Raw genomic sequence first — 230,181 nt, forward strand, 5'->3', positions numbered from 1 at the left:
AATCTGGTGCGATCGGTCGAGGCAAGCCTGAATCAGCTCGATACCGACCGGATTGACCTGCTCTACCTGCACGCCTGGGACTTCACGACTTCGCCGGACGAGGTGATGCGCGCGCTGGACGATCTCATCCGCGCGGGCAAGGTGCTGTATCTCGGCATCTGCAACACGCCCGCCTGGCGGATCGCGCAGCTTCAGACCATCGCCGATCTGCACGGCTGGTCGCCGCTCGTCGCGCTGCAGATCGAATATAGCCTGGTTGAGCGGACGGTGGAGCATGAGCTGATACCTATGGCCCGGGAACTGGGGCTGGGCGTGCTGCCCTGGTCGCCGTTGGGCGGAGGCATCCTGACCGGCAAATATCGGGCATCGGACCTGTCGGACGAGAATGGCGCCGATGTGGCACCGACGCGCAAGGGCGTCATCGCATCGTCGGGTCATCTGAATGCCAGCGCGCTGACGATTGCCGATTCGGTGAAGGCCGTCGCTGACGAGCTTGGGGCAACGCCATCGCAGGTGGCGATCGCCTGGACGCTGCTCAACCCCGCGGTCACCGGCCCGATTATCGGCGCGCGGACGATTGAACAGGCCGAGGACAATCTCGCCGCGCTCGACATCGTGCTGACGGACGAGCAGCGCGAGCGGCTAGACGCGGCCAGCGCCGTCGATCCGATCTTCCCGCACCGCTTTGTCAGCCGACCCATGGTCCGGCAATTGATGTTCGGCACCAATGCGCTGGCGGGAGTGGATTGAGATGCGCAGCACCATTTGGATCGCGCTTGCCCTGTCGATGGTCCCCATCGTCAGCCACGCCGCTGGACAGGCACAGCCCGGTGCCGCTCAGGGCGAGCAGTCGGCTGAGAACAAGCTGATCGTCGAGGCCGCCTTCGCCCGCTGGGCTGCTGGAGGAACGGGCTTCTTCCAGGAGGTGCTGGCCCCCGATGTCGTCTGGACGATCGAGGGATCGGGGCCGAGCGCGGGCATCTTTCGCGGGCGCGACGCGCTGCTCGCCGCCATCGCGCCCTTCACGCGGCGGCTGGCGGTGCCGGTGCGTCCGGTCGCCTACCGGGTCTGGGTGGACGGCGACCATGTTGTCATCCACTGGACCGGGGAGGCGACCACGCTGGACGGCCGGGCCTATCGCAACCGCTATGCCTGGATTTTCCGGATGGAAAGCGGCCGGGCGGTCGAGGTCAACGCCTTTCTCGATCTGGCCCCCTATGATGCGGTGATTGCGCGCGTGCCGCTGCCCCGGGAATGATCCGGGGTCAGGGCGCCGTCTGCGCCAGCAGTGCCTCGATCCGCCGCGCCGACTCCGGGGTGGCGGGATTGTAGACCAGCATCCCGAGATCGGGGCGTCCATCGACCGCGAAGACGGAGAATTCCAGCTCGATCAGCCCATGTTCGGGATGACGCAGCCGCTTCTGCCCATCGGCATGGCCGACCACGTCATTCTCGCGCCACAGCGCCGCGAACTCCGGGCTGAGCGCGGACAAGTCCTCCACGAGCCGCGTCATCTCCGTGCTGGCACCGGCGCGCGCTGCATCGGCGCGCAGGGCGCCGACGACATAGCGGGCGACGGTCCACCAATCCTCCTGCGCCGCGCGGCTGCGCGGATTGGTGAAGATCAAGCGCAGCACGTTGCGCTCCTCGCGCGGCAATTTGGCATAATCGGTTAGCAGAGTCGCCGCCGCCCGGTTCCAAGCGACGACATCCCAGGTCGCGGTCTTGATGATCGCCGGGCTAAGCGGCAGCGCGTCGAGCACGCGCTGAAGCCGGGGGGTCACATCGTCGCATGCCGGATAATGCGTTATGGGCGGCCGCCCGAGGCCGAGGATGAAGAGATGCTCGCGCTCCGGCTCAGTCAGCATCAACCCCTTGGCGAGGCGATCGAGCACGTCGGCAGAGGGCGCGCCGCCCCGACCCTGTTCCAGCCAGCTATACCAGGTCGGCGAGATATTGGACCTGAGCGCCACCTCTTCGCGGCGTAACCCCGGTGTCCGCCTGCGACCGACCGGAAAGCCGAACGCCGCCGGTTCCATTCGGGAACGGCGATCGCGCAGAAAGGTGCCCAGCGCGTTTTCGCAAGTATTCGGCATCACATTTCCTGTTAGCACAATTAATAGGATAACGTCCCTACTTTAACAGGGTAATTATGTGGTCATAGGCAGTCCCGCAACCTCAGCGGAGACTTAATCCATGCGTATTTTCCTGACCGGTGCGACCGGGTTCGTCGGCTCGCATACTGTGCCTGAACTGCTTGCCGCCGGTCACGAGGTGATCGGCCTCACCCGGTCCGAACGGGGTGCGGCTCACCTGGCCGCGGCCGGGGCGCAGGCGCATTTCGGCACCCTTGCCGATGCCGACAGCCTTCGCGACGGGGCCGAGCGCGCGGACGCAGTGATCCACACCGCCTTCGATCATGATTTCGCCAACTATGTCGAAAACTGCCGGGCGGATGCGGACGTCATTGCATTGTTCGGTTCGGTTTTGCGGGGCTCGGACCGTCCGCTGATCGTCACCTCCGCAACGGGAATGGGCGATCCCGGCGACGGCAGCCCGGCGCTGGAATCGATCTTCGATGCCGACCATCCCATCCCCCGCGTCGCCACCGAACGCGCGGCCAATGCCGTGCTGGAAATGGGCGTTGATGTCCGCGTCGTGCGGCTGCCGCAGGTGCATGATCCGGTGAAGCAGGGCCTGGTCTCGCTTTATATCGATCATGTCCGCGCCGCCGGGTCGGTTCCCTACGTCGGCGATGGCAGCAATCGCTGGTGTGCAGCGCATGTCAGCGACGTCGCCCGGCTTTATTCACTCGTTCTCGCCCAGGGCGAGCGTGGTGCGCGCTATCATGCGGTGGCGGAGGAAGGCGTGGCGTTCCGCGATATTGCGGAAGCAGTCGCCAAGGGACTGGACCTGCCGCTGCGCTCTGTATCGGCGGCAGAAGCGCCGGAGCATTTGAGCTGGCTGACGATGTTCGTCGGCATCGACATGGTGGCGTCGAGCGCATGGACCCGCCTGCGGCTGGGCTGGACTCCGGTCGGGCCGGACCTTTTGGCCGACTTGGCAGCAATGGATTACCGGCTCGATGCTGCCGTCAGCTAAGGCCGAGAGGCAGCGGCGCCAGCGGCGAACTTGCCGAGACCAGGCCGTACCCCAAACCGATGAAGGCGATATTCCAGGCAGCAAGCCCGGCACCCGTCGCTAACAGAAATCGGGTTCGATTATGGGGTACGGCACCGGCGAACAGCGGAGCGAGGATGCGGGCCGTCGGCATCAGTTGCGACGTGAACGGCAGCGCCGCTGCGCTGCGTCGCGCGGCACGCAGCATTCGGCCCCGCCGGTCCCGGCGGCGCAGCATCCGGCGTAGTCGCGGGCCGCTGAGCCGTTGGCGGGCCAGGCTTCCCAGGTGATAAGTGCCAACAACGCCCGCGCTGCTGCCGAGGACAGACACTATGGCGGCGGCGGGCAGGCACCACAGCCCCTCGGCGGCGGCCGCGCCGATCGCGGTGAACAGACCGGCCGAAGGCACCAGCGGGAACAGGCGCTCGCCCAGCGCCAGCAGGAACACGCCGCACACCCCGGCAGCGCCGATTAGCGCAATCGCCGCTCCAAGCGGGTCACAGGCGATCATGGGGCACCTTGAACGAAATTCGCCGGAAACAGGCGACCCAGTTCACCCAGCGTCCAGCCCGACCGCTCAGCAGCGGCAACCAGATCAGCGGGGAATTCGGACGGGCGCCTCGCTAGCGATGCGCTGATGGCCCGCAAAACTTCTAGCCGGGGATCGGCCAGGGGGCTGGGGCGTCGGCCCCGCAACAATTCATCTAACCAGCCGCGCGGCGGGGCGGGTTCGATGATCCGATCCGGTTCGCCGGGCAGTCGGCCCACTGTAACTGCGGCCGCGATTAGCGCCGCACTTAACGGCGCCGCCTGATCAAGACCGAAGACGGTGTGGCGATTAACCGTAACTTCGGCGGTGAGCGGGAGGAGAGGGACCATGGGTCAGAACCGATAGGACAGGGTCAAGCCGCCGACCGGCTGCCAGCGGCTGCCCTGATCGGTCACCGGGCTGTCAGCGGCGTCGCCGATCAGGTAATTGGCACCGACCCGCCCGACGATGCCAAGGCTGCGGCTGAAATAATAGCCGGCGCTGATGCCCGCCCCGACATCCCGAAAGCCCGAGCCGGCATCAAAAGTTGCCAGGCCGCTGGCAGCTGCATCGGCTGCGCTAATACCGAAATAGGTCTGCGTGTAATCCGCGTCCGCCCAGGTGGTCTGAAGATCAAACGACACGAAGCTGTCGGGCTTGCGGATCGCCATGTAGCTGGTGCTCACCGTGGCGAGCAGGCCGTTATGCACTTCCGAAATATCGTGGACGACCGACAGTTCGACCTGCATCGAACCCTGGCCCAGCCGGTTTCCTCCGAAGCGATAGCCGACATAGCCGCCCGCCTCGATCGCGGTATCGATTTCGGGCAGCAGGCCGACCGACCCGTCCACGTCGCTGCGATCGAGCCGCGCACCGATCACTGGTCCTAAGGAAAGCCGAGGATCCGAGGCGAGATCGACGCGCGCGTGCAGGCCTCGCATTTCCAGCGTCACGCCGGCCCAGCGGATATCGGCGAGCACGAAGGGGATCACGCGCAGGTCGTCGGACCCTTCATAGTCTGGTGCGAGCCCGGCACCACTGGCGACCTGGCCGTGCGGCCCTTCATCCGGCGGGCCATCCTGTGCCGCTACGGGGATCGGCATTGCGGCGACGAGGGCGATCAGGGCGGTCGAAAGCAGGCGCATGGTTCAGGTCCTTTTTCGGGGGTTGCGGCACGCCTCGAGCGACCTGACGAGGAGGGTCGCTCCCGGCAGCCCATTAAGGATTGTCGGACGGCATTGACCCATCCAGCGCAAACGCCGCTCATGAGGAGCGCGGCAGCGTTAGGAGAAACCTGCGTGTTTGAGCAGGCGGATGGACTAAATTGCTTTGAACGAGCCCACCCGTTGAGTGATTACTCGGTCCGTCTATCGCGAAAACATGAAAGTTGGCGTCGAGCCAAGTATTAGATCTTTGAAAAAAATAGGTCGGCTATAGTCCGATATTTTTAAAGCTAAGAGAAAAATCTACGATCTAATTATAAAGAGCGATTGAAACATTGTGTAGTATGTTGATTATCAAAGACTATTATCGTATTATTACACTTGACATCATGAGGGTCTGCTGGCATTTCGTTGCCCTGACGGTATTGCTGAATGTAACCCCATCGGCAGCCTCGCTTGATCTGGCACACTCAAGCTAAAAGGAATGCCCGATGACTGGAATGCCGATTACCGCTGAAATCTTGCCTTTTCCTGCAAGCCAGATCGATCGCCGCAGGGAGGCTGTTGCCTATGCGCCGCCTGCCGTGCGGACGCCTGCGCCGCTGACGATCGCGGCGCTTGAATATATTGAATCTCGGGGCGGCGGGCAGGGCCGGTTCCAGACGCCGATGGCTGATGTGCACATCGTGCGCTCATTTCAAACGATAATGCCAATCCACAACATGTATCGGCCGTCGCTCTGCGTCGTTCTGAAAGGACAGAAGGAAATCCTTTTCGGCGAGACCAAGCTTTACTATGCCGAGATGGAGTGTCTGGTCGTCAATGTCGCGCTTCCGGCCAGCGGGCGGATGCTCGATGCGACTCCCGAGAGCCCATATATTGGCGTGATGATCGACTTCGATGTGGCGATGCTACGCGAAGTGTTGCAACAGTTGCCCAAGCCGCCGACGCCAAACGCGGGGTCGGGACCATGCGTGTTCGTCGGCAAGGTGGACGGCACGCTGGCCGACTGTATCTTGCGGCTGGTGCGTATGGCGCAGATTCCGGATGCGGTGCCGGTGCTGTACCCGGCGGCGATGCGCGAACTCTATTACTGGCTACTGACGGGTCCTTACGGCGGCGAGGTCGCCAAGCTGGCACTGCCCGAAACCCAGGCCGAGCGGGTGGCGCGCGCGCTCCATTATCTGCGCGAGCATTATCAAGAGCCGCTGCGCGTCGAGCAGCTGGCCGAGGTCGCGATGATGAGTGCGTCTTCCTTTCATCAGCATTTCAAGGCGATGACTTCGATGACGCCGGTTCAGTATCAAAAGCAGCTCCGCCTCCTTGAGGCCCGGCGGCTGATGGTGTCGGACAACGCCAATGTGTCGGAGGCCGCCTATCAGGTTGGTTATGAAAGCGTTTCGCAGTTCAGCCGGGAATATACGCGCTCGTTCGGCGTCGCGCCGAAGCGAGACGTGATGAATTTCAAGGCGATGCTGGCGGCGGGGATGCGCTAGTCCGGGAAGCGGTGATGCCGATCCTGTCATGCGGCTCACCCACTGAGTTCGCAGGATAAGGCAAGAAACTTGTCAGTTCCGGCATGGGGCGGCGGGCCATAATCGCATAATCCTTTGAAAGACGCCACAAGGGCGCTCTTGGAGGAACAGGCGATGACCCGCTGGACCGTTTCCGACACCCCCCCACAGCCTGGCCGCACCGCCATTGTCACTGGTACAGGGGGCCTGGGCCCGGAGGATGCGCTGGCCTTGGCGGGGGTCGGGGCCCGTGTCATCCTGGCCGGGCGGAGCGCTGCCAAGGGGGCGGGTGCCGTTGCCCGCATCGGCCGCCGCTTTCCGCAAACCGCGATCCGCTTTGAACGGTTCGATCTTGCCGATCTGCATTCGGTAGCCGATTTTGCCGAGCGCATCCTGCAGTATCGGCATAGCATTGACCTCCTGATCAACAATGCCGGCGTCATAGTCCCGTCGCGCCGGACCCTAACCGCCGACGGCTTCGAATTGCAGCTGAGCACCAATTATCTTGGCCATTTCGCGCTGACGGCCTATCTCCTGCCGCTGCTCAGCCGAGCGTGTCATGCGCGAGCCGTCTCGTTCTGCAGCATCGCCGCACCCCAGGGGCGGATCGATCTCGCCGATCTGATTGCTGAGCGTAGCTACAAGCCGATGCAGGTCTATGCGCAGTCGAAGCTGGCCTGCCTGATGTTTGCCTTCGAGCTGCAGCGGCGCAGCGATGCGGCGGGCTGGGGCATCACCAGCATCGCGGCGCAACCCGGCGTTGCGCGCACGGACCTGCTGCACAACGGCTCCGGCCGAGCAAGCATCAGGGACGCATTCGTTTCTGGCTACCCTTCCTCCTCCAGGCCCCGGGGCGCGGCGCCCTGCCCATCCTGTTTGCCGCGACATCGCCCGATGCCGAGCCTCGCGGCTATCATGGGCCGAATGGATTGGCGGATTTGCGCGGCTATCCCGCCAGGGCGAAGAACTCCGCCCCAGGCGCTCGATATGGCGATGGCGGCACGGCTCTTGACTACGTCGGAAGCGCTGGTCGGTCTGCGCTTCGATGCCGCAGGCGCGTCAGCCACCCTCGCAAGCGCCGCCTGAGAACCGAAAACACCCGCATCTCCCTCCCGAGTCTAGGAGATTCATCATGAACCGTCTGCTCACGCCTCTCGTTGCCGCGTCCGTTTCGGCCGGCCTGACCGCGCTCATCCAGCCCTCGGCTGCTCAGACGTCGGCGCCGCCCCGCATCGCCGGGGTGTGGCAGGCCGAAAACGGCCAGATGAAGATCGAGATCGTGGAAGGCAGTAGCGGGCCGACCGGTCGGCTGCTGTGGGGCCAGCGCGCGGTCGAGGCCGATGGCAAAACCTTCAAGCGCGACGTCCATAATCCCGATCCCGCGCTGCGGGGCCGGTCGCTTGAGGGCATCACCATCCTCCAGAACCTCAGCTGGAACGCGCGCGAACGCCGCTGGGATGGCGGGCGGCTCTATGACGGCACGTCGGGGCGCACCGTATCGGCACGACTGACCCCCACTGACGGCAAGCTGGAGATGCGCGCCTACATGGGATCGCCGATGCTCGGCCGAACCATCGCCTTTCGCCGCGCCGCCGACTGATCGACGGACACGTGCTAGCTTTGGAAAGGACGAACCATGACCCATAGCTTGTTCGTCAACGGTCGGCTCCACAGCGTGGATACCGATGGCGATGCGCCGCTGCTGTGGGTGCTGCGCGATCATCTACGGCTGACCGGCACCAAATATGGCTGTGGCAAGGCGCAGTGCGGCGCCTGCACCGTCCATGCCGATGGCCAGCCGGTGCGATCCTGTTCCCTGTCGCTGGCCGATGCAGCGACGAGCCGGATCGAGACGATCGAAGGCGCGGCCGGGCCCGAGGCGGAGGCGCTGACCGCCGCCTGGGTGGCGCGCGGTGTACCGCAGTGCGGCTTTTGCCAGTCTGGCCAGTTGATGAGCGCGCTGGCGCTGCTGCGCGCCAATTCTGCGCCGACCGATGCCGATATTGATGCGGCGATGAGCGGAAATCTGTGCCGCTGCGCCACCTATAACCGCATCCGCGCTGGCATCCACGATGCTGCCGCGGCGCTCGGCGACCGGTCGTGAAACTGCGCCGGCCGCGCCTGAGCTGCCTCTCGATCGCGATGATCCTGTTTGCCCTCATCATCCTGATCGTCGCGATCCTGTTGCGGCCGCTGACTCTGCCCAAGCCTGAGGCTCTGTCGGCGGCGTTTGCGCCAGTCGTCGTCGCCCCGCTGAAGCCAGTCTCCGCCTTTAATGCCATTGTCGATCCCGCCGCGCGGTCCGTCGCGCTGTTTCAGGAGGCAGGGCGTGTGATCCGGCATCCGCGCTGCATGAACTGCCACCCGCGCACAGATCGACCTACCCAGACCGACGCGATGCGCCCGCATATGCCCGCCGTGGCACGCGGCCCCGATGGCGCCGGCGACCCACACTTGCGCTGTGCGACCTGCCACAACGACGCGAACTTCACCGGCAGGGATGTGCCCGGCAATCCGCAATGGCTGCTCGCGCTGATCGAACAGGCCTGGCAGGGCCGGTCGCTCGGTGAAACCTGCCGCCAGCTGTTCGATCCGGCGCGATCGTACATAACCCGCGCCGAGCTGCTTGAGCATATGGCGAACGACGCGCTGGTCGGCTGGGCATGGCATCCCGGTGGCGATCGCCCGCCTGCGCCCGGCACCCAGGCGCAATTCGGCGCGCTGATCGCAGCGTGGCGCGAAACCGACGCGCGGTGGCCGGCATGACTTCAGGAGAACAGCCATGACCGACACGCCTCCAAGCGACACGCCCAAGCGCCGCTTCCGGTTGACGCGCCGCCGCATGATCCTGGGCAGCGGCCTGGTCGGCGGGGCGCTGGTGGTGGGCTATACTGCCATGAACCCGATGCAGGTCGGCGGCGCGCTGCTTACCGCCGGCGGCCCGGATTTTGATCCTGGCCCGTTCGGCCCGTATATCCGCATCGACGCCGATGGCGGCGTCGCGATCGTCAACCCGCAGCAGGAAATGGGGCAGGGCATCCATGCCGCGCTGGCGGCGATGATCGCCGAGGAGCTGGACGCCGATTGGGACACGGTGCGCGTGGTCGACGCGCGGGTGAACTTCGCCGCTTATGGGCCGCAGATGACGGCGGGATCGCACGCCGTCGCCTATCATTGGGACAAGCTGCGCAAGACCGGGGCGGCCGCGCGGTCCATGTTCGTCGATGCCGCCGCGCTGCGCTGGCAGGTGCCGCGCCGGTTGATCACGGTGCAGAACGGCGTGGTCTCGCATCCGCAATCAAACCGTTCGGCCAGCTTTGCCGAGCTACTGACCGACGCCGCACGCCACGCGCCGCCGCGCGAGCCGGTGCTCAAGCGGCCGGAGGAATTCCGGCTGATCGGTACCGATCGCGTGCGGCGCAAGGATTGCGGCCCAAAAAGCACCGGTCGGCAGGTCTATACGCAGGATATCCAGCGTCCGGACATGCTGGTGGCGATGGTGGCGCACAGCCCGCGCTTCGGCGGTATGCTCAAGCGGTTCGACGACCGGGACGCCCGCCGGATCAAGGGCGTGGTCGATGTCTTTGCCATCGAAACCGGGGTTGCCGTGCTCGCGCAGGATACGCTGGCGGCGCGCCGGGGCCGCGATGCGCTGCGCATCGAATGGGATGACAGCGCGGCCGAGCGGCGCTCCTCGCCCGAACTGACCGCATGGTACCGCGACATCGCGGTCGGCCGCGCAGTGATCGACGCTACCAGCTTTGAGACGCGCGGCGATATCGAACAGCCGCAGACGGGCGACCGGTTCGAAACGACGATCGACTTTCCCTATCTGGCCCATGCGCCGATGGAGCCGCTCGATTGCGTGGCGCAGGTTCGGGGCTGGGATGTCGATATCTGGTCGGGCAGTCATCTGGCGACGCTGGATCAGGTGCAGGCGGCGCTGACCGCGCGCACCATTCCAGGCCGGGTGAAGCTGCACGTCCTCCCCGCTGGCGGCTCGTTCGGGCGGCGCGGGCTGATGTCGTGCGACTATCTGGTCGAATGCGTCCGCATCGCGCGCCGCACCGGACATCGTCCGGTCAAGCTGATGTGGACGCGCGAGGACGAGATGACCGGCGGCTATTACCGGCCGATGGTGCATCATCAGGCGTCGATCGTGCTGGGCGCTGACGGCCTGCCGAGCGATTGGCGGCACCGGATCGTCGCCCAGCGGCTGATTCCGGTGGGCGACAATCCGCAAAATTCGGAAGGGGTTGCGGGATCGCCGTATTTCGCGGCCGCCAATACGCTCGATTGCCGCATCGCCAGCCCGGAGCTACCCGTCAGCGTCTCCTTCTGGCGGTCGGTCGGCCATTCGCACACCGCGATGGCGATGGAGCATATCGTCGATCAGCTCGCCCGCCGCGCTAGGCGCGATCCGGCGGAGTATCGCCGGGCGCTCTATCAAAAGGCAGGTGCAACGGGTCGACTGCGGGTGCTCGAGGCCCTGTGCACCCGGGCAGGCTGGGGCAAGCCACTGGAAGACGGCTGGGCGCGCGGCATGGCGCTTCATGACTGTTTCGGGACGATTGTCGGACAGGTCGCCGAGGTCCGCCTGGATTCGGGCCGTTTGGTGGTGCGCCGCGTTGTCGCCGTGGTCGATTGCGGCATTGCCGTCTCCCCGGATCAGGTCGCCGCGCAGATGGAGGGCGGGATCGGCTTCGGCCTCTCCGCCGCGCTGCACGGCGCGATCACGCTGAAGGACGGCGTGGTGCAGGAGGATAATTTCGACAGCTACGCACCCGTCCGCATGGACGAGATGCCCCTGGTCGAGACTCATATCCTGCCCTCCACCCGCCCGCCGACCGGCATGGGTGAGCCGGGCGTGCCTCCGATCGCCCCGGCCGTCGCCAACGCCTTGTTCGCGCTCACCGGCACGCCGACGCGCAGCCTGCCGTTCGGCCGACAGGCGTAAGGGCATCGAGTCGACCCCATGATCGCCGCTTCCGCCCTTGACCTGATCGGCAGCACGCCGCTTGTCGCGCTGGATCGCGTCTGGCCAGGTCCGGGGCGGCTGGTCGCCAAGGCCGAGTTCCTCCAGCCCGGCGGCAGCGTGAAGGATCGGGCGGCGCGTGCCATCCTGCTTGCAGCGCGCCGCGACGGCAGGCTGGCACACCGCACGCCGGTCGTCGAGATGAGCAGCGGCAATATGGGCGCCGGCCTCGCCGTCGCCTGTGCCGTGCTCGGCCACCCGCTGTTCGTCGCGATGTCCGCAGGCAATAGCCCCGAGCGCGTGAAGATGCTGGAGGGGCTTGGTGCTGCGGTCGTACTCGTGCCGCAGGTCGATGGCGTTCCCGGCCAAGTGACCGGCGCGGACGTCGAAGCCGCGGCAGTGGCAGCGCGCGACCTCGCCAAGGAAACGGGGGGCTTCTATGTCGATCAGTTCAATGCGGTGGAGGGCATTGCTGCCCATGAACAAACCGGCATTGAGATACTGGAACAGGCGGGAAGGCGCGTCGATGCCTGGGTTGCTGCCGTCGGTTCGGGCTGCTCATTCGTCGGCGTGGCCCGCAGGCTTCGCGCCGCTAATCCGGCAACCCGTTGCATGGTCGTCGAACCCGAGGGATCACGCCCGCTCGCTGGCGAGACCGTTCGCAAGGCGCGGCATATGCTGCAGGGGACTGGCTATGGCCGGACGCCTCCGCATTGGGACGCATCGTTAATGGACGCGAGCATTGCTGTCTCTGACGAAGAGGCGGTGCATTGGCGCAACAGGCTGGCGCATGAGGAAGGTCTGTATATCGGCTATTCCGCCGCCGCGAATGTTTGCGCCGCCGTCAAGTTGATGAAATCGGGTAAGCTGCGGCCTGACGCGCTCGTCGTCACCCTGCTCTGTGACACCGGATTGAAATACTGATGTGGCGCGCCGATCCGTCGAGCCAGCACCAATCGGTAGAACGGCACCCTCGACATACTGGCAATGCATAAAATCGACGCTTGTTTGCTCGGCTCCGGGGGCAGCAACAGGCACGGGATTCATCTGATGAGGATCAACGACATGACCGTATTTCGCTTTTGCCTAGCCGCCGCGCTGCTCGCAGCATCGCTGTCTGGCATAGCATCGGCGCAGACAACGGCGCAGGATCTGCCGCGCCGTAATCCCGAAATGTCGTGGCCCAGCGGCTTTGAGCCATCGGAGGCCGACACCTTCAACCACAACAAACTGTTGATCGAGACCGACTGCGGAATGGTTTATGACATCCTGACAAAGCCGGACGAATGGCCTTTTTGGCTTCCAATCGCATCGAAGGTTCGCGTCTCGACGCCGGCGCAGCCGATGACAGTTGGCAGCCGCTTCGCATGGTCGGTGTTCAACATCGCAATCGAAAGTAACGTCTTCGTGGCCGAGCCGGGTCGCCGCTTTGGCTATACCGTCACGCCGCCGGGTCCGCCGCCCCTTTACGCGCAGAGCTGGCTATTTCAGCCGGTCGAACAGGGGTGTCTCGTCACGACTGAAGAAATGGGCATGGGCGACCTTGCCAAGCAGACCACGGCGTCGGGCTCGCGTCTCGTCCATGTCGCACACGATCTCTGGCTTGCAGCACTCCGCTGGCAGTCGCTTTTCGGCAAAGCGCCGGGATTCGGGAACAAGCCGGTCGCGGAATAGGGTGTTGGGTGTCGTCGAGGGTTGAACAAATCGGCGAAGATCGCTGGCCTTCTGTCGTTGCCCGTCTTGCTCTCCAGCGTCCTCAGCCCCGCGGCTGCGTCCTTCGCGTCCGACCGACGGTGAAGTCGGCCCTTACCGCCACGATCGTTGGCCAACAACCGCGCACGAACGCCAGCAGATCGGCGTTGATGAGATCAACTGAAGAATCGACTTGCAGACTCCTCCGCCTTTGGTCGACCGTTCCGGCGCATCACCGGCGTGAGGCCGCATGCTTGTCGCCAGCACTTTGGCCGCCAGCGGCAAACCAAGCGCTGACGCCGAGAACCCCGCGGCGAGGGTCACGCCGCGCACCTCCACTGACAAGTGATGACAGTGTAAAGTTCCGTATTAATTGTTGTTATCGACGATGAATACCAGGCATGCAGTCCTCGGGGGCAAGGGCGTGGAGCTTGGTGCTCATGCCGTCCTTGATGCGCCCGATCCGGCGGCCAAGATTCCTTTCCTACCCTCAGGCTCGAGGCCGTGCGGTGTGCCTGCCCGCACCGAAAGTTGGCTACGCCAATCCCCGTGGAGGACAGCATGAAGCTGTGCGCCCGGTGGATGTGGGGGTGCACGAGCTGGTGACCGATCAGAACGCCGGCGATCGCGGCAACGAGGGCGATGATAGCGACCATCGCCAGGCGCTTCATCATTGGCCGATCAGGAGCGTCGACGGCGCCAATGGGTTCGAGGCATCGAAGGATGAAGTGATGGCGGCGGCTTGCGCATTGGCAGCGGGTCCGGCGTTGCCTATGCCGCCGAGCAGCAGCGCGAATGCGGCCGCCCGAGCGTGGCCCGGGCCCGATCGCCCTGGCCGACTCGCGGCCGATGGCGCGCGGTATCCTGTCCTCGAGCCCCGCCAGCCCGGGATGTTCAGCACTCCCTGAAAACCACGCCAGCGCGTCGTCAATCTGTACGCTCAGCTGTTTTCCTCCACCCCCGTGCAGCCAATACGCGCCCGCCGCGCGAATCCTCACCCTTTGATTGAGGGATGCGCCGGCGACGTGCGTATAGTCGGCAAGTACCACAGGAGACCGACATGAAACTCAAATTGAAGTCGCTGGCGCTGGCCACCGTGGCTGTCGCCACGATGTCGACTGCCGCACTCGCCCACCCAAAGCTGGTCACCGCCACACCCGCGGCCAATGCGACCGTCTCGGGCACCAAAACCGTCAAGCTGACCTTCAGCGAGCGGGTCATGCCGAAGTTGTCGAGTGCGACGCTGGTCATGACCGGCATGCCCGGCATGAAGAATCATCCTGACATGAAAATGACGGGAGTCACCAGCGCCATCGCTGGCGACGGCAAGTCGATCGTTCTGACCTCTGCAAAGGCTCTTCCGGCCGGCAGCTACCGCGCCGATTGGGTCATCGTCGGTTCGGACACGCATCGTATTACCGGCACGCATAGCTTCAACGTCCGCTGATCCTGATGGATTCGGTCGTGGTCGGGCTGCGTTTCGCCGCCTATGTCGACCTGATGTTGCTGGCCGGGTTCGCTCTAGGCGGTGGGCTTGGCCGCCACGCCCCCGCTATCAGCAGGCGGGTGGTCGCTGCGTTGTCGGCGATCGGCGCCATCATCACCGTCGCTCAATTTGGCGCGACCTGCCTGGCCATGACGGGCAACGACATGGCGGCGCTCGACGGCGAGATGCTCGCGTTCATGGCGTTCGAGACGTCGATGGGCATCTCGCACGTCATCCGCGCGACGGCACTCGGCCTTCTCACGGTGATTTCCGCCACGGGTCGGGCAGGCAGGCCGCTGGTGGCGGGCTTGGCGATCGTGGCGTTAGGTTCGCTCGCCTGGACCGGCCATGCAGGAGCGTCCGAGGCGGCGCTCGGATGGCTTCATCGTTCGAGCGACATCGTCCATCTGCTGTCAGGTGCGATCTGGATCGCCGCCTTGGCGATGTTCGCGCGCATCCTGCTGGCCAATTTCTCGGTTCCAGGGTCGGCGGAGCGCGCACTAGCAGCGCTTAAACGCTTCTCAAGCGTCGGAACGGCCGTCGTTGGGGCGATCGTGGTTACCGGGGCCGTGAACCTGGTCGCGATCGTGGGCATTGACGGAATCTGGGCATCAGTCCGTACGGACTATGGGCGCTTGCTGGTAATAAAGTTGATGTTGCTCGCCGGAATGCTTTGCCTAGCGGCAGGCAACCGATGGATCCTCGTGCCGCAGCTAAAAACTTCGTTGGAAGCCGGGCATCATGCAGCTGCACTGCGCCGCCTTCACCTGGCGATCCGGACCGAGACTATGCTGGCGCTCGCCTTACTGGCCGTCGTGGCTGTGCTCGGCACCTTGTCACCGGCGGGCTGAACGGCACCCAACCATCACCCCCAGCGTTAACGTATTTCAGGAGAGTGTCATGACCACGCACCGACTCTTTATCCTACCCATTGTCACAGTGTCTCTGATCATTGCAGGATGCTCGGCCGCACCTGAGCAGGCCGATGTGGGTAATGCCACGACTGCGATGCCGATGCCCTCGAATGGCGCGATGCCGATGGGCATGGCCGCCAACCCTGGCGATCCGCCCGCGACGCAGGGTTACAAGAAGTCGATGAGCGACATGATGGCGAACATGCCTACGTACACGGGCGACGCCGACGCGGACTTCATGCGCCAGATGAAGGTGCATCACGGTTCGGCTATCGCAATGGCACAGGTCGAATTGAATCACGGCAAGGACGCTAAGGCTCGCGCGCTGGCGGAGAAGATCATTGGCGATCAACGTGCCGAGATCGCGCAGATCGACGCGTGGCTCGCAGCCAGGAAATGACCCGCTTGACCCTAACGTAATGTCAAACACTATTGAGCGGTCATCGAGGACGACTCAGATGCCAACGTTGGCCACGCTGCCGACCAGAAGCACGGCTGCTGCTCGATCAGAAAGGGTGCCAACCCAAGGCAGCGTCGGCCACCGCTCCGCTCTGAACGATGCCTGTCGACCCGTTGAAAGCGGCCCACGATCAGTCATTCGGCGTCCGGTCGCCGCTGCCGAGAAGCTGTCGCTCGTTCATCCTTCGTCCTCCAGGTCACAGGAATGCGGAGATAGGTGACACCGTTGGCGAGCGCTTCCTCGAAACGGCCGGCGCGGATGTTGACCTGGATCGACGGCAGCAGGAGCTTGGGCACCGACAGTCCGGCGTCCCGCTGCTCGCGCATCGCGACAAAGTCATCCTCGCTCGCGCCGTCATGCACATGAACGCTTGCGCGCCGCTGTTCGCCCACAGTGGTTTCCCAGCGATAGTCGTGGCGTCCCGGCGCCTTGTAATCGTGGCAGAGGAACAGCCGTGTCGCGTCCGGCAGCGCCAGCAGACGGCGGATCGAGCGATATAGCGTTCTCGCATCGCCGCCAGGGAAGTCGGCGCGCGCGGTGCCATAGTCGGGCATGAACAGCGTGTCGCCGACGAATGCCGCGTCACCGATCAGATAGGTGACGTCGGCTGGGGTATGGCCGGGCACATGCAACACCTCCACCTCCAGCCCGCCGATCACGAAGAGGTCGCCGTCATCGAACAGCCGGTCGAAATCCGACCCGTCGGTCTTCAGATCGTCCATCGCGAAGACCGGGCGGAAGATCTTCTGCACGTCGCGGATGTGCGCGCCGATGCCGATCCATGCACCGGTCCTCGCCTTGATGAACGGCGCGGCGGACAGGTGGTCGGCATGGGCATGCGTCTCCAGCACCATTTCGATCCGCCAGTCGTACTCGGTGGCGAAGGCGATGATCCGCTCGGCCGATCGGGTATCCGCCTCGCCGCTCGCAAGGTCGAAGTCGAGCACGGGATCGATCACCGCGGCGACGCGCGTCCCCGGGTCGCCGACCAGATAGCTGATCGTGTTGGTGGGCTCGTCGAAGAAGGCTTCGATGAAGGGCTGGCTCATGATTTCCTCCGTCAGCTCTTGCTAATATATTAGAAGATTCTACATAAGCAATATCTTATGGAGTGCCGATGATGCTGAAGCCGCCGATGGACATGGCGACGTTCGAGACGAAGGCTGGTGCGGTCGCGGATACGCTGAAGGCGATCGGCAACGCGCGGCGGCTGATGCTCCTGTGCAAGCTGGTTGAGCATGGCGAAGTGACGGTCAGCGATCTTGCCCGCGACGTCGGCTTGTCGCAGTCGGCGTGTTCGCAGCACCTCGCCAAGATGCGCGACGAGGGGCTCGTCGCCTTCCGCCGGGAAAGCCAGTCGCTCTGGTACTCCATTGCCGATCCGCGCGTCGAGACAATGCTCGCCACCCTCTACCAGCTCTATTGCAAGGATTGACGCCCGTGACCGTGAAGACCCTTTCGCCTGCCGATGCTCGCCTCGCGATCGACAGCGGCGCGCGCCTGATCGACATCCGCGGCGCCGATGAGCACGCGCGCGAACGCATCCCGAGGGCGACGAACGTGCCGCTCGACCACATCGCCAACCTGCCGCGTGACGAACGTCCCGTCGTCTTCCACTGCCGGTCCGGTATGCGGACTGTGGCCAACGCGGCGCAGTTGCGGGCAGCCGCCGGTGACGCACCGGCCTTCCTGCTCGGCGGCGGGATTGACGCGTGGCGGAGCGCCGGGCTTCCGACGATCTCCGACCGTTCCCAGCCGCTGGAGATCATGCGGCAGGTGCAGATCACCGCTGGTACGCTGGTGCTGACCGGCGTGCTGCTCGGCCTGTTGGTCGCGCCCGTCTTCTTCGGCCTGTCGGCGTTCGTCGGTGCGGGGCTGGTGTTCGCGGGCACGACGGGCTGGTGCGGCATGGCCAACCTGCTGCGGTTGATGCCCTGGAATCGACGCGCGGCGGCCTGACGATCATGCAAACGGTCCTTTCCCTCGCGTCCGGCGGGCTGATCGGGCTCGTCCTCGCCCTTGTCGGCGGGGGCGGGTCGATCCTGGCCGTGCCGCTGCTCATTTATGTCGTGGGTGTCGGCTCACCACACGCCGCGATCGGCACCGCAGCCGTGGCCGTCACCGCCAACGCGCTGACAAGCCTGATCGGACACGCACGCGCGGGACGGGTGAAGTGGCGGTGCGCGAGCGTTTTCGCGATCGCCGGCATGGTCGGCGCAGCGCTCGGTGCTGAGCTTGGCAAAGCGATCGACGGCAAGCGCCTGCTGGCGCTGTTCGGGCTGCTGATGGTAGGCGTGGGGCTGTCGATGCTGCACAAGCGCCGCGCCGCGGAGGCGCCAGACGTTCGGCTGACCCTCGACAGTGCAGCAACACTGATGCCGCGGCTAATCCCGATCGGGCTCAACGTGGGGCTTGCCGCCGGCTTCTTTGGGATCGGCGGTGGCTTCCTGATTGTGCCCGGCCTGATGCTGGCGACGGCTATGCCTCTATCGTTCGCCATCGGCACGTCGCTCGTCGTCGTCACCGCGCTCGGTGTGACGACCGCTTCGTCCTACGCGCTGTCCGGCCTTGTCTACTGGCGCATCACGGCGCTGCTGATCGTGGGTGGGATTGTCGGCACGCTGGGCGGCATCGCGGTCGGTCGGCTGCTCGCCGCGCGCAAGGGTCTGCTCGAGCGGTTGTTCGCCGTCATCGTGGTCGGCGTTGGTCTCTACGTAGCTGCTTCATCTCTCTGATCGCAGCTACGCTTGCGTTGCGCTTGCTAAAATTCGACGGGTCGACCCAATAATGGTCAGTCAGAGCCGATCAGCCGATTCCCAAAACTTGCCATTCGTTTAGGTATGCCAGCTGTCAATATTGCTGGTGGGGCGGCGTGCCGTCGAGACGCCACGCTCCCACCTGTGCGAACCGTCAATCGACAAGGTTGAGGACCCGCGGTTTGCGCCAATGCCGGCCAAGGCCGAGCGACGCCGTTCCGAGATCCGTCCGCGCCAGTCGTCGGCACAGGGCAATGTGACAGCATATATTACAGCTGTCGTTGCTATCGTGACGGGGCTGCTGTGTGGTCAATCATCACGGTCGAAGCCTAGATTCAGGCGGCGATGTGTAGCCGATTACGCCCCTCGCTCTTCGCGGCATAGAGCGCGGCATCGGCTCGGCGGAACAGGTCCTCCCCCGTTTCCCCATCATGAAGGTCGGCGACGCCGACGCTGATTGTCACCCTCGGCTCACGCCAATCGCTTTCGATCGCCGATCGAACCCGCTCGGCTACAAGCATTGCGGTGTCAGCATGGGCCCCCGGCAGGACGATGACGAACTCCTCGCCGCCGAAGCGACCCAGCGTGTCGCCGGTGCGGAGTACGGACGCCGCGCCGGTTGCGGTGCGCCGCAGCACTTCGTCTCCGGTCTGATGACCGAATACATCGTTGACGCGCTTAAAATGGTCGATGTCCAGCACCGCGATCGACATAGGGCTTCGGTTAGCCACACCCGCCTTGATGGCTAGGTCAAGCACGGTCTCTATGCGGCGGCGGTTCGCAACGCCCGTCAGGGGATCAATTTCGGCAATTCTGATTGCGTGAGCGGCGGCGGCTTCGGCACTTGCGCGCGCGACCTCCAGCGCACTGGCGTGCTCGATCTGCGACGTCACGTCCTGAATGATTCCGAACAACCCGACAGGACCGGATCCACCGCCGGAGTCGATCTCCCCGCGGGAGAACACATGGCGAATACTGCCGTCCGGTCGAACGATCCTGGCGTTGAAGGCGAAGCAGCCCTCGCCGTTGAGTGCCTTGTCGATGTTTGCCGAAACCGTGGCGCGATCGTCCGGATGATAGGCGGCCAGCGCTGCTTCGAGCGAAAGAGGCCAATCTTGAGCGACGCCGTGGATACGGAACACTTCCGGAGACCAGGTGAGCGTCTCGCTATCGAAGTCCAGACGCCAGTGCCCGACCTTGGCCGCACCCTCGGCGAGCTGGAGAAGCCGCATCTTTTCGCGCAGCTGATCGATTAGCCTCGCACGCGCCGCCAGCAACGATGCGACGGGCAGCGCCGATGCAAAGAGCGCGAGCAGATAGAATTGTACGAATAGGTTTCGCCCGAACGGACCGGCATCAATGAGTGATTGCGGACCGAGGCCAAGGCTAGTGGCGATCGCGCTGACAAACGTGACGATGAGAACGCCGCCGGCGGCTCCGACCGGACCGAGCAGGAAGGTCGCCGAGAGCACCGCCAGCATCGGCACGAACAGCAGCGGATAGCTCGACTGACCGAAGGTCACGACGGCGCTGACGCCGACCACTCCGAGCGCCAGAAATGCTCGGCGCGGCATCGTCTTCGCCTGGCCACTGCGCCGCTGACCCAAGTGCCGGCCGACGATGATGATCAACGGCGTGACCGCGAGGATGCCGAGCAGGTCAGTGGCGAACCACGAGAGCCAGAACCCCGTCGAGCGCGTTCCGGCGATACACCAGGCCAAGGTCGCGCTCGACGCGGCCGCAATCGCTGAGCTCAGACAGAAAAGCGTAAGGCCGCCCGGCCGCACCAACGACATCGCGTCACTTGCCCGGCGGAACAGAAGCCACGCGGCAATGATTGCCTCCCCAATGTTTGCGATCGTGAAGCCGATCGACATCAGAGCCGGGTTACGCGCCTGCAGATTGGCGGCGAGGCTGCCGACCGCGGCAGCCATGACATAGACAGGAAGCCGACGCTTGGGGATCAGCAGGATCGTGGCCAAAAGCACGCCGCTGGCGGGCCAAAGCGTCGCGATGCCGGCATCGCCCACGGTCAGGCTGAGCGCCCCGAACGCAGCGAGATAATAGGCAAGGCCGGTCGCAAATGGTGCGATCCACTGCCGAGCCCAGCGCGGAAGCACGTCGTACACTGTCAGCATACCTCAAACCTAAGCTTGTTAGGTTAAGAAGCGCCTGCGTTCGTTGTCCCGAAAAAGATCAAGTTTCGCGGCATGGAGGCCAGCGCCAGTCGGATCGACCATCACCACCTTTTCATCGCACAAGGGCAGCGAAAGAGAAGCTCGCGACCTCCCCCGCATCGAGCGTTCCCGGCGCTACGATCTGCACGCCTTTGACGTTCGGGTCTGGACCGCTGGCGGGCGCGTAGTTCCAAGATGCACCTCCGTCATCGGTATAGGAAAGCGACGATGCCGTGATCGGCAGACTGGCCCCCGTTGCCTTCACTGGTAGGCTGGTCGTGCCGTCGAACGGTGCGTTACGAAAGATCACGCCCGCCGGCAGCATATCCGTCACGCGGACGGTCCCGGGATCGACCGGACTGCCGCCGTTATTGGTCATCGTGATCGTGTAGATGACGATGTTGCCCGGCACGTTGAACGCCCCCGTCGATTGCACCGCTGGGGCCGAGGTCTTGGCCAACGTCAGCGACGGCATTGGGCAGAAGCTGATTCCCCCAATGCCGATCGCCTGTTGCCCGGTTACCGTCTCGCCGGTGGTGAGGGGATAGCTGCCGTATCGCACCGCGATCGAGGTAACGGGCTCGGCAAAGCTTGCCGTGATCGTCCCCGTGTCCGAGTTGTTGCCCGCAGTCCCGCTTCCTGCGGCCTGATTGACCAAAAGCGCGAGCGGGGTGGTCGTCGTGCCGACAGTCACGCTTGAACTGGTTGCCGTTCGCGGTTGGGATGCGCCGTTGCCGTTCCCGAACGGCGTGATGATCGACGGGTTGTAGGCCGACGACCCGTTGTTGCCGGTGATCGCCACCCAGTCCCGAAACTGGTTGAGCGAGAAATCGACGTCATGCACCGTTATCGAGAAATCCCGGATCGGCTGTGGGAAGGTGAAGGTCGCTGATACCGTGCGCGTCGTCGATGTGATGCTTGTCGTCCTGCCCGCGAAAGCGCCGCCCAACACGAGGTCGCGCTGTGTCGCGTCGGGACCGGTTACCAGCGTGCCGATCGCCGGCATCTGCACGCCGCCGGCGGTCGTGCTCGAGAGACCGTTCTGCGCAATTGCCACGTTGAACGACCGCGATGCGCCGCCCGAAGTCGTCGCGCTGTAGTTGTAGGCCGACCCATAGGCGAGCGTCGCGGCGGGCTGGCTCGCGAACGTGAAGCGATAGGTATTTGCCGCGGTGCAGGCCGCCCGTCCGGCAGCCGGCGAGCAGCCGAGCGCGATCGCGACGACAAATGAAAGACGGTTCATTGGCGGCCCCCCAGCCATTCGAAACTTTCGGGATCGAAGACGATGCGAATTTTGGCGAATGGGCCCGCCCGGACCGCTCGCATCGACGAGAAATCCCGGTCGGAGAAACCGACGAGGTTGTAACCCAGCGTGAGCAGCAGGTTTGAAGCCGGCGAAAAGCCAACGAACGGCCCGATCGCATAATCGACGCGGCCGCGAGGCTCGCCGCGGGCGGTTGCGCCGAAACCCAGCTCGACTTTCGAGCCGAGGCCCATGCGCGCATCCAACCCGGCAAGCATCGACAGACCCTCGATATCGATCGCCTCCACCCGCTCGGTCACGTAGCGTCCGGCGAGGAAGAGGCTCACCTCGGATCTCTGAAAGCGTCCCTTGTCATCACGACCTGCGGGCGCCCAGTCCAGCGACAGACTCCCCAGAAGACGCTCCGATGCGGCGTCGCCGTTGACGAGCCAGGCGGTGCGCCCGGCCGCAGCCGCCTCACCAATCACGGCCCCAGTGATCCTGTCTGCGCGGTATTCAATCCTGAAGAGAAGCGCGACCGGCGACGACGATGGGCGGCGCGCCCCCGACACTGCGATGTTGGCGATCTCGGTGGTCGCGTCCCCCGCGGCGGCGGCCTTCGTCCAGGTGAAAAGACCGCCAAGCACGCTGCCTTCGCCCAGCTGTCGGATGACGCCAAGCGTCAGCCCCATCCGATCGGCGAAGTCGGCGCGGCGCACCTCGCCGCGCCCGGTGGCCGACCAGCGGCCGGCCCGATAGGCTGCGCCCAGCGTCACGGCGACGAAATCCTCCGTGAGCAGGCCGTCGCCGAGCTGGCCGCCGGATGCGACGGGATGGCCTGGGTTGACAACGCGATCGGCGGCAATCCCGCCGAGCGTGCTGGTGGCATCGACCGTCGCGTCGACCGTCCATGCGGACCCGATCTGGAACGACTGGGCGAGGCCATAATTCGCAAAGGCGCGATGGCCCAGTTCGCCGATCACCTGGTCGGCGAGCGCGGCGTTCGCCCGGCCGCCGGTCCATGGGGTCAGGTCGACGCCCAGACGGGCAGTCGTCGCGTCGATCGCGTCGCCCTTCGCGATTTCGACGGTCCCGGCCAGGCGGACGCCCCGGGAAATGGAGTAGCGGGCACCCAGGCGGTGGCGGGCGGGAAAGTCGATGCTTTCGTCGTTCCCGATCGGCAACGCGGACGATGCATCGATCTCCAGCCGGTTGGCCAGAAGGCGCCGAGTCGCGCCCAAGTCCAGCAGGGTCGAGCGAGCGGTGCGACCGTCCGCCAACCGGTCGTCGGCAAGGGTCAGTCCGATCCGCAAGTCGCTGAGGTCCGTCTTCCAGTCGATACGCATGCGCCCAGCGATGCGCCGACCGTCGTCGGTCAGGCTTCGGTCGGTCCATCCGCTGGCGGTGAGCATGAGGTCGTCGGCCAGCCGCACGCGGCTGTCGATGCCGACCTTGCCGCGCCCCCGCTCGGCGACGTTCTGCTGCTGGGCGCCATATCGCGCGCCGATCGATCGGGCATAGGCGAGCATGTCGATCACTCGGCCGTGATGCTCCGCTTCGACGGACCAGGCGGTCGCGGTCTCGTCATCGGCACGGCTCGCTGCCATTTCGGCGCGGAGCTCGGTATCGGCTCGCGGGCGGACGCGAAGGTCGGCGGCGGCGATCGTCGTGCGTCCCTCGTCATCGGCATCGCTGATGACGCTCGCCCCGATCCGCACGCGGTCTCCCCGGCCGGTCCAGCTTGCGCGGCCACCGCCGTTGACGGCACCGCCGCCCAGTTCGTCGACTTCGTAGTCGACGACGATGAATTGCGGGTCGAGATCGTGGGTCCGGCTCTGCACCGGCGCGGAGAAGCGGATCGTGCCGGTCAGGAGATCGACGTCATAGTCGACGAAGCGGGTCATCGCCCGCTGCGACACGATGCGTTCGCTGCGGAGCCGGTCCCGAACCTCGATCACCACACTTTCGCTGTTGGCGACAATGCGCCGCGCGGACAGGCGATAGGGGCCGGAAAGCCCGTTGCCCTGGATCTCGTCGCGACGGTGGCGGGTCGAGATGCGCGCGGCGAACGCCGAGGCCGCGACGCCGCCGGCGCGATACTCGGCCTTGAGCCCGGTGGCGGCGCGCACATATCGGGCGAGCAGCGTATCGGTCATGCCCGTCTCGAAATCACCGAACAACGCCCGGAACGCGCGCGCTTCCAGCCGCAAATAGAGCTTTCGCGTCGACGCGGCATCGAAGCGGCGATCGCTGCGATCGGCATAGACGGTGTAATAGGCGTTCGAGTCGATCGCACCGGTCAGGCGCTGCTCGTCGCGCACATTTGCGCTGTCGTAGGCGACCGTCAGCAGCCACCGGCCGAGGATGCGCCCCTTGGCATAGAGGGCCACCCGCCCGTCGGCATCGTTGGTCCCACCCTGAAGCGGGTCCATTCGCTCGGTGACGCGCGCGGCCCCGATCGATCCCTCGGCAAGCCCCACCAACGTCCAGCCCGTGGCGCCGGCGTCCAGCCAGGCCTCAATCGTCTGACGACGAACCGTCTCGCCATCGTGAAAGACGAAGCCGAGCGTGATCGCGCCGCTGACGCTCGTGGGCGCAAGCGTCACATGTGCGATACCGTCGTCGCCATCGACGTGCCATGTCGGTCGGACCCGATCCAGCCCCGACAACATGCGCGCATCCTCGGCATCATGTTCCGCGGCCAGCTCGTAGGGCGCCGAGAGGCTCAGCTCGCCCGTCGTGCCCGCCCGTACAGGCTGGCCATCGCGATCCGTCAGCCGGATCGCCAGCGTGACCGGACGGACGCCATCGGCGATCAGCGCCGACCGGGCCGGGACGAGCGTCGCCGCGAAAGTGGCACCCGCGAAATGGACGTCGCGAACAAAGGTTTGGGGTGGGCGACCATCGGACGCGAGGATCTGGGCGCTCACGGTCGTCCGCCCCTCCCCAATCGCGACCCCTCGCCACAGGCTGACCGCCCAGATGCCGCCCGTCGCCGTGCGCGTGCCGTCGAAGGCGATCGGATCGACCGGCTTGCCGCCCGCGGTCAGCGCGACCTTCGACCCCACGGGGTGCCGGACCGCGACACGGATCGCCGGCGCGCGGGGATTGTGGTCGGTAAGCGGGAACAGAAAGCCAGCCTCCTCGCCGGGGAGCGCAAGCCAGTCGATCTCCGCTCCTGCCGCAGCAGCATCGGACGGTGCCGCACCGGCAGGATCGGGTGCAGCCGCGCGGGTGCCCGGCAGCGCCTGAAAATTGGCGGTGACGAGGGAGCCCCCGCGCCCGGTCACCAGACGGGTGGCGCCCATGCCCATGCTGCGCGTGCTGCGCGTGCAGTCGATGAAGCGGCCGCCACTCAGCGTCGCCGCATCGCCGCGCACGACATGGGTGCCGGGCAGTACCGCATCGAAATGATAGCGCCCGTCGCGATCGGTGATCGCGTAGCTGCCGTCCTCAAGCTGCACGCGCACCCCCGCGATACCCTTCCGGATACCGGCGACATCGCATGCGCCCGCCGTTACCGTGCCGACGATCGTCATGCGCGCCGTCACCACGTCGCGCTCCACGCGCACGACCGCGTTGGTTTCGCTGGTCACGCCGCGCGGATCGACCGCTCGCACGCTGTTGACCGCCTGGCCTGCGGGCGCATCGGCGCGAATGGTCATGACATAGGTGATCCGGCGGGATGCATTGGCGGCGATCGCGTCGAGCCGCAGCGTCAGCCCGCGGCCATCCGCGTCGATCGTCACGGCGTCGGGCGCGGCGATGCCGTCGATGCGGATGCTGTCGGGACGCAGGCGCAGCACAGGCGACGGCGTGTCGCGAACGACAATTTCGCGCTTCACGCGGTTGTCGGGATTGCGGACCACAATCTCGTAGCGGATTGGGTCGCCAGGCGAGGCCACGGCTCTTGATGCGGTCTTGGTGATCGTCGTCGCCACGGCCGGCCGATCGACCGGCACGTCAATGTTCAGCGGGGCCGTGCCGGTGAGAACGAACGAGCGGCCATAGGAGCCTTCGGCGATCGCGAAGGGGTGGCCATCGGGGCGGCGCAGGGTCGCAAGCGCGGCGGGCGCCGCCGATGACGGCGCAGAATAGGGGGCCGGCGGGAAGACGACCAACCGATAGCTGCCCTCACGAACCAGCGGGAAGCGGAATTCGCCAGGCAGCATCTCGTTGCTGCCCCCCGCCCCATCGACGATCGGCACGCCCGTCATCACGCTGGACGGCCAAGACGTGCGTCCATCGGCAGCGAAGACGGTTGCAGGCTGTCCGGTAGTATCGTCGATGAGCGTCACGCGGGCGCCATCAACCGGCGTGCCGTCCCCGGCATCGAAGACGAATCCGAACGGATCGGCGAGCACGTCGAGGCTGGCGGTGGCCAGCGTCCGCTGATTGCCGCTGCGCTGACATTCCACGGCGATCCGGTCGCCGGCGGCGACGCTCAGGACGCAATCTGACGGCACGGGCTGCGGAGGGATCGTACGCGTTTCGATCGCGCCGACGAAGACGCCGGTATCGACCCCGGTCTCATAGACCGTCAGCGTTTCGCGATCGCCGCTGGTGGTCACTAGCACCGCGGAAATCTGGTCGACGGCACCGCGATCGACATTGGCAGCGGCCGCCTTGAGGCTGAAGAGAAGCTGCTCGCCGGCGCGAAGACTGGTGGTCTGCGCGACGCTGGCAACGCCGCTTCCGGTCGCGCCTGTTTGGGCGACGGGCAACGGACGACCGCCGCAAAGCGACGCACGTATGTCCGTGGTTGTCGCGGCGGTCGAAGAAAGCCGATAGGTCTTGAGGGAAACCGCCTCGGCGCGTTCGATCGAAACCAGGTTGGACTCGATCGAGCGCCGGCCACCGTCCTGCCATTCGGCCACGGCGACGTTGTCGATGCGTTGCGCCTGCGCGCCGGTTGCGCCGACGACGATCAGCAGAAGGGCGATGGATCGCCAGAGGGATCGACTGATCTTCATCGAACGCAACCGGTGCGAGGCCGGCTGACCGGGGGTAGCGAGTCAGCCGGCGGGGGGTGGGGGGTCAGTTGATGGTGACGCGGAAGACGACGGTGCGCGTCTCGCCCGGTGTCACCGTCGCCAGCGTCGCGTTGACCGCGCCAGCGGCGAACGTTCCGCCGGCGGTACCGTCGGCATTGCATGTGCCGCTCGTCACCGTTCCGTTGATGCGCGTGCCGAACGCCGCGAGATAGGTGGTGGCGGTGGGCAGGACGTCACCCACGGCGATCATGGTCGCCGGGGCGCCGCCCGCGGCGTTGCTCACGGCGATGCAATATTCGACGGTCGCGCCGGGGATCAGCTTCGGCGCATTCGTGCCGTTGAACGGGTCCTCGATCACCCGGCTCGACTTCAGGACCGATAGCAGTGCGGCCAGTACCTGGTAGTTGTCCTTCGCCGAGAAGGCGGCGTCGCGGGCGGCGTCGGTCGCACCCGCCCCGTCGGCGAAGACGGTGTCGACGCCGCTGGTATTGGCCGTCGTCGTCTGGACCAGCGCGGCGCCGAGGGCGGCGGCACCTGCGCCTTCGCGCGCGGTCGCGGTCAGCGTGATCGCCGCGATGTCCCCGGTCGCGCGGCCGAGTGGCATGTCGGCGAGGACGAAGACGGTGCGCGAGGTGTCGGCGGCCAGCTCGTCCAGATAAGTGACGAGCGTGTCGGTCGCATCCCAGGTGCCGTTGCCGTTGGCATCGACGTAGATGCGCAGGTTCGACGCATCGAAATTGTCGGTGCCACCGAATGCGCCGGTGCCGCCCGCCTGCTGCGTCGCGGCCAGTGCGAAATCGAGCACGGCGTTCGAGCTGTTCGTCACCTGGAACGTGGTGACGGCGGCAAGCTGCCCCGGCGACACGCTGGTGGCGGTGCTGCCCACCTCGGTGACGACCAAGTTGACCTTGCGATCAACGGTGAAGGTGTCCGACGCGGTGACCTGCGTCTGGGCGACGCCGCCGACCTGGTAGTTCACCTGGACGTTGTTGGTAATCGTCGTGCCGGCGGCGGTCTGCTGCGCGGCGGCGGGGTTGGCGGCCAGGGCACAAAGCGCGCACACGCCCAGCGCCGCCAGCCGGATGCTGGTGCGGTTCATCTTCGGTTCCTTTTGAAATGTGGAGGGGCCGGCAGCGCCGGCCCGTCATGGGGTCAGCGAACGGTGCCGCGATATCTCACTTGTCCCGCCGCACCGGGCTGAACCGCGGCAAGCGTCCAGCGAAGGTGCGTCGCGTCGGCGGGGGTGGCGGGGCGAGAGGTGCCACCGATCGTGACACGAAGTGCCGACAGCGCCCCGAAGGTACGGCCGCCGTCGACGGAAACCTGCGCGCCGTCGCTCGCATCCCCGATCCACGCGACACCCTTGGGCAGCGGATTGAGGACGACGACATTGTCGGCGCGGCGCGTGCCCGAATTGGCGTAGCGCGTGGTGAAGATCAGGCGATCGCCCGGCACCACCGATTTCGGTGCCTCGAAGACCGTCTTCTCCCTGCCGTCGGCAACGACGGTGACCTCGCGGCGAACGTCGCTGGAGAGGGACACGGCGGGCGCGGCGGCCTGGGCGGCGGCGGCGATCAGGGCAGGCATGACGAGGGAAGCGAGCATAACGGCGGTCCTCACTTGATCTTGACGGTGAAACGGACGGTTCGTGTGCTGCCGGCGGGCTGGTCGCCGACCGCGACATCGATGCCGCTGGCCGAGCCCTGTCCCGCATCGCCGTCAGCGGCGTCGGTGAGAACGTTGTTCTCGAGCCGGAGCGAGCCGGGTTCATAGTCGGTGCCGACTGGGATGACGTCGGCGATGCGCAGTCCTGGTGCGGAGCCTGTGCCCGAGACGGTCGAGGCGATCGTGTAGGTGATGAGCGTCCCCGGCACCGCGGTCGCGCCGCCATAGGGATCGACCATCGCCGCGCTCTTGATCAGCGAGACGCTGACACGCGCGGCGATCAGCGTCGCCTCCGCATCGGCATCCGCCCCCGTGGCGCCGACGACGGCGGCACCTCCTCCGAGACCCAGCCCGGCGAAGCTGGTGCCGGGGGTGCCGGTGCCTGTCAGTGCTCGCGCGTCGAGCCGCAGCTTGCCGCGCTTCTGGTCAATCAGTCCGCCCGGCGCGGTCGAGATGGCGAAGACCGTCACCTGCGCGTCGGGGTCGAGCGTCGGCGTGGCGCCGCCGGTCGTCACCACCGTATCGGTCGCAGGATCGTAGATTCCGTTGTTGTTGCTGTCGATGACGAGGCGGATCAGCGTCGGATCGAAGTCGTCGCCGCCGATCGCGGTGACGCCCGTGAGGGCGAACGCTTCCGGGCCGTTGCCGATGTTCGTTACCGTAAAGGCAAGCGGCTGCTCACCGATGCCGATCGCGACCGGCGCGCTCTCGCGGGACACGACGGTCACGTCGAGGATCTCGTCGACCTTGACCGACACCGTGTTGGAGGTGACGGTCGACGCCGACCCGCCGTTGTCGAACGTTGCGGTCGCCGTGTTGACAATGACAGTGCCGGCCTGAACGCCCTCGGCGTGGGCGCCAGCTCCGGGAAAGATAGCGAGGAGCGCGGTTGAGGCTCCGGCGGGGAAGCGGCGCTTGATGCGGCCGGCGAAGGGGGTGCGTGTCATGGCCAGACCGTTCAACGCCGATCCGGTTAACTACATCTTTCGATGGGAGGCCCTTCAATCGAATGGATGATTGCGGGTTGAAGGGGCTTCATACTTAAGGTTGAGGGATTGCCGTTGGGACGAAATTTGTGGGGCAATCGGGCTGCCGCCGAGGTCTCCCGATCGAAGGGAATTCGATGCATCACCTGCTCATTGCCGACGATCATCCAGTCTGCAGTGCCGCGCTGACCCTGGCGGCAAGGGTCGTTGACGCGGCGACGACCATCGACAACGCGACGACGCTCGCGGGCGCTGAGGAGCATGTGCGCGAGCGCACGCACGATCTGATCCTGCTCGACCTCATGTTGCCAGACGTGCAGGGTTTCGCCGGTCTAGCGCTGGTCAAGGCGCTGCGACCCGACGCAGTCGTGGCGATCGTCTCGAGCCGGGACGAGCTTTCGGTCGTTCAGCAGTCGGCGGCACTCGGTGCTGCGGGCTTCCTTTCAAAGACACAGCCGATCGAACGCATGGTGGCGGCGATCCGCGTCCTGCTCGAGGGGGGACAGTGGTGGCCTGAGGGCTTCGTTCCCGGCAAGAGCGAGGACCAGGCAGCGAAATTGGCAGAGCGCCTCTCGAGCCTCTCCACCGCGCAGTTGCGCGTTCTGCGGGCCATCGCCAGCGGACATCAGAACAAGCAGATTGCCTATGATCTCAACTTGGCCGAGGCGACCGTGAAGTCGCATCTCGCGGCGATCTTTCGCAAGCTCGGTGTCACCAACCGGACACAGGCGGTAGTGGCCCTCCGCAGTCTGGACGCCATTCTGGCCTGACAAATCGCGAGCGGCTCAGCCGAGCCACCAGCTCAGCATGGCGAGAATCGGCACCGAGCCGATCAGGAGCACGAGAAAGCCGACGACGTAGAGGATACCGTCGTTCCGCTGGCGGGGAGGATACGCGATATTTTCGTTGCGGGGTTCCATGGCCGTCGATCTCGTTTTGTGGTGACGCCGAAGTACGGCCGCGGTCGCGCTTCGTCAGTCGTCCATTCGATTGATTTCAGGCGGCCTCCGCGACCAGATCGGTCGCGGCAGCGGTCAGTCGGGCGGCCATGTCGTCGAGCTCGTCCAGCAGCGAGGGTTCTATACGACCCGCGCGGGCGCCTGCTTCGATTCGATGCAGGATTTCTACGAGCGGAAGCGCGCCGACGCTAGAGGCCGCGCCGCGCAGGCTGTGCGCTTCCTGACCAGCAATCTCGTTCTGACCGGTGTCGATCAGTTCGCGGATGCGGCGCGGTGTCGATTTAATCTCCCCCAGCATCAGCTTGAGCAGCGTGGCCCGGCCACCGATACCCAGTGTCGTCGTCAACGACTGAAGCCTAGCAGGATCGAAGATCAAGTCGCGTTGGATCGGTGCACGTGCGGCCAAAACGGCTATCAGCGCCTCCATCTCGACCGGCTTCGCTAGAACGCCGGTCATGCCGGCAGCATCGACCATGAGCCTTCTCGGCGCCGTCACGTCGGCTGTCAGCGCATAGATGGGAATCGCCCCACCGCCCGCGGATTCACGAATAGCGCGCGCCGCCATCAGACCATCCATGATTGGCATCTGAACGTCCATCAGGATGAGATCAAAGCTCGTCGCCGCCTCGCAGAAAAGATCAACAGCGCGGAGGCCGTTCTCCGCGACCGTGACACGGTGCCCCAGCCGACGGACCAGCTCCGCGATCAGGTAGCGGTTGGTATCGTTGTCTTCCGCGATGAGCACATGCATGTCACCGTCGGCCTCCTCCCGGTTATCGACCGCTGCGCTGTCGACTACAATCGGCAAGTCGATTTCGAACGTGAACCGCGACCCCGATCCGACCTTGCTGTTCACCGTTATCTCGCCGCCCATTGCGCGGACCATCATGCGACAGATGCTGAGCCCGAGCCCCGTGCCGCCGTAACGCCGGGTCACGGACGGGTCGGCCTGCACAAACGGATCGAAGATACTCTGCAGTCGATCAGCCGAGATCCCCGTGCCGGTGTCGACGACCTCAAACCGCCAGCGGCCGCCCGCAAGCCGTGCGACGTTAAGCCGAACGGCACCGGCGCGGGTGAATTTGACCGCATTTGAAAGCAAATTCATCAACACCCGGGACAGGCGCGTCTGATCGCCGATTACGGAGCCCAAGCGCCCGGGCGCTTCAAAATTGAGCAACAGCCCCTTCGCTTCGGCATCGGGGGTCAGGAGCGCGATCACGTCCCGGATGCACTCCTCCAGATCGAACGGCCGAGCCTCGATCTCGATGTCGCCGCCCTCAAGGCGGGAGAAGATGAGGACATCGTCGACAAGTCCTCCAAGTAACCGGCCGCTTCGTTCGATGATGTCGAGCGTGCGGGCACGATCCCGCTCATCGCCCGCGTCGCGCAAAAGCGCGGTCGAGGCCAATATCGATGTCAGCGGCGTGCGGATCTCGTGGATCATCGTCGCGGTGAAGAGGCGGCGAGAGGCGAGCGCCTCCTCTGCCTCGCCGCGGGCGCGCTCCATCGCCTGCAACGATTCGACCCGTGCGGTGACGTCCTGGAAGACGCCGAACAGGCCTACGACCTCGCCGTTGGGCGCCTTTTCGGCTTGGCCTCTCGATGCAACCCATCTGACTTCGCCGCCGGGCCGCACGATCCGTGCTTCGAACACGAACCCTTCGCCGCCCCCGAGGGCAATCGCAACCTGATCGGAAACCATCGCGCGATCGTCGGGGTGATAGCAGTTGATCGCGTCGTCGAGGGGCGGCGGCGTTCCATCCGACCGCCCGTGGATACGAAACACTTCGTCGGACCAGAACAGTTTGCCGCTCGACGAGTCGAGATGCCAATGGCCGATCTTGGCCGTTGCCTCCGCCATGGCCAAGACGCGCTCACGCTCCTCGATGCGTTCCTGCGATGCGAGCGCCGCCTGTTCTGCCTCGCGGCGTCTGGTTACATCACGCACAGCTGCGATGAATTCGACCGGGACACCATCGCGGGTGACGAGCTGATAGCTTGCCTCGACCCAGACATAATGGCCGTCACGATGCTGCTGCCGATAGGTGCAGATCGGCTGTTCAGCACCATCGAGCAACGATCGGCACGTCGCCTCGACGCGCGCGCGATCCTCGGGGTGAATGACGGCCATGGGGGTCTTCCCAACGAGTTCCTCGGGCGCAAAGCCGAGCAACTTTCGTGAAGCGGGAGACACGTAGCGACGCACACCGTCCAGGCCGATCCGGCAGATCATGTCCGTGGCATTGTCCGTCACGAGCCGCAGTTCGTCGCGCGTCTTGATCGCGGTCCGATACGCATGCCGCCGCTGATCCAGCAAAGTCGCGACAGGCAGGGCCACGAGCGCGACGACGATGATCAGTCCCTGGAGGAATAGCAGTCTCGTGCCAGGCTCGGCATAACGAATTGCAATCGGACCATGCCCGCCGAACGTCGCGATCGCTGCGATCGTGGCGATCGTGATCGTCGAGGCGCTAGCGCCGAGAAATCCGGCGCGGAATGCCGCGAAGACGCCGCACGGCATCAGCAAGAAAAGAAACGGGTTCGAACCAAGGGAAAAGACGAGACCCGATACGGCCGCGGCAGGAATGATCGTCGTCAGCAGGACACGGACCATACGAACGTGGCCTTCCCGTCGGCGCCGCGCATCTACAACGGTGGCCGCGATTGGAAGGGCAATGACGCAACCCAAAAAGTCGCCGGCAGCAAAGATCGGCGCCACTTCCAAAAAGGTAGTGAAATTCCCGAAGGAGACGATCCCGCTCTTAAACGTGCCGCCGACGAGCGACACCACGGCCGATGTAAGGGCCATATGCAGAATCGTGGGCGACGGCCGGTCATGCGGTCCGAAAGGGGGCAATAGCGATAGCAGCACCCACGCCTGGGCTGCTGAAATCAGGCCGATCAGGAGCGAGGATCCGAGGACCTGGCCAGCCAGAGCATGGCCGATCACCGAGACCAGACCGGCGAGCGCACTCGAAGCCCAAATACCGGGGCCCAGCTTGGCATGGCTTGCTGTCACCGCTGCCGCGATCGACAAACTCAGTATGGGGGCAAACACCTGCTGCGTGAGCGGAACGAATATGATCGCCTCAACTATCACGAGTGCGACCATCGTTGCGATAACGATCGCCGTTGATCTCGACATAATGATACGATTCACGTCAGGTCTTCTCAAACCCCATGGGGGCACCGAACCTTATTATGGGGCGTAGTTCGGCACCCCCGGTTTCGACTTCGAAAGGGTGAGCGAAGTCGTCGCACCACAACAGGGGAAATGGGCGACGAAGGTACCGTGGCCGACGTTGGAAGCGATGGCAATCATCCAATTGAATGAAAGAACCGACAGGCCCTAGACACCTCGACCAATCAGGACAAAAATGGCAACCAAAAATTCATATACTTCTCCAGTGTACTTCGCATCAGGATCAAGTCTCAAGTATGGAGTAATGATATGTCGATCTAGGCTTGATCCTATTTGGTTATCGGGGATCTCGGTATCTTTGGCCAGGATTTCGTTGATTACAGCCAGAAGAGGGCCGTGGCAGCGAGTGCGACGGCGGCGAAGAAGGTCGTTGGACAGCGATCGTAGCGGGTTGCGACGCGCCGCCAGTCTTTGAGGCGGCCGAACATGATCTCGATGCGGCTGCGGCGCCGGTACCGACGCTTGTCGTAGCTGACCGGCTTGTTCCGAGAGCTCCGGCCCGGGACGCAGGGCTGGATGCCCTTGGCCTGGAGGGCGTCCCTGAACCAGTCGGCGTCGTAGCCGCGATCGCCGGGCAGCCACTGCGCCTTTGGCAGGTCGTCGAGAAGCGCAGTCGCCCCGATGTACTCGCTGGCCTGGCCTGCGATCATGAAGAAGCTCAAAGGGCGGCCCTTGGCGTCGGGGCGTGAAGCGTGGTGTTCATGGCCGCCCCTCGTGCGTCCGATCAGGCGGCCAAGATCCCCCTTTTTACCCGCAGACTTGATGCCGTGCGGTGCGCCTTGAGGTAGGTCGCGTCGATCATCACCGTCTTCTGCTCGGCATCAGCCGCCGCCAGCCCCTCCATCATGCGCGTGAATACACCCGCTTCGCCCCACCGTTTTCAGCCGTTGTACAGCGTCTTATAGGGGCCCTAGTCCCGCGGCGTATCCCGCCAGCGCAGCCCGTTCCGGTTGACGAACACGATGCCGCTCAACACCCGCCGATCATCGACACGGGGCCTGCCGTGGCTTTCGGGGAAGAATGGACGCAGTCGATCCATCTGCTCGTCCGTCACCTAAAACAGGTCGCTCATCACCAGTCTCCTCGAAGAGCCTGAACCAGATCGACGCCCTCACTTCAATGGGTCCTGAACCTAAGGTCTGGTCTGCAGGAGTCAGAACGTCGCCATCATCAAAAGATCTCGACGTCGCTCGGCAGCATATCGAAAACAGGAGGCATTATTGTCCAAAGTTGCCGTCTATCGGCGGATAGGGGTTGCTGGACGAGAGACGCACTCACACTATCAATCCGAGGGCCAAGGGACAGTGCATAACCCGTCGCGCGTGAGATCAAGAAGAAGGACTCCGCAGGGCCCTTGGCGGTATACCACTGCTGATTGTGTCCGTCGTTCATTTCGTATTGTACAATCCTTGCCCCGGGATCACGGCTCGCCTGAAAAACGGTCAAGGCCTTGGAGGACAATCCAGAGACAATAAGTACACCCTGTTCGGAGTCGCGGACGCGGGAAAGCGTCCATTGTTGGTTTAGCCCCTGATGAATGCGATTTCCCCCGAAGACAGCCGCATTGTCCTCCTTCTTCGAATCCCATAGATCGGCAGCAAAGTTTTCGTCATCTATCCTCGAGATGAGGAAAGTACTTTTGTTGGTATAGGGCACGTCATAAGATGAAAGCCAGCCACGCTGGAAGTCGCGCTGCGCAAGCCCGACATAGGCATGAAGTGGAGTAATCAAGTCCAATTGGCCACGAACATCGCCGATGATGGGTTTGACGATGCGATCGACGTCTTCGGGCGTGAAACGCATCCCCGATATCGCCCGCATCGCGCCTTTCAACTCGATCAGTCTGTCTTTGAAGTATCGAAGCCGTACGTGCACTCGATGAAGTTGTGCTCTGACAACAAGAAGTTCCTGGATAGCCTTGAGCGCCGCTTCCTTCTGCGCCGCTCCTTGGCTCGCAGCGATCACGATGCCGATTCCTACATCGACGACAAGCATGATGAAGGCGCCGATCACACCTCCTACCATGCCGCCACGGGTCACGCCGAGCGCTTTGATAAGCTCCTCTTGGGCGACGGCTCTGAACGTCGGGTTGCGCTTCGTGATGCTTGTAACAATAGCCGTTTTAAATCTGTCGAATAGAACCGTGTCTAGAACTCCAGCGGTGAAGCTCCAAGCGACTGTTACATAGAAATCGACCTCAGCTATATCTACCTTGATCGTCTCTGGCTTAGGCGGCAATTCACCGAGATCCCTATAGCGTTCGGCAATAACATCATTCAACTCTTTGATGAGAATCTCAATATCGTTCCAAAGGGCTACGCAGTCGACCTGGATGGAGACGCTCTCGGACAAAAGTTGCTCGGCGCGAGCAACCCGCTGTTCGTTCTCTGGATAGATCAGACTCATGGTTCATCTCGCGTTCTGGTATTCTCCATGGATGAAAGGAGCATAGTTGTCAGCGAAAACAAATAGTTAAATAGTGGGTAAGATCGATGTTGACGCGAGTGGGATCGTGCTCGCCGCGGAGCAGGGTCGCTGTGAGATGGCGCGATGATCGTTTCTTGGCGGGATGCTGGGCGGATACGCGCTGCATGATCGCGTCAACGAAGGAAACGCTGCTCATCTAACCGCGTTGATGAAGCGCCACGATGAGCACTCTAAAGTGCATAAATGCCGTGATAGACGCGATAGCTGCCGTCCGCCGCTCACCAAGGCTTCGTAGCCGCTGACGCCCCTACTTGCAGACGCGGAACGCTGCCAGAAAGGTACGAAGATGATGGAGACGGCAGGTGCCGTGGATCACATGAGCTTTTAGTCCATCAGGACCAGCAATCAGGCTCGTACTACCCGGATGAAAGTCACGGACCAAAGACAGGCGCTCGCGCGAAATCCTCCTTGGCGAACGGGCGATCGTTGAAGAGGTGACGTCGATATCCTCCGAGAAGCGGCGGACCAGCCCGAACCCCTTGGACAGCGAGGTACCGCCCTCGAACACCAGTCGCGGGCCGTCGGGAAGGCCGTTGGATAGCGCGTCGAGCGTCCAGCACACCCAGAAGTCCTTCTCGACATTCTGCGGCGTGGTGCCGATCCGCTGCGCGGTGGCGGTGAACAGCCCGGCGCGGGTCTCGTTATCGGCCGACAAGATCGTGTCACAGGCGGGATTCACGCGGTTCGCCTCGCTGTCAGCAGGGGTTTCAGGAAATCTTGCATCCAGGCCGGCAGGGTCGACAGCCCGTCGCGCAAGTCGTCGCGGATCCTGGCCGCGTTCGCCCTGCTGTGCAGCAGGTCGTCGAGCCGTCGCCGGAGATCGTTCTGCCCATCGGGATCGGCCAGCCTGTCGCGCAGCCAGTGCAGCGCCTGCACGATCCGCATCGCCGGGCGGCCGGCGCAATGGAGTTTGCTCGCCGCGTTCGGCTTGAAGGTGATGTTCATGTTGCCGAGATGGATCGAGCGCAGCCGCGCATCGGTGTGGATCACGATCTTCGACTGGACCGCATTGGTGAGGCCCAGATCGTCGGCGGCGGTCATGCCGTCGACCAGCACCCGGATCTGGTCGCGGCGCGCGATCGCGTCGATTATCTCGCGCGGGTCCGGCGCAGTTGGCTGACGAGTCAGGCTGTTGATGGCGGGCCTGTCATAGAGGCCGCGATCGATGCGCCTCTGGTCGTCCCCTTGACCAGACGCTGCAGCACCTTGTCGACCGCGCCCCGGCTGCCGAGATCGAGGAAGTCTACAGGCGTCCACACCATGCCCGGCCTCGCCTTGGCGATCCGCTGCACGATTTGGGTTCTGAGGTCAGGCTTGCCCATGTCCGAAGTTTGCATAAAACTTTCGGACAGAGGCAATAATGAATTGTCTGAAAAACAACAACAAATCTCGGACAACGCAATGCCGTCTCAGCAACCGCCAACCGTTTGCGGTTCTAACTCCGGGCGAGGACTCTCCCCAGCGCGGTTTCCGATATCCATGCAACCCGAGCGTCCTGGATGGATAGAGCGCCGCGCCGTGCTGAATGCGAGCTGCGGCCGTTCGCTGATTCCCGGCGATCAAGTCTGAGCAAGGTTAGCGCTTGAGCCATTCCTCCACGGCGGCGGCTCCGTCGCCGACGGTATCGACCGCTTGCTGAAGCCGCTCGCGGCTGACGCCGAATTTGTCGGTCCAATAGGCGACTTCATAATCCTCGCCCATCGCAATCCGCGACGAACCCTGCGGCGCGCGCAGCGTCTTGTCATTGCTCGAGTTTCTCTCCTTAGCCGGTTTGAATCATCGAACGGCAGGCAGGTTCCCAGGGGGCAAGTTCCGGGAGGGGAAGGCCTTCCCCGGACGCCCAGCCGGTTGTTTGGGCGTACGCCTTCTGCTTGCGCTCCGCCGCGCAACACTCCGGTGAGAGGAAGAGGGCGGCCGGTTCGGCCGTGACGGGTCAAGCCTGAGAGAGAGTCTCCCGGCGCCCGTCGCGGAGAATTTTTATGGCGACTGTCCTCAACCACGCATCCACGCCGCCCCCGCGGTCCGCGCCCTACAAGGTCGACATCTCGCGCGGGTCCCGCATCGGGCGGGTCTCGTCCGAATGGTTCTCGCGGCCTGACGACGAGCGCTACCTTTCGCTGCACGAGCTACACGCGGCGCTCCTGGCGCGGGCGGTGCGCGCCACCACGCGCACGGTCGAGACACGGGAGGTTCGGGTCGAGGCGAGCCGCGACAACGCCGAGCGCCTGGCGCTGATCGTGCCCGGCCGCGATGAGCCGGTCGCGCCCACGCACTGGTCGTTCGGCCAACTGTGCAGCCTGATCGGGGCGCCCTCAGGCTATATGCGCGAGCTGCCATCGCCGCTTGCCGGTATTAACCTTCAGCACGGACTGCTTTCTCGCCGTGCCGAGCTAATGAAGACGCTCGAAACCGAGGACGGGCGCACCGAGCTTCGCGCGGTCACCGGCCCCGACTATGGCCGGATCTGGGACCATGAGCTGGTCGCCGCCGTCATGAAGATCGCGGGCAACGGCACCGGCGACACACGCTGGAAGGTGCCGGGGCTGCTCGATTGGTCGACCATGACCCACAATCCGCATGTCGAGGTGACGAAGGACACCACTACCCTCTATGCCAGCGACCGGGATGTCTTCCTGTTCCTGGTCGACGATGCCCGTCCGATCGAGGCGGGCCGGCTCCCCAATGGCGACCCCGACCTGTTCTTCCGCGGTTTCTACTGCTGGAACAGCGAGGTCGGCGCCAAGACGCTCGGCATGGCCAGCTTCTATCTCCGCGCGGTCTGCATGAACCGCAACATCTGGGGCGCCGAGGGCTTCGAGGAGATCAGCATCCGCCACTCGAAGTTCGCCGCCAACCGCTTTGCGCGCGAGGCCGCGCCCGCGCTGGAGAGTTTCGCGACCTCGTCGCCCCAGCCCTTCATGTCTGGCATCATGGCGGCGCGGGCCCGGATCGTCGCGCGCACCGACGAGGATCGCCAGGACTTCCTGCGCAAGCGCGGCTTCTCCAAGGCCGAAACCGGCAGGATCATCGCCACCGTGCTCGACGAGGAGGGGCATCCGCCCGTCTCGATCTTTGACTTCGTCCAGGGGATCACTGCGCTCGCGCGCGACAAACCGCACCAGGACGCGCGGCTCGATCTCGAAGGCAAGGCGTCGAAGCTCCTCGCTGCGGCGGGGTAGGCGTCACGGCCGGCGGCGCGGTGTCGGCGCGGTCCTCTCCTCCTTTCAGAGGTAGAGGGCTGCGCCGGCTCTATGACGGGTTGAGGGCCGAGAGAGAGTCTTTCGGCTGCCCGTCATGGAGACTACCCATGACCAAGCATACCAAGATCGTGCTCAGCGCGTCCCGGGACATCCCCTTCAATCTCCTGGCGCTCAGCCAATCGAACGTCCGGCGCGTGAAGGCCGGCGTCTCGATCGACACGCTCGCCGCGGATATCGCCCGGCGCGGGCTGCTGCAGAGCCTGACGGTGCGCGCCGAGCGCGACGGCGAGGGCAATCCCACCGGCAAGTTCGAGGTGCCCGCCGGCGGCCGCCGCTTCCGCGCGCTTCAGCAGCTGGTCAAGGCCAAGCGCCTCGCCCGGACCGCGCCTGTGCCGTGCATCGTCCGCGAGGATGACGCGATCTCGGCCGAGGAGGATTCACTCGCCGAGAACACCCATCGCGAGGCGCTGCATCCGCTCGACCAGTTCCGCGCGATGCACCAATTGGCCGGCCAAGGCAGCGATGTCGAGACAATCGCAGCGACCTTCATGACCACGCCGGCGGTGGTGAAGCAGCGGCTGCGCCTCGCTTCGGTCTCCCCGAAGTTGCACGACATCTATGCCGAGGACAGCATGACCCTCGAGCAGCTGATGGCCTTCTCGGTGTCCGAGGATCATGCGCGCCAGGAGCAGGTCTGGGAGCAGCTCCGGTCGAGCTACAACAAGCAGCCCTGGATGATCCGCAGCAAGCTGACCGAGCAGGCGGTACGCGCGACCGACAAGCGTACCCGCTTCGTCGGCCTCGATGCCTATGTCGCGGCCGGCGGCTATATGGTCCGCGACCTGTTCGAGGACGACAATGGCGGCTGGCTGCAGGATGTCGGCCTGCTCGAGACTTTGGTCGCCGACAAGCTCGGTGCCTTGGCCGAGGGCGTCGGCATGGAAGGCTGGAAATGGGTCGTCGCCGCAGTCGACCTGCCGTACCGCTATGATGACGGCATGCGGCCGATCGAGGGCGCGCAGCCCGACTTGACCGAGGAGCAGGAAGCGCGGCTGGCAGGGCTGCGCGAGGAAGCCGATGCGCTCGAAGCCGCTTGGGCCGAGGCACACGATATCCCCGACGAGGTGCATGTCCGCGTGAATGCGATCGACGAGGAGATCGCCGGCATCGTGCAGCGCCCGCTCGCCTATGATCGCGAGGAGATGGCGCGCGCCGGCGTGTTCGTCACGATCGACCATCTTGGTAATCTCGATATCGACCGCGGCTATGTCCGTCCCGAGGACGAGCCCGCTATCGCTGGCGAGGAGGAAGATGAGGGCCATGTGCGCGAGCCTGCGCCCGAAGTCGATCAGGATGGCGGTGCCGGCGACATCGTCGGGCAGGGCGCGCCCGCCAACGAGGACGAAGATCCCGACGATCTGTTGAAGCCGCTTCCCGATCGGCTCGTCACCGAGCTCACCACCTGGCGGACGCTGGCGCTGCGCAACGCGGTCGCGCTGACCCCGCAAGTGGCGTTCGCCGCCGTGCTGCATGCGATCGTGCTCGACACCTTCTACGCCTATTCGAGCGCCGAGAGCTGCGTCGGCATCTCGATGCGCGGCGGGAGCCTCGGCACCCAGGCACCGGGCCTCGCCGATTCTCACTCTGCGCGGGCAATCGACGAGCGGCACGCAGCATGGTCGGAGCGTCTGCCCGACGATCCGCACCGCCTCTGGGAGGTGCTTGCCCGCTTCAGCGCGGACGACCAGGCGATGTTGTTCGCGCATTGCGCCGCGTTCGGCATCAATGCGGTGTGGGAGCCCGCCAACCGGTACAATGAGGGGCGGGTATCGGCACGGGCGGTCGCCGGCCGGATCGAGCATTCGCACATCCTCGCGCGTGCGGTCGGACTCGATCCGGTGGCGGCGGGCTGGTCGGCAACGTTCGACAATTATCTCGGCCGCGTGCCCAAGGTGCGGATCCTCACCGCGGTCGAGGAAGCAAAGGGTGCCGAGACGTCGGCGCGCCTCACCGGCTTCAAGAAGGCCGACATGGCGCGCGAGGCCGAGGCGCTGCTCGCCGGCAGCGGTTGGCTCGCCGAGCCACTCCGCACCCCCGCCGAGCCCGGGCCGGTCCCGCCCGTGGCGCCGGCGGAAGCCGCGTTGGGTACCGAGCCGTTGGTCGAGCACGAGGACGAAGAGCCGCTCGCCATGGCCGCCGAATAGCCTGGTCGAGCTTGGGACCCGTCGCACGCGGCGGGTCCCCTTCCTTTTGCAGGAGACTGTCATGGCCCATGTCTCGGACCTGTCCCGGCAGCTCGCGCGCAATGCCGAAGCCGTCTGTCGCTATTATCTGCCCGCAGGACACCGCGATGGCCGCTATTGGATCGCCGGCGACGTCCATGGCGCGAAGGGCCGCAGCCTCTATGTCCGGCTGAAGGGCCCCGACCACGGCAAGGGCGCGGCCGGCAAATGGACCGATGCCGCGACCGGCGAACATGGCGACTTGCTCGACCTGATCCGCGCGCATTGCAGCCATCTCGCGCTCGCAGACACGCTTGCCGAAGCGCGTTACTTCCTGTCGCTGCCGCAGCCGACGACATTCGAGGATAGCGAGTCTGTGCCGCAGGGCTCGCCTAAGGCAGCCTTGCGTCTGTTCGCGGCTTCCGGGCTGATCGGCGCGACGATCGCCGAGCGCTATCTGCGCACCCGCTGCATCTCCGGCATCCGCGCCGAGCGGTGGCTGCGCTTCCATCCGCGCTGCTGGCATCGACGCAGCACCGACGATCCGCCGGACACGCCCTCGGCGATGCCCGCACTGATCGCGGCGGTCACCGACGAGCACGGCACTGTCACCGGAGTCCAGCGGACCTGGCTCGATCCGCGCGACTGCACCAAGGCCCGGCTCGTGCGGCCGCGACGGGCGATGGGCAATCTGCTCGGCAATGGCGTCCGGTTCGGTGCGGCGGGTCCGGTCATGGTCTTCGGCGAGGGCGTCGAGACCATGCTGTCGCTCCGCATGGTTCTGCCGCGCATGTCGATGATCGCGGGCCTGTCCGCCAACCATCTCGCCGCGCTCAGCTTCCCGTCGGTACTCCGCCGCCTCTATGTCGCGCGCGAAGCCGATACCGCGGGGACGATGGCGTTCGCCGCCCTGTCGGAGCGCGCGGGGGCGGGGGGTGTCGAGCTTCTGCCGCTCATCTCCCGGCTCGACGATTTAAACAGCGACCTCTGCACCGATGGGGTCGAGACGCTTGCGCGCCACCTGCGCCCTCAGCTCGCGCCAGAGGACGCAGCGAGCCTGCCCTGATCCCAGCTTGGCCGCAATCCCACGCCACGCCATTCCCGCCATCTGCTAGAGCCGCGCCCGGCCTTCGAGCGGGCGACGGGTCGGCAAGCGGTGCGGGCGCGCAACGGCTTCGCCAGGCTATTTTCCGCCGCGGGCGTGTGCCCGCTTTGCATCGCGAGGCAAAATAGCCGGCGTCGCCGTCCTCCGCTTGCGCTTCGGCCTTCCCGGCTGCGCCGGCCGCTCCGCTGGAGGTGCGCGCCCGCGCCGCCCGCCGCCTCGTGTCGCCGGAAGGCCGCGAGGGCGCGGCAAGCAGATGGGAGACAAGGCCATGACCGACGACAATCGCGAGGAGCCGAAGGGCTCGCAATTTTCAGAGCTTCTACAGGAGCTCGAACTGTTCGGGCGCAGGCCATTCGACGATGAGCTTGATCCCCGCCCTTTGCCCGAGGGCCGGCTGGTGGAGGGCGCCGCCGCCGACAGCTTCGATGCGATGATCGCTTGTCTCGGCGACACCCGCCTCGAGCCCGACCTGGAGGATCTGCTCTGGGGCTTCACCAATGTCTTCCACCGTGCGGTCGAGCGGATCGAACGCGATCTCGACGGCAACGAACTCGGCCAGCGCCGGCTGCAGCGCGAGCAGGACGGCTCGGAGGTCAAGTCGGTCGAGCTGGAAACGGCGATCGCCGAAGGCCGCACCATGATCGAACGGCGCGACGCTATGGAGGCGTTCCGCGAAGCCTTTGCCGAGCAGTTCCGCCATCATCTCCGCAAGCCCTGGCTGCCGCGCAACGGATCGATGCTCAACCGCCGCGCGGTGACTGCGGCGGTGATCGAGAGCCGCGAGTTCGTCAACGACCGGCGTCATGCCGACGCGAAGCTGCTCGTGCCGCCTGGCGAGCGCATCTACCTGAGCGGCGGTGCCGACTATCCCGACCATCGCAAGGTCTGGCAGCTGCTTGACAAGATCCATGGCCGCCATCCGCAGATGGTGCTGCTGCACGGCGCTTCGCGAACCGGTGCCGAGCACATCTCAGCCCTTTGGGCACGCGAGCGCAAGGTGCCGCAGGTGCCGTGTCCACCCGATTTCTCGAAACACAGCCGTGGATCTGCGCCGTTCAAGCGCAACGATCAGGTGATCGGCCTGATGCCCCGCGGTATCATCATCTTCCCCGGCGGCGGCATCCAGGACAATCTGTTCGACAAGGCACGCAGCGCCGGTATCCCGGTCATCGATCACCGGCGGGAATGATCGCCGCCTTCAACCCGGCCGAAGCCGGGCGTTCCGTCCTGGGCCCGCGCCGGCGCGGCGCAACCTGGGCCTTCGGCGCCAGGTCCGCCACTTCGTTGCGGCCCGCCGGGTGCGCCCCGCCTCCTGTCGCGGTCCCGCGCCGTCTCTCCCCCGGCTTCGGTCGGCATGCGACAGGAGAATGATCATGAACCGCGAACTTCGCAGATTGCGCAATGCCCTCGACGCCATGCCCGATCCCGAGCGTCAGGTGTTCGATCGCGCACGTTACCGCGACCTCGACTATTTCCAGATCGCGGCCGAACTCGGCATCACCGTCGCCGAGGTCGAGCGGCGCCTAGGGTCCGCCATGGCTCATCTCATAGAGTTTCGCGACGTCCCGAGGGAACATTGAGGAAACGGCCAGCCACAGCTAGGAAATGATCATGCGCGTCGATCTCGACCATCTTCCCGAAGTCCAGCAGGCCGAGCTCGCGCGCGTGCGCGACACGCTGATGGCGGAGTTCGCGCAGGCGATCTCGACCAGCACCCAGCCTTGGAAGAAGAACGGCAAAATCCTCAAGATCATCCTGTTCGGCAGCTATGCGCGCAACGACTGGGTCGATGAGCCGGAAAACGGATATCAGTCCGACTTCGACCTGCTCGTGATCGTCAGCCACGAGGACCTGACCGATGTCGCCGCCTACTGGTATATCGCGGAGGACAAGATCCTCCACGATCCCACGGTCCAGCGGCCGGTCAACATCATCGTCCACACCCTCGACGAGGTGAACAAGGCGCTCCAGCGCGGCGAGTATTTCTGGGTCGATATCGTTCGGGACGGGGTGGTCTTGTACGAGCTGCCGCAGCATGCGCTGGCGGCGCCGAAGCCGCTGACGCCTGCGGCTGCGCTGGCGATGGCGCTGGGATACTTTGATCGATGGGTCCCGAGCGTTGATGCCTTCATTCGAGGCGCGAACTACGCCAAAAACGACGGTGATCTGAACAAGGCTGCGTTCGACCTCCACCAAGCAACGGAACGACTTTACATATGCTTCTTGCTCGTGCGCACGCTATATTTTCCAAGGTCGCACAACATCAAATTTCTGCGATCGCTCTCGGAGGATAAGGACCCGCGGCTCGTCGATGCATGGCCGCGTACTTCCAGAATTGATCGCCGTCGCTTCGAGTTGCTCAAGCGCGCTTACGTCGAGGCGCGTTACTCGCCGAGTTACGAGATCAGCGTCGAGGACCTTGATGCCTTGACGGTGGCGGTCAGGCAACTCCGAGACATCGTGGAAGCACTGAGTCTGGAGCAGCTGGAAATGCTCCGGTCAGAAGCCGGCGCTTGAGCGAACTCAGTTTGAAGAGTGCTGGCGTTTCGCGCCTGCAGCGCGACCGCGCTCTATGCCGCTGCGCGGCACCGAGCCCCTCAGGATCTCGGCCGCCAAGGGCGGTGACGACCACGAACGCGGCAAGGTCCGCTTTGCGCCCCAACATCAGTCATTCAGCCAACCGCGAGAATATCTCAGAAGCGGACGTTGCCAAACCTCTGCGCTTAGGAGCTTTATGCGCGCTTCGGGCTCGATTACATGCCTGCGCGGCCAAATGTGTCAGCATTCCTGCGAGCCCGCCAGCTGGCGAGGAGGGCAAGTGCTTCACGCGGGAGGGGGGGGATGGATCGGCTGCGCCGCGGCGATCGCTCGCCTAGCCCCCGTTACACTCCCCGCGGTCCGTAAGCTCTATCGGCCGCAGCACTTTTTGTACTTCAAGCCAGAGCCACAGACGCAGAGTTCGTTTCTTCCTACTTTGGCGCGTACTCCGGGTTTCACAGTCGCCCTCGGAAACTCGGAGATTGTGCGTTTGGTCGCCTGCATCTGCGGTGTCCGAAAAAACCTCAGCTCCTCGTTTGCAGCCTCGTAGTATGCCCGTCGCTCTGCGTTCCAGTCGTCAAATTCCATAAGAAGCAAATCTTCGGAATTTGTTTTGCCTGCGAATTTCGGCGCGTCAGTCGCAATGCCGATCACTCTCTTAATAGCCGGCATTCTGAGCTTAGCGGCGCCACACGCGATCTCAAGCATGCCGGAACGTACCTCCCGATAGGCCTCTGAATTTCGAAGATCATCTGACGCTTTGAGCTGGAGGAATACGTACACCGTGCCTTCGTAGAATGAGGGCATCAGCGAGACGTTCCTAACCAGCGGCTCGTCAGATTCCGGGAAGTTTCTTATCGACTTCAGCATGAAGTCCGAAAGGCCGCGCCGAGAAAAACGCGGCTCCATAGCCATGAAATGCAAGGCGCTCTTGCCGTGGAAAGGCTGGCTGTTCCCGCCGAGCACACCGTTGAGGGCGTTGTTGGAGGTGATCTGTAGCAAGCGATCCCAGAAATACGAAGTTTGGTTGGCTGCTCTCCGCCGGGCATACGGCTCACTGCGTTCGAAATTGAACCACTCGCCCTCACCGATATGAACCGTATCGAACGCGTCGTGCGTGCCGATCATGTGACGGTTTTTCGTCTCGTCAAAATTGAGAAAGTAGTGGGCGATGACATCCTCTTCCCCGCAGTATGAAAGGGCGTGACGCCGTATCGCATCCAGTTTGGCATCCAGATACGCAGTGAAATCGAAAATCGTATCGAGCTCGTTCAGGGCGATTTCCAAATTCTCTGTATCGAGAATGTGGACGGGGTGTTCCCGATCAATCTGCACGAAAAACGGGTGATCGAACCGTTCGTCTTTCTTGTCGTAGGAGATCGCCAAGCTACCCAACACGTTTGCCGGAGAGGCTCGTTTGCAAGCCTCTTTCACGCCATGTGCGACAACGATCTTGTGACACCGCATCTGGCTAAGATCGATCGGGATAGGGAACCGCTGGTTCTTCTGAGGATCCAGATAGATCGATCGCCCTGAGCGAATGTATCTCTCTGCACCATGGGCGGTGGCAACCTGCTTCTCGATGACTTCCTTGCGCCAGCGCTTCCAGGCTAGATCAACGTCTTCGGGATTTTGGTCAAATCTCCTATTTTCTCGGTCGAAGAAAATCAGAACGTCATTCTGAAAGACGACGAGTAGGTCGCAGAGTTCTTTTCCGTCTTCGCGGCACGGATTGGGATAACTCCAAAGGCGCAAAAAGGTGCGGTCGCACAATTCCGCCAGTAGGCGCTCGGTGGGCGACACTCCTTGAGATTTTAAGATGGCCATCGCGGATCATATCACGGCTTAAGCCTCACGTTCCAATGATTACGGCATACGTGTCAGCAACGGAACCAATCTTATTGCTGACTGGTGCCCCGCGCGACGGAGCTGCGTTAAAGCAGGCGTGACGGCTGCAAGTCGATCCCTTGCGCCATTGCATTCAACAAGTTTTACCGCAATTGTTACGCGGAAGGACAGCTTCAGGAAGCGAATGACTTGAAGAAGAAGCCATCCATGGACTTCTCCGTCACCGGTCGGAAGGGATTGTTCTTCGACAGCCTGTCCTCGAGTTCAGGATCCGACTGCCAGGGAAATTCGAGCAAGCCCCAATCGATTTGGACGAACTCACCATCCCTCGAAATCTGGATGCCCACCGCTTTGGATGTGTGCGCCAGATACTTCGCAGCCTGCGTCAAATTGCTCAGGCCTGTGGTGCGCACGCGCACCCCCTCTGATCCGGTTGAGGGCAGTTCCGGGGCAAGAGGCGCGATCATGAAGGTACAATCATTCTCAGGGAAGGTCAGCCTGAACGGACGAGCGAAATTCTTCGCTGCGGTGGCCTCCAGGGACTTTGTTACCCGCAATTTGACCTCGCGCCAGACAGAACGCGGCGATCGAGCGAACTCTCGCAGGATTTTGTAATAGTCGTACGGCGCATCCGCTCGTTCGATATGACTGTGGAGAGTGCCGAGCAGGCCCGAGAGATCGAAGCTCTCGGTATCTTGCACCAACCGCTCAAGAATTTCGTGCGAGCCCGGTGTCGGCATTGCTTCCTCATTGAGGAAGGCCCCGATGATATCCGACTCCTCAACCGAGACGCCCGCTTCGCGAAGCCGCGGCGTCACCTCCTCACGATACTCAAAATAACGCGCGATATCCTCTGGTACCCTCAAGGTTTCGAGAATGCCCGAATAGTCGTTCACGGGGAGGAGGTGGATGAAGCTTCCGGTGCTCTTGCTGATGTGATAATGCATCCGCCAGCAATCTTCCGGCAGCGCAGGGGCGGGAAGGAAAACGACTATCTTCGTGATAGTTCGCAGATGTGCACGTTCGATCTCGAACGAATGGCCATGCTCATTGGTAATTCGAATCCTCGGATTCTCGTCGAGATACCGTTGCGAATCGCGAATCTGGCTCGTAGCCTTCTTGATGATCTTTTTCTCGAACCAGTTTCGCTCGGCTATTGGATCGGAAGTCGGATTATCGCGCTGCTTCAGCTGCAGGATATAGGCCCGGTCGCCGAACCACACTAGATTGTCCGCCAGCTCAAGCTCCTTGTCCGGTGTCGGGGAGAACTTGTTGCGGGCGAATGTGAATTCCCGCCAGAATGCGAGACTGTTCAGCTGGGCGATATGTTCTTCAAGGGTCACAGGAGCGACTGTAGTCGCCCGGGCCCACGAACCGGAAGAGGCTAGTCCCATGTCGGGAAATGCAACGACCCCGTCCGAACGAGGGTTCCGTGACGCCTGTGGACGTCCGAAGGCCCAAGTCCTCGTCCGCGGGACCTTCAATATTCGGTTTTGGCGTAGGCGGGGATAGTGAAGCGCTGCACATAGGGCACGGAGCGCGAGCGGTTCATTGCATCCCAGTACATGTTGCGGGCTACGGGCGCCTCGATCGCGGGCGGCACGTGATAGCCATATCTTGGATAGAGTTCTGTCCAGTCCTCCTTGCGATGCCAGGAGCGCCCGAATTCGGGCTGGAGATACCAGTATATCTCCCAGCGGATATTGTTGAGCAGCTCGGCGATATGGCTGGCATGATAGGGGAAGATGCCGGTCGCGAACCATTCGTTGAAACTGGGGATCGCGAGATAGCCCTGATCCTCCGTGATCGGATTGCCGGCGGCGGCCAACAGCTCGCGCACGCGCTTCACATTCGCCTCCAGCCTCGCCAGGTTGTGCTTCGCGATGTCCCCGCAAATCTTGATGTATTGCAGCCGGCTCACCCTGACGTCGCAGACCACATCGATGTCGCTGAGATTGACCCCTTCGGTCACGAACTCGTGCTCGAGCCAGATCGCGAACGCCTCGACCGCCGCGCGCAAACCCGATACATCAAGGCCAAGGATTGGATTGTTGCAAACCTGCCGGAGGTGAAACAGGAATGTCCTATTCGAGGCCGTGGTATTGCTCGGCGGCTCCTGCAGGCCGAGCGGGATCGGCCGGCCGCTGAAACCGCGTGTCTGCGACAGGAAATCCGCGAGCAGGATCAGGTAAAGCTGACAGTGCTGGCCGCTCGGAAACCATAGGTTGGAGAGCTCGGATCGGTCGGTCTTCTCGAAGATGGCCCAATTGACCATCCCGTCAATCATCTCCCAGGCGCTGTTGAGGATGACCGCTTCGCGTTCCGTGTCGTTCATGGCAGCTCCCTGGTTCGAACGAGAGGGCAGGATATCCGAATCTCAGCCTTCAAGTATCCAGCGCAGATACCCGCACCGGCGCATAGCTTTGATGTTGTGGCCAATGCGAGATGAGGGGGCCCGCCCCCAATTAGAAGTCGGCAGCTCAATGGCTAGATGATGAATGTCGGCTATGCCGGCCGCGGAACCTGGAAGCCGACAGACCGGTCTCGGCCCACTTCCGGTCGTTCAGTGCATCACCTGAATGATCGACCGCTTTCGGTACGCCTTCAACCGGCGAGGGACGACTGAAAGTGGGTCAATGGACATGCGCGCGATCTGAGGCATTTGTGCCCTTGATGCTGACGCTCCCCCAGATGCTCTCGATCGCTACCCTACTCGGGATGATGGGGCTCTTTATGTGGGGGCGGTTTCGCTACGACGTGACCGCGATCATTGCGCTGCTGGCAGCGCTGGGGCTGGGCATCGTCAAGCCTGCGGATGCGTTCAAGGGCTTCTCCGACGACATCGTCATCATTGTGGGGTCTGCGCTCGTCATTTCGGGTGCGGTTCAGCGGTCGGGGGTGATCGAGCGGGCGCTTCGGCGGCTCGCCCGGCGCGTCACGCGGGTAAGGAGCCAGCTTCTCGTCCTCACTGCCTCGGTCGGGTTCGCGAGCGCGATCGTCAAAAATATCGGTGCGTTGGCGATGCTGATGCCCGGAGCGTTCCAGATGGCGAAGAAGAACGACGCCAGCCCCTCGGTCTTCCTGATGCCGATGTCGTTCGCGGCGCTGCTCGGCGGATTGATGACGCTGGTCGGCACGTCGCCCAACATCATCGTCAGCCGATCGCGCGAGCAGATGACGGGGGCGCCGTTTGGCATGTTCGACTATACCCCGGTCGGCCTCGGGTTGTTCGTCATCGGCCTGATCTACCTGCGTTTCGCCTATCGGCTGCTCCCGCGCGGCCGGCGGGCGGCGCCGACGATGGGGGAGGCACTCGACGTTACCGGCTATGTGACCGAGGTCGTCCTGCCCGCCGAATCGCCCGCGGTGGGTGAGACGGTGCGTGAATTCCTGGACCGGCACGAGGGCGAGGTCTCGATCACCCGTATCTTGCGCGCCGGCATCCGCAGCTTTCCCGAGCCTGGTACCCAACTGCACGAGGGCGACACGCTGATCCTCGGCGGCGAACCCGATGCGCTCGAGCGTGTGATCGCGGGCGATCGCTTGGCCTATGAAGGCGAAGCACGCGACATGACGCGCGAGCGAAACGAAGGCGAGGGGGCCAGCGCCGGCGGCGAGATTGGCGTGATCGAGGCGGTCGTCAATTTCGGCTCGCGGCTCGAGGGGCAGACCGCGGGAGGGCTGGACCTTCAGCGCATCTATGGCGTGAATCTGATTGCGATGTCGCGGCGCGGCGAGCGATTGTCCCGGCGGCTTGCCAACATCGTCCTGCGCGCGGGCGACGTGATCGTCCTGCAGGGACCGTTAGAGGCGATGCCCGAGCGGCTGCGCGAACTCGGCTGCCTGCCGCTCGCCGAGCGCGACCTGCGGCTGGGATCGAAGCGTGCTCGGTGGTTGCCGATCTCGATCCTGGCGGGCGCGATGTTCCTGACCGCGATGGGGTGGGTCCCGGTGGCGGTCGCCTTCTTCGCCGCCGCCGGCCTGGTCATCGCGACGGGCGCGATCACCCCGCGCGAGGCGTATGACCATGTCGAATGGCCGATCCTCGTCATGCTTGGCGCGCTGATCCCGGTGTCGGACTCGCTGCGCACGACCGGCGCGTCGGACGTGATCGCGACGCAGCTGGCCGGCGTCGCGGCGGCGCTGCCGCCATGGGGCGCGGTGGCGCTCATTCTTGCCGCAGCGATGGCGGTGACGCCGTTTCTCAACAACGCCGCCACCGTCCTGGTGATGGCGCCGATCGCGGCGCAGTTTGCCGGTGACCTGGGCTATCGGCCCGAGGCGTTCCTGATGGCGACGGCGGTAGGAGCGGGCTGCGACTTCCTCACGCCGATCGGCCATCAGTGCAACACGCTGGTGCTGGGGCCGGGCGGCTACCGCTTTGGCGATTATGCGCGGCTGGGCGCCCCATTGTCGCTGCTGGTGCTTGTATTCGGCACACCGCTGATCCTGTTGTTCTGGCCGATCTGATGACCGGGGAACGCCGTCCGGGCTACCGGATCGACCCTAGCCTGCGTCGTCGACGGCGATGAACGAGCGTCCGATTACGGGCGGCGTAAAGGAAGCAATGGACGTCCGCATCTGGGTCAAAGCGGCAGAAAGCGGCCGGGCCCGACATGCCCAAACCAGAACGCTCGCGCGGGCGGTTTCGCTTACCGGACACAATTACTTCTTCAACCTTTAGCCGGCCAGTCGACAGCAAGCAGACCTCGTTTCGACGCTGCAGGTAAGAACCGTCACTTGCTCGTCATTTTCAATCCATAGGCGATCGCCGAACGACGCGCATCGCGTCAGGGGAGGTCGCGCTTCATGGGTCGTCAATATCATTCGCTCGCCACCAGCAATTTTGAGCAGGACTGGTCGAATACCGGCCTGTTATCCGCGGGCGACGCCTGGGATGCGGTTGCGAGCATTGTCGGTTATCGCGGTGACGATCTCGACCTTGATGATCCCCGGCAGGTGACCGGGACAAGCACGGTGGTCGACGTCAACGTCAACCTCACCAATCCCGATACCTATACGACGGGCGGCGTGGCCGAGTTCGAGCTGGCCGATGCGGTGGTTGCGCTTCAGGGGTCGGGCACCGCGGATGCGCCATATCTGGCCGTCTATCTCGACGCGACGGGGCGGCAGGACATCGTGTTCTCGACGAGGCTGCGCGACATCGACGGGGCAACCAGCGCGGTCCAGCAGATCGCGGTGCAGTACCGCATTGGCGACACCGGCGACTGGCTGAACGTCGAGGACGGCTATGTCGCCAATGCCAATGTTGGCCGCGACACGCTGCTGAGCGTCACGCTTCCCGCTGCCGCGAACGGCCAGGCCGAGTTGCAGGTTCGCGTCATCACCGTCGATGCGCCTGGTAGCGACGCCTTCATCGGCATCGACGACATCAGCGTGACCAGCCAGCCGCTGGCACCGCCCCCCGCCGCCGGCATCCTGTCGATCGCCGATGCGAGCGTGATCGAGGGCGACGCGGACACCGCGACGCTTGCCTTCACCGTGGCGCGCGCCGGGGGCAGCGCGGGTGCGGTGTCGGCGACCTGGACCGTCACGCTCGGCACCGCGAGCGCCGATGACCTTGTCTCGCAGCCGCTGACGGGGACCGTCACCTTTCCCGATGGTGCGACCAGTGCAGTGATCGAGATCGCCGTTGCAGGCGACGTCCGTTTCGAGTCCGACGAAACGATCGATATCGCGCTCACGGCGCCCACCGGCGGCGCGACGATCGCCGATGGTGATGCGATTGGAACGATCGCCAACGACGACGTCGCGGTTCCCGCCGGCCCTGCCAATGTGTTCATCAACGAGATTCATTATGACGACGCCGGCACCGATGCCGGCGAGGCGGTCGAGATCGCGGGGGCGGCAGGCACGGACCTCACGGGTTGGTCGCTGGTGCTCTACAACGGCAATGGCGGCACGAGCTATGCGACTTACGCGCTGACCGGCACGATCGCTGATCAGGCCAACGGCTATGGCACCGTCTCGGTCGCGACGCCGGGCATCCAGAACGGCTCGCCCGACGGCATCGCGCTCGTCGATGCCACGGGCCGCGTGGTGCAGTTCCTCTCCTATGAAGGGCCGCTCACTGCCACCAACGGCGCGGCCGCGGGCATGACCGCGACCGATATCGGCGTCTCTGAAGAGGGCGTGCCCGACGGCACGTCGCTCCAGCTCAAAGGCACCGGCGCGGGCTACGAGGACTTCACCTGGGCACCGGCGAGCGACGACAGCTTCGGCGCGATCAATGAAGGCCAGCGCTTCATCGGTTCCGGCGCGACGGGGCAGATCTCGATCCGCGACGCGCAGGTGGGCGAGGGCGATGCCGGTACCGCCGCGTTGAGTTTCACCGTCCGCCGCGCAGGTGGTACGGCCACTGCCGCGAGCGTCGACTATCAGGTCGTGCTGGGAGATAGCGCGGACGCCGCCGACTTCGCGCCCGGGACCGTGCTGACGGGGACGATCAGCTTTGCCGTCGGCCAGTCGAATGCGACCATCACGCTGCCGGTCGCTGGCGACACGCTGGGCGAGGGTAACGAGACGCTGCGCGTCATCCTCTCAAACCCTGTCGGCAACATTGACATTGTGGATGGCGAGGCGATCGGTACGATCGTCAATGACGATCTCGTCACGCTTTCGATCGGCGCGATCCAGGGCGCGGGCCATAACTCTGCGTTTGTCGATCAGACGGTCCACACGGCCGGCATCGTCACGGCGGTCGACTCGAACGGCTATTACATCCAGGACACGGGCGACGGCAACGCTGCGACCTCGGACGGCATCTTCGTCTTCACAGGCGGCGCGCCGACCGTCCGCGTCGGCGACGCGCTCGATCTCACCGGCGCGGTCAGCGAGTTCCTGCCGGGCGCCACCGGCCTGTCGATCACGCAGCTGTCGGACGTGATCGCGACGGTCACCTCGAGCGGCAATGCGCTGCCCGGGGCGGTGCGGATCGGCGAGGGCGGTCTGACGCCTCCGACCGAGGTGATCGAGGATGACGGCTTCACCAGCTTCGACCCCGCCACCGACGGGCTCGACTTCTACGAGGCGCTGGAGGGGATGCGCGTCACGATCGATGCGCCACGCGTGGTCGGCGCGACGAACTCGTTCGGTGAGACCTGGGTCGTCGCCTCGGACGGCATCGCCGCGACCGGCCTGAACGACCGCAGTGGCATGACGATCTCGGCCGGCGACTATAACCCAGAGCGCATCCAGATCGACGACGATGCCGCGGTGTTCGGCGGCTTCGCGCCCGATCATTCGCAGGGCGATCGGCTGGGCGACGTGACCGGCATCGTCAACTATGCCTTCAACAGCTACGAAGTCATCGTGACCGAGGCGGTGTCGGTAGTCGAGGATGCGCCAGCGCCCATCAAGGAGGTGGCCGACTTTCAGGGTGATGCCGATCACCTGACGATTGCGACCTTCAACGTCGAGAATCTCGACCCCTCGGACACGAGCTTCAGCCTGCTCGCACAGAACATAGTCTACAGCCTGCGAGCACCGGACATCATCGGGGTGCAGGAGATCCAGGATGCCGACGGCGCGGGCAACGGCACCGACCTGTCGGGAACGCTGACCGCCCAGACGCTGATCGCGGCGATCGAGGCGGCGGGTGGACCGTCCTATGCCTATGTCGAGGTCGCACCAACGGTCGCGGGCACGACCGGCGGCGAGCCGGGTGGCAATATCCGCAACGGTTATTTCTATCGCACCGACCGCGTCGACTATGTCGAGGGCAGCGCCCGCCTGATCGAGGGCAGTCCCTATGAGGGCTCGCGCAAGCCGCTCGTCGCAGACTTCAGCTTCAACGGCGAGACGGTGACCGCGATCAACGTCCACTTCACCTCGCGCGGCGGCAGCGAGCCGCTGTTCGGCGCCAGCCAGCCCCCCGCCAATGCGGGCGAGGCCGCGCGCGAGGCGCAGGCAGCCGGCGTGCTGACTTATGTCAACGAAGCGCTGGCGGGCGATCCCGATGCCAAACTCGCCGTACTCGGCGACTTCAACGGCTTCTATTTCGAAGAAGCGCAGCAGCAACTGACACGGGACGGCGTGCTTACCAACCTGGCGACCCTGCTGCCCGAGGAAGAGCGTTACAGCTATCTGTTCGAGGGCAATTTCCAGCTTTTGGACAATATCCTCGTCACGGGCGGACTGCTCGGCGGCGCGCGGTATGATGCGGTCCACATCAATGCGGGCCAATCTGGGCAGACCAGCGATCATGATCCGCAGGTCGCGCTGCTCCACATCGCCCGGCCCAACGAGGCGCCGATTGCAGCCGATGACGCAGTCGCCGTCAACGAGGATGCTGCGACCGACGATCTCGTCCCGACATTGCTCGGCAATGACCGTGACGAGGGCGCGCTGACGATCGTCGGGATCGACACGTCAGCGACGCAAGGCAGCGTCCTGTTCGATGCGGCGACGCAGAGCCTGCGCTACGTCGCCGATGCCGATGCGTTCGACGGGCTGGCGAACGGTGCCAAGGCAACCGACCGCTTCACCTATACCGTGCGCGACGCGGGCGGGCTGGAGAGCACGGCCAGCGTGACGGTGACGGTGACGGCAATCGACGACAGCCGTGTGCGGATCGGCTCGATCTTCAACGACAAGCTGACCGGCACGGGCGGCGAGGACACGATTTACGGCCTGATCGGCAACGACATGATCCACGGCCTCGACGGCCGGGACATGCTTTGGGGCGGGATCGGCAACGACCTGCTTGACGGCGGCAACGGCAGCGATCGGCTGGCCGGCGGGCTCGGCAACGACACGCTGCGGGGCGGTGCGGGCGACGACTATCTGGCGGGCGGTCTCGGCCGTGATACGTTGACCGGCGGCGATGGCATCGACCGCTTCGCCTTCGGCATCCTGTCGGGCAGCGATACGATCACGGACTATGAGGTCGGGACAGATATCATCCGGCTCGAAACGGGCGCCGCGGTCGTACGGCACGAAGTCCGCGACTTTGACCGTGACGGCGAGCTCGACCTCAAGCTTGTGTTCGCGCTGGGCGGCGACGTGACGCTGCTGGGCGTCGACAATATCGGGATGATGACGTTCGAGCGCGGCGAAAGCCTGCTCCCGATTGAGACGATCCTCTGAAAAGCGGGGCGGCGACCCGCGATTGCGGGTCGCCGCCCAATGCAAGCTTTTTGGGCAATACACCTGTTTAACGGACGTCCGTTGTTGGGCAGCCGCTGAGCAGGCGCTAATGTCTGTAGGCGAGTCGTTTCGGCCATCTGCGGGAGCGCTGGCAATCCATCCGGATCGCGGTAAGTTCGCCTGGACACCTGGAAAACCTTCAAGAAGATTCCCGGCGATCTATAGGGTCCGTGTGGCTTTGGTCATTTCTCTCGGAGCAAAGTAGCGAGCGTTGCGGCCAAATCCCCACTACGAAAGGGCTTCGTGAGACGGGGCAAGTCGTGTGCGATGCCTTCGACCTCCGCGTAGCCGGAGACCAACAGGATAGGCAAAGCTGGATTCAAAGCCCGTGCCTGTCGCGCGAGGTCGGTGCCACTCATACCCGCCATCAAATGATCCGTCACAAGGAGATCCGGTTGCGCTCCGGCCTTTATGAGGTCCAGCGCTTCCTCGGCCGATCCTGCCTCCACAACCTCGAAGCCGAAGTCGTGCAGCATATGTGCGGTGCTCATCCGCACCAGCTCCTCATCATCCACAAGCAGCGCGGTTCCCCGAACAGCCGGTGCTTCTTTGCGGTCGGGCTGCCGCTCGTCGCTGTCGATCGGAGCCGAGCTCATCGGTAGCCACAGCGTCACCGTCGTGCCTTCGCCGGGCAGGCTCGATATGTTCATGCCGCCGCCGAGCTGCGCGGCAAGGCCGTGCACCATCGACAGGCCAAGCCCGGTACCCTTGCCGATGCCCTTGGTGGAAAAGAACGGCTCCACGGCGCGTCTGAGAGTCGTCTCGTCCATCCCGCTTCCAATGTCGCTCACGCTAAGGCGCACATAATGGCCATGCGCCAAGCCGGACGCGTGCTGCGTCCGCACGCTTTCGCGCCCGGCGGCGATGGTCAGCCGGCCGCCGCGGGGCATCGCGTCGCGTGCGTTGACCGCCAGGTTAAGCAGCGCCATTTCCAGCTGGTTCGCGTCCGCCAGTGCCGGTGGCAGGTCGGGGGCGAGTTCTACGCGTACTTCGATATTCGGGCCGACCGTGGAGCCGATCAGGCCCGCCATCTCGTCGACGAGCGTCGCGACATCAACGGCTGTGGCTTGGAGCGGCTGGCGACGCGCGAAGGCGAGCAGGCGCTGCACCAGCGTCTTCGCCCGCTCCGCGGATTGCAGCGCACCGTCGATCAGTCGGCGCTCGCGCTCATTGCCGAGCCCCTTTCGCACCAGCATGTCGAGCGAGCCAATAATCGGCGTGAGCAGGTTGTTGAAGTCGTGCGCCACCCCGCCGGTGAGGCTACCCATCGCCTCCATCTTCTGGCTCTGGCGCAGCGCCTCCTGGGCGGCTTGCAACTCGGCTTCGCGTGCCTTTGCATGGCTTAGGTCGCGCCCGACCGCGATGAAGTTCAGCCCATCCGGTTCGGGGGCGACGGTCCACTCGATCGGCTTCCAGTCGCCTGCCTTGGTTGCAATGCGGTTTTCAAAGCGCGTAGGGAGGCGCGTTTCCGCCATATTCTGGATCGCCGCTAGCGTCGGAGGCATATCCTGCGGGTGCATAAAGCTGGCATACCCGCGGGAAAGCAGCTCGCGCTCGTCCCAGCCCAGTACCTGACTCCATGCCGGACTTACTGCCGACATCATGCCGTTGTAGTCGGCGCGGGCCAGCATGTCCTGCGACAGGTTCCACAGCCGGTCGCGTTCCGCTGAACGGGCGGCGACCTGCGCCGCCAGCGTCTCGTTCAGCTTGCGCAGCGCGGCTTCGGCGAGCTTGCGGCCATGGATGTCGACCGACGCTCCGAACCATCGGACGATCTCTCCCGAAGGCGCGTCGCGATAAGGCTCACCGCGTGCAAGAAACCAGCGATAGTCGCCGCTCGCAGACCGAATCCTATGCTCCACCAGGAAGGTGGCGCCAGTGCGGCGCGCGATCTCGAATGCCGAAATCGTCGCGGCGGCATCGTCGGGGTGGACGTGCTCCGCCGCAATGTCGGCCGCCGTCTCGGGATAATAGGTGCTGCCGGTGTAATCGGACCAGTGTTTGTTGAAGAACTCGGTCCGGCCGCCCGCGTCGGTGATCCAGACGATCTGCGGCACCGCGTCCGCCATGAGCCGGAAGCGCGCCTCGCTGGCCCGCAACGCCGTCTCGGCCTGCTTTCGATCGTGAATATCGATCGAGCTACCCACCCAGGTGGTGATCGCGCCCGCCTCATCGCGGATTGGCTCAGCACGCGCCACATACCAGCGGTACGCCCCGTCGTGCCGACGGTAGCGGACTTCCATCTCGTAAGTCGTACCTGCCGCTCTCGCCGCCGCCCATTGCTCGGCCGTCGCGGCGACATCGTCGGGGTGTAGCGTGTCGACCCAACCGTTTGGCAACGCGTGCGCCGGCGTCTGGCCGGTATATGCATACCAGCGCGCACTGAAATGATTGAGTTCGCCATCGGGAGTGGCGAACCAGACGAAGGCGGGAAGCGCATCGGTGAGCTTGCGCAGGGTAGCCTCACTCTCACGCTGCCGCTCCTCGACCTCGCGCCGGGCGTCGATGTCGATGACGGACCCGACATAGCCCAGATAGGTGCCATCCTCGTCAAAACGCGGGCCGGCAGCATCGATCATCCAGCGATAACTACCGTCGCTCCGGCGCAAACGATATTCGATGCGGAAAGGTGCGCGCGCCGCATTGGCGGTTCGGAAGACCTCTTCAGCGTCCGCCTGGTCGTCGGGGTGTGTCGCCTTGAGCCAGCCATAGCCTTCGGCTTCTTCCGGCGTCTGCCCGGTGAATTCGTACCAGCCGCGATTGAGGTAGGTGCAATAGCCGCTCGGGTCGGTCACCCACATCATCACCGGCGCATGGTCGGCCATGTTGCGGAACCGGGCTTCTCTTTCCCGCACCGCCCGCTCAGCCTGGATCCGTCCGGTAGTCTCGGTGCACGCGCAGAACATGCCTGCCACCGCGCCGCGCTCGTCCTGTACGGGCGAATAGGAAAAGGTGAACCAGGTCTGCTCGTCGACGCCGCGACGTCGCATCACCAAGGGCAGGTCCTGGTGGTAGGTCGCCTCGCCACGCATTGCCGCGTCGATCAGCGGCGAGATATCGCTCCAGATCTCCGACCATATGTCACGAAAGCGCGCGCCAAGAGCCGCTGGGTGCTTCTTGCCCAAAATCTCGGCATAAGCCTCGTTGTAGAGGAAGCCGAGCTCGGGACCCCAAGCAACGAACATCGGGAATTTTGACGACAACATGAGGCCAACGACAAGTCGCAACGAGGATGGCCAAAGCTGGGGCGGGCCGAGCGGCGACTGTGACCAATCCTTCTCTCGCATCAGCTCCGTGACGGTGCCCTCGCCTTCGAGGAAGCGAAGGTCGGCTGTTGTGGGTAAGGAGCTCATGTCATTGGCTTATATCGGCCGCGTGGTATTGGAGCGAGCCGCATTATCGAGCTGGCGGTCACGAGATGACAGCGCTAGGCGCCCTGCGCCATCGTCTGCCAGATGAAGGCGTTGGCGCCCGAAAGCATTGGATTTCGCCACCGGTTTGCTACGCCTTTCCTGCTTGGACCAATTCCTCGACTGCCTTGACGAGTCTCACCTTGGTGATGGGCTTTTGCAGTCTGGCTTTTTCGGCAAGGTCGGGCGGGACTAGGCCGGCATCATAACCGGTGACGAATAGGATCAGGATGCCACGTGCGCCAACGAGGCGCGCGAGGTCGAAGCTGGGGCCATCGGCCAAGCTGATGTCCAGGATGGCAACGTCGGGCGCGTGCGTTTCCAGCAGGATCAGCGCTTCCGCGATGCTGTCGCACGGACCGATGACGCCGGCGCCCGCAGCTTCGAGCGCGACCCTCTCGTCATCGGCGAGGTAAAAGTCATCCTCGACCACGAGCGCGCGCACCCCAGCCAATACCTTCGCAGCTTCCATCTCAGCGTTCACTGTTCGTACGATCGCGTTGCGGAATGTTGGTCTGCAAAACGCTGTCTCCTGGCTTCAGCGGAAAGCGAATCGAGCACCATAGGCCTTCCGCCAGGAGCTTGATCTCGCCGCTCCCTTTGAGCTCATACGGAACACGGCGGGTGATGAGCTGCGTGCCGAAGCCTTCGCGGCGAGGGACTTCCGGCTGGAGGACGAGGCCGCTCTCTCGCCACTCTAGCGACAACCACTCTTGCTCGTCGGCTCCCTGGAGCTGCCAGGTCACCGCGATGCTTCCGTCCCGATTGTTCAATGCGCCGTATTTGAGCGCGTTGGTGGTCAATTCATGGATGGCCAGGGTGAGTACCTCGGCAGGCTTCGCCGCGAGCGACACGGGGGGCCCTTCTATGGTGATCGTGTGCTTGCCGGAAGACAGCGGCAGCAGCTCGTCGCGGATCAACTCGGCGAGGCTCACCCCGGCGTTTACGCCGCGCGTCAGGAGCACCTGCGTGCGAGCGAGCGACGCGATCCGACCGGACAGTGTGTCGCGAAGCGCCTCTGCCGTGCCGCTGATATCGGCCCGGTCCACGATCGAGGCGATCATGGCAAGCACGTTCCGCACGCGATGCTGCAGCTCGGCCTGGAGCATCGACTGCCGCTCCTCGGCACGTTTCCGCTCGGTGATGTCCTGGGCGATCTTCAGAAAACCTATTGCCTGGCCTGTCGCATCGCGCAGCAGGATCGTCTGCCCATCCAGGAACACACGTCGCCCATCCTTCGCGAGGTGCCAACGGACATTCGGCGCGGCGCCGGCTTCGCGCGCGCGCTCGATTTCCCAGCGCGGCGCATCGCTTGCCTGGTCCTCGGGCGTGAAGATGGAGGCCACTGGCTGGCCGAGCATTTCCTCTTCATCCCACCCGAAGATCGCTGCAGCGCCCGGAAACCATCCCGTGATTCGATCGTCGAGGTCACTCAGGATGATGGCGTGGTCGAGCGCGTGCTCGACGATCAGGCGAAAGCGCTCGTCACTCTCGCCCAGCCTGGCGGCGGTCTGTAGCCGATCGATCACCGGGCCCAGCACCATGCAATAGGTTCGAAGAAACTCGACGTCCTCCTCGTCGAAGGCGCGGGGCGTACGTTCATCCACCTGCAGCAAGCCGAAAGCCAAGCCTCCCGGCAGAAAGATGGGAGCGTTTACGATGGCGGCTACGCCATGTTCCTTCATGAACGAGGGAAACTCGAAGCGCATTTCCTCTGCGATGTCCTGCGTGACGACCGGTCTGCCTTCGGCAATCGCGTAACTTTCCGAGCTATGTTCGGTGAGGGGCAGCCGCACCTTGCCCACGACATCATCGTGCCAACCCACACCGGCCCTTACCAACGCCGTGCCATCGCCGCGGTCGATTTCGAGTATCTTGGCGAGGTCGGTGCCGAGAGCTTCCGCCACGAGTCGGCAGCCTTCTTGAAGGATCTCCTGCAGATCGTTCGAGCGGAGCACCAACTCGCCGAAGTTCGCGAGGATTTGCTGGCGGCGGATCAGTGCTTCGCGGGTGGCGGTCATTGCATAGCTTTGAGGGCATTGCCGCGCGCCCAACCTATATTATAACGCATTGTTTTCACCGCGTTTCTTTTCGTTGAACGGGGTAACCGTCGGGGAAGCGCGGAGGTTGCATGCGCCGGACCGTTCTTTCTAATGAGTGCTTGGCATGCGGGGCTGGCGCACCTGCCGGCCTGCTCGAAGGCTGCCGAGGGCTGGTGACCGCGCGGTGCCGGTGAGGTTTGGGCGCTCGAGACGAGCCCAATTAAGCTGAACGCCTTAATGTAGGCTCAGCGCTGCCCTCACAATCCCGGCCAGTGTCCGCTTTTCGCTTTTTACTATTCAGAAGCAGCTAGGCCGCTACCGGCTCAACAGGGGCGGCAACAGATCGCGTCACCGCGAAGGCGGAGTGTCTAGATCGCAGATCAGGTTGTCGCCCAAGCTTCGCGCATACCGACCGTTATTCGTCCATGATCTGTTGAGTACGGCACCATGACTGCGCCTGGCGCGGAGCCGCCACCGCTCTTGAAGGCACTTCCTTGGCCCGGCCCACGGCCTGACGCCATCAACCCGTAAAGGGTCCGCTATGCTGTGCATGCGGCCGCTGCGCTGCGCGGTGATTGCGGCCAAGCGCCGGACACTTCGGGCGCCTGTCGAGCGGGGGCGGTCCCCGCTCCCGGACAGGAGCTACGGAGATGCCGCTCAACCTCGCCCAACGGAACGCTTGGAACCTCTCGCGGACCCTCATGACCATCATGGTCGTGTTCCGGATCGAAGGCAGCAATTTCGGCGTCGCCGAAGAGCGCGAGTTCGACGGAGATCCCGCATTGATCGTTCGCGAATATGATCCCTTCGCGCGCTGATCGCGGGGCGGCCGGCGCCTTCGGCGCCGGTTAGCGAAGTCTTCGCCGGCGGCGGGCTATGTCCCGGTGATGTCGGTCGAGGGGCAAAAACTCTACCCGGGGGAAGCGGCAAGCCCATGCAACGTGCTGGCGCTCACCGATGAATATCGGCGCGCCGCCGAGGCGCTGCTGCCGACCGAGCGTCGCGGCTCGCCGCTGTCACGCGCTCCCTATCGGTTGCTCGCGATCCACGCGATCGAGCTTTATCTGAACGCCTGTCTCCTCGCCGCATGGCATTCTCCGGCGACGGTACGGCATCTCCAGCACGATCTGGGATGCGAACCGCGCACGCGGTCGGCGCGACGCTCGTGCTGCGCAAGCGCACGCTTGCGCATCTTGGCCGCTTGTCCGAGCGGCGCGAATATCTGACCACCCGCTATGATTGCGCGCCCGCCGAGACATCCGAACTTAACCGGATCGCCGCGTCGCTGCGCGAGGTAGCCGAGAAGGTCTCGTCCTTCGTACGCGCACCGGGGACCGCCGCGCGCTGACCCTGTGCCGGCAGCACTCGCTGCGAGCGGCGACCCTCCGTTCGGCGCGCCGCCGTGCCTCGGGCCGTGCGTGGGCGCCGGGCGAGCATCGATCTGGTGGGTCATCGCCTCGTCACAGGAGGGGCGAGGTCGGCGGCGTGCGGGGGGCTGCAGACGTTCGAACGTGACGCGTCGAGGCGGGGTGCGCCCTGCAGGCCGGTGCGCGCTTGCAAGGTCCCATGGGCGGATGGGCGTCGTTCGGCGGTCGGTTCGGTCAGGTCCGAAACCGAGCCTGTGTGGGCGGGACGATCGTAAGCTGCCACGCCGTTTCCTGGGTACGCGCGTGTTCTCGCCACGGTCTTTTTCCGCTTGCGGGCCGCCCCTGAGGCCTCGTTGATGGCTGTTTGACCGGATACCGGCTTCGCCTCGTCTGACTAGCCGCAACTGCGTCACGGACTTTCTTCCCCTGGGCTTCCGCCCCACGCGCAAGCGCGCGGGGACCCCGGACGCGCCCATTCCTCGCGAGGCAAGAAAGCCCGCTTTGGCAGTCCTCCGCTTCGCTGTGGGCAGAGCTGCGGCGTCATCCGCACCCGTCCTTTGGACGCCATCGAGGCCGCATGGGGCGGTACTCGAAATCGGAGTAAGTGACATGGCGAACATCGGCAGCTTCAAGAAGGTCGGCGACGAATATCAGGGCTCGATCGTGACCCTCAGCGTCCAGGCCAAGGGCGTCCGGATCGTCCCGGAAGACAATCGCCCGACCGACAATGCACCCACCCACCGGGTCTATGTCGGCCGCGCGGAAATCGGCGCCGCCTGGGCCAAGACCTCGGCCGAGCAGCGCGACTATCTCTCGGTCAAGCTCGACGATCCCAGCTTCACCCAGCCCATCTTCGCGAACCTCTTCGACGACGAAGGCGGTGAGACCTTTAGCCTGATCTGGTCGCGCCCGCGGCGCGCCAGCAACGACTGACACCAGGCCAAGGCGCCCCGCCGGAGACGGCGGGGCGCCTTTCGCGTGCTTGTTGGGCTGATGGTTTGCTTCAGTTGTCCGCGCGCGGGGATAGCCTTGTGCCATCGGCGGGCCTTCGGTCGCGGGTAGTGAATGGCGAGCCTTTCGGGCGGGAATAGTCCCGCCGGAGCGCCTCGCCGTCGCCATCCGCCCGCCTCTTACGGCCCAGGCCCACTGGTTTGCGAAGCACGACCGCCCCGACTTCGCGCAGGAATTCCTGCGGCGAAACGCGGCGTATCGCGCGGCCTGGCGCGGTCGGGCAGCGCCCTTGGCGGCCAGGAAGTGCTTGGCTGAAGCACGAAGCTGGGGGCTGGTGCGCCTGTTCGATCCCGATCGGCCAGTGCGCGCGGCGCCCGCGATCTGGCGGGCGGAATGCGCGTCGCAGATCGTCTCGCTGGCGGCGGCGCCCGCCGGCCTTGCCGGCGCCTCGCCGCTTCCCGACATCGAGCCTGCGATCGAGTTCAGCGTTGCCGACAGGCGTCATCTCGTCTTCGACATCGCCGGCGCGCGGCATCGTTTTGAGGTCCTGGGGACCGAACTCAGCGCGCCGCTGGTGATCCTGTTGCCGCCGCTGGCCGACGCGCTGCGCGCTGCCACCTGCGACGCGGCACGGCGCATGTTTGCCGGGCTGAGCATGGCCGAGCCACTGGCTGCCATGCGCCCGAGCGCCTTGCAGCGGCACCGCCTGGCGCTGCTCCTCAGCGTGCTCGACGCCTCGGTGGCGGGCGCCAGCAATCGCGAGATCGGCATGGGAATCGTCTATCCCTGGCTTGCCGGGACCGACGCGGCTGCGTGGAAGGCGATGAGCGAGCGCCGCCGCGTCCAACGGCTCTTGGCCGAGGCCCTGGCGCTCGCCGCAGGTGGCTATCGCCGTCTCCTGTCCGGCTAAGGGGCGACATTTGCCCCGGTGCGGTTTCGGCCGCTCCCTCCGGGGTGCCATCTGCCGCCATTGAACGCCCGTGATTGGAACTGGCCCGCGGTGCTTGCCGGGCCAACCCCGGAGGCTCCGAATGACTGGTGAGACGACGCAGCGGCTGCTCAGGACACCCGATGCGGCACTGCTCCTCGGCCTGTCGGCGCGCACGCTGGAGAAGCATCGCTGTTATGGCACCGGCCCCGTCTATCGTAAGCTGGGCGGGCGCATCGTCTACTCGGTCGACGACCTGATCCGCTGGGCCGACCAGGGCGTCCGCCGCTCGACCTCAGACAGCGGCACCGGCACCGTCCATCCCGCCAAGCGCATCGATCCGAGCATCCTCGAGCGCAAGGGGCCGGTGCGGCGATGAGCGCGCCGAGCGTCGCTTCCGAGCCGGGGGCGCTTGTCCCCGCGCGCGAACAAGGCTCTCCCTTCCCGGGGATAACCACGGTCGAGCTGACCTGGGTAGAGCAGTCGACCGAGTGCTGGATCCGCTTCGGCGCGCCGCTTCTCGACCAGATCCTCGACCGACGCCGGCGCCTGCTTTCCTTCGCCGCCGGCAGCGTGTTCGCCTTCGTGCGCTGGGCATCGAACGACTATGGCACAGTCCTTTCCCGGCTCGATATCGTCCGGACCGTTGCCCCGGGTGGTGCCTATACGACGCTCGCCTGTGTCACGCCCGGCGGCGAACTGCTGCTCCATCTGGGCGGCTGGCCGAAGGTCAGGCGCGTGCTCGAGCTGATTGACGCGATCGAGGATCTCGGCATCGATCCGTGCGCGGTCGCGCCCGATTATTGGCGCCACGCGCACAATCGGCTGGTCGCCGGCCAAGCCTCGCGCGCCTATTCGCTGGCGCGGCATCGCGCCTGGCTGCTGCGGCGGGAGATCGGCGCATGACGCGCTTCGGCGTCCTGCTTACCGGCTACTGCGCGATCGCCGCCGTGGTGATCCCGGCGTTCGTCCAGCCGGTGCCGCGGCTGATGTGGAATGTCAGCGCCAGCGTGCCCGTGGGGCTCTACTTGGCACGTCCCGCGTCCAATCTGAAGCGCGGGGATCTCGTCGCGGCGCATGCGCCGGCGCCGGTCGCCTTGCTGATGGCCCATCGCGGCTATCTCCCCTCACGCGTCCCCATGCTCAAGCATGTCGCGGCCACCGCCGGACAGCGTGTCTGCCGCACTGGGCTAATGGTGTCGATCGACGGCGAACACGTCGCGGAGGCGCGCCCGCGCGATCGGATGGGGCGCCCGCTACCCTCCTGGAGCGGCTGCCGTACGCTCGGCGCCGGCGAGGTTTTTCTGCTCAACCCGGCCTCGGCCGCGAGCTTCGACGGCCGCTATTCCGGGCCTATCCCCGCGCGCGGAATCATCGGGGTGATGACGCCTCTGTGGCTGCCCGGAGGCGCGGATGCCGATCTGCCATCCTTTTCCCAAGCGAAGACCAAGGAGCGTCCAAATGATCAGGATCGGTGAATTTCGCGAGCATGGCGACGGCTATTCCGGCCGCCTCGAGATGCTCGGACTCAGGGCTGCGGTTCTGATCTTGCCTGCCACTCGCAGCGACGTCAGGAACGCACCCGACTTCCGCGTCCATGCCGGCGAGACCGCCGACGGACCCGAGATCGGGGCTGCCTGGAAGCGCACTGGCGAGCGCGCCGGGGCCTATCTGGCGGTCGTCGTCGACGATCCGCAATTGCCGCGCGCCATTCGCGCCAACCTGTTCCGGCCGACGATCGAGGGCCAGCCGCATTTGCTCTTCTGGCAGCGCAACCGGCGCCGCCGCGAGACCGAGCAGCAGTGATGCCGCGTGCGATCGGCCCTCGATCTGGCGGGCGTTTGTCGGCCGTGGCCTGGGTGCTGGCATGCATTGGCTCGCCGCTGGCGAGCGCGCATGCCGTCCCCATCTCGGCGACATGCGCACCTTCGGTGGTGCTCGATGCGCCGATCGCACGCGCCGCTGCGCGTTTCGCGATTACGGACGCGCTGATCCGCGCGGTAATCGCGGTGGAGAGTGGCGGTGCGGTCTATGCCGTGTCGCCGAAGGGCGCGATGGGGCTGATGCAGCTGATGCCCGGCACCTGGGCCGAGTTGCGTGCGCGTTACGCACTCGGGCACGATCCCTTCGACCCATGCGACAACATATTCGCAGGCACCGCCTATCTTCGCGAGCTGCTCGATCGCTATGGCGATCCCGGCTTCCTCGCCGCCTATAATGCCGGGCCGGGGCGCTACGAAGCCTATCTTTCGGGCCGTCCCTTGCCCGCGGAAACCATCGCCTATGTCGCTCGCCTTTCCGGGCGAATGATCGGCGGCAGCGCTCCGGTTCCCGTTCGCGCATTGCCCGATGCCGAGGCCTGGCGGTGGGGTGGATTGTTCGTCGGCACGTCCGAACCTGCGGGCACGGATGACGCTCAACCCGGCCAATCTTCGTCCCCCGAACCGCAGAGCAAGCCTGACGCACGACCGTCCGAACCTCCTCGGGATCCGGTCTTCGTGCCGCGGACGGGCGTTCCGAAATGACGGGTATGCGCATGTTTCTGCGTCGTCTCTTTCCGCTTCGGAAATATGAGAGACGCTGGGTGTGGGAGGCGACAGAAGGGCGTAGTTGGGGATGGCAAGATAAAAGCGCCGCCGTCTACGGGCGGCTAAATGGTTGTTGCGGCTTGCGAATTTGCGCCGTCGCCGATTGGATTCAGCCGTCGCAAGCCCAATTTTGTGCCGCAAAATCAACGCATCGGGCGCTGGCACACGCGCCGGGAGCACGCTCATGAGCGGCGACGACGACTTCCGGATCAGACCCGGAAAGGGGCGAAGCCGGGGATCGGACAACGCCCGTCCGCTGAGCCTCGCCGCCCAGGTCAAGCGCGCGGCGGGACGCTCGGGCTTCGTCGCGGGGATCGCCCGGCGGGGCGGCGGGTCCGGACGACTCGCGCGCGGCCGCGGTGCGACGCTTGCCGTCCGGCGTTTCGCCGGGTCGCGACGCGTCGTGATTGCGGCCCGCATCGTTCGCCATCGGGGACCGCAATTTCGCGGGGCACCGCTCGGTCGTCATATCGCCTATCTCGAGCGCGACGGCGTGACCCGCGATGGCCGCGACGCCTCGATGTTCGACGCGCGCGGCGACCAGGCGAGCGGCGACGCCTTCGCCGGACGCTGCGCGGACGACCGCCACCACTTCCGCTTCATCGTATCGCCCGAGGATGCGGGCGAGCTCGCCGATCTCAGGACCTTCACGCGCGAACTGATGGCCGATGCCGCCAAGGATCTCGGCACGCCGCTCGACTGGGTCGCGGTCGACCATTGGAACACCGACAATCCGCACGTCCATGTGCTGGTCCGCGGGGTGGCGGGCGATGGCGCCGATCTCGTGATCGACCGCGCCTATATCGCGCAAGGGCTGCGTCACCGCGCCGAAGCCCGCGTCACCCTCGAGCTTGGTCCGCGCAGTGCGCGCGATATCGACGCCGCGCTCGGGCGTGAGGTCGAGGCCGAGCGCTGGACCAGTCTCGATCGCGGCTTGCAGGCGCGCGCCGGCGAGGACAATATTGTCGACCTTCGGCCGCAGGCCGATGCGCGGCACGAACGCTGCGACCTGTTGCTGATGGGGCGGGCGCAGAAGCTCGAGCGGCTTGGTCTGGCCACCCCGGCGGGCACGGCGCGCTGGAAGCTCAAGGCCGATCTCGAGCCGCGGCTTCGCGCGCTTGGCGAGCGCGGCGACATCATCAAAATAATGCATCGCGCCATGCAGGGCGCGGGACGCGATCTCCATGACGGGCAGCTCGCGATCCACCGCCAAGGCGCCGCCGAGCCGGTCATCGGCCGGCTGGTCGAGCGCGGGCTTCAGGACGAGCTCGCCGGCAGCGCCTATGCGATCATCGACGGTATCGATGGCCGCCTCCATCATTTGCGCTTCACCGACCTCGCGCTGACGGGCGACGCCAGCCCCGGCGCGATCGTCGAGGTCCGCAACTGGCAGGACCGTAGCGGGGCCGCACGCAGCGCGCTGGCCGTCCGCAGCGATCTCGCGCTCGATGCGCAGGTAAAGGCACGTGGCGCGACCTGGCTCGACCGGCAATTGCTCGGGAACGATCCTTCGCTGACCGGCCGGGCGTTCGGCGGCGACGTGCGGGCGGCGATGGCAGCGCGCGAGGAGCAGCTGATCGGCCAGGGCCTGGCGAGCCGGCGCGGAGGTCGGGTCGTGCTCGCTCCGAACCTGATCGACACGCTGCGCTCGGCAGAGCTGCGCGAGGCCACCACACGGATCGCCGAACGCACCGGGCTCAAGCCCTATGAGGCAGGGCCGGGATCCACCATCGCCGGCACCTACCGCGAGCGCGTGACGCTCGCCTCGGGCCGCTTCGCAATGATCGACGATGGGCTGGGCTTCCAGCTTGTCCCCTGGCGGCCGGCGCTCGAACGCCAGCTCGGTCAGATCGTCACCAGCACCATGGCTGGCGGGGGCGGGATCGATTGGACACTCGGCCGTAGCCGCGGCCTCGGCATCTAGAAAAGGCGCTTCCCATGCAATCCTCGAAAATCCTGTGGGGTCAGGTCGTGATCGTCCTCCTGACCGTGCTCGGCGCGGTCTCGGGTGCGACCCAATGGACCGCAAAGGCGCTCGGCTACCAAAGCGCGCTGGGGCCGCCCTGGTTCGTCGTTCGCGGCTATCCGGTCTATCCGCCGCCCGCCTTCTTCTGGTGGTGGTTCAGCTACGACGCCTATGCGCCCGAGATCTTCGTGACCGGCGCCTATATCGCCGCGTCCGGCGGCATCGTCGCGGTCGTCGTCGCCATCGCCATGTCGGTGTGGCGCGCCCGCGAACGCAAGCACGCCGAGACCTATGGCTCGGCGCGCTGGGCAAGCGAGCAGGAAATGGAGCGGGCCGGGTTGCTGGGCGATGACGGCGTCGTGCTCGGCCGCCTGCGCCGCGCCTATCTCCGCCACGACGGTCCCGAGCATGTGCTGTGCTTCGCGCCCACCCGTTCGGGCAAGGGCGTCGGCCTGGTCATTCCCTCGCTTCTCACCTGGCACGGCTCGGCGATCGTCCACGACATCAAGGGCGAGAACTGGACGCTGACCGCGGGCTTTCGCGCCCGGGTCGGCACGGTGCTGCTGTTCGATCCCACCAACCCCCAGTCGGCGGCTTATAATCCGCTGCTCGAAGTGCGGCGCGGCGAATGGGAAGTGCGCGACGTCCAGAATGTCGCAGATGTGCTGGTCGACCCCGAAGGCTCGCTCGAGCGCCGAAACCATTGGGAGAAGACAAGCCACGCGCTGCTCGTCGGGGCGATTCTCCACGTCCTCTATGCCGAACCCGAGAAGACCCTCGCCGGTGTGGCCGCCTTCCTGTCAGACCCGAGGCGGCCGATCGAAGCCACGCTCGCCGCGATGATGTCGACGCGGCACCTCGGCGAGGAGGGCGTGCATCCGGTGGTCGCGTCGGCCGCGCGCGAACTGCTCAACAAGTCGGAGAATGAGCGCTCAGGCGTGCTCTCGACCGCCATGTCCTTCCTTGGGCTCTACCGCGATCCCGTCGTGGCGCGCGTCACAGCCAGGTCCGAGTGGCAGATCGCGGACCTGGTCGAGGGCGATCGCCCGGCGACCCTCTACCTGGTCGTGCCGCCTTCCGACATCAGCCGGACCAAGCCTCTGATCCGCCTTCTCCTTAACCAGATCGGGCGCCGCCTGACCGAGGAACTCAAGCCCAGTGCCCGCCGCCACAAGGTGCTGCTGATGCTCGACGAGTTCCCGGCGCTTGGCCGCCTCGACTTCTTCGAGTCCGCGCTCGCCTTCATGGCGGGCTATGGCCTCAAGGCGTTCCTGATCGCCCAGTCCCTGAACCAGATCGAGAAGGCTTATGGCCCCAACAATGCGATCCTCGACAACTGCCATGTCCGGGTAAGCTTCGCGACCAATGACGAGCGAACCGCCAAGCGGATTTCCGACGCGCTCGGCACCGCGACCGAGATGCGTGCCATGAAGAACTATGCCGGCCACCGGCTCTCGCCCTGGCTGGGGCACCTGATGGTGTCGCGCACCGAAACCGCGCGCGCCCTGCTGACGCCTGGCGAAGTGATGCAGCTTCCGCCCGACGACGAGATCGTGATGGTGGCCGGCGTCCACCCGATCCGCGCGCTGAAGGTCCGTTACTATGCCGACCCGAGACTCAAGGCGCGCGTGATCGCGCCTCCGTCACCCGAGGGGCGGCCGCCTCGTGCGAACGACTGGTCCAGCCTGCCCGCGTCCGAAGGTAGCAATGCCGCCACACCGAAGGGGGACGATGAAGACGATGCGGCTAATGGCGGCATCCGCCGTGAGCCGGAGCTGCCGGTCGAGCAGGAGATCGTTCCCTTACCCCCGCCACCACCACCCGGCGAATTCGAGTTCGACGATGCGGCGAGCGACGATGCCGCCGCCGCCCGGCGGGAGAACGATCGGATGCGCGGCGCCGCCCGCCAGGCGTCTCTCGATCCAAGCGATGGGATCGCGTTATGAGCGGGCTCAGGGTCAAGCACACCTTCCGGCTGCCGCCTGATCTCTCGGCGCAGCTTGCCGATTATGCCGCGCGCAAGCGAGTCACGCAGGCCTTGGTGGTCGAGACCGCGCTCGCTAGCTTCCTGTCCGGTGACAGCAGCGAGCATCTCGAAGCGGCCCTCAGCCGCCGGCTCGATCGCATCACCCGCCAGGCGGATCGGCTCGCCTGGCATGTCGAACTGGGCAATGAGACGCTGGCGCTGTTCGTGCGCTTCTGGCTGATCAACAATCCGCCGCTGCCCGACACCGCGCTGGCGGCGGCGCAGGCGATGGGCAAGGAACGCTGGGAGCGCTTCGTCGAAACGCTCAATCGGCGCATGGATTTCGGACCGCGGCTGAAGAACGAAGTGTCCGACGATGTAAACCCGAGCGTCGGATCGCGCTGACCGGAAGGCAGCTTCCGACCCGTCTTCCGACATCGAAGTTGATCGGGAGCGCACCAAAACCTACCGCCTGTTCAATTTACCGCGCGCAGGATGGCAAATGGTTGAATTGGAGGACTTGCCGGCGAGGGGCGTTTTGGAAGCCAGAGTGGCGCGCTTTCGGCGAGTCTCCGACAATTGCGACACTTCGCCGCCTCGTAAAGTTTCCAGTTGCGGCGCGAGGCCCGCGCGTCCGTAACAACCCCTATGTCGGGCTATCCGTGCCCCACCTAGCCTTGGCCATCGATATTGGCGGAGGCCGACATGAAGAACATCCTGTTGCTGATGCATGACGACCCAGGCCAGCAGGCGCGCCTGTCGGTCGCGCTTGACCTGGCGCGTGTCCTTGGCGGGCACCTGACCTGTCTCGATGTGGTCGAGATGCCGCCCGCGATCGTGGCTGGCATGGACGATTGCCGGGCGACCGCGATGGTGCTCGAGTGCGAGCAGCAGCGCGAGCTGGCGAACCGGGCGCGAACCGAGCCGCAGCTCAAGGCGTCGGGGCTCGACTTTGACTGGGTCGAGACGACCGGTTATCTAAGCCCCAGCGTTCGCGACGCCGCGGGCCTCACCGACCTCATCATCCTCAACCGCGAACTCGCGGGCGGGAAGCCCGACATGCGCGAGATCGCGGGTGAAGTGCTGATCGGTGCCGGACGCCCGATCATAGCCGTTCCCGAGCAGGTTCGCGGGTTCGGAGCCTATGGGCACGCGCTGATCGCTTGGGACGGCAGCAAGGAAGCCGATGCCGCATTGCGCGCGGCCGTGCCCCTGCTCCAGCACGCGACGGCCATCACCCTGCTCGAAGTGCAGGACGGTTCGGTCAGGGCGCCAGCCAACGCGGCCCTCGACTATCTCGTCATGCATGGCATGACCGCCACCATTCGGCGCGAGAGCTCGATGTTCGATATCCCGAGCACGGTGATCCTCGATACGATCGACTCGCTGGGTGCCGCCTATCTGGTGATGGGAGGCTTTGGGCATAGCCGCTTCATCGAGGCGGCGCTCGGCGGGGTGACCAAGCGGATGCTCGCCGAATGCCCGGTGCCTGTTTTCCTCACCCATTGAGAAGCGGCGCGGGACGATGCCACCGAACCTTCGTCCTGCTCCCCGCAATGCCGAACCGGTCCAGGCCGAGATCCTGCGCTTTCTTGCGAGCCCGGATGGGCTGGCGACGGCGGGACCATGCCGGCGTATCGACACCCATGCCGCAACCGTCTTTCTTGCCGGGGACCGCGCCTGGAAGCTCAAGCGCGCGGTGCGCTATGCCTATCTCGACTTCTCTACTCCCGAGCTGCGCCGCGCTGCGCTCGAGGCCGAGCTCCTGCTGAACCGGCGAACCGCGCCGGGCCTATATCGCGCGGTGCTTCCTGTCGTTCGCGTCGACGAGACGCTGGCGATCGGCGGCGAAGGTCCCGCCGTCGACTGGATCCTCGAGATGGAACGGTTTCCCGATGGCGCGCTGCTCGACGAGCTCGCGGACGCAGGGGCTCTCGATCCGGGGCTGATGCAAGGCCTCGCCGACCGCATCCACGGCTTCCACGAGCATGCGGAAAGGGTTGTGGTCCGCGATGGCGCCATGAGATTTGGCAACGTGATCGAGGGAAATGCCGAGAGCCTGGCTCCCTTCGCTGGCGTGCTGGGTGAGGCACGTATCGCCGCATTGCTCCAAGCGCAGCGCGCCAGCTGGAAGCGCCATTCCGGCTTGCTCGACGAACGCGGACGCAAGGGTTTCGTACGCCACGCCCATGGCGACCTTCATCTCGCCAATGTCGCTCTGGTGGAAGGCGAGCCGACGCCGTTCGACTGTCTGGAGTTCAGTGTCGAACTCGCGACGATAGACACGCTCTACGATCTGGCCTTCCTGCTCATGGACCTGTGGCACAGGAACCTGCGCACCGAAGCGAACCTCGTCTTCAACCGCTATGTCGACCGCTCCGCCGATGAAAACGGCGTGCGGCTGCTGCCGCTGTTCCTCTCGGTCCGTGCAACGATCCGCGCGCACGTTCTCACTGCGACTGCTGCGCGAAGCGGCGCTGCGGAGCAAACCCGCGAGGCCGAGGCGTTCTTATCACTCGCGGCCGAACTGATCGCCCCCGTGCGCCCAAGGCTGGTCACCGTCGCCGGCCTGTCGGGGACCGGGAAATCGGCTGTGTCGCGGTCGCTTGGCGCCGAGCTCGGGGCTGCGCCGGGCGCGCGGATACTGCGCAGCGATGTGCTCCGCAAGCGGCTGGCGCAGGTGCCGCCGGAGCAAAAGCTGCCGGCCTCGCTCTACAGTCCGCTCGCGAGCCGCGTTGTCTACACGCTGCTCGCCAATCTTGCCGGTCGGCACCTCGCCCAAGGCACCGCCGTGATAGCGGACGCAGTCGCCGCCACCCCGGAGCAACGCGACGCCATCGCCCATGCCGCAGTTCACGCGCATGTGTCGTTCGTCGGGCTGTGGCTCGAAGCGAGCGAAGATGTCCGTCTCGACAGGGTATGCGCCCGCCAGGCCGACGCCTCCGATGCCAATGCCGTAGTGGTGGTCGCGCAATCCGATGACTATGTCCCGCCGCCTGCGGACTGGCGCCGGCTCCCGGCGGCGCAGCCACTGGCCGATGTGGTCGCCCTCGCCCGTCGCGCGATCGGCGCCTAGCAGCGCCGCGCCGGCGAGGCGTTGCGCTGGCGGGTCACGCAGTCCCGGGGCGCCGCCGGAAATGCTTCGCGGCCTCGAGTGCAACCAGCACGAACGCGCCTGCGCCCAGTGCCACCAGGCCATCGGTCCAGCCGAGCGCCGTCATGCCAAGGAGCTTGGCGGCAGCGGGCACAAATTCCGCGAGCGCCAGCGCCGCTGCCGCCAGTGCCGCGATTGCCGCGAAGGCGATGTTGGGACGACGCAGCGCGGTCACGAGCGATGCCGAGAAGGATCGGTTGACCAGAACCAGGCTTAGGATCGTGCCGACCAGCGCGAAGAATGTCGTGCCGCGCAATTCCGCCTCGGGCGCGCCCGCCGCGAGCAGCCAAAGCAGCACGGCGGAGACGCTCGCAAGGGCGGCCAGCCCCTGGGCGATCGACCAGCCGACCAGCGCGCGGGACAATAAAAGGCTACGGGGCGGACGCGGCGGCCGGCGCATGACATCGGCTTCGTCGGTCTCCGCCTCGAAAACCAGTGAGCAGACGGGATCGATGATCATCTCGAGCAGCGCGATATGAACCGGTCCCAGCAGGATCGGCAGGCCGAAGAGTAACGGCATCAGCGCAAGACCTGCGATCGGAATATGTACGGCGACGATGAACCCCATCGCCTTGCGGAGATTGTCGTAGATCCGCCGGCCCATGCGGATCGCGGTCGCGATCGACCCGAAATCGTCGTCCAGAAGAACGATCGCGGCGGCTTCGCGCGCCACGTCGGTCCCGCGACCGCCCATTGCGATCCCGATATCGGCCGCCTTGAGCGACGGCGCGTCGTTTACTCCGTCGCCCGTCATCCCGACGACTTCGCCTGCTGACTTGAGCGCCTCGACGATCCGCAGCTTCTGCTCGGACATGATCCGCGCGAAGACCGTGATGTGCTGCACGCGCCGCGCCAACTCGGCATCATTCATGGCAGCGAGCATGGCTCCAGTGACGACTTCGCCTTCAACGATCCCCGCAGCGCGCGCGATCGCCCGCGCCGTCTCGGGATAGTCGCCTGTGATCATCACCACGCGGATGCCCGCGCTCCGGCATTGCCGCACCGCTTCGGGCACCGATGCCCGCAATGGATCGCGCAGACCTACAAGGCCGCGATAGGCGAAGTCGAACCCGCGCTGGGATTTGGGAAAGTCGCGCCCGCGCCAGCGCGCCTCGGCGACGCCCAGCACGCGCAGCCCTTCGCCGGCCATCGCATCGACCGCGGCACGCATCGCGGCGCGCGCATCGGCGTCCAGTCCGCACAGCTCGGCGATCGCCTCCGGCGCGCCCTTGGATGCGATCAGATGGTCCTCGGCCGCGCCGCCCGTCCGCCACACATGCGACACCGCCAGCAGCCCTGGATCGAGTGGATATTGGTGGCTCAAGTCCCAGTCGGCAGCGCGCCGCCCTGCAGTGCCGGCCTCGCGTTGCGTGCGGCCGAGATCATGAAACGCAATCTCCATCGGATCGAAGGGCTGCGGCGCGCTGGCGAGCAGTGCCAGCTCCGCGATGGGCAGGAATGCTTCGGGAAGCGCTGTTCCATCGGTTGCGAAGGCGCTGTCATCGGAAAGCCTGAGCTCGGCGACCGTCATCCGGTTCTCGGTGAGCGTGCCGGTCTTGTCGGTGCAGAGCACGGTTGCCGACCCCAGCGTCTCGATCGCGGCGGCACGTCTGGCCAGCACGCGCTCGCGCGACATGCGCATAGCCCCCATCGCAAGAAAGATGACGAGCACCACGGGAAATTCTTCGGGCATCATCGACATGCCCAGCGCAATCCCCGCGAGTGCCGCCTCCAGCCAGCTTCCACGCAACAGTCCGAACAGCAGTACCGCGAGGCCGCTGATCAGGACGGCGCCTGCCGCGAACGACGCCACCAGCCGTCGGGTCTCGCGGTACAACCGGGGCGATTGCGTCTCCAGGAGCGCAAGAGACTGGCCGATCCGCCCGATCTCGCTTCTCTCGCCGGTGGCAGCGACCCTGCAGAGTCCACTGCCGCGCACCACAAGGGTTCCCGAAAACACATAAGCGAGACCATCGCCGCCTGGCCGCGGCGCAGCCAGATCTGATCCATCGGGTGCCTCGACCTTGGCGACCGCGACGGATTCGCCGGTCAGCAGCGACTCGTCGAGGGCAAGCGCGTCATTGTCGACTACCCAGCCATCGGCTGGAACCCGGTCGCCCTCGCCGAGCAGGACCAGGTCGCCGCGCACCACTTCACGGCCGGGAATGCGCCGGTGCGCGCCGTCGCGCAGCACTAATGCGCGCGGGCTCGCCATCTCCCGAAGCGCCTCGAGCGAGCGCTCGCTGCGCGACTCCTGGACCGCCGTCACCACCACCGAGAAGCCTGCGAAAGCGAGCAGCATCAGCGCCTCGCCGAGATCGCCGAGCGCCAGATAGATCCCGCCGCCGATCAGAAGCAGCAGGAGCATCGGTTCGCGGAGAACGCCGAGTACGACGCCGGCGAGTGACCGGCGGCGGCGTCGCGCCAGTTCGTTGTAGCCGTCCGTCGCCAGCCGAAGCATTGCCTCCGCTTCGCTCAGTCCGGCGGGCCCCGCACGCGCAGCGGTGGCAGCCGGGTCAGCGGTCGTCTGGTCAGGCGGCATTGGGAACAGCGTCGCGTACCACGAACACCGAGCATTTCGCGTGACGCACCACGCGAGACGCATTCGCGCCGAGCAGATAGTCGCGCATCGCTGGACGATGCGAGGACAGGACGATGAGATCCGCGCCGATCAGCTCGCCGATCGACAGGATCGTCGCATAGATGCCGCCGCATTCGACATGGTGAGCGACCTCACCGGCACCTTCGACCGTGGCGGCAAGCGATCCGAGCTTGGCGCGCGCGGCCTCCATCATCCCGCGAAAGGCAAGCGGCGACCATTGCGCCTCGAGCATGGCGGTGCGCTCGGGCACGACGCTCGCTAGCGACAATTTGGCGCTGAAGCTCTTGCACAGCGCTACTGCCGTCGGCAGCGCCTTCTCCCAGGAGCTTGGCTGGTCGAGATCGACCGGGACAAGAATGCTGCGATACATGTCTGCCTCCTTTAATGCCGGGCGCGTTCGCGCGGCCTTGGCTTGGTGAAGGCTAGGCCAGCACTGAGGGCGCGGCGCTTGGTGATCTTACCTAGTGCGAGCATCGGCGGCCGGTGCGAGGAGGCAAGGCATGCGAAGCGTCACGACCCATCCCGAACGTCATAGCGTCCAGCGGATCGGCTGGCTTCGCGCCGCCGTGCTTGGCGCCAATGACGGCGTCGTCTCGACCGGCAGTCTGATCGTGGGCGTCGCGGCGTCGGACAGCGGCAGCGCGGGTGTCCTTCTCGCCGGCACCGCCGCGCTGGTCGCTGGGGCGATGTCGATGGCGGCGGGCGAATATGTCTCGGTCAGCTCCCAATCGGACAGCGAGCACGCGAACCTGGCAAAGGAACAGCGCGAACTCGCCGAGCAGCCCGGCTTTGAGCATGAGGAGCTCGCGCAGATCTACATCTCGCGCGGGCTCAATCCCGCTCTGGCCGGCGAGGTCGCCAGTCAGCTGATGGCAAAGGATGCGCTCAGTGCGCACGCCCGCGACGAACTGGGAATGTCCGATCTCTCGTCAGCGCGGCCGCTCCAGGCCGCGCTCACCTCGGCGGCGACCTTCAGCGCAGGTGCCGCGGCGCCGCTGCTGATCGCGGCACTTTCTCCCGAGCGGCTGTTGATCTGGCTGGTCAGCGCAACGTCACTGCTCTGCCTGGCCGTTCTCGGCGCGCTGGGCGCGATCGCAGGAGACGCTTCGCCGGCACGCTCGGTGGTGCGCGTCACTTTCTGGGGCGCGCTGGCGATGGCTGTCACTGCCGGTATCGGCAGCCTGATCGGCACGTCGGTCTGACCGCCGCCCGGGCTGCCATAGGAACTCGAACGGCTTCGTGTTCCGGTAGCGTCAATACCGGCTGAGGTTAACGCCCGACCCGTTGCCGGAATTGGGACGACAGTCCCGCAGCCGGATCGACAACAGCCCTCCCCATAGCAGCCAGGCGCCGATGTTGATGCCTCGAAGATGCCGAGGCCGGGCGTCGGCAAGCCGGCATCGAGGCGCGGCGCCTGGAACCCCGCCAGCAACCCAGAGGCCAGCATGATCATGATGGTTGCGGCCGAGAACCAGCGAAAGTCTCCGCGGAGCGTCAGGGCCGCGGAGCCGACCGCCCCGATGATGCAGGCGACGGTGAGACCGGTCAGGACCCGATGCATCGTGTCGCTCAAGTCTCTCGGGCTTCCCCGCATGTGCATCGGGAAAAATGTCGCAATCAGGCCGATCAGGCCGACCGCGATGATGAACGATCCTGTCGCTTTCAGCCCAGCCTGCGCCCGGATTCCGGCGCCGAACCCTATCAGCAGCAAGTCATAGAGCAGGAAGGGCGCGAGGACGATCGAACGGGTGGGGGCGCCGATCGCGCCATACTCACTGACGGCCTGTGCCGTATAGTCGTAGCCGGGCAAGCCAGCGCGGCGGCGAGGTCGATCACCACATACAGCAGCGAGGAAACGAGGCCGCATCGGATCAGGATCTTCGCGGTCGGCATGTCTCTATTCCTGCGCAAAGGCTCTCATGCGTCGGCGAGCGCTTCGCACTCTGTGATCCTGAAGGCGCGTGGCTTTCCGTCGCGTTCGGTGATGGTGACATATTCGCCAAGCCGCAGTGGATGGGTTTCGAGATGAAAGACCGGCTCGTCGTCGGCGTCGCCGGGCGCATAGGAGAAGATCCAGCGGTTGCCGCGATGAAGCAGATAACCGCGCTGATCGGGCTCATCGGGCCAGATGCGCAGCACTTCCGCTCGCTCGGGATGGGCTCGGAGCGCGCGGGCGTCCGCTATCGCGTGGCCGTCGAGCGGCACGCGCAGGAGATACGCATGGGCGGGGGAGCCTTCGGGAAATTCCCGGCTGCGCGCGAGTTCGAGGCGGATGAGGGTCCAGGTCATGCGGCCAGTTTCCGCTGATCGTTTTCCTTCCGGAATACGCAATTGCCCGATGTCGAATCAGACGCGGCGATGCCGGTCGCCGATTCGCGGCGATCTGTTCCGCGAGTGCCGACCACCGCACTTTTCGGCATAACCAAGGTGCCGTCGCTTTCTAAAGCTACGCCAGCGCGCGACGACGCCAGCCTGCTGTTGCAAACCGCAAAAATCGCGCCCCCTTAGTCAGCCCTGTCGCCGGAGCAGCATCGCGCCGGCCTGAAACCAGGGTATCGTGAAGTGAGCGCAACTCCCGTCCGTTCCGAAGCCTCGCGCCGCGGCGCGCGCATGCTGCGGACTGCGCTCGGCAGCTCGATCGCGGCCTGGCTCGACGATCCCGAAATCGTCGAGGTCATGCTAAATCCCGATGGCCGGCTCTGGGTCGACCGGCTTGGTTCCGGACTCGCCGACACCGGGATGACGGTGCCGTCGGCGGACGGCGAACGCATCATCCGCCTCGTCGCGCACCATGTCGGCACCGAGGTGCATGCCCGCTCGCCCCGCGTATCGGCAGAGCTTCCGGAGTCCGGTGAGCGTTTCGAGGGCCTGCTCCCGCCGGTAGTGACCGCACCGGCTTTCGCGATCCGCAAGCCCGCCGTGGCAGTCTTCACCCTCGACGACTATGTCGCCTCAGGCATCATCTCACCCAAGCAGTGCGTGGCGCTGCGCAGCGGCGTCGCGGGTCGCGACAATATCCTCGTCGCCGGCGGCACCGGGACCGGCAAGACGACGCTCACCAACGCGCTGCTCGCTGAAATCGCCGGCACCAGCGACCGCATCGTTCTGATCGAGGACACGCGCGAGCTCCAGTGCACCGCGCCCAATCTGGTCACGATGCGCACCAAGGAAGGCGTAGCGACGCTCGCCGAACTCGTCCGCTCCTCGCTGCGTCTGCGTCCCGACCGCATCCCGATCGGCGAAGTCAGAGGCGCCGAGGCGCTTGATCTGCTCAAGGCCTGGGGCACCGGCCATCCCGGCGGCATCGGCACGATCCATGCGGGCACCGCCCTCGGCGCGCTGCGCCGCCTCGAGCAACTGATCCAGGAAGCCGTCACCACCGTGCCGCGTCCGCTGATCGCCGAGACGATCGGCCTGATCGCGGTGCTGGTGCGCGACGGCGCCGGCCGGCGTCTCGCCGAGCTCGCCCGCGTCCAAGGCCTCGAACCCTCGGGCGAATACAGCCTCACATTCCTCACCGACGGAGAAGTCGAATGAACGTCTCGCTTTTGGCCGTCCGCACTCGTGCGGCCGCTCTCACCACCTGCGCCCTGGCAGCACTCCTCGCCGGGCCGGCGCATGCTTCGGGCTCGTCTATGCCCTGGGAAAGCCCGCTCCAGTCGATCCTGGAGAGCATCGAAGGGCCCGTCGCCAAGATCATCGCGGTGATCATCATCATCGTCACCGGCCTTACGCTCGCCTTCGGCGAGACCTCGGGGGGCTTCCGACGCCTGATCCAGATCGTGTTCGGGCTGAGCATCGCATTCGCCGCCAGCTCCTTCTTCTTGAGCTTCTTCAGCTTTGGCGGCGGGGCGCTGGTCTGATGGAGACGCTCGATCCGGGCGCGGCGATCCCCGGCTATTTCGCCCCCGTCCACCGCGCGCTGACCGAGCAGATCCTGCTCGGCGGCGCACCCCGCTCGGTTGCCATCGTCAACGGCACGCTCGCCGGGGCGGTGGGTCTGGGCCTTCGGCTGTGGCTGGTCGGACTGCTCATCTGGGCCGTCGGCCACGCAACCGCCGTCTGGGCTGCGCGCCGGGACGCCCAATTCCTCGAAGTCGGGCGGCGCCACATGCGCTACCCCGCTTTCCTGCGCGCGTGAGGCGGACATGATGTCTCTCCGCGAATATCGTGCGCGCGGCGCGTCTGTCTCGGATTTCTTGCCCTGGGCGGCGCTGATCGCGCCCGGCGTCGTGCTGAACAAGGACGGCTCCTTCCAGCGAACCGCTGCCATCCGTGGCCCAGACCTCGATTCAGCGACGCCGTCGGAACTGGTCGCAACGGCGGGCCGGCTCAATAGCGCGCTCCGCCGGTTGGGCTCGGGCTGGGCGATCTTCTTCGAGGCGCAGCGCGTACCGGCGCTCGATTATCCCGAGGACGCCTTCCCGGATCCCGCTTCCGCACTCGTCGAGCGTGAGCGCCGCGAGCAGTTCGCCGAGGAAGGCGCCCATTTCGAGAGCGCCTATTTCCTGACGCTGCAGTGGATGCCGCCCGCCGAGGACGCAGCGCGGGCCGAAGGCTGGCTCTATGAAGGCCGATCGCGCTCCGGCGTCGATCCCAGCGAGCTGGTCGCCGGCTTTATCGACCGCAGCACGCGGCTGCTCCAACTGCTCGAAGGCTTTTTGCCCGAAGCGCATTGGCTGGATGACGCAGAGACGCTGACCTATCTCCATTCGACGATCTCTTGTCGGCGGCAGCGCGTCCGCGTGCCCGAGATCCCGATGTATCTGGACGCGATCCTCGCGGACGAGCCGCTGGTCGGCGGTCTTGAGCCCAGGCTCGGCAGCCAGCATCTGCGGACCCTGACCATCACCGGCTTCCCGAGCGCGACCTTCCCGGGCCTGCTCGACGACCTCAACCGACTCGCTTTCCCGTACCGCTGGGTCACGCGCGCGATCACCCTCGACAAGATCGATGCGACCAAGCTCCTCTCGCGGATCCGCCGACAATGGTTCGCCAAGCGCAAGTCGATCGCCGCGATCCTCAAGGAAGTGATGACCAACGAGGCCTCGGTGCTGGTCGACAGCGATGCCTCGAACAAGGCCGCCGATGCCGACCTTGCATTGCAGGAGCTCGGCAGCGACCTGGTCGGCCAGGCCTATGTGACTGCAACGGTCAGCGTCTGGGATCAAGACGCAGGCCTTGCCGCCGAGAAGCTGCGGCTGGTCGAGAAGGTCATCCAGGGCCGCGACTTCACGGTCATCGCCGAAGGGATGAATGCGGTCGAAGCCTGGCTCGGAAGCCTGCCGGGTCATGTCTATGCCAATGTCCGCCAGCCACCGATCTCGACGCTCAACCTCGCCCATCTGGTGCCGCTGTCGGCGGTCTGGGCCGGGCCGACGCGCGACGAGCATTTTGATGCGGCGCCATTGTTCTTCGCGCGGACCGAGGGGTCGACGCCCTTCCGCTTCTCGCTCCATGTCGGCGATGTCGGCCATACCCTGATCGTCGGGCCGACGGGTGCCGGCAAGTCGGTGCTGCTGGCGCTGATGACGATGCAGTTCCGCCGCTACCGGAATGCGCAGATCTTCGCGTTCGACTTCGGCGGATCGATCCGTGCCGCCGCGCTCGCCATGGGCGGTGACTGGCAGGATCTCGGGGCTTCGCCGCAGGATGAGGAGTCGTGCGGCGTCCGCCTGCAGCCGCTTGCGCGGATCGACGACCTAGCCGAACGCAGCTGGGCGGCCGAATGGCTGGCCGCGATCCTGGCCTCCGAAGGCGTGTCGCTCGACCCACAGGCCAAGGAGCATCTCTGGGCGGCCCTGAACTCGCTCGCATCCGCCCCGGTGCCGGAACGGACGCTGACCGGCCTGGCGGTGCTGCTCCAGTCCCAGCAGCTCAAGCAAGCCCTCGGTCCCTATTGCGTCGGCGGCCCGCACGGTCAGCTGCTCGACGCCGAGTCCGAGCATCTCGGGGAAGCGCGCGTCCAGGCCTTCGAGATCGAAGGGCTGGTCGGCAGCGCCGCCGCGCCCGCCGTCCTTTCCTATCTGTTCCACCGGATCGAAGCGCATCTGAGCGGCGCGCCGACGATGATCATCATCGACGAGGGCTGGCTCGTCCTCGACAGCCCGGCGTTTGCCGCCCAGCTGCGCGAATGGCTGAAGACGCTGCGCAAGAAGAATGCGAGCGTCGTCGTCGCCACCCAGAGCCTGGCGGATATCGAGACGTCGGCGATTGCGCCCGCAATCGTCGAAAGCTGTTCGACCCGCATCTTCCTGCCCAATGAGCGTGCGTTCGAGCCACAGATCGCTGCGATCTACCGCCGCTTCGGCCTCAATGACCGGCAGATCGAGATCCTCGCCCGCGCCACCCCGAAGCGCGACTATTACTGCCAGTCGCGCCGGGGCAACCGTCTGTTCGATCTCGGGCTCGGCGAGGTTGCGCTGGCCTTCGCCGCGGCATCCTCGCCCACCGACCAGCGACGCATTGCAGAACTCCTCGAAGCCCATGGCCGCGCCGGCTTTGCGCCTGCGTGGCTGCGCGCCCGCGGCCTCGACTGGGCCGCGGATCTTCTCCCCCTCACTGCCCAGGAGTAAACGTCATGCATATCCGTTCGCTTCGCCCCTTCGCGCTCTCCGGCGCGTCCGCGCTGCTTCTCGCTTGCCTGGCCACGCCCGCCCAGGCCCAGTTCGGCGGCATCGTCTACGACCCGACCAATTATTCGCAGAACGTGCTCACGGCAGCACGGACGCTCGAGCAGATCAACAACCAGATCAGGTCGCTCCAGAACGAGGCGCAGTCGCTGATCAACGACGCGAAGAACCTGGCGTCGCTGCCAACCTCGGCCCTCGCCGAGCTGCAGGCCCAGGTTCGTGCAACCCAGCAGCTGCTCGGCAGCGCACAGCGCATCGCCTATTCGGTGCAGTCGATCGACCAGGTGTTCAGCAGCCGGTACCGGGCCTCGGCGGCGTCCGCCTCGGACCGCACGCTGGTCGACAATGCCCGCGCCCGCTGGGAGGACACCGTCTCCGCCTTCGAGGACGCACTCAAGGTGCAGGCGGGAGTCGTCGGCAATATCGAAGGGTCGCGCGACGCGATGGACCGGCTGATCGGCTCAAGCCAGTCGGCATCGGGCGCCTTGCAGGCAGCGCAGGCCGGCAATCAACTGCTCGCCCTCCAGGCCCGGCAGCTCGCCGACCTGACCGCAGTGGTCGCGGCGCAAGGGCGTGCGCAGGCGCTCGAGGCGTCGCAGCGTGCCGCCGCGCAGGACCAGGCCCGCGAGCAGCTGCGCCGCTTCCTTGCGTCCGGAACCGGCTACCAGCCGACTCCGGCCCAGATGTTTCACCGCTGAGGACGAGCGATGAACATACGGCTTCCCGCTCGCATCGGCGCGTTCGCCTGCCTTGGCGTCGCGCTCGCCATGAGCCTGCTGGCTCTCCGCGACGAGCCGAAGCCGGCATCGCCCCCGGCGCCCCTCTCGACCGACCTGCCCACAGACCCGCTCCAGGCAGCCTTGCGGAGCTGCCAGTTGGCCGGGCAGGCGGCGGGCTCGGATCCAGGCTGCCTCGCGGCCTGGGCCGAGAACCGCCGACGGTTCCTGGGCGCCGCGCCGCCCGAGCCCGTCGCGGACGACGCGCCCGGCAAATCCTCCGACGCGATGGAAATCCCGACCGGCGCGATCTCCAACGATCGGCAGGAGCAATAAGATGGGCGGTACCGGCGTTGTCGACCGATTCCTCGAGGTCTTCACTTCCTACATCGATTCCGGATTTGGCCTGCTCCAGGGCGAGGTCGCCTTCCTGGCGACGACCCTCATCGTCATCGACGTGACGCTGGCCGCGCTGTTCTGGACCTTCGGCGAAGGCGACGACATCATCGCCCGGCTCGTCAAGAAGACCCTCTTCGTCGGCATCTTCGCCTACATTATCGGCAACTGGAACGTGCTCGCGAGGATCGTCTTCGAGAGCTTCGCGGGCTTGGGGCTGAAAGCGTCCGGCACGGGGTTCACGACCGCCGAACTGCTTCAGCCGGGGCGGGTCGCGCAGGTGGGGCTCGACGCCGGCCGACCGATCATCGGCTCTATCTCGGGGCTGATGGGCTATATCAGCTTCTTCGAAAACTTTATTCAGATCGTCGTCCTGCTGTTCGCCTGGGTGGTGGTGCTGCTCGCCTTCTTCGTCCTGGCGGTGCAGCTCTTCATCACCCTCATCGAATTCAAGCTGACGGTGCTCTGCGGGTTCGTCCTGATCCCGTTCGGCCTGTTCGGCAAGACTGCCTTCATGGCCGAGCGCGTGCTCGGCCACGTCATCTCGTCGGGCATCAAGGTGCTGGTGCTCGCGGTCGTCGTCGGGATCGGCTCGACGCTTTTCTCCGAATTCACGAATGCGATCGGCACGGCGCAGCCGACGATCGAGGACGCCATGGCAATCGTGCTCGGCGCGCTCTGCCTGCTCGGCCTCGGCATCTTCGGTCCCGCCATCGCCAGCGGCATCGTCTCGGGTGGCCCGCAGCTGGGCGCCGGTGCAGCGGCTGGGACGGCGCTTGCCGCCGGCGGCGTGGTCGCGGCGGGTCCGGCCGCGGGAGGCGTAGCACTCGGCGCCGCCGGCGGCGCGCTTGCAGGCGCAGGCCGGATGGCCGGCACCGCGACCAGTGCCTATCGCGCGGGTGCTGAGGGAAAGATCGGCATTGCTGGCGTCGCATCGGGTCTTGGCAATGTCGGGCGTACGACTGCCAGCAGCGTGATGTCGCCGCTTCGCCGGGCCGCGGGGATGAGCGGCGGTTCGGGCGGTGGCGCGAGCACCGGCGGTGGTCGTTCCGGCAGCACCTCGGCGGCAGTGCCGTCGCCGGCGGCCGCGCCGGTCGAGCGGGATACGGGCGGGGTGCCCGGGCAGCAGGCCGGAGCTGGCTCCGCCGAGCGCGATAGCGGCGGCGTCCCCACGCCTCACGGTGAAAGCCCCTCGGCGCCGCCCGCTGGATCGGACGAAGAGGCCTCGTTGAAACCAGCGCCCGCGGCGGAAACGCCACGCAGCGAGCCGCCGGCCTGGGCCAAGTCGATGCGTCGCCGTCAAGCCATCGTCCACGGCGCATCCGTCGCCACCCACACATCGCGCGGCGGCGACAGCCGCGGGCCCGGTGCCGCCGTCAGCGTGACCGACAAGGAGTGAACTGAATGTTTCGACGATCGACCGTGCGCTACGGCGCAACGCCTGAGCCCGAGACTCCCTATCAGCGCGCCGGTCAGGCGTGGGACGACCGCATCGGTTCCGCCCGCGTCCAGGCACGTAGCTGGCGGCTCGCCTGCTTCGCGGCGCTGGCCCTCCTGGCGCTGTCGATCGCCGGGCTGATCGGCATGGCGATGCGAGGCACGATCACGCCGTGGATCGTCCAGGTCGACAAGCTCGGCGAAGCCCAGGCCGTCGCGCCGGCGCAGGCCGACTATCATCCGAGAGACCCGCAGATCGCCTATCACCTGGCGCGTTTCATCGAGAATGTCCGCGGCATTCCCGCCGACCCGGTGGTGCTGCGCCAGAGCTGGCTAAGGGCCTATGACTTCACCACCGCCAAGGGCGCGCTCGCGCTCAACGACTATGCGCGGAACAACGACCCGTTTGCCGAGGTCGGCAAGTTCCAGGTCGCAGTCGACGTCTCCAGCGTGATCCGCGCTTCCGACAACAGCTTCCGCATCTCATGGACCGAGCGCCGCTACCAGGACGGCAGCCTTGCAACCACGGAGCGCTGGTCGGCGATCGCGACGGTCGTGATCCAGACCCCGCGCACGCCGGAAGCGCTGCGCAAGAATCCTCTCGGCGTGTTCGTGAACGCCCTCAACTGGTCAAAGGAGCTCTCGCAATGATCCTCGTCCGCCCGCCCATGTTGCTCGCGGCCCTGCCGCTGGCCGCCTGCGCCGCGTCGCACGCGCAGACGCGTCTACCAAACTTCGACGCCGCGCCTTCTGCGGTGCCCGAACCCGAACCGCCCAAACCCGTCGAGATCGTCCGAATTCCCGAGCCTTTGCCGCTGCCGGCTCAGCTCAAGCCGCTCACCGCCTCGGCTGCGCGCGAGCAGGGCGACCCCAAGGCTCGGATCGGCATTGCGAACGCGGCGGCACGCATGCAACCGGTGCGCGAGGGCTTCCTCAACGCGATCCAGCTTTATCCTTGGGCCGAGGGCGCCCTCTACCAACTCTACGCTGCACCCGGCCAGGTCACCGACATCGCGCTTCAGGAAGGCGAGCAGCTCGTCGGATCGGGTCCCGTCGCGGCGGGGGACACGGTCCGGTGGATCATCGGCGACACAGTGAGCGGGACGGGGGCGGGGCGGCGTGTCCATATCCTGATCAAGCCGACGCGCACCGGGCTGGTGACAAACCTGGTCATCAATACCGACCGCCGCACCTATCACCTCGAGCTGCGCTCGACGGCCGATACCTATATGGCCTCGGTCTCCTGGACCTATCCCCAGGATGCGCTGATCGCGCTTACCGCGCGCAACCGTGAAGCTGCCGTCGCGGCGCCGGCGGTCCACAACATCGACATCGACGCCCTGAATTTCGGCTACCACATCGAAGGCGATCGCCCCGCCTGGCGACCGCTCCGTGCGTTCGACGATGGGAGGCAGGTCTTCGTCGAGCTGCCTGCGAGCATCGCCCAGAGCGATCTCCCGCCACTGTTCGTAGTGGGCGCGAAGGGCGAAGGCGAATTGGTCAATTACCGCGTGCGGAGCCGCTATCTGGTTGTCGACCGGCTGTTCGCCCGCGCGGAGCTACGGCTGGCTGCCGGCAAGTCCGAGCAGCGCGTTCGCATCCTCCGTCAGGATAATGCGCGTCGAGGGAAGTCGGAATGAGCGCCGCCGCCAAACCCACCCCGATGGGCGCTGCCGAGCTGCGGTTGCGCGGCGATCCGCCCCGCGTGACGCGGCTGTCGCGCAAGGCCCTGGCCGTCGTCGCACTGGCCGCGACCGCAGGCATCGGCGGTGCGCTGATCTATGCGCTCCAGCCCTCGGGGCCGAAGAGCCCAACCGAGCTTTATGCGACCGACAATCGCGCGACGACCGATAGCCTTGTCGAAGCGCCGAAGGACTATTCGCAAGTTCCAAAGCTCGGCCCGCCGCTCCCCGGCGATCTAGGACGCCCCATCCTCTCCGCACAGCAGCGCGGGGTCGATGTCGCGCCGCCGCCAATGGGCGCCCCGTCGCCGGCGGGCAACGGCGCCGATGCTGCGCAGGCAGCGCGCGAGCACCTTCGGCAGGAACGCGATTCCGCCCGAACCAGCAAGATGTTCGCTGGGGGCGAAAGCGCCTCCGCGTCGGACGCCATGGCTGCACAGGCGTCGCTTCGCCAGCCGGCAGTGGCCGACACTGTCGCGGCGTCCGCCGGCCCGGCTCCTTCCGGGGGCGACCAGGGAGCCAAGCGCAACTTCCTGCGCGCCGTCGACGAGGGCCCGACCGAGAGCAGCCACCGCGTCGTTCCGCCGAGCTCACCCTACATTGTGCAGGCGGGCAGCATCATTCCAGCGGCGCTCATCACCGGCATTCGCTCGGACCTCCCCGGAATGATTACCGCGCAGGTGACGCAGAACGTCTACGACAGCGTGAGCGGCCGGCACTTGCTGGTCCCGCAAGGCAGCCGACTCATTGGCGAATATGATTCGCAAGTCTCGTTCGGTCAGAACCGCGTGCTGCTCGCCTGGGACCGGCTCATCCTTCCCGATGGGCGTTCGATTCAGCTCGATCGGCTGCCCGGCGCAGACGCCGTCGGCCGTGCGGGGCTGCAGGACCGGGTGAACCAGCACTGGGGCGGTATGCTTCGCGCGGCCCTAATCTCGACGCTACTTAGTGTTGGTACCGAGGTGGGGAGTAGTGACGATAACGATCTCGTTCGCGCGCTGCGCCAGGGCACGTCTGAGACCATCGATCGCACCGGACAGGATCTCGTCCGGCGCCAGATGAGCGTCCAGCCGACGCTGACAATTCGGCCGGGCTTCCAGCTGCGCGTGATCGTGACGCGGGACATCGTGGTGGCACCCTGGGGTGGAGAAACGAAATGACACTGAAGCTAGGGCCCATCGCCGACGACAAGCCGGTGAAGGTGTCGATCGATGTGCCTGCTGACATATACCGCGACCTGACAGCTTACGCCGAAGCGCATGCCGCAGAAACGGGACTGCCCTCACAGGGCCCGACAAAACTGATCGTGCCGATGCTCGCTCACTTCATGGCCGATGACCGGGAATTCGCAAAGTTGAGGAGAAGAAGTTCCGGTTGACGCACGTCCCCGGCGGACAAACGCCGTCACCGTGTCCCGACCTCGCTGATCCGCGCCGGCCCTCCGATGCGCCCTGGGACCAGCCGGCTCTTCGAACATCCCGAGCGATCAAAGCGCTGGGACGGGGCGGCCGTAGCGGTGCGCGAGCATCTCGAGGAAACGCCGGAGCACGGGGCTCCGATTGTCGCAACGCCAGTGGATCGCCTGCTCAAGATGCGTCGCGCCAAAAGCGTCGTGCACCTGGCGCAGCGCGACGCCGTCATTGGCCCCGGGGATGCCGGTCGTAACGACCGCACGGCCCGCTGCTGCGAAGGAGAAGAGATTCTCGCGCCGCACGTCCTGAACGCGCACACTCGGTCCGAAGCCAGGCCCCGACAGCCGCGAAGCGACCAGATCGTAGAGGAATGGACCGGGATCGATCTTGCTTACGACGAAGGTCATGCCCCTGAGGTCGGTCCAATAGAGCGGATCGCACGCGCACAGCCGGTCCTCTGTCGAGAGGCCGATAATCACCTGCTCGCTCCAGAACGACAGCGACACGATTCCGGGGCGCTGCACCTGGCCATTCAGAACCGCGAAGTCGAGTTGGTCGCGCTCCAACGCGCGCAGCAGACGCGTGCGGCTGCGCTCGCGGGCAGCCAGCTCGACCTCCGGGCACGCCGCGCGGAAATCCCGGATGACCGCCGAAAGGTCGCCGCTTCCGAGCGACCCGTGGAAGCCGAACCGCAACGTTCCTGCGGCGCCGCATGCAATCGCCGCACAATCCTCGTCCAACGCATCGATATCATCGACGATGCGGCGCGCCTTGCGCAGGATGCACTCGCCAGGACCCGTCGGGACCACGCCGCGTGTCGAGCGCCGGAAGAGCGCGAGGCCGAGCCGGTCTTCCAGATAGTGGATGCGTTTGCTGAGCGTCGATTGCTTGATACCGAACCGATCGGCCGCCTGGCTGAAGCTGCCGCTGTCGGCCGCGGCAAGCGCGTAGCGCAGCAAATGAACCTCGATCATGCACGCTCCTGCGCGCGCCGTTGCGCCACTTTGCGGACTGGCGATCGCGCAGCGCCTACCATCCGCTCAGCAACATTCTGGAGCTATTCCAAGAAATGGGGTTCTCGGCCGCCCCAATCCTAGCTAGCCAGAGCGTTGTATAAGCAAGGTTTTCGTCAGTGACTGGGCGATCTAACCATCCCCACATATCTCCACTCGGGCGCAAGCAAGCGCGAGCAATATACGCCCGGTTCCAGCCGGAAACCCTTCCTGCCTATCCCAACGGCATGCCGGGCACGGAGAGTACGGTGACGCAGTTTCATACCATGACGCCGCGGCAGGTAGAAACGGGGCGGGTTTGGCCCGCCCCGTCAAAAATCTATCTCACCGGATGATGCCCGCCTGCCGAGTCCTCGAAAGGGCTTCGTCGTCACCGTTCAGCAGGTCGGTCGCTAGCCATCTCAGCTCTGTGCGTCGCGAGTCATCGAAGCACGCCTTTCCATCGCCGTTGCGCGCGGCGTCAAGGAATTCCTGGATGGCTATCCATCTCGACAATTCGGTCTATTGCTCAAGCGCCTCAACCAAGGCCGTCTGATCGAAATTGCCGAACGGATGACCCTTAGGCCAGTAAATGTCCATGAAGTGCTCTTCGTCGGCCTCGGCGATGAGCGTGGCGCAGCGCATCGCTTCATCCATATCGACCGGCAGAGCGTCCGGCTGACCAGGCTCGATAGCGATGACAGGTGCCTCATCCGCCACCGGCTCCTGCACAATGGGGTGGACGTCGGGCCTGCCGACACCTACAGTCCGATCTCCGGCGGGGCCGCCCGGTCGTCATCCGGCATAACGTTCGCAGGGGTCGTGGAATTGATGGCTGCGCGTGCCTGTCGCTGCCGCGCTGGTGCTCGAGTTCCTCCCTGCGCGCATCGACAGCGGCGATGACACCAACCAACTTGTTGTATGCAATCGTAACGAGCTTGTTCTTGCCGAGCATGTGAACCTCCATGTGTCTTGCCCGACAGGGTTTTCAGGCTCGAGTTTTGCTGGCGAGGGTAGGCCGATGCGACGCCAAGTGTCTTAATTTCAGATTCGTTCTAGGCGCCGGAGGCTTCCCTGCCCGCGATCCAACCAGCGGCTGCTGTCACCTTGTGCTTCGCCGAGCGTTCCGCGCATATGGCTCGCAAGCTCAAGGTCTTCCGGACACCGATCGGCTTCCATGACGCCTATGTCGCCGCGACCAGCCGGAAGGCTGCACTGGAAGCGTGGGGTGCGGACGCCGACCTGTTTGCGAGGGGCATCGCCGAAGAAGTCACCGACCCTTCGCTGATGGAAGCGGCGCTCGAACAACCCGGAGCCGTTGTGCGCAAGGTGCGCGGCACAGTCGACGAGCACATGGCCGCCCTGCCGCCTGATGCAAAACCGAACGCCGGGAAAGCGAAGGCAGGTAAGGCTCAACCCGCATCGAAGCCTAAGCCGAAGGCGAAGCCGCGTCCCCGCCCCAGCCGGGCAGCGCTCGACGAAGCGGAAGCCGCGGTCGACGTCGCGAAGGTCGAATACGAAGCGGCGCGCGACGGGCTCGAGGCGGATATCGCTGCCTTGGAGAAGAAGCGGCGGGGGCTGGACCAGGAATACCGCGAAGCCGCGAAAGCCCTCGACGAGAAGCGGGCCGCCGCCGAGGAGCGGTATCGGTCCGCGATGGATCACTGGCGTCAGTCAAATTGAGCGTCTTGCGATCTGTTCCCTATTGGTTCTAGATGATCGAACGCCGCAGCATCGGCGATTCGACAGCGATGGGACATGGGATGCAGCACGATCTGCGACTGCTTGCGGCTGCGCGCGCGATTTACGACGCCTGCTATCCGATCGAGGAATGTTCGTCGACCGGCTTCGACGAGGCCGAGCGCTTCCGGATGGTCCACTATCGTCAAGCAGTCGACGCGGCGGTTCAGGCACGCGCAGTAATGGCCGCGCGCGGCGAGCAGTTGCCTCTGCCTGTCTTCGCCTGATGTGGTCGGCGACCCGAAGACGCTCGACGAGCTCGACAAGATCGAAGCGCAGGTTCGGGTCACGTGTCGGGGCTGCCAGGCGTCCGAGGTCTGGGACCTGAAAGCGCTGATCGCCGAGGTTCGCAGGAACGGCGGCAATACCGAATGGCGAGCGGCGCGACGCTCGATCAAGTGCCCCAGACGATGCGCATCCCCGGTGATCGATCTGCTGCCGCTGCCGTTCGGAAAGCGGCGGGCGCGGCGCGAGGCGCATCGCCACGCGCTGATCAACCTGTCGCTGCAAATCCTACGCGAAGCCACAGCGCGATCGGCGAATGAGGCGGTCGGGACCTTAGAGGTTCGACTGGCGCTGCATGTTCTGCGGCCGTTCGTCCGCGATCAGCGGCTCTTGAACGAGTTCTGGAAGGCCGCAACGGCTGAGCCGCGTCACCCTTGGGCGAGTTGCCACATGCCTTATCGATGGATCGTGCAGCAGCTAGAAGCCGTGGGTGCATTGATCGAAGAAGGCAATCGGGTCTAGCTTGGCCCGGCAATAGCTCAGCACTGGCAAGTTGGGCTAAGCGTCCCATCGCAGCAGGCCTTCCGCCCACCCGAACAACCGCACACACCCTTGTGGTGAGAACAGCAGCCGGACTGAGCAGCAGCGGCCGACGAGTAGTAGGTCGCTTCATTGCAGACCACCGCAGGGCGGGCGGAGACGAACAAGAGAGCAGCAAGGCAAGCGCATAACGGCTTCATGATCGTCTCCCCACCTAGCTAGTTCAATTTGCCTTTGGCGCTTGCGGCGCTGCGGCTGGAGAAACAGGAGCGCTCGGAGCCAGCGCCATCGGCGCCGGTTGCGCAGCGCCCGGCGTGAAGGCGATGTCCTCATCAACAAAGCCGTTTACAGGCGCACCGAGCGGGATCGTGGCACTCGTCCCCGTCATGAAGAAGCCGGCCACCGGAACGAGGGCAACCGCACCGACAACGCCAGCCGTCCCAGTGACACCTTTGTCGTCGAGCTGACCGGTGAGCCGGATCTGGCGGCCGTTCGCCCGAACGTAGAGGACCCGCGCGTTGATGCGGCCGGACTTGCCCCACATGCCTTTGTTGCGGACTTCGGTCACCTCGCCAACGGCGGGGCTTCCGCCAGGGATGACGACATGGCCGTTCACCGACACCGCTTCGGCAACCTCAAGATTAAAGCGTTGCCCGGTTTTCAGCTTTTTGCCTTTGGTGGTCAGCGCTTCCATCATTCGAAGAGGGACCGGAGTGCCGCTCCGGAGCACATTATCCACCTGGCCGGTCACCATCGCTGCCGGCTGAGGCGTTGGCGCAACCGCAGGCGCTTGGACCTGTGCCTGAAGCGTGACCGGCATGACGAAGGCGGCGCCCGAGAGCGCCAAAGCGAGCTTGTACATTATAATCCCCCTTTGCGAATCGGTTCCCCTCCGATCCGTGGTACCGAAAAAATGAGATTAGCCGGCGCGAGTCAATTGCTTGTGCTTGAAGCTGACTTTTCGCCGTTCCACGGCAAGCATCCGGGGCAGATGATGTGTAATCGCTATCGCATGACGGCCAATCAGGCTGAGCTCGCAGCTCGGTACGGCATCGCCAGCTTCCCGCCAGATCTTCAGCTGGCAACGCCCGAGCTATTTCCCGATCGCACCGCCTGGGTGATCCGGCAGGAGGACGGCGAGCGGCGGCTGGACACGATGTCCTGGGGTTTCCCGCGCAAGGTGCCGGGCAAGCGCATCGACAAGATGACCGGCAAGCCCGTGCTGCTCGACACCAAGGTGACGAACGTCCGCAACTACACCTCACCGTTCTGGGCGTCGGCACTTGCGAACCCTGAGCGACGGTGCCTCGTCCCGTTCACAAGTTTCAGCGAGTATGGACCCGGACCGGCCGGCAAGCGTCCGCTGTTCTGGTTCGAAGTGCCCTCGCGGCCTATAGTCAGTTTCGCGGGAGTATGGCGCCCGACTGAGAGCGGAGCGGTGTTCGCCTTCCTCACGACCAAGCCGAACCCGCTGGTGGCACCGATACACCCGAGGGCGATGCCGGTGCTGCTCGACGAGGAGGATGAGCAGCGGTGGCTGACGTGCGCATTCGACGATGCGGTCACGCTAGCGAAGCCGTTCCCGTCGCAGCTGATGTCAGTCCAGCAAGCCGCCGATCCACGTGACGAGGCTGGTAGGGCCGGCGATGATGCTGGCGGCGATCAGAATGCCCAGCAGCCAAGCCTCGATCTGTAGCGCGGTCGGTCGATTCATTCGCGAGCAATCGCCTTCGGTTTGCGATTGACTGCTTGGGGCAGGGAACCAGAGCGATCGCTTGTAGATACATCGGTGGAGATAACCGACATCAACTTGGAATCGACGTTCCCTAAAAAGATCAAGAAGTGAAAATCGCTGTTTAGTCTAGAGAGTAATCCCTATGGCTTTCGGAGGCGCAAGAATAATTGTGACATGATGAGAGCCACAGCAACGAGACCAAAAATCAGTATCACAGTCTCCGACATCGAGGCGGCTCGATCCTTCAAGAGCCAAAAGACCATAAACGCACCCGAGCCGATCCAGAGGTTTTTTGGAATGACTAGCCGGGTTTCACAGCCATTGCAGTTAAATGGCTTTCCGAGGCCCCACTGGGTCTTCATAAACGGCACTGGCCTGCCACAGGTAGGACATCGGGGCGTCAAAAGGGCCACGCTTGCATAGATAACAAAAATTCAGAGGCTCGTCACGGCATCGTAAGCGGGCAGGCTCTTCTTTGAAAAACCAATGACATGAACCTTCCCGCGCCGATTGCGCTGATGGCCCTCTACGGGTTCCGCCTGCCCGAAATTGCCGATCGAAGATGGAGAATCGGGAGAGCACGCGCTGAATTACCGTCTGGTTTCAGCAAAACATCCTTCCCGAACGGCAATCTCGATCCAGCGAGCAACGCCATCATTGTCCTAGGCGAGCGCAAGCGCAATGATGCGCTCCGCGATATGCTCGTGCGACCCGTCACCGTTCTGACGCTCAACTATCAACGCCTCTGCGAGCTCCGCGGCAGGTGTCACAATAATGCTCCGGCCAATAGCGCCACCATGTAAGCTCGGTTAATCTTTTAACCATCGTGCAAGACATCTCACACGCCCGCGGTGACGTGCACCAAGCCGCTGGCCGGTTGCCGCGCCCATGGCCTTCCAACAAGCACCGTTTCGTCAACATCACGTGACCTTCACGCGCAATTTCCAGCTCGCAACGGACGATAAAAGTGATCGATGGTCCTAGCACGCGTGAGACAACCGGTAGTTGCAAAAAGCTGAGGCTGCCTTGCTGCGGCGCACAAACTTCGAAATATATGTGCTCGCGAGCTAGTATCTGTAGCTTCGTTAGGTGGCTCGTATCCGAAGGGGGAAAGCGATGCAGCCGAGCGAAGACGCAATTCGGGCGTTACGCCGCGACACTGGAATGGGTCGCCTACAAGCGATATACCATTTGCGCGGCCGCGAGCACGTGCGGCAGCGTTTAGCCGAAAATCATGGGTCAAAAGGTTGTCTGAACAGCGAGCTTAGATAGCGTTAGGCTCTTGAAACGTCGTAAGTGGAGGCCAGCGCTGGTCGCTCGGCTGTTCCGCCTAGCATCGAACGGCGAGGCGGCTCACGCCAAGCCACCCCGACGGTAACCCTCATCGGCGGGAGCGTGCCGATCGGCTAGACGACGGACGCAGGCGATCGCTTGTGGCTAACATAGTCAATCTTCTGACTCGCCCTGGCTGCCGCCCTTCGCGCTGCGCGGCGTTGCCGAATTGGACCAACGCTCCGCCAGCTGTTATCGACGGTGATCGTCCGCCCAGATCGAGCATGGTGGCGACCGAGAGCAACGAGAAAGCTCCCGCTCAGAACGGCGGGAGTTTGTTATGTCAGCAGCATCGAAAAGAAGCGTAGTTCGAAGCGCCCAGTTGAACGAGCTTGCGAATCAAGTCGCTGACATGGCGGCAACCGTAGCGAGCGACAAGGCACGCCCTCACTTCGCGTCTGTTGAGGCCGAGTATCGACGCCAGGCGTTACGTGCACGAGAGCACGAGGCGGCCGACTACAAGAAGGAATGACTGGCTCGGCTGGCCGCGAAGAGGTGAGGACTGCGCGTTGAGCGCTCGATCATCAGCGCTTCATTCGAGCGTCCTTAATCAGGCGTCAGTTCCTCACTGCTCGCGTCAAGGCAAGGGCGTCCCAAGGAATGCTGTTAGCGATACTCGGTCGCTCAAGGCACGGTTCTTCGGACCACGCAGACCAACCCCCGGTACGTGTGCCGCCACCTACGAGCGCATGAATCTCGCTTAGAGACTCCAAGACTAGACGAAATATTGAAGCTGAGCCGGAATATGCGATACCATCCGTGAGACGGCCTTGCGTTTGCATTCCCTTTGCTCGGTGGGCCGTCTCACCGCTATCAATCGGATATGTCAAAGACGGGCCGTCCTCTGCAACGACGGCATGTTAGTTCGGACATGCAGAGCGTGAAAACTTGAGGCGACCGCTCGCCATTGCTCCTCACCCGCGCTGTCCCCCGTGTCGATACAGCTCGCGATCTGGGCGATGATATGAACATAGCCATGATCGCCGAAGCTGCGAAGGATTGCCGCCGCGCGGCGGTCATGCTCATACTCATTCTCGCGACACATGATCCGATTTGGACCTAAATTCGTTAAGGAGACGATACGATCTCGTGGAGCCGCCGTCAGCTGACTGCAAATCGTAATGATTACGGCAATCAGGACACGCGTTCTACTTAGCGACAGAGGTGCGTCCGCCAGTAGCGCGCCCATTTCACTACTGTTCCGGACTTCACCATCGCGCACGATAGGTCGCCGATCTGGGGAGACGTGCACCAGGCCGCCGTCCTGTTGCCCCTTCCGTTACCGTCCGACCGACACGTCAGCCTCGATCCCGCGACGATCACGTGACCCTCCCGCGATCGCCCCGTTGGTTTGCCAACCAACCGCACGAGTGCGTCACGCGCCCGCTCTGCAGATGCTCGTGGGCACGGCTGGTTCGCTCGGCAGCTGCCGTTGATCTCCCGCGCCGCAATGCCCGCTAGCCGCACACGCGGGCCTTCCTTGCACCATAGCGGCCCGTCGCCGTCCCAAACGCGTTCAGGGGTACAGGAAAAGGTTCTACCCTCGGGCACAACCTGTGCGGCCAATAAAAGGCTTCCTGCGAGCATCATCTCGGTTCGTCTCGCCGACCGTCGCCGAGCTGGATTGTCACCCTACGAGGCGCCGAGCAGCAGAGATGATGCCAGCCACCAGCGCGCCCGCCATGATCAAGGCGAGCACCCATATCTCGACCGCTTCTGCACGATCACGCCAATCCGGATCACGATCCATGCCGACTAGGTGGCATACTCGCGTGATGTAGGACAGAGCGTCAGAATCGAACTGATCAGTAAGCCAGCCGCGACGCTAGTAGCGTTTAGGGCAGTTGGAAGGGGTGTCTTGCGCGGCATTCCAAGCCTCAATTCATCGTGTCAGCTCGATGATTTCTATCTCCTCCGTTTCTTCACCATCCGCCTTAATTTTCTGCATATCCCGGACAGCTTCTTCAGCTAGGAAATATGTCGGCAGGCCGGTCTTCAGCGCTTGGATGAGTACGGGCAGGCTCACGAAAGGTTTGAAAAATGCGCCTGGTCGCGGGCCGTAGAACTCGATGTTCCAGAAGCCGACACGTGATATATGCGCCGGGTCAGCCAGCCGTACCGCGACAGCGATCAACCGATCCTGTTTGTAAATGAGGGCCGCCTCTTGATCGAGGCTGTCTAGTTCGATGGGGGTGAATACCGCATGATACATGGCCTGACGTGCCACAAGCTTCGACGCAGCCAAATCGGCAATAGGTATCAATGTCTTACTAAAACACTAATCTAAGTTAGTAGAACTCAGCTTAAATTAGGGCAACATTGATCCTTCTTGGTTCGGGGAAAGGTCGGTGATCAATCTAACTCTCCACAGGCTAGAGTTGGCCGAGGCACTTTCTCAACAAGAGCGCGCAGCGGTGCTGGGTTGGTCTGAAATTCCAGCCTTCTTTAGGCGATCCGAGCCGATCCTGAGGCAAGGAGACGCACCGACCCGATGCGCGATCCTCAGGCGTGGTCTTGCGTGTCGGTGGAAGATGAACAGCGATGGGGGGCGGCAGATCGTATCTTTGCACTATCCGGGCGATCTTCTCGATCTACAGCATTTTCTTCTGGAGCGTGCTGACCATCATATCTCGGCACTCACGAGTTGCGACCTAAGCTGGGTTTCTTACGAAGATCTTCAACAGACGGTCGAGCAGTATCCAGCCGTTGGGCGCGCGCTCTGGCGCTACACGCTCGCCGAAGCGTCGGTCTCACGAGAATGGCTACTGAACGTCGGCCGACGCGACGCTCTACAGCGCGTCGCGCATCTCTTGGTTGAGCTTCATCTACGGACGACCGACGCTGGCATGGCCGCGACCGATGCTCCAACCGAAGCTCTGACCCAAGAGGATATTGCCGACGCGACGGGGCTGACTGCGGTTCACGTTAATCGGATGATCCAGAGGCTTCGTTCGAGCAAGGCGTTGCCTGAGCGGGGCAAATTGATGACAACCGAGCATTTGCAGCGACTTAAAGAGTTCGCGGTCTTCGATGGTGCCTATCTGCATCATCTCACTTCTAAGCGTTCGGCCGTCATCGGTTAACGCCACAGACCGCTTGGCACGGTTTCGATGTCGAAAGCCTCTTCAATCGACCAAGCTTGATCTGCGAAGCGCTCGCCGCGCATCCAGTGCCTGTCTTTTACTGCGCCAAGCGGAAGTTTCGCAGCGATCGCCTTCTCGCTAGCCGCTCGGGCATATAGGCTGCGGGCTTGAGCTTGTGCAGCTGCAAGGCTCATGGACATCGACCTTCTCCTGCTAGGAAGCCGATTAACGAACATGAGCCCGCTTACGCCGCAAAAGATTCGTTCCCTCATAGATCAAGTATGGAGGCATGGATCTCGCAGCGGGTTGCAAACGGCCCATCGACCTGCAGAGCCGCGGCGTTGCCCCCTGTCCAACTCGTGACATCGCTAAATTGCGCCCATGGGTCCGCGCCCGCACCCCCGCGGAACAGAAGCGCCCGCTTGCGTGCTCCGTGCATGATCTCTTGCACCGCGTCGCCCCGGCCTCCATGCGGCAGCTTGGGCAAATTCGGCGCCGTCAGCGACGGTACCGCCTCAGCCCCGGTATAGCGCTGATAGTCGCTGTATTTTGCGGCGTGAGCAGGATGCTCGCGATCTGTCGTTGCGCGCGGCTGATGCCCACACCCGATGCCAGCAGCCTGGCGGGATCGCTTCATTACGAGCGGTGCGAGTGTAGATCGGCGAGACGAGGTCAAGCGCGCCTTCGTTGGGCACTTTCAACCCAAGCACGTCACGACGCGGTGGCAGCAATTGCAAACTAGGCACGCGCGAGCAAATGCGGGCCATCTCGTCACGCGTCTCCCGCGAACCGGGTCGAGGGCGCGCGTCACTTGGGCAATCCAAGTCGGCACCGTCAGCGATTCGGCAGGCCGTCCGATCGACACATGCCATGCCAGACGTCAGGACTGCCGATGCGCTAACTTGCTTCGAGGCAGTATGGGGATCGCGCACGCTCCAAGAAAACAACTCGGCGGGCACTGGACCAAACCCCTCGTCGACGACGTCAGCATCCACCGACTTCATGCCACAATCAAGGGCGACACGCATCGTGTGCTGGGCGGTGTTGGCGACCCATATCTACGTGTTCACCGACCACAAGCCGTCCAAGACCCAGCGCGATGACGTTCGCCGAAGGATCGACGCTGTACTTCCCGCCGATAGCGAGCCTGCCGTCGACGCGGCTTTCGCGAAGGCGAACAAGGCGCTGTCCGGCTATGGCTGGGCGCCCCTATGTACACGCGGCTCAATCGCGAGCTTTGATGGATGCCAGTCTAGAATTGTCGATTGCAATGTTCTCGAATGCTTTGATTTCGGAGGGAACGCGGGGATTAGCGGGGCGTGCTCTGCGCCGTCTGCGAAGGCGTCAGGGTCCGCGCGTTTTTGGCTCGCATGGCACGCTTGCGACCGGCCGGGGGTCACGGCGGCGGCTGGCCCCCAGCCCGCGCGCACACTGCCGCGGCGACCGTCCGTCTGCAAGAGTGCGGCCTTGCTCGCCCCTGCGGCGCAGGCGACCTGACGGTCGTGTCTAAGCGAGTTTCGTCCGAAATGGTCGCGATTTTTGGCTTTCCTGATTGGCTTGCCTTTTGAACGGTTCCAATCCTAGTCTTGGATTGCGCCGTTCAAAGTGCGGTGCCGAGGCGTGAGAACTTCGTTTGGGGTCCCTATCCAGGTGTCGCATCGCCGGGTGGCCGACGTGCATGTCCAGGCCGTTCGCGGCTAAAGGCGTCGGCGCAAGTCCTCAAACTTGTTCTCAACACCCGGCTTCTCGGCCGGCCTGCTTCGCAATTCAGGAGGCGGGAAGATGGGCGTCATGGTCGGACGGAGCAGCAAGCCCGTTATCGGGTGCGGGCAAGGCTGATGTCGCCGCCGGCTCCCCCGACGGCGACGGCGTTCGGCGACACGGACGAAACCGCAGTGGCGGGTCCCTTGGGGCTGGAGATGATCTACCGCAACGAGCGTCACGCGCTGGTCCGCTTCATCACCCGCTATCGCTCTAATCCGGAGGAAGCCGGAGACGTGGCGCAGGAGGCGTTCCTTCGACTGGCGCAAAGCGAGCAGGCGCGGAGCGAGCCGATCGCGCGGCCCCGCGCCTTTTTGCGGCAAGTCGCACGCAACCTGCTGCGGGATCGCGCCAAAAGCACGCGGGGCCGGGCCGAGCTGCTGCAGGTGCCATTCGATGAAGCGGCCATTTCGGTGGCGGATGAAGTCTCCCGGCTCGAAGCTCGCGATAGTCTTGCGCGCATCGAGGCGGTAATGCGCAGGATGAAGCCCAAGACTCGGGAGATATTCATGGCGCACCGCCTCGACGGCCTCAGCTATGGTGAAATCGCTGAACGCACCGGCATGTCGGTCTCGGGCGTTGAGAAGCAGATAGCCAGGGCGATGACGATGCTGCTTCGGCACGCGGACAAGGACTGATGCCGGGAAAGGCGAGCAAGGAGAACCGCAGCCCCGCCGTTATCAAGCAGGCCGGCATATGGTTCGCGCGGATGCGAGGTCCCGATCGCGCACGGTGGCGCAGCGAGTTTGAGCGCTGGCAAGCTGCCGATCCTGTGCACCGCGACGCTTATGCCGAGGCCGGCGCGCAATGGCTTGATGCCGGTGGACTTGCCGCCACCGAAATGGGCCGCAACCGCCGCCTGCCCGAGCCACGTCCTGCCTTGTGGCAGATGCCTGCCGTCCGGCCCGTCTTCGCGGCGGCCGCGCTGCTCCTGGTCGTGCTTCCCGGTTTCTGGTTGCTGCGTGCGCCGTCCGCCGTTCCGGATGCAGCCTTGGTGGCGCAAGCCGAGCCGCAGGCGACGCGTGTCGGCGAGATCCGCGCCGTGAAGCTCGGCGACGGGACGATTGTCACGCTCGACACCGACAGCGCCATCGAAGTGCGGTTTTCGGGCGACCTGCGGCAAGTCCGGCTGATGCGTGGTCGCGCGCGGTTCGATGTCGCGCACGACGCCGCGCGACCGTTCCGGGTCGAGGCTGGCGGCCGGACCGTCATTGCGCTCGGCACGGTGTTCGACGTCGGGATTGAGCCGGGAGGCGTGCGAGTGAGCCTGCTGCGCGGATCGGTCGACGTCCGCGGCGTTGCGCCGGCCGGCGGCGTTGCGGCCGTCACGCGGCTCGCCCCGGGCGAGTGCTTCACCGATGTCGCCAGCCGTCCGAAGGTGGTCAGAGCGTCGCCGGCGGTGCAGCAATGGGTTTCGGGCATGCTTGATTTCGACGGGGTGCCGCTGGGCGACGTCCTTGAGCAGACCAATCGCTATTCGGAGCGCAAGATCCGCCTGGGCGATCCGTCGCTCGCCTCGGCGCGGGTGACCGGCGGCTTCCGGCCGTTGCCGGTCGAGCAGCTCGCGACGGCGTTGGCGGCGGCCTTCTCGCTGCAGGCCGAACGCTCGCCGCAGGGCGATCTGGTCCTCCGACGCCGCTGATCCGGCGTCCCCAATAATTTTGGGCGGGTTTCCCGCGCAACCTCGTCTCGCACCCCAGACCGCCAAATCGGCGGCACAGAAACGGGGAGCGGTATATGCGAGTGGGGAAATTGGGCGCGGTGGTCCTGGCGAGCACGGCAATGGTGATGGTCGTGCCCGCGGCGCTGGCCCAGGTGGACGGCGCTCGCGATTATGACATGCCCAGCCAGGATCTCGGCAGCGCCTTGCGCGCGGTCGCGCAGCAGTCGGGCACCCAGGTCATTGCGCCAACCGAGTTGGTTGCCGATCTTCGTGCGCCCGCCCTGAAGGGGCGCTACCGTCCGGAGCAAGCAGTCGCGCAGCTCTTGCGGGGAAGCCGGTTGCGCGCGGCCATGGTGGGCAGCACGCTGGTCGTGCAGCGCGACGATACCGCGCAGGTGGGAAACGTATCCGCTGATGCCGGTGGCGAGATCCTCGTGACCGGCACGCGCATTCGCGGCGAAGCACCCGTTGGCGTTCCCGTCATCACCCTTGATCGCGAAGCGCTCCAACAGGGCGGCTTCGCCACTACGGCGCAGCTGGTCCAGTCAATCCCACAAAACTTCTACGGCGGCGCGAACGAGAATACCGGCTCGCTGATCACTGGCACGGGTGGGGGCAATTCCTCACGCGGCGCTGGGGTCAATCTGCGGGGTCTCGGGCAGATGTCCACGCTCGTGCTGATCAATGGAGATCGTCCACCGCTAGGCGGCGCGGGCGGCACCTTCTCAGACCTTTCGATGGTCCCCGCATCCGTGGTCGAACGGATCGAGATCGTTCCGGACGGCGCGTCCGCCATCTACGGCTCGGACGCCGTCGCGGGCGTCGTCAACGTCGTCACGAGACTCAACTTTCGAGGAGCGGAGACGAGCCTGCGGTTTGGTACGGCCGACGGGGATTCACAGGAATATCAGGGCAGTCAGCTGCTCGGAACCCGCTGGTCGTCGGGTCATGCCGTTGTCGCCTACGAGTTCTACAAACGCGATCGCCTGCGCGCTTCGGACCGCGACTATGCCACCGATGATCTGCGGGCATTCGGCGGGCCCGACCGCCGGCCCGGCTATGCCAGCCCCGGAACCATCTACGCGGGCGGCAGGAGCTATGCTGTTCCCGCTGGCCAGAATGGCGTCGGTCTCACAGCCGCTCAGCTGACCCTGGGGGCCGTCAATCGCCAAGACAGCTGGTTCGGCATCGACATCCTTCCCCAGCAGCAGCGGCACTCGCTGTTCGCGGCCTTCAGCCAGGATCTGAGTACCGATCTGAGATTTTATGGGCATGGCTTGGCGACCTGGCGCCGTTACGACGTCAACCTGCGCTCAGGCGCAGATACGCGCCGAACCGTCCCGGTCACGAACCCATTCTACCTGGATCCGGTCGGGACTCGCCAGCCAGTCGGCGTGGACTATAGCTTCACGCGCGACCTCGGACCGGAAGGCCAAAGCGGTACTGCGCGCGCCTTTGGTGTGACGGCGGGATTGGAAGCGACCTTCGGGCGCTGGACGGTCGACGCACATGGCACCTGGGGAAGACAGGATGAAGCATGGACGCTGCGTAACCGCATAAACTCGGCGCGGCTTGCTCTGGCGCTCGCCGACAGCAATCCAACCACCGCCTACAACCTCTTCGGCGACGGGCCCTCAACCAATCGCGCGACGATCGATTCGATCCGCGGCTACATCAAGAACGACTATTATGGCGTCGTCTGGTCCGGAACGCTGCGCGCCGATGGACCGCTCGCCGCCGTGCCCGCCGGCGACCTCCGTCTGGCCATCGGCGGAGAGTATCGCGAAGACCGTTACCGCAACGGAGCCACGACCTCCTACACCTCCTCTCTCACCGAATTGGTCACGCCGCCGACGCCGCTTCCCGAACTGCGATCGGTGAAAAGCCTGTACGTCGAACTACTGGTGCCCGTGCTCGGCGGCGAGGCCTCGCTGCCCGGCTTCCGCAAGCTCGACGTTTCTCTCGCGCTGCGTACCGAGGACTATAGCGACTTCGGGCGCACGACGAATCCCAAGATCGGCCTGAGCTGGGAGCCGCTGTCCGGCGTCACCGCGCGCGGAAGCTATGGCAAGTCATTCCGGGCTCCGATCTTCAACGAGCTGCGCCAGGACCCGGGGTCGATCGCCATCTTCGCGTTCGCAGTCGCCGACCCGCAGGCGTCGAGCGGGACGTCCAACATCATCGTCATCCGTGGGAATGATCCCAATCTGCGACCCGAGCGCGCCGAAACATGGACCTTGGGCTTGGACCTCAGCCCCGCCTTCGTGCCGGGTTTTCGCATTGGCGCTACCTGGTTCAACGTGGATTATCGCGACCGAATCGCTTCGCCTGCCGCCAATTTGGCCAGCTTCCTGATCAACCGCGACATCTACAATCCCATTCTCACGCCAAACCCCTCCGGAGCGCGGGTCGCGGAGCTCTACGCCTCGCCCTATTATCGCAATCTCCAGAACATCCCCGCGACGGCGCAGTTCGTCGCGGTCGCAGACGCGCGGCTCCAAAATTTGTCTGTCTCCAAGCAGGCCGGCCTCGACCTCGATGTCGCGTATGGCTTCGATTTGTCCGGCGACCGCGTCGAGATCGGGGCGGTCGGCACCTATATCTTCCAAATCCGCCAGCAACTGACCCCGACCGCACAAGCGATCGACGTGGTCGATACCGTTGGCAATCCAGTCGATCTGCACGTTCGCGCACGCGCCACTTTTCAGAAGGCCGGCTTCAGCGCCGCGCTCTTCGGCAACTATGTCGACAGTTACGTGAACAAGACGGCAGTTGCGCCGCAACGCGTGTCCTCCTGGACGACATTCGACCTCAACCTCGCTTACGATTTCGAGCAATCGAGGGGGCCACTCCATGGGCTGCGGATCGCCCTCAACGGCAGCAATATCTTCGACCGTGATCCGCCTTATGTCAGCTATTTCGTGGGCACCTATACCGCCGGCTTCGACGGCGAGAACGCCAACCCATTGGGCCGAGTGGTCTCGCTGCAGATCACGAAGAAGTGGTGAAGCGCCTCGGAGTCGCCGCCGGACTGCTTACGCTCTCAAGCTGGACCGCATCGGTGCACGCAACGCCTGCGGCCTGTCGAGAGCGCCTGCTGCCGCCCGCCCCCCGGGCGGCAGCAGGCAAGCGCCCGATCACCGGCAGCGACCTCGCCCGGCTTCGCGACTTCGGCCGAATGGACGAGGCGGCGGGTCGCGAGCCCTTTGCAGTTTCGCCGGATGGGAAGCACGCGGTTCTGGTGCTGCGGCAGGGAGATCCCGACACCGACCGCTATTGCATCGGCATTGTCCTGATCGCGCTTGACGGCGCGGGACCGCCGAGGCTGCTCGACGTGGGTGGCGAGATCATCGCCGCGCCGAGCGACGTGCATGGTATTCCCGCGATCCCCAGCGGCCTCCCGGGAAATGGCACACCGACATGGTCGCCGGACGGCAAATGGATCGCCTATCTGCGGCGTGACGGGGTCTTCACCCAAGTCTGGCGTGTCGGCCTCGACGGCACGCCCGCCGTGAAGTTGACGCAATTGAAGACCGAGCCGTCCTCCGCCCGCTGGGCGCGGGATGGCCGCGGGATCGTCGTCGCCACTCGCGACCGGCTGGACGAGGAACGCGCCAAAATCGTGCAGGAAGGCAGGACCGGCTACCATTATGACGAGCGGTTCTGGTCCTTGGCCGAGCCCTACCCGCATCCGCGTCTTCCGATCCCGACGAGCAACGCGTATCTGGATATGCGTTCGCTGGTCCTCACGCCGATCTCGACGGTCCGAGCGGAGGAACTGACCAGCGCCGGCGGCGCCCGCCCTCATGGCGCGGCCGTTGCCAACGGCCCGGCCGACGCCCGCGCCTGGGTGGCATCGGCTGATCCGCAACGGCCAAACGGTGCCTCGCAGCTCTGGATCCAGCTCGGAAATGAGGCGCGCCCGTGCGCAGCCATGCTGTGCCGAGAACCGATTGCCGGACTGTGGTGGGTGTCAAAGGATGAGCTTCTGATCCTGCGTGGCGGCGATCAGACGAACGGCGGCCGCACAGCACTCTATCGCTGGCAGGTGCGGACCGCTGAACCGAAGAAGCTGCTCGAGACGGCGGACTGGCTCCTTGGATGCCACCTCCTCCAGTCTAAGTTGGTCTGCGCTCGCGAGTCGGCCGTGCATCCTCGCGTCATCGTCGCGCTCGATCCGGCGAACGGCCGGTTGACCACGGTGTACGACCCAAATCCGGAGTTTCAGGGGCTCGCTGTCGGCAGAGTGGAACGGCTCGCTTGGTCGGATCCTGCCGGGGTTGCGACCTATGCGGACTTGGTCTTGCCGCCGGACCACCGTTACGGTCAGCGGCACCCCTTGGTCGTTGTTCAGTATGTCAGCCGTGGGTTCCTTCGCGGCGGCACAGGTGACGAGTATCCGATACATGCCCTTGCCGCCCGCGGCTTCGCCGTCCTGAGCTTCCAGATGCCGCGCAACGCACCCGAACTGGAAGCGGAAACAGACTTCAACGTTCGGCAAAGGCTGAAGGTCAAGAACTGGAGTTGGCGACGTCGCGTCTTCTCCGTGCTAGACGCAGGGCTCGACCTCGCCATTTCGAAGGGCGCAGTCGATCCAGCCCGGATCGGCATTACCGGAATGAGCGATGGATCCAGCACCGTGCAGTTCGCGCTTATCAATTCGCGACGGTTCAGCGCCGCCAGCGTCAGCACATGTTGTGACGATCCGAGCGGTGTGTTCGCCGTCGGGCCGAGCTACGGCGCCTCGGCAAAGGCATGGGGCTATCCGGCCGCGGGCGAGCATGACGACGCATTCTGGAAGCCGCAGTCGCTCGCGATGAACGCCAACTGGTTGCAGGTGCCGTTGTTGATGCAACTGCCTGACGGCGAATACCGCATGGCCGCGGAGGGGTTCGCTGCCTTGCAAGCCCATGGTGCCCCGGTCGACATGTACGTCTTCCCGGATGAGCGGCACACGAAATTGCACCCCGCGCATCGTCTTGCGATCTACGAGCGGAACCTGGCGTGGTTCGACTTCTGGCTTCGCGGCGTGGACGATGCGAACCGAAAATTGCGCTCCGAGATCGCCCGCTGGCGAATGTTACGTTCCGCAGGTCGACGGCTCGCGAAACGCTAACGTGACGACCAGCCAGAAGCCCATGCCTCAAAATCGACCAGCGCCATCAACTGGGAGAGGGCGTCACGCGTCGGCAGAGGCCCGGCAAGCGCGGCTGCGATCGCGTCCTTGTTGAGGAGGCTGTGCCGCGCAAGAGTACCGCCTAGGAGCATCTCGCGCACAAGCGCGCGGTGTTGATCGATCAACCTGGTCACCAGCCCATTGAAAGCTCCTTTTGTTCGGCGGTCGACGACAATGGCGGGGAGGCGATCGCGGAACGCTTCGCGGGCGACCGCGCGGTTGCGTCCGCCTGTGCACCACAACCAACTCGGAACCGAAAGGCAGGCCTCGAGAATGGGCTGGGACATCAGCGGTGAAATGTGGGGCGCCTTTGTCTCGCGGCCATAGCCTTCAAGATGATTGAGGATGCCAATGATCGACCAGACGTGGCGGCGGCTGCCGGGGGGCGCGTCGCTCGCGGCTTCCAGCCAGGGATTTCCCTGCGGCCAGGGCAGATTTTGTCGCGCCTCACTGGAGATAAAGCAATTGGTCATCGGGCGAGGAAAGCTCCCGACCGGCCGAAGCCTGCATCGTAACGCGGCGGCGAGTACGCGCCACGCGTTGCTTTGTGAGATTTGCGCGACATCGATCGCAGTTCGCAAGACCCCAGGACCGATCCCTTCGATCTGCGCCCGATCGATCAAGGGCAAGGCAGACTGAAGCAGGCAGAAGACGCTGTCGCCGCCGGCGCCGCCGATGAACCCGTCCGCTCCTGTCTCCTCCGCAAGGACCCGGATTGGCCGATCCAGGGCTTGAGAGAACAGGCGGGCGCAAGGACGCGGCAGGTCTGCGGCATCCGACCGCGTCAGGTCCACAACGCCGGTATCGAGCTCCAACTCTGCCAGATCATAGCCGAGGTGCGTGGCTATCGCGCGAGCCCAGGGCCTTTCGTCGGGATCGCCAGGTACGGGTCCAAACGTCAGACAGCGCCCTTCGGTTTTGTCGCCCGCCAATCCCGCCGCGACAATCGCGGAGTCCAGCCCGCCCGAAATCTCGATCAGCGGCCGCTGGAAAGCGCTGCCCCATGCCCGCAGCGTTTGCGTTGCCACGGTTCCGAGGCTGGCCGCCGCGCGGTCAAAATCCCGATTGTCTTCGGCTTGCGTGGCGAAGGTCCAGGGCGACCAGATGCAGCAAAGGTCGATCGAGCCGGCGCCAATTTTCAGCAAACATCCCGGTGGAACTTCGCTGATGCCGTGCAGTGCGGTTCGGACCGGCCTGATGTCACGATACACCAGACCCTGGGCGACTATGGTCCAGTCAATGCTGGGACGGACCAGACCAAGTTGGATGAGCAGGTCCGGCCGGGACGTAAGGATATGGGCTGAGTCGATCGCGGCGTGGTAGCAAGCCATCATGCCCGAGGGGTCGCGCATGACCTCGACTGCGTCCGCCCGACGCCGGAGTAAGACATAACCTCCCCAGTACCGGCTCGTCATTGCATCGGGCGCGCTGCCTGATGTCGTCGGATCCAACTCCGTCGTTCGATTACCCGAGGCGCGCTCGAAAAGATGACCCCACACCATGCCTCGCCCATCGGCAAACCGTGTCTGGCTTGCGCCGCGATCCCCGAGGACGAGCAGTCCTGGGGTGTTGAGCAGGTCGTCTAACCCGTGCTGCCGACGAAGAGCATGTCGTGCGCCGGTGAGCCCTTCAGGGAACGGCAAACCGGCGTCGAAAATGAAGGCTATGAAGGCAGAGCGGTTCATAGCGCCAGAATGGGTGTGAAGCGCGAGACATGGTCGTAGCTGTCGTTCAGGATCGCATCTCGGGTCTGAAGCCAGCAATGCGCTGCGAACGGCGCGAGCGACACTCCGAAGATAAAGCGGGATCCATAGCCTCTGCGCGCCAACCAGCTGTCCAGGGCCAGTGAGTCGAGCAGGCAATTTCGTGCGATCGGGATCAGGTTTCGCGATCGCAGGAACTGCTCGACGGTTTCGAATTGGTCCGCCGCGGCATCATACAGTTGCAGCGGTGGCCGAACGAGCCGCGCGCCGAAAATCGAGCGAAACGGGAGGCACCGAAGCTTCAACCACGTCAAGGCAATCGTGGTCCCAACGCGCAGCGGCTGCTCGATGGGCGCCACCTGCCGGTTTGCGCCCCCTTTCGGTTCCGGCAAGATAATCCGCTCCCTGAAAGCATTGGTTGGCTCGGGATCAAGATCCCGCAGGATCTTCGCACGCCCCAGCGTGGACAATACGGCCTCAGGCGGTCTGGCTGCGTACGAGCAGTTCAGCCACTGGCGGAATGCGTCGGTCGCTTCGTTTGGGACCTGAAAATATCGATCCTGGCGGATGTCGAGCAGGATCACCCGTTCCGACGCGACGCAGGCGGTGGTGTGCGGCATCAGCCGCCAGAACAGGGACAAGCCGGATCTCCCGCATGTACGGCGCCGACCCTGCGATGCGGGCCGGCGCGCGCACTTCAGTCGTCAGAGAGCCCGAAGGGGATCAGCCCGGCGCCGTCGACGTCGCCCTGGAGCTCGCCCTGCGTCTCGACGCTGGCGGCACCGAGATCGATCAGATCGACGGTTTCGTTGAGTTCGCGGTCCATGGTCATTCTCCTGTCGCTGAATGCGACCGGAAGAATCTTCATCAAATGGGCGGCTATAAGAAGATTATAATCGGATTATAACCGAAGTCCGGCTCAGAATGCCTCCCGCCGCTGGATCAGTTCGGCGACAGCCTTCATCCTGCGAAGATGATAGCGCCGCACTGCTTGCGGAAGCCCCGCGCCACTGACGGTGAGTACGTCTAGCTCACCAATCAGAGGCTCGAGAACTTCCGGCTCGACCATCCGAAACGGGTGCAGGCGATCGCCAGCATTCCGATTGCCGCGCGAATCTCGCGATTGGGGGCGATGTCGGCAAACCGCTCGAAAAGCTGCGCCGTCCGCGCGGCCATCGTCTCGCCCGCGAGCTCGTCCTGCGCGAATGGACTTCGAGCGGTCCGCAGTGCCATCAAGATCAACGCAGAATGCCATTCGTACAGATCGCGAAGGGCGGCCTCGCGCAGCCGTGGAACGTGAAACCCCTCGCCGGCGCTGGCTTCCACCAGCCTCTCGCCGACCAGGCGGTGCAGGACGTCGCGCACCGGCGTCATACTCACCCCGAGTTCTTCGGCGATGCGGCTCGCCTCCAGGCGCACTCCCGGCGGGTAACGACCTTCGCGCAGCAGTTGCTTCAGTGTCGCGTAGCTTCGCTCCATTGCTTGGAGCGGGCTCATGCCCCGGCCTCCTGGCCCGTGCGATGGGCAGCGACCGCCTCGGCCTGCTCGGGCCTGAGCGCGTCCACCGCGCCGATATGCTCGGGAAGGTTGCCGGTAAGGAGGAGCGAGGGGCATATGCCTTCATAGTTGCCGAGGTTGGGGCGGTGCTGGCGGTAGCCGACCAAGCCGGCGAGCTCGGAAGAGAAGTCGCGCGCGATTGCCGGCGGATAAGCCAACCACTGGTTCTCATAGGGTTTCAACCAGCCGAGGCAGTAGCTCACCACAACGGCGTTGCGGATTTCGGCGCTGCGGTTTGCGCCGGCGCCGTGCAGTGTCGATCCCAGGAACAGGAAGGCGTTGCCGGGCCCATATTCGGCGACGATCGGGTGCCCGGGCATCGCGTTCCTCAGCGCTTCGCCGCCATGGCTACGCGGATAGATGATCGTGCCGCCATTCTCGACGGTGAAAGGCGTGAGCGGCCACATCACGTTGACCAGATACTCGACCTCGCCCTTGACCCCTTGCCACATGTCCTGGTCGCGATGCGGGAACTGCGCCGGCGCACCCGGGTGCAGCCCGATCGCCTGCATGAGGTTGAGCTGAAGGTTGTCGCACCATGGCGAGAGCACGGTCTCCGCGATAGTAAGGATGAGCGGTTGCAGCGCCAGCGCGGCGGCATGCGGTGAGCGCTTCAGCAGGCTTCCGAACCGCTTGGTGCGGCCGCCATAGAAATCGCCTTCGCAGAAGGGCGTGGCATCATAAATGGGCGCGAGGTCGGCCGAAAGCGCCTCGATGGTCTCGCGCGGCAGCGCATCGTGGACCACGCACCAACCTTCCTTGTTCAGGAGCGCGAGCGCCGCGTCGCCGCCCACCGGCATGATGTTCGCTTCAGTGGTCATCTCGGGGCCTCAGCGGTGGGCGGCGCGGCGCGCCGGCAGTTTGTGGGTACGATCGGGAACCAAACGCCACCCGCCGTCAGATCGGCCGGTGTGTTCGGGGTGATCGTGATCTCGAGCGCGCCAAGGATCGCGCCCTGGTTCGGGAGCGGTTCGCCGAGCGGGCGGCATTGCCATCCGAAGCTCAGGATTTGCTCCAGCCACGCGATCTCGGCGACGCCGGTATAAATCTCGATCTCGGCCTGAAGTGCGTGGGCAGCAATTGCCGAGACCAGCTGGTTGCGGACCTGCCGGCGTTCTGCTGCCCGTAGCTGCCGACCCAAGCAGAAGCGCGAAATCTCCCACACGCGAGGACCTCGTGGGACGGCACGCTCGCACAATGCAGGAAAGAGCGTGTCGAGGATGTGCGGCCGTGTCGTCGGCAGCAGTCTAGCGGACGCCAGATGCGCATGATCGGCATTGGTGAGGATCAAGTAACGCGCATGCGCATCGTCGAACTGATCGACCTCATAGCGCCCGTCGAGAACCGGCAGGTCCCATTTGAGCAGGTCGATGAACACGCTTTTTCGTGCGGCGAACATCCCCCGGAACACGGTGTCCGTGACGCTGTCGACAGTGGAATCGACGAGAAGAACCATGACGCTGCACCCCTCAAATGAAGAGGGGCCAAGCATCCCGATCCGCGCGGCGACGCGGTATCCCAAGAAATGGGGGTAGCGTCAGCGCTTCAGGATATCGGAGAAGCTGATCAGTCCATCGAACAGCGCACGGACCGCCAGCAGCGCGCGCTTCTGGACGCCGTAGCGCTCGCGGGCGTGCTTCAAATGCTGGATCACCGTTTCATGGCTGACACCGAGGATCACCGAGATCTCCCAGTCAGTCTTGCCGCGCGCAGCCCAAAGCACGCAATCGCGTTGCCTATCGGTGAGGATGGGAGGGTGTTCGGTGAGGATGGCGCGCGAACCCGAGATCCGGCGAGCTGCCTCGAAGGCGAAACCTCCGATGAGCTGGCAGACGAACTGAAACTCCTCCGGAAACGGCCGTCCGGCATCGACCGCAAACGAGCACGAGCCGAGCGCCTCGCCCGGTACGCTCGCTGGTATTGTGAACCCTTCGCCGATTCCCAGGCGATAAGCGCGCTCGAGCACGCATCTATCGTCGGGTGTGAGTTTAATCATGTTGGGAACGGCAGACCAAGCAAAGCCGACACTGGCGAGATTGCAGGCGCGGTGGATCGGATCTGACCTGCCGAGCCCGTGCTCATCGAACCATTCCTCCCAACTCGGCGGGTAGTTGTGAAGGCGAACCGCTGGCCCCGCTTCGCGTCCGAAATCGATATGGTGGGTAAGGGCGAAATAGCGCACGCCCATGTCGGTGCAGCACTGCAGCAGCGACTCGTATAGGGCCTCGCGCGTCGGTGCGGAGCGAGCATGTTCCACGAACACTTCGGCAATGCGCAAACGCGGCATGGCTACCCTGGCCGCACGCGGGCGCAGACCTCAACCCGCACTCCCGTCGATGCACCCCGCTAGGCTCATAGCCGAACAACTTCTCAAGGGAGTCGGTCGAGCGATTATGTATCCTAAATCGCGCCAAGCGGAGTTTCTGTAAAGAAAATAACCAAGTTACGCTGCGTCAACGATGACGATGTCCATTGATCACTGGTGAGCTGGACGGCCAGGCACCTGAGAGCTGCCGACCCTGAGGCCCTAAGAACGCGGCAAGGCGCTTCTGCATTTTCGCAAGGCTGGTCCAGCTTTGACTTCACAAATTGCACTGAAAACGATGACTACCTCGCCCCGTGCGAACTTTGCGCATTCGAGCAAAGGCATTACCCTTTCCACCGTTCGCTGTGCGCTGGCCGCCTGTACCTAACCTCCTCGCAAGCAGACCAGGAAGCCCGCTCTAGCCGCAGTTCGTGCGCTACGAATTCCCGCGCTTCGATCTCCGCTGCTTCCAATACGCTTCCGATTTCCGGTCGCGGCTCCGCTGCCTCGAACCAGAAGATCGTAAGCGGTTGTTATATATAGGAAAAATGGTGCTGCCGGTGAGGATTGAACTCACGACCTCAGCCTTACCAAGGATGCGCTCTACCACTGAGCTACGGCAGCACCGGGACCGCCCCGTGGGGCGGACAGGGCCGGGCCTATGAGTGGGCACCGAATGATTGTCAACCCGCGCAGCTTCGATCTATCGAGTGCGTATGCAACGCGAGGATGATCGAGCGGCGCGGCTAGCGGAAGCGCTGCGCGCCAATCTGCGCCGGCGAAAGGCGCAGGCCAGGCAAGTCGCCGGCGAGCAGGCGGCGGAGCCGATCGCGCCGGCATCGCCGCCTGCCGCTGACGGCGATTAGTTCCCGTTTACCAGCGCGTTCTGCTGTGCCTCGCTGAGATCGTCGGTGTCGACGTCCGACTCGTCGATCGCATCGGCGCGCGCTTCGGCATTGTCTTCGATCTGGTCGGCGACGGCCTCGTTCGCGCCGTTCGCGACGGCGGCTTCGGCCTGCGCCTCGCCCTGTTCCTCGGCGCGTTCGGCCAGCGCATCGTCGCCGTCACCGCCGCAGGCGGACAGGGGGGCGGCGGCGAGCACGAGCAGGGCGGGGGCGATCAGGCGCTTCATGGGCGTGTCTCCGGTTCGGGACCGTTACGGCCCGGGCCGGCGCTCAACCCGCCGATCGCCCGCCGGTTCCGTCAGGCGCCCGCCTCGACCGCCTTCGACCGCTCGGCAAAGCTCTTGCGCAGCTTCCTGAGCTTGGGCGGGATGACTGCGAGGCAATAGGGGTTGCGCTGCCCTTCGCCGTCCCAATAGCCCTGGTGATAGTCCTCGGCCGGGTACCAGCGATCGGCATGCTCGATCGTCGTCACGATTGGGTCCGGCCACTCGCCCGCGTTCCGCTCGATGGCGGCACGCGCTTCCGCCTCCTGTTCGGGAGAGTGGGGGAAGATCGCCGAGCGATACTGCGTGCCGACATCGTTGCCCTGGCGGTTGAGCGTCGTCGGGTCGTGCGTCGCGAAGAAGATGTCGAGCAGGTCGCCATAGCTCACCTGGTCGGCGTCGAAGGTGACGCGGATCGCCTCGGCATGACCGGTCGTGCCGCTGCATACTTCCTTGTAGGTCGGGTTTTCGGTCGAACCGCCGATATAGACGCTCTCGACCCCCGTCACGCCGATCACGTCGTTGAACACCGCCTCGGTGCACCAGAAACACCCACCGGCCAGCGTCGCCACTTCCTCACGCATGTCTTTCGTCTCCTGAATGACGCTTCAGATAGGTTGGGCGTGGCGCGATCCAAAGGGGGCGGGTAAGGCGGGCGCATCGAAAGCGACAGGGGCGACGCGATGCGCGATGGATGCGTGATGGTGACGGGCGGGGCGGGCTATATCGGCAGCCATGCGGTGCTGGCGCTGCTCGACGCGGGCTGGCGGGTGGTGGTGGTCGACAATCTCGTCACCGGCTTCGATTGGGCGGTGGACAAGCGCGCGACGCTGGTCGTCGCTGACATCCGCGACGCCGAGAAGGTACGAGGCGCGATCGCCGAGCACGGCGTCACCGCGATCATGCACTTCGCCGGATCGGTGGTGGTGCCCGAATCGGTCGAGAACCCGCTCAAATATTACGCCAACAACACCGCCGCCTCGCGCGACCTGCTCGAAAGCGCGGTGGCAGGGGGCGTCCGGCACTTCATCTTCAGCTCGACCGCCGCGACCTATGGCATTCCCGACGCCGTGCCGATCCGCGAGGATGCGCCCAAGTCGCCCATCAACCCCTACGGCATGTCCAAGCTGATGACCGAGGCGATGCTGGCCGACGTCGCCGCCGCGCACCCGATGAACTATGCGGCGCTCCGCTATTTCAACGTCGCCGGCGCCGATCCTGAAGGTCGCAGCGGCCAGTCGACCGCGGGGGCGACGCACCTCATCAAGGTGGCCGTGGAGGCCGCGACGGGGAAGCGCGGCCATGTCTCGGTCTTCGGCACCGATTTTGCGACCGCCGACGGGACGGGCGTGCGCGACTATATCCATGTCAGCGACCTTGCCGCCGCGCACGTCGATGCGCTCAATCTGTTGATTGCCGAGCCCGAACAGAGCCGCACGTTCAACGTCGGCTATGGCCGCGGCTATTCGGTGCTTGAGGTACTCAACGCGGTCGACCGCGTGACCAACCTCAACATCGAGCGCCGGCTGGAGGGGCGGCGCGCGGGCGACCCAGACGCGCTGGTCGCCGACAATGGCGCGATCCTGTCGGCGCTGCCCTGGCGGCCGCGGCACGACGATCTCGACGGCATCGTCCGCGACGCGCTTGCCTGGGAGCGCAAGCTCGCCGAGCGGAGATAGGGCGGTGGCTCCCGCAACGACGGGAGCCTTTGGCCACAACAGAAAACCTGCCGGCTCTGCGCTCCCGCCTGCGCGGGAGCACTGAACCCTCAGATCTGGAAGCGGAGCGTCGCGCGGATGTCGCGGCCGGCGAGCGGCGCGAAGTCCTTGAGGAAGCTGGCGTGGCGGCGTGCCTCGACATCAAAGATGTTGTTGGCCGACAGCGTCAGGCTGGTCGCGTTGCCGGGGCCGAAGGGGCGGAACGCGACCGAGGCGTTGACCATCGTATAGCCCTCGGTCGGCAGCTCGAACGCGGTCACGCGGTCCTGGTCGAACACATGCTCGACCTCGACCCGGCCGTTCAGCCGGTCGCTGTTCGCCTCAAGCCCGCCGAGTACGCGCAGCGGCGGGATGCGCGGCGCTGGGCCGACGCCGGTGATCGTCGTGCGGACATAGTCTGCGAGGCCGTCGATACTGACGCGCGTGGCGCCGAAGGTGGCGAGGTCGGCGCGCGCCTCCGCCTCGAAACCCCACACGCGGGCATCGGCCTGCGCGTAGACGAAGACGGGCAGCTCGTCGACTTCCTCGCCGGTCGGCGACTGATAGATATAGTCGTTGAACCAGTTGTAATAGCCGGCGAGCGCGAAGCTCAGCCCTGGCGCAGAGCCGCGCAGCGTTGCCTCAAGCCCCCAGCTCTTCTCCTTGACGAAGTTTGGGTCGCCGATCTCGAACGCCTGCGTGCCCGCATGCGGCCCGCTTGCGAACAGCTCTTCGGCCGAGGGCGCGCGCTCGCTGCGTGACCCGTTGAGGCCGACGCGCACACCATCGGCAAGCTGGTAGCTGGCGCCGAGCGACGCCGACACGGCGTCGAAGCTGCGCTCGTAACGCGGCGTTTCGAGATCGGCATCGGCCTGTGCGGTCAGGCTGGTCCGCTCGTACCGCGCACCGCCCTCGACCCGGAAGCGGCCGAGGTCAAGGCTCTGGAGCGTGAAGACGCCGAACTGCTCGGTCGTGTTGCGGGGGACGAACTTCTCCTCGCCCTGAACGTCGAAGTCGCGGATGAACATCTGCGCGCCGGACGCGCCCTTCCAGCCGCCGCGGGCGCGCTGGACGAGCTCGAGCCGGCCTTCATAGCCCTGGTTGAAGAAGCTGGTGCCGATCTCACCCGATTCCTCGATCTCGTCGTGGCGATAGTCGGCGGCGGCAAGGCGAAGACGGATGCGGTCGAGGAAACCACCGTCGGTCTCGACCTCGCCGCGCACGTCGAAGCGAGTCTGCTTGAGGTTGAGGCGGACATTCTCGTGGCTGTGCCCCTCCTCCTCCTCGTGGCCGTGCTCCTCGTCCCCGTGATCGTGGTCGTCACCCTCCTCGTGCGCGAACTCGATCCGGCCGGGGACGCCGTAGAGGCTCTCATAGCGGCTCACCGAAAAGCCCAGATGGCCGCGATCGGTAACAACCGACAGGCCGCCGGCGACTTCCCACGTCTCGGAAGCGGTGTTGGGCAGGCGGCCGCGCAGGCCGGCATTCTCGCGCACCTCCGCCTCGTCACTCGCGGCGGCGAGGCGGCGGAGCTGCGGGCTGAGCAGATAGCCACCGGTGCGCAGGTCGTCGGTGCGAAGATAGCTGCCGTCGAGATGCGCAACGATCTTGCCCGCGATCGGCACGTCGATCTCGCCCGCCGCCGAGCGCTCCTCGGCAGCCGAACCATAGGTGCCGATCGCATCGACATGTACCGCTTCGGTCGGCATCGCGCGCGGGATGCGGTTGTCGATGACGTTGACGACGCCGCCGATTGCCGACGAGCCGAAAAGGAGCGCCGAGGGGCCGCGCAGCACCTCGATCCGGTCGGCGGTCAGCGGGTTGATGACCGGCGCGTGATCGACCGAGTTGGTCGAGGCGTCGATCGAACCGATGCCGTCGATCAGCACGCGCACCCGGTCGCCGGAAAAGCCGCGCAGGATCGGCCGTGACGAGCTCGGCCCGAAGGACGAGGCGCTGACGCCCGGCAGCCGCGCGAGTGTGTCACCGATAGATGGGCGCAGGTCGCGCGTCAGTGCCTGGCCGGTCAGCACCGACGTGCCCGACAGGATGTCGGCCTGCGCCTGTTCATAGGGGGCGGTGACGATGATGTCGGCTCGCGCGTCCGAATGATCCCCGCGCTGCGCGGGCTCGGCCGCGTTGGTGTCGGCAGGCGCGGGCGGCGTCTCCTCGGCGAGCGCTGGCGTCGCGGCGAGGATCGAGGAGGCGAGGAGCACGGAGCGAAACAGCATCGGCACGATTCCGGTAAGCTTGGGGAAAGTCGCGCCTGTCTACCGCGATGTTATAAAGTAACAAGAGCTTTTTTGCACCTGCGAGCGGTTTGCACCGGCGCGCAGGCGGCCGATGAACCAGTTCTTCCCGTTGGATGCCGCGCGGCGGCCGCGCTTCCGGCCGGAGCTACGACCGCGACTGCTCAATCCGCGCATCCGGGACGATATGAGATTTGCCTCACCTTGCTGCCCAACGCCGGGGTGAGCAATGATCGGCGCTGCATGCTCCGCATGAAGGAGATCGTTCGCTTCGCCCGGCGTCACCGCTGGCGCGCGGAGACCGTGATTATGATGCCGTACGATGGAGTAGGTGGCCCGGCCACCCAGTTGCGGCGAGGACGCTCGGTCGCGGGTGGCGACATGAATCCGGGCGGGTGCGTGACCAGCTTCGCACTCTTCATGCTCGCCGATCGCGGCGCCACTTGATCCGATCGCCGCGCGCCGGACCGCGGTCAGCCGTAAGCGAGGCGCCTCGCTCGCAGATACGGGTTGCGGCGGGTGAAGGCGAGCAGCAGCCCCATGCCGATCGACAGCGCCAGCATCGAACTGCCGCCATAGGAGATGAAGGGCAGGGTCATGCCCTTCGATGGCGCCAGCTGGACGTTGACCGCCATGTTGATGAGCGCCTGCAGCCCGAATTGGATCGCGAGGCCAGAAGCGGCGAGGAGCGCGAAGACGTCCTCCTCGTCGAGCAGCTTGACCAGCACCCGTACGACGATCGCCAGATACAGGCAGGCGACGGCAGCGCAGGCGATCAGTCCGAACTCCTCGCCAATGACCGAGAAGATATAGTCGTTCTGCGGCTCGGGCAGGCTGAACTTGCGTGTGCCGCCGCCTGGCCCCATGCCGAACAGCCCGCCGGCCGTCAGCGTCTGCATCGCCTTCTCGACCTGGTAATTGTCACCCTCGCCAAACAGGAAGCCGTCGATCCGGATGGTCGCGACCGGATAGAAGAAATAGGCGAGGATGACGCCCACGACCGCAGCCACACCGAGCAGACCGAGGATCCTGAGATTGATGCCCGCAAGGGTCAGCATCGTGATCCAGATCGCGCCGAAGATGATCGTCGATCCGAAATCCGGCTGCTTCATCAGCAGCACCGCGACGATGCCGACCAGCCAACCCGACAGCCAGAAGATCGGCAGCCCCTTTTCCTTCTCCTTGATCGACATAAGCCACGCGAGCGTCACCACGAAGAAGGGCTTGAGGAACTCCGACGGCTGGAGCTGGCCGATGCCGAGTTCGATCCAGCGGACCGCGCCGTTCTTCTCCGCGCCGACGAACGGCACCGCGGCGAGCAGCACCAGGAAGATGAGCGCGCCGCCCAGCGAGAATCGCCGCGCCCGGTCGCGCGGCATCATCGAGATGAGGATCATCACCGGCATCGACACCGCCACCCACATGAGCTGGCGATAGAAGAAATGAAGGTCGCCGAGGCGCGTGCCCTCGTCCGAATAGCGCAGCGCCGCAGCGGGCGAGGCGGCGGCGACGGCGATCAGGCCGACGACGATCAGCGCCGCCACGAGCAGGAGGAGGACGCGGTCGATCTCCCACACCCAGCGTCCGATCGGCGAGCGGTCGGCACGGCCGTAATGCGCCGGATCGATCGGCAGCTTGAGCTTCAGCGCACCCGCCAGCGTCTTCACATCATTCCCCCAGCGCAACACGCAATGCAGGCCCGTGCGCCCGAACGCCCCTCAGCTGATCGGACGGCGCCCGACCGAATCGTAGATCGTCGCCAGCGCCTTGTGAATCCACTGCGCATCGGTTCGTCGCATTTTCGGCGGAAGCCTAAAGCTTGCGGCCGTAACCTCGATTTTCGCGGTCGATCGACATCAGCATGCCGATGCACAGCATCACCGTCAGCATCGACGACCCGCCATGCGAGAACAGCGGCAGCGGGATGCCCACCACCGGCGCCAGCCCCACGTTCATCAGCATGTTGATCGCGAAGTAGAAGAAGATCGTCATGATGAGGCCAATCGCGGCCAGCTTGCTGAACCGGTCCTTCGACGCACGCGCGACGTTCATGCCCCAGCGGAAGAGAATGAAGTAGCACGTCATGAGGAACAGCACGCCGACAAAGCCCCATTCCTCGACCATCGCGGCGAGGATGAAGTCGGTTTCGGGCTCGGGCAGGAAATGGAGCTGGCTCTGCGATCCGTGGAGGAAGCCCTTGCCGAACAGGCCGCCCGACCCAATCGCGATCTTCGACTGGACGATGTGGTAGCCGGCGCCGAGCGGATCCTGCTCGGGGTTGAGGAAGATCGCCACCCGATCGCGCTGGTGCGGCAGCAGCGCGTATTTGTAGAGGATCGGGATCGCGGCGCCGGCGGCGATGCCGCCGAGGACGAAGAGCCGGATGGGCAACCCCGCGATGAACATGATCGTGAGCGAGGAGAACATGAGCAACAGCGCGGTACCGAGGTCGGGCTGGAGCAGGATCAGCCCGACCGGCAGCAGGATGATGAGCGCCGCGGGCCAGATGGCGCTGAACGTCCGCATATATTTGGTCGGTACGCTGGCATAGAAGCCGGCCAGCGCGAGCACGAGCACCGGCTTCATCGGCTCCGACGGCTGGAACTCAAACACGCCAAGGTCGAACCAACTGCGTGCGCCGTTGCGCACCGACCCGAATATCTGCACCGCGACCAGCGCCACGATCAGCGCGGCATAGGCCGGATAGGTGAGGTCGCGAAACATCTGCGGCCTGAGCATCGAGATGCAGAGCGCCAGTCCGAGCAGGATCAGCAGGCGCATCAGATGCCTGAGCGCCCATGGCGTCATCGACCCGCCCGCAATCGAAAACAGGGTCAGCGCCCCGAACGAGCCGATCGTCAGCACCAGCAACATCGGCAGCCAGGGCAAGCGGATGATCGAGGCCGGAAGAACGAGGCTATTGCGCAGCATATCTCACCGGGAGTCGCGGTTGGTCGTCACATGCGCGCACGCAGGCCGATCTCGCCGGCGGCCATACCGGGCATGGCCGGCGTGTTCAATATCGAAGCGCCGGGCTCCCCGCGCCCCTCGACGAACGCCGACGGATCAGCGCCAGCGACCGGCGCAGCACGATCGATCATACGGCGCGCCAGGCGCTTCAGCCTCTCGACCTGGCTTGGAAGGGCGATGGTGGGTCCGCCGGGGCTCGAACCCGGGACCTCTCGATTAAAAGTCGCTTGCTCTACCGACTGAGCTACGGACCCCTACCATCGGGGTCGCGACCTAGGGATCGCGCGGGCCCCGGTCAACCGGGCGCGAAGCTGGGCGAGGGTGAGGCCGGTCACCGGGTCGCGCCAGCCGCGCGCGATCGCCGCGGCGGGACACAGGACGAAGGCGCGGTCGCGGAAGGCGGCGTGCGGAATCGTCAGCGCCCGCTCCTGCCAGCGTCCGCCTGACCATAGCACGATATCGAGATCGAGGACGCGGGCGCCCCACCGCCGGCCGCGCCGCCGACCGAAATCGCGCTCGATCGCCTTGAGCGCGGAGAGCATGGCCGGCGGGGCAAGCTCGCTCTCCACGAGCGCGGCGGCATTGGCGTAGCGGCGATGCGATGGCCCGAGAGGCGCGCTCGAGATCACCGGCGACAGCGCAGTTACGCGGCCGGGGAGCCTCGTCGCCGCCGCGCGCAGCGTCGAGGCGGGCGGTCCGTGCCGCGAACGCCGGTTCGATCCCAGTGCGATCAGATAGGTTGCGGTCGCCACGATGGCCCGCCTATGCCGCCTGCATGTTCGCGCCAAGCCCTATCCCCGATACCGAACCGCCGCGCGACTGCCCGCGCTGCCCCCGACTCGTCGCCTTTCGCGACGCCTTGCGGGTCGAGTATCCCGACTGGTGGAACGCGCCCGTCAATGCCTTTGGCGATCCCGATGCGTGGCTGGCGATCGTCGGCCTGGCGCCCGGCAAGCACGGTGCCAACCGCACCGGCCGGCCCTTTACCGGCGATCATGCCGGCGTCCTCCTGTTCGAGACGCTCGCCAAGTTCGGGCTCGCCGAGGGCGAGTACGCGGCGCGGCCCGACGATACGCTGAAGCTCAAGGGTGCGATCATCATCAACGCGGTCAAGTGCCTGCCGCCCGAAAACAAGCCGACGCCCGAGGAGATCCGCACCTGCCGCCCGTTCCTTGAGGGACAGATCGCCGCGCTGCCCGCGCCGCGCGTGTTCGTGGCGCTGGGCCAGATCGCGCATCAATCGGCGGTCAAGGTGCTGGGCGGCAAGCTGCCAAAGGCCAAGTTCGGGCACCTCGCCGAACACCGCATGCCGGGGGGCGAGGTGCTGATCGACAGCTATCACTGCTCGCGGTACAACCAGAATACCGGCCGGCTGACCGCGCCGATGTTCGAGGCGGTGTTCGCGCGGGCGCTGGAGGTTCGGGGGGAAACCTGACGCGGCTCGGGCATTGACCAGGCATGACGCGCCGCCGCCTTGTGATGCTCCTGCCGCTGTTCCTCGCCGCCGCATGCGATGCCGAACCGCGCGACCGGTTAGTTGCTGTGAAGCCGGTGGCGGCGTCCACGCGCGGCCTCGACGCCGCAATGCTCGCGCGGACGGTCGAGGCGGCGGGGCGGTTGCCCCGGATCCGCTCGATGATCGTGCTGCGCGACGGACAGGTGCTGGCCGAGCATCGTTTCAACGGCGGGCCGCCGCTCGACAGGCCGGTCAACATCAAGTCGGCGTCGAAGCCGGTAATATCGGCGCTGGTCGGCATCGCCATCGCGCGCGGCGTGCTGACGGGCCCCGATCAGCCGATTCTCCCGATCCTGCGCCGCGACGCGCCCGCGGATCCCGATCCGCGGCTGGCACGCGTGACGATCGGCAATCTCCTGTCGATGCAGGCGGGGCTCGAGCGGACCTCGGGCGAGAATTACGGGCGCTGGGTGTCAAGTCCCGATTGGGTCCGCTTCGCGCTGTCGCGCCCGTTCGTCGACGAGCCCGGTGGACGGATGCTCTATTCGACGGGCAGCACGCATCTGCTGTCCGCCGCGCTCACGCGCGCCTCGGGACGAAGCACGTACGCGCTGGCACGCGAGTGGCTGGGCGAGCCGCTCGGCATCGCCATTCCGCCTTGGCCGCGCGACCCGCAGGGCATCTATTTCGGCGGCAACGACATGCTGTTGAGCCCGCGTGCGCTTGCCCGCTTCGGCGAGCTCTACCGGCTCGGCGGCCGGATCGGCGGGCGGCAGGTGGTGCCCGCCGGCTGGATCGAGGCGAGCTGGACGCCCCGCACCACGTCGCCCTGGAGCGGCGAGCGCTATGGCTATGGCTGGTTCGTGAGCGAGATGCGCGGCCATCCGGTGCGCTTCGCCTGGGGCTATGGCGGGCAGATGCTCTACATCCTCCCCGACCTGCGGCTGACCGTCGCGATGACCTCCGACGCGACCGCGCCGCGTGAGGGAGGCCATATCGACGCGCTGCATCGCCTCGTCGCCGACGGGATCGTTCCCGCCGCCGAGCGGGGGGCTCAGACCCCCTCATCCCCCTGATAGCGAATCTGCAGATAGCGCCCGCGCGTCGCCAGCAGGTCGAGGTCGCCCTGCGCCAGTTGCGCGGTCATCGTCGCGATTTCCTGATCGATGACCTTCAGCCCCTCGACCAGCTGCGCGTCGGGCGTGGCGCCGTTGCGTTCGGTGCGGCGGAGCGGTTCGGGGACTTGCTGATAGCTGCGCACCAATTCGGGTAGCTGTTCGGCGACCAGCTTGCGCACCTCCGCCGCGGCCGGCTCGCGCTCGTCGAGCCGGGCGAGCTGCGGTGACAGCGTCTCAAGCTTCACGCCGATCGAATCGACTAGCGTGCGCGCCGGGACGGGGAGGGCGAGGCGCTGGCCCTCGAGCCACTGTTCGGTCTGAAGCGGCAGCGCCTTGAGCGGCGTCTCCGCCAGCCGTTCAGGCGTCGGCGCGGCGTCGGTGCGGGCAAAGGCGATGACAAGCGTCGTGGCGATGAGCAGGCCCATGACGATCATCGCCCCCAGCGTGCCGAGCGGGGTGACCATCCCGATCGCCAGCGCGATCGCGATGATGAGCCCATCGGCGAGCACGATTGCGCCGACGCGGCGCACGATCGTTCCCTCGCGCCGGCGCCCGGCGCGGCGCGACAGGCTGGAGCGACGCTCGCGCGCGCGCTCCAGCGCTTCGTTCGCGCGGGCGATCTGGGCGTCGACCTCGCTCACAGCGCCTCCAGCTTGAAGGTCTGGCCGCCCGCGCCGGCATTCTGCGCGGCACCTTCGGCCCGGGCGATATAGCCCTTCGACTTCTCGACCTCGTTGCCGAGCGTCGTCACCGTCGTCTTCATGCTGTCGAGCGCCTTCAGCTTGAAGCTGTCGATCGCGTCCATCGTGTCATAGATGTTCTGGAAGGCGCGCTGGAGCGTCTCGAGCGGGATGGTCGAGGACGCCGACTGCTCGTGGATGCGGGCGGTCTGCGACTTCAAAAGGTTGCCGGTTGAATCGATCAGCCCGGCGGTTGTGGTGTTGAGCGCGGTGATCTGTTCGAGCACCAGCTTCTGGTTGGTGAGCGCCTGCGCCACCGTCACAGCGGTGCGCAGCGCCGAGACCGTGGTGGTGCTGGCGCGATCGACGCCCTTCACCAGCTCGACATTGTTCTTCTTGACGAGGTCGAGGGCGAGATAGCCCTGTACGGTCACCGCCATCTGGGTGAGCAGATCCTGCGTGCGCTGACGGGTATAGAAGAGCGCGGTCTCGCGGATCGCCTTGGCCTTGGCCGGGTCGGTGTGATCGAGGTCGTTGGCCTTTTCCTCCAGCCGCGCATCCATCGCCTTGGACAAGTGGATCATCTGTTCGAGCCGGCCCATCGCGGCCCACAGGTTGGCGCGTTCGGTATCGATCGCGGCATTGTCCATCAGGAGCTCGTCCTTGCCCGAGGCAAGGCGCTTGAGGATCGCGGCGATATGGCTCTGGGCGGACTGATAGCCGTCGAAATAGTCGCGCATCCTGTCGCCGAAGGGCAGGATGCCGAACAGCTTCTTCTTGGTGAACAGGTCGCCCTTCTTGCCGGGGTCGAGATCCTCGACCGTGCGGCGGAGCGCGAGCAGGTCGGCACCGACGCCGCTTTCCTGGTCCATCGCGCGGACGGGGCGGTCGAGGAAGCGGTTGGACTGGCCCGCCGCCTCGCGAATTTCCTTGTTACCCATCGCGCTGATCGCATCGACCCGCTTGCCAAACTCGGGCGAATTGACGTCCTGCGCGACGAGATCGTCGATGAAGGCGTCCACCCGCTGTTCCAGTTCGGACTTCTTCGCCTCATCGACGGGGACAAGGCCCGCGGCCTGGGTCGGCGCGACCGCGGGCACCGGGTCCGGCGGGGTCAGCTTCAGTGCGGGTTCGGCAGTCGTCGTCTCGGTCGCCATTCCATCCTCCGTCGAACGCCCGCGACGATGGCCGCAACGGGCGCCGGCTTCAACCGTGTTACATAGTCAATACACTTGAGCGTGCAAGCGCGGCGATGGCGGATGCGCAGGCCAGCGCCGTCGGCATCGCGGAGGAACCGAGATGCCGTTGCTCGCGGTCCGTCCCGACGGGGCGGCGCCGCTTCCGCGCGCGCCGCCACGAACAGTCATGGCGGGCTCGTCGCTTCCGATCTCCCCGCCGGTCGCCACCAGGTCCGGCTAGCGGGCGGTCCCGACGCCTCGGTACGGCTGATGGTCGTCTCCCGCGCCTCAACCCATTGCACGCCGCGCATCGCTCGCCCAGATAGCGCCGGCATGACCGTCGTCGCCGCTACCCTCTATCGCGCGGGCCAGTGTGTCGGCCCCGTGTCGCTCGACGCCGTGCCCGAATGCCATGGCGACGACGAGTTCGTGTGGATCGGCCTCTACGAGCCGAGCGAGGCGGAGCTACGGACGATCGCCGACCGATATCGTCTCCACCCGCTCGCGGTCGAGGATGCGGTCAAGGCGAACCAACTGCCCAAGCTCGACATCTATGGGGAGCAATTGTTCGTCGTCGCCCGCACGGCGCATCTCGACGGCGATCATATCCGCTATGGCGAGACGGCGATCTTTGTCGGCAAGCATCATATCGTCACCGTCCGCCACGGCTCTGCGCGCGCACATACGGCTTTGCGCAAGGAACTCGAGACCTCGCCCGCGCTGCTCCGTCGGGGGACCGATTATGTGCTCCACGCGATCCTCGACTTCATCGTCGACGGCTATCAGCCGATCATCGACCAGATCGAGGAATGCGTGCTCGAGATCGAGCAATCGACGCTCGACAGCTTCCTCGACCGCGAACAGATCAGCCGGCTGTTCACCTTTCGCCGCCAGCTGATCCGCTTCCAGCGCGTCACCATCACGATGAGCGAGCTGGTCGGCAAGCTCGTCAATCTCGACATCCCCTGCATCGATCGCGACATCCGGCCCTATTTCAAGGATGTGCTCGACCATATCCGCCGGACCGAAGCGACCACGGCGACGTTGCGCGAAGTGCTGGGCCAGGTGTTCGAGGTGTCGAACCTGCTCGAGCAGCAGCGCCAGGGCGCGATCACGCGGCAGCTGGCGGCCTGGGCGGCGATCCTCGCGGTGCCGACGGCGATCGCCGGCATCTATGGCATGAATTTCGAGTTCATGCCTGAATTGAAGATCAAGGGTGCTTATTTCGTCGTGCTGGGCGTGATCGCGGCGCTGTGCGGCGTCCTCTATGCCCGATTCAAGGCGCTGAAGTGGCTGTAACGGCGCGGATCGCGCGCGGGGTGTCGGAGATCGCCGCGGCCGATTGGGATGCGTGCGCGGGGACCGGAAACCCGTTCCTCAGCCACGCCTTCCTCGCGCTGCTCGAACGATCGGGGTCGGTGGGGGGGCGAAGCGGCTGGACGCCGCTGCCGATCGTCGTCGATGGCGCGGACGGCCGGCCGGCGGCGATCGCGCCCGCCTATGCCAAGACGCACAGCCAGGGCGAATATGTGTTCGACCATGGCTGGGCCGATGCCTGGGAGCGGGCGGGGGGCAGCTATTATCCCAAGCTTCAGGTCGCGGTCCCCTTCACCCCCGTGCCCGGCCCTCGGCTATTGCTGCGCGAGGGCGTCGTGCCCGCGCCGCTGATCGCGGCGGTGGAGGCGGTGGTGGACCAGAATGGCCTCTCCTCCGCCCACGCGACCTTTGTCGAGCCGGCGCAGTTGCCGGCATTCGAGGCGGCGGGATGGTTGCTGCGCGAGGGGGTGCAGTTCCATTGGGCCAATCGCAATTATTCGAGCTTCGACGATTTCCTTGCCGACCTCGCCAGCCGCAAGCGCAAGAATTTGCGCAAGGAGCGTGCCGCCGCCACCGGGGGGCTGACGATCCGCCACCTGACCGGAGCCGAGATCACCGAGGCGCATTGGGACGCCTTCTGGACCTTCTATCAGGATACCGGCAGCCGCAAATGGGGACGACCCTACCTCACGCGTGCCTTCTTCTCGATGCTCAGCGAGGCGATGGGCGACCGGGTGCTGCTGATCCTCGCCGAGCGTGGCGGGACGCCGATCGCGGGGGCGCTCAACCTGATCGGCGCGGACGCGCTCTACGGCCGCTACTGGGGCTGCGTCGAGGACGTGTCCTTCCTCCATTTCGAGCTCTGCTATTATCAGGCGATCGACGCGGCGATCGCGCGCGGCCTCGCGCGGGTCGAGGCGGGGGCACAGGGCGAGCACAAGCTGGCGCGCGGCTATGCGCCCGTCGCGACCTGGTCGGCGCACTATATCCCTGACCCGTCGTTCCGCCGCGCTGTCGCCGATTTCGTCGCGCGCGAGCGGCTGGCGGTCGAGCGCGAGGCCGAGATGCTCGGTGAACTGACGCCGTTCAGGAAGCCCGGTTCGCCCGATTGATGGCTTCCATCCGCGTTCTCATTTCCGGCCCATAGGGTCCGAGATCCTGCATCATCAGCCGCGGGGGCCGGGCGGCGTCGTCGACGCGGAACAGGGCACTGGTCCCGCGGCGCCATACCGGGATCAGCCCAGCCTCCAGCCGGCGGTCATAGGCCGGGGGCTCGACCAGCCAGACATAATCGTAGGTCTGGCGGGGGAAGCGGACGAGGCTGACGGCGATCGGCCGCCACCATTCACGCGCGCATTTGACGTCGGTGACGATCTGCGACGGGTCGTGGTTGAAGCCGCGCGCGCCCTGCAGCTTGACGGTCAAGAGCTGCGCCCCCGCCATCGACCACTGGTCGTTGGCATAGGCGAGCTTCCGTTCGAGCGCGATGCCGGGCAGGTGCTCCAGCCGCGACATCTTCCATTCGTTGCGGCACGTCTCGCCGATGAACGTGATGAGGCGCGCGCCTTCAGGCAGCTTGTCGAGCGCGGCGAGCTCGCGGTCATAAGCCTTGTCGTAGAGCCAGAAGCTGTAGGTCGTGGCGGCGATCCGCACCCCGAAAAAGGTCAGCCCCGCCGCGGCCATCAGCGCCGCGTGACGCATCGGGATACCGGGCTTGGGCCGAAGCGCGAGCAGCGCAATGCCGAGCGCGAAGGGCGCGAGCCGCATGTCGGCATAGGCCGAGCCGAACACGATGCGCGGCAGGAGCAGGAACACCGCGATCAGGAACAGGGCCGAGATGCTGAGGTGCCGCGAATACTGGATATTGGGGTCGCGCAGTCCCTTCAGCATCACCAGGAACAACGTGGCGAGCGTCGCCATGTCGAACAATTCCCAGCGGTCGCGAAAGATCATCGTGACCCACTGCATCTTCGCACGCCAATTGAACCAGTCGCCTGTCTGACCGCTGACATGCCCGCCGGATCGCCAGGCGAGCATCAGGATGACCGGTGGGAACAGCGACAGGCAGTGGATGCCCGCCCAGAACGGCGCCTTCCACTTGTCCCGGAGCGCCGGGTGCCGGTCCCACTGGCGGATGAGCTCGCCGGCGAAAGCGAGGACGCCAAGCAGGCCCCAGCCATAGGTATGGCAGATCCATAGGATGAGGCCGATCGGCACGAACAGCACCACGCGCAGCTTCAGTCGCCCAAGCCGCGCCAGCCGCAGCCAGAGGGCGAAGGCGTTTAGCGCCAGCGCCATCGACAGCGCGAAATTGACGAAGCCGAAATGGAAGGGGAAACTGTAGACGATCGGCAGGGCGAACAGGGCGGTCGCAGGGATGCGGCCATGTACCTCGCGCGCAATCCAGAGCAGGCCCGTGGCGGTCAGCACCGGCGTCATGAGCACGATCAGCTTGACCGCCAGCTCGAGGCCGAGGATCGGTTCGAGCGGCACGATCATCAGGTCGATGCCGAGATTGCCGATCAGCTGCCAGTCGAAATTATACCAGTCGTTGAGCCACGGCACCTGACCGTGCGCCAATTGGACCCGGTAACGACCAAGATGGCCGGGGAGATCGACCAGTGGCGGGATGTCGGGCCAGATCAGCGGCAGCGCCGCCAGCAGCGCCATCGCCGCGACGAACCAACGTGTCTGCCACCACCTTAGCGGTTCCTGCCCAACCCCCTGCATCGCGCGTCCTTAGCGGCTGGGGGCAGGGGGCGACAAGCCGCTCGCTTCCTGACTTGCCGCAATGCGATAGAGTGTTGAGGGACCGTCGGCCGCTTTTCGGATCGCGTCGCGGGCGAGCCTGGGGCGAGTGGGAAACCCGATGGTCCAGACATGCGTGAAGATGCGGCGATCGGCATCGCGCACGGCAGCGGCAAAGTCGGTCGGGGCGTATTCGCACGCTTTCGGATAGACGAGCTGTGACGGGTCGCGATCATAGGGGGCAGCAAGCGGATAACGGTGGCCGAGCAGTTGCTGGCCCGCAATCGTCCACTGGCCGTTGTCGAAGATGTCGCGCCGAACTTCTGCGACGCCCGCCAGATGGCCGAGCCGGTCGGACGACCAGTCGGAAGCGCAAGGCTCGTTCACCAGCACCAGCACCGCTGCCCCGCGCGGGATGGCCGGGACGATGCGGAGGGCGGCTTGCTGCCGCTCCGCCACGATCACGAAGCTCGCGGTGGTGGCGGCGGTGCGGACGAGGAGGAAGGCGAGCCCAAACAGGAGCAGCCGGATGGCGAGGCGCGGGTCGATCACGCGCACCGCGGCCAGCGCGACCGCGACGGCGGGCGCAAGCATACGCATGTCGACATAGGCCCCGCCGAGAGCAATGCGGGGGAGCGCGACGAACGCGGCGACAAGGATCGCCGCGACCGCCCCCAAAACCGGGTCGAAACGGAAAGCATGGTGGCGGACTGCGGTCCAGAGAATGGCCGCGATCACCACGGCGCTGGCCACGTCGAACCATTTCCAGCGGTCGCGCAGCAGGCCAGCAACCCACACCGACTTGGCGCGCCAGTCCCAGGCGAGTGGTTGTGCCTCGCCCGCCGGTGCCGCGATCATTGCGAGGATCGGGAGCGCGAGCGGCAGGCAGGCAAGGGCGGAGGCGACCAGCGCCTTCGGCAAGCGTTCGCCCCGTTCGCGCCTCAGCGCGGCCTCGCTCGCAAACGCTGCAAGCCCGAACAGGCCCCAGCCGAAGCTGTGTGCAATCCAGAGCGCGCAGGCGACCGCGGCGAAGATCGGTGCGCGCACCACCGGGCGTGGGGCGAGACTGATCCACCCTGCAAGCGCCCACAGCGCTAGTGCCGCCGACAGCGCGAAATTGACGAAGCCGAATTGGAATGCTTGTCCATAGGCGAGCGCGGCGGCGAAGCCGATCAGCGGCGGCACGCCCTGTCGTCGCACGTGCGCGAGCATCAGCAGCCCGCCCACGAACAGCGCCGGGATCGCCAGCACGATCGCCTTCGCCGCCGCCTCGGCGCCGATCGCCCGCGCAAGTGCGACGGCGGGCAGGTCGACGCCGAGATTGCCGACCAGCGCCCAGTCGTAGCGCCAATGCGCCTGCAGGGCGGGCGAGCGCGCGAGCTCGGCGGCGATGTGATAACGACCGATATGGCCGGGCAGGTCGTTCAGCGGCGGGATCGCCGGCCAAAGGAGCGGCAATATCGCGCAGAGCAGTAGCAGCGCGGCGATCCGCATGCCCGACGGCCGGGTCATCGGACGCGCCAGACCGCCGGTACGCCGGTGACCTCCAGCCAGGCGGGGGGGCGGCCCTCGACCATAGCCGCGCCGGCGCCGCGCTTGATCCGCATCGTGTCCAGCGCCGCGGGGCAGGCCACGACATACTCGGCGCGCACCGACCGCACGATCGACCGCGCCCCCGTGTCGTCGGCGGCCAACAGGCGATAGCTGGCGAGATTGCCCGCGGCGTTGCGGTGATAGGGGGCGGCGATGGCGTGGTGGCGGGTGGCGACGGCCAGCCACGGGCCGAGATCGACGGGCCCGAGTACCCGGCCCGGCGGCAGCGACCGCATCGCTAGCGCCTGCTCGATGCCATCGCAGGCGGGGCCGGGCGACGGCGGATCGGCGACCGGCAGCGCGGCAGCGGCGAGCGGCCAGGCGATGCCCGCCCCCGCCATCCACACGGGCAAGGCAGCGAGCGGCGACACCGCGCGCGCCCGGTCGAGCGCCAGCGCCAGCAGGGGCGCGGCGAGCGCGGCGGCGGCGTAGGCGCCCCGCAGTTGGAGGAGCGATACCGCCAGCCCCGCCGCGACCAGTGCCGCGACCGTCAGCCGCCGAGCGTCGCGCGCGACCCATGCCGCCGCCACGAGCGCCGCGAGGCCGAGCCCAGCATAGCCGATCGCCCAGCGCGGATCGGCGGCGAACAGCGGCTGCGCCTCGCCCACCTCGGTCAACCAGATGCGGGCGAGCGCCGGATCGACCGCGCCATAGGGCGATAGACAGACCGGTGCCGTTGCCAGGAGGGCGGTGAGGGCGGCGATCGAAACGGCGGCAAGGACCGCCAGCCGTGCTCGCCGCGTGTCGAACGCGGCGCCGATCCCTCCGATCGTGAGCAGCGCCGCGCCGCCAATCGTGCCCGCCCGCCAGCTCGCCCGGGCGAAGCCGTCGCAGGGCGCGCTCGCCCAGTCCATCGGCGCGAAGACCGCGGCCGCAAACGCCAGCGTGAGCAGCAGCGATGCGCCGATGGCCGCCAGCCGTCCGCGGTCGCCCGCCAGCCAGCCGAGCGTCGCGACGGCAAGCCCCACCGTGAGCACCGGTGCCGTTTCCATCCCGATCGTGAGCGACAGCGCCGCCGCTCCACCCGCGAGCGCACCCCCCGCCAGCGCGCGGGGCGTGACGAGCCCCAGTGCGAACAGCGCGAGCAGCACCATCTGAAATCCGTGATGATCGATCCGCCCCGGCGCGAACAACGTCGTTGCGGGATAGGCGAGCGCGGCGAGGATCATCGCATCGCCCGCGCGCGCGCCGATCGCGCGCGCCACTTGCGCCAGCGCGACCAGAAATGCCGCGAACAGCAGCGCCGGCCACAGCACCAGCATCGCCGGCTCGCCGAGCCCCGCCTTCAGCATCGCCGCGGGGACGAGGTCGGGAAGCCGAGACCAGTGCATCGCGGTGCCGTCGACGCCGATGCGATATTGCGTGAGGTCGCCGAACGCCTGTCCGCCGAGCCAGTCGCGGATCTGCTGTAACCGCACCGCATCGTCGCCGTCGGGCAGCGCCAGCCGGGCGAGATCGGCGCCGCGCACCCACGCCCAGCCGAACGTCATCACGCCCGCGAGCGCGCCGGCAAGGCCAAGGTCGCGCGCGATCGGCAGCGGGCGGGTCATGGCATATGGGGGTAAGCGTGGATGGTTAAGGAGCGGTAAGGGAGCACGTGGTGGACGCCGCGCGGCCGCCCGGTTAGCGTCGCGGCATGATGCCGATCGCTGCCCTCGCGCTCGCCCTTGTCTCGCCGCAACAGCCGCCGCCGCCGGCCGAGCCCGTCGCGGGTGCCCGCGTGGTGGTGGAGGGCGGCAAGGTCGTCGCGGCGCAGTCAGCGGGCTTCGCCGATCCCGCCGCGGCGCGCCGCGCGACCGTGGACGATCCGGTCCGCGTCGCCTCGATCTCGAAGCTCGTTGTGGCGATCGGGGTGATGCGGCTGGTCGAGGCGGGGACGCTCGACCTCGACTCGGACGTGTCGGCGCGGCTCGGCTGGCGGCTGCGCCATCCGCGCTTCCCCGACGTGCCGATCACGCTGCGGCTGCTGCTCTCGCACCGGTCTGGGCTGGCCGACGGCATCGACTATGTGCTGCCGCTCGACGCCGATCTGCAGGCCGCCCTTTCCGATCCGAAGGCGTGGGGGGCGGAGGCACCGGGCGGCTACTTCCGCTATGCGAACATCGCCTGGCCGGTGATCGCCTCGGTCATGGAGCGCGCCACCGGCGAGCGCTTCGACCGGCTGATGGACCGGCTGGTGCTCGCCCCGCTCGACATCGCCGGCTGCTTTCAGTGGGAAGCGTGCGATGCTGCGACCGCAGCGCGCGCGGTGGTGCTGGTCGAGCCCGACGGCACCCCGATCCGCGACGACAATCGCGGTACCAAGCCCGTCTGTTCGGTCACGCCCGCCCGAAGCGGCGGCTGTTCGCTGGCAAGCTGGGAGGCGGGGCGCAACGGCGCGATCTTCTCGCCGCAGGGCGGCCTCCGCATCTCGGCACAGGGGCTGGCGAAGATCGGCCGGCTGATCGCGGGCAGCGGCAGCGTCGATGGCGTGCGGCTGCTCACCCCCGCCTCGGTTCGGGCGATGACGACGCCGGCCTGGACCTATGACGGCAGGAACGGCGCGATCGAGGGCGGCATCTATTGTCGCTATGGCCTCGGCGTCATGTTCACGGGGAGCGGCATTGCGGGTTGCCCCGACGACCTGTTCGGTGACGGCCGCCCGCGGGTCGGCCATGCGGGCGAGGCCTATCGCCTGCGCTCGGGTCTGTGGGTCGAGCCAGGGGGGCGGGTGACGGCCTATTGGTCGACGGGGATCCCACAGGATGCGCCGCTGGGCAGCTCGGGCTATTCGGCGATCGAGGAACGGCTGGCGCGCGGGCGATGAGCACGATTCCCACCCCCTATCTCCTCTATCTGGGGGCAGCGACCGACTTTCTCGGGCTCAAGACCGCGCGCGGGCTCGCGACCTTTGCACCCGACAAATGCGTCGGCGAGTGGCGGCACGACGAATGCCCCTACAGCGTGGGGCTCGAGCGGCTGACGCTCGAACAGGGGATCGCCGCGCGGACGCTGGTGATCGGCATCGCCAATCCGGGCGGACGGATGGATGCGCGGGTGGTCGCCGATGCGGCGGCGGCGGCGCGGGCGGGGCTCAACATCGCGGCGGGGCTGCACCAGCGATTGCGCGACGAGCCCGAGCTGGCCGCTGCGGCGGCAGAGGTCGGCGTTCGCCTGTTCGACGTGCGCGATCCGCCTGCGGGGCTGCCCGTCGGCAATGGGCGACCCCGCGACGGGCGGCGGCTGCTGACGGTCGGTACCGACTGTTCGGTGGGCAAAATGTACGCGACGCTGGCGCTCACCGCGGCGATGCAGGCGCGCGGCCATGCTGCCGATTTCCGCGCAACCGGACAGACCGGCATCCTCGTCGCGGGCGAGGGAATCGCGATCGACGCGGTGGTCGCCGACTTCATCGCCGGCGCGGTCGAGACGCTGTCGCCGGCGCGGGGCGATGGTGGGTGGGATCTGATCGAGGGGCAGGGCTCGCTGTTCCATCCGAGTTTCGCGGGGGTATCGACCGGGCTGCTCCACGGCGCGCAGGCCGATGCGCTGGTGCTGTGCCACGAGGTCGGGCGGCCACACCTGCGCGGGCTGCCCCACTATCCGGTGCCGGGGCTGGCCGAGTGCCTCGACGCCAATCTGCGCGTCGCGCAGCTGACCTCGCCAGAGGTGCGTGCGGTGGGCGTGTGCCTCAACACCGCGCATCTGGACGAGCCGGCGGCGCGCGCGGCGTGCGAGGCGGCGGCGGCCGAACTCGGCCTGCCCGCGACCGACCCTTATCGTTTCGGTGCCGAGCCGATCGTCCTGGAGATCGAGCGCTGCTTCGCCGCCTGACCGCCGAGCCGCGCGCCTTTGCCCTGCACGCGCCGTTCCGCATCGCGCGCGGCGTGAAGACGGTGGCCGAAGTGGTCGAGGTACGGGTCGAGGAGGCGGGCGTCGTCGGGCGGGGCGAGGGCGTGCCCTATCCCCGCTATGGCGAGAGCGTGGCGGGCGCGCTGGCGGCAATCGAGGCGGTGCGTGCGGCGGTCGAGGCGGGGGCGGGGCGATCGGAGCTCCTGTTGCTGATGCCGGCAGGGGCGGCGCGCAATGCCCTCGATGCGGCGCTGTGGGACCTCGATGTCGGGCTCGGCCGCGCTGTTCTGCCGACCGCGATGCCGACCGAGACGGCGGTGACGGTAGGCATCGACACGCCCCGGGCGATGCACGCGGCGGCGCTCGCGCTCGGCGCGGTGCCGCTGGTCAAGGTCAAGGTCGATGGGGAGGCGGTCGCCGACCGGGTCGCCGCGGTACGCCGCGCGCTGCCCGACGCGCGGATGATCGTCGATGCCAATGAGAGCTGGACGCTCGACACGCTGCGCGCGGTCGCCCCGGCGCTTGTCGAGGCGCGCGTCGATCTGGTGGAGCAGCCGCTGCCTGCCGACGCCGACGACGCGCTCGCGGGGTTCGCCGCCCCCTTTCCAATCGCCGCCGACGAATCGGCGCACGGCATCGCCGACCTCGACCGGCTGAAGGGTCGCTACAGCCACATCAACATCAAGCTCGACAAGGCCGGCGGGCTGACCGCCGCGCTCGTGCTCGCTGACGCGGCAGAGGCAGCGGGGCTGGGGTTGATGCTGGGGTGCATGGTGGCGAGCTCGCTCGGCATCGCGCCGGCGCTGCGGCTGGCGCGGCGGGCGGCGTTCGTTGATCTCGACGGGCCATGGTGGCTGGCCGAAGATCGGGCGGGCGGCGGGCGGATCGTGGGTGGACGGATGACGCCGCCCGCGCCGGGTTTCTGGGCGTGAGGGCTACAATCCTCCCCGCTCTGCTGGCGCTCGGCGCCGCGCCGGTCCCCGCCGACCTGCTCATCCGCGGCGCGATGGTAGTGACGGGCAGCGCCGCGCCCTTCACCGGTGACGTGGCGGTAAGGGGAGAGCGGATCGTTGCGGTCGGGCCTCGCCTGTCGATGCGCGCGACGCGCACCGTCGATGCCGAGGGGTTGGTTCTGGCGCCCGGCTTCATCGACCCGCACACCCATGTCGAGGACCAGCTGCTCGGGACCGACGCGAGGGCGCGCCTGCTCGAGCGTTTCCTGATGCAGGGGGTGACGACCGCCTTCATCGGCAATGACGGCGGCGGCGAGGCCGATGTGCGCGCGGTGCTGGCGAGCGCCGCGGCGCGGCCGGTCGGGATCAACTACGCCAGCTATACGGGCTTCGGCACGATCCGCCGCGCGGTGCTGGGCGACGCCGATCGCGCGCCGACGCCCGCCGAGCTCGCGGCCATGAAGGCGCTGGCCGCGCGGGCGATGTGCGACGGCGCGCTGGGGCTGTCGAGCGGGCTCTACTACGCGCCGCAACGCTTCGCCAAGACCGCAGAGGTGGCCGCCGTTGCGGCCGAGGCGGGGCGGCGCGGCGGCTTCTACGACACGCATCTGCGCGACGAATCGAGCTATTCGATCGGCCTCGACTCCGCGGTCGAGGAAGCGCTGGCGATCGGCCGCGCATCGGGCGCGGCGGTGCACATCGCGCATATCAAGGCGCTGGGCGCCGATGTCGAGGGCCGCGCGCCGAACGTCATCGCGCGGATCGAGGCGGCGCGCGCCAAGGGCCAGCGCGTCACCGCCGACCAGTATCCCTGGGACGCCTCGGGCACCAGCCTAGTCGTCGCGCTCGTGCCGGGTTGGGCGCAGGCGGACGGCCGGGCGGCGATGCTGGCGCGGCTGAGTGAGGCGCGCGTCAAGGCTGAGATGCAGGCGAACCTGCGGCGGCGGGGCGGGGCGGAGAAGCTGCTCGTCACCAGCGGCCCGATCGATGTGAAGGGGCGGACGCTGGCGCAGATCGCCGCGGCGCGCCGGCTCGATCCGGTCGAGGCGGCGATCGCGGTCATCACTCGCGAGGACCCGGCGGTGGCGAGCTTCAACCAGTCCGAGCGCGACATCCGTGCCTTCATGGCCCGGCCCTGGGTGATGACGGGCAGCGACGCCTCGACCGGGCACCCGCGCGCCTTCGGCAGCTTCGCGCGCAAATATGCGGTCTATGTTCGCGAGCGCCGCGTGCTCGATCTCGCCGGGTTCGTCACGCGCAGCTCGACGCTGGCGGCCGACACCTTCGGCCTCAAGGATCGGGGCCGGATCGCCCCCGGTGCCTTCGCCGACCTCGTGCTGTTCGACCCGCGCAGCTACGCCGCTCGCGCCACCTATGCCGAGCCCGAACGGACCGCCGCGGGCGTCCGGATGGTGCTCGTCAACGGGCGGGTGGCGGTGGAAGAGAGCAGGCTGACCGGCGTGGCGGCAGGGCGTGCGCTGCGGCGGATGCCGCGCGAGGGTACGTGCCCAGCATGATCACGCGCTGGCTCGCCGTTCCTCTATGGCTGCGCGTGCTCGGCGGCCTCGTGCTCGGCGTGCTGTTGGGGCTCGCCTGGCCCGAGGCCGCGCCCAGGGTCGTGCTGCTCGGCGAATGGTTCGTACGCGCGATCCGGATGCTCGTCGCGCCGATCGTGCTGGTGACCATCGCGGCGGGAATCGCGAGCATGGCCGATCCGGCGAAACTCGGCCGGCTTGGGCTGCGAACGATCGGGCTGTTCGCGGCAACGACGCTGGCGGCGGTGGCGATCGGGATGGCCGTGGCGGCGCTGGTGCAGCCGGGGGCGGGCGCCCCGCTCGCCGGGGTGGCGGCGCAGGCGCTGGGCGAGCCGCGCAGCCTCTATGACACCGCCGCCGCCATCGTCCCGCTCAACATCGTCGAGGCGCTGGCGAAGGGCGACATGCTCGCGCTGATCTTCACCGCGATCCTGATCGGGGCCGGCACCGTGGCGGCGGGAGAGGCCGGGCGGCCGTTCGCGCGCGGGCTTGAGGCGCTGTCGGCGGTGCTGCTCTCGGTCGTGCGGCTTGTGATGGAAGCGACGCCCTTCGGCGTCTTCGCGCTGATCGCCAATGCGGTAGCGGCGAGCGGGCTCGAGCTGTTCGGCCGAATTGGCTGGCTCGCGCTGGCGGTCGTCATCGGCTCGATCGCGCAGATGGCGATCGTCCACGCGCCGCTGCTGCTCGCCGTCGCGCGCCGGTCGCCGCTCGGCTTTTGGCGCGACAGTGTCGAGGCGCTGGCGATCGGCTTCTCGACCGCATCGAGCGCGGCGGTGCTGCCCGTTGCGATCCGGCTTGCCGAGATGCGCCATCGCATCGCCGCGCCGGTGGCGCAGACGGTGCTGCCGCTCGGCGCCTCGATCGGCAAGGACGGGACGGCGATGTATGTGGGGCTGCTGAGCGTGTTCAGCTTGCAGGCGCTCGGCCATGCGATCGCACCCGCCGATTGGGCCGTGATCCTTGTGACCGGCGCGCTGGCGGCATTCGGGACCGCGCCGGTGCCCTCGGCCTCCTTGTTCATGCTCGCGGCGGTGCTGGCGGCGGTGGGGGTGAGCGCGGCCGAAACGGCACTGATCGTCGGGCTGGTGCTGCCGTTCGACCGGCTGCTCGATATGACGCGCACGGTGCCGAGCGCGTCGGCGAATCTCACCGTGGCGGCATGCGTCGACCGGCTGGAGCGCAGGGCATGAGGCGGCTGGCCATCTTGCTCGCGCTTCTGCCGTGCGAGCCGGCCGGGGCGCAGACGCCAGCGCTCGCCGACCGGGTGCGCGCGATCCTTGCTACGCCCGATCTGGCCGGGACGCGCTGGGGGATACTCGTTATCAACGATGCCGGGCGCGAAGTGGTGGCGATCGACCCCGACGCGCGCTTCGTGCCCGCGTCGAACAGCAAGCTCCCCGCCGTTCTCGCCGACATGGCCGCGCCGGCGCCTGTCGAGGGCACCGGCGTCGCGCTGGAGGGCGATGACGTGGTGCTGGTGGGTGCGGGAGATCCATGGCTGTCGAGCGCGGCCGATTGCGCGCGCGACTGCCTCGCGACGCTCGCCGATGCCGTAGCCGCGCGGACCCGCCGCGTGCGCGACGTGATCGGCGACGATCGTCGCTGGGTTGACGAGCGCTGGGGGCAGGGGTGGAGCTGGAACAATCTGCCGACCCGATCGGGCGCAGCGATCTCCGCGCTCAGCCTGGACGAGAATGTGGTCGCGCTGACGGTGAAGCCCGACGGCGGCGTCGCCGAGCCGAGCGGCTGGTACCGGATTGAGGATCGCGTCGAGCCGGGCGCGGCCACGTCGCTATCGATCGAGCGGCTGCCGAGGGAGCGGACGGTCGTCGTGCGCGGCACGATCGCGGGCGCGGCGCCGGTGACGCTCGCGCAGCCGGTGGACGATCCCGCCGCCTATGCCGCGCATCGCTTCGCCGGGTTGCTGCGCGCGCGCGGGGTGAAGGTCGTCGGCGAGGTGAAGGCGCGGCATCGTCGGCCGGGCGAGCCGCCCGCCGCGTTGCCGCTGCCGATCGCGCGCCTGACGCCGCCGCCGCTGGCGGAGACCTATGCCCGGACGCTCAAGGCGAGCCAGAACCTGTTCGCCGAGATGAGCCTGCGCCGCGGCAGCGCCGAAGGAACCGCGGCGAGCGGACTGGCGCGTTACCTGGCGCTCTTCGACGCGGCGGGGGCGGCGCGGACGGGCTGGGACTTTGCCGACGGGTCGGGCATGTCGACCTATAACCGGCTGAGCCCGCGCGCCTCGGTCGCGCTGCTGCGCTGGGCGGCGGGCCAGCCGTTCGCGGCGACGTTCCGCGCGTCACTGCCGATCGCCGGAGTGGACGGCACGCTGGCGGCGCGGTTCAAGGGGACGGCGCTCGAGGGTCGGCTGTTCGCGAAGACCGGCTCGCTCAATGGGGCCTCGGCGCTGTCGGGCTATCTGACGGCGCGAAGCGGGCGGACCCTGACCTTCGCCATCTTCGCCAACGACATGCCGGGTGGTGCCCCGCCGGTCACGCCGGCGATGGACCGTGCGCTGATCGAGATCGCAGAGGCGAATTAGGTTCGTCTCTCAGGTCGCCCCAGCGAAGGCTGGGCCCCTGGCCATCGGTCGCCACAGGCTGAAGCGATCCCAGCCTGTGCTGGGATGCCGTGGGGTTAATCTGATTCGTGACCTGGAACTTGAATCCCAGGTTCCGCTGCCTTGAAGTCGCTACGCCTTCTCCAGCGTGCATTGCAGCGGGTGCTGGTTCTCGCGCGCGAAGTCCATGACCTGGCTGACCTTGGTCTCGGCGACTTCGTAGCTGAACACGCCGCAGACGCCGACCCCCTTCTGGTGGACGTGGAGCATCACCCGCGTCGCTTCCTCCATGTTCATGCGGAAGAAGCGCTGGAGGACGAGGACGACGAACTCCATCGGCGTATAGTCGTCGTTGAGCATCAGCACGCGATAGGGCGTCGGCTTCTTGGTCTTCTCGCGAGTGCGCGTGGCGATGCCGACCGACGTGCCGTTGCCGCCGGTCCCGCCCTGATCGTCATCGTCGCTCATATGGGGGCTGAAACGCTGCATCGGTGCTGAAAATAGGGGATGCCCCCCCATGGGGGCAAGGGCCGTATGGCGGTACCGCCAACGAAAAGGGGCGGCCGCATCGCGACCGCCCCCTTCATTCGATCCATCCCGCCGGGGCGGGCGGATGATTACGCGACGACCTTCACCTTCTCGGCGGCGACGGCCATGCGGTTCGACAGCGGCTGCATCGCGTCGCTCGACAGCTTAAGCATGTGCTCAGTCGCCTTCGAGGCTTCGGCGACATAGGCGTCGAACGCCGAGCGCATGTAATCGCTCTGCAGCTTGAACAGCTCGGTCGGCGACTTGACCGACGCCATGCTCTTCATCGCGGCGGTAGCGTGCTCGAACGACTTGCGGCCGTATTCGGCGGCTTCCTGGCTGAGCGACTCGACGCCCTTGGCGGCGATACGACCGCTCTCTACCATCGCCTCGATGTTGCCCTTGGCGAAGTCGTTCATCTCTTCGGCGAGCTTGGTGCTCTTCTCCATCGCCGCCTTGGCGCGGTCGTTCATGTCGCCGAACATGGCCTGCGCCTTGTGGGTGGTGGCGTCGGCGGCGGTCTTGAGGTCGGTCATCGGAGCGGTTTCCTTCTGCACGGTCTGGGCGGTGGGTGCCGCCGCAGCCGCAACGGCCTGGGCGGTGTCGGTCGCGGTATCGGCAACAGCCTCGACGATCGTCTCGGCGGCCTTGGCGACCGGGGCGGCGACATTCTGGACGGTCGCCTTGGCGGTGTCGGCGACCTTCTCGGCGACCTCGACCACGGGTTTGGGTGCGGGCTTTGCGGGCTTGGCCGGCTTGACGACGGCGGGCGCAGCCTGGACCGCGGCGACCGCAGTGTCGGCGACGGGCACCGGTGCTGCCGGTTTCGGCGGCGACACCTTCGCACGCGGCGCGGTGCCGCGGGGCGTGCCGGGTTTGGAAGACTTGATCGCCATCACTCGCCTCGCGCAATGTTGCGGCGCAGCGATTACCTGATTTCGACCGTTGCCGCAAGCAATTTGTTGCGCTGCAGCAAAAAGGTCAAGATACTGACATTGTGAGCGTTCTCAACGGGTTCTCACGTAAGTTCCGGGCGCATCTTCGAGCGCGGCGAGCGAGCCTTTGCCCGGTATTCTCGCGCCCGTCGCGGGCACTTTCTCGGCGTCAAGCGCGGCGATCCACGCCCTCCAGTCGGGCCACCAGCTTCCTTTCACTTCGCGTGCTCCGGCGACGAAGGCAGCGAGGCTGTCGGCGCCGTCCTCGTTGATCCAATACTGGTACTTGCCTGCCGCAGGCGGGTTGACGACGCCGGCGATATGGCCCGATCCGGCGAGTACGAAGCGCAACGGGCCGCCGAAGTGGTGGGTGATCTTCCAAACGCTTTCGGCCGGGGCGATGTGATCCTCGCGGCCAGCCTGGACATAGGCCGGCGTCGTCACGGTGGTCAGATCGATCGGCGTCCCGGCTACCGCGATCGCGCCCGGCTTCGCCAACTTGTTGTCGCGATAGAGGTCCGACAGATAGCTCTTGTGCCACTTCGACGGCAGGTTGGTGACGTCGCTGTTCCAGTGGAGCAGGTCGAAGGGCGTGTATTCGGCGCCCATCAGGTAATTGTTGGCGACATAGTTCCAGATGAGATCGCGCCCGCGCAGCAGGTTGAACGTCGCCGCCATGTAGCGCCCGTCGAGAAAGCCGTCGGGCGACAGCGCCTCGATCAGCTTCATCTGCTCGTCATCGACGAACAGGTTGAGGTCGCCGGCCTGGGTGAAATCGACCTGCGCAGTGAAGAAGGTGGCGGAGGCCACCTTGTCCGCTTCCCCGCGAGCGGTCAGCAGCGCGAGCGTCGCGGCGAGCGTCGTACCCGCTACGCAATAGCCGATCGTGTGTACCGCCGGCACGCCCAGCAAATCGCGCACGGTGTCGATCGCGTCGATCTGCCCGCGCTCGATGAAGTCGTCCCAGACCACGTCCTTCATCGACGCGTCCGCCGACTTCCAGGAGACGACGAAAACGCTGAGCCCCTGTTGGACCGCCCAGCGAATGAAGCTCTTCTCGGGCGTCAGGTCGAGGATGTAGAAGCGGTTGATCCAGGGCGGGAAGATCAGGAGCGGGATCTTCGACACGTTTTCCGTCGTCGGCGCATAATGGATAAGCTCGTACATCGCCGTGCGCTTGACGACCTTGCCCGGCGTCACAGCGATGTTGCGGCCGAGCTCGAACGCGCCCTCGCTGGTCTGTGTCAGCTGGCCCTTGGCCATGTCGGCAAGCATGTTCTGAAGGCCCTTGAGCAGGCTCTCGCCGCGCGTCTCGATCGCCTTTTCCAGGACCTGCGGGTTGGTCGCGGGGAAGTTGGTCGGGCTCATCGCGTCGATAAAGCCGCGCGTGGCGAAGCGGATCTGCTCCTTTTGGCGCGGATCGACGCCCTCGATCGCATCGACGCCCTTCACGAGGTGCTCGGCGATCAGGAAATAGCTCTGCCGGATGAAGTCGAAGACGGGGTCCTCGCGCCATTGCGGCGCCTTGAACCTTTTGTCGCGCGCCTGCTCGGGCGTCTCCTCGGCAGGTTCGGCATGGGCGGGGTCGAGGAAGCGCTGCCACAGCTTCATCGTGTCGGCCCAGAAATCGGCGCTCGCGCGGATCGCTGGGGTGGGATCGAAGGGGGAGCCGTTCAGCGGCTGGGGCGCGGCCTGCATCAGGTCGAGGCCGTGCTCCATCATCATCTGCTGCATCCGGCCCATCACCCAGGTCCAGTGCTGCAGGTCCTTCAGGTCGGGCGTGATGCCTTCGGGTTGGTCGGCCATGTCCTCTCCTCTGGCAGTCGCCTGTCCGCGCCCGTATAGCGGGGATGCCGCGAGGGTGAAATCGCCGTCGCGGCAATCAGGAGCCACACGCATGTCCTACGACTTCTACCGCATCAAGCGCCTGCCCCCCTATGTCATCGCCGAAGTCAACGCGATGCGGGCAGCGGCGCGTGCGGCAGGCGAGGACATCATCGACCTCGGCATGGGCAATCCCGACCTGCCGCCGCCCGCCCATGTGCTCGAAAAGCTGTGCGAGGTGGCGATGAAGCCCGACGCGCACGGCTATTCGCAGTCGAAGGGCATTCCCGGCCTCCGCCGCGCGCAGGCCAATTATTACGGCCGCCGCTTCGGCGTCGATGTCGATCCCGAAACCGAGGTGGTCGTCACAATGGGGTCGAAGGAGGGGCTCGCCAGCCTTGCCACCGCGATCACCGCGCCGGGCGATGTCGTGCTCGCGCCCAACCCCAGCTATCCCATCCACACTTTCGGTTTCATCATCGCCGGCGCGACGATCCGCAGCGTGCCGACGACGCCCGACGAGGAATATTGGAAGAGCCTCGACCGCGCGATGGCGTTCACGGTGCCGCGACCGAGCATCCTCGTCGTCAACTATCCGTCGAACCCGACGGCGGAAACGGTCGACCTCGCCTTCTACGAGCGGCTGGTCGCATGGGCGAAGGAGAACCAGGTCTGGGTGCTGTCCGACCTCGCCTATTCGGAGCTCTATTTCGACGGCAATCCGACGCGCTCGATCCTCGAGGTGCCGGGTGCCAAGGACGTGGCGGTCGAGTTCACCTCGCTCTCGAAGACCTACTCGATGGCGGGCTGGCGCATCGGCTTCGCGGTCGGCAACCGGAAGCTGATCGCGGCGATGACGCGGGTGAAGTCGTATCTCGATTACGGCGCCTTCACGCCGATCCAGGCGGCCGCATGTGCGGCACTCAACGGCCCGCAGGACATCGTCGAGAAGAACCGCCTCCTCTATCACAAGCGCCGCGACGTGATGGTCGAGGCGTTTGGGCGGGCCGGCTGGGACATCCCGCCGCCCCGCGCTTCGATGTTTGCCTGGGCACCGCTCCCCCCGGCGCTCCGCCACCTCGGCAGCCTCGAATTCTCGAAGCAGCTCCTCACCCACGCCAAGGTCGCGGTCGCGCCCGGCGTCGGTTACGGCGAGGACGGCGAGGGCTATGTCCGCATCGCGATGGTCGAGAACGAGCAGCGGCTGAGACAGGCGGCGCGCAACGTGAAGCGCTACCTCCAGTCGATGGGGGTCAACACGCCGGCACGGGCGAGCAACGGCTGATTGCCTTACGAGCCTCCTTCACAATCTGGTGCGAAGATCGGCTGCGGCTGCGCGACGATCTTCGCGTTCGTCGCGTTCGCCAGCCTGTTGGCGCAATCCTGTGCGGCGGGCCAATGCGAGAGTTCAGGCGGGAGTGATTGTCCTTGGGAGCCGGGCCCGACCGTGTGGCTCATCCTGCCGATCGGCTTTGCGATCGTGTGGGCCTTCAACGCGGTTTGGGAGAAACTGCAAGACGACGCCGATAAGTGAGGCGCGGAAGTCACCGCGTGCGCGGCAGCACGGCCCACCCCCGTTCGTCCCGAGCGAAGTCGAGGGACTTGTTCGAGCGGAGCGAGAACGCCTCAAGGTGCCTCGACTTTGCTCGGCAGGCTCCCTCGACTACGCTCGGGACGAACGGAGTTGATTGCGCGCATCACGCTCTAACCCCTGTTGCGTCCGGGCCGGTCGTGGCAAAGGCACCTCGCAACCAAGGGAACGCGCATGAACCGGATCGGCATTTACGGCAGCCTGGGGCGGATGGGGCAGGCGATCGTCGCGGCGATGCCGGCGCTGGAGGCTGTGCATGCCGGCGGCGTCGATGCGGGCGAAGACCCCGGCCCGCTGGCGCGCGAGTGCGACGTGCTGGTCGACTTCTCCGCCCCCGCGGCGCTCGACGCGCACCTCAATGCGGCGCTCGCAGCGGGCACGCCGATCGTCATCGGCACCACCGGGCTGTCGCCGCACCATCACGACGCGATCGACGCCGCCGCCGAGCGGATCGCGGTGCTCCAGACGGGTAACACCTCGGTCGGCGTCGGCCTCGTCATGGCGCTGGTGCGCGATGCGGCGCGCAAGCTGGGGCAGGAATGGGACATCGAGATCGTCGAGATGCACCACCGGGACAAGGTCGATGCCCCCTCGGGCACCGCGCTGATGCTCGGCGAGGCCGCGGCGGCGGGGCGCGAGACGACGATCGCGGAAACGGGCGTGCAGGGCCGCGCGGGGCTAGTCGGCGCACGCGCGCGCGGGACGATCGGTTTCTCCAGCCTTCGCGGCGGCACCGTCGTCGGCGATCACAACGTCGTCTTCGCGGGCAATGGCGAGCGGATCGAGATCGGCCATTATGCGCAGGACCGCGCGATCTTCGCCGCCGGCGCGGTCAAGGCGGCGCTGTGGCTCGCGGGCCGGGCGCCCGGCCGCTATCGAATGGACCAGGTGCTGGGGCTCTGAGCCTTGAAGAAGGCAGACGTCTTCGAGTTTTTCCGCCGGCTTGCCGAGGCCAATCCAAGCCCCGAGACCGAGCTCGAATCGGTCAACATCTACACCCTGCTCGTCGCTGTCGTGCTGTCGGCACAAGCGACCGACGCCGGCGTCAACCGCGCCACCCGCGCCTTGTTCGCCGAGGTCGACACGCCCGAGAAGATGGTCGCGCTCGGCGAAGAGGGCCTCAAACAGCACATCAAGACGATCGGGCTTTTCAACACCAAGGCCAAGAACGTCATCGCGCTGTCGCAGGCGCTGATCGAGCAGCATGGCGGCGAGGTACCCGCCGACCGCGCGGCGCTGGAGGCGCTGCCGGGAGTGGGGCGCAAGACCGCCAACGTCGTCATGAACGTGGCGTTCGGGGCGGAGACCTTCGCCGTCGACACGCACCTGTTCCGCGTCGGCAACCGCACCGGCCTCGCTCCCGGCAAGACGCCGCTCGCGGTCGAGCTGAGGCTCGAAAAGGTGGTGCCGCAGCCCTTTCGCCTGCATGCCCACCACTGGCTGATCCTCCACGGCCGCTATGTGTGCAAGGCGCGGGCGCCCGAGTGCTGGCGCTGCCCGGTCGTCGACCTGTGCCGCTACAAGCCGAAGACCCTCGCGCCGAAGGCGAAGCGCGCCGACTCAACAATCCCGACCTGAGCCCCTATGTCGTCGACCGTTCGTTTTAGAGGTCGCCCATGCTCATGCCCCTGATCGCGAGCACGTTGCTCGCCGCCGCTCCCGCCCAATCGGCACCCGACTGGTCGGGCGTCTGGCGCAACGGCTCCAACAGCGTCCATATCCGCGCCAGCCGCTGCGGCGAGGCGATGTGCGGCACCGTCATCTGGGCGAGCGAAAAGGCCAAGGCCGACGCAGCCGCCGGCGGGACCGACCGGCTGGTCGGCACGCGCATCTTCGACGGGTTCACGCCCGAGGAGGGCGAGTGGGTGGGCGAGGTCTATGTCCCCGATCTCGCCAAAAGCTTCTCGGGCTCAATCTGGATGGAGGGGCGCAACACGCTGGTCGGGCGCGGCTGCCTTTTCGGCAATTTCGGCTGCCGCGAGCAGCGCTGGACGCGCGTCGCCGACACCGCCCGGCCCAAGCCCAAGCGTCGCCGCTGATGGCGGCGACGCCCGCCTGGCCGCCCGATTCGACCCCCCGCCTGTTCGTCGAGACGCCGCTGTCGCATGGCGCGTTGGTGCCGATCGGGGGCGGGCAGGCGCATTATCTGGCGGGCGTCATGCGGCTGAAGGTCGGCGATCCCGTTCTGCTGTTCGACGACGCGACCGGCGAGTGGCTCGCCACCGCGAGCGAGGTGCGCAAGCGCGACCTGACCCTGACGGTCGGCGACCGGCTGCGCGCGCGGGAGGCGGTGCCCGACCTGTGGCTGTGCGCCGCGCCGATCAAGAAGGGGCGGATCGACTGGGTCGCCGAAAAGGCGTGCGAGCTGGGCGTCGACCGGCTGGTGCCGGTACTGACGCAGCGCACGATCGTCGATCGCCTCAACCTCGACCGCCTTCGCGCGCACATGATCGAGGCGGCCGAGCAGTGCGGGCGGACGGCCCTGCCGTCACTGGCTGAGCCGGTGAAGCTCGCGGCGCTGCTTGCCGATTGGCCCGCCGACCGCGCGCTGTTCTTTGCCGACGAGAGCGGCGGCGTGCCCGCTGCGGCCGCGATGCGAGCGCGGCCCGGGCCTGCGGCGATCGTGATAGGACCGGAGGGCGGCTTCACCCCCGCCGAGCGCGAGGCGATTCGCACCTGCCCCGCGGCGGTCGGCATCACGCTCGGCCCGCGCATCCTGCGCGCCGAGACCGCGGCGGCGGCGGCGACCGCGCTGTGGATGGCCGCCGCGGGCGATTGGTAGGGTTCGACCGGGGAGCCGACGGGGAGGGGACCGCGGCCCCCCGATCCGGTTGAGGGCGCCGGCGCACGAGGCGCCGCCCCCCTCAACCGATCGCGTTCAGACGAGCACCGGCTCGGGCCGCTCGACCGCGTCGAGCCGAGTGCCGGCATCGATCGTCATCAACGGCTTCAGGATGCCGTCGCGCAGGTCATAGACCCAACCGTGCAGCGTCAGCTCCTGACCCCGCTCGAACGCCGCTTGTACCAGCGGCACGCGGGCGAGCCGGACAAGCTGGTCGCGCACGTTGAGTTCGACCATGCGATTCAGCCGCTGCCCCTCGGGCAGGGCATCGACCTCTTCGGCGTGCTCGGTGTAGACGTCGTGGACGCCGGCCACCCATTCTCCGACCGCGCCGGTGCCCTCGCGCTTCCACCCCTGCGCCACGCCGCCGCAGCCGTAATGGCCGCACAGGATGATGTGGCGGACCCGGGTGCGCTCGACCGCGGTTTCGAGCACCGCCATCAGGTTGCGGTCCTCCTCATAGACAAGGTTCGCGACGTTCCGGTGGATCGACATCACGCCGGGGGGCGAGTTGGTGATCTGGTCGGGGGCGACGCGGCTGTCGGAGCAGCCGATCCAGAGGAAGTTGGGCTGCTGCGCCTCGGCCTGGCGAGTGAAATAGTCGGGGCGCTCTTCGCGAAGCTGCTCGGCCCACGCCTTGTTGGCGAGGAGCAGGAGTTTGTAGTCGTTCATATGTGTACGAGCTCCCGGCGCGGGGCATTAACGAGCGGCGCGCTCTTCTCGGCGATATCGCCGCGGACCGACACCTTGATGTCGCGGAACGGCGCGCCGCGGACGAAGGCGTTGATGATGTCGATATTGTCGAGGTCCACATACGAGGTCGCCGACAGGTCGATGAGCAGGTCGGCGCCTGCAGGCACCCGGCCCAGCGCCTTTTGCAGCTCGTACTTGTGGATGAAGTAGAGGTTGCGGCGCGCGCGGATCATGCAGCTCTTGCCATCGGTGTCGCACACGAAGCTGACCGCGGGGCGGAAATTGCGCGCGACGACGAAGACGAAGCCGACCGCCAGCCCGATGATGATGCCGATCAGCAGGTCGGTGAACATGATCGCCGCGATCGTGACCACGAATGGCACGAACTGCGTATAGCCCTGCTTCCAGCGCTTCAGGAACAGCGCCGGCTTGGTGAGCTTGTAGCCCGTCTGGATGAGCACGGCGGCAAGCGCGGCGAGCGGGATGAGGTTTAGGATCGCCGGGATCAGCACGACGCTGAGCAACAGCCAGCTGCCGTGCATGATCGTCGAGAGCTTGCTTGACGCGCCCGAATCGACGTTCGCCGAGGAGCGGACGATGACCGAGGTGACGGGCAGGCCGCCGATCAGGCCGGAGACGAGATTGCCGCCGCCTTGCGCGAACAGCTCGTGATTCTTGTCGGTCGTGCGGCGCTGGGGATCGAGTTCGTCGACCGCGGTGACGCTGAGCAGCGATTCGAGGCTGGCGACGATCGCCAGGGTGATCGCGACGGTCCAGACGGTCGCGTTGCCGATCTGACCGAAATCGGGGAGCGAGAACAGGCCGACGAAGCCCGAAAAGCCGTCGGCGATCGGCACCTCGACCAGATGCTCGCGCTCGAGCTGGAGTCCGGGGGCGACGACGCCAAACAGTGCGTTGAGGCCCACCGCGCCGGCGACGACGACGAGCGGTCCGGGAAGGAGCTTGAGCGGCCCGTCCTTCGGCTTGTTCGCGTCCCACCAGAACAGGAACGCGATCGAGATCACCGAAATGACGACGGCGCCCATCGTCAGCTTGTCGGTGAGCGAGAACCAGAGCGTCGAGAGCGTGTTCATCCCGTCGGTCTGGGCAAAGGCGAACTCGCCCGAGGGATCGCCGTCATAGCCGACCGCATGCGGTACCTGCTTGAGGATCAGGATCAGGCCGATCGCCGCGAGCATCCCGGTGATGACCGAGCTCGGGACGAATTCGGCGAGCACGCCCGAGCGGCTGAGCGAGAACAGCATCTGCATCGCGCCTGCGAGCACCACGGCTAGGGTGAAGGCCTGGAAGCTCGGCAGCGACTGGATCGCGTCGAAGACAATGACGGTCAGGCCTGCGGCAGGCCCGCTGACCGAAAGCGGCGACTTGGACAGCAGGCCGATGACGATGCCGCCGACAATGCCGGCGATCAGTCCGGAAAACAGAGGCGCGCCCGACGCGAGCGCGACGCCGAGGCAGAGCGGCAGCGCCACCAGCGCGACGACGATCGAGGCGGGCAGGTCCTGCTTCCACGTGGCGAAGCTCGGCAGAAGGCCGATCTTCGCGGCAGCGGGCGGCGGAGCGGCGACTGCGGCGGGAGCGTTCACGCCGCGCCTCCGGTTTCGGTTCCGACGCTTGCCCGCATGACACCCTCCACACTTGCAGGCGCAACACGCGCACCGCAGCGGATGGCATAGCCCGACGCACCTTTCCCGTTGGGGACGCCGTGTAAGGAATGATTGCTGGCGGGCGTGCCCGCATCCGTGTTTCGAAAGGAAGCCGGTTGCTCTATCCCGGCAGCGCGATCGTGGCCCGCAAACCGCCTGCGGGCCGGTTCGCGAGCTCCAGCGTTCCGCCCTCCGCTGCCACCGCCCGCGCGACGATCGACAGGCCCAGGCCGAAGCCCGCAGTGTCGCGCCCCCGCGCGGCGTCGAGCCGGACGAAAGGTTCGAGCACCAGCGCCAGCGATTCCTCGGGGATGCCCGGGCCGTCATCCTCGACATGGAGGTAGACATGGCCCGGCCGCTGCTCCAGCCGGACGACTACGTCGCGTCCGTGGTGCACGGCGTTGTCGACGAGGTTGGTGACCGCACGGCGAAAGCTCGACGGGCGGACGCGGTGCTCGAGATGCGCCGGTCCTTCGTAGCGGACGGCATGGCCATGGTCGCTCGCATCGTCGGCAAGGCTGGCGCACAGCACCGCGAGATCGACGCGGCGCGGCACCTCGGGATCGGCCTCGCCGCCGAGGAAGGCGAGCAGCGAATTGACCATCGCCTCCATCCCCTCGATGTCGGCGGCGACCTCGCGCCGCAGATCGGCGTCGGGAATCGCGTCGGTGCGCAGCTGCAGCCGCGCGAGCGGCGTGCGCAGGTCATGGCCGACCGCAGCAAGCGCGCGGGTCCGCTCGTCGATCAGCCGGCGGATGCGCGCCTGCATGGCGTTGAATGCGGCGATCAACCGGCGAATCTCGGCCGGCCCCGCCTCTGCAAGCTCGGGCAGCGCCTCGCCCGGCGTATAGCGCTCGACCGCGCCGGTCAGGCTACGGATCGGCTTGACCGTGCGCCGGATCAGGAGGCCGCCCATCAGCATCACCGCCAGCACGGGGATCGCCGCCGCGATGACTCGCTCCCACGGCACGCCCGCCGATCGCACCGGCTCGGCGGTGCGGAAATAGATCCAGCTCGCGTCAGGCAGGCGCATCAGTCCGGTGATGACCGACTTGGTGCCGACGCGCAGCAGCGCGAGGCGGACCTGCTGGTCCTCGAGCCCTGGTTCCCATGCGATCACCTGATCGCGGATCTGGTTCGGAGGCGGGCCGTTCTGCGGCAATGTCGGCTGCTCGGGGCTCCAGCGGACGATGTAGCGATCGGTGGTCAGCTCCGCGGCATAGCGCGGCCGTGCAGGCGGCGGCGCTTCGCCGACGAGGCGGCGGACAATGACCAGATGCTCGGCCAGCCGCCGCGCTTCGTCATCGCGTACCGAGAATTCGGCCGCGCGTTCGTAGAGGAGCGTGCTGGCGACGAACTCGAGCGCGAGCGCGAACAGCAGGATTGCGACCAGCCGGCCGATCAGCCCCATCGCCGGCCAGTGCGGCCGCATCATTCGCGCGTGACTGGGGCGCTCAGCATGTAGCCGACGCCGCGCACTGTGACGATCGGCGCGGGACGTTCCTCGGTCGACAGCTTGCGGCGCAGACGGCTGATGAGCACGTCGATCGACCGGTCGGACGAATCGCCGATGCGCGTGCGCGACAGTTCGATCAGCCGCTCGCGCGCGATGACGCGCTGGGCATGATCCACGAGGACGGCGAGCAGGTCGAACTCGGCACCGGTCAGCTCTACGACCGCCTCTGTGGGCGAGCGCAGCTCGCGCCGCGGCAAGTCGATCGTCCACCCCTCGAACCGGGCGATGCCCTTCGACCGTTCTTCGCCGCCATTGCCCTTGGCTTCCCAGCGGCGAAGGACCGCCCGCACGCGCGCGATCAGCTCGCGTGTGCCGAAGGGTTTGGGCAGATAGTCGTCGGCGCCGAGCTCGAGGCCGATGACGCGATCAACCTCGCTCCCCTTGGCGCTGATGAAGATGATGGGGACGTCGCTCTGTTGGCGGATGCGGCGGCAAAGATCGATGCCGCTGGTGCCGGGGAGCATGATGTCAAGAAGGACGAGTTCGACGTCGCCGCCTTCGAACGCCTGCCAAAACTCGGGGGCGGCGGCGCAGGCGCGCACCTGATAGCCGTTTTCCTGGAGCGCGCGCGCAGTAAGGACGCGCAGTGCCGGATCGTCTTCGACAAGCAGGATCATATGGGCGGGTGTAGTGCGCGGCGGACGCGGGGGGAAGACCTGCTCCCCTCCCTGACAGGCGACCCACCACCCAACTCCTCCCCTTAGCGGGGGAAGAGGACGCTCAATCCAGCCGCCGCGCGAGTTCCTTGTTGAGCGCCAGCGCCACCAGCGTGCCGATCGCACCCGACAGAAGATAGCCCCCTGCCGCCGCCAGCCCGAAATAGTGGGTGAGCGCCAACGCCGCGAGCGGGGCGAAGCCCGCGCCGAACAGCCAGGCGAGATCGCTGGTCAACGCAGCGCCGGTATAACGCGCGCGCTTGGGGAAATTGCTCGTCACCGCGCCCGACGACTGGCCGAACGCCAAGCCGAGCAGGATGAAGCCCGAGATCATGAACACCGACTCGCCGATCGCCCCGCCGCGCAGCAGCTGCGGCGCGAAGCCCGAGAAGACGGCGATCGCCGCGGCGGTGTAGCCAAGCACCGAGCGGCGGCCGATGTGGTCGGCCAGCCAGCCCGAGGCGACGATCGACGCGACGCCGAAGGCCGCACCCACCATCTCGATGACGAGGAAGCGCGTCAGGCTCTCGCCGGTATAGACATAGACCCAGCTGAGCGGGAACACCGTCACCATGTGGAACAGGGCGAAGCTCGCGAGCGGGGCGAAGGCGCCGATGACGATGTTGCGCCACTGCGCCTTGATCGTCGGCGCGACGCGCGACGGGGTGAGCTCGCGGCTCTTGAACAGCTCGGCATATTCGGCGGTGACGACCATTCGCAGCCGCGCGAACAACGCGACGACGTTCAAAGCGAAGGCGACGAAGAAGGGATAGCGCCAGCCCCAGGCAAAGAAATCCTGCTCGCCGATCGTGCCGAGCAGGAAGGCGAACAGCCCGCTCGCCACGATGAGGCCAAGCGGCGCGCCGAGCTGCGGCACCATCGCGAACCAGCCACGCTTGCCCTCGGGCGCGTTGAGCGCAAGGAGCGAGGCCATGCCGTCCCACGCGCCGCCGAGCGCGAGGCCCTGGCCGATGCGCAGCAGGCCGAGGATCACCGCGGCCCAGATCCCCGCCGCCTCGTAGCTCGGGAGGAAGCCGACCGAGACGGTCGACGTGCCGAGCAGGAACAGCGCGATGGTAAGCTTGGTCCCGCGCCCGTGCCGCCGGTCGATCGCCATGAAGATCTGCGTGCCGATCGGCCGCGCGACGAAGGCGAGGGGGAACAAAGCAAAGGACAGAAGCGTCGCGGTCACGCGATCGGCAAAGGGAAAGATCAGCTCGGGAAACACGATCACGCTGGCGATCGCATAGACGAAGAAGTCGAAGAACTCGGAGGTGCGCCCGATGATGACGCCGATCGCGATCTCGCCCGGACGGACATGCTCGTCGGCGTGCATGGCGCGCGCATCGCGCTCGAGCGAACTGGAATGGGCGACGGCTTCGGCCATGACGGGCGGTTCCTTGTGGCGGGGCCTTTGGGCGAGCAACCCGCGAGCCGCGATTGCGCTCCCTTACCCCCTTCGCCGCGGGCGTGGCATAGGACATTTTGTCCTATTTCGCGTGAAGGTCGCCGGGCCTAGCTCAGCATCATGCTGAACCGCCCGCGTGCCCTGGCTCTCCGTTTCGCGACCTTCGCCGCCGCCCCGCTGGCGCTTGGCGGGTGCGACATGGTGGTGATGAACCCCGCGGGCGACGTCGCGCGCCAGCAGGCCGACCTGATCCTGTGGTCGACGGGCCTGATGCTGCTCATCATCGTCCCCGTGATCGTACTGACCGCGGTTTTCGCCTGGCGTTACAGGGCGACCAACGAGGAGGCCGAGTACAAGCCCGACTGGGACCATTCGACGGGTCTCGAGCTCATCATCTGGTCGGCGCCGCTCCTCATCATCATCGCATTAGGCGCGCTCACATGGGTGGCGACGCACACGCTCGACCCCTATCGCCCGATCGGCCGGATTGCCGCAGGCAAGCCGTTGCCCGCGACGCAGCGCCCGCTGGAAGTGCAGGTCGTCTCCCTCGACTGGAAATGGCTGTTCATCTACCCCGAACAGGGCGTCGCCAGTGTCAACGAGCTGGTGCTGCCGGTCGATCGCCAGGTGAGGTTCCGCCTCTCCTCGTCGAGCGTGATGAACACCTTCTATGTGCCGGCGATGGCGGGCATGATCTACACGATGCCGGGTATGGAGACCAAGCTTCATGCCGTCTTGAACAAGCCCGGCGATTTCGAGGGAATGTCGGCGCACTATAGCGGCGCGGGCTTTTCCAAGATGAAGTTCCGCACCCATGCGGTTGACCAGGTGGGCTTCGATCAGTGGATCGCGCGCGCGAAGGCGGCGCCCGCCCGGCTCGATGCCGCGACCTATCTCAAGCTCGAGCAGCCGAGCGAGGACGTGAAGCCGATGCATTTCGCCCGCGTCGAGCAGGGCATCTTCGGCCGCATCGTCAACCTGTGCGTCGCGCCGGGCCAACCGTGCATGACCGAGTCGATGCATGGCGGCGGCCATTCGGGCCTGCCGCAGCCCACCAACAACATCGTGCGTCCGCGCACCGAGGCCGCGTTCCAGCGCGCGCCCGGCGAGGATGCCGCAAGCCCGCGCACCGATGCCGAGGGCAAGGGCGCCAGCGCCCCCGCCCGGACCGGCAGCGGCCAGCGTGTCGACCGCGAAGCGCCCGTCAAGGGCAATTGAGGAAGCCATGTCCGACGCCCTCACCCAGATGATCTTCGGCCGCCTGACGCTTGAGGCGCTGCCGCTTCACGAACCGATCGTCGTCGGTGCCTTTGTCGGCACCGCGGTCATCGGCCTCGCGCTGATCGGCCTCGTCACCAAATACCGGCTCTGGGGCTATCTCTGGACCGAATGGTTCACGACCGTCGACCACAAGAAGATCGGGATCATGTACATGATCCTTGGTATCGTCATGCTGCTGCGCGGTTTTTCCGATGCCATCATGATGCGCCTGCAGCAGGCGATGGCGTTCGGGAACGAGGGTTACCTCGACGCGCATCATTACGACCAGATCTTCACCGCGCATGGCGTCATCATGATTTTCTTCGTGGCGATGCCGTTCGTCACGGGCCTGATGAACTATGTCGTCCCGCTCCAGATCGGCGCGCGCGACGTCAGCTTCCCGTTCCTCAACAACTTCAGCTTCTGGATGACCACCGCCGGCGCGATGCTCATCATGGCGAGCCTGTTCGTCGGTGAATTCGCCAAGACCGGCTGGCTGGCGATGGCGCCCTTGTCGGGGATCGACTATTCGCCCGACGTCGGGGTCGATTATTATATCTGGGCATTGCAGATCGCAGGCGTCGGCACCCTGCTGTCAGGCGTCAACCTGATCGCCACCATCGTCAAGATGCGTGCGCCGGGCATGAGCCTGATGAAGATGCCGGTGTTCACCTGGTCGGCGCTCGTCACCAACGTGCTGATCGTCGCCGCCTTCCCCGTGCTGACCGCGGTGCTCGCCTTTCTCAGCCTCGACCGCTATGTCGGCACCAACTTCTTCACCAACGTCCTCGGCGGCAACCCGATGATGTACGTGAACATGATCTGGATCTGGGGCCATCCGGAAGTCTACATCCTGATCCTGCCGGCGTTCGGCGTGTTCAGCGAGGTTGTCTCGACCTTCTCGGGCAAGCGCCTGTTCGGCTATACCTCGATGATCTACGCGCTCATCGTCATCTGCATCCTCGCCTATCTCGTTTGGCTGCACCACTTCTTCACGATGGGGTCGGGAGCGAGCGTCAACAGCTTCTTCGGCATCACGACGATGATCATCTCGATCCCGACGGGTGCGAAGATCTTCAACTGGCTGTTCACGATGTACAAGGGACGCATCCGCTACGAGCTGCCGATGATGTGGGCGGTCGCGTTCATGCTGACCTTCACCGTGGGCGGCATGACGGGCGTCCTGCTGGCGGTCCCGCCGGCGGACTTCGTGCTCCACAACTCGCTGTTCCTCGTCGCGCATTTCCACAACGTCATTATCGGCGGCGTGCTGTTCGGGATGTTCGCGGGCATCAACTACTGGTGGCCCAAGGCGTTCGGGTTCAAGCTCGACCGCAAGTGGGGGCTGGTGAGCTTCTGGAGCTGGGTGATTGGCTTCTGGGTCGCGTTCACGCCGCTCTACATCCTCGGGCTGATGGGCGTGACGCGGCGGCTGCGCACTTTCGACGATCCGAGCCTGCAGATCTGGTTCGTCATCGCCGGGATCGGCGCGGCGATCATCGCGGTGGGCATCGCCGCCTTCCTGATCCAGATCGGCGTCAGCATCCTCAATCGCGACAAGCTGCGTGACGAGACCGGCGATCCCTGGGGCGGCCGCACGCTCGAGTGGGCGACCAGCTCGCCGCCGCCCGCTTATAATTTCGCCTTCACGCCCGTGGTCCACGACCTCGACGCCTGGCACGACATCAAGGCGCGCGGCGGGAAGGTGCCGGCCGAGGGGTATCTGGACATCCACATGCCCAGGAACACCGGCGCCGGCGTGATCCTCGCGGGGCTGTCGGCGGCGAGCGGGTTCGGCCTTATCTGGCACATCTGGTGGCTGGCGGGCGCGGGGCTGCTCGGCGTGATCGGCTATGCGATCTGGCACAGCTTCGACTATGATCGGGACTATCACATCCCGGCGTCGGAAGTCGCCGCGACCGAGCGCGCGCGCCTCGCGCTGGCGGAGGCGTGATCATGTCGGGCACCCCCGCCACCACCGCCGACGCGCCGCACTTCTGGGAAACCGAGCCGCATCATCATGAGGCGGGGTCGAGCACGATGCTCGGCTTCTGGCTCTATCTGATGAGCGATTGCCTCATCTTCGCGATGCTGTTCGCGGGCTGGGGCGTTTATGGCCAGAGTGCCGCGGGCGGGCCGACCGCGCCCGAGCTGTTCGACCTGAAGCTCGTCGCGCTCAACACCGCGATGCTGCTGTTCAGTTCCATCACCTACGGCTTTGCGATGATCGCGGCGCAGGAGCAGAACAAGCGCGGCACGCTCGGCTGGCTTGCCGTTACCGGCCTGTTCGGCGCCGCGTTCCTCGGCATCGAGCTCTACGAGTTCGCGCACCTCATCCACGAGGGCGCGGGGCCGCAGCGCTCAGCCTTTTTGTCGAGCTTCTTCGCCCTGGTCGGCACGCACGGGCTGCATGTCTTTTTCGGCATGATCTGGCTGGTCGTGCTGATGGTGCAGGTCGCGCAGAAGGGGCTGATCGCGGCGAACACGCGCCGGCTCGCCTGCCTCAGCCTGTTCTGGCACTTCCTCGACGTCGTGTGGATCGGCGTCTTCACCTTCGTCTATCTCTTGGGATCGATGCAATGAGCCGCGAAGCCACCGCCGACGAGGCCAAGCAGGTCGCCGACCAGCATGCCGCGCACGCCCATCATGGCGAGGGCGGGGCGGCGCACGCGACCCGAAAGGGCTATGTCACCGGCTTTCTGCTGTCGGTTGTCCTCACCGCCATTCCCTTTGCCCTGGTGATGGGCGGCGTCATTCAGGACACGCGGATCACCGCGGGCATCGTGATGGCGCTGGCGATCGTCCAGATCGTCGTCCACATGATCTACTTCCTTCACATGGATACCAAGTCGGAGGGCGGCTGGACGCTGATGGCGCTGATCTTCACCGCGGTGATCGTCGTCATCACCATTGCGGGCTCGCTGTGGGTGATGGTCAACATGAACCGTTACATGATGCCGCCGATGCCGCCGGCCGCGGCGATGTCGGACATGAGCGGCATGTGAAGCGCGCCGCCGCCCCGATCGGCGTCCTCTTCCTTATCGTCCTGTTCCTGGGGCTGGGGATCTGGCAGCTCGAGAGGCGGACCTGGAAGCTCGACCTGATCGCACGGGTCGAGGCGCGGCTGAAGGCACCGCCGGTGCCGCCGCCTCCAAGGGGCGACGAATATACCCGCATCGCCGCAACCGGTCGCTGGGTACAGGGGGGCGACACCTATACGCAGGCGGTGACCGAGCTGGGCGGCGGCTTCTGGGTCATGACGCCGCTCGACACGCCGCAGGGCCGCCTCCTCGTCAATCGCGGCTTTGTGACGCCCGACCGGCGAGGGCGAACACCGCCACCCGCCGGGCCGGTGCGCATCGAGGGGCTGCTGCGCGTGACCGAGCCGGGCGGCGGATTCCTCCGCTCGAACGATCCCGCCGCCGACCGCTGGTACTCGCGCGACGTGGCGGCGATCGCGGCGGCGAAGCGGCTGGGGCCGGTCCTGCCTTGGTTTCTCGATGCGGGGGCGAATGGCGATGGATGGCCGCGCGGCGGGCTGACCGTGGTGCGGTTCCGCAACACGCATCTTCAGTACGCGCTCACCTGGTTCGCGATGGCGGGGCTGCTCGCCTTCCTCGCATGGCGCGTGACGGTCAGGCGATGACCCAGCTGTCGCCGGAAGATGCGGGTCGCCGCAACCTGCTGCTCCTCGTTCAGCTGCGCTGGCTGGCGGTGGCGGGCCAGATGGCGACGATCGTCGCGGTGCAGTTCGGGCTGGGCGTGTCGCTCCCCATCCTGCCGATGTTCGCGACGCTGGGCCTGCTGATCGCCCTCAACCTTTTGCAGTTGCTCGCCGAGCGGCGGCGGCCGGTCACCAACAACCAGCTGTTCGCCGCGCTGCTGATCGATGTCGGCGCGCTCACCATCCAGCTTTATTTGTCGGGCGGGGCGACCAATCCGTTCGTCGGCCTTTTCCTGCTTCAGGTCGTGCTCGGCGCGATCTTGCTCAAGCCGGTGACGAGCTGGGCGATGGTGGCGGTGACGAGCGGGGCGTTCGCTGCGCTCACCGTCGACTATCACCCGCTCGCACTGCCGCCGGGCATGGCGAGCGCGCATTCGCTCCCGTACCTCGTCGGCAACTGGTTCAATTTCACGCTTGCGGCGGTGCTGATCGTCCTGTTCGTCACCCGCATTGCCCGCAACCTGTCCGAGCGCGACGCGCGCCTCGCCGCGATGCGCCAGCAGGCGGCGGAGACCGAGCATATCGTCCGCATGGGCCTGCTCGCGAGCGGCGCGGCGCATGAACTCGGCACGCCGCTTTCCACCGTCGCGGTGGCGCTCGGCGACTGGGCGCGCGATCCGGTGATTGCGAGCGATCCCGCCCGCGCCGAGGAAGTGGCCGACATGGCCGCCGAGATCGCGCGGTGCAAGGCGATCCTCTCGGGCATCCTGCTGGCGGCCGGCGAGGTGACGGGAGACGCACCCGAGCGGACGACGCTGCGCCGATTCCTGTCGGGCATCGTTGCGCGCTGGGACGAGGGGCATCCGGGCCTCGTCGCGTTCGAGGATCGGCTGGGCCCCGACCGCGCGATCGTTGCCGACAGGGCACTGGCGCAGGCGCTGGTCAACGTGCTCGACAATGCCGCCGAAGCGGGCGCACGCTCGATCGAGGTGGCGGCGAGCGTGCGCGACGCCGAGCTTGTGCTGACCATTGCCGATGACGGGCGCGGGGTGCCGCCCGGCATCCTCGCGCATCTTGGCAAGCCCTATCAGTCGAGCAAGAACCGGCGCGGCGCGGGGCTGGGCCTGTTCCTGGCGGTCAACGTGCTGCGCGTGCTGGGCGGCACGTTGACCGTTGCCAATCGCGAGCGCGAGGGGGCGGAGGTCGTGTTCCGCCTGCCGCTCGCCGCGCTGATGCTGGAGGAGGGGCGATGACCGGACGGCGGCTGCTGATCGTCGAGGACGATGCGACCTTCGCGCGCACGCTCGCCCGCTCCTTCGAGCGTCGCGGCGATGCAGTGCGCGTGCTGTATGGGCCCGAGGGGCTGTCAGCGGCAGCGCGCGAGCATGGCGCGACGCACGCGGTCGTCGACCTGCGGCTCGGCGGCGCATCGGGGCTCGCCTGTGTCGAGGTGCTGCATGCGCTCGACCCGGCGATGCGGATCGTGGTGCTGACGGGCTTCGCGAGCATCGCGACGGCGGTCGAGGCGATCAAGCTGGGCGCCACCAACTATCTGACCAAGCCCGCCAACACCGACGATATCGAGGCGGCGTTCGAGCGTGTCGAGGGAGATGCCGAGGCCGACCTGACCGCCGCGCCGACGTCGCTGCGCACGCTCGAATGGGAGCATATCCATCAGGTGCTGGCGGATACGGGCTTCAACGTTTCGGAAGCCGCGCGGCGGCTGGGGATGCACCGGCGGACCTTGGCGCGGAAGCTGGAGAAGCGGCACTTGTGAGGGGAGCAGCAGCTTTATCACCCGTCACCTCGGACTCGATCCGGGGTCCCGCTTCTTCCTTCTTCAGCCGGTCGAAAAGGCTGCGGGACCCCGCGCCAAAACGAGTGTGACGACTTCAACTGTGACATTCGTCCTGAGTAGCGGCCGAGTAGCCACGAAGTGGCGTACCGAGGATGTGTATTGAAGGACAGGTCGGCACGCGTACACGTACTTCGATACGAGCCCTCGATACGCTGCTGACGCAGCTACTCGGTCACTACTCAGCACAAACGGCTGAGGGGAACGGAGCCAGACTTCCTTTCCTCGTCCTCAGATCCGATGCTCGCCCTTGACCCAGCGCACCGTGCCCGAGCTGGCGCGCATCACCACGCTCTCGGTAGTCATCATCCGGCCCTTGCGCTTGACGCCCGCCAGCAGCGAGCCGTCGGTCACGCCGGTCGCGGCGAAGATGCAGTCGCCCGACGCCAGCTCGTCGAGGGTATAGACCTTGTCGAGGTCCTCGATCCCCCAGCGGCGCGCCCGTGCCCGCTCGTCGTCGTTGCGGAAGAGGAGGCGCCCCTGGAACTGTCCGCCGACGCAGCGCAGCGCCGCGCAGGCGAGCACGCCCTCCGGTGCGCCGCCCGAACCCATATAGATGTCGATCGTCGTGTCGGGATTGCTGGTCGCGATCACTCCCGCCACGTCGCCGTCGCCGATCAGCATCACGCCGCAGCCGATCGAGCGCAGCTCGGCGATCAGCTTCTCGTGGCGCGGGCGGTCGAGGACACAGGCGATGATCTCGTGCGGCTGGACGCCCTTGGCCGCCGCAACTGCGCGGACATTCTCGGTCGGCGACTTCTCGAGGTCGATGACGCCCGCCGGATAGCCGGGGCCGACCGCGATCTTGTCCATATAGACGTCGGGGGCGTTGAGCAGGCAGCCTTCCTCGGCGATCGCCAGCACCGCGAGCGCGTTGGGGCCGGCCTTGGCGGTGATGGTCGTGCCTTCGAGCGGGTCGAGCGCGATGTCGATCTTCGGTCCCTTGCCCGGCGCCGAGCCTACCTTCTCGCCAATATAGAGCATCGGCGCCTCGTCGCGCTCGCCCTCGCCGATGACGACGGTGCCGTCCATGTAAAGTTCGTTCAAAGCGGCGCGCATCGCCTCCACCGCGGCGGCATCGGCGGCCTTCTCGTCGCCGCGGCCGACCAGTGTCGAGGCGGCGATCGCGGCGGCTTCGGTCACGCGGACCATTTCGAGGACGAGCACGCGGTCGAGATTCTGGCTGTGCGATTGCGTCACGTCGACATCCCCTTGGTCGCTGGAGCTTCGCGCGGGCGATAGGCGGGCAGGCGCGGCAGGGCAATGGACGAAGCGGCCGTTTCGTGATGATATCGCAACCAATCGACCGGGAGGCGCCGATATGCTCGCGATGCTGTTGATGGTGCAGGCCGAATCGATCGACGCCGCGCGGCTGGTCGCCGAAACGCGGGTGCTGACTCGCGCGACGATCGAGTGCCGCAGCCGGAGTGAGGGCGCCGACATTATCGTCTGTGCGCGCCGCGACGCCGACCGCTGGCGCGTGCCCTTCGTCACGCCCGATCCCGGCGCAGTCGATCGCGACGACGTGCCGGGCGAGCGGTCGAAGCTGATCGCGCGGCCCAACAACTGTGCCGAGATGAAGCTGATGGCCTATGAATGCGGCATGGTCGGCGCGTCGATGACCGCCGGGGGGCGGGGCACCCGGCTGGAGGCGCCGCGCCCGCTCGCACCCTGAGGACTTTCGCAGCCGCTCGGCGAATGGCATGGGAAGCGCCATGACCGCCCAGCCGATCGTCCCCGACAGCGAGCATCGGGGCCTCGTCGCCCGATTGCCCGAGAAGCTGCGCGGCTTCGCGCTGCTCGCGCGGTTCGACCGGCCGATCGGCTGGTGGCTCCTGTTCTGGCCGGGCGCCTGGGCGGTCGCGCTGGCCGGAGGGCTGCCCGCGCGTTGGGATCTGCTCCTCTGGTTCCTCCTTGGCAGCATCGCGATGCGCGGCGCGGGGTGCGTCTATAACGACATCGCCGATCGCGACCTCGACGCCGCTGTGGAGCGGACGCGGAGCCGCCCGTTGCCGAGCGGCTCGGTCGGGCTGAAGGCGGCGTGGGTCTGGCTCGTCGCCCTCTCGCTCGTCGGCTTCGTCGTGCTGCTGCAACTGCGGGTCGAGGCGCAGATCGTTGCGCTTGCCAGCCTCGCGCTCGTCGCCGCCTATCCCTTCATGAAGCGAATCACCTGGTGGCCGCAGGCGTGGCTGGGGATCGTCTTTTCCTGGGCGGCGCCGGTCGGCTGGGTCGAGGTGACGGGCGGTGCCTCCTCGACCTTCGTGCTCCTCTACATCGGGTCGATCGCGTGGGTGATCGGCTACGACACCATCTATGCGCTCCAGGATATCGAGGATGATGCGCTGGTCGGCGTGAAGTCGTCCGCGCGTGCGATGGGGCGGCATGTGCGGGCGGGGATTGCAGGCTTCTACGCGGCGGCGGTGGCGCTGTGGATGGCCGCGTTCTGGCGAACGTTCGCCGACCCGTTGGCGCTCCTTGCGCTGGTGCCCGTCGCGGTCCATTTCGGCTGGCAGGTGACGACGCTGAAGCCCGCGGACGGGGCGGGGGCGCTCGCGCGGTTCCGGTCGAACCGGACGGCGGGGTTGCTCATGTTCCTTGCCTGTGCGGTGGTCGGCACGGCCGCTGCCCTTTGACGGGGGCGGGCGGGCACCCTAACTGCCCCCCATGCTGAGCGTTTCCGAAGCTGTTGCGATTGCCGACGCTGCCGTCGCCCGTGCGCGCGCCGCCGGTGCCGATGCCGTCGATGCGAGCGTCAGCGCCGACCAGTCGACCGGCGTCGGCGTCCGGCTGGGCGAGGTCGAGGAGATCGACCGGTCGGAGGGCGAGTCGCTCAGCCTGCGCGCGTTCGTCGGACGCCGGGTGGCGAGCGTCACGAGCTCGCGCTTCGCCCCCGCCGACCTCGACCGGCTCGCCGAGCGCGTGGTCGCGATGGCGAGGGCGGCGCCCGAGGACCCCTATGCCGGCCTCGCGCCGGAAGGCCGGCTGATGCGCGGATCGCCGCCCGAACTCGACCTCCACGACGATGCCGCGGTCGAGCCCGATCGACTGCGCGATCTCGCCATGGCGTGCGAGGAGGCCGCGCGCGGCGTCGAAGGGATAACCAACAGCGACGGGGCGGGTGCGTCGGCGCGCGCGGCGGTGTCGGCGCTCGCGACCAGCCACGGCTTCGCGGGCGGCTATCGCACCACCAGCTACAGCCTGTCGGCGAGCGTGATCGCCGGCACGGGCGAGCGGATGCAGGGTGGCGACGCCAGCCACTCGGCGCGCTACCTCGCCCAGCTCGAAAGCGCCGAGGCGATCGGCCGCCGCGCGGGCGAGCGCGCGGTTGAGCGGCTCGACCCCGTGCAGGTCGAAAGCGGGACGATGCCGATCGTCTTCGACCGCCGGGTGAGCGCCAGCCTGATCGGCCATTTCACCGCCGCCATCGCCGGGGCGGCCGTCGCGCGGGGGACGAGCTTTCTCAAGGACCGGCTGGGCGCGGCGGTGTTCGCGGAAGGAGTGACGATCACCGACGATCCGCATCGCCCGCGCGGGCTGCGGTCGCGGCCTTTTGACGGCGAAGGGTTGCCGGTGTCGGCCGTCAAGCTCGTCGAGCACGGCGTGCTCCAGACCTGGCTGCTCGACAGCGCGGCGGCGCGCCAGCTCCACATGGAGCCCACCGGCCATGCCGCGCGCGGCGGCGGTACGGCAACGTCCAACGTCCACATGGCCGCGGGCACGATTCCGTTCGAGACGATGCTGGGCGAGGTCGAGCGCGGCATCTACGTCACCGAACTCATCGGGCAGGGCGTCAATGCGGTGACCGGCGACTATAGCCGCGGCGCGGCGGGCTTTCTGATCGAGAACGGCGAGCGGGTCCGCCCGGTGGCGGGGATCACCATCGCCGGCAACCTGATCGACATGTACCGCGCGCTGGTGCCCGCCAGCGATCTCGAGTTCCGTTACGGCACCAATGCGCCGACGATCCGCATCGACGGAATGACCGTCGCCGGTGGCTGAGGCCCTTGCCGACCGGGTGAGCGCGATCGCGGCGGAGGCGGGGGCGCTGGCGCTCTCGCGCTTCGGCGGCGAGGTGAAGCGCTGGGAGAAGTCGCCGGGTCAGCCGGTGTGCGAGGTCGATATCGCCGTTGACCGGCTATTGCGCGACCGGCTGTCGGCGCTGCTGCCCGAGGCGGGCTGGCTGTCGGAGGAGACGGTGGACAGCGCCGACCGGCTGGGCGGGCGGCGCGTCTGGGTGGTCGATCCGATCGACGGCACGCGCGATTACCTGCGCGGGCGGCCCGGCTGGGCAGTGTCGATCGCGCTGGTCGAGGATGGTCAGCCGGTGATCGCCGTGCTCGACGCCCCCGCCCGCGGCGAGCACTGGCGCGCGGTTTCTGGCGAGGGCGCCTATCGCGGCACCGAGCGCGTGCGCGCGAGCGGGCGCACCGACCTTTCCGGCGCGCGCGTCCCCGCCGATGCGCTCGCCAAGACCGATCGAGATTTCGTAACGGTGGCCAAGCCCAACTCGATCGCGCTGCGAATGGCGATGGTCGCGGCCGGCGAGGCTGACCTGCTCGCGACGCTACGCTGGGGCCACGAATGGGACATCGCCGCCGCCGTGCTGATCGCGCGCGAAGGCGGCGCGGCGGTCAGCGATGCGCTGGGGCAGCCGCTCTCGTTCAACACGCCGCGCGGCGAGGCGTTCGGGGTGCTGGTGACGGCCCCGGCGATCCACGCAGCGGCGGTCGCGCGGCTGGCCGAGCGGGCGAAGGCGGCGATCGGAGGGGAGTGACGGCAAGACCTGGCGCTGTGGAAGGTCGGCTTTGGGCAAGGAAAGCGGACGTTCCGCATTCAAGATGAAGGCGGAGAACCTGACGCTATCCGGCAAGCATTTCCACCCGCTCGTCCTCTGTGCAAAGCGCAATCGCTGCGAGCGTGTGTTGCCCTTTGACATGAGCGATGACGGCCAGAGCGCCCCTAACGATTAGGTCGTCTTCGGCTTGGCCGAGGTCTCGTAGTGCCATCGGGAGTATGACGGACCACGCATTTTCGTAGTCCTGCCGAAGTTCTAAGGGCACCGGCGGGCTGCCATCGGCTAGGCGGCCTTCTTCAATCGAAGCAATCAAAGCATAGCAGTTCCAATCAGGCTCCGATTGCGCCTGCATCATCCTGACAATTTCGCCGACCGCCGCATATGATGCCGAGTTTACGGCTCCTTGGTGATAGAGCTTGTCCCATAGCTCTTGGGGGCCGTCGACAACCCGCCCGGCGCGCCATGCCTCGATCGCGGGACGAGGGTCATAGGGTTCACCATATGCGCTTAACCAAGGATCGGCAGGCACGTTTTGCTCCAGGTGCGGGCGGCTGGTTATAGCAGTGGGAAAATTGCTTAGAATGTCCGCTTCTGGGCGAAGCGGAATGTCCGCATCTGGGCGTAAGCAGACATCGCGTCTTCGCCGCCCTACCGCACCATCGCCGCTCGCGTGTCGTCAAACGCCATCTCCACCAGTACCCGCATCGCCTTGTCCGCCGCCTCGGCATCACCCGCGGCGATCGCGTCGGCGACGCGGATATGGTCGGGGACGGGATCGCGGGGCAGGGCGCGGGCGCGTTGCTTGTAGTGGGTGGTCCAGTTGACCGCGGCGCCGATGCCGGCGCTCAGGGCCACCAAGGCATCGTTGCGGGTCGCGCGCAGGATCGCGTCGTGGAACTCGCGGTCGGCGACGCGGCCGGGGTCGGTGGCGAGGGTAAAGCGGCGCATCGCCGCCAGCGCGTCGCGCATCGCCTTCACATCGGCCTTGTCGCGCCGCTCGGCGGCAAGGCGTGCGGCGGCGGGCTCGACGATCGCGCGCAGCTCGAACAGGTTGCGGACGATCTCGAGGTCGGGTTCCTTGGCAAAGGCCCAGGCGAGCACCTCTGGATCGAGCAGGTTCCAGCGGTGTCTTGGCAGGACGCGGGTGCCCGCCTTGGGCCGGCTCTCGACCAGGCCCTTGGCCGTCAGCACCTGCACCGCCTCGCGATAGGCGCTGCGCGACACGTCGAGCGCCTCGGCATTGGCGACTTCGCCCGACAGGCGCTCGCCCGGCGCGATCTCGCCCGATACGATCGCGGTGCCGAGATAGTTGGCGACCGCACCGCGCAGCCGCCGCCCCGTTCCGCGCGGCTTTCTGGCCTGTTCTTCCACCCTTCAGGTCCCCTCGTTTCGTCCCCGACGGTAATCGCGTGCGCGGCGACGGGCAAATCCCGCGTTGCCATTCCTGCAATCGAGTAATAAGTCAGAGTAAATAAAGCGAGAGGCTGAGATGCGGTTGTTGCAGGTCCGTTTGGGCGAAGAGCGTCAGGTGGTGGCAGCAGACGAGGGCGGTGCCTTCGTCGTGGCGGGCGTGACGAGCGTGCGCGAGCTTGCGGTACGGGCGATCGAGGCGGGGCAGACGCTCGCCCAAGCTGTTGAAACCGCAGGGCGCGGTGCCGCCGTCGATCTCGCCGCGACCGCGGCGGAGGGACGGCTGCTCGCGCCGATCGACCATGACGACCCGGCGCACCTGATCCTGTCGGGCACCGGCCTGACCCATCTCGGCTCGGCCGAGGGGCGCGACAAGATGCACCGCGCCGCCGCCGAGGCAGCGCATCAGACCGATTCGATGCGCATGTTCCTCGAAGGCGTCGAGGGCGGCAAGCCCGCGGCCGGCGCGGTCGGGCAGCAGCCCGAATGGTTCTACAAGGGCGACGGCTCGCAGCTCGTCGCACCGGGCGCGCCGTTGTCGATGCCGGGCTTTGCCAAGGATGGGGGCGAGGAGCCCGAGCTTGCCGGCATCTACCTCATCGGGCCGGACGGGACGCCGCACCGGATCGGCATCGCGCTCGCCAACGAGTTCAGCGACCATGTGACCGAGCGGCATAATTACCTGTGGCTTGCGCATTCGAAGCTGCGCCAGGCGGCACTGGGGCCGGAGATCCTGATCGGCACGCCCCCCGCAGACATACGCGGCACCAGCCGCATCCGCCGCGGCGGCCAGACGGTGTGGGAAAAGCCGTTTCTTTCGGGCGAGGCGAACATGTCGCACACGCTCGCCAATCTGGAGCACCACCACTTCAAATACGACCTCTTCCGCCGGCCGGGCGATATCCACGTACACTTCTTCGGCACCGCGACGCTGTCGTTCAGCGATGGCTTCGCGACCGAGGAAGGCGACGTGTTCGAGATCGAGGCGGCGCCGTTCACCCTTCCACTCGCCAACCCGCTGGCGCGGGCCGCGGACGGCGAGGGGGTGACGGGGGTGAGAGTCCTCTAAGGCCAAGTATCGTCATCTCAGCGAAGGGCGGGGGTCGCTGGCGCCCGTGTAAGGCGATCCCTGTCTTCGCTGGGATGACATTCGATCACGCAGCCATGCTCGCGCGAAGGCGGGAGCCCGGAGCCACGAGCGATGCGCCCCGGACCCAAGGCTCCCGCCTGCGCGAAAGCACCGGCTTATTCGAGCGCCAGCATCGTCACCGACGCCGGGGGCAGCGTCACCGAGACCACCCCGCCGGCGACGCTTGCCGCGATCGGTTTGGGCTTCACCACATCTGGCGCGGCGAAGCTGTTGACGCTGTTGATCGCTGGTCCCGTCAGCACCTCGCCCGACGCGCGCGTGGCGGCGCTGCCCGCGACCTTCGCCTCGATGGTCGCCGTGCGCGTGGGGTCGAGATTGACGAGCGACAGATAGAGCTTCCCGTCCGTGGCTTTCGCCGCCACCGCATCGACGCGCGGCATGGCGAGGTCGCCGTAGCGATAGACGCCCGCGCCCACGTCGACGGGCACGAAGGTCGCGTCCTGAAACGGCAGGTAAAGCTTGTGGACGTAATAGGTGGGCGTCAGCACCATCTTTGGCCCGTCGGTGAGGATCATCGACTGGAGCACGTTGACCATCTGCGCGATGTTGGCGACGCGCACGCGGTCGGCGTGGCGGGCGAAGATGTTGAAGTTCAAGGCGGCGATGACCGCGTCGCGCACGCTGTTCTGCTGCTGGAGGAAGCCGGGATTGGTCCCCGGCAGCGGCGCGGCCCAGAACCCCCATTCATCGACGACGAGCGCGACCTCCTTTTTGGGGTCGTACTTGTCCATCACTTCCGAGTGCTTGGCGATCAGCCCGTCCATGCCGAGCGTCTCCTTGACCAAGGTGGCATATTCCTTTTCACCGAAATCGGTCGAGGAATAGCTGACCGGCCAGCCGCCCGTCGTATAGTTGTGCAGCGACAGCCCCTCGATGTTCCAGGCCCAGTCGTGGGTCTTCCACGCCTTCATCACCGCTTCGGTATAGGCGGTGTCGCCGGTACCGGGGCCGACGGCGATGCGGCGCATCGCGCCGGGCATCTTCTCGCGCTGGTCGGGATGATAGTTGCGGATGAAGCGGGCGTAGAGCTTCATCTGGTCGGTGTAGAAGTCGGGCGTCATCGCGCCGCCGCACGACCAGCTTTCGTTGCCGATCCCGAGGAACTTGACCTTCCAAGGTGCGCGGCGGCCATTCGCGGCGCGCTCGGCCCCTGCGGACGTCGTCGCCGCGTCGCCGGTCATGTACTCGACCCAGTCGACCGCCTCCTTGACGGTGCCCGAACCGATATTGACAGAGACATAGGCCTCGGCCCCCACCTGCTCGGCAAAGTCCATGAACTCGTGCGTGCCGAAGGCGTTGGGTTCGGGCGCGTTGCCCCAGGCGGCGTTGACCTTGCGCGTGCGCTTCGCCTGCGGGCCGATGCCGTCGCGCCAGTGATATTCGTCGGCATAGCAGCCGCCCGGCCAGCGGATATTGGGGACGCGGATCGCCTTCAATGCCGCGACCACGTCGCTGCGGATGCCGCGGACGTTGGGGATCTTCGAATCGCGGCCGACCCAGACCCCGCCATAGATGCCAGTGCCCAGATGCTCGGCGAACTGGCCGAAGATGTCGCGCTCGATCCTCGCGCCGGGGCGTTCGGCCTGCACCGTAACGGGGACCGCCGCCTCCTGCGCCGTCAGCGGCCACGCACACAACATCGCGCAGGCGGCGAGGCCCGCACGCAACATCGCCTTGGTCATCAGCACTCTCCTGTGGCGATCCGCTCATCGCGAACCGGCGCGGCGCGCGTCCCAACCCCCGCCGGGACGCGCACCGCGGCGAAGATCAATGACTGTCGCGCGGCAGTCCCATGGTCTGGGCGATCCGCTGGAACTGTTCCGCGCCTTCAAGGATCGCGCCGGTGGATAGCTGGCCGACGCGCTCGCGCTGGATCGCCTGCCACGGCGTCTGCGACGCCGGATACTTATAGCCGCCCTCGGCCTCGAGCGTGCGGCGGCGCTCTGCCAGTTCCTCGTCGGAGATGAGGATGTCGGCGGTAAACTTGCGAAGGTCGATGCGCACCCGGTCGCCGGTGCGAAGGAGCGCAAGGCCGCCCATCGCCGCCGCCTCGGGGCTGGCGTTGAGGATCGACGGGCTGCCGCTCGTCCCCGACTGACGTCCGTCCCCGATGCAAGGCAGGCTGTGGATGCCGTCGGCGATCAGATAGGCGGGCGGGCGCATGTTCACGACCTCCGCGGCGCCCGGATAGCCGATCGGGCCGGCGCCGCGCATGATCAGCAGCGTCTCGGGCGTGATGCCGAGCGCGGGGTCGTCGATCATGTGATGGTACTGCTCGGGGCCGTCGAACACCACCACCGGCCCCTCGAACGCATCGGGATCATTGGGGTTGGACAGGTAGCGCTGGCGGAACTCGTCGGAGATGACGCTGAGCTTCATCACCGCAGCGTCGAACAGGTTGCCGCGCAACACCGCGAAGCCCGCCTTTTCGAGCATCGGCGCGTCGAAGCGGCGGATGACCTTCTCGTCCTCGATCACGGCGTCACGGCAATTGTCGCCGATCGACTTGCCGTTGGCGGTCAATGCGTCCTCATGGATCAGGCCCTGAACCATCAGCTGGGCGACCACCGCGGGCACGCCGCCGGCATGGTAATAGTCCTCACCGAGATACTCGCCAGCGGGCTGGAGGTTGACGAGGAGCGGCAGGTCGAGGCCGTAGGACTGCCAGTCCTCGATCGGCAGGTCGACGCCGATATGGCGCGCGATCGCGGCCAAGTGGATCGGCGCGTTGGTCGAGCCGCCGATCGCGGTGTTGACGCGGATCGCGTTGATGAAGGCTTCCTTGGTCAGGATGTCGGAGGGCTTGAGGTCCTCATGCACCATCTCGACGATGCGGCGGCCGGTGCGCCAGGCGCATTCCTGACGGTCGCGATAGGGCGCGGGGATCGCCGCCGAGCCGGGCAGCGACATGCCCAGCGCCTCGGTCAGCGAATTCATCGTCGTCGCCGTGCCCATGGTGTTGCAATAGCCGGTCGAGGGGGCCGACGATGCGACGAGCTTGATGAACTGCTCGTCGTCGATCTCGCCCGCGGCGAGGAGCTGGCGGGCTTTCCAGACGATCGTGCCCGAACCCGTGCGCTCGCCCTTGAACCAGCCGTTGAGCATCGGGCCGACCGACAGGGCGATTGCCGGGATGTTGACCGTCGCCGCCGCCATCAGCGCGGCGGGCGTCGTCTTGTCGCAGCCGATCGTCAGGACGACGCCGTCCATCGGATAGCCGTAGATCGCCTCGACCATGCCGAGATAGGCGAGGTTGCGGTCGAGGCCGGGCGTGGGCCGCTTGCCCGTTTCCTGGATTGGGTGGACGGGGAACTCGAGCGGGATGCCGCCCATTTCGATGATCCCGGCGCGCACCCGCTCCGCCAGCACCAGGTGGTGGCGGTTACAGGGCGACAGGTCGCTGCCCGTCTGCGCGATGCCGATGATCGGCTTGCCCGACCGCAATTCCTCCAGGCTCAGCCCGTAGTTGAGGTAGCGCTCCAGATAGAGCGCGGTCATGTCGACATTCTCGGGATTGTCGAACCAGGCGCGCGAGCGCAGCTTGGGCTTGTTGGGATCGGTCATGGCGCTGCGGTCACTTTCGGGTGGTCAGGCGATAGATCATCACGTGGCGATAGGGCTTGCCCGGATCGACGCGCGGCGAGGCGAAATCGGGCTTGTTCGGTGCGTCGGGAAACTTCTGCGGCTCGAGCGCGATGCCGTCGCCCTGGCGATAGGCATGGCCCGACTTGCCCGAAACCGACCCGTCGAGGAAGTTGCCGGTATAGAACTGGACGCCCGGCTCTGTCGTCAGCACTTCCAGCACGCGACCCGATTTCGGGTCCTCCAGCCGCGCGGCGAGCTGCGGCGTCGGCGTCTGCCCCTTGTCGAGCGCGAAGTTGTGATCATAGCCGGTGCCGAGGCGGATCTGCTCGTCGCGGCGGTCGCGCAGCCCCTCTGCGATCAGGCGGGGGCGGGTGAAGTCGAACACGCTGCCCGCAACCGCGCGCCGCTCGCCTGTCGGGATCAGCGTCGCGTCGACCGGGGTGTAGGCCTTGGCCGGGATCGTCAGCACATGGTTCGACGTGCCCGCCGGTGCGCCCTCACCCGCCAGATTGAACAGCGCGTGGTTGGTCATGTTGGCGATGGTCGGCTTGTCGGTCTTGAGGTCGTAGGCGATCGTCAGGTTGCTCGCCTCGTCAAGCGTATAGGTGACGGTCACGTCGGCCTTGCCTGGATAGCCCTGGTCGCCATCGGGGCTGGTGAGCGCGAGGACAAGCTTCGCGGTCGGCCCGCTCGCGACCGAGACGATGCGCCAGTTGCGCTTGTCGAACCCCTGTGTGCCGCCGTGGAGCGAATTTGTCTTGTCGTTGAGCGTCAGCTGGTACTCGCGGCCGTCGAGGCTGAACTTGCCGCCCTTGATGCGGTTGGCGTAGCGGCCGACGGTCACGCCGAAATAATTGGGGACCTTCTCATATTCCTCGGCCGTGTCGTAGCCGAGCGTCACGTCGGCGCGCTTGCCCGCACGGTCGGGACCGATCAGCGCCTGCAGCGTCGCGCCATAGGTGATGATCCGCGCCTCGACCCCGCGCTTGTTCTTGAGCGACACGATCTCGACCGCGCTGCCGTCGGCGAGCTTCCCAAAGGGCTTGCGCTCGGCATCGGCAGCGATCGCGGGCATCGCGGCGGTGGCAAGAAGGAGCGCTGCTCCCAGGCGGATCATCATACTCGGTTCCCTCCCGCGTGCCACATGGCATGGCTTTGCCTTATAAGTCCGACAATAGAACGGACAAGCGCTTCCCGCAATCAGCCCGTGTACGCAAATGGGCCGACGACCGTGCCGACAAATCCGCCGGCGCGATTGGTGCTGAGGAAGCGCGCGTCCAGGTCGTCCTTCAGCGTCCGCTTTGTCCCGCCTGCGGCATAATCGAACGCCATCGCGCCGCCGTTCGCGCGGATCGTCAACGTGACAGGCGTGCGCGGATCGACAGGCGCCGAGGCGACCAGCACCTCCTCGCCCTTGTCGCGAGTGTAGAGCGCGATCACCGGCTTGCCGGCGAGGCGAGTCAGCCCGAAGAACAGGTTCGACTGGTCGCTCTGCATCGCGGCAAGCCCAGCGCGATCACCGTCCTTTGCGGGCACGAAGCTGACGGTCGTGGTCGCAGCGGCGATGTGATGCTGTTGACGGCGGCCGAGGAAGGCGGGGACCCCCTTTTGGTCGCCGAGCGCGGCACCGCCCTTGAGGACGAGGTCGCCCTTGTCGAGCCGCCAGAAGTTCGACTTGGGCGTGCGCACGCCGATCCACTGCATCCCGAGCTTCGGCCCGGCGAAATCGTCGACATAGGCGAAGTCGCCGCTGGTCGGCAGTTTGGGCGCCGGACCGGCGGGCAGGCGGGGCTTGGCCGCGACGTGCGGGATCGGCTTGCCGGGATCGAGGATGACGGGCCAGCCGTCCTTCCACGTGACCGGCAGCAGGAACGTCTCGCGCCCGATATTGTAGAAGTCGCCCTCATAGGGCCGTGTTGCGAGGAAGGTCGCCCACCAGTCGCCGCTGGCGGTCTGGACAAGCTTTGCGTGGCCTGCCGAGGTGATGGGGTTCGGCCGCGCGGGGTTGAGGTCGCGCTGCGTCAGGATCGGGTTGCGTTCCCATGGCACGAACGGGCCGGTCAGCGACCTTGAGCGGAGGACGACCTGCGAATGGTTGACGCTGGTCCCGCCCTCCGCAGCGGTCATGTAATACCAGCCGTCCTTCTTGAAGATGTGCGGGCCCTCGATCCACACCGGCTTCTTAGACAGGTCGACGCCGCCGTTGACGAGCTGGGTCGAGGGGCCGACCATTTTGCCCGCGCGCCAGTCGAACTCCTGGATCCAGATCGCGCGGTGCCCGTCGTAGCGCGGCGGCTCATTGGGCGCGCGGTTGTTGACGATCCACGCCCGATCGCCCTCCCAATAGATCGAGGGGTCGATCCCTTCGAACGGCAGCCAGATGGGATCCGACCACGGTCCCGCCGGGTCCTTCGCGGTGATGACGAAATTGCCCTTACAGTCGACGCAGGTGTTGACGATGTAGAAGGTGCCGTCGTGAAACGAGATGTCGGGCGCGAATACGCCGCGCGACACTGCGAGGCCCGAGGTGTCGAGCTGTCCCGGCCGGTCGATCGCATTGCCGATCTGCGTCCAGTTGACGAGGTCGCGCGACTTGAAGATCGGCAGGCCCGGATAGTGGGTGAAGGAGGAGAGGACGAGGTAGTAATCCTCGCCCACCCGCGTGATTGACGGATCGGGATAATAGCCTGAGAGGATCGGGTTGCGATACTCGCCGGTCTTCGGCACCTCGCGTTCGATCGACCGGCCTTCGTAGCGGAAGTCGGCGAAGCGCGCTTCCTGCGCAGCGGCGGGTGCGGCGGCGGCGAGCGCGGTGAGCAACAGGGCGCGCATCGGCGATCCTCTCAAAGGAAAAGGGGCCGCGATGCATGCCGCGGCCCCCATGGGTCTCAGACGAAGCGGTTGACGAGGTTCTCGAGCCGCTCCTGCTGGCCCGACTTGTGGCTGGGCTTGAGGTCGCGCTCCACCGCCAGGTCGGCGATGCCAGCCAGGTCGAGGTTCGCGATCTCGCCGCCCAGGCCATCGGTCCAGCCGGCGTAACGCTGCGCGCGGATGCCGTCGACGCGGCCGTCCTCGATGATGGCCGCGGCGTTCAGCAGCCCCTTCGCCACGGTGTCGATGCCGCCGATGTGACCGTAGAACAGGTCGACCGGATCGATCGACTGGCGCCGTACCTTGGCATCGAAGTTGAAGCCGCCCGTCGTGAAGCCGCCCGCGCGGATCACCTCGAGCATCGCCAGCGTCAGTTCCTCGACCGAGTTCGGAAACTGGTCGGTGTCCCAGCCATTCTGGTGATCGCCGCGATTGGCGTCGATCGACCCGAAGATGCCGAGTGCCGACGCCATCGCCAGCTCATGCTCAAAGGTGTGGCCCGACAGCGTGGCGTGGTTCGCTTCGATATTGACCGCGACCTCGTTCTCCAGCCCGAAGCGCTTGAGGAAGCCGTACACGGTGGCGGTGTCGAAGTCGTACTGGTGCTTGGTCGGCTCGTGCGGCTTCGGCTCGATCAGGATCGTGCCCTTGAAGCCGATCTTGTGCTTGTGCTCGACGACGAGGCTGAGGAAGCGGCCGAAATTGTCCATCTCGCGCTTGAGGTCGGTGTTGAGCAGCGTCTCATAGCCCTCGCGGCCGCCCCACAGGACGTAGTTCTCGCCGCCCAGGCGGTGCGTCGCTTCCAGCACGTCGCGCACCTGCATCGCGGCGAAGGCATAGACTTCGGGATCGGGGCTGGTCGCGGCGCCAGCGGCGAAGCGCGGGTGGCTGAACAGGTTGGCGGTGCCCCACAGGAGCTTGCGCCCGCTCGACGCCTGAAGCTGCTCGAGATGATCGACCGCTTCGGCGAGATTGCGGCGGTGCGAGGTCACGTCCTGCGCATCGGCCATCACGTCGACGTCGTGGAAGCAGTAATACGGCACGTCCATCTTCGTGAAGAAGTCGAACGCGACCTCCCGCTTGGTCGCCGCCGCCGCGCTGTCATTGGCGCCCGCGTGCCAGGGGCGATTGAAGGTGCCGCCGCCGAACACGTCGCTGCCCGGCCAGCAGAAGGTGTGCCAGAAGCAGATGGCGAAGCGGAGGTGCTCCTCCATCGTCTTGCCGAGCACGACGCGGTTCTTGTCGTAGAAACGGAAGGCGAGCTCGTTGTCGCTGTCCGGCCCTTCATATTTGATCTGGGGAATGTCGGCGAAGAAATCGGTGGCCATTCGTCAGCTCCTGGGCGTGATGCGGGGATAGGCGGCGCGGAAGGCCGCGAGCTTGGGGGCGAGCCGTTCGACCAGCTCGGGATCGGGCGCAATGGTGTGGCTGGTCGGCAGCTTGGTGCAGACTTGCGCCGGATTGCCGCCGTCGACGGCGAGCTGCGCGAGCCGTGCGGCGCCGAGCGCCGGCCCGACCTCGCCGCCCGCCGCATAGACCAGCTCGACGTTGAGCGCGGCGGCGAGCGTCTGGCCCCAGTAGCGCGAGCGTGCACCGCCACCGATCACCGAAAGGCGGGTGAGGTCGGTACCCGCCTCGCGCAGCACCTCGACCCCGTCGGCGAGCGCGAAGGCGACGCCCTCCAGCACGGCCTGTGCCAGCCGCTCGGGCGTGGTGTCGTGGTCGAGGGCGAGGAAACCGCCGCGGACCTCCGCATCATTGTGCGGCGTCCGCTCGCCCGACAGATAAGGGAGGAAGATCTCGGGACCGCAGGCGGGGCCGACGCTCTCGGCGCGGGCGAACAGCTCGGCCGCGCCGGACGTACCGGTGAGGCGCGCGACCCAATCGATACAGGCGGCGGCCGACAGGTGGACTGCCATCTGGTGCCACATGTCGGGCAGGCAGTGGCAGAAGGCGTGCACCGCGCGCGCCGGGTTGGGGCGGAAGTCCTTCGTCGCGACGAAGATGACGCCCGAAGTGCCAAGCGAGAGGAGGGCGTCGCCATCCTCGACCACGCCAACGCCCGCGGCGCCCGCGGCATTGTCGCCGCCGCCGCCGGCCACGGGGACGCGCTCCATGCCCCAGGCTTCGGCGACCTCGGCGCGGAGCGTGCCGGAGACCGCCGACCCTTCGACGAGCCGCGGCATGTGCTCGCGTGTCAGGCCGGTGGCGGCGAGGATCGCGTCGGACCAGTCGCGCGCCGCGACGTCGAGCCAGAGCGTGCCGGCCGAATCGGACATGTCCGAAACCTTCTCGCCGGTCATGCGCAGCCGCACTTCGTCCTTGGGGAGGAGCACGGTGCGGACGGCGGCGAAGATGTCGGGCTCGTGATCGCGGACCCACAGGAGCTTGGGCGCGGTGAAGCCCGGCATGGCGAGGTTGCCGGCGACGGCGTGAAGGTCGGGCACCGCCGCCTCCAGCGCCTTGCACTCGGCTTCGCTGCGGCCGTCGTTCCAGAGGATCGCGGGGCGGAGCGGGCGGTCGCCCTCGCCCAGGAGCGCCGCGCCGTGCATCTGGCCGGCGATGCCGATGCCGCGGACGGCGCGGCGCACCGCCGGGTCGATCGCGCGCACGGCCGCCTGCGTCGCGTCCCACCAGGCATCGGGATGCTGTTCGGACCACAGGGGATGCGGCCGCTGGACGGTCAGCGCCGCGACGCCCGTCGCCACGACGCCGCCGCGCTCGTCGAGCGCGACGGCCTTGACTCCCGAGGTGCCGATATCGATGCCGAGGAACATGCGCGTCCTTACTTCACGAACGGATCGATGGTCTGGATCGACCCGTCGGGATTGTACTTCAGTTCGGTCATCTTGACGTTGCGCAGGCGCGTCTGCCCCGAAAGCTGGACGTCATGGTAGAAGAGCCACGACTTGCCCTTCCAGTCGACGATCGAATGGTGGCTGGTCCAGCCGTTGACGGGTTCGAGGATGCGGCCGCGATAGGTGAAGGGGCCGTAGGGCGACTTGCCCGTCGCATAGACGAGATAGTGCGTGTCGCCGGTCGAGTAGCTGAGGTAATAGGTGTCGCCGCGCTTGTGCATCCACGCCGCCTCGAAGAAGCGGCGGTTGGTGTCGCCGCCGAGCAGCGGCTTGCCTGCCTCGTCGAGGATCTGGATGTCGCGCGGCTTCTCGGCGAATTCCATCATGTCGCCAGACAGCTTGGCGATCTTGGGGCTGAGCGCGGGCTCGTTGGGCTTTTCAAGGTCGGTCTTCGACCCGTTGGGATCGTAGGTACCGGTCGTGTTGCGCTGAAGCTGGCCGCCCCAGATGCCGCCGAAAATGATATAGTGCTCGCCGCCGTCGGCGAAGACGCTGGGATCGATCGAGAAGCTGCCCTTTATCGGCTGCGGCGCGGCCTTGAACGGGCCGACCGGCGATTGCGAGGTGGCCACGCCGATGCGGAACGCGCCCTGCTTATCCTTGGCAGGGAAATAGAGGTAATAGGTGCCGTTCTTGAACGCGGCATCGGGGGCCCACATCTGCTTGTCGGCCCAGGGCACGTCCTTCACGTCGAGCGCGACGGGATGGACGATCGTCTTGCCGCCCGGCTCGGCGAGTTCGAGGATGCGATAGTCGCGCATCTCGAAATGGCCGCCCAGATCGTCTTCCTGCGCGTCGCCGTCGATGTCGTGGCTGCCATAGACGTAGAGCTTGCCGTCGCCCCAGACATGGGCAGACGGATCGGCAGTGTAGATTTCGGTCGTCAGCGGCTGCGACAGATATTTGCGCCCGTCAGGGCCGACCGCATCGGCGCTGGCGTTGGTCAACGGCACTTCGCCCGCGCTTGCGTTTTCCGCGGCGGCGGTGTCGTTGCCCGCCTGCGTCTCCCCGCCCGAGCAGGCGGCGAGCGACAGCGCCAGGGCGCTGGCGGCAAGGCTAAGGGTGGCTCGCATCATTCATCCTCTCCTGACTTGCGGTCGCTGCCGCATCGTGGCTCGGGATAGCGCTAACATCGTCCGCGCGCCAGTGCGTTTCGGCAGCGGCCTCAACGAACCTTCGCGTCGGCCGGCGCGGGGGCGGTCACGCCCTCGACGGTGTGCGGCACCTTCTTCAGCGTCCCGTCGGGATTGTAGCGCAGATACTCCGCCGTCACCGCCCGCCGGCCGATCGCGCCGTTCAGATCGCCGATCGCCAGCGCCGCATTGTGGAGGAAGATGTACCAGTTGCCCTTGAACGCGGCGATGCCCGGATGGATCGTGAAGCTGTACTTGCCCGAATCAGTCAGCTCGCCGCGATAGATCCACGGCCCCTTGATCGACGGCGCGGTGGCATAGGAGACGCGCTCGTCGCGATGCTTTGACCGGTCGAGCGAGGCATAGGTGAGGTAATAGAGGTTGCCGCGCTTGTGCAGCCAGGGGCCTTCCTCGAAATGCGGGGGCGTGATCTCGGTGATCTCGCCGTCGATCTCGATCATGTTTTCCTTCAGCTTGGCGATATAGGCCTGCCGGTTGCCCCAGGCGATGTACGTCGCGCCGTCGTCGTCGGTGAAGACGGTGGGGTCGATGTCCTCCCAGCTGTGCGTGCCCTTGGGCGTCATCTGGTTGGTGACGAGCGCCGATCCCTTGGCGTCCTTGAACGGGCCGGTCGGCGAGTCGGCGACGGCGACGGCGATCGCCTTGCCCGGATGCGTGTCGTCATGCTCGACCGCGGCATAGAACCAGAACTTGCCGTGCTTCTCGATCGTCTGTGCCGCCCAGGCGTCCTTCTTGGCCCATTTGAAGTCCTTGACGTTCATGATCGGCGGATGCGCCGTCCACGTCTTCATGTCCTTGGTCGACCAGACCAGCCATTCCTGCATGTTGAACATCTCGTCGCGCTGGGCGACGTCGTGGCCGGTGTAGAGGTAAAGGGTGTCGCCGACGACGAGCGGCGCGGGGTCGGCGGTGAAGACGTTGCGGAACAGCGGGTTCGAGCCCGGCGCAGTGCCCATCCGGTCCTGGGCCAGAAGCGGCGTGGTCATGCAGGCAAGCGCGACGAGCGCGGCGCGGACGGACATTTCAGGCTCTCCCGGATCGAATAGGATCTCAGTCTAGTCAGACAAAAGCGCGCGTCAACGACGCAGCCATTGCATGACCATCGCACGGATGCGTCCGCGGTTCGCATCAAGCGGGCCGAGGATGCCGTGCCGCTCGGGCGACAGGTGTTCGAGCGGGTGGCGGTCCGGACGGAAGACATAATGGTCGAAAAAGGCGCGCCATGCGGTGCGCTCGGGCAGCGGACGCTCGGCGAGCGTGGTCATCGCCAGCAGCATGGCGGTGAAGGGATCGTCGGGGCCGGCGGGATGGGCGTCCCACCAATAGTTGACGAGGAGGTTGAGGTCGCCCGTCGCCTCGACCTGATGCCACCAGAGCTTGGGGAGATAGAGCGCGTCGCCGGGTTCGAGATCGGCGACCAGCGCCTGCTCGCGCCAAGCCTCGAACCGCGGCCATTGCCGGCCGCCGGGCGCCGATCCGACCGCGAGGCTGACGGGCTGGCCCGCCATCGTATGGTCGATCGGCCCGACATAGAGGTCGCCGATCGCCTCCGGCGGGAACAGCGTGAAGCGCCGCCGCCCGGCGACGCACACCGCCAGATTGTCGAGGCGGTCATGATGGCAAGCAACGGTCGAGGCGGTGCCCAGCCAAAGTCGCGGGCCGACGCCCTCGCGCAGCCAGGGCATTGCATGGGTGGCGGCAAAGGCGGGGTAGCCGATCTCGGCCGGGATCGAGCCTAGGTAGAGGCTGTGCTCGCCGGTCGCGGCGCCGATCGCGGCAATGGCGTCCGGCAGGGGCATCGAGCGGCGCTCGAAATTGAAGCCGTCGAGGTCGGCGGCGTAGAAATAGCGGCCGGCGATCTCGGACGGGCCGACGAAGAGCTCGGCCGGGCCGGGGGCGGCGAGCGGCAGCAGCGCGTCGATCAGCGCCGCCCTTCCGCTCGCCGCAGCCTCGAGGATTGGCCAGTCGGCGACGGCACGGCGCAGCACAAGCGGCCGGCAGGGCGCCACGACCGCGGCCTCGAACGCCGCCCGGTCGGGCAGCGTCGCGGCATCGATCGCGGTGACCGGCTGGCTCATCCGGTCAGTCGCGCGTTGCGGCGCTGCGCGAGCCGGCCGAGCTGGCGCACCGACTGCGCGACGGTATAGGCGGACTGCAGGTGCCCGGCGCGCAGCAGCGCCAGCGCCTCGGCATCGCCCAGCTCCCCGATCGCATCGAGGCTGATCGTGTAGAGTCCGGCGAGATTCAGCCGCTCGCCATCGTCGAACTTGAGCGACACCTCGATCGGCTCGAGCAGTTTGTGGGCCAGCGCCGCGTCGATGAACGCGCGGGTGTCGTCGATCCCCTGCTTCAGCCGGCCGAGCGCCTGTGCCATGCCGGCAAGGGCAGGGGTGGGACCGCCGTCGCTGCCGAACAGCGGCTCGCCGGCAGAGTCGGCGAAGCGGGGATCGTCCCGATCGATCGCCACCTGTTCGCCGACGACATGAAAACCGCGGCGCGACCAGTCGAGCGGCTCGAACACTCCGGTCAGCTCCTCGCGTGCGACAAGCGGCGGCTCCTCTGGCTTGAGGCCGAGGATGGCGCCGGCGTAGAATTCGCCGGTCGTTTCCGCCCGCGTCACGAAGATCGGCGCCAGCGTCGCCGCGCTCGCGAACTCGTCGAGGACGATCTGCACGAAGGGCGGCGGCGCATCGTGGATCGGCCCGAGCCGCAGCCCCGCATGATCGTTCGCGTTGAGCAGTTCAAGGCGCTGCGCGGCCATGTCTTTCCCCTCCCGGCCGACCCGACGGCGGCGTTTCCGGCGATTTAGACCGACAATAGCGATTGTCGCCAGCCCCAAATGGCTATAGGATCGAATCGTCCGGCCCTCATGTCGGGCCCGCAATGTCAGTTCGGCCGGCGAGCCGAAGGCGTTGCAAGATAGAGAAGAGCGACGGGAGAGGACAGCATGAAGGGATTTGGCGACTCGGCGTTTGTTACCGGTATCAGCGGCGGCACCGTCCGTCGGCTGCTCGCCGGCGGCGCCAGCATCGCGGCGATCGCGTGCGCGACACCGCTATGGGCGCAGGATCAGCAGGTTGGCAGCGAGACGACGGCACCGGCCGAGGGCAATGCTGTGCCCGATGCCGACGCCGCAGCCGAGGACATCATTGTTACCGGTATCCGCGGGTCGCTCCAGCGCAACCTCGACATCAAGCGCACCGCCCCCGGCGTCGTCGACGTCATCTCGGCCGAAGATATCGGCAAGTTTCCTGACTCGAACGTCGCCGCCTCGCTCCAGCGCCTGCCGGGTGTGTCGATCAACCGCTCGGGTAACCGCGGCGAGCCGCAGGGCATCACCGTCCGCGGCTTCGGCGGCGACTTCAACGAGACGCTGATCGACGGGCGCCGCTTGTCGACCGCCTCGGGCGGCCGTTCGGTCGATTTCACCACGGTCGGTGCCGACTTCGTCGGCCAGCTCGCCGTCTACAAGACGCCCGACGTGACCGTCTCGTCGAGCTCGATCGGCGCGACCGTCAACATCAGCTACCCCAAGCCCTTCGACAAGATGGGCGAGCGCATCGCGGTGACCGCGGGCGGCTCGCTTCAGGACAAGGCGGGCACCTTCGTCCCCACGGTCGGCGCGCTGTTCAGCAAGACCTTCGCGGGCGACACGTTCGGGATCCTCGGCAGCGCGATCTATACGCGCCGTGATACCGAGACAAACCGCGTCTTCGTTTCGGGCTGGCAGGGCGGTCGCTACGCCCCGTGCCAGCTGGCCGGGTCGACCGCGGCGACCTGTTCGCCGACCGCCGATGCGAGCTCGGCCGCATGGGCGACGCCGACCAATCGCCGCGAGATCATCGGCTGGTACCAGCAGCAGTACGGCGCCGATCAGCGCTATACCAAGGACGAGCGTCTCGACGGGCGTCTCGCCATCCAGTGGCAGCCCAGCGATGCGATCCTGCTGACGATCGACGACAACTATTCGCGTCAGACGGTCAACACCAACATCGCCGGCTTCGGTATGTGGTTCAACCAGGATCAGCTGCGCAACGTCCAGCTCGACGAGAACGGCACGACGGTCGACTTCCGTCAGGCGGGCACGCCCACCGACTTCACCGGCGCGATTGAAAGCTCGCTGCTCGAAACCAACCAGGTCGGCGCCAACCTCAAGCTGCAGGCGACGCCCAGCCTTCGCTTCGAGTTCGACGCCAGCTACTCGCTGTCGAAGCTCAACCCCGATGGCCGGATCAGCAGCGACAATGCCGACGTCGGCTATGGCGGCCTGCTCGGCACGACGCTTGGCGTCGCGGTGACGGGCGACAGCCGCAACAGCTTCCCTGTGCTCAACACCTTCGGTCCGAGCGGCAATCAGGCGCGCTGGACCGACACCTCGGTCATCGGCAGTCACGTGACCGTCCGCACGGCGCAGCAGAACCGCGACGAGGTGGTGCAGTTCCGCGCGAACGTTGCGTGGGAGCGGGACCAGTTCAGCATCAAGGCGGGCGGCATGTACCTGGAGGACGAGTACAGCCTGCAGGGCCGTAACACCTTCATCAACAATCACTGGCAGGCCTATGCCGGCTACGGTGCGCCTTCGGGCCAGGGCGGCGGCGTCCTGATCCCAGCAAACCTGCTGGCCGACCGTATCCCCACCGGCGACTGGATCCCCGGCTTCGAAGGGTCGCTGCCGCCCGAGTTGATCGCGATCAACCCGTTCCTCTATCAGAAGTATCTGGAAGGGCTTGGGAATCCGCAGGTCCAGAACATTCCGGGCTTCAACGCCGGCTGCTGCACGCCGCCGTTCACCGGGACGTTCGACCTCGCGCTTGATCCGGGCCGGCAGAACATCCGCGAAAAGACCTATGCCGCCTATATCCGCGGCGACCTGAAGGGCGAGCTCGGCGGCATGGCGTTCCGCCTGAACGCCGGCCTGCGCTATGAGAAGACCGACATCGCCTCGTCGGGCTTCGGTCGTCTGCCGACCTCGATCGTGACCAGCACGACCGACCCGACGCTGCTCACCGTGATCTTCACGCCCGAGCAGTCGGTGACGACCGAGAGCGGCTACGATTACTTCCTGCCCAGCCTCGATGCGAAGCTCGAGATCACCGACACGCTGCACATCCGCGGCGACGTGTCGCGTACGCTGACGCGGCCGTCGCTCAACGTGCTGACCCCGGTGCTCAACATCGGCGTCGGCCAGCGGCGCGGCGCGCTGACGGCGACGGGCGGCAACCCGGCGCTCCAGCCGTTCCTGTCGTGGAACTACGATGCGGCGGTCGAGTGGTACTATGCCCGCAACTCGTATTTCTCGGTCAACGGCTTCATCAAGGACGTGTCGAACTTCAACGTCGCGGGTGCGCAGTCGCAGACGATTAACGGCGTCATCGACCCGACCACGGGCCAGCCGGCGGTGTTCGTCGTGTCGCAGCGCGTCAACGGGCCGAGTGCGCAGGTGCGCGGCGTCGAAATCGCGTGGCAGCAGGTGTTCGGCGACTCGGGCTTCGGCTTCAACGCCAATGCCACCTTCGTCGAAACCAACCGGCCCTATGACGAGACCGACCTGTCGACCACGGGCTTCGCGGTGACCGGTCTGGCCAATTCGGCCAACTTCGTCGGCTTCTACGACAAGGACGGGTTCCAGATCCGTGCCGCGGTAAACTGGCGCGACAAGTATCTGTCGCAGTTCGGCCAGGCGCAGAACAACTCGGCGTTCGGCGCGGAACCGACCTTCGTCAACGAGGCGATCCAGGTCGACCTGTCGTCGAGCTGGGACATCACGTCGAACTACAGCGTGTTCGTCGAAGCGCTGAACGTGTTCGACGAGGTGCAGAGCACGCACGGCCGCTACTCGAACCAGCTGCTCGACGTGTTCGCCTATGGCCGCCGCTTCACCGGAGGCGTCCGCTTCCGCTTCTGATCCCCGACTGGGGCCGGGCATCACGGCTTGCCCGGCCCCTTCTTTTTCAAGAGAATGGGGCCATGACCGGGCCGGTACAGAAGATCGTCATCGTTGGCGGCGGCACCGCCGGATGGCTGGCCGCGGGCGTCATTGCCGCGCGGCACAAGACCCGCATCGACGCGGGGCAGTTCAGCGTCACCCTCGTCGAATCGCCCAACGTGCCGATCATCGGCGTGGGTGAGGGGACGTGGCCGACGCTGCGCTCCACCCTCGCCAAGATGGGCGTGAGCGAGACCGATTTTTTCCGCGAGTGCGACGCCGCCTTCAAGCAGGGCGCGCGGTTCCAGCGCTGGACCACGGGCGCGCCCGACGACGCCTATTACCACCCGCTGATGCTGCCGACCAATTTCCAGCATCTGAACCTCGTGCCGCACTGGCTGGCGGCGAACGACGACGAGAGCTTCTGCGATGCCGTCTGCCCGCAGGGGCGCATCTGCGACGACGGCCTCGCGCCCAAGACGATCGCCACGCGCGAATATGACGCGGTCGCTAACTATGCCTATCACCTCGATGCGGGGAAGTTCGCCGATTTCCTGACGCGGCACTGCACGCAGAAGCTGGGCGTGCGCCACATCCTCGCCGACGTGACCCAGGTCTGCCAGGCCGAGGACGGCGACGTCACGCATCTCGTGACCGAGCAGGCGGGGACGATTCCGGGCGATCTGTTCGTCGATTGCACCGGGTTCAAGGCGCTCTTGATCGGCGGTGCGATGGGGGTGCCGTTCAGGCCGCTCAAGGACGTGCTGTTCTGCGATACCGCGATGGCGGTGCAGGTGCCGCATGAGCGGCCCGACAGCCCGATCGCCTCGCACACCCTCTCGACCGCGCAGTCGGCTGGCTGGATCTGGGACATCGGCCTGCCGACGCGGCGCGGGCTCGGCTATGTCTACTCGAGCGCGCATGTCGATGACGAGACCGCCGAGCGGGAATTGCGCGCCTATGCCGGCGCCGCCGCCGATGGCCTGTCGGTGCGCAAGATCCCGATCCGCGCGGGCCACCGCGAGCAGTTCTGGAAGCGCAATGTCGTCGCTGTCGGGCTGGCTGCGGGATTCCTCGAGCCGCTCGAGGCCTCCGCCATCGTGCTCATCGAGCTGTCGGCCAAGCTGATCGCCGAACAGATGCCCGCGCGGCGCGAGGTGATGGACACGATCGCGCGGCGCTTCAACGAGACGACGGCCTATCGCTGGGGCCGGATCGTCGATTTCCTTAAGCTCCACTATGTGCTGACCAAGCGGACCGACACCGACTTCTGGCGCGACAATGTTCGGACCGAGAGCATTCCCGACCGCCTCGCCGACCTCATCGACCTGTGGCGCTGGCAGTCGCCCTGGTTCCACGACGAGTTCGACCGCGCGGAAGAGGTGTTTCCCGCCGCGAGCTATCAGTACGTCCTCTACGGCATGGGCTTCCGCACCGAGGTCGAGCCGGTGACGCTGGGCGACGACGCCCGCCTCGCCGAGCGCGCGCGGCGCGAGAACCGTATGCAGACCGAGAAGCTGCGGGCCGGGCTGCCGCGCCACCGCGACCTGATCGACCGGATCAAGGTGCAGGGGTTGAGCGCGATTTGAGCGTCGCGGGATGGTGGCCCACCACCCCCGTCATGCCGGATCAACTCCGTGGTGACCAAGGGGCGGTATGCCGGGCCCTCGCCCGGGTAAGGCTCAGGCGAAATCGCGTCCCGTCAGCCGCACCATCCGACCCGGCGTCAGCCGTAAGGTTTTCGCTTTGTCTCCCAGCAACACGCGCCGCTCGCCGGCCAGCTCGCTCCTGATCCGCGCGCTCGCCAGCCGACCGCCGCGCCACGAAAGGTCGAGCATCCCGCGCCCTTTCAGCCGCACGCCCGTCACCGACCCTTGCGGCCACGCGCTCGGCAGCGCCGGCAACAGCAGCAGCGTATCGCCGCGATCCTGTATCAGCATCTCGAGCATCCCCGCCGCGCCGCCGAAATTGCCGTCGATCTGGAAGGGCGGGTGCGCGTCGAACATGTTGGGATAGGTGCGGTCCGGCCCCAGCAGGAAGCGCAGGATGCGGTGCGCGTGGTCGCCGTCGCGCAGCCGCGCCCACAGGTTGATCCGCCACGCGGTTGCCCAGCCCGTCGCCTCGTCGCCGCGCAGCTCGAGCGTACGCTTCGCCGCCGCGGCCAGCGCGGGGGTGGTGTCGGGGGCGATCTGATGGCTGGGGTAGAGCGCATAGAGGTGCGAGACGTGGCGATGGTTGCGCTCGGGCGCTTCCATGTCCCAGTCCTCCGCCCATTCCATGAGCTGCCCCGCCTTGCCGACGCGATCCGGCGCGAGGCGCGCGCGCGCCGCGGCCATGGCGCGCGTGCTCTCGTCCTCGCGGCCCAGGATGCGCGCGGCCGCGCCGACATGATCGAACAGGTCGCGCAGGATCTGGTTGTCCATCGCCGGCCCGGCACAGAGCGCCCCCCCGAAGGGATGCTGGTTCTCGGGGCTGATCGAGGGGTTGGTCACGAGCGCGCCGGTCGTCGGATCGCGCTGCAGCGTGTCGAGGAAGAACAGCGCCGCGCCGTGCAGCACCGGCCAGATACGCTCCAGATACGCGCGATCCCGGCCGTAGTCCCAGCGATCCCACAGGTGCATCGCCAGCCACGCGCCGCCGGTCGGCCATAGGCCCCATTGCGGCCCGTCGATCGGCGCGGTGTCGCGCCAGGTGTCGGTATTGTGGTGACAGACCCAGCCGCGCGCGCCGTACATCTCGCGCGCCGTCCGCGCGCCCGTCACCGCCATCTCCTCGACCATGCGGATCAGCGGCTCGGTCAGTTCGGGCAGGCCCGCGGGCTCGGCGGGCCAGTAGTTCATCTCGGTATTGATGTTGACGGTGTACTTGCTCTCCCAGGGCGGGGTCGGCAGGTCGTTCCAGATACCCTGAAGATTGGCGGGCTGCGTCCCCGGCCGCGACGAGGCGATCAGGAGATAGCGGGCATAGTCGAAATAGAGCGCGGCGAGCGCCGGGTCGTCGCCCGTCCGCATCGCCTGAATGCGCTTGTCGGTGGGCAGGTTCGGCCCGTCGCCGAGGTCGAGGCGCACGCGATCGAACAGGCGGCGATGCTCGGTGGTCGCGGTGCGCTCGATCGCCGCGAACGGCCGGGCGGCGGCGCGGGCGATCTGGTCGCGGGTGATCAACGCCGGGTCGGCGGACAGGTCGTCGAAGCGGCGGAAATTGGTGGCGATGGCGATCAGCAGCGTCACCGCATCAGCGCCCGCTAGCATCAGCGCATCGCCGTTCGCCGTCACCCGCCCGCCCTCGGCAAGGACGCGCAGCCGCGCCTCGAACTGGATCGCACCGGGGCGGCCATGGTGCGGGTCGCCGCTCCCTGACAGGATCAGCGTGTCCTGCCCCTCGGGCGCGACCTTCCATGACTTGAGCGGGCAGGTGAAGCCCAGCCGCGCGGCGATCGCACCCGGCCGGTCGGCCTCGATCCGGACCGCGATGACCTGATCGACGGGCGAGGCGAGGACGCGGCGGCGATAGGTCGTGCCGTTCGCCGTCCAGCGCGTCTCGGCGACCGCGGTGGCGAGGTCGAGGCTGCGACGATAGCCGGTCACGCCCGCATCGGCGCCCGCCATGTCGATCATCAGGCTGCCCGCGGTCTGGTAGGGCGGCTGCTTCAAGGGCACGCCCATCACGTCGGCGGAGGCGAGCTTCTCGGCCTCGGCGAACTTGCCCGCGAAGACCAGCTCGCGCACCCTGGGCAGGGCGGCCCTTGCGCGCGGATTGACGGGGTTCTCCGCCGATCCCGCCCAGATCGTGTCCTCGTTGAGTTGCAGCCGCTCGCCGGCGGTGCCGCCGAACACCATCGCGCCGAGCCGGCCGTTGCCGACGGGCAGCGCCTCGGTCCATTTGGTCGCGGGCGCGTCGTACCAGAGCTCATGCCGGCTGGGCTGCGCGCGCCGCTGCGTCGCCGCTACCGGCAGCGCCATCGCCGCGCCGGCGGTCGTTGCCGCGGCCAGCGCGCCGCGCCGCGTGAATCCCCGGTGCTCGTTCGACATTTTTTGTCCTCTCCCTGACGCTTGTTGGCGTCATGTCATGCTGGTAGCGATATCAGACAGGATAAAGAAGAGAGGGTGAGGGATGAAGGCGATCTTGCGGCCTGCGTTCGGGGTGGCGGCGTTGGTGGCGGGTGCCGCGGGGTCGGGAACGGCCCGGGCCGATCCGGTCATCCTCACGCCGATGAGCGACCACGCCGTGCTCCAGCGCGAGGCGCCGATCGTCGTCACCGGCCGCGCCGATCCGGGCGAGACGATCGCGGTCGAGATGGGCAACGCGCGCCGCACGGTGAAGGCGGGCCGTGATGGCGCCTGGCGCGCGGTGCTGCCGGCGATGCAGGCGGGCGGCCCGTACAGGCTGACGGCGAAGGGCCGGACCGCGACGGCGGCGATGGACGACCTGCTGATCGGCGACGTCTGGCTCTGCTCGGGTCAGTCGAACATGGAGTTCGAGACCCACAAGACGCTGAACGGCGACCCGATCGTCACCTGGTCCACCGACCCGCAAATCCGCCTGTTGTCGATGGAGCACAAGGTCGCCTTCTCGGCCGATACGCCGCTGACGCCGCGCCCGGCCTGGGCCGCGGCCGCGCCGGCGAGCGTCGCCGACTTCTCGGCCGCATGCTATCTGATGGTCAAGCAGCTCAAGGCCGAGCGGAAAGTGCCGATGGGCGCGATCGATTCGAGCTGGGGCGGCACGCAGATCCGTCCGTGGATCGCCAGCGCCGACGCCGCGAAGCTGCCGGGCATGGCCGAGGACGCCGCGCTCCTCGCCCTCTATCAGCGTGATCCTTCGGCGGGCAGCGCGCGCTTTGCCGAGCGGTGGGGGACGTGGTGGCGCGGCGTGTCGGGCGAGACGGCCGGGCAGGAGCCGTGGAACGCCCCCGACCGCCGCCAGTGGAACCCGGTCCCGCGCCTCGCCTTCTGGGAGGAATGGGGCGTGTCCGAGATGGCGGACCTCAACGGCACCGTGTGGTTCCGCAAGACGGTCGAGCTGCCGCGCGCCGGCGGCGACGCCGTGCTCGAGCTGGGCGGCATCGACGAGCTCGATACCGTCTGGGTCAACGGCGTCGCGGTGGGGTCGAGCTTTGGCTGGGGCGATGCGCGCCGCTATACCGTGCCGGCCCGCGCGCTGAAGGCGGGCGCCAACGAGATCGTCGTCGCCGTGACCGACACCTATGGTCCGGGCGGTTTGCGCGGACCGGTCGAGGCGATGAAGCTGACCCCGGCGGGCGGCGCGGCCATCCCGCTCGGCGACGGCTGGCGCTACAGCATCGCCGCCGAGTCGGGCGCGACCGCCGTCCCGCGCACGCCCTGGGAAAGCCATGGCGGCCTCTCGACGCTCTACAACGGCATGATTGCGCCCCTGGGGCCGATCGCGCTCAAGGGCGTCGCCTGGTATCAGGGCGAGAGCGACGTGGGGAAGCCCGGCTACGACCAGCGCATGGCCGCGCTGATGGCGGGCTGGCGGCGGCAGTTCGGAGTGGCCGAGCTGCCCTTCCTGATCGTCGGCCTTGCCGACTATGGATCGCCGTCGCTCGCGCCCACCGACAGCGGCTGGGGCGTGGTGCGCAACGAGCAGCGCCTCGCGGCGAAGAATGACCGCCACGCCGCGATCGTCACTGCGGTCGATATCGGCGAGCGGACCGACATCCACCCGGCGAACAAGAACACGCTGGCCGAGCGGCTGGTGCGGGCGGCGAACGTCGTCGCCTACGGCGACAAGGGACCGGCGTCGGGGCCGCTGATCGACAGCGCCGTGGCCGAGGGAGCCGACGTGGTGCTGCGCTTCACCGGCGTCACCGGTGCGCTCCATGCGTGGAGCGCGGCGGGGCCGATCGCGTTCGAGCTGTGTGGCGGCGGCGCCTGCCGCTTCGCCGAGGGGCGGGTCGAGGGCGACCGCGTCATCCTGAAGGGCGACGGCAAGCCTGTGACCAAGGTCCGCTACGCCTTTGCCGACGCGCCCGTCGTCAACACCTTCGACGAGGCGCCCTTGCCCGTCGTACCGTTCGAGATCGAGCTGGGAGCCAGGCCATGACGAACGAGACGACCCGGCGCGAGGCGCTGATCGGCATCGGCGCGGTGGCGGGACTCGCCGCGCTGCCGCAGGCGGCGTGCGCGCAACCCGGCCGCAAGCTCGGCTACGCGATCGTCGGGCTCGGCAGTTACGCAACCAATCAGATCATGCCGTCCTTCGCCCGCTGCCAGCATTCGCGCATCGCCGCGCTGGTCAGCGGCACGTCCGAGAAGCTCGCGCGCTACGGCGCCGAATACGACGTGCCCGAGAAGAACCGTTACAGCTATGCGACCTTCGACCGGATCGCCGACAATCCCGACGTCGATATCGTCTACGTCATCCTGCCGGTGTCGATGCACGCCGAATATTCGATCCGCGCCAGCAAGGCGGGCAAGCATGTGATGTGCGAGAAGCCGATGGCGCCGACCGCGCGCGAGTGCGAGGCGATGGTCGCCGCCGCGGCCGGGGCGGGCAAGAAGCTGATGATCGGCTATCGCAGCCGCTTCCAGCCGCACAATGTCGCCGCGATCGAGCTGTGTCGGACCAAGGCGATCGGCGACCTCAAGATGATCCGCACCGCGCACGGCTTTCCCATCCAGCCCAATCAGTGGCGGCTCGACCACAAAATGTCGGGCGGCGGGTCGATGATGGATATCGGCATCTACAGTCTTCAGGCCGCGCGCTATCTGGCGGGCGAGGAGCCCGTGGAAGTCACCGCGGTCGAGAGCACCGACCGCCGCGACCCGCGCTTCGCCACCGTCGAGGACCGGATCGACTTTACCCTCCGCTTCCCCTCGGGCCTGCTGGCGAGCTGCATCTCGAGCTATTCGTCCAGCCACAACGAATATCGCGCGATCGGCAGCGACGGGTGGATCGAGCTCGAACCTGCCACCGCCTATCGCGGACAGGCGATGCGCGTGCGCCGCAACGGCGCGACGTCCACGCCCAATATCGATACCAGCGGCCCCGACCAGTTCGTCGGTCAGCTCGACCATCTCGCACAGTGCATCCGCGACAACCGCACCCCGATCGTGCCGGGCGAGGAGGGGCTGCGCGACATCCGGATCATCGAGGCGATCTATCGATCGATGCGCGAGAAGCGCGCGATTTCCCTTACCTGAAGGACTATATGTGATGAAGATCAGGCAGATGGCCTTCGCGCCGGCGATGGCGCTCGCGCTGATGGCGGGCGCAGCCACGGCTCAGCAGCGGCCGATCACGCTCGACGCGAAGGAAAGTTATCGCGCGCCGGCGGCCGAGATGTGGGTGTTCGCCAACAAGGCCGACCTGTTCGCCGATGCCAAGATCGCCGGGATCGAGATCGTGCAGCAGGAAACGCGCATCGCCACCAACGGCGATGTGCGGCTTTCGGCGACGCCGGGTCAATGGGATCCGCTCGCCCGCGTCGTCGCGCGCCGGGTGGACCGCAAGACGGGGGTGGTCGAGGTCGATTGCGAATATCCCGACCAGGGCTTCCGCTACACCGTGCGCACCGAGCCTGCCGGACCGGCGGCGGTGCGCGTCAGCGTGATCCTGCCCGCCGCGCTGCCCGCGGCGGTGGCGGGGAAGGCGGGCTTCACGCTCGAGTTCCTGCCCTCGGCCTATTGGCACAATGGCTATCTGGCCGACGGTCGGCCGGGCATCTTCCCGCTCCACCCCTCGCCCGACATGGAGCGCACCGCGACACGCAACCCGGCGAGCGGACGCAGCGACGGGCCGGGCGCGGAGCCGCTGCCGATGGCGGAGGGCAGGAGCTTCGTCCTCGCTCCTTCCGACCCCGCCAAGCGGGTGAGCGTGCGCGCGAATGAAGGCTCGATCGCGCTTTATGACGGGCGCGCTCAGGCGCAGAACGGCTGGTTCGTGCTGCGCAGCGTTCTGCCCGCCGGCCGTAGCGGCCGCGTGCTCGACTGGACCGTGCAGATGACGAGCGTGCCCGGCTGGACGCGCGCGCCAGTGATCGGCCATTCGCAGCTCGGCTATACGGCGGGCGCCGCGAAGGTGGCGACGATCGAGCTCGACCGGAACGACAAGACGGCGGCGAACGCGCGCCTGATCCGCATCGATGCCGACGGGCGCGAGACAGTGGCGGCGCAGGGACCGGCCCCCGTTTGGGGCGATTACCTCCGCTACCGCTATCGCCGTTTCGACTTCTCGAAGGTGCGCGAGCCCGGCCTCTACCTGCTCGAATACGGCAAGACGCGCACCGCGCCGTTCCGCATCGCCGACGACGTGTTCGCCGATGCCTGGCACCCGTCGCTCGGCGTCTATCTGCCCGTCCAGATGGACCATATGTTCGTCAACGAGGCGTATCGCGTCTGGCACGGCGACCCGCACCGCGACGATGCGCGGCAGGCGCCGGTCAATCACGAGCATATCGACCTTTATCGCCAGGGACCGACGACGGACACCAAGTTTGCGCCGGGCGAGCATATCCCCGGCCTCGCCATCGGCGGCTGGCTCGATGCCGGCGACTTCGACATCCGCACGCAGACGCAGTACGCCGTCGTCCGCTCGCTGGTGCGCAGCTGGGAGCGGTTCGGGCTGAAGCGCGATACGACCGCGATCGACTGGAACACCCGCCGGGTCGAAATCCACGTGCCCGACGGCACCCCCGATCTGCTTCAGCAAATCCGCCACGGCGCGCTGCAGCTGCAGGCGCAGTTCGACGCGGTCGGCCACGCGATCCACGGCATCGTCGAGCCCGAGGTGGGGCAGTACACCCATCTCGGCGACGCCTCGACCAAGACCGACGGCCTCGTCTTCGACCCCGACCTCAAGCCCTATGAGGTGAAGGGCAACCGTAGCGGCACGCCCGACGATCGCTGGGCCTTCACCAGCAAGGCGTCGGCACTCAATTACGGCTCGGCAGCGGCGCTCGCGGCGGCGGCGCGGGCGCTGAAGGGCTATGACGATGGGTTCGCCGCGCGCGCGCTCGCGACCGCGCAAAAGGTGTGGGCCGACGAGGACGGGCGTGCGCCCGACACCTTCCGCCACGGCAACACGACCGGCGGGCCGATCGATGCCGAGCGCTTCGGCGCGGCGGTCGAGCTCCTGAAGGCGACGGGCGATGCGCGCTATGCCCGCGCGATCGAGGCGCTGGTGCCGACGCTGGGCGAGCGGCTCGCCTATGACCTTCCCACCGCGCTCGACGCGCTGCCGCTGATGCCGGCGAGCTACCGAACCGCGCTCGAGGCACAGGCACGCGCGTTCGCGACGCGTGCGGCCGGCTTCGCCAAGGCCAATCCCTACGGCGTGCCGATCGGCGAGGGCGGCTGGGCGGGCAATGGCGGCGTCGTCGGCTTCGGCCTTGCCGCCTATCGCCTTCACGAGGCGTTTCCCGACATCGTTCCCGCGCGGCACGTGTACGATGCGCTCGACTATCTCCACGGCAACCATCCGGGCAGCGACATCTCGTTCGTGTCGGGGGTCGGCACGCGGTCGAAGGAAGTCGCCTATGGCAGCAATCGCGCCGATTTCAGCTACATCGCCGGCGGGGTGGTGCCCGGCGCGCTGATCCTCAAGCCCGACTTCCCCGAGAACAAGGAGGACTGGCCCTTCTTCTGGGGCGAGAACGAATATGTGGTGGACGTGGGCGCCGACTATATCGAGCTCGCTGCCGCCGCGGATGCGCTGAGCCGGAAGCGCTGATCGACAGTATCAGATGAAACCGCTACCTCCTCTCGCATCACGGGAGAGGAGGCGGCGGTGGTCGCGAGCGTGTTCGACCTGTTCAAGATCGGCGTCGGCCCGTCCTCGTCGCACACCATGGGGCCGATGACCGCGGCGTGCGACTTTGTCGAGGCGCTGGGCGATGCGCCGGTCGCGCGGCTGTCGGTCGATCTCTACGGCTCGCTCGCGTTGACGGGGCGGGGGCATGCGACCGACCGGGCGGTGATGCTGGGGCTGTCGGGCTGTCGTCCGGCGACGGTCGATCCCGATGCGATCGACGGCATCGTGGCAGCGGTCGAGGCCGAGGGGCGGGTGACGCTGCCCGGCGGGCGGGTCGCGGCGTTCGATCCGGCGGTCGATCTCGGCTGGCGGATGTTCGAACGGCTCGACTTCCACTCCAACGCGATGCGGCTGGCGGCGTTCGACGGGGAAGGCGGGCTGATCCTCGAGCGCACCGTCTATTCGGTCGGCGGCGGGGCGGTGGTCGAGGCCGACGCCGTGCGCGGCAATGCGGCGCCCGCGATGATGGACGACCCGCCGCACCCCTATCGCTCGGGCGCCGACCTGCTCGCGCATGCCCGGACGCTCGGCTCGATCGCCGGGGTGCAGCGGGCGAACGAGCTGGCCGCGATCGACGAGACGGCATTGTCGGCCCGCCTCGATGCAATTGCGCAGGCGATGCGCGACTGTATCGACCGCGGCATGCGCACCCATGGCATCCTGCCCGGCGGGCTCAAGGTTCGGCGGCGGGCGGCGGCGGGGTTCGAGCGGCTGATGGCGCGGCGCGAGCAGATGCTTGCAGACCCGCTCTCGGTCATCGACTGGGTCAACCTCTGGGCGCTGGCGGTCAATGAGGAGAATGCCGCGGGCGGCCGCGTCGTCACCGCCCCCACCAATGGCGCAGCGGGGATCGTGCCGGCGGTGCTGCGCTATTACGAGCGGATGGTGCCGGGCGCGAGCCCACGCGGGACCGAGGATTTCCTCCTCACCGCCGCAGCGATCGGCAGCCTTTTCAAAGAGAATGCCTCGATCTCCGGCGCGGAGGTGGGGTGCCAGGGGGAGGTGGGCGTCGCCTGTTCGATGGCCGCCGCGGGCCTCTGTGCGGTGCTCGGCGGCACGCCCGAGCAGGTCGAGAACGCCGCCGAGATCGGCATGGAGCATAATCTCGGCCTCACCTGCGATCCCGTCGGCGGGCTGGTGCAGGTGCCCTGCATCGAGCGCAACGCCGTGGGCGCGATCAAGGCGATCGAGGCGGCGCGGCTCGCGCTGCTCGGCGACGGCACGCACCGCGTCAGCCTCGACGAGGTGATCGAGACGATGCGCAAGACCGGCCTCGACATGGGCGAGAAGTACAAGGAGACCGCACAGGGCGGCCTCGCGGCGAACGTGGTAGAGTGTTGAGTTCGTAATCCGCCCCGGGACGGGAAGGGGACTGCCAAAGGCGGTGGAGGCGGGCTCACCGCGAACAAAACGCCTGTGGACCTCCCCTCCATCAGCCGGCGGCTGCCGCCCCCCTCGATGGCAGAGGATTCTAGGCCAGCATGAACTCGCCCGAGACGCCCTCTGCCTCGGCGGACGGCGCGATCCACAGGCGAAACTTGCCCGGTTCGACGGTGGGCTTGAGGTCGGTGCCGATGAAGGTCAGGTCCTCGCGCTTCAGTGTGAACGCCACCCGCTGCGAGGCGCCCGGCGCGAGGCGCACCTTTCGGAACGCCTTCAGCTCCCGCACTGGCCGGGTAATGCTGGCGGTCATATCGCGCACATAGAGCTGCACGACCTCCTCCGCCTCACGCGTGCCCGAATTGGTGACCGTCGCCGCCACCTCGATCGAGCCGCCTGAAGCGAGCGTGGCGCCGCCGCCCTCGAGCGCCGAATAGGCGATCTTCCCGTAGGTAAGCCCGTGCCCGAACGGGAAGCGCGCGCGGTTGAGCGTCTCGCGGAAATGCGCCTTGTAGGGTTCGGGCTTGTCGCCGGGATTGGGACGGCCGGTCGACTTGTGCGCGTAGTAATAGGGCGATTGTCCGCTCTCGACCGGGAAGCTGACGGGCAGCCGCGCCGAGGGGTTCTGGAGCCCGAACAGGATGTCGGCGGTCGCAGGACCGCTTTCCGAGCCGAGGAACCAGGCCGCGAGGATCGCCGGCGCCTCCAGCACCGCCCCGTGCAAGGCGAGGCCGCGGCCGTGGCGGAGGACGACGACGACCGGCTTGCCCGTCGCGGCGACCGCCTCGGCGAGTGCCATCTGCGCGGGCGGGATGGTGATGTCGGTGCGCGACTGCGCCTCGCCCGACATGTTCTGCGCCTCGCCCACGGCCAGCACCACCACATCGGCGGCCTGCGCGGCGGCGACCGCCGCCTCGATCCCGCCGGGCAGCGGGTCGGTGATGCCCGATCCATCGACGGCGGTGACGAGCGCCGGATCGGTCACCGCCGCGCGCACGCCGGTCAAGAGGTCAATCGCCTCGGCATCGGTGCCATAGACGTTCCACGGGCCGATCAACTCGCGCTTCCCCTGCACGAACGGCCCGATCAGCGCGATCCGCTTGCCCGAACGGGGAAGGGGGAGGAGGTCGCCCTCGTTCTTCAGGAGGACGATCGACTTCGCCGCCGCCTCGCGCGCCAGCGCCAGATGCGCGCGTGTGCGGACCCGCGTCTTCTCGCGCCGCGGGTCGATCCGGCGGAAGGGATCGTCGAACAGGCCGAGCTTCTCCTTCAGCGCCAGCACGCGGCCCACCGCCTCGTCGAGCCGCGCCATCGGCACGTCGCCGCTGGCGACCAGGTCGGGCAGGTGGCGGATGTAGAAGCCCGACTGCATCGACATGTCGACGCCCGCCAGAAAGGCGAGCTTCGCCGCCTCGCGCTCGTCGGCGGCAAAGCCGTGGTCGATCAACTCCATGTCGCCGGTATAGTCGGAGACGACGAGCCCGCCCCAGTTCCACTCGCGGCGGAGAAGGTCGGTCAGCAGCCACTTGTTGGCGGTGGCGGGGACGCCCGACAGCTCGTTGAAGCTCGCCATCGTCGTCGCCGCGCCCGCCGCGAACGCCGCCTCGAATGGCGGGAAATAGATGTCGCGGAGCGTCCGTTCCGACACATCGACGCTGTTGTAATCGAGCCCCGACTCCGCTGCGCCATAGGCGGCGAAATGCTTGGCGCAGGCGGCCATCGCGTCGTCGGCGGTGAGCCCCTTGTCGCCCTGGAAACCGCGCACGCGTGCCTCCGCCATGATCCGGCCGAGCAGCACGTCCTCGCCCGCGCCCTCGATCCCGCGGCCCCAGCGCTGGTCGCGGGCGATGTCGACCATCGGCGCGAAGTTCCAGTCGATCCCCGCCGCCGTCGCCTCGACCGCGGCGGCGCGCGCCGTCCGACGGGCAAGATCGGGATCGAAGCTGCCCGCCTCGGCCAGCGGCATCGGGAACACGGTGCGGAATCCGTGGATGACGTCGGCGGCGAAGATCAGCGGGATCTTCAAGCGCGACTCGCGCACCGCCACGGCCTGCATTCGCCGCGCCATCGCCGCGCCGTTGCCGTTGAACACGCCCCCGAGCCGGCCCTTTCGCGTCTCCTCAAGCTGCCCCTCGAAGCTGTTGTTGCCGGCGGGCGGGTTGAGCGTCGTTGCCGCGCCGCCGGCCCAGGCCGCGGCCATCAGCGTCACCTGGCCCGCCTTCTCCTCGACCGTCATCGCCGCGATCAGGTCGCGGACGCGCGCGGAAACGCCGCTCTCGGCTGCCTGCAACAACAGCGCGCGGGCGGGCGAGGCAGCCCAGGCCGCCGCGGCGCCCGCACCCAGCATCAGCGCGCGGCGGGACAGGTCGGGTAGGTGCGGCAAGGGCGTCTCCTCTCGTTCCGGCGCGTTCCTGATCCAGGATAGACACCGTGCTGAATCGATCTTGCACCGGCTCTTAGAGTCTTGTAACCGGTTTCAGCAAGGCCGCGAGGCATGTTTGCTGCGCAGCACGACAAAGAAGGTTCGGGAAGAGGGTCGCCGCCGGAAATGGGCAACGCCACCATTCGTGATGTCGCGCGGGTTGCCGATGTGTCGGTGGCTTCCGCCTCGCGCGCGCTCAACGGACGCGACAATGTGCGGCCCGAATTGCGCGCGCGGGTCGAGGCGGCGGCGCAGCAACTCGGCTATGTCCCCCATGCCGGCGCCCGCAGCCTCAGCCTGTCGCGCACGGGCACGATCGGCGTGGTCCTGCCCGATCTGCACGGCGAGTTCTTCAGCGAGTTCGTGCGCGGCATGGACCGCGAGGTGTCGGCGCGCGGGCTGCACCTGCTCCTATCGAACATGCATGCCGATCCCGAGCAGGGGATCGAGGCGCTGCGGGCGATGCGCGGCCGGGTCGATGGCCTCGTCGTCATGGCGCCTCAGGTCGATGCCGACGTACTCGGCGGCCATCTGCCGCCGAGCGTGCCTGCGATTTTGGTCAACTGCGCGCCCAATCAGCAGGGGCGGGCCGAACTGCGCATCGACAATGCCGCGGGCGCGGCGGCGATGGTCGCGCATCTGGTCGCGACCGGCCGCCGGCGCATCGTCCATATCGCTGGCCCGGCGGGCAATATCGACGCCGACGGGCGCCGCCGTGGCTATGCCGAGGCGATGGCACGGGCTGGCCTGTCGCCGCGGATCGTCGAGGGGCAGTTCGATGAGGCCTCGGGCGCCGCGGCGGCGCTGGCGCTCGCTGCCGAGTCCGATCACTGCGAGGCGATCTTCGCCGCCAACGACATGATGGCGATCGGCGCGCTTGTCGCGCTGCGGGACGCGGGCGTGCGGGTACCGGACGAGATCGCCATCGCCGGCTTCGATGACGTGCCGCTCGCGCGGCTCGTCAGCCCGGCACTGACGACGCTGCGCGTCGGCATCGCCGAGGCGGGCGCGCGCGCGATCGTGCGCCTGGCCGCGCTGGTCGACGGCGCGGCGGATCATTTCGTTGAAGAAATGGTTCCGGCGCTGGTGCCGCGCGACAGCACCGCCGCAACACACACGACACGCCCCCGCCAAGAGGGGCCAGGTTCAGGGGAACGAGCATCATGAAGAAGCATCAAGCCGTCCGCATCCTGCTGGCGAGCGCAACCGCGCTTGCCGGCAGCGCCGCCATCGGCGCGCCCGCCGCGGCGCAGACCACGACCGCCAGCCTGCGCGGCATCGTCCGCGCATCGGGCGGCGCGCCCGCCGCGGGCGCGACGGTAACGCTCGTGGCGCAGGCGACCAACCGCACGATCACCGCCACGACGGCAGCGAACGGCGCCTACATCTTCAACGGCCTGCGTCCCGGTGCCTATACGCTGACGGTCGAGGCGGACGGCCAGCGCTTTCAGCGCGTCGTCACCGTCGCGATCGGCCAGTCGGCGACGTTCGACGTGACGCTGGGCGCCGCCGCCCCCGCGCCTGCCGACGGCACGCCGCCTGCGGTGCCGGCACCCGGCGACGCGCCCGCCGAGGGAGAGGTCGTCGTGGGCGGATCGGACGGGGAGGGCGAGAGCATCGTCGTCACCGGATCGACGCTCCGCGAGGTCAAGACCAGCGAGATCGCCACCAACGTCAGCCAGGCGCAGATCCGCACCCTGCCACAGACCGACCGCAACTTCCTGAGCTTCGCCGCGCTCGCGCCGGGCGTGCGTTACAACGACAGCGAGACCGACAAGAGCTTCCGCGCCGGTGCCTCCGCCGCGAGCCAGGTCAACGTGTTCATCGACGGCGTGAGCCTGAAGAACAAGCTGCGCGAGGGCGGCGTCGCCGGCCAGCAGAACAGCCGCGGCAATCCCTTCGGCCAGCTGGCGGTCCAGGAATTCCGCGTGCTCACGCAGAACTACAAGGCGGAGTACGAGCAGGCGGGGTCGGCCATCATCACCTCGGTGTCGAAGTCGGGCACCAACGAGTTCCACGGCGAGGTGTTCGGCCAGTACACCGACCGCTCGCTGACCGAGACGAGCTTCCTCGATACGCTCAACGACCGGCCCAAGCCCGCGTTCGAGCGCAAGCAGTATGGTATTTCGCTGGGCGGCCCGATCATCAAGGACCGGTTGTTCTTCTTCTTCGCCTATGAGGGCAACGATCAGGACCGCGCCTTCAACGTCGATTCGACCGGCGCCGACGTCGCAATCCAGGAGTTCGAGCAGTTCTCGGGTCGTCGTCTGTCCGAGTTCGAGGGCGCGTTCGTCAGCCCGTTCCGCCAGGATTTCTATTTCGGCAAGCTGACGCTGACGCCCGACGACAATCAGACCTTCGACCTGTCGTTCAGCCGGCGCGAGGAGACGGACATCCAGGGCTTCGGCGGCAACACGGCGTTCGAAGCGGCCGAGAACAAGCGCAACCTCGTCGACACCTACCTATTCAAGTGGACGTACAACGGCGACAACTTCATCAACGAGTTCAACGCCAACTATCTGAATTACGAATTCAATCCGACCTCGATCAACCCTGATCTGCCGGCGTTCGAATATGCCGGCGTGATCCTGTACGGCGGCAAGGATTCGACGCGGCGCGAGTTGCAGCAGAGCTACACGCTGCGCAACGATACGACCTATACCGGGGTTGACGGGCATGCCTTCAAGTGGGGCGTGCGCGTCGAGGTGACCGACATCGAGTTCAACAACAACGCCTTCATCCAGCCGAAATATACCTTCAACCGCGCCGACAATGCCGGGACGCCCAATGATCCGACCGATGATCTGACGTTCGAGTTCCCGTCGGAGGCGCGGCTGGGCCTGGGCAACGGGCGCATCTACGGCTCCAACACGCAGCTCGGCCTCTACGTGCAGGACGACTGGGACGTCACCGACAAGCTGCAGCTCAACCTGGGCGTGCGCTGGGATTACGAGACCAACGCGAACAACAATAAGTTCGTGACGCCCGCGAATGCCGCGGCGGCGCTGCGCGCGCTGCCGACGACCGACTATTTTAACCCGGAAGATTACATCAGCACGGGCAGCAACCGTAAGCCGTTCACCGGCGCGATCGCCCCGCGGTTCGGCTTCTCCTACGACATCACCGGCGAGGAGACGACGGTGATCTTCGGCGGTGCCGGCCGCTATTACGACCGCAACAACTTCAACAACACCGTCGACGAGCTGTCGCGGACGATCAACCCGATCGGCGTGTTCCGCTTCTCGGCCGACGGCCGTCCGCGCCGCGGCCTGCCGACGGTGGCGTGGAACGACAGCTATCTGACGCGTGACGGCCTGCTCCAGCTGATCGCGACCAATCCCGAAACCGCGCTGCCCGAGCTGCTCGTCACCAAGAACGACACCAAGCCGCCGGTCAACGACCAGTTCAGCCTCGGCGTGCGGCAGAAGATCGGGCCGTTCCAGGCCTCGGTCTCCGGCTCGTACCAGCGCGGGCGCAACGGCTATACCTATCTGTTCGCGACGCGGAACAACAACGGGCTGGGTACCTGCTGCAACACCGCGCCCGTCGTCGCCAACGGCTATTCGAACGCGCTGATCGGGTTCGACGGGCTCGACACACGCTACAAGGCGCTCTTCGTCACGCTCGACAAGACCTATACCGAGCGGTCGGGCTGGGGCCTGTCGATCGCGTACACGCTGTCGAAGTCGGAGATCAACAATGACGGGCTCTTCAGCCTCGATGAGGTCGTGCCCGACGATTATGGCTGGCGCACCGCGCCGGGTGACGAGCGCCACCGCGTCGTCATCTCCGGCATTGCCGACCTGCCGCTCGGCTTCCAGTTCTCGACACTCAGCACCTTCGGCTCGGGTTCGGCCTATCAGATCATTGACACGACCGGCGGCACCGAGCCGGGGCAGCGCGAGTTCCTGGCGGGCTATCCCGACAAGAACTGCATCGGCATCTTCGCCTTCTGCGAAGTCAATTTCACGCTGTCGAACAAGCCCAAGGTGCTGGGCGGCGAGCTGGAGGTCGCGGTCGACGTGCTGAACGTCTTCAACAACCGCAACTTCTCCGGCTTCGACGAGGGCGTGAACAACAACATCAACCCCGCCACCGGGCAGATCCAGGATCCGCTCGATCCGCCACTGATCGGCAACAATCTGCTGACGCTGCCGCGTCGCATCCAGTTCAGGGTCGGCTATCGCTTCTGATGCCGATCCTCGCCGGGGTGGTCCCCTCTCCCCCCTGATGGCCACCCCGGCACCATCGTACGCGTAATCAAAAAGGAGGTCGCCTTGCTCGACCGACGCCGTTTCTTCGGCTCTGCAAGCATTGGGCTTGCGGGGATGGCCGCCGCTTGCGCCGCGCCCCGGCGGGGCGATCCGCTGATCGCCAGCAATCCGCCGCGCCCGGATACCGCGACCGGCCCGCTGATCGACGATATCCAGCAGCGCGCCTTCCGCTTCTTCTGGGAAACGACCGAGGTCGAGCGCGGCCTTGCCCCCGATCGCTGGCCGACGCCCAGCTTCGCCTCGATCGCCGCGATGGGCTTCGCGCTCACCGCTTTCCCGATCGGCGAGAGCCATGGTTGGGTGACGCGCGCCGCCGGGCTTCAGCGCACGCTCGGCACGCTGCGGTTCCTCGCGGGCGCGCCGATGGGACCGGAGCCGACGCGGCGGAGCGGGCACAAGGGCTTCTTCTATCACTTCCTCGGCGTGACCGAGGGGTGGCGGTTCGCGCGGTGCGAACTCTCGACGATCGACACCGCGCTCTTGATGGGCGGCGTCCTGTTCGCGCAAAGCTGGTACGACCGCGACGACCCGGCCGAGGCGGAGGTGCGGGCGCTCGCCGACCGGCTCTATCGCGCGATCGAGTGGGATTGGATCACTCCGCGCCCGCCCTTCGTGTCGATGGGCTGGCATCCCGAGAGCGGCTTTATCCCCAGCGACTGGAACATCTACAACGAGGGGATGATCCTCTACGTGCTCGGCCTCGGTTCGCCGACGCATCCGCTGGCGGATGGTACCTGGGCGGCGCTCGCAGACCGGTTCCGCGCGAGCTGGGGCACACATTGGGGGCAGGAGCACCTCCACTTCGCGCCGATGTTCGGCCACCAGTACAGCCATGTCTGGATCGATTTCAAAGGCATCCGCGACCCGCTGATGGTCGAGAAGGGCATCGATTATTTCGAGAACAGCCGCCGCGCGGCCTATGCGCAGCGGCAGTACGCGATCGAGAATGCCGGCCGCTGGCCGGGCTATGGTCCTGACCTCTGGGGGCTGACCGCCTGCGACGGGCCGGGCGATTTCCGGATGGGGGGGCGGCAGTATTTCAGCTACTCGGCACGCGGGCCCGGCGAGCGTGACGACGGCACACTCGCGCCCACGGCGCTTCTCGGCAGCTATCCCTTCGCGCCCGAGATCGTCGAGCCGGCGGTCTCCGCGATCTATCGCCGCTATGGCACGGGCCTTTACGGCAAGTACGGCTTCCTCGACGCTTTCAACTCCTCGATCCAGTCACGCCCGCCCGAGCCGTTCAAGCACGGCGAACTGCGGCCGGGGGTGGGCTGGGTCGACAAGGACTGGCTGGGCATCGACCAGGGGCCGATCGTCGCGATGATCGAGAACCATCGCACGGGACTGGTGTGGAAGACGATGCGGAAGAACCCGTACATCCGACGCGGACTGGAGCGGGCGGGGTTTGCCGGGGGATGGTTGGGATAGGCCCTGCCTGTCACCCGGGACTGTGTCCGGGGCCACTGTCCCGCTTGCCGAACCAACAATGAGTTCGCGTCTCCGTAGACGCCCGATGCGGGTGGGGTCCCTTGTGGCGACGCCGCATGCGAATCAGGTAAGTCCGGGGGGATTCTGTTGCTCGGCCCCCCCGGCGGCCGCCGGTTTCCGCTTCTGTTGCCCGGTGCGGTCCCTACCGCGCTTTTGTCAATCTAACCTAGACCGTGAGGTCTTGGGGTTAGGCCGCAATCGCGAGCGCCTCGTTATCGTTGGCACTTGTGAGATGGGCCGTTGCGGTGGTCCCATTCCGGGCGAAAGCAGCGCTTTTCAACACACGTCGATCCTGGTTCGGCCCCGTCAGAAACGGTGTCCAGATCCACCACCATTTCTGGTGGAGCCGCCGGGTACTGCCCCCGGGTCCGCTGCGCCTATTGTACGCTACATTTTATCGCCATAGCCGGACGAGCCGGCACCGGACGATATAGGCGCCGCGCCGCCAAAGAAAAGCCCTGGCGCGCGCGACCATCTCCGATCGGAAATAGGGCCTTTCCCCCCAGCCCCGGCGGTGGCATGGGACATCGATCATGTTGACGCAGCGTTCGCGGTACGCGCTCCGCGCGATGATCTTCCTGGCCGGCCAGCCGATGAACGGCGCCCCCGTGCCGATGACCCGCATCGCGGCCGAAGCGAACGTGCCGCGCAAGTTCCTCGAGCTGATCCTCGCCGACCTGCGCGAATCGGGCTTCCTCTTTTCGACCCGCGGCAAGGCGGGGGGCTATCGTCTCGCGCGGCCGGCGCATCTCATCTCGCTGGGGGAGATTGTGCGGACGATCGAGGGGCCACTCGCGCTCGTCCCCTGCGTCAGCCGCACCGCCTATCGCCCCTGCACCGACTGCAAGGACGAGGCGACCTGCGCGATCCGCATCGCGATGGCGCGCGTCCGCGACGAGACCGCACGAATCCTCGACGGCACGAGCCTCGCGGACACCAAGACCGACGCGCTGGCGGCGTAAGGGTTCTCCCTCGACGTCGTCCCAGCAAAGGCTGGGATTGCTCAGGTTCACCACATTTTTCGACTTGATCGCGGCCCCGCCTGCGCCGGGGCAGCGGGTCGATCCTCCCCGGAACGGGAAAGGGGATCGCCGAAGGCGGTGGAGGGGATGGCCACGAGCGCTGCGCCTGCGGCCTTCCCCCTCCGTCACGCAGCGCGTGCCACCTCCCCGTCCCGGGGAGATCTAGCTCAGGCGTCCTCGCGCGCCAGCGCCGGATAGTCCGTATACCCCTCCGGCCCCCGGCTGTACCAAGTCGCCATGTCGTCCTTGGCAAGCGGGGCGCCGGTGCGCAGCCGCTCGACCAGATCTGGGTTGGAGATGAACGGCCGGCCAAAGGCGATGCCGTCCGCACGCCCTTCGGCCACCGCAGCCTCGGCCGACGCCTTGTCGTAATCCTGGTTGAGGATCAGCGGACCGGTCCAGCGCTGGCGGAAGGCGGGCGAGATCGCCGGCTGCGTGGTCGAGCCGAAGGTGCCGTCGGGGCCGGGCTCGCGCAGCTCGACAAAGGCGATCTTCTTGCTTTCCAGATAGTCGGCGATCGGCAGGAACACCGCCTCGGGATTCGAATCGATCACCCCCTGCGTGTCGCCATTGGGCGAGAAACGGACGGCGGCGCGGTCGGCGCCCGCGACCTCGACGATGCGGTCCATCGCCTCGCGCAGCAGGCGGCCGCGATTCTCCGGGCTGCCGCCATAATCGTCGTCACGGAAGTTCGAATTGTCGCGCAGGAACTCGTCGATCAGATAGCCATTGGCCGCATGCAGCTGCACACCGTCGAACCCGGCTGCCAGCGCACCCCGCGTCGCATGCTCGTAATCGTCGAGCACCCGCTTGATGTCGTCGAGGGTCGCGGCGCGCGCCTCACCATAAGGCTTCTTCTCGCCGTTCGAGAGGTAGGTGCGCACGCTGCCCGGCGCGGTCGTCGCCGAAGAGGAGAGGGGCGCCGCACCGCCAAGGAAATCGGGATGAACCAGCCGGCCCATGTGCCAGAGCTGCGCGAAGATGCGCCCACCCGCCTGATGCACGCGCTCGACCACCGGCTTCCACCCCTCGACCTGCTCGTCGGTCCAGAGGCCCGGCGCGTACGCCCAGCCCAGCCCCTCGCGGCTGATGCCCGTCGCCTCGCTAATGATAAGGCCGGCGCCGGCGCGCTGCGCATAATAGTCGCCCATGATCGGCGTGGGGACGTGCCCCTCGGTCGCGCGGCCGCGCGTCAGCGGCGACATGAGGATGCGGTTCGGCGCCTCGACCGCGCCCAGGCGGATCGGGTCATAGAGCGATGCCATTCGGGGAAACTCCATTGTTGGCAGGACAGCGGACAAGTAGGTCGCTAAGGGGCGCCATGCATCGGACCCTGACCCAAAGGATAACTACACAGGGCCCAAGCTGGGCACCGGTTGCCGCGGTCGCGGCGGCCAACGTCTTCCTTGCGACGGGGCCGCTGTTCGTGCGGCTGGCCGATACCGGGCCAGTCGCCGCGGCCTTCTGGCGGATCGCGCTCGCGGCACCCGTGCTGCTGGTCGCCGCGGCGCTGCTCGGCGAGCGGCCGGTGCGCGCGGCGCGGGGGCTGTGGGGAGCGATCGCGCTCGCAGGCCTCGCCTTCGCGCTCGATCTCGGCAGCTGGCATGTCGGCATCCTCGGCACGACGCTCGCCAACTCGACGCTGTTCGGCAATTCGGCGACGCTGATCTACCCGATCTACGGCTTCATCGTCGCGCGCGCCTGGCCGACGCGGATGCAGGGGGCGGCGCTGACGCTGGCGGCGCTCGGCGGCGGGCTGCTGCTCGGCCGCTCGGCCGAGCTGTCGCCGCAGAACCTGGTCGGCGACCTGTTCTGCCTGCTCGCCGGCGTGCTCTATGCCGCCTATTTCATCATCATGGCGCGAGTGCGCACCGCGATGCGGCCGCTGTCGGCGCTCGGCCTGTCGACCGCGGCGAGCGCGCTGCCGCTCCTTGCCCTCGCGCTGATCCTCGGCGAGCGGGTGATGCCCGGCGACTGGACGCCGCTCCTCCTCCTCACCCTGTGCAGCCAGCTGATCGGGCAGGGGCTGCTCATCTATGCGATCGGCCATCTGACGCCGCTGGTCGTTGGCCTCGCGCTGCTGATCCAGCCGGTGGTGTCGGCGACGATCGGCTGGCTCTGGTTCGACGAGCGGCTGGGGCTGCCCGACATTGCCGGGGCGGTGCTGATCGCCGCGGCGCTGGTGCTCGTCCGAAAGCCCGAGGGCAAGCCGCTTGCACCGGAGGCTGCGGACCCTAGATCGGTGGCGTGAGACTGGAGCCGACGCGATGACCGACCTGCCGCCCGATCCGACGCTTGACGAGATGCGCGTGGGCCTCGCCCCGCTGGTGGCGAGCAACGCGGCGTTCGACGGGTGGAAACCCGCGGCGGTCGATGCCGCGGCGGACACGCTCGGCATTGATCGGGACGTGGCGCGGCTCGCCTTTCCCGGCGGCGCGGTCGATATGATCGACGCCTGGTTCGCGCATGTCGATGCCGAAATGCTGCGCCGCCTGCCGCCCGAGACGCTCGCCGCGATGAAGATCAGGGCAAAGATCGCCGCGCTGGTCGAGGCGCGGCTCGATATCGTCGCGCCCGATCGCGAGGCGCTGCGCCGCGCGCTCGCGGTTCTTGCGCTGCCGCAGAACGCGGTGCGCGGCGTAAAGCTCGGATGGCGCGCGGCCGACGTGATGTGGCGCGCGGCGGGCGACACCGCGACAGATTACAACCACTACACCAAGCGCACGCTGCTCGCCGGCATCTATGCCGCGACGGTGACGGTGTTCCTCGATGACGAGAGCGAAGGTCAGGCGGACACGCGCGCCTTTCTCGCCCGCCGGATCGACGACGTGATGCGGTTTGAGGCTGCGAAGGCGAAATGGACCGGCGGTCCGCATCGGCTCAGCCTCTCGCGCTTCGTCGGTCGCCTCCGCTACCCGCCCGCCGCCTGAAGCCGCGCCAGCGCGCGGTCGCGGCCGATCAGCGGCAGCAGCGTCGCCATGTCGGGGCCGTGCGCTTGACCCGTGAGCGCGAGGCGCAGCGGCAGGAACAGCGCCTTGCCCTTGCGCCCGGTCGCGTCCTTGAGTGCGCCCGTCAGCGCGTGCCAGGGGTCCGCGGTCCAGTCGATGTCCGTTGCCGCGCGGGCCGCGTCGGCCAGATAGACCCGATCCGCGTCATCGATCGCGGGCGGATCGATCGGCCCCTCGATCACCTGCCACCAGTCCTTTGCTTCGGCGACGTGGCTCAGGTTGGGGCGGACGGCTTCCCACGCCTCGGCACCCATCCCCGACGGCAGCCGATCTGCGACCGCCGCGTGACCCAGCTGATGGACGATCCGCGCATTGACCGCGGTCAGCTCCGCCTCATCGAACCGCGCCGGCGCGCGGCCGAAGCGCGCGAAGTCGAATGCGCCGGCGAGCGTCAGCGGATCGACGATCGGCTCGACCGGGTCGCTGGTACCGATGCGCGCGAGCAGCGCGATCAGCGCCTGCGGCTCGATCCCCTCCTCGCGGAAATGCTCCACACCCAAGGAACCGAGCCGCTTCGACAGCTTGCCCTCGCTCCCTGTAAGCAACGCGGCGTGCGCGAAGGTCGGCGGGGAAGCGCCAAGCGCCGCGAACATCTGCACCTGCGCCGCGGTGTTCGACACATGATCCTCACCGCGCACGACATGGGTCACGTTCATGTCGATATCGTCTATGACGCTGGGGAGCAGATAGAGCCAGCTGCCGTCCGCGCGCCGCACCACCGGATCGCTGATCGCTGCGGGGTCGAAGCGCTGGTGGCCGCGGATCGCGTCGTCCCATTCGATGGCCGCGTCATGATCGAGCCGGAATCGCCAGTGTGGCCGTCGCCCCTCGGCCTCGAGCGCCGCGCGCTCGGCCGCAGTCAGCGCCAGCGCCGCGCGGTCGTAGATCGGCGGCAATCCGCGCCCGAGCAGGATTTTGCGCCGGAGGTCGAGCTCCTGCGGCGTTTCGTAGCAGGGATAGAGCCGCCCCGCCGTCACCAATGCATCGAACCGCGCCTCATAGGCATCGAGCCGCGCCGACTGCCGTTCCTCGCCATCGGGCACCAAGCCAAGCCAGGCAAGGTCGCGCCGGATCGCCTCGACGAACCTTTCCTCGCTGCGCGCCGCGTCGGTATCGTCGAGCCGCAGGAGGAAGCGCCCGCCCTTCGCCTTGGCGAACAGCCAGTTGAGGATTGCGGTGCGCAGGTTGCCGACATGGAGCAGCCCGGTGGGGCTCGGCGCGAAACGGGTGACGACGGTCATGGCGGGCGTGTAGGCGGCGGCTGCCACGCCGTCCATTCGTCACGTCTTGACGCGAGTGCCTTTCGTCACATGGGTTTCACAATCGCCCCGCCCGCTCTAAAGGGCGCGCGAGCATCCATCCAGGCAAGGCGATCGCATGAAACTCCTCGCGGGCAACTCGAACCATCCGCTGTCGCGCGCGATCGGCGATTATCTCGAGATTCCGCTGACGCAGGCGAACGTGCGCCGCTTCGCCGACGAGGAGATCTTCGTCGAGGTGCTCGAGAACGTCCGCGGCGAGGACGTGTTCGTGATCCAGTCGACGGCCTTCCCCGCCAACGACAACCTCATGGAACTGCTCATCATGATCGACGCGCTGAAGCGCGCGTCGGCGAAGCGGATCACCGCGGTGCTCCCCTATTTCGGCTATGCGCGTCAGGACCGGAAGCCCGGCCCGCGGACGCCGATCTCGGCCAAGCTGGTCGCCAACCTCATCACCACCGCGGGTGCCGACCGGGTGCTGTCGGTCGACCTGCATGCCGGGCAGATCCAGGGCTTCTTCGACATCCCGACCGACAATCTCTACGCTGCGCCGGTGATGTCGACCGACATCCTGACGCGCTTTGGCGAGCGCAACCTGATGGTCGTGTCGCCCGACGTCGGCGGCGTGGTGCGCGCCCGCTCGCTCGCCAAGCGGCTCGACAACGCGCCGCTCGCGATCGTTGACAAACGGCGCGAGCGGCCGGGCGAATCGGAAGTGATGAACATCATCGGCGAGGTCGAGGGCCGCTTCTGCATCCTGATCGACGACATCGTCGATTCGGCCGGCACGCTCTGCAACGCCGCCGCCGCGCTCAAGACGGCGGGGGCGGCTGGGGTGGTCGCCTATTGCACCCACGGCGTCCTTTCAGGGGGCGCAGTGGCGCGGGTCGAGGCATCGGCGCTCGAGGAACTGGTCATCACCGACTCGATCGGCAACCACGACGTGATCGCGGAGGCCAAGCGCATCCGACACCTGACGATCGCGCCGCTGGTCGCCGAAGCGATCAAGCGCATTGCCGACGAAGCATCGGTGTCGAGCCTGTTCGACTAAGGGGCCTCATCCGGCGCTAGCGGTGATCCCGGCGAAAGCCGAGATCACCCACAGCACGAGCCGAAGCAGTCCCAACCCCGCTGAAGCGACGACTAGGGTCAATCGTCCCAGCGCGGGCTGGCATCGCTGGCCTCTGGCTCGGCCGGTCTACTGATACCCGCCTTCTTCCTCACGCTCCTCGGCGGCTTCGGCCTGCGCCTCTTCCAGCTCGCCCTCGTCTGCGTCCTCCTCGGTGCTGTGCTCGGATGTGTCGGTCGAGTTCTCGTCGAGCTCGTTGACGTCGTGCTCGAAGCCGGGCTCTTCCTTTTCGGGGTGCTGCGCCATGATCGTCTCCTTCACGGGGGACAACGATCGGCGCTCCGGATCGCCTCAATCGCGATCGGCGATCCGCGACAACGCCGAGGCGATGCGGAGGAGCACGACGACCCCCGCCGCGGCAAAGCCCGCCAGTGCCGTCAGCGCATAGCTGATCGCGCGTAGCCAGCGCTCGAGTTCGCGATCGGGGGCAGGCGGTACGGGCGCTTCGGACGGCGCCACTACGCGCACCACCTCACCCGGCACGATCTCGCCGATGGGACTGGGCCGCGTCACCGCGGCGGGCGGCGGGGCGGGGCCGGTGTCGGCGGTTTCGGCGATCGCGCCGATCAGGCTCAGCGTTGCGGTGCCACTCAGGACGAGCAGCGCGATCCGGCCGATCGACGGGCCGAGGCTCAAGCCATCTCGCGGGGTGCGCGCACCCCTGCATTGCCGCGACGCTTCAGTTCTGCCTTCAGTTCCTCGGGCTTGGGTGCGATCAGGAAGCCGAAGCTGACCGTGCCCTCCTTGGTCTCGACCGCATGGTGAAGGCGGTGCGCGGACACGATCCGCTTCATGTAGCGCGACTTGGGCAGATATCGCGACGGCACCCGCCGATGGACGATGATGTCATGAAAGCCGAGATAGATCGCGCCATAGGCCGCGATCCCCGCGCCGATCCAGATCGTCGCCGGATGCCAGCCCAAATAGGTGCCGCCGACCAGCAGGCTGATCGACGGCGCGGCGAAGATCACGAAATAAAGGTCGTTGGCTTCCCAGAAACCCGTGCGCGGTCGGTGGTGGCTCTTGTGCAGGAACCAGCCCGGCCCATGCATGATCCAGCGATGCGCGCCATAGGCAACGCCCTCCATCGCGGCGACGGTGGCAAGGAAGATGAGGATGCCGGTCAGCACGTGCATTGCGCCCATATAACCATGCGGCCTGCGACTGGAAACCGGGGCGTTGGCCCATGCGCTGTTGCGATTGCGACGCAACTGCCGGAGCGATGTGCCCGACGGGGTTTGCAAGGGGTAGATTCCGCCGCGCGGCTGTGCTTAGGGCTTCTCCGTTTCGCGTCCGCGATGCGGCGCCCCTGCGAGGAAGGATACCCGCGCGATGAACATTCACGAATATCAGGCGAAAGAGCTGCTGGCCAAGTTCGGCGTGCCCGTCCCCGCCGGCTATGCCGCGCTGAGCGTCGAGGAAGCCGTCGAGGCGTCGAAGAAGCTGCCCGGACCGCTTTATGTCGTGAAGGCGCAGATCCACGCGGGCGGCCGCGGCAAGGGCAAGTTCAAGGAACTCGGCCCCGACGCCAAGGGCGGCGTCCGCCTCGCCAAGACCGAGGACGAGGTGCGCGCGGCCGCGACCGAGATGCTCGGCAACACGCTGGTCACGGTTCAGACGGGCGATGCCGGCAAGCAGGTCAATCGCCTCTACGTCACCGACGGCGTCGACATCGCCAAGGAATTCTACCTCGCGCTGGTCGTCGATCGCGCCAGCGGCCGCGTCGGCTTCGTCGTCTCGACCGAGGGCGGCATGGATATCGAAACCGTGGCGCATGACACGCCCGAGAAGATCTACAGCTTCTCGGTCGATCCCGCGACCGGCTTCCAGCCGCACCACGGCCGCGCCGTTGCCGCTGCGCTCGGGCTGTCGGGCGACCTTGCCAAGCAGGCGGCCAACGTCGCCGCAAAGCTCTACGACGCCTTCCTCGGCACCGATGCCGAGCAGATCGAGATCAACCCGCTCGCCGTCACCGACGACGGCAAGCTGATGGTCCTCGACGCCAAGGTCGGCTTCGACGGCAATGCGATGTTCCGTCACAAGGACCTGATGGAGCTGCGCGACACCACCGAAGAGGACGCGATGGAGCTCGAGGCGTCGAAGTACGACCTCGCTTACATCAAGCTCGACGGCGACATCGGCTGCATGGTCAACGGCGCGGGCCTTGCCATGGCGACGATGGACATCATCAAGCTCAACGGCATGTTCCCGGCCAACTTCCTCGACGTCGGCGGCGGCGCCTCGAAGGAGAAGGTGACGGCGGCGTTCAAGATCATCCTCTCCGACCCCGCGGTGAAGGGCATTCTCGTCAACATCTTCGGCGGAATCATGAAGTGCGACATCATCGCCGAGGGCATCGTCGCCGCGGCGAAGGAAGTGAACCTGTCGGTGCCGCTGGTCGTCCGGCTGGAGGGCACCAACGTCCAGCAGGGCAAGGACATCCTCGCCAATTCGGGCCTCGCCATCGTGCCGGCGAACGACCTGGGCGATGCGGCAAAGAAGATCGTCGCCGAGGTCAAGAACGCCGCCTGAACCCTCCGGCGCGAGTCGCGTTCAAACGGGGGTCGGGGCGGCAACGTTCCGGCCCCTTTCGTTTGACGCTACGTCGGGCCCGCATTGCCGTACCGGACTTGCGAAACGGCGTAGGAATGGCCAGAAATAGGCGCAACCCAACGTTCGAAAACAACGACTGCAGGAAGTGGAGCCGCTGGTGAAAGCCCTCGTCCCCGTCAAGCGCGTGCTTGACTATAACGTGAAGCCGCGAGTGAAGGCCGACGGAACGGGCGTCGACCTCGCCAACGTCAAGATGAGCATGAATCCCTTCGACGAGATCGCCGTCGAGGAGGCGATCCGCCTCAAGGAAAAGGGCGTCGTGACCGAGATCGTCGCCGTGTCGATCGGCGTCGCCAAGGCGCAGGACACGCTGCGCACCGCGCTCGCCATGGGGGCCGACCGCGCGATCCTCGTCACTGCCGAGACCGAGGTCGAGCCGCTTGCCGTCGCCAAGCTCCTGAAGGCGATCGTCGACGAGGAAGCGCCGCAGCTGGTGATCCTCGGCAAGCAGGCGATCGACGACGATGCGAACCAGACCGGCCAGATGCTCGCCGCGCTGCTCGGCTGGGGCCAGGGCACCTTCGCCTCGAAGGTCGAGGTCGAAGGCGACAGCGCGAAGGTGACGCGCGAGGTCGATGGCGGGCTAGAGACGGTAAGCCTCAAGCTTCCCGCGATCATCACCACCGATCTGCGCCTCAACGAGCCGCGCTATGCGACGTTGCCCAACATCATGAAGGCCAAGTCCAAGCCGCTCGCGACCAAGACGCCCGCCGATTACGCCGTCGATATCGCGCCGCGCCTGACCGTCGTGTCGGTGGCCGAGCCGTCGAAGCGGCAGGCCGGTGCGAAGGTCGCCGACGTCGACGAGCTGGTCATGAAGCTCAAGGCGATGGGCGTCGCAAAGTAAGCCGGCTCAATTCAGATTAAAGGAACGCAGAAATGAAGACCTTGGTTTGGGTCGAGCATGACGGTCAGGCCGTCAAGGATGCGACGCTGTCGGCAGTGACCGCCGCCAGCAAGCTGGGTGAGGTCCACCTCCTCGTGGCCGGCGAGAACGTTGCCGGCGTCGCCGAAGCCGCCGCGAAGATCGCGGGCGTGGGCAAGGTCCATGTCGCCGACGGCGCGCCATTTGCCCACGCGCTCGCTGAAAATGTCGCGCCGCTGGTCGCCACGCTGATGGAAGGCCACGACGCCTTCGTCGCGCCGGCCACGACGACGGGCAAGAACATCACCCCGCGCGTCGCCGCGCTGCTCGACGTGATGCAGCTGTCCGATATCCTCTCGGTCGAGGGGCCGGACACCTTTACCCGCCCGATCTACGCCGGCAACGCGATCGCGACAGTGAAGACCTCGGACGCCAAGCTTGTCGTCACCGTGCGCGGGACGGCGTTCGAGAAGGCAGCGGCCGAGGGCGGGTCGGGCACGATCGAGGCGATCGAAGGCGTCGGCACCGACGCGGGCGTATCAAGCTTCGTCAGCGCCGAGATCGCCCAGTCGGCCCGGCCAGAACTCACCAGCGCCAAGATCATCGTTTCGGGCGGCCGTGCGCTCGGCAGCGCCGAGGAATTCCACAAGCTGATCGACCCGCTCGCCGACAAGCTGGGTGCCGGCGTTGGCGCCAGCCGCGCGGCGGTCGATGCGGGTTATGCCCCGAACGACTACCAGGTCGGTCAGACCGGCAAGATCGTCGCGCCCGAGGTCTATGTCGCGGTCGGCATTTCGGGGGCGATACAGCACCTCGCCGGTATGAAGGACTCGAAGGTCATCGTGGCGATCAACAAGGACGAGGATGCGCCGATCTTCCAGGTCGCCGACCTCGGTCTCGTCGGCGACCTGTTCAAGCTCGTACCGGAACTGACGGAAAAACTCTGACGCCGCGCCGTTGGCGGAAGGAAGGGGGCGCGGCTGTCGTGGCGGCGCCCCTTTCATTCGTGATCAGCCACCTCGGCGATGCGGGCGGGTTCGCGCGTGAGGATCGGCCCCGACCGGAGCAGCAGGAAGCCCGCGAGCGCCGACACGACTGACCCCGCCAGCACCCCGATCTTCACCTCGTCCATCAGCAGTTCGTTGCCGGGAAAGGCGAGGCCGCCGATGAACAGGCTCATCGTGAACCCGATGCCGGCGAGCATCGAAACCCCCCAGATCTGCAGCCAGCCGCAATTGGGCGCCGCAGCAAAGCCCGTCCGGTCGGCAACCCAGATCGCCGAGAAGATGCCGAGCTGCTTGCCCACGAACAGCCCGAGCAGGATGGCGAGGGGCAGCGGCTCGAACAGGATCGCCGGCGACAGACCGGCGAACGACACCCCCGCATTGGCGAAGCCGAACACCGGCACGACGACGAAGGCGACGGGCGTGTGGAGCAGGTGCTCCAGCCGGTGGAGCGGCGAATTGGCGGCATCGGGCGCGGCCGGCGACTTGATGATAGGAATGGTCATCGCCGCCAGCACGCCGGCAACCGTCGCATGCACGCCCGAATTGAACACGAACAGCCAGAGCGGCAGCGCGAGCAGCAGATAGGGCCAGAGCGCCAGAACGCCGCGCCGGTTGAGCGCCGTCATCAGCGCCAGCACCCCTGCCGCCGCGGCCAGCCAGCCCCAGCCGATGCCGGCGGTATAGGCAACCGCGATCACCACCACCGCGCCCATATCGTCGACGATCGCCACCGTTGTCAGGAAGAGCTTGAGCGAGGCGGGCGCCCGCTTGCCGAGCAGCGCGAGCACGCCGATCGCAAAGGCGATGTCGGTCGCCGCCGGGATCGCCCAGCCAGCGGTCAGCCCCGGATCGGGCGCGACCGTCGCGAGATAGACGATCGCCGGCACGACCATCCCCGCCGCCGCCGCGACGACGGGCAGCCGCCGCCGCTCCCAGCTCGCCAGCCGCCCGTCGACCATCTCGCGCTTGATCTCCAGCCCGACGAGCAGGAAAAACAGCGCCATCAGCGCATCGTTGATCCACAGGTGCACCGTCATCGACCCGTATTTGGGGCTGATGACCGGTCCGGTCTCCAGATGCAGCAGGTGGAAATAGGCCTCGCGCGTCGAAGGCAGATTCGCGGCGACCAGCGCGACCACCGCGGCGACGATCAGGACGATTCCGCCCGTTGCCTCGCGGTGTAGGAAGCTTCGCAGCGCCGAGCGCGAGCGGCCGAAGATCGTTACGGTCATCGACGTTTCCCCTTCACCTTGCCGTTGCTCCTATGCACTGGCAGCCACGTGGCAAAGCCCCTAACGACCTGATCCATGTCGGATCCCGCGCGCCGCCTCCCGTCGATACCCGCCTTGCAACGCTGGTGGCGCGTGCATGTTCGCCGCGATGTCGATCATGAGGCGGTGCTGGCGGCGGTTCGCGACGACGCCGGCTGGAACGGGCGCTATGCGTTCATGATCCTGATGTCGGCGGGCATCGCGGTGCTCGGCCTGCTCCTGTCGTCGCCCGCGGTGGTGATCGGGGCGATGCTGATCTCGCCGCTGATGGGTCCGATCATCGGGCTGGGTTTCGGCCTCGCGACCTTCGACTGGCCGGAAATCCGGGCGAGCTTTGCCGCGCTCATTCTGGGAACGGTGCTCGCGATCGGGTTCACCGCGCTCGTCGTCGCGCTCTCGCCGCTCCAGAACGTGACCGACGAGATCGCGGCGCGGACGCGCCCCAACCTGTTCGACCTGGTCGTTGCGCTGTTTTCGGCGCTGGCGGGCGGCTATGCGGTGATCCACGGCCGGGCGGGGACCGTCGTCGGCGTCGCCATCGCGACCGCGCTGATGCCTCCGCTGGCGGTCGTCGGCTTTGGCCTTGCGACTCAGAACTGGACGGTGTTCGGCGGCGCGCTGCTGCTGTTCGTGACCAACCTCATGACGATTGCACTGTCGGCGGCGATGATCGCGCGGGTACACGGCTTCGGCTCGCACCTGTCGCCGCAGCATACGCTGGTCCAGACGGTGCTGGTGTTCGGCTCGCTCGGCGCACTTGCGCTGCCGCTCGGCGTGTCGCTGCGCCAGATCGCATGGGAATCATTGTTCACGCGGCAGGCGCGCGAGGTGCTGACCGGGGAGTTCGGCAGCGATGCCCGGCTCAGCCAGGTGGACATCACATATGCCGTCGATCGCATCCGTATCGAGGCGACGGTGCTGACGCCCCGGCTCAACCCCGCGGCCGAAAAGCACGCCGCCGCGGTGCTGCGCCAGCGCACCGACCGGCCCGTTACCGTCTCGATCGACCAGTATCGCGTCGGTACGGGGGCCGAGGCCGAGGCGGCGCAGATCGCCAACGCCGCCGGACGGCTCGGCGATCGCACCGCCGAGCGACTGACCGAGCAACTCGCGCTCGTGTCGGGTGCCCCTCGCGAGGCGATCCTGATCGACGCCGACCAGCGCCATGCGGTGGTGCGGGCGCAGCCGCTGGAGGGGGCGACGCTGTCTGCCTATCGCACCCTCGAAACGCGCGTCGCCGCAGTCGTGCCGGGCTGGCGGATCGAGCTGGTACCGCCCATGGGCGCGTTGCCGCCGGTCGAACTGACCGATGGCGTGCCCGATCCGAACGGACTGGCGCTGCTCGGCTGGGCCGGAGCGCGAACGGGGGTGCCATTGACGTTGAGCGGTCCCGAGACGGCGGTCGATGCCGCGATTCGGGCCTTGACCCGTACCGGGGTTGCCGCCTCGGCGGGGTCGGTGCGTAGTGGCGACACCTTGACTGCGAGCTGGGCGACCGCCGCGCCCTGACCGTCAGCCGCGTGGGCGCGTTTTGGCCTTAGCCATGCGCATGCCCTGCTGCTGGCAGGCACCGGTGATCTCGGGGAAAGACAGGTCCGAATTGCGCGCCAGCGCCTCTGGCATCGCCGCCTGGCATTCGAGCGCGGTGCGATAGCGGATCGGCTCGACACGCGCCTGCTCGCATACGGCCCCGGCATCGCCGCAGCCCATGATCGCCATCACGAAATAGAGCGGTTCCATCGTCTCGACCTCCGTCCGGTTCAACGCAAGCCGCGACGAACGGTTGCCTGTCCCGTTCGCGTTGCATGTCGGCAGTCTTGACCCCAGATAGACGCCCGCATGCCACCCATCGACACCACGGGCACGACCGTCGAGCGTCCGCTCATTCCGACGGTGCGGCGCTTCCTGCCCTATCTGTGGCCGCGCGAGGCCCCGCGGCTGAAGGCGCGGATCATCGTCGCGATGGTCTTCGTCGTCGCCTCGAAGCTGGTACAGGTCTATGGCGCGCCCTTCGCGCTGCAGGGGGCGGTCGACGGCATGGCGAGCGGGGATCGCAGCGCCGCAACGCTGATCGTCCTCCTCGTCATCGGCTATGCCGCGGCGCGGCTCGGCACCGTGCTGTTCGACAACCTGCGCAACGCGGTGTTCGAGCGGGTGGGGCAGGATGCGACGCGGCGGCTGGCAGCGGCGGTGTTCCGGCACCTCCATCAATTGTCGCTGCGCTTCCACCTCGAACGGCGGACCGGCGCGATCACCAAGGTGGTCGAACGGGGGACCAAGAGCATCGATACGATGCTCTATTTCCTCCTGTTCAACATCGCGCCGACGATCCTCGAACTGGGGCTGGTGCTTCAGATCTTCGGCTCGCGCTTCGGCTGGTGGCTGGTCGCCTCGACGCTGGCGATGGTAGTGATCTACATCGCCTTCACGCGTATCGTCACCGACTGGCGCCAGAAGCTGCGCGAGGCGATGAACGATCTCGACACCGGGGCGGTCGCGCACGCGGTCGACTCGCTCCTCAATTTCGAGACGGTCAAATATTTCAACGCGGAGCGGCGTGAGGCCGAGCGGTACGAGCGCGCCGTCCACGCCTATGCCAATGCCGCGACCAAGAGCGAGAACAGTCTCGCCTGGCTTAATATCGGCCAGTCGGTCATCACCAACGGAATGCTGGCGATCGGCATGGGGGTGATCGCCTGGGGCTGGTCGACCGGGCGCTTCACGCCGGGCGACGTTGTGTTGGTGTCGACGTTGCTTAGCCAGCTGTTCCGCCCGCTCGACATGCTCGGCTGGGTCTATCGGACGATCCGGCAGGGCGTGATCGACATGGGTGCGATGTTCGACCTGCTCGATACCGGCGCGGAAGTGCGCGACGTGACGGGCGCACCGCCGCTGGTGGTGGACCGCGCGGCGGTGCGGTTCGAGAATGTCGTGTTCGGCTACGAACCCGATCGCGCGATCCTGAAGGGCATCGACCTCGACGTGCCGGCGGGCGCGACGGTGGCGATCGTCGGCCATTCCGGCGCGGGCAAGTCGACGATCGCTCGGCTGATGTTCCGCTTCTACGACGTGCAGGGCGGCCGTATCCTGATCGACGGACAGGATATCTCCAAGGTTCAGCAGGAGACGCTTCGTGCCGCGATCGGCATCGTGCCGCAGGACACGGTGCTGTTCAACGACACCATCGGCTACAACATCGCCTATGGCCGAGAGGGCGCGACCGAGGAGGAGATCGCCAACGCCGCCCGCGGCGCGGCGATCGGCGACTTCATCGAAAGCCTCACCGACGGCTATCGGACGCGCGTCGGCGAGCGTGGCCTGAAGCTATCGGGTGGCGAGAAGCAGCGCGTGGCGATCGCCCGCACCCTCCTCAAGAACCCGCCGATCCTGATCCTCGACGAGGCAACCAGCGCGCTCGATAGCCGGACCGAGGCGGAGATCCAGGCCACCCTCGAAGCCATCGAGCGCGGGCGCACGACGATCGTCATCGCCCATCGCCTGTCGACCGTCGTCCATGCCGACCGCATCGTCGTGCTGGAAGAGGGCAGGGTTGCCGAACAGGGCACCCACGCGCAATTGCTGCGCGCAGGCGGCATCTATGCCGAAATGTGGGCGCGGCAGGCGCGCGAGCGCGAGGAAGCGCTGGCGGCCGAATGAGGGAGCGAGTGATGGCCGAGAAGCGCACGAACTGGTGGGGCGTGGCGGCGGGTGCCGCGGGCGCGATCGGCGGCGGGCTCGCGCTCTGGTCGGCGCTCGGCGCACGCGCGGCGGAGCGGGCGGTGCCCGCGGACGGCCGGTTCGTCGAGGTCGACGGCGCGCGCATCCATTATGTCGATCTCGGCCCGCGCGACGCGCCGGTGCTGCTGATGGTCCATGGGCTGATGGGGCAGCTTCGTAACTTCACCTATGCGCTGACCGACAAGCTTGCCGCGGACTACCGCCTCATCGCGATCGACCGGCCGGGCTGGGGGCATTCGGTGCTCAAGGGACGGCGGCCCAACATCCTCGAACAGGGGCGAACGGTGGTCGCGGTCGCCGATGCGCTGGGGCTCGAAAAGCCGCTGCTCGTCGGCCATTCGCTGGGCGGCGCGGTGGTGCTCGCCGCCGCGCTCGCCGCACCGGGACGCTTCGCCGGCCTCGCGCTGATCGCGCCGCTGACCCAGCCGGTCGAGACCGCACCGCCACAGTTCGCCGGCCTCGTCGCGCCGGCCGGCGTGCGCGAGGTCCTGTCCTGGACGCTCGCGGTGCCGAGCGCCGCGCTGACCGGCCCTGCGGTTGCCAAGATGGTGTTCGCCCCCGATGCTGTCCCCGACGACTTCGTGACGAGGGGCGGCGGCGCGCTCTCCGCCCGCCCGCAAAGCTATCGGGCCGGCTCGTTCGAGGTGATGAACGCGAAGCCCGAAGTCGCCTGGATGGCCGCGCATTACGGCGAACTGTCGCTCCCTGCCGCGATCCTGTTCGGCCGCGGCGACGCAGTGCTCGACCCCGAGATGCACGGGCGGGCGACCGCGGCGACGATCCCCGGCTGCCGGCTGGAACTGGTCGACGGGGGGCACATGCTGCCGGTGACGCATGCGGACGTGACGGCGTCGTTCGTGCGGGGAGTGATGGGGCGGTAGGTTGAGCACCCTTGCCCGGCGCGAGAAGAGCAAGACAGCGATTCGACAGGCTGAACGCGAACGGGGGCTCGTGGGCGGTCCACCCGTTTCCCCCGCACCAATCCTTGCTAAGGGCACCGCATGCCCTACCCTCTAGACGTCCTTCACGCCACCTTCGGCTTCACCCAGTTCCGGGGCGTGCAGGCCGAGGTCGTCGGCCGCGTGCTGGCGGGCGAGCGAACGTTGGCGGTGATGCCGACGGGGGCGGGCAAGTCGCTGACCTATCAGCTTCCCAGTGTCATGCTGGAGGGCACCTGCGTCGTCGTCAGCCCGCTGATCGCCCTCATGCACGATCAGCTTCGCGCGGCCGAAGCGGTGGGCATCCGCGCCGCCACGCTGACCAGCGCCGACAGCAACCGGGCCGAGACGATCGACCGGTTCCGCGCCGGTACGCTCGACCTCCTCTACATCGCCCCGGAGCGGGCCTCGACGGGGTATTTCCGCGAGCTACTGGGAAGCGCGCCGCTCTGCCTGTTCGCGATCGACGAGGCGCATTGCGTCAGCGAATGGGGGCATGACTTCCGCCCCGACTATCGCCTGCTCAAACCGCTGCTCGACCAGTTTCCGAGCGTGCCCCGCCTCGCGCTCACCGCCACTGCCGACGCGCATACTCGCGCCGATATCCTCGACCAGCTCGGCATTCCGGCAGAGGGCCTGATCGTCGCCGGGTTCGACCGGCCCAACATCCGCTACGCCATCACCCCGCGCGACAACACGACGCGTCAGATCATGGACGTGATCGCCGAGGCCGACGGGCCGGGCATCGTCTATGCCCAGACGCGCGCCGGGACCGAGAAGCTGGCCGAGGCTCTCGCCGCCTCGGGCCGGCCGACGCGCGCCTATCATGCCGGGCTCGACCCCGCGGTGCGTGCCGCGAACCAGGCGGCGTTCGTGGCGAGCGAAGACATGGTGATGGCTGCCACCGTTGCGTTCGGCATGGGGATCGACAAGCCCGACGTCCGCTTCGTCGCGCATGCGGGCCTGCCCAAGTCGATCGAGGCCTATTACCAGGAAACCGGCCGCGCTGGCCGCGACGGCGACCCGGCGGTCGCGCATATGTTCTGGGGCGCCGACGACCTCGCCCGCGCGCGCCAGCGGATCGCCGAGGTCGAGCCGCATCGCCGCGCGGGCGAGCAGGCGCGGCTTGCGGCGCTCGCGGGCCTTGTCGAGACCGCCGAGTGCCGCCGCGCGGTGCTGCTCCGCTATTTCGGCGAGAACCCGCCTGCGCAGTGCGGGAACTGCGACAACTGCCTCAAGCCGCCCGCCACCGTCGATGCCACCGTGGTCGCGCAGAAATACCTGTCGGCGATCTTCCGCACCGGCCAGATGTTCGGCACCGGCTATATCGAGCAGGTGCTGACCGGCAAATCGACCGAGCGCAGCCTGACCAGCGGGCACGAGCGCCTGTCGGTCTGGGGCATCGTCGAGGGGGAGGAGGCGGCGCTCCTCAAGCCCGTCGGCCGCGCGCTGATGCTGCGCGACGCGGTGCGCGCCAATCCGCATGGCGGCCTAGAGTTCGGCCCCGGCGCGCGCGCGATCCTGAAGGGGGAGGCCGAGCTCCGCCTGATCGTTCCGCCCAAGCGCGAGCGGCGCCGCCGCGGCGGCGCCGGCGCGACCCCCAATCCCGTCGGCCACCCCCTGTTCGAAGCGCTGCGTGCCCGTCGGCGCGAGATCGCACAGGAAACCGGGCTGCCGCCCTATGTCATCTTCCATGATTCGACGCTGCGCGACATGGCGATGGCAAAGCCCGCCAGCCTTTCCGACATGAGCCGCATCGCCGGTATCGGCGCGCGCAAGCTCGACGCCTATGGCCCCGCCTTTCTTGAGGTGATCGCCGCGCACGCATAGATGCGTCGGCAAAGGAGACTTCCATGCCCGACATCCGCCGCATCGACGACCAGATCAGCGTCGCCCCGCAGCTTCTGCCGGAGGAACTCGCCGAGGTCGCCGCGCTGGGCTTCAAGGCGGTGGTCAATAACCGGCCCGACGACGAGGAGCCCGGCCAGCCGAGCGATGTCGCCATGCGCGAAGCGGCCGAGGCTGCGGGCCTCGCCTATACCGCGATCCCGATCACCCATGCCGGCTTCAGCCACCCGCAGATCGACGCGATGGCCGCGGCGCTGAAGGCCGCCGATGGTCCGGTACTCGCCTATTGCCGCTCAGGCACGCGATCCTGCAACCTCTGGGCACTCTCCGCGGCCAAGGCGGGCGGCGACCCGGAAGCCATTACCGAAAAGGGCGCTGAGGCGGGCTACAGCCTTACCGGGCTGCGCCCGATGCTCGACGCGCTGTCGGGCCGCGCATGAGCTGGACGATGCTCGCCGGGTCGCTGGTCGCGGTGCTCGCGCTCGCCGCGATCGCGCGCCATCTGCGGCTCGGCGACATCAACATAGCTGATCCCGAAACGGCGATGCGGCTCGCCGAACAGCATCTGGCGGGGTTCCAGGCGCGCCAGGCGTTGGTCGGCGGCAATGGCGAGGGGGCGCTGGTTGCCGGCAACGGCACGCTCGCGCTCCTCAAGCGCCACGGCGCGCGCGTCGCCGTTCGGCGCCTCGTCGCGCCGCTCAAGCTTGCCCCTGCGGTCGAGGGGGTGGCGATCGACAGCGGCGAGGCGATGTTCGGCCGCGTGTCGCTGTTCGGCGTCACCGACGATCAGGTCCGCGCGGCGGAGGCGCTTGCCCAGCGCCCGACCGTCCATTGAGGCGCCGCTGACATCGCTGTAAGTAGGGCGCGATGGCACCCGTCCTGCCCGATCCCGTCACCTACGCGATCCCCGGCTTCGTCGTGCTCGTCCTCGCCGAGATGCTGATTGCGCGGCGGCGCGACGCCACGCGCTATGGCCCGCGCGACACGCTGACCTCGCTTCTCTTGGGGCTCGGCAGCACCGTCGCGGGCATCCTGTCGGCAGGCGCGATGTTCGCGATGGCAACCTTCGTCCATGACTTGCGCCTCTTCGATATCGGCTGGGCCTGGCACTGGTTCGTCGCGGCGTTCGTCCTCGACGACCTCGCCTATTACGTCTTTCACCGCTCGGCGCACCGGGTGCGGCTGTTCTGGGCGAGCCATGTCGTTCATCATTCAAGCCAGCACTACAACCTGTCGACGGCGCTGCGGCAGACGTGGACGGGCTTCTTCAGCCTCGGTTTCCTCTTCCGTCTGCCGCTGTTCCTGATCGGCTTTCCGCCCGATGGTGTTCTTCGTCGTGGGCCTCAACCTCGTCTACCAGTTCTGGATTCATACCGAGGCGGTGGGGCGGATGCCGCGGTGGTTCGAGGCGGTGATGAACACCCCCAGCCACCACCGCGTCCACCACGCCGCGAATGCGCGTTATCTCGACCGCAATTATGCCGGCGTGTTCATCGTCTGGGACCGGTTGTTCGGCACTTTCGAGGCGGAGGATGAGGGCGAGCGGGTACGCTACCGCCTCGTCCGCGATCTCGGCAGCTTCAACGTCCTGTGGGCGGCGTTCCATGAATGGGTGGGCATTGCCCGCGACCTGTGGCGCGCGCCGTGGCGGGCGAAGCTCGGCTATCTCGTGCGCGAGCCCGGCTGGAGCCATGACGGAAGCCGCGAGACGTCGGCGATGATCCGCGCCTCGCTCAGGCGTCCGGGCGGCTCCAGATCCAGCTCCCGCTGACCACTGCGATGAGGGCCGGGATCATGGCATAGGGCCAGGGTGCAAAGGCGAGGCCAAGGATCGCACTGCCCGTCAGCCCGATCGTCGCGGCCCATTTGCCCCGGCGTGGGATCGCCCCGCGCTCGCGCCACGCCACGACCGGCGGACCGAGGGTGGGGTGGCCGAGCAGCCACGCCTCGAACCGCGGGCTGCCGCGCGCGAAGCAGAAGGCGGCGAGAATCAGGAACGGCACCGTCGGCATCAGCGGCAGGAAGACACCGACCAGCCCCAGCAGCACTGCGATCCCGCCGCCCAGGTTCCACAGGTGCCGGATCATCGACGACCCCTTGTGCACGGAAGCGCGCAGTTCATCATCATCCCTTGGCTGCTCGTCTGATCCTGTTTAACCGCCCTGCCCGGGGAGTGGATGCAGTGACGATCAGGTTCGGCGGCAAGGCGGTGTGGCAGGCGATCCTGAAGTCGCAGGCGATTGTCGAGTTCACGCCCGCCGGCGACATCGTCGATGCCAACGACAATTTCCTGAAGCTCACCGGCTATACGCGCGAGCAGGTGATCGGGCGGCATCATCGCCTGTTCTGTACCACCGAAGACGCCGCTTCGCCCGCCTATTCGGCGTTTTGGAAGAAGCTGGGCGCGGGCGAGTTCGACAGTGGCGTGTATCGTCGGGTGGCCGCAGACGGGCGCGAGCTATGGCTTCAGGCGACCTACAACCCCATCATCGGCCGCGACGGCCGGCCAATGGGCGTGCTCAAGATGGCCACCGACATGACGCGGCAGGTCCAGCTCGAGCACACCGTCTCGGCCCAGCTGGCCGAGGCCGAGCGCCTGCAGGCGACGCTCGCCGACCGCGACAGCGAACGCGAGAAGATGCTGGGCGAACTGCGCCAGATCGTGACGGCGATCGAAGGAATCGCGCGCCAGACGAACATGCTCGCGCTCAACGCCGCGATCGAAGCGGCCAAGGCGGGCGATGCCGGGCGCGGCTTCGGCGTGGTGGCGGCCGAGGTCAAGCGGCTCGCCGGTGACACTGCCGCCGCGACCCGCCGCGCGGCCGAGATGCTGGGCACGCACGAGGTCGCCTGAGCCGCCGCCATTGCCGATAACGCCGCGCGCATGCGATAAGCGCGATTGCGTCCAGTGTGTTGGCGCGGTAATACAGTCTTTCCGATGCGCATCGACAGCTACGACGCCTGGGGCCAGCCGCCCGCCCCGCCCGAGCCCGCCGGCGACGCCCCGACGGCGCTCAGCGAGGGGATCGGCGGCCCGCCGCCCCCGCTGCCGCCCGGCTGGCGGCCGAGCCCGATGCGCTGGGTGGCGCGCGGCGTGGGCGCGTTCATCGTCCTGCTCGTCGTCGCGATCGTCTGGCTGGCGATCACCGCGCCGCTCTCCAAGTCGCTCGAGCCACCGGTGCCGCCTTCGATCACGCTCCTCTCGGCCGAGGGCGAGCCGATCGCGCGTCACGGGGCGGAAATCGGCAAGCCGGTCGACGCGACCAAGCTGCCCGCGCATGTGACGGGCGCGTTCCTCGCGATCGAGGACCGGCGCTTCCGCAGCCATCTGGGCGTCGATCCGCGTGGCATCCTGCGCGCCTTCGTCAACAACACCTTCACCTCGAACAGCTCGCAGGGCGGCAGCACGATTACGCAGCAGCTGGCCAAGAACGCGTTTCTTAGTTCCGACCGGACGCTGGCGCGCAAGCTGCGCGAGGTGATGATCGCCTTCTGGCTGGAGGCATGGCTGTCGAAGGACGAGATCCTGTCGCGCTACCTCTCCAACGTCTATTTCGGCGACAATGTGTACGGGCTCCAGGCCGCTGCCCGGCATTATTTCAGCCGCGACGCGGACGAGCTGACGACGGCGCAGGCGGCGATGCTCGCGGGCCTCGTCAAGGCGCCGAGCCGGCTCGCGCCGACCCAGAACCTCAAGGGTGCGCGCGACCGGCAAGCGGTGGTCGTCGGCGCGATGGCGAATGCCGGCTACCTCAGCCCTGCCGGGGCGCGCGCGGTCGAGCCCGCACGGCTCAAGGTCGCAAAGGCGAAACGCCTCCCCACCGGCACCTATTTCGCCGACTGGGTGCTTCCCCAGGCGCGCGATCAGGCGGGCGCGATCGGCGCCGACCAGACGGTGAAGACGACGCTGGAGATGCGCCTCCAGCGCGCCGCCGTGCGCGCGGTCGGTTCGGCGGGGCTCAGACAGGCGCAGGTCGCGCTCGTATCGATGCGCCCGGACGGCCGCATCGTCGCGATGGTCGGCGGCAAGAATTACGCCGACAGCCCCTTCAACCGCGCGACGCAGGCGCGGCGTCAGCCAGGTTCGACCTTCAAGCTGTTCGTCTATCTTGCGGCGCTGCGCGCGGGGATGACACCCGACGACACTATTGACGATTCGCCCGTTACCATCGCCGACTGGTCGCCGAAGAACAATGACGGCCGCTATCTCGGCGAGATCAGCCTTGCGCGCGCCTTCGCGCGGTCGAGCAACGTCGCCTCGGCGCGACTGACGCAGCAGGTCGGACCGAAGGCGGTCATCAAGGCGGCGCGCGACCTCGGCATCTCGACGCCGATCCCGAACGAAGCGTCCATCGCGCTCGGTACCTCGTCGGTGTCGCTCCTTGAGCTCACCGCCGCCTATGCGGCGGTGGCGGCGGGCGAGATGCCGGTGCGCCCGCGCGGCCTCGCGCAGCCGCCCGAGGGGAGCTGGCTGGAAAAGCTCGGCCTCGACAGCCGCCGTATTCCTGCCGGGCAGCTGGCGGGCCTTCGCACGCTGCTGGCGGCCTCGATTCGCGAGGGGACGGGGCGGCAGGCGAACCTGTCGGTCGAGGCATTCGGCAAGACGGGGACGACACAGGACAATCGCGACGCGCTGTTCATCGGCTATGCCGACGGCATCGTAACCGGCGTCTGGGTGGGCAATGACGACAACACGCCCAATGCCGGCCTGTCGGGCGGCGGCCTGCCCGCGCGCATCTGGCGCGATTACATGATGCGCGCGACCGGCGCAGGGCCGGCGGGGCGGCCCGATCCGGTGATCGAGGAGGTGATCGAGGAGGCCGGCGACGAGGTCGGCAACCTGATCGACGTGGTCGGGAACGGCATCGATGGCCTGCCCGATGTCGTGCAGCGCGAGCTCGACGGGATCGGCGTCCGCGTCGGCCGCGACGGCGCGATCAAGATCGACCGCGACCGCTTCGAACCCGACCGCCGCCGGCCCGAGGACGAGGAACCACCGCCGCCCGAGGAGGAGTTCTAAACGCATCCTCGCCACCCCGGAGGTGCCCCAGAAGGCGCCGCGCCGCGTGCTCGATAGAGAAAGGTCCGCATCGGTCGACCAGGAGCCAACGGACATGCCGCGAAGCGGCCTTCTCTAACGAGTCCAAGGTGACGGCTGGGCGCCGTTAGCGCGTTGCCCTTTTCCGCCCATGCCGCTAGGGCGCGTGCTTTCCCGTTCGAGGGCGAGAAGAGACAGTGAGCCAACCGCTCGTCGGCATCATCATGGGCAGCACATCGGACTGGGAAACGATGTCGCGCGCCGCCGATATGCTCGAGACGCTCAGCATCGCGCACGAGACGCGCGTCGTGTCGGCGCACCGTACCCCCGATCGGCTCGTCGCCTATGCCCGCGAAGCCGAGAGCCGGGGCATCCGCGTGATCGTCGCGGGGGCGGGGGGCGCGGCGCATCTGCCGGGCATGGTCGCGGCGATGACGCACCTGCCGGTACTCGGCGTGCCCGTCCGCTCCAGGTCGCTGTCGGGCCTCGATAGCCTGCTCTCGATCGTCCAGATGCCCGCGGGCGTCCCCGTTGGCACGTTGGCGATCGGCGAGGCGGGGGCGGCGAATGCGGCGCTGATGGCCGCCTCGATCCTCGCGCTCACCGACGAAGCGTTGCGCGAGCGGCTGGTCGCGTGGCGGCAGGCGCAGACCGACAAGGTACCCGACAGCCCGCAATGACGACCCCGCTGCCCCCCGGTTCCACGATCGGCATCCTCGGTTCCGGCCAGCTCGGTCGGATGATCGCGATCGCCGCCGCTCAGCTCGGCTATCGTTGCCACATCTATGCGCCGGAAACCGGCCCGGCGAACGACGTCGCGCCCGCGTTCACGCAAGGTGCCTATGACGACGACGCGGCGCTCGCGACGTTCGCGGCCCAGGTCGATGTCGTCACCTACGAGTTCGAGAATGTGGAGGCCGCACCGATCGATCGGCTGGGCGATCTCGTCCCGGTGCGCCCGTCACCCAAGTCGTTGAAGGTCGCGCAGGATCGCGTGTCAGAGAAGCGTTTCGTCGAGGCACTCGGCGGTCGCCCCGCTCGCTGGGCCGAGGTGCCGGATCGCACAGCACTCGATGAGGCGGTCGCCGCCATCGGCTGCCCCGCGATCCTCAAGACCACGCGCTTCGGCTATGACGGCAAGGGTCAGGCGCGGCTCGCCTCGCCCGCCGATGCCGATGCCGCCTGGGAGGCGATCGGTAGCGGCCCGGCGATCCTCGAGGGCTTCGTCGCTTTCGATCACGAGTTCTCGATCGTCATTGCGCGTGGCCTCGACGGCCGCACCGTAAGCTATCCGCCTCCGCGCAACGTCCACAAGCACGGCATCCTAGACACTTCGATCCTTCCCGCCCCTGCGGAGATCGCCGCGCAATGGACCGAAGCGGCGACGCTGGCGGGCCGGGTTGCCGAAGCGCTCGATCATGTCGGCGTGCTGACACTCGAGTTCTTCGCGGGCCGCGAAGGCCCGGTCTTCAACGAGATGGCGCCGCGCGTCCACAATTCGGGGCACTGGACGATCGAGGGCGCCGAAACCTCTCAGTTCGAGAATCACGCGCGTGCGATCCTCGGCCTGCCACTCGGCCCGACGGGGCTGACGGGCAGTGCGGTCAGCATGACCAACCTGATCGGCGACGATGCCACACGCTGGGCCGACCTCGCGGCCGAGCCGGGCCTCCACCTCCACCTTTACGGCAAGCACGAGGCGCGGCCGGGTCGCAAGATGGGGCACGTCACGCGGGTGACGCGCTAGGCGCTCAAGGCCTGCGCACGAGCGTGATGATCGACAGGCCCGGCGGCAGCGGCAGCCGGCCCACCAGATGCCGCTCCAGCCGGAACACCGTCTCCAGCGCCTTGTTCACGGGTGCGGGCGGCGGCGAATCGTCGCTGTCGTCCTTCCCCGTCAGCTTGCCCGCCACGCGCGCGGCGACGGCGACCGGGAACAGCAGCGAATTGAAGTAACGCAGGCCGTTGTGATCGAGGCCCGCGTCGCGGATCGCCTTGCCGAGCGTCGCCTTCGAATAGCGGCGGTGGTGGTGGTTCACCGTGTCATGCGCCGACCACATCCACGGATGCGCCGGCACGGTGACAAGGATCGCGCCGCCGGGCTTGAGCACCTCGGCCATGCCCCTGAGTGCCGCGACATCGTCCTCGACATGCTCGACCACGTCGAGCACGGCGACGAGGTCGTAGGCGCCGCGCGCGACCCCGTTCAGCGCGGGGAGGGGGGCCTCGCCCACCGGCTTGCCCAGCCGCTCGGCCGCGAAGGCACGTGCCGCCGGGTCGATCTCGATCGCGTCCACCTCGCCGAACCGCGCCAGCATCGGAAGATTGTGGCCGGTGCCGCACCCGATCTCCAGAATGCGTGCCTGTTTGGGTAGCAACGCTTCCCGCGTCAG

General features: G+C 66.7%; 204 protein-coding genes, 2 tRNA genes, 1 other RNA gene and 3 pseudogenes (2 of these 210 cut by a window edge). 120 read left to right on the plus strand and 90 right to left on the minus strand.

Annotation, left to right across the window (positions count from 1 at the left end; all coding sequences use genetic code 11):
- Together COC42_RS11980 and COC42_RS11985 are read left to right on the plus strand one after the other, a co-directional pair.
- Positions 1-750, plus strand: the 3' portion of a protein-coding gene (locus COC42_RS11980; protein WP_245844080.1) for an aldo/keto reductase. Its footprint begins 468 nt before the window's first position; the window shows 750 of its 1,218 coding nt (coding positions 469-1,218); its start codon lies off the left edge, out of view; the stop codon is at positions 748-750.
- Between the two features lies 1 nt (position 751).
- A complete protein-coding gene (locus tag COC42_RS11985; protein WP_096343558.1) occupies positions 752-1,258 on the plus strand; it encodes a nuclear transport factor 2 family protein in 507 nt (168 codons plus the stop codon).
- Between the two features lie 7 nt (positions 1,259-1,265).
- Here COC42_RS11985 and COC42_RS11990 read toward each other — a convergent pair whose 3' ends face one another.
- Complete coding sequence (locus COC42_RS11990) at positions 1,266-2,096, minus strand: helix-turn-helix transcriptional regulator (RefSeq protein WP_176484663.1); 831 nt, start codon at positions 2,094-2,096, stop codon at positions 1,266-1,268.
- Between the two features lie 100 nt (positions 2,097-2,196).
- Between COC42_RS11990 and COC42_RS11995 the strand changes: the two genes are divergently transcribed.
- Positions 2,197-3,102, plus strand: a complete 906-nt coding sequence (locus tag COC42_RS11995) for an SDR family oxidoreductase (RefSeq protein WP_096343560.1) — start codon at positions 2,197-2,199, stop codon at positions 3,100-3,102.
- On the opposite strand, the gene COC42_RS12000 is transcribed toward COC42_RS11995, so the two are convergent.
- Both COC42_RS12000 and COC42_RS12005 read right to left on the minus strand, forming a co-directional pair.
- Entirely contained in the window at positions 3,095-3,631 is a 537-nt protein-coding gene (locus COC42_RS12000) for a DedA family protein (protein ID WP_096343561.1), read from the minus strand. The two genes, COC42_RS11995 and COC42_RS12000, sit on opposite strands and share 8 nt — an antisense overlap.
- A 371-nt stretch (positions 3,632-4,002) precedes the next feature.
- Complete coding sequence (locus COC42_RS12005) at positions 4,003-4,794, minus strand: MipA/OmpV family protein (protein WP_096343562.1); 792 nt, start codon at positions 4,792-4,794, stop codon at positions 4,003-4,005.
- A gap of 509 nt (positions 4,795-5,303) precedes the next feature.
- Here COC42_RS12005 and COC42_RS12010 point away from each other — a divergent pair.
- The 11 genes from COC42_RS12010 (at position 5,304) to COC42_RS12065 (ending at position 15,793) form a co-directional block, all read left to right on the plus strand.
- Complete coding sequence (locus COC42_RS12010) at positions 5,304-6,308, plus strand: AraC family transcriptional regulator (RefSeq protein WP_245844081.1); 1,005 nt, start codon at positions 5,304-5,306, stop codon at positions 6,306-6,308.
- A 153-nt stretch (positions 6,309-6,461) separates the two neighbouring features.
- Entirely contained in the window at positions 6,462-7,412 is a 951-nt protein-coding gene (locus COC42_RS12015) for an SDR family NAD(P)-dependent oxidoreductase (protein ID WP_217991286.1), read from the plus strand.
- 46 nt (positions 7,413-7,458) lie between these two features.
- Positions 7,459-7,926: a DUF2147 domain-containing protein gene (locus tag COC42_RS12020; protein WP_096343564.1), complete on the plus strand. Its 468-nt coding sequence runs from the start codon at positions 7,459-7,461 to the stop codon at positions 7,924-7,926.
- Between the two features lie 36 nt (positions 7,927-7,962).
- Positions 7,963-8,430 carry a (2Fe-2S)-binding protein gene (locus COC42_RS12025; protein ID WP_096343565.1) on the plus strand — a complete coding sequence of 156 codons (468 nt, stop codon included), beginning with the start codon at positions 7,963-7,965 and terminating at the stop codon, positions 8,428-8,430.
- Positions 8,427-9,092, plus strand: a complete 666-nt coding sequence (locus COC42_RS12030) for an Isoquinoline 1-oxidoreductase subunit (RefSeq protein ID WP_217991287.1) — start codon at positions 8,427-8,429, stop codon at positions 9,090-9,092. Before COC42_RS12025 ends, COC42_RS12030 begins: the two co-directional genes overlap by 4 nt.
- Positions 9,093-9,108: 16 nt before the next feature.
- Positions 9,109-11,283, plus strand: coding sequence for a xanthine dehydrogenase family protein molybdopterin-binding subunit (locus tag COC42_RS12035; RefSeq protein ID WP_096343566.1), 2,175 nt, complete (start codon positions 9,109-9,111; stop codon positions 11,281-11,283).
- Positions 11,284-11,301: 18 nt separating this feature from the next.
- Positions 11,302-12,225, plus strand: a complete 924-nt coding sequence (locus COC42_RS12040; protein ID WP_096343567.1) for a PLP-dependent cysteine synthase family protein — start codon at positions 11,302-11,304, stop codon at positions 12,223-12,225.
- A gap of 126 nt (positions 12,226-12,351) precedes the next feature.
- Positions 12,352-12,975, plus strand: coding sequence for an SRPBCC family protein (locus COC42_RS12045; RefSeq protein ID WP_176484664.1), 624 nt, complete (start codon positions 12,352-12,354; stop codon positions 12,973-12,975).
- Positions 12,976-14,053: 1,078 nt separating this feature from the next.
- Positions 14,054-14,440, plus strand: a complete 387-nt coding sequence (copC, locus tag COC42_RS12055; RefSeq protein WP_096343570.1) for a copper homeostasis periplasmic binding protein CopC — start codon at positions 14,054-14,056, stop codon at positions 14,438-14,440.
- A 5-nt stretch (positions 14,441-14,445) separates the two neighbouring features.
- Positions 14,446-15,330, plus strand: a complete 885-nt coding sequence (gene copD, locus COC42_RS12060) for a copper homeostasis membrane protein CopD (protein WP_096343571.1) — start codon at positions 14,446-14,448, stop codon at positions 15,328-15,330.
- Positions 15,331-15,379: 49 nt separating this feature from the next.
- The gene (locus COC42_RS12065) at positions 15,380-15,793 is read left to right on the plus strand and encodes a DUF305 domain-containing protein (protein WP_245844083.1); all 414 of its coding nucleotides are present in this window, start codon (positions 15,380-15,382) and stop codon (positions 15,791-15,793) included.
- A 194-nt stretch (positions 15,794-15,987) separates the two neighbouring features.
- On the opposite strand, the gene COC42_RS12070 is transcribed toward COC42_RS12065, so the two are convergent.
- Positions 15,988-16,902, minus strand: coding sequence for an MBL fold metallo-hydrolase (locus COC42_RS12070; protein ID WP_096343572.1), 915 nt, complete (start codon positions 16,900-16,902; stop codon positions 15,988-15,990).
- Positions 16,903-16,970: 68 nt separating this feature from the next.
- On the opposite strand from COC42_RS12070, the gene COC42_RS12075 reads away from it, so the two are divergent.
- From COC42_RS12075 to COC42_RS12085, 3 genes are read left to right on the plus strand one after another with little or no spacing between them, the layout of a single operon-like run.
- On the plus strand, positions 16,971-17,288 hold the full coding sequence (locus COC42_RS12075; RefSeq protein ID WP_096343573.1) for an ArsR/SmtB family transcription factor: 318 nt from the start codon (positions 16,971-16,973) through the stop codon (positions 17,286-17,288).
- A 5-nt stretch (positions 17,289-17,293) separates the two neighbouring features.
- Positions 17,294-17,812, plus strand: a complete 519-nt coding sequence (locus COC42_RS12080) for a rhodanese-like domain-containing protein (RefSeq protein WP_096344176.1) — start codon at positions 17,294-17,296, stop codon at positions 17,810-17,812.
- A 5-nt stretch (positions 17,813-17,817) separates the two neighbouring features.
- A complete protein-coding gene (locus tag COC42_RS12085) occupies positions 17,818-18,588 on the plus strand; it encodes a sulfite exporter TauE/SafE family protein (RefSeq protein WP_096344177.1) in 771 nt (256 codons plus the stop codon).
- Between the two features lie 356 nt (positions 18,589-18,944).
- On the opposite strand, the gene COC42_RS12090 is transcribed toward COC42_RS12085, so the two are convergent.
- The 6 genes from COC42_RS12090 to COC42_RS12115 form a co-directional block, all read right to left on the minus strand.
- Positions 18,945-20,738, minus strand: coding sequence for a sensor domain-containing diguanylate cyclase (locus COC42_RS12090; protein ID WP_176484666.1), 1,794 nt, complete (start codon positions 20,736-20,738; stop codon positions 18,945-18,947).
- 121 nt (positions 20,739-20,859) lie between these two features.
- Entirely contained in the window at positions 20,860-22,029 is a 1,170-nt protein-coding gene (locus COC42_RS12095; protein WP_176484667.1) for a DUF11 domain-containing protein, read from the minus strand.
- Entirely contained in the window at positions 22,026-27,002 is a 4,977-nt protein-coding gene (locus tag COC42_RS12100) for a hypothetical protein (RefSeq protein WP_096343576.1), read from the minus strand. The genes COC42_RS12095 and COC42_RS12100 overlap by 4 nt, the downstream gene beginning before the upstream one ends.
- Before the next feature lie 64 nt (positions 27,003-27,066).
- The gene (locus COC42_RS12105) at positions 27,067-28,122 is read right to left on the minus strand and encodes a DUF11 domain-containing protein (RefSeq protein ID WP_096343577.1); all 1,056 of its coding nucleotides are present in this window, start codon (positions 28,120-28,122) and stop codon (positions 27,067-27,069) included.
- Between the two features lie 53 nt (positions 28,123-28,175).
- Positions 28,176-28,628: a DUF11 domain-containing protein gene (locus tag COC42_RS12110; protein WP_096343578.1), complete on the minus strand. Its 453-nt coding sequence runs from the start codon at positions 28,626-28,628 to the stop codon at positions 28,176-28,178.
- Positions 28,629-28,639: 11 nt separating this feature from the next.
- Positions 28,640-29,635: a hypothetical protein gene (locus COC42_RS12115; RefSeq protein ID WP_096343579.1), complete on the minus strand. Its 996-nt coding sequence runs from the start codon at positions 29,633-29,635 to the stop codon at positions 28,640-28,642.
- Between the two features lie 176 nt (positions 29,636-29,811).
- On the opposite strand from COC42_RS12115, the gene COC42_RS12120 reads away from it, so the two are divergent.
- Positions 29,812-30,444 (plus strand): response regulator transcription factor, encoded by a 633-nt coding sequence (locus COC42_RS12120; protein WP_096343580.1) that lies wholly within the window; start codon positions 29,812-29,814, stop codon positions 30,442-30,444.
- 15 nt (positions 30,445-30,459) lie between these two features.
- Here the strand turns inward: COC42_RS12120 and COC42_RS18105 are convergent, their stop codons facing one another.
- From COC42_RS18105 to COC42_RS12150, 9 genes and pseudogenes are all read right to left on the minus strand, one after another.
- Positions 30,460-30,594 (minus strand): hypothetical protein, encoded by a 135-nt coding sequence (locus tag COC42_RS18105; RefSeq protein WP_281253098.1) that lies wholly within the window; start codon positions 30,592-30,594, stop codon positions 30,460-30,462.
- A 76-nt stretch (positions 30,595-30,670) separates the two neighbouring features.
- The gene (locus COC42_RS12125) at positions 30,671-33,796 is read right to left on the minus strand and encodes a PAS domain-containing protein (RefSeq protein ID WP_141395843.1); all 3,126 of its coding nucleotides are present in this window, start codon (positions 33,794-33,796) and stop codon (positions 30,671-30,673) included.
- 359 nt (positions 33,797-34,155) lie between these two features.
- Positions 34,156-34,877 (minus strand): annotated as a pseudogene (locus COC42_RS12130) (IS5 family transposase).
- A 131-nt stretch (positions 34,878-35,008) separates the two neighbouring features.
- Positions 35,009-36,244, minus strand: coding sequence for an RICIN domain-containing protein (locus COC42_RS12135; protein ID WP_096343582.1), 1,236 nt, complete (start codon positions 36,242-36,244; stop codon positions 35,009-35,011).
- A 49-nt stretch (positions 36,245-36,293) separates the two neighbouring features.
- Entirely contained in the window at positions 36,294-36,461 is a 168-nt protein-coding gene (locus COC42_RS17715; protein WP_176484668.1) for a hypothetical protein, read from the minus strand.
- Between the two features lie 111 nt (positions 36,462-36,572).
- Positions 36,573-37,004, minus strand: a complete 432-nt coding sequence (locus COC42_RS18225) for a nucleotidyl transferase AbiEii/AbiGii toxin family protein (RefSeq protein WP_096343583.1) — start codon at positions 37,002-37,004, stop codon at positions 36,573-36,575.
- On the minus strand, positions 37,001-37,492 hold the full coding sequence (locus COC42_RS12145; protein ID WP_245844233.1) for a DUF6088 family protein: 492 nt from the start codon (positions 37,490-37,492) through the stop codon (positions 37,001-37,003). Before COC42_RS12145 ends, COC42_RS18225 begins: the two co-directional genes overlap by 4 nt.
- Complete coding sequence (locus COC42_RS17965) at positions 37,450-37,722, minus strand: hypothetical protein (protein WP_245844265.1); 273 nt, start codon at positions 37,720-37,722, stop codon at positions 37,450-37,452. Before COC42_RS17965 ends, COC42_RS12145 begins: the two co-directional genes overlap by 43 nt.
- 178 nt (positions 37,723-37,900) lie before the next feature.
- Positions 37,901-38,059, minus strand: coding sequence for a DUF3606 domain-containing protein (locus tag COC42_RS12150; RefSeq protein ID WP_281253112.1), 159 nt, complete (start codon positions 38,057-38,059; stop codon positions 37,901-37,903).
- A gap of 245 nt (positions 38,060-38,304) precedes the next feature.
- On the opposite strand from COC42_RS12150, the gene COC42_RS12155 reads away from it, so the two are divergent.
- The 6 genes from COC42_RS12155 (at position 38,305) to COC42_RS12180 (ending at position 45,369) form a co-directional block, all read left to right on the plus strand.
- Positions 38,305-39,504, plus strand: a complete 1,200-nt coding sequence (locus tag COC42_RS12155; RefSeq protein WP_096343585.1) for a DUF932 domain-containing protein — start codon at positions 38,305-38,307, stop codon at positions 39,502-39,504.
- Between the two features lie 128 nt (positions 39,505-39,632).
- Positions 39,633-41,729 (plus strand): ParB/RepB/Spo0J family partition protein, encoded by a 2,097-nt coding sequence (locus tag COC42_RS12160; protein ID WP_096343586.1) that lies wholly within the window; start codon positions 39,633-39,635, stop codon positions 41,727-41,729.
- A gap of 61 nt (positions 41,730-41,790) precedes the next feature.
- On the plus strand, positions 41,791-42,813 hold the full coding sequence (locus tag COC42_RS12165) for a DUF7146 domain-containing protein (RefSeq protein ID WP_096343587.1): 1,023 nt from the start codon (positions 41,791-41,793) through the stop codon (positions 42,811-42,813).
- Between the two features lie 307 nt (positions 42,814-43,120).
- Complete coding sequence (locus tag COC42_RS12170) at positions 43,121-44,041, plus strand: DUF2493 domain-containing protein (protein WP_096344178.1); 921 nt, start codon at positions 43,121-43,123, stop codon at positions 44,039-44,041.
- Between the two features lie 184 nt (positions 44,042-44,225).
- The gene (locus tag COC42_RS12175) at positions 44,226-44,432 is read left to right on the plus strand and encodes a sigma factor-like helix-turn-helix DNA-binding protein (RefSeq protein ID WP_176484669.1); all 207 of its coding nucleotides are present in this window, start codon (positions 44,226-44,228) and stop codon (positions 44,430-44,432) included.
- 31 nt (positions 44,433-44,463) lie between these two features.
- Entirely contained in the window at positions 44,464-45,369 is a 906-nt protein-coding gene (locus tag COC42_RS12180; protein WP_096344179.1) for a HEPN domain-containing protein, read from the plus strand.
- Positions 45,370-45,759: 390 nt separating this feature from the next.
- On the opposite strand, the gene COC42_RS12185 is transcribed toward COC42_RS12180, so the two are convergent.
- The 3 genes from COC42_RS12185 to COC42_RS12195 all read right to left on the minus strand — a co-directional run bounded on the left by COC42_RS12185 (position 45,760) and on the right by COC42_RS12195 (position 49,573).
- On the minus strand, positions 45,760-47,217 hold the full coding sequence (locus COC42_RS12185) for a YecA family protein (protein WP_096343589.1): 1,458 nt from the start codon (positions 47,215-47,217) through the stop codon (positions 45,760-45,762).
- A 194-nt stretch (positions 47,218-47,411) separates the two neighbouring features.
- The gene (locus COC42_RS12190; RefSeq protein WP_096343590.1) at positions 47,412-48,581 is read right to left on the minus strand and encodes a hypothetical protein; all 1,170 of its coding nucleotides are present in this window, start codon (positions 48,579-48,581) and stop codon (positions 47,412-47,414) included.
- A gap of 137 nt (positions 48,582-48,718) precedes the next feature.
- Positions 48,719-49,573, minus strand: coding sequence for a hypothetical protein (locus tag COC42_RS12195; protein ID WP_096343591.1), 855 nt, complete (start codon positions 49,571-49,573; stop codon positions 48,719-48,721).
- A 398-nt stretch (positions 49,574-49,971) separates the two neighbouring features.
- On the opposite strand from COC42_RS12195, the gene COC42_RS12200 reads away from it, so the two are divergent.
- Together COC42_RS12200 and COC42_RS12205 are read left to right on the plus strand one after the other, a co-directional pair.
- Positions 49,972-51,708: an SLC13 family permease gene (locus COC42_RS12200; protein WP_245844085.1), complete on the plus strand. Its 1,737-nt coding sequence runs from the start codon at positions 49,972-49,974 to the stop codon at positions 51,706-51,708.
- 339 nt (positions 51,709-52,047) lie between these two features.
- Positions 52,048-56,346: an Ig-like domain-containing protein gene (locus COC42_RS12205; protein ID WP_096343592.1), complete on the plus strand. Its 4,299-nt coding sequence runs from the start codon at positions 52,048-52,050 to the stop codon at positions 56,344-56,346.
- A 242-nt stretch (positions 56,347-56,588) separates the two neighbouring features.
- Here the strand turns inward: COC42_RS12205 and COC42_RS12210 are convergent, their stop codons facing one another.
- The 3 genes from COC42_RS12210 to COC42_RS12220 all read right to left on the minus strand — a co-directional run bounded on the left by COC42_RS12210 (position 56,589) and on the right by COC42_RS12220 (position 61,837).
- The gene (locus COC42_RS12210; protein ID WP_096343593.1) at positions 56,589-59,759 is read right to left on the minus strand and encodes a PAS domain S-box protein; all 3,171 of its coding nucleotides are present in this window, start codon (positions 59,757-59,759) and stop codon (positions 56,589-56,591) included.
- A 148-nt stretch (positions 59,760-59,907) separates the two neighbouring features.
- Entirely contained in the window at positions 59,908-60,288 is a 381-nt protein-coding gene (locus COC42_RS12215; RefSeq protein WP_096343594.1) for a response regulator, read from the minus strand.
- Between the two features lies 1 nt (position 60,289).
- Positions 60,290-61,837: a sensor histidine kinase gene (locus COC42_RS12220; RefSeq protein WP_096343595.1), complete on the minus strand. Its 1,548-nt coding sequence runs from the start codon at positions 61,835-61,837 to the stop codon at positions 60,290-60,292.
- A gap of 671 nt (positions 61,838-62,508) precedes the next feature.
- On the opposite strand from COC42_RS12220, the gene COC42_RS17720 reads away from it, so the two are divergent.
- The 14 genes from COC42_RS17720 (at position 62,509) to COC42_RS12285 (ending at position 74,700) form a co-directional block, all read left to right on the plus strand.
- Positions 62,509-62,676, plus strand: a complete 168-nt coding sequence (locus COC42_RS17720) for a hypothetical protein (RefSeq protein WP_176484670.1) — start codon at positions 62,509-62,511, stop codon at positions 62,674-62,676.
- Positions 62,677-62,990: 314 nt separating this feature from the next.
- Positions 62,991-63,206, plus strand: a complete 216-nt coding sequence (locus COC42_RS17825; protein ID WP_217991289.1) for a hypothetical protein — start codon at positions 62,991-62,993, stop codon at positions 63,204-63,206.
- A gap of 628 nt (positions 63,207-63,834) precedes the next feature.
- Positions 63,835-64,158, plus strand: a complete 324-nt coding sequence (locus COC42_RS12230; protein WP_096343596.1) for a DUF736 domain-containing protein — start codon at positions 63,835-63,837, stop codon at positions 64,156-64,158.
- 184 nt (positions 64,159-64,342) lie between these two features.
- Complete coding sequence (locus tag COC42_RS12235; protein ID WP_281253113.1) at positions 64,343-65,086, plus strand: DNA -binding domain-containing protein; 744 nt, start codon at positions 64,343-64,345, stop codon at positions 65,084-65,086.
- A 121-nt stretch (positions 65,087-65,207) separates the two neighbouring features.
- A complete protein-coding gene (locus tag COC42_RS12240; protein WP_096343598.1) occupies positions 65,208-65,483 on the plus strand; it encodes a helix-turn-helix transcriptional regulator in 276 nt (91 codons plus the stop codon).
- Positions 65,480-66,010, plus strand: a complete 531-nt coding sequence (locus COC42_RS12245; RefSeq protein WP_096343599.1) for a DUF2840 domain-containing protein — start codon at positions 65,480-65,482, stop codon at positions 66,008-66,010. Before COC42_RS12240 ends, COC42_RS12245 begins: the two co-directional genes overlap by 4 nt.
- Positions 66,007-66,582, plus strand: coding sequence for a S26 family signal peptidase (locus COC42_RS12250; RefSeq protein WP_096343600.1), 576 nt, complete (start codon positions 66,007-66,009; stop codon positions 66,580-66,582). Before COC42_RS12245 ends, COC42_RS12250 begins: the two co-directional genes overlap by 4 nt.
- Positions 66,566-66,910: a DUF736 domain-containing protein gene (locus COC42_RS12255; RefSeq protein ID WP_096343601.1), complete on the plus strand. Its 345-nt coding sequence runs from the start codon at positions 66,566-66,568 to the stop codon at positions 66,908-66,910. The genes COC42_RS12250 and COC42_RS12255 overlap by 17 nt, the downstream gene beginning before the upstream one ends.
- 44 nt (positions 66,911-66,954) lie before the next feature.
- A complete protein-coding gene (locus COC42_RS12260; RefSeq protein ID WP_342747320.1) occupies positions 66,955-67,629 on the plus strand; it encodes a lytic transglycosylase domain-containing protein in 675 nt (224 codons plus the stop codon).
- A 247-nt stretch (positions 67,630-67,876) separates the two neighbouring features.
- Positions 67,877-69,616 (plus strand): relaxase/mobilization nuclease domain-containing protein, encoded by a 1,740-nt coding sequence (locus COC42_RS12265; protein ID WP_096343602.1) that lies wholly within the window; start codon positions 67,877-67,879, stop codon positions 69,614-69,616.
- A gap of 14 nt (positions 69,617-69,630) precedes the next feature.
- A complete protein-coding gene (locus COC42_RS12270) occupies positions 69,631-71,604 on the plus strand; it encodes a conjugal transfer protein TraG (RefSeq protein ID WP_096343603.1) in 1,974 nt (657 codons plus the stop codon).
- Positions 71,601-72,029 (plus strand): CopG family transcriptional regulator, encoded by a 429-nt coding sequence (locus COC42_RS12275; protein WP_096343604.1) that lies wholly within the window; start codon positions 71,601-71,603, stop codon positions 72,027-72,029. The genes COC42_RS12270 and COC42_RS12275 overlap by 4 nt, the downstream gene beginning before the upstream one ends.
- Before the next feature lie 300 nt (positions 72,030-72,329).
- Positions 72,330-73,133, plus strand: a complete 804-nt coding sequence (locus COC42_RS12280) for a universal stress protein (RefSeq protein ID WP_096343605.1) — start codon at positions 72,330-72,332, stop codon at positions 73,131-73,133.
- Positions 73,134-73,149: 16 nt separating this feature from the next.
- Positions 73,150-74,700: a bifunctional aminoglycoside phosphotransferase/ATP-binding protein gene (locus tag COC42_RS12285; RefSeq protein ID WP_096343606.1), complete on the plus strand. Its 1,551-nt coding sequence runs from the start codon at positions 73,150-73,152 to the stop codon at positions 74,698-74,700.
- 34 nt (positions 74,701-74,734) lie between these two features.
- On the opposite strand, the gene COC42_RS12290 is transcribed toward COC42_RS12285, so the two are convergent.
- Entirely contained in the window at positions 74,735-77,320 is a 2,586-nt protein-coding gene (locus COC42_RS12290) for a cation-translocating P-type ATPase (RefSeq protein WP_096343607.1), read from the minus strand.
- Positions 77,310-77,750, minus strand: coding sequence for a universal stress protein (locus tag COC42_RS12295; protein ID WP_096343608.1), 441 nt, complete (start codon positions 77,748-77,750; stop codon positions 77,310-77,312). Before COC42_RS12295 ends, COC42_RS12290 begins: the two co-directional genes overlap by 11 nt.
- Before the next feature lie 130 nt (positions 77,751-77,880).
- On the opposite strand from COC42_RS12295, the gene COC42_RS12300 reads away from it, so the two are divergent.
- Positions 77,881-78,582, plus strand: a complete 702-nt coding sequence (locus tag COC42_RS12300) for a VIT1/CCC1 transporter family protein (protein WP_096343609.1) — start codon at positions 77,881-77,883, stop codon at positions 78,580-78,582.
- A gap of 170 nt (positions 78,583-78,752) precedes the next feature.
- On the opposite strand, the pseudogene COC42_RS18230 reads toward COC42_RS12300, so the two are convergent.
- A pseudogene (locus COC42_RS18230) lies at positions 78,753-79,247 on the minus strand (DUF998 domain-containing protein); the annotation flags it as partial.
- A 50-nt stretch (positions 79,248-79,297) separates the two neighbouring features.
- Positions 79,298-79,711 (minus strand): hypothetical protein, encoded by a 414-nt coding sequence (locus COC42_RS12310; protein WP_245844090.1) that lies wholly within the window; start codon positions 79,709-79,711, stop codon positions 79,298-79,300.
- 279 nt (positions 79,712-79,990) lie between these two features.
- Between COC42_RS12310 and trbB the strand changes: the two genes are divergently transcribed.
- From trbB to COC42_RS12365, 11 genes are read left to right on the plus strand one after another with little or no spacing between them, the layout of a single operon-like run.
- A complete protein-coding gene (trbB, locus tag COC42_RS12315; RefSeq protein ID WP_425442850.1) occupies positions 79,991-80,917 on the plus strand; it encodes a P-type conjugative transfer ATPase TrbB in 927 nt (308 codons plus the stop codon).
- Positions 80,914-81,243, plus strand: coding sequence for a TrbC/VirB2 family type IV secretion system protein (locus tag COC42_RS12320; RefSeq protein WP_096343612.1), 330 nt, complete (start codon positions 80,914-80,916; stop codon positions 81,241-81,243). Before trbB ends, COC42_RS12320 begins: the two co-directional genes overlap by 4 nt.
- Positions 81,243-81,521, plus strand: coding sequence for a VirB3 family type IV secretion system protein (locus COC42_RS12325; protein WP_096343613.1), 279 nt, complete (start codon positions 81,243-81,245; stop codon positions 81,519-81,521). The genes COC42_RS12320 and COC42_RS12325 overlap by 1 nt, the downstream gene beginning before the upstream one ends.
- A 7-nt stretch (positions 81,522-81,528) precedes the next feature.
- Entirely contained in the window at positions 81,529-83,955 is a 2,427-nt protein-coding gene (gene trbE / locus COC42_RS12330; protein ID WP_096343614.1) for a conjugal transfer protein TrbE, read from the plus strand.
- 5 nt (positions 83,956-83,960) lie between these two features.
- On the plus strand, positions 83,961-84,710 hold the full coding sequence (trbJ, locus tag COC42_RS12335; RefSeq protein WP_096343615.1) for a P-type conjugative transfer protein TrbJ: 750 nt from the start codon (positions 83,961-83,963) through the stop codon (positions 84,708-84,710).
- A 9-nt stretch (positions 84,711-84,719) separates the two neighbouring features.
- The gene (gene trbK-alt / locus COC42_RS12340; protein WP_096343616.1) at positions 84,720-85,064 is read left to right on the plus strand and encodes a putative entry exclusion protein TrbK-alt; all 345 of its coding nucleotides are present in this window, start codon (positions 84,720-84,722) and stop codon (positions 85,062-85,064) included.
- A gap of 1 nt (position 85,065) precedes the next feature.
- A complete protein-coding gene (gene trbL / locus COC42_RS12345) occupies positions 85,066-86,523 on the plus strand; it encodes a P-type conjugative transfer protein TrbL (protein ID WP_096343617.1) in 1,458 nt (485 codons plus the stop codon).
- A 5-nt stretch (positions 86,524-86,528) separates the two neighbouring features.
- A complete protein-coding gene (gene trbF, locus COC42_RS12350) occupies positions 86,529-87,212 on the plus strand; it encodes a conjugal transfer protein TrbF (protein ID WP_096343618.1) in 684 nt (227 codons plus the stop codon).
- Positions 87,209-88,201, plus strand: coding sequence for a P-type conjugative transfer protein TrbG (gene trbG, locus COC42_RS12355; protein ID WP_096343619.1), 993 nt, complete (start codon positions 87,209-87,211; stop codon positions 88,199-88,201). The genes trbF and trbG overlap by 4 nt, the downstream gene beginning before the upstream one ends.
- The gene (locus COC42_RS12360) at positions 88,198-89,403 is read left to right on the plus strand and encodes a TraB/TrbI/VirB10 family type IV secretion system protein (protein WP_096343620.1); all 1,206 of its coding nucleotides are present in this window, start codon (positions 88,198-88,200) and stop codon (positions 89,401-89,403) included. Before trbG ends, COC42_RS12360 begins: the two co-directional genes overlap by 4 nt.
- Entirely contained in the window at positions 89,400-89,621 is a 222-nt protein-coding gene (locus COC42_RS12365) for a DUF2274 domain-containing protein (RefSeq protein WP_096343621.1), read from the plus strand. The genes COC42_RS12360 and COC42_RS12365 overlap by 4 nt, the downstream gene beginning before the upstream one ends.
- Before the next feature lie 108 nt (positions 89,622-89,729).
- Here the strand turns inward: COC42_RS12365 and COC42_RS12370 are convergent, their stop codons facing one another.
- Together COC42_RS12370 and COC42_RS12375 are read right to left on the minus strand one after the other, a co-directional pair.
- Positions 89,730-90,629, minus strand: coding sequence for a LysR family transcriptional regulator (locus COC42_RS12370; protein WP_096343622.1), 900 nt, complete (start codon positions 90,627-90,629; stop codon positions 89,730-89,732).
- Between the two features lie 540 nt (positions 90,630-91,169).
- Positions 91,170-91,367 carry a hypothetical protein gene (locus COC42_RS12375; RefSeq protein WP_096343623.1) on the minus strand — a complete coding sequence of 66 codons (198 nt, stop codon included), beginning with the start codon at positions 91,365-91,367 and terminating at the stop codon, positions 91,170-91,172.
- Between the two features lie 414 nt (positions 91,368-91,781).
- Here COC42_RS12375 and COC42_RS12380 point away from each other — a divergent pair, with 414 nt between their 5' ends.
- The 3 genes from COC42_RS12380 to COC42_RS12390 all read left to right on the plus strand — a co-directional run bounded on the left by COC42_RS12380 (position 91,782) and on the right by COC42_RS12390 (position 93,134).
- Entirely contained in the window at positions 91,782-92,330 is a 549-nt protein-coding gene (locus tag COC42_RS12380) for a hypothetical protein (protein WP_096343624.1), read from the plus strand.
- Positions 92,331-92,410: 80 nt separating this feature from the next.
- Positions 92,411-92,614: a hypothetical protein gene (locus COC42_RS12385; protein WP_096344182.1), complete on the plus strand. Its 204-nt coding sequence runs from the start codon at positions 92,411-92,413 to the stop codon at positions 92,612-92,614.
- Between the two features lies 1 nt (position 92,615).
- The gene (locus COC42_RS12390) at positions 92,616-93,134 is read left to right on the plus strand and encodes a hypothetical protein (protein ID WP_096343625.1); all 519 of its coding nucleotides are present in this window, start codon (positions 92,616-92,618) and stop codon (positions 93,132-93,134) included.
- A 241-nt stretch (positions 93,135-93,375) separates the two neighbouring features.
- On the opposite strand, the gene COC42_RS12395 is transcribed toward COC42_RS12390, so the two are convergent.
- Positions 93,376-94,014 carry a hypothetical protein gene (locus COC42_RS12395; RefSeq protein ID WP_096343626.1) on the minus strand — a complete coding sequence of 213 codons (639 nt, stop codon included), beginning with the start codon at positions 94,012-94,014 and terminating at the stop codon, positions 93,376-93,378.
- Positions 94,015-94,065: 51 nt separating this feature from the next.
- On the opposite strand from COC42_RS12395, the gene COC42_RS12400 reads away from it, so the two are divergent.
- Together COC42_RS12400 and COC42_RS17480 are read left to right on the plus strand one after the other, a co-directional pair.
- The gene (locus tag COC42_RS12400; RefSeq protein ID WP_245844092.1) at positions 94,066-94,848 is read left to right on the plus strand and encodes an SOS response-associated peptidase; all 783 of its coding nucleotides are present in this window, start codon (positions 94,066-94,068) and stop codon (positions 94,846-94,848) included.
- Between the two features lie 530 nt (positions 94,849-95,378).
- The gene (locus tag COC42_RS17480) at positions 95,379-95,690 is read left to right on the plus strand and encodes a hypothetical protein (protein WP_141395846.1); all 312 of its coding nucleotides are present in this window, start codon (positions 95,379-95,381) and stop codon (positions 95,688-95,690) included.
- 1,355 nt (positions 95,691-97,045) lie between these two features.
- On the opposite strand, the gene COC42_RS18235 is transcribed toward COC42_RS17480, so the two are convergent.
- From COC42_RS18235 to COC42_RS12410, 3 genes are all read right to left on the minus strand, one after another.
- Complete coding sequence (locus tag COC42_RS18235) at positions 97,046-97,408, minus strand: DUF6961 family protein (RefSeq protein ID WP_425442852.1); 363 nt, start codon at positions 97,406-97,408, stop codon at positions 97,046-97,048.
- The gene (locus tag COC42_RS17975; protein WP_096344184.1) at positions 97,372-97,806 is read right to left on the minus strand and encodes a thermonuclease family protein; all 435 of its coding nucleotides are present in this window, start codon (positions 97,804-97,806) and stop codon (positions 97,372-97,374) included. The genes COC42_RS18235 and COC42_RS17975 overlap by 37 nt, the downstream gene beginning before the upstream one ends.
- Before the next feature lie 295 nt (positions 97,807-98,101).
- On the minus strand, positions 98,102-98,431 hold the full coding sequence (locus COC42_RS12410; protein ID WP_096343627.1) for a hypothetical protein: 330 nt from the start codon (positions 98,429-98,431) through the stop codon (positions 98,102-98,104).
- A 202-nt stretch (positions 98,432-98,633) separates the two neighbouring features.
- Between COC42_RS12410 and COC42_RS12415 the strand changes: the two genes are divergently transcribed.
- Entirely contained in the window at positions 98,634-99,302 is a 669-nt protein-coding gene (locus tag COC42_RS12415) for a Crp/Fnr family transcriptional regulator (protein WP_245844234.1), read from the plus strand.
- On the opposite strand, the gene COC42_RS17485 is transcribed toward COC42_RS12415, so the two are convergent.
- A complete protein-coding gene (locus COC42_RS17485) occupies positions 99,299-99,502 on the minus strand; it encodes a hypothetical protein (protein WP_141395848.1) in 204 nt (67 codons plus the stop codon). The genes COC42_RS12415 and COC42_RS17485 overlap by 4 nt on opposite strands.
- A 1,719-nt stretch (positions 99,503-101,221) precedes the next feature.
- On the opposite strand from COC42_RS17485, the gene COC42_RS12420 reads away from it, so the two are divergent.
- From COC42_RS12420 to COC42_RS12435, 4 genes are all read left to right on the plus strand, one after another.
- Positions 101,222-101,701 carry an RNA polymerase sigma factor gene (locus COC42_RS12420; protein WP_176484672.1) on the plus strand — a complete coding sequence of 160 codons (480 nt, stop codon included), beginning with the start codon at positions 101,222-101,224 and terminating at the stop codon, positions 101,699-101,701.
- Positions 101,701-102,705 (plus strand): FecR family protein, encoded by a 1,005-nt coding sequence (locus tag COC42_RS12425; RefSeq protein ID WP_096343630.1) that lies wholly within the window; start codon positions 101,701-101,703, stop codon positions 102,703-102,705. The genes COC42_RS12420 and COC42_RS12425 overlap by 1 nt, the downstream gene beginning before the upstream one ends.
- Positions 102,706-102,824: 119 nt before the next feature.
- Complete coding sequence (locus COC42_RS12430) at positions 102,825-105,734, plus strand: TonB-dependent receptor (protein ID WP_245844236.1); 2,910 nt, start codon at positions 102,825-102,827, stop codon at positions 105,732-105,734.
- The gene (locus COC42_RS12435) at positions 105,731-107,842 is read left to right on the plus strand and encodes an Atxe2 family lasso peptide isopeptidase (RefSeq protein ID WP_141395849.1); all 2,112 of its coding nucleotides are present in this window, start codon (positions 105,731-105,733) and stop codon (positions 107,840-107,842) included. Before COC42_RS12430 ends, COC42_RS12435 begins: the two co-directional genes overlap by 4 nt.
- On the opposite strand, the gene COC42_RS12440 is transcribed toward COC42_RS12435, so the two are convergent.
- The 8 genes from COC42_RS12440 to COC42_RS12470 all read right to left on the minus strand — a co-directional run bounded on the left by COC42_RS12440 (position 107,839) and on the right by COC42_RS12470 (position 114,091).
- Positions 107,839-109,587 (minus strand): asparagine synthase-related protein, encoded by a 1,749-nt coding sequence (locus tag COC42_RS12440; protein WP_096343633.1) that lies wholly within the window; start codon positions 109,585-109,587, stop codon positions 107,839-107,841. The two genes, COC42_RS12435 and COC42_RS12440, sit on opposite strands and share 4 nt — an antisense overlap.
- Positions 109,584-110,246: a lasso peptide biosynthesis B2 protein gene (locus COC42_RS12445; RefSeq protein ID WP_096343634.1), complete on the minus strand. Its 663-nt coding sequence runs from the start codon at positions 110,244-110,246 to the stop codon at positions 109,584-109,586. Before COC42_RS12445 ends, COC42_RS12440 begins: the two co-directional genes overlap by 4 nt.
- 56 nt (positions 110,247-110,302) lie before the next feature.
- Complete coding sequence (locus tag COC42_RS17490; RefSeq protein WP_141395850.1) at positions 110,303-110,431, minus strand: benenodin family lasso peptide; 129 nt, start codon at positions 110,429-110,431, stop codon at positions 110,303-110,305.
- A 212-nt stretch (positions 110,432-110,643) separates the two neighbouring features.
- On the minus strand, positions 110,644-111,084 hold the full coding sequence (locus COC42_RS12450; RefSeq protein WP_176484676.1) for a GntR family transcriptional regulator: 441 nt from the start codon (positions 111,082-111,084) through the stop codon (positions 110,644-110,646).
- Between the two features lie 14 nt (positions 111,085-111,098).
- The gene (locus COC42_RS12455) at positions 111,099-111,983 is read right to left on the minus strand and encodes a phytanoyl-CoA dioxygenase family protein (RefSeq protein WP_245844095.1); all 885 of its coding nucleotides are present in this window, start codon (positions 111,981-111,983) and stop codon (positions 111,099-111,101) included.
- Entirely contained in the window at positions 111,980-112,618 is a 639-nt protein-coding gene (locus tag COC42_RS12460; protein ID WP_096343637.1) for an acyl-homoserine-lactone synthase, read from the minus strand. Before COC42_RS12460 ends, COC42_RS12455 begins: the two co-directional genes overlap by 4 nt.
- Before the next feature lie 81 nt (positions 112,619-112,699).
- Positions 112,700-113,449 (minus strand): LuxR family transcriptional regulator, encoded by a 750-nt coding sequence (locus tag COC42_RS12465; protein ID WP_096343638.1) that lies wholly within the window; start codon positions 113,447-113,449, stop codon positions 112,700-112,702.
- A gap of 567 nt (positions 113,450-114,016) precedes the next feature.
- Positions 114,017-114,091: transfer RNA gene (locus COC42_RS12470), tRNA-Thr, on the minus strand.
- Between the two features lie 86 nt (positions 114,092-114,177).
- Between COC42_RS12470 and COC42_RS17725 the strand changes: the two genes are divergently transcribed.
- Positions 114,178-114,333 carry a hypothetical protein gene (locus COC42_RS17725; RefSeq protein ID WP_176484629.1) on the plus strand — a complete coding sequence of 52 codons (156 nt, stop codon included), beginning with the start codon at positions 114,178-114,180 and terminating at the stop codon, positions 114,331-114,333.
- Here the strand turns inward: COC42_RS17725 and COC42_RS12475 are convergent.
- On the minus strand, positions 114,330-114,599 hold the full coding sequence (locus COC42_RS12475) for a hypothetical protein (RefSeq protein ID WP_096343639.1): 270 nt from the start codon (positions 114,597-114,599) through the stop codon (positions 114,330-114,332). The genes COC42_RS17725 and COC42_RS12475 overlap by 4 nt on opposite strands.
- A 71-nt stretch (positions 114,600-114,670) precedes the next feature.
- Complete coding sequence (gene msrA / locus COC42_RS12480) at positions 114,671-115,219, minus strand: peptide-methionine (S)-S-oxide reductase MsrA (RefSeq protein WP_096343640.1); 549 nt, start codon at positions 115,217-115,219, stop codon at positions 114,671-114,673.
- A gap of 99 nt (positions 115,220-115,318) precedes the next feature.
- Here msrA and galE point away from each other — a divergent pair, with 99 nt between their 5' ends.
- Positions 115,319-116,314 carry a UDP-glucose 4-epimerase GalE gene (gene galE / locus COC42_RS12485; RefSeq protein WP_096343641.1) on the plus strand — a complete coding sequence of 332 codons (996 nt, stop codon included), beginning with the start codon at positions 115,319-115,321 and terminating at the stop codon, positions 116,312-116,314.
- A gap of 89 nt (positions 116,315-116,403) precedes the next feature.
- On the opposite strand, the gene COC42_RS12490 is transcribed toward galE, so the two are convergent.
- A complete protein-coding gene (locus COC42_RS12490; RefSeq protein ID WP_096343642.1) occupies positions 116,404-118,563 on the minus strand; it encodes a TonB-dependent receptor in 2,160 nt (719 codons plus the stop codon).
- A 261-nt stretch (positions 118,564-118,824) separates the two neighbouring features.
- On the opposite strand from COC42_RS12490, the gene COC42_RS12495 reads away from it, so the two are divergent.
- The gene (locus COC42_RS12495) at positions 118,825-119,028 is read left to right on the plus strand and encodes a hypothetical protein (RefSeq protein ID WP_096343643.1); all 204 of its coding nucleotides are present in this window, start codon (positions 118,825-118,827) and stop codon (positions 119,026-119,028) included.
- 26 nt (positions 119,029-119,054) lie between these two features.
- On the opposite strand, the gene COC42_RS12500 is transcribed toward COC42_RS12495, so the two are convergent.
- The 5 genes from COC42_RS12500 to folK all read right to left on the minus strand — a co-directional run bounded on the left by COC42_RS12500 (position 119,055) and on the right by folK (position 122,303).
- Complete coding sequence (locus COC42_RS12500) at positions 119,055-120,248, minus strand: FtsW/RodA/SpoVE family cell cycle protein (protein WP_245844097.1); 1,194 nt, start codon at positions 120,246-120,248, stop codon at positions 119,055-119,057.
- A 145-nt stretch (positions 120,249-120,393) separates the two neighbouring features.
- On the minus strand, positions 120,394-121,512 hold the full coding sequence (gene rodA, locus COC42_RS12505) for a rod shape-determining protein RodA (protein ID WP_096343644.1): 1,119 nt from the start codon (positions 121,510-121,512) through the stop codon (positions 120,394-120,396).
- Positions 121,513-121,538: 26 nt separating this feature from the next.
- A complete protein-coding gene (locus tag COC42_RS17730) occupies positions 121,539-121,682 on the minus strand; it encodes a hypothetical protein (RefSeq protein WP_176484677.1) in 144 nt (47 codons plus the stop codon).
- Between the two features lie 47 nt (positions 121,683-121,729).
- A tRNA-Lys gene (locus COC42_RS12510) sits at positions 121,730-121,805 on the minus strand.
- On the minus strand, positions 121,806-122,303 hold the full coding sequence (gene folK / locus COC42_RS12515) for a 2-amino-4-hydroxy-6-hydroxymethyldihydropteridine diphosphokinase (RefSeq protein ID WP_096343645.1): 498 nt from the start codon (positions 122,301-122,303) through the stop codon (positions 121,806-121,808).
- A gap of 23 nt (positions 122,304-122,326) precedes the next feature.
- Between folK and COC42_RS12520 the strand changes: the two genes are divergently transcribed.
- The gene (locus tag COC42_RS12520) at positions 122,327-122,986 is read left to right on the plus strand and encodes a uracil-DNA glycosylase (RefSeq protein WP_096344186.1); all 660 of its coding nucleotides are present in this window, start codon (positions 122,327-122,329) and stop codon (positions 122,984-122,986) included.
- A gap of 23 nt (positions 122,987-123,009) precedes the next feature.
- A complete protein-coding gene (locus COC42_RS12525) occupies positions 123,010-124,083 on the plus strand; it encodes a serine hydrolase domain-containing protein (RefSeq protein WP_096343646.1) in 1,074 nt (357 codons plus the stop codon).
- On the opposite strand, the gene COC42_RS12530 is transcribed toward COC42_RS12525, so the two are convergent.
- Together COC42_RS12530 and COC42_RS12535 are read right to left on the minus strand one after the other, a co-directional pair.
- Positions 124,062-124,766, minus strand: coding sequence for a hypothetical protein (locus COC42_RS12530; protein ID WP_096343647.1), 705 nt, complete (start codon positions 124,764-124,766; stop codon positions 124,062-124,064). The genes COC42_RS12525 and COC42_RS12530 overlap by 22 nt on opposite strands.
- Complete coding sequence (locus COC42_RS12535) at positions 124,763-125,962, minus strand: toxic anion resistance protein (RefSeq protein ID WP_096343648.1); 1,200 nt, start codon at positions 125,960-125,962, stop codon at positions 124,763-124,765. The genes COC42_RS12530 and COC42_RS12535 overlap by 4 nt, the downstream gene beginning before the upstream one ends.
- Positions 125,963-126,316: 354 nt before the next feature.
- Between COC42_RS12535 and COC42_RS12540 the strand changes: the two genes are divergently transcribed.
- Both COC42_RS12540 and COC42_RS12545 read left to right on the plus strand, forming a co-directional pair.
- Entirely contained in the window at positions 126,317-127,282 is a 966-nt protein-coding gene (locus COC42_RS12540) for a magnesium and cobalt transport protein CorA (protein ID WP_096343649.1), read from the plus strand.
- Positions 127,273-128,412 carry a GNAT family N-acetyltransferase gene (locus COC42_RS12545; protein WP_096343650.1) on the plus strand — a complete coding sequence of 380 codons (1,140 nt, stop codon included), beginning with the start codon at positions 127,273-127,275 and terminating at the stop codon, positions 128,410-128,412. Before COC42_RS12540 ends, COC42_RS12545 begins: the two co-directional genes overlap by 10 nt.
- On the opposite strand, the gene COC42_RS12550 is transcribed toward COC42_RS12545, so the two are convergent.
- From COC42_RS12550 to COC42_RS12560, 3 genes are read right to left on the minus strand one after another with little or no spacing between them, the layout of a single operon-like run.
- Positions 128,387-130,030 (minus strand): hypothetical protein, encoded by a 1,644-nt coding sequence (locus COC42_RS12550; protein ID WP_176484678.1) that lies wholly within the window; start codon positions 130,028-130,030, stop codon positions 128,387-128,389. The genes COC42_RS12545 and COC42_RS12550 overlap by 26 nt on opposite strands.
- 9 nt (positions 130,031-130,039) lie before the next feature.
- Complete coding sequence (locus COC42_RS12555) at positions 130,040-131,560, minus strand: hypothetical protein (protein ID WP_141395851.1); 1,521 nt, start codon at positions 131,558-131,560, stop codon at positions 130,040-130,042.
- The gene (locus COC42_RS12560) at positions 131,557-133,191 is read right to left on the minus strand and encodes a hypothetical protein (RefSeq protein WP_096343652.1); all 1,635 of its coding nucleotides are present in this window, start codon (positions 133,189-133,191) and stop codon (positions 131,557-131,559) included. The genes COC42_RS12555 and COC42_RS12560 overlap by 4 nt, the downstream gene beginning before the upstream one ends.
- An 89-nt stretch (positions 133,192-133,280) precedes the next feature.
- Here COC42_RS12560 and COC42_RS12565 point away from each other — a divergent pair, with 89 nt between their 5' ends.
- From COC42_RS12565 to dacB, 6 genes are read left to right on the plus strand one after another with little or no spacing between them, the layout of a single operon-like run.
- The gene (locus COC42_RS12565; protein ID WP_096344187.1) at positions 133,281-134,447 is read left to right on the plus strand and encodes a serine hydrolase domain-containing protein; all 1,167 of its coding nucleotides are present in this window, start codon (positions 133,281-133,283) and stop codon (positions 134,445-134,447) included.
- Positions 134,444-135,454 carry an N-acetyltransferase DgcN gene (dgcN, locus tag COC42_RS12570; RefSeq protein ID WP_096343653.1) on the plus strand — a complete coding sequence of 337 codons (1,011 nt, stop codon included), beginning with the start codon at positions 134,444-134,446 and terminating at the stop codon, positions 135,452-135,454. The genes COC42_RS12565 and dgcN overlap by 4 nt, the downstream gene beginning before the upstream one ends.
- 23 nt (positions 135,455-135,477) lie before the next feature.
- Positions 135,478-136,404 (plus strand): dipeptide epimerase, encoded by a 927-nt coding sequence (locus COC42_RS12575; protein WP_342747321.1) that lies wholly within the window; start codon positions 135,478-135,480, stop codon positions 136,402-136,404.
- Positions 136,401-137,942: an N-acyl-D-amino-acid deacylase family protein gene (locus tag COC42_RS12580; protein WP_245844105.1), complete on the plus strand. Its 1,542-nt coding sequence runs from the start codon at positions 136,401-136,403 to the stop codon at positions 137,940-137,942. The genes COC42_RS12575 and COC42_RS12580 overlap by 4 nt, the downstream gene beginning before the upstream one ends.
- Entirely contained in the window at positions 137,939-139,150 is a 1,212-nt protein-coding gene (locus COC42_RS12585) for a dicarboxylate/amino acid:cation symporter (RefSeq protein WP_096343655.1), read from the plus strand. Before COC42_RS12580 ends, COC42_RS12585 begins: the two co-directional genes overlap by 4 nt.
- A complete protein-coding gene (gene dacB / locus COC42_RS12590; RefSeq protein WP_096343656.1) occupies positions 139,147-140,502 on the plus strand; it encodes a D-alanyl-D-alanine carboxypeptidase/D-alanyl-D-alanine endopeptidase in 1,356 nt (451 codons plus the stop codon). Before COC42_RS12585 ends, dacB begins: the two co-directional genes overlap by 4 nt.
- A 150-nt stretch (positions 140,503-140,652) precedes the next feature.
- Here the strand turns inward: dacB and clpS are convergent, their stop codons facing one another.
- From clpS to COC42_RS12605, 3 genes are all read right to left on the minus strand, one after another.
- Complete coding sequence (gene clpS, locus COC42_RS12595; RefSeq protein WP_096343657.1) at positions 140,653-140,988, minus strand: ATP-dependent Clp protease adapter ClpS; 336 nt, start codon at positions 140,986-140,988, stop codon at positions 140,653-140,655.
- Positions 140,989-141,137: 149 nt separating this feature from the next.
- Complete coding sequence (locus COC42_RS12600) at positions 141,138-141,944, minus strand: phasin family protein (RefSeq protein WP_096343658.1); 807 nt, start codon at positions 141,942-141,944, stop codon at positions 141,138-141,140.
- A 111-nt stretch (positions 141,945-142,055) separates the two neighbouring features.
- The gene (locus tag COC42_RS12605; protein ID WP_096343659.1) at positions 142,056-143,789 is read right to left on the minus strand and encodes a PHA/PHB synthase family protein; all 1,734 of its coding nucleotides are present in this window, start codon (positions 143,787-143,789) and stop codon (positions 142,056-142,058) included.
- A 91-nt stretch (positions 143,790-143,880) separates the two neighbouring features.
- Between COC42_RS12605 and COC42_RS12610 the strand changes: the two genes are divergently transcribed.
- The 6 genes from COC42_RS12610 to COC42_RS12630 all read left to right on the plus strand — a co-directional run bounded on the left by COC42_RS12610 (position 143,881) and on the right by COC42_RS12630 (position 148,180).
- Complete coding sequence (locus COC42_RS12610) at positions 143,881-145,092, plus strand: LL-diaminopimelate aminotransferase (protein WP_096343660.1); 1,212 nt, start codon at positions 143,881-143,883, stop codon at positions 145,090-145,092.
- Positions 145,093-145,341: a hypothetical protein gene (locus COC42_RS17495; RefSeq protein WP_141395852.1), complete on the plus strand. Its 249-nt coding sequence runs from the start codon at positions 145,093-145,095 to the stop codon at positions 145,339-145,341.
- Positions 145,342-145,572: 231 nt separating this feature from the next.
- Complete coding sequence (gene dapB, locus COC42_RS12615) at positions 145,573-146,301, plus strand: 4-hydroxy-tetrahydrodipicolinate reductase (RefSeq protein WP_096343661.1); 729 nt, start codon at positions 145,573-145,575, stop codon at positions 146,299-146,301.
- Between the two features lie 3 nt (positions 146,302-146,304).
- On the plus strand, positions 146,305-146,976 hold the full coding sequence (gene nth, locus COC42_RS12620) for an endonuclease III (protein ID WP_096343662.1): 672 nt from the start codon (positions 146,305-146,307) through the stop codon (positions 146,974-146,976).
- A gap of 38 nt (positions 146,977-147,014) precedes the next feature.
- A complete protein-coding gene (locus COC42_RS12625; protein ID WP_096343663.1) occupies positions 147,015-147,437 on the plus strand; it encodes a DUF2147 domain-containing protein in 423 nt (140 codons plus the stop codon).
- Positions 147,437-148,180, plus strand: a complete 744-nt coding sequence (locus tag COC42_RS12630) for a 16S rRNA (uracil(1498)-N(3))-methyltransferase (RefSeq protein WP_096343664.1) — start codon at positions 147,437-147,439, stop codon at positions 148,178-148,180. The genes COC42_RS12625 and COC42_RS12630 overlap by 1 nt, the downstream gene beginning before the upstream one ends.
- A gap of 96 nt (positions 148,181-148,276) precedes the next feature.
- On the opposite strand, the gene COC42_RS12635 is transcribed toward COC42_RS12630, so the two are convergent.
- From COC42_RS12635 to COC42_RS12655, 5 genes are all read right to left on the minus strand, one after another.
- A complete protein-coding gene (locus COC42_RS12635; protein WP_096343665.1) occupies positions 148,277-148,912 on the minus strand; it encodes a carbonic anhydrase in 636 nt (211 codons plus the stop codon).
- Positions 148,909-150,540, minus strand: a complete 1,632-nt coding sequence (locus COC42_RS12640; protein ID WP_245844107.1) for a SulP family inorganic anion transporter — start codon at positions 150,538-150,540, stop codon at positions 148,909-148,911. Before COC42_RS12640 ends, COC42_RS12635 begins: the two co-directional genes overlap by 4 nt.
- Before the next feature lie 181 nt (positions 150,541-150,721).
- A complete protein-coding gene (locus COC42_RS12645; protein ID WP_342747311.1) occupies positions 150,722-152,032 on the minus strand; it encodes an ATP-binding protein in 1,311 nt (436 codons plus the stop codon).
- Positions 152,032-152,733, minus strand: a complete 702-nt coding sequence (locus COC42_RS12650) for a response regulator (RefSeq protein ID WP_096343667.1) — start codon at positions 152,731-152,733, stop codon at positions 152,032-152,034. Before COC42_RS12650 ends, COC42_RS12645 begins: the two co-directional genes overlap by 1 nt.
- Positions 152,734-152,836: 103 nt before the next feature.
- On the minus strand, positions 152,837-154,159 hold the full coding sequence (locus COC42_RS12655; RefSeq protein ID WP_096343668.1) for an MFS transporter: 1,323 nt from the start codon (positions 154,157-154,159) through the stop codon (positions 152,837-152,839).
- 141 nt (positions 154,160-154,300) lie between these two features.
- On the opposite strand from COC42_RS12655, the gene cyoA reads away from it, so the two are divergent.
- From cyoA to COC42_RS12690, 7 genes are read left to right on the plus strand one after another with little or no spacing between them, the layout of a single operon-like run.
- The gene (gene cyoA, locus COC42_RS12660) at positions 154,301-155,398 is read left to right on the plus strand and encodes a ubiquinol oxidase subunit II (RefSeq protein WP_096343669.1); all 1,098 of its coding nucleotides are present in this window, start codon (positions 154,301-154,303) and stop codon (positions 155,396-155,398) included.
- A gap of 7 nt (positions 155,399-155,405) precedes the next feature.
- Positions 155,406-157,394, plus strand: a complete 1,989-nt coding sequence (cyoB, locus tag COC42_RS12665) for a cytochrome o ubiquinol oxidase subunit I (protein WP_096343670.1) — start codon at positions 155,406-155,408, stop codon at positions 157,392-157,394.
- Between the two features lie 2 nt (positions 157,395-157,396).
- The gene (gene cyoC, locus COC42_RS12670; protein ID WP_096343671.1) at positions 157,397-158,023 is read left to right on the plus strand and encodes a cytochrome o ubiquinol oxidase subunit III; all 627 of its coding nucleotides are present in this window, start codon (positions 157,397-157,399) and stop codon (positions 158,021-158,023) included.
- The gene (gene cyoD / locus COC42_RS12675; RefSeq protein ID WP_096343672.1) at positions 158,020-158,445 is read left to right on the plus strand and encodes a cytochrome o ubiquinol oxidase subunit IV; all 426 of its coding nucleotides are present in this window, start codon (positions 158,020-158,022) and stop codon (positions 158,443-158,445) included. The genes cyoC and cyoD overlap by 4 nt, the downstream gene beginning before the upstream one ends.
- A complete protein-coding gene (locus COC42_RS12680; protein ID WP_096343673.1) occupies positions 158,442-159,086 on the plus strand; it encodes an SURF1 family protein in 645 nt (214 codons plus the stop codon). Before cyoD ends, COC42_RS12680 begins: the two co-directional genes overlap by 4 nt.
- Positions 159,083-160,357 carry an ATP-binding protein gene (locus tag COC42_RS12685; RefSeq protein ID WP_096344190.1) on the plus strand — a complete coding sequence of 425 codons (1,275 nt, stop codon included), beginning with the start codon at positions 159,083-159,085 and terminating at the stop codon, positions 160,355-160,357. The genes COC42_RS12680 and COC42_RS12685 overlap by 4 nt, the downstream gene beginning before the upstream one ends.
- Positions 160,354-160,881 carry a response regulator transcription factor gene (locus COC42_RS12690; protein ID WP_096343674.1) on the plus strand — a complete coding sequence of 176 codons (528 nt, stop codon included), beginning with the start codon at positions 160,354-160,356 and terminating at the stop codon, positions 160,879-160,881. Before COC42_RS12685 ends, COC42_RS12690 begins: the two co-directional genes overlap by 4 nt.
- A gap of 309 nt (positions 160,882-161,190) precedes the next feature.
- Here COC42_RS12690 and glpX read toward each other — a convergent pair whose 3' ends face one another.
- Positions 161,191-162,159, minus strand: coding sequence for a class II fructose-bisphosphatase (gene glpX / locus COC42_RS12695; protein WP_096343675.1), 969 nt, complete (start codon positions 162,157-162,159; stop codon positions 161,191-161,193).
- A 121-nt stretch (positions 162,160-162,280) separates the two neighbouring features.
- On the opposite strand from glpX, the gene COC42_RS12700 reads away from it, so the two are divergent.
- Genes COC42_RS12700 through COC42_RS12715 form a run of 4 tightly spaced genes read left to right on the plus strand, consistent with a single transcriptional unit; the run spans position 162,281 to position 165,733 of the window.
- Positions 162,281-162,634: a hypothetical protein gene (locus COC42_RS12700; protein WP_096343676.1), complete on the plus strand. Its 354-nt coding sequence runs from the start codon at positions 162,281-162,283 to the stop codon at positions 162,632-162,634.
- A gap of 40 nt (positions 162,635-162,674) precedes the next feature.
- Positions 162,675-163,592 (plus strand): 4-hydroxybenzoate octaprenyltransferase, encoded by a 918-nt coding sequence (ubiA, locus tag COC42_RS12705; protein WP_096343677.1) that lies wholly within the window; start codon positions 162,675-162,677, stop codon positions 163,590-163,592.
- Between the two features lie 31 nt (positions 163,593-163,623).
- Positions 163,624-164,958, plus strand: coding sequence for a TldD/PmbA family protein (locus tag COC42_RS12710; protein ID WP_096343678.1), 1,335 nt, complete (start codon positions 163,624-163,626; stop codon positions 164,956-164,958).
- Positions 164,951-165,733, plus strand: coding sequence for a 3'(2'),5'-bisphosphate nucleotidase CysQ (locus tag COC42_RS12715; protein WP_096343679.1), 783 nt, complete (start codon positions 164,951-164,953; stop codon positions 165,731-165,733). The genes COC42_RS12710 and COC42_RS12715 overlap by 8 nt, the downstream gene beginning before the upstream one ends.
- 85 nt (positions 165,734-165,818) lie before the next feature.
- Here COC42_RS12715 and COC42_RS17500 read toward each other — a convergent pair whose 3' ends face one another.
- Together COC42_RS17500 and COC42_RS12725 are read right to left on the minus strand one after the other, a co-directional pair.
- A complete protein-coding gene (locus COC42_RS17500) occupies positions 165,819-166,283 on the minus strand; it encodes a hypothetical protein (RefSeq protein WP_141395853.1) in 465 nt (154 codons plus the stop codon).
- Positions 166,284-166,402: 119 nt separating this feature from the next.
- Entirely contained in the window at positions 166,403-167,125 is a 723-nt protein-coding gene (locus COC42_RS12725; RefSeq protein ID WP_096343681.1) for a FadR/GntR family transcriptional regulator, read from the minus strand.
- A gap of 118 nt (positions 167,126-167,243) precedes the next feature.
- On the opposite strand from COC42_RS12725, the gene araD1 reads away from it, so the two are divergent.
- Positions 167,244-168,233 carry an AraD1 family protein gene (gene araD1 / locus COC42_RS12730; protein WP_096343682.1) on the plus strand — a complete coding sequence of 330 codons (990 nt, stop codon included), beginning with the start codon at positions 167,244-167,246 and terminating at the stop codon, positions 168,231-168,233.
- Positions 168,234-168,409: 176 nt separating this feature from the next.
- On the opposite strand, the gene COC42_RS12735 is transcribed toward araD1, so the two are convergent.
- The 10 genes from COC42_RS12735 to COC42_RS12780 form a co-directional block, all read right to left on the minus strand.
- Entirely contained in the window at positions 168,410-169,996 is a 1,587-nt protein-coding gene (locus COC42_RS12735) for an alpha-N-arabinofuranosidase (RefSeq protein ID WP_096343683.1), read from the minus strand.
- 85 nt (positions 169,997-170,081) lie between these two features.
- The gene (locus COC42_RS12740) at positions 170,082-171,878 is read right to left on the minus strand and encodes an IlvD/Edd family dehydratase (protein ID WP_096343684.1); all 1,797 of its coding nucleotides are present in this window, start codon (positions 171,876-171,878) and stop codon (positions 170,082-170,084) included.
- A gap of 10 nt (positions 171,879-171,888) precedes the next feature.
- Positions 171,889-173,019, minus strand: a complete 1,131-nt coding sequence (locus COC42_RS12745; RefSeq protein ID WP_096343685.1) for an aldose epimerase family protein — start codon at positions 173,017-173,019, stop codon at positions 171,889-171,891.
- 80 nt (positions 173,020-173,099) lie between these two features.
- Positions 173,100-174,731: a glycoside hydrolase family 43 protein gene (locus COC42_RS12750; RefSeq protein ID WP_096343686.1), complete on the minus strand. Its 1,632-nt coding sequence runs from the start codon at positions 174,729-174,731 to the stop codon at positions 173,100-173,102.
- A 56-nt stretch (positions 174,732-174,787) separates the two neighbouring features.
- Entirely contained in the window at positions 174,788-176,098 is a 1,311-nt protein-coding gene (gene xylA / locus COC42_RS12755) for a xylose isomerase (RefSeq protein ID WP_096343687.1), read from the minus strand.
- A 3-nt stretch (positions 176,099-176,101) separates the two neighbouring features.
- On the minus strand, positions 176,102-177,547 hold the full coding sequence (gene xylB / locus COC42_RS12760; protein WP_096343688.1) for a xylulokinase: 1,446 nt from the start codon (positions 177,545-177,547) through the stop codon (positions 176,102-176,104).
- 8 nt (positions 177,548-177,555) lie between these two features.
- On the minus strand, positions 177,556-178,701 hold the full coding sequence (locus COC42_RS12765; protein ID WP_096344191.1) for a glycoside hydrolase family 43 protein: 1,146 nt from the start codon (positions 178,699-178,701) through the stop codon (positions 177,556-177,558).
- A gap of 92 nt (positions 178,702-178,793) precedes the next feature.
- Positions 178,794-179,804, minus strand: a complete 1,011-nt coding sequence (locus COC42_RS12770) for a glycoside hydrolase family 43 protein (protein ID WP_096343689.1) — start codon at positions 179,802-179,804, stop codon at positions 178,794-178,796.
- Positions 179,805-179,858: 54 nt separating this feature from the next.
- Positions 179,859-180,860: a cupin-like domain-containing protein gene (locus COC42_RS12775; protein WP_096343690.1), complete on the minus strand. Its 1,002-nt coding sequence runs from the start codon at positions 180,858-180,860 to the stop codon at positions 179,859-179,861.
- Entirely contained in the window at positions 180,857-181,543 is a 687-nt protein-coding gene (locus COC42_RS12780; protein WP_096343691.1) for a SapC family protein, read from the minus strand. The genes COC42_RS12775 and COC42_RS12780 overlap by 4 nt, the downstream gene beginning before the upstream one ends.
- 186 nt (positions 181,544-181,729) lie before the next feature.
- On the opposite strand from COC42_RS12780, the gene COC42_RS12785 reads away from it, so the two are divergent.
- Together COC42_RS12785 and COC42_RS12790 are read left to right on the plus strand one after the other, a co-directional pair.
- A complete protein-coding gene (locus COC42_RS12785) occupies positions 181,730-184,687 on the plus strand; it encodes a TonB-dependent receptor (protein WP_096343692.1) in 2,958 nt (985 codons plus the stop codon).
- Between the two features lie 62 nt (positions 184,688-184,749).
- A complete protein-coding gene (locus COC42_RS12790; protein WP_096343693.1) occupies positions 184,750-186,297 on the plus strand; it encodes a tryptophan halogenase family protein in 1,548 nt (515 codons plus the stop codon).
- A gap of 93 nt (positions 186,298-186,390) precedes the next feature.
- Here COC42_RS12790 and COC42_RS12795 read toward each other — a convergent pair whose 3' ends face one another.
- Positions 186,391-188,739, minus strand: coding sequence for a glycoside hydrolase family 95 protein (locus tag COC42_RS12795; RefSeq protein WP_245844111.1), 2,349 nt, complete (start codon positions 188,737-188,739; stop codon positions 186,391-186,393).
- Positions 188,740-188,821: 82 nt separating this feature from the next.
- Between COC42_RS12795 and COC42_RS12800 the strand changes: the two genes are divergently transcribed.
- From COC42_RS12800 to COC42_RS12815, 4 genes are read left to right on the plus strand one after another with little or no spacing between them, the layout of a single operon-like run.
- Positions 188,822-190,774 carry a sialate O-acetylesterase gene (locus tag COC42_RS12800; RefSeq protein ID WP_096343694.1) on the plus strand — a complete coding sequence of 651 codons (1,953 nt, stop codon included), beginning with the start codon at positions 188,822-188,824 and terminating at the stop codon, positions 190,772-190,774.
- On the plus strand, positions 190,771-191,874 hold the full coding sequence (locus tag COC42_RS12805; protein ID WP_096343695.1) for a Gfo/Idh/MocA family protein: 1,104 nt from the start codon (positions 190,771-190,773) through the stop codon (positions 191,872-191,874). Before COC42_RS12800 ends, COC42_RS12805 begins: the two co-directional genes overlap by 4 nt.
- Before the next feature lie 13 nt (positions 191,875-191,887).
- Positions 191,888-194,401 (plus strand): glycoside hydrolase family 9 protein, encoded by a 2,514-nt coding sequence (locus COC42_RS12810; RefSeq protein WP_245844112.1) that lies wholly within the window; start codon positions 191,888-191,890, stop codon positions 194,399-194,401.
- 57 nt (positions 194,402-194,458) lie between these two features.
- Positions 194,459-195,823 carry an L-serine ammonia-lyase gene (locus COC42_RS12815; RefSeq protein ID WP_096343696.1) on the plus strand — a complete coding sequence of 455 codons (1,365 nt, stop codon included), beginning with the start codon at positions 194,459-194,461 and terminating at the stop codon, positions 195,821-195,823.
- Between the two features lie 130 nt (positions 195,824-195,953).
- On the opposite strand, the gene COC42_RS12820 is transcribed toward COC42_RS12815, so the two are convergent.
- A complete protein-coding gene (locus COC42_RS12820; RefSeq protein WP_096343697.1) occupies positions 195,954-198,209 on the minus strand; it encodes a glycoside hydrolase family 3 N-terminal domain-containing protein in 2,256 nt (751 codons plus the stop codon).
- 147 nt (positions 198,210-198,356) lie between these two features.
- On the opposite strand from COC42_RS12820, the gene COC42_RS12825 reads away from it, so the two are divergent.
- The 3 genes from COC42_RS12825 (at position 198,357) to COC42_RS12835 (ending at position 203,989) form a co-directional block, all read left to right on the plus strand.
- Positions 198,357-199,451, plus strand: a complete 1,095-nt coding sequence (locus tag COC42_RS12825; RefSeq protein WP_425442853.1) for a LacI family DNA-binding transcriptional regulator — start codon at positions 198,357-198,359, stop codon at positions 199,449-199,451.
- Positions 199,448-202,477: a TonB-dependent receptor gene (locus tag COC42_RS12830; RefSeq protein ID WP_096343699.1), complete on the plus strand. Its 3,030-nt coding sequence runs from the start codon at positions 199,448-199,450 to the stop codon at positions 202,475-202,477. Before COC42_RS12825 ends, COC42_RS12830 begins: the two co-directional genes overlap by 4 nt.
- Positions 202,478-202,561: 84 nt before the next feature.
- On the plus strand, positions 202,562-203,989 hold the full coding sequence (locus COC42_RS12835; protein WP_096343700.1) for a glucoamylase family protein: 1,428 nt from the start codon (positions 202,562-202,564) through the stop codon (positions 203,987-203,989).
- A 172-nt stretch (positions 203,990-204,161) separates the two neighbouring features.
- Here COC42_RS12835 and ssrA read toward each other — a convergent pair.
- Positions 204,162-204,508: a transfer-messenger RNA gene (gene ssrA / locus COC42_RS12840) on the minus strand.
- A 74-nt stretch (positions 204,509-204,582) separates the two neighbouring features.
- On the opposite strand from ssrA, the gene COC42_RS12845 reads away from it, so the two are divergent.
- On the plus strand, positions 204,583-205,011 hold the full coding sequence (locus COC42_RS12845; RefSeq protein ID WP_096343701.1) for an RrF2 family transcriptional regulator: 429 nt from the start codon (positions 204,583-204,585) through the stop codon (positions 205,009-205,011).
- 227 nt (positions 205,012-205,238) lie between these two features.
- Here the strand turns inward: COC42_RS12845 and COC42_RS12850 are convergent, their stop codons facing one another.
- Positions 205,239-206,336, minus strand: a complete 1,098-nt coding sequence (locus COC42_RS12850) for an alkene reductase (protein WP_096343702.1) — start codon at positions 206,334-206,336, stop codon at positions 205,239-205,241.
- A gap of 56 nt (positions 206,337-206,392) precedes the next feature.
- Here COC42_RS12850 and COC42_RS12855 point away from each other — a divergent pair, with 56 nt between their 5' ends.
- Together COC42_RS12855 and COC42_RS12860 are read left to right on the plus strand one after the other, a co-directional pair.
- A complete protein-coding gene (locus COC42_RS12855) occupies positions 206,393-207,322 on the plus strand; it encodes a DMT family transporter (RefSeq protein WP_096343703.1) in 930 nt (309 codons plus the stop codon).
- A 16-nt stretch (positions 207,323-207,338) separates the two neighbouring features.
- On the plus strand, positions 207,339-208,001 hold the full coding sequence (locus COC42_RS12860; protein WP_096343704.1) for a COQ9 family protein: 663 nt from the start codon (positions 207,339-207,341) through the stop codon (positions 207,999-208,001).
- Here COC42_RS12860 and gltX read toward each other — a convergent pair.
- Positions 207,983-209,320, minus strand: coding sequence for a glutamate--tRNA ligase (gene gltX, locus COC42_RS12865; RefSeq protein WP_096344194.1), 1,338 nt, complete (start codon positions 209,318-209,320; stop codon positions 207,983-207,985). The two genes, COC42_RS12860 and gltX, sit on opposite strands and share 19 nt — an antisense overlap.
- Before the next feature lie 136 nt (positions 209,321-209,456).
- Here gltX and COC42_RS12870 point away from each other — a divergent pair, with 136 nt between their 5' ends.
- Positions 209,457-210,392, plus strand: coding sequence for a ribose-phosphate pyrophosphokinase (locus COC42_RS12870; protein ID WP_096343705.1), 936 nt, complete (start codon positions 209,457-209,459; stop codon positions 210,390-210,392).
- 147 nt (positions 210,393-210,539) lie between these two features.
- On the opposite strand, the gene COC42_RS17735 is transcribed toward COC42_RS12870, so the two are convergent.
- The 3 genes from COC42_RS17735 to COC42_RS12885 are packed head-to-tail and all read right to left on the minus strand — an operon-like array spanning position 210,540 to position 211,615.
- Positions 210,540-210,716, minus strand: a complete 177-nt coding sequence (locus COC42_RS17735; RefSeq protein ID WP_176484679.1) for a hypothetical protein — start codon at positions 210,714-210,716, stop codon at positions 210,540-210,542.
- A 45-nt stretch (positions 210,717-210,761) separates the two neighbouring features.
- Positions 210,762-211,106, minus strand: a complete 345-nt coding sequence (locus COC42_RS12880; protein WP_096343707.1) for a hypothetical protein — start codon at positions 211,104-211,106, stop codon at positions 210,762-210,764.
- Positions 211,103-211,615, minus strand: coding sequence for a sterol desaturase family protein (locus tag COC42_RS12885; RefSeq protein WP_096343708.1), 513 nt, complete (start codon positions 211,613-211,615; stop codon positions 211,103-211,105). Before COC42_RS12885 ends, COC42_RS12880 begins: the two co-directional genes overlap by 4 nt.
- A 187-nt stretch (positions 211,616-211,802) precedes the next feature.
- Between COC42_RS12885 and sucC the strand changes: the two genes are divergently transcribed.
- The 3 genes from sucC (at position 211,803) to COC42_RS12900 (ending at position 214,895) form a co-directional block, all read left to right on the plus strand.
- On the plus strand, positions 211,803-213,002 hold the full coding sequence (sucC, locus tag COC42_RS12890) for an ADP-forming succinate--CoA ligase subunit beta (RefSeq protein ID WP_096343709.1): 1,200 nt from the start codon (positions 211,803-211,805) through the stop codon (positions 213,000-213,002).
- Between the two features lie 178 nt (positions 213,003-213,180).
- The gene (locus tag COC42_RS12895; protein WP_096344195.1) at positions 213,181-213,930 is read left to right on the plus strand and encodes an electron transfer flavoprotein subunit beta/FixA family protein; all 750 of its coding nucleotides are present in this window, start codon (positions 213,181-213,183) and stop codon (positions 213,928-213,930) included.
- A gap of 32 nt (positions 213,931-213,962) precedes the next feature.
- On the plus strand, positions 213,963-214,895 hold the full coding sequence (locus COC42_RS12900) for an electron transfer flavoprotein subunit alpha/FixB family protein (RefSeq protein ID WP_096343710.1): 933 nt from the start codon (positions 213,963-213,965) through the stop codon (positions 214,893-214,895).
- A 53-nt stretch (positions 214,896-214,948) separates the two neighbouring features.
- Here the strand turns inward: COC42_RS12900 and nhaA are convergent, their stop codons facing one another.
- On the minus strand, positions 214,949-216,187 hold the full coding sequence (gene nhaA / locus COC42_RS12905; RefSeq protein WP_096343711.1) for a Na+/H+ antiporter NhaA: 1,239 nt from the start codon (positions 216,185-216,187) through the stop codon (positions 214,949-214,951).
- A 75-nt stretch (positions 216,188-216,262) separates the two neighbouring features.
- Between nhaA and COC42_RS12910 the strand changes: the two genes are divergently transcribed.
- Complete coding sequence (locus COC42_RS12910; protein ID WP_096343712.1) at positions 216,263-217,735, plus strand: DUF389 domain-containing protein; 1,473 nt, start codon at positions 216,263-216,265, stop codon at positions 217,733-217,735.
- A gap of 3 nt (positions 217,736-217,738) precedes the next feature.
- Here COC42_RS12910 and COC42_RS12915 read toward each other — a convergent pair whose 3' ends face one another.
- Positions 217,739-217,990, minus strand: a complete 252-nt coding sequence (locus COC42_RS12915; RefSeq protein ID WP_342747313.1) for a hypothetical protein — start codon at positions 217,988-217,990, stop codon at positions 217,739-217,741.
- Positions 217,991-218,065: 75 nt separating this feature from the next.
- Between COC42_RS12915 and COC42_RS12920 the strand changes: the two genes are divergently transcribed.
- From COC42_RS12920 to COC42_RS12945, 6 genes and pseudogenes are all read left to right on the plus strand, one after another.
- The gene (locus tag COC42_RS12920; protein WP_096343713.1) at positions 218,066-219,883 is read left to right on the plus strand and encodes an ABCB family ABC transporter ATP-binding protein/permease; all 1,818 of its coding nucleotides are present in this window, start codon (positions 218,066-218,068) and stop codon (positions 219,881-219,883) included.
- Between the two features lie 11 nt (positions 219,884-219,894).
- Entirely contained in the window at positions 219,895-220,845 is a 951-nt protein-coding gene (locus COC42_RS12925) for an alpha/beta fold hydrolase (RefSeq protein WP_096343714.1), read from the plus strand.
- A 120-nt stretch (positions 220,846-220,965) separates the two neighbouring features.
- Entirely contained in the window at positions 220,966-222,732 is a 1,767-nt protein-coding gene (gene recQ, locus COC42_RS12930; protein ID WP_096343715.1) for a DNA helicase RecQ, read from the plus strand.
- Between the two features lie 23 nt (positions 222,733-222,755).
- Positions 222,756-223,190, plus strand: coding sequence for a protein tyrosine phosphatase family protein (locus COC42_RS12935; protein WP_096343716.1), 435 nt, complete (start codon positions 222,756-222,758; stop codon positions 223,188-223,190).
- A complete protein-coding gene (locus tag COC42_RS12940; protein ID WP_096343717.1) occupies positions 223,187-223,585 on the plus strand; it encodes a hypothetical protein in 399 nt (132 codons plus the stop codon). The genes COC42_RS12935 and COC42_RS12940 overlap by 4 nt, the downstream gene beginning before the upstream one ends.
- A 32-nt stretch (positions 223,586-223,617) precedes the next feature.
- Positions 223,618-224,521: pseudogene (locus COC42_RS12945) on the plus strand (sterol desaturase family protein).
- Here COC42_RS12945 and COC42_RS12950 read toward each other — a convergent pair.
- Positions 224,484-224,837 (minus strand): YbaN family protein, encoded by a 354-nt coding sequence (locus tag COC42_RS12950; RefSeq protein WP_096343718.1) that lies wholly within the window; start codon positions 224,835-224,837, stop codon positions 224,484-224,486. The pseudogene COC42_RS12945 and the gene COC42_RS12950 sit on opposite strands and share 38 nt — an antisense overlap.
- 95 nt (positions 224,838-224,932) lie before the next feature.
- On the opposite strand from COC42_RS12950, the gene COC42_RS12955 reads away from it, so the two are divergent.
- From COC42_RS12955 to COC42_RS12970, 4 genes are all read left to right on the plus strand, one after another.
- Entirely contained in the window at positions 224,933-225,604 is a 672-nt protein-coding gene (locus COC42_RS12955; protein WP_245844114.1) for a PAS domain-containing protein, read from the plus strand.
- An 84-nt stretch (positions 225,605-225,688) separates the two neighbouring features.
- A complete protein-coding gene (locus tag COC42_RS12960; RefSeq protein WP_096343720.1) occupies positions 225,689-227,770 on the plus strand; it encodes a transglycosylase domain-containing protein in 2,082 nt (693 codons plus the stop codon).
- Positions 227,771-228,012: 242 nt separating this feature from the next.
- The gene (gene purE / locus COC42_RS12965; RefSeq protein ID WP_096344197.1) at positions 228,013-228,468 is read left to right on the plus strand and encodes a 5-(carboxyamino)imidazole ribonucleotide mutase; all 456 of its coding nucleotides are present in this window, start codon (positions 228,013-228,015) and stop codon (positions 228,466-228,468) included.
- Entirely contained in the window at positions 228,465-229,535 is a 1,071-nt protein-coding gene (locus tag COC42_RS12970) for a 5-(carboxyamino)imidazole ribonucleotide synthase (protein WP_096343721.1), read from the plus strand. Before purE ends, COC42_RS12970 begins: the two co-directional genes overlap by 4 nt.
- Before the next feature lie 4 nt (positions 229,536-229,539).
- Here COC42_RS12970 and COC42_RS12975 read toward each other — a convergent pair whose 3' ends face one another.
- On the minus strand, positions 229,540-230,181 hold the 3' portion of the coding sequence (locus COC42_RS12975) for a class I SAM-dependent methyltransferase (RefSeq protein ID WP_096343722.1). The gene runs 87 nt beyond the window's last position; the window shows 642 of its 729 coding nt (coding positions 88-729); its start codon lies beyond the right edge, outside the window; it ends in the stop codon at positions 229,540-229,542.

Origin of the sequence: Sphingomonas spermidinifaciens (assembly GCF_002351485.1) — a bacterium.
Lineage (GTDB): Bacteria > Pseudomonadota > Alphaproteobacteria > Sphingomonadales > Sphingomonadaceae > Sphingomonas > Sphingomonas spermidinifaciens.

Bases quoted from the DNA above. Each gene is read 5' to 3' on its own strand.
- COC42_RS12265 (WP_096343602.1), top strand. From the start codon at position 67,877: ATGAGCGGCGACGACGACTTCCGGATCAGACCCGGAAAGGGGCGAAGC.
- COC42_RS12700 (WP_096343676.1), top strand. From the start codon at position 162,281: ATGCTCGCGATGCTGTTGATGGTGCAGGCCGAATCGATCGACGCCGCG.
- COC42_RS12870 (WP_096343705.1), top strand. From the start codon at position 209,457: ATGAAACTCCTCGCGGGCAACTCGAACCATCCGCTGTCGCGCGCGATC.
- COC42_RS12690 (WP_096343674.1), top strand. From the start codon at position 160,354: ATGACCGGACGGCGGCTGCTGATCGTCGAGGACGATGCGACCTTCGCG.
- COC42_RS12825 (WP_425442853.1), top strand. From the start codon at position 198,357: ATGTTTGCTGCGCAGCACGACAAAGAAGGTTCGGGAAGAGGGTCGCCG.
- COC42_RS12205 (WP_096343592.1), top strand. From the start codon at position 52,048: ATGGGTCGTCAATATCATTCGCTCGCCACCAGCAATTTTGAGCAGGAC.
- COC42_RS12025 (WP_096343565.1), top strand. From the start codon at position 7,963: ATGACCCATAGCTTGTTCGTCAACGGTCGGCTCCACAGCGTGGATACC.
- cyoB (WP_096343670.1), top strand. From the start codon at position 155,406: ATGTCCGACGCCCTCACCCAGATGATCTTCGGCCGCCTGACGCTTGAG.
- trbL (WP_096343617.1), top strand. From the start codon at position 85,066: ATGGGCGGTACCGGCGTTGTCGACCGATTCCTCGAGGTCTTCACTTCC.
- COC42_RS12230 (WP_096343596.1), top strand. From the start codon at position 63,835: ATGGCGAACATCGGCAGCTTCAAGAAGGTCGGCGACGAATATCAGGGC.
- COC42_RS12565 (WP_096344187.1), top strand. From the start codon at position 133,281: ATGCCGATCGCTGCCCTCGCGCTCGCCCTTGTCTCGCCGCAACAGCCG.
- COC42_RS12610 (WP_096343660.1), top strand. From the start codon at position 143,881: ATGTCCTACGACTTCTACCGCATCAAGCGCCTGCCCCCCTATGTCATC.
- COC42_RS12395 (WP_096343626.1), bottom strand. From the start codon at position 94,014: ATGTACAAGCTCGCTTTGGCGCTCTCGGGCGCCGCCTTCGTCATGCCG.
- COC42_RS12365 (WP_096343621.1), top strand. From the start codon at position 89,400: ATGACACTGAAGCTAGGGCCCATCGCCGACGACAAGCCGGTGAAGGTG.
- trbB (WP_425442850.1), top strand. From the start codon at position 79,991: ATGCTGCGGACTGCGCTCGGCAGCTCGATCGCGGCCTGGCTCGACGAT.
- araD1 (WP_096343682.1), top strand. From the start codon at position 167,244: ATGCGGTTGTTGCAGGTCCGTTTGGGCGAAGAGCGTCAGGTGGTGGCA.
- COC42_RS12155 (WP_096343585.1), top strand. From the start codon at position 38,305: ATGGCGACTGTCCTCAACCACGCATCCACGCCGCCCCCGCGGTCCGCG.
- COC42_RS17825 (WP_217991289.1), top strand. From the start codon at position 62,991: ATGCGAACCGCGCACGCGGTCGGCGCGACGCTCGTGCTGCGCAAGCGC.
- COC42_RS12420 (WP_176484672.1), top strand. From the start codon at position 101,222: ATGATCTACCGCAACGAGCGTCACGCGCTGGTCCGCTTCATCACCCGC.
- nhaA (WP_096343711.1), bottom strand. From the start codon at position 216,187: ATGACCGTAACGATCTTCGGCCGCTCGCGCTCGGCGCTGCGAAGCTTC.
- COC42_RS12810 (WP_245844112.1), top strand. From the start codon at position 191,888: ATGAAGATCAGGCAGATGGCCTTCGCGCCGGCGATGGCGCTCGCGCTG.
- COC42_RS12045 (WP_176484664.1), top strand. From the start codon at position 12,352: ATGAGGATCAACGACATGACCGTATTTCGCTTTTGCCTAGCCGCCGCG.
- COC42_RS12440 (WP_096343633.1), bottom strand. From the start codon at position 109,587: ATGAACCGCTCTGCCTTCATAGCCTTCATTTTCGACGCCGGTTTGCCG.
- COC42_RS11995 (WP_096343560.1), top strand. From the start codon at position 2,197: ATGCGTATTTTCCTGACCGGTGCGACCGGGTTCGTCGGCTCGCATACT.
- COC42_RS12935 (WP_096343716.1), top strand. From the start codon at position 222,756: ATGCCCGACATCCGCCGCATCGACGACCAGATCAGCGTCGCCCCGCAG.
- COC42_RS12095 (WP_176484667.1), bottom strand. From the start codon at position 22,029: ATGAACCGTCTTTCATTTGTCGTCGCGATCGCGCTCGGCTGCTCGCCG.
- COC42_RS17730 (WP_176484677.1), bottom strand. From the start codon at position 121,682: ATGATCGATCGTGCTGCGCCGGTCGCTGGCGCTGATCCGTCGGCGTTC.
- sucC (WP_096343709.1), top strand. From the start codon at position 211,803: ATGAACATTCACGAATATCAGGCGAAAGAGCTGCTGGCCAAGTTCGGC.
- galE (WP_096343641.1), top strand. From the start codon at position 115,319: ATGCGCGATGGATGCGTGATGGTGACGGGCGGGGCGGGCTATATCGGC.
- COC42_RS12850 (WP_096343702.1), bottom strand. From the start codon at position 206,336: ATGGCATCGCTCTATGACCCGATCCGCCTGGGCGCGGTCGAGGCGCCG.
- COC42_RS12560 (WP_096343652.1), bottom strand. From the start codon at position 133,191: ATGACCCGCCCGCTGCCGATCGCGCGCGACCTTGGCCTTGCCGGCGCG.
- COC42_RS12600 (WP_096343658.1), bottom strand. From the start codon at position 141,944: ATGGCGATCAAGTCTTCCAAACCCGGCACGCCCCGCGGCACCGCGCCG.
- dgcN (WP_096343653.1), top strand. From the start codon at position 134,444: ATGAGCACGATTCCCACCCCCTATCTCCTCTATCTGGGGGCAGCGACC.
- COC42_RS18105 (WP_281253098.1), bottom strand. From the start codon at position 30,594: ATGGAACCCCGCAACGAAAATATCGCGTATCCTCCCCGCCAGCGGAAC.
- purE (WP_096344197.1), top strand. From the start codon at position 228,013: ATGGGCAGCACATCGGACTGGGAAACGATGTCGCGCGCCGCCGATATG.
- COC42_RS12105 (WP_096343577.1), bottom strand. From the start codon at position 28,122: ATGAACCGCACCAGCATCCGGCTGGCGGCGCTGGGCGTGTGCGCGCTT.
- COC42_RS12255 (WP_096343601.1), top strand. From the start codon at position 66,566: ATGATCAGGATCGGTGAATTTCGCGAGCATGGCGACGGCTATTCCGGC.
- COC42_RS18235 (WP_425442852.1), bottom strand. From the start codon at position 97,408: ATGGGCGCGCTACTGGCGGACGCACCTCTGTCGCTAAGTAGAACGCGT.
- COC42_RS12360 (WP_096343620.1), top strand. From the start codon at position 88,198: ATGAGCGCCGCCGCCAAACCCACCCCGATGGGCGCTGCCGAGCTGCGG.
- recQ (WP_096343715.1), top strand. From the start codon at position 220,966: ATGCCCTACCCTCTAGACGTCCTTCACGCCACCTTCGGCTTCACCCAG.
- COC42_RS12795 (WP_245844111.1), bottom strand. From the start codon at position 188,739: ATGTCGAACGAGCACCGGGGATTCACGCGGCGCGGCGCGCTGGCCGCG.
- COC42_RS12645 (WP_342747311.1), bottom strand. From the start codon at position 152,032: ATGCGGCCGCACTGGCCGGCGATGGGGCTGATCGGCCGGCTGGTCGCA.
- COC42_RS12270 (WP_096343603.1), top strand. From the start codon at position 69,631: ATGCAATCCTCGAAAATCCTGTGGGGTCAGGTCGTGATCGTCCTCCTG.
- trbE (WP_096343614.1), top strand. From the start codon at position 81,529: ATGATGTCTCTCCGCGAATATCGTGCGCGCGGCGCGTCTGTCTCGGAT.
- cyoA (WP_096343669.1), top strand. From the start codon at position 154,301: ATGCTGAACCGCCCGCGTGCCCTGGCTCTCCGTTTCGCGACCTTCGCC.
- COC42_RS12210 (WP_096343593.1), bottom strand. From the start codon at position 59,759: ATGAGCTCCTTACCCACAACAGCCGACCTTCGCTTCCTCGAAGGCGAG.
- COC42_RS17485 (WP_141395848.1), bottom strand. From the start codon at position 99,502: ATGTCCATGAGCCTTGCAGCTGCACAAGCTCAAGCCCGCAGCCTATAT.
- COC42_RS12175 (WP_176484669.1), top strand. From the start codon at position 44,226: ATGAACCGCGAACTTCGCAGATTGCGCAATGCCCTCGACGCCATGCCC.
- COC42_RS12910 (WP_096343712.1), top strand. From the start codon at position 216,263: ATGTCGGATCCCGCGCGCCGCCTCCCGTCGATACCCGCCTTGCAACGC.
- COC42_RS12215 (WP_096343594.1), bottom strand. From the start codon at position 60,288: ATGGAAGCTGCGAAGGTATTGGCTGGGGTGCGCGCGCTCGTGGTCGAG.
- COC42_RS12745 (WP_096343685.1), bottom strand. From the start codon at position 173,019: ATGATGATCCGCCTGGGAGCAGCGCTCCTTCTTGCCACCGCCGCGATG.
- COC42_RS12625 (WP_096343663.1), top strand. From the start codon at position 147,015: ATGCTCATGCCCCTGATCGCGAGCACGTTGCTCGCCGCCGCTCCCGCC.
- COC42_RS12010 (WP_245844081.1), top strand. From the start codon at position 5,304: ATGACTGGAATGCCGATTACCGCTGAAATCTTGCCTTTTCCTGCAAGC.
- COC42_RS12970 (WP_096343721.1), top strand. From the start codon at position 228,465: ATGACGACCCCGCTGCCCCCCGGTTCCACGATCGGCATCCTCGGTTCC.
- COC42_RS12075 (WP_096343573.1), top strand. From the start codon at position 16,971: ATGATGCTGAAGCCGCCGATGGACATGGCGACGTTCGAGACGAAGGCT.
- COC42_RS12400 (WP_245844092.1), top strand. From the start codon at position 94,066: ATGAGATTAGCCGGCGCGAGTCAATTGCTTGTGCTTGAAGCTGACTTT.
- COC42_RS12585 (WP_096343655.1), top strand. From the start codon at position 137,939: ATGATCACGCGCTGGCTCGCCGTTCCTCTATGGCTGCGCGTGCTCGGC.
- COC42_RS12740 (WP_096343684.1), bottom strand. From the start codon at position 171,878: ATGACCGATCCCAACAAGCCCAAGCTGCGCTCGCGCGCCTGGTTCGAC.
- COC42_RS12460 (WP_096343637.1), bottom strand. From the start codon at position 112,618: ATGGTTCTTCTCGTCGATTCCACTGTCGACAGCGTCACGGACACCGTG.
- trbK-alt (WP_096343616.1), top strand. From the start codon at position 84,720: ATGAACATACGGCTTCCCGCTCGCATCGGCGCGTTCGCCTGCCTTGGC.
- COC42_RS12200 (WP_245844085.1), top strand. From the start codon at position 49,972: ATGTGGGGGCGGTTTCGCTACGACGTGACCGCGATCATTGCGCTGCTG.
- COC42_RS12750 (WP_096343686.1), bottom strand. From the start codon at position 174,731: ATGCGCGCCCTGTTGCTCACCGCGCTCGCCGCCGCCGCACCCGCCGCT.
- COC42_RS12410 (WP_096343627.1), bottom strand. From the start codon at position 98,431: ATGTATCATGCGGTATTCACCCCCATCGAACTAGACAGCCTCGATCAA.
- xylB (WP_096343688.1), bottom strand. From the start codon at position 177,547: ATGTTCCTCGGCATCGATATCGGCACCTCGGGAGTCAAGGCCGTCGCG.
- COC42_RS12250 (WP_096343600.1), top strand. From the start codon at position 66,007: ATGACGCGCTTCGGCGTCCTGCTTACCGGCTACTGCGCGATCGCCGCC.
- COC42_RS12845 (WP_096343701.1), top strand. From the start codon at position 204,583: ATGTTGACGCAGCGTTCGCGGTACGCGCTCCGCGCGATGATCTTCCTG.
- COC42_RS12275 (WP_096343604.1), top strand. From the start codon at position 71,601: ATGAGCGGGCTCAGGGTCAAGCACACCTTCCGGCTGCCGCCTGATCTC.
- COC42_RS12120 (WP_096343580.1), top strand. From the start codon at position 29,812: ATGCATCACCTGCTCATTGCCGACGATCATCCAGTCTGCAGTGCCGCG.
- COC42_RS12780 (WP_096343691.1), bottom strand. From the start codon at position 181,543: ATGGCCGCGCAGCGCCTTGAACTGCTCAACGCGAACGATCATGCGGGG.
- rodA (WP_096343644.1), bottom strand. From the start codon at position 121,512: ATGCTGCGCAATAGCCTCGTTCTTCCGGCCTCGATCATCCGCTTGCCC.
- COC42_RS12195 (WP_096343591.1), bottom strand. From the start codon at position 49,573: ATGAACGACACGGAACGCGAAGCGGTCATCCTCAACAGCGCCTGGGAG.
- cyoC (WP_096343671.1), top strand. From the start codon at position 157,397: ATGTCGGGCACCCCCGCCACCACCGCCGACGCGCCGCACTTCTGGGAA.
- COC42_RS12550 (WP_176484678.1), bottom strand. From the start codon at position 130,030: ATGCAGGGGGTTGGGCAGGAACCGCTAAGGTGGTGGCAGACACGTTGG.
- COC42_RS12820 (WP_096343697.1), bottom strand. From the start codon at position 198,209: ATGCTGGGTGCGGGCGCCGCGGCGGCCTGGGCTGCCTCGCCCGCCCGC.
- COC42_RS12100 (WP_096343576.1), bottom strand. From the start codon at position 27,002: ATGAAGATCAGTCGATCCCTCTGGCGATCCATCGCCCTTCTGCTGATC.
- COC42_RS12465 (WP_096343638.1), bottom strand. From the start codon at position 113,449: ATGCCGCGTTTGCGCATTGCCGAAGTGTTCGTGGAACATGCTCGCTCC.
- gltX (WP_096344194.1), bottom strand. From the start codon at position 209,320: ATGACCGTCGTCACCCGTTTCGCGCCGAGCCCCACCGGGCTGCTCCAT.
- COC42_RS17715 (WP_176484668.1), bottom strand. From the start codon at position 36,461: ATGAGCAGCGTTTCCTTCGTTGACGCGATCATGCAGCGCGTATCCGCC.
- COC42_RS12320 (WP_096343612.1), top strand. From the start codon at position 80,914: ATGAACGTCTCGCTTTTGGCCGTCCGCACTCGTGCGGCCGCTCTCACC.
- COC42_RS12240 (WP_096343598.1), top strand. From the start codon at position 65,208: ATGACTGGTGAGACGACGCAGCGGCTGCTCAGGACACCCGATGCGGCA.
- COC42_RS12035 (WP_096343566.1), top strand. From the start codon at position 9,109: ATGACCGACACGCCTCCAAGCGACACGCCCAAGCGCCGCTTCCGGTTG.
- COC42_RS12655 (WP_096343668.1), bottom strand. From the start codon at position 154,159: ATGGCCGAAGCCGTCGCCCATTCCAGTTCGCTCGAGCGCGATGCGCGC.
- COC42_RS17720 (WP_176484670.1), top strand. From the start codon at position 62,509: ATGCCGCTCAACCTCGCCCAACGGAACGCTTGGAACCTCTCGCGGACC.
- COC42_RS12900 (WP_096343710.1), top strand. From the start codon at position 213,963: ATGAAGACCTTGGTTTGGGTCGAGCATGACGGTCAGGCCGTCAAGGAT.
- COC42_RS12790 (WP_096343693.1), top strand. From the start codon at position 184,750: ATGACCGGGCCGGTACAGAAGATCGTCATCGTTGGCGGCGGCACCGCC.
- COC42_RS12775 (WP_096343690.1), bottom strand. From the start codon at position 180,860: ATGAGCCAGCCGGTCACCGCGATCGATGCCGCGACGCTGCCCGACCGG.
- COC42_RS12300 (WP_096343609.1), top strand. From the start codon at position 77,881: ATGCGAAGCGTCACGACCCATCCCGAACGTCATAGCGTCCAGCGGATC.
- COC42_RS12490 (WP_096343642.1), bottom strand. From the start codon at position 118,563: ATGCTGTTTCGCTCCGTGCTCCTCGCCTCCTCGATCCTCGCCGCGACG.
- COC42_RS12555 (WP_141395851.1), bottom strand. From the start codon at position 131,560: ATGACCCGGCCGTCGGGCATGCGGATCGCCGCGCTGCTACTGCTCTGC.
- COC42_RS12605 (WP_096343659.1), bottom strand. From the start codon at position 143,789: ATGGCCGACCAACCCGAAGGCATCACGCCCGACCTGAAGGACCTGCAG.
- COC42_RS12735 (WP_096343683.1), bottom strand. From the start codon at position 169,996: ATGACCAAGGCGATGTTGCGTGCGGGCCTCGCCGCCTGCGCGATGTTG.
- trbJ (WP_096343615.1), top strand. From the start codon at position 83,961: ATGCATATCCGTTCGCTTCGCCCCTTCGCGCTCTCCGGCGCGTCCGCG.
- COC42_RS12380 (WP_096343624.1), top strand. From the start codon at position 91,782: ATGGCTCGCAAGCTCAAGGTCTTCCGGACACCGATCGGCTTCCATGAC.
- COC42_RS12685 (WP_096344190.1), top strand. From the start codon at position 159,083: ATGACCCAGCTGTCGCCGGAAGATGCGGGTCGCCGCAACCTGCTGCTC.
- COC42_RS12220 (WP_096343595.1), bottom strand. From the start codon at position 61,837: ATGACCGCCACCCGCGAAGCACTGATCCGCCGCCAGCAAATCCTCGCG.
- copD (WP_096343571.1), top strand. From the start codon at position 14,446: ATGGATTCGGTCGTGGTCGGGCTGCGTTTCGCCGCCTATGTCGACCTG.
- COC42_RS12770 (WP_096343689.1), bottom strand. From the start codon at position 179,804: ATGTCCGTCCGCGCCGCGCTCGTCGCGCTTGCCTGCATGACCACGCCG.
- COC42_RS17735 (WP_176484679.1), bottom strand. From the start codon at position 210,716: ATGGCGCAGCACCCCGAAAAGGAAGAGCCCGGCTTCGAGCACGACGTC.
- COC42_RS12885 (WP_096343708.1), bottom strand. From the start codon at position 211,615: ATGGGCGCAATGCACGTGCTGACCGGCATCCTCATCTTCCTTGCCACC.
- COC42_RS12325 (WP_096343613.1), top strand. From the start codon at position 81,243: ATGGAGACGCTCGATCCGGGCGCGGCGATCCCCGGCTATTTCGCCCCC.
- COC42_RS12630 (WP_096343664.1), top strand. From the start codon at position 147,437: ATGGCGGCGACGCCCGCCTGGCCGCCCGATTCGACCCCCCGCCTGTTC.
- COC42_RS12830 (WP_096343699.1), top strand. From the start codon at position 199,448: ATGAAGAAGCATCAAGCCGTCCGCATCCTGCTGGCGAGCGCAACCGCG.
- COC42_RS12960 (WP_096343720.1), top strand. From the start codon at position 225,689: ATGCGCATCGACAGCTACGACGCCTGGGGCCAGCCGCCCGCCCCGCCC.
- COC42_RS12920 (WP_096343713.1), top strand. From the start codon at position 218,066: ATGCCACCCATCGACACCACGGGCACGACCGTCGAGCGTCCGCTCATT.
- xylA (WP_096343687.1), bottom strand. From the start codon at position 176,098: ATGGCCACCGATTTCTTCGCCGACATTCCCCAGATCAAATATGAAGGG.
- COC42_RS12800 (WP_096343694.1), top strand. From the start codon at position 188,822: ATGAAGGCGATCTTGCGGCCTGCGTTCGGGGTGGCGGCGTTGGTGGCG.
- COC42_RS17480 (WP_141395846.1), top strand. From the start codon at position 95,379: ATGAACCTTCCCGCGCCGATTGCGCTGATGGCCCTCTACGGGTTCCGC.
- COC42_RS12855 (WP_096343703.1), top strand. From the start codon at position 206,393: ATGCATCGGACCCTGACCCAAAGGATAACTACACAGGGCCCAAGCTGG.
- COC42_RS12085 (WP_096344177.1), top strand. From the start codon at position 17,818: ATGCAAACGGTCCTTTCCCTCGCGTCCGGCGGGCTGATCGGGCTCGTC.
- trbG (WP_096343619.1), top strand. From the start codon at position 87,209: ATGATCCTCGTCCGCCCGCCCATGTTGCTCGCGGCCCTGCCGCTGGCC.
- COC42_RS12290 (WP_096343607.1), bottom strand. From the start codon at position 77,320: ATGCCGCCTGACCAGACGACCGCTGACCCGGCTGCCACCGCTGCGCGT.
- COC42_RS12450 (WP_176484676.1), bottom strand. From the start codon at position 111,084: ATGGAGCGAAGCTACGCGACACTGAAGCAACTGCTGCGCGAAGGTCGT.
- COC42_RS11990 (WP_176484663.1), bottom strand. From the start codon at position 2,096: ATGCCGAATACTTGCGAAAACGCGCTGGGCACCTTTCTGCGCGATCGC.
- COC42_RS12535 (WP_096343648.1), bottom strand. From the start codon at position 125,962: ATGGCGACCGAGACGACGACTGCCGAACCCGCACTGAAGCTGACCCCG.
- COC42_RS12115 (WP_096343579.1), bottom strand. From the start codon at position 29,635: ATGACACGCACCCCCTTCGCCGGCCGCATCAAGCGCCGCTTCCCCGCC.
- COC42_RS12280 (WP_096343605.1), top strand. From the start codon at position 72,330: ATGAAGAACATCCTGTTGCTGATGCATGACGACCCAGGCCAGCAGGCG.
- COC42_RS12520 (WP_096344186.1), top strand. From the start codon at position 122,327: ATGTTCGCGCCAAGCCCTATCCCCGATACCGAACCGCCGCGCGACTGC.
- COC42_RS17975 (WP_096344184.1), bottom strand. From the start codon at position 97,806: ATGCTCGCAGGAAGCCTTTTATTGGCCGCACAGGTTGTGCCCGAGGGT.
- dacB (WP_096343656.1), top strand. From the start codon at position 139,147: ATGAGGCGGCTGGCCATCTTGCTCGCGCTTCTGCCGTGCGAGCCGGCC.
- COC42_RS12540 (WP_096343649.1), top strand. From the start codon at position 126,317: ATGACCGTCGTCGCCGCTACCCTCTATCGCGCGGGCCAGTGTGTCGGC.
- COC42_RS12040 (WP_096343567.1), top strand. From the start codon at position 11,302: ATGATCGCCGCTTCCGCCCTTGACCTGATCGGCAGCACGCCGCTTGTC.
- COC42_RS12650 (WP_096343667.1), bottom strand. From the start codon at position 152,733: ATGATCCTGCTTGTCGAAGACGATCCGGCACTGCGCGTCCTTACTGCG.
- COC42_RS12070 (WP_096343572.1), bottom strand. From the start codon at position 16,902: ATGAGCCAGCCCTTCATCGAAGCCTTCTTCGACGAGCCCACCAACACG.
- trbF (WP_096343618.1), top strand. From the start codon at position 86,529: ATGTTTCGACGATCGACCGTGCGCTACGGCGCAACGCCTGAGCCCGAG.
- COC42_RS12785 (WP_096343692.1), top strand. From the start codon at position 181,730: ATGAAGGGATTTGGCGACTCGGCGTTTGTTACCGGTATCAGCGGCGGC.
- COC42_RS12015 (WP_217991286.1), top strand. From the start codon at position 6,462: ATGACCCGCTGGACCGTTTCCGACACCCCCCCACAGCCTGGCCGCACC.
- COC42_RS12185 (WP_096343589.1), bottom strand. From the start codon at position 47,217: ATGGCCATCTTAAAATCTCAAGGAGTGTCGCCCACCGAGCGCCTACTG.
- COC42_RS12805 (WP_096343695.1), top strand. From the start codon at position 190,771: ATGACGAACGAGACGACCCGGCGCGAGGCGCTGATCGGCATCGGCGCG.
- COC42_RS12065 (WP_245844083.1), top strand. From the start codon at position 15,380: ATGACCACGCACCGACTCTTTATCCTACCCATTGTCACAGTGTCTCTG.
- COC42_RS12160 (WP_096343586.1), top strand. From the start codon at position 39,633: ATGACCAAGCATACCAAGATCGTGCTCAGCGCGTCCCGGGACATCCCC.
- COC42_RS12295 (WP_096343608.1), bottom strand. From the start codon at position 77,750: ATGTATCGCAGCATTCTTGTCCCGGTCGATCTCGACCAGCCAAGCTCC.
- COC42_RS12635 (WP_096343665.1), bottom strand. From the start codon at position 148,912: ATGAACGACTACAAACTCCTGCTCCTCGCCAACAAGGCGTGGGCCGAG.
- dapB (WP_096343661.1), top strand. From the start codon at position 145,573: ATGAACCGGATCGGCATTTACGGCAGCCTGGGGCGGATGGGGCAGGCG.
- COC42_RS12020 (WP_096343564.1), top strand. From the start codon at position 7,459: ATGAACCGTCTGCTCACGCCTCTCGTTGCCGCGTCCGTTTCGGCCGGC.
- COC42_RS12475 (WP_096343639.1), bottom strand. From the start codon at position 114,599: ATGAAGCGCCTGATCGCCCCCGCCCTGCTCGTGCTCGCCGCCGCCCCC.
- COC42_RS12165 (WP_096343587.1), top strand. From the start codon at position 41,791: ATGGCCCATGTCTCGGACCTGTCCCGGCAGCTCGCGCGCAATGCCGAA.
- COC42_RS12180 (WP_096344179.1), top strand. From the start codon at position 44,464: ATGCGCGTCGATCTCGACCATCTTCCCGAAGTCCAGCAGGCCGAGCTC.
- COC42_RS12370 (WP_096343622.1), bottom strand. From the start codon at position 90,629: ATGATCGAGGTTCATTTGCTGCGCTACGCGCTTGCCGCGGCCGACAGC.
- COC42_RS12950 (WP_096343718.1), bottom strand. From the start codon at position 224,837: ATGATCCGGCACCTGTGGAACCTGGGCGGCGGGATCGCAGTGCTGCTG.
- COC42_RS12110 (WP_096343578.1), bottom strand. From the start codon at position 28,628: ATGCTCGCTTCCCTCGTCATGCCTGCCCTGATCGCCGCCGCCGCCCAG.
- COC42_RS12425 (WP_096343630.1), top strand. From the start codon at position 101,701: ATGCCGGGAAAGGCGAGCAAGGAGAACCGCAGCCCCGCCGTTATCAAG.
- COC42_RS12245 (WP_096343599.1), top strand. From the start codon at position 65,480: ATGAGCGCGCCGAGCGTCGCTTCCGAGCCGGGGGCGCTTGTCCCCGCG.
- COC42_RS12385 (WP_096344182.1), top strand. From the start codon at position 92,411: ATGCAGCACGATCTGCGACTGCTTGCGGCTGCGCGCGCGATTTACGAC.
- COC42_RS12285 (WP_096343606.1), top strand. From the start codon at position 73,150: ATGCCACCGAACCTTCGTCCTGCTCCCCGCAATGCCGAACCGGTCCAG.
- COC42_RS12170 (WP_096344178.1), top strand. From the start codon at position 43,121: ATGACCGACGACAATCGCGAGGAGCCGAAGGGCTCGCAATTTTCAGAG.
- ubiA (WP_096343677.1), top strand. From the start codon at position 162,675: ATGACCGCCCAGCCGATCGTCCCCGACAGCGAGCATCGGGGCCTCGTC.
- COC42_RS12925 (WP_096343714.1), top strand. From the start codon at position 219,895: ATGGCCGAGAAGCGCACGAACTGGTGGGGCGTGGCGGCGGGTGCCGCG.
- msrA (WP_096343640.1), bottom strand. From the start codon at position 115,219: ATGCGTGAGGAAGTGGCGACGCTGGCCGGTGGGTGTTTCTGGTGCACC.
- COC42_RS12860 (WP_096343704.1), top strand. From the start codon at position 207,339: ATGACCGACCTGCCGCCCGATCCGACGCTTGACGAGATGCGCGTGGGC.
- COC42_RS12005 (WP_096343562.1), bottom strand. From the start codon at position 4,794: ATGCGCCTGCTTTCGACCGCCCTGATCGCCCTCGTCGCCGCAATGCCG.
- COC42_RS12940 (WP_096343717.1), top strand. From the start codon at position 223,187: ATGAGCTGGACGATGCTCGCCGGGTCGCTGGTCGCGGTGCTCGCGCTC.
- COC42_RS12710 (WP_096343678.1), top strand. From the start codon at position 163,624: ATGCTGAGCGTTTCCGAAGCTGTTGCGATTGCCGACGCTGCCGTCGCC.
- copC (WP_096343570.1), top strand. From the start codon at position 14,054: ATGAAACTCAAATTGAAGTCGCTGGCGCTGGCCACCGTGGCTGTCGCC.
- COC42_RS17490 (WP_141395850.1), bottom strand. From the start codon at position 110,431: ATGGACCGCGAACTCAACGAAACCGTCGATCTGATCGATCTCGGTGCC.
- COC42_RS11985 (WP_096343558.1), top strand. From the start codon at position 752: ATGCGCAGCACCATTTGGATCGCGCTTGCCCTGTCGATGGTCCCCATC.
- COC42_RS12000 (WP_096343561.1), bottom strand. From the start codon at position 3,631: ATGATCGCCTGTGACCCGCTTGGAGCGGCGATTGCGCTAATCGGCGCT.
- COC42_RS12495 (WP_096343643.1), top strand. From the start codon at position 118,825: ATGCTCCGCATGAAGGAGATCGTTCGCTTCGCCCGGCGTCACCGCTGG.
- clpS (WP_096343657.1), bottom strand. From the start codon at position 140,988: ATGAGCGACGATGACGATCAGGGCGGGACCGGCGGCAACGGCACGTCG.
- COC42_RS12525 (WP_096343646.1), top strand. From the start codon at position 123,010: ATGACGCGCCGCCGCCTTGTGATGCTCCTGCCGCTGTTCCTCGCCGCC.
- COC42_RS12455 (WP_245844095.1), bottom strand. From the start codon at position 111,983: ATGACCACTGAAGCGAACATCATGCCGGTGGGCGGCGACGCGGCGCTC.
- COC42_RS12135 (WP_096343582.1), bottom strand. From the start codon at position 36,244: ATGAGTCTGATCTATCCAGAGAACGAACAGCGGGTTGCTCGCGCCGAG.
- cyoD (WP_096343672.1), top strand. From the start codon at position 158,020: ATGAGCCGCGAAGCCACCGCCGACGAGGCCAAGCAGGTCGCCGACCAG.
- COC42_RS12765 (WP_096344191.1), bottom strand. From the start codon at position 178,701: ATGCGAGCCACCCTTAGCCTTGCCGCCAGCGCCCTGGCGCTGTCGCTC.